The organism is Corynebacterium sp. HMSC062E11, from assembly GCF_001811845.1.
GTDB classification, from domain to species: domain Bacteria; phylum Actinomycetota; class Actinomycetes; order Mycobacteriales; family Mycobacteriaceae; genus Corynebacterium; species Corynebacterium hesseae.
Genome location: NZ_KV806774.1, coordinates 41,788 through 271,714, shown reverse-complemented (window position 1 = coordinate 271,714; position 229,927 = coordinate 41,788). Strand labels below are relative to the sequence as shown.

The 229,927-nt window shown below is 60.6% G+C and carries 202 protein-coding genes, 3 tRNA genes, 1 other RNA gene and 3 pseudogenes (1 of these 209 cut by a window edge); 86 read left to right on the top strand and 123 right to left on the bottom strand.

Features of this window, described 5'->3' with window-relative positions:
* The 4 genes in view from HMPREF2822_RS01215 to lspA are tightly spaced (at most 18 nt apart) and all read right to left on the bottom strand, a layout consistent with a single transcriptional unit that may run on beyond the window.
* Positions 1–129 carry the beginning of a type II secretion system protein gene (locus HMPREF2822_RS01215; protein ID WP_070519902.1) on the bottom strand. It extends 141 nt beyond the left edge of the window, so 129 of the gene's 270 nt are visible here — the first part of the coding sequence; its start codon is at positions 127–129; its stop codon lies beyond the left edge, outside the window.
* 18 nt (positions 130–147) lie between these two features.
* Positions 148–747, bottom strand: coding sequence for a hypothetical protein (locus HMPREF2822_RS01210; protein ID WP_046647987.1), 600 nt, complete (start codon positions 745–747; stop codon positions 148–150).
* Entirely contained in the window at positions 744–1,667 is a 924-nt protein-coding gene (locus HMPREF2822_RS01205; protein WP_070519900.1) for an RluA family pseudouridine synthase, read from the bottom strand. Before HMPREF2822_RS01205 ends, HMPREF2822_RS01210 begins: the two co-directional genes overlap by 4 nt.
* The gene (gene lspA, locus HMPREF2822_RS01200; protein ID WP_070519897.1) at positions 1,651–2,181 is read right to left on the bottom strand and encodes a signal peptidase II; all 531 of its coding nucleotides are present in this window, start codon (positions 2,179–2,181) and stop codon (positions 1,651–1,653) included. Before lspA ends, HMPREF2822_RS01205 begins: the two co-directional genes overlap by 17 nt.
* Positions 2,182–2,213: 32 nt before the next feature.
* On the opposite strand from lspA, the gene HMPREF2822_RS01195 reads away from it, so the two are divergent.
* Positions 2,214–3,161 (top strand): DUF6263 family protein, encoded by a 948-nt coding sequence (locus HMPREF2822_RS01195; protein WP_070519895.1) that lies wholly within the window; start codon positions 2,214–2,216, stop codon positions 3,159–3,161.
* Positions 3,162–3,286: 125 nt separating this feature from the next.
* Here HMPREF2822_RS01195 and HMPREF2822_RS01190 read toward each other — a convergent pair whose 3' ends face one another.
* On the bottom strand, positions 3,287–3,916 hold the full coding sequence (locus HMPREF2822_RS01190; protein WP_070519893.1) for a WKL family lipoprotein: 630 nt from the start codon (positions 3,914–3,916) through the stop codon (positions 3,287–3,289).
* 106 nt (positions 3,917–4,022) lie between these two features.
* On the opposite strand from HMPREF2822_RS01190, the gene HMPREF2822_RS01185 reads away from it, so the two are divergent.
* On the top strand, positions 4,023–4,958 hold the full coding sequence (locus HMPREF2822_RS01185) for an asparaginase (RefSeq protein WP_070519891.1): 936 nt from the start codon (positions 4,023–4,025) through the stop codon (positions 4,956–4,958).
* Here HMPREF2822_RS01185 and HMPREF2822_RS01180 read toward each other — a convergent pair.
* Positions 4,955–6,415: a DNA polymerase IV gene (locus tag HMPREF2822_RS01180; protein WP_070520163.1), complete on the bottom strand. Its 1,461-nt coding sequence runs from the start codon at positions 6,413–6,415 to the stop codon at positions 4,955–4,957. The genes HMPREF2822_RS01185 and HMPREF2822_RS01180 overlap by 4 nt on opposite strands.
* 111 nt (positions 6,416–6,526) lie before the next feature.
* On the opposite strand from HMPREF2822_RS01180, the gene HMPREF2822_RS01175 reads away from it, so the two are divergent.
* From HMPREF2822_RS01175 to HMPREF2822_RS01150, 6 genes are all read left to right on the top strand, one after another.
* Entirely contained in the window at positions 6,527–7,519 is a 993-nt protein-coding gene (locus HMPREF2822_RS01175; protein WP_070520157.1) for an ABC transporter ATP-binding protein, read from the top strand.
* Between the two features lie 31 nt (positions 7,520–7,550).
* The gene (locus tag HMPREF2822_RS01170) at positions 7,551–8,627 is read left to right on the top strand and encodes an ABC transporter substrate-binding protein (protein WP_070519889.1); all 1,077 of its coding nucleotides are present in this window, start codon (positions 7,551–7,553) and stop codon (positions 8,625–8,627) included.
* A gap of 34 nt (positions 8,628–8,661) precedes the next feature.
* Complete coding sequence (locus tag HMPREF2822_RS01165; protein ID WP_070512477.1) at positions 8,662–10,323, top strand: ABC transporter permease; 1,662 nt, start codon at positions 8,662–8,664, stop codon at positions 10,321–10,323.
* Entirely contained in the window at positions 10,316–10,921 is a 606-nt protein-coding gene (locus tag HMPREF2822_RS01160) for a metallophosphoesterase family protein (RefSeq protein WP_083299252.1), read from the top strand. Before HMPREF2822_RS01165 ends, HMPREF2822_RS01160 begins: the two co-directional genes overlap by 8 nt.
* 127 nt (positions 10,922–11,048) lie before the next feature.
* Positions 11,049–11,690 (top strand): GntR family transcriptional regulator, encoded by a 642-nt coding sequence (locus tag HMPREF2822_RS01155; RefSeq protein ID WP_070519886.1) that lies wholly within the window; start codon positions 11,049–11,051, stop codon positions 11,688–11,690.
* A 170-nt stretch (positions 11,691–11,860) separates the two neighbouring features.
* Entirely contained in the window at positions 11,861–13,045 is a 1,185-nt protein-coding gene (locus tag HMPREF2822_RS01150) for an MFS transporter (protein WP_232755535.1), read from the top strand.
* A gap of 109 nt (positions 13,046–13,154) precedes the next feature.
* Here HMPREF2822_RS01150 and ileS read toward each other — a convergent pair whose 3' ends face one another.
* Positions 13,155–16,352: an isoleucine--tRNA ligase gene (gene ileS / locus HMPREF2822_RS01145; RefSeq protein ID WP_070519882.1), complete on the bottom strand. Its 3,198-nt coding sequence runs from the start codon at positions 16,350–16,352 to the stop codon at positions 13,155–13,157.
* Between the two features lie 362 nt (positions 16,353–16,714).
* Here ileS and HMPREF2822_RS01140 point away from each other — a divergent pair, with 362 nt between their 5' ends.
* The gene (locus HMPREF2822_RS01140) at positions 16,715–17,788 is read left to right on the top strand and encodes an HNH endonuclease signature motif containing protein (RefSeq protein WP_070519880.1); all 1,074 of its coding nucleotides are present in this window, start codon (positions 16,715–16,717) and stop codon (positions 17,786–17,788) included.
* A 62-nt stretch (positions 17,789–17,850) separates the two neighbouring features.
* Here the strand turns inward: HMPREF2822_RS01140 and HMPREF2822_RS13445 are convergent, their stop codons facing one another.
* From HMPREF2822_RS13445 to mraZ, 19 genes are all read right to left on the bottom strand, one after another.
* On the bottom strand, positions 17,851–18,021 hold the full coding sequence (locus HMPREF2822_RS13445) for a hypothetical protein (protein WP_168162406.1): 171 nt from the start codon (positions 18,019–18,021) through the stop codon (positions 17,851–17,853).
* 107 nt (positions 18,022–18,128) lie between these two features.
* On the bottom strand, positions 18,129–19,259 hold the full coding sequence (locus HMPREF2822_RS01135; protein WP_070519878.1) for a DivIVA domain-containing protein: 1,131 nt from the start codon (positions 19,257–19,259) through the stop codon (positions 18,129–18,131).
* A gap of 168 nt (positions 19,260–19,427) precedes the next feature.
* Positions 19,428–19,739, bottom strand: coding sequence for a YggT family protein (locus HMPREF2822_RS01130; RefSeq protein WP_070520150.1), 312 nt, complete (start codon positions 19,737–19,739; stop codon positions 19,428–19,430).
* 211 nt (positions 19,740–19,950) lie between these two features.
* A complete protein-coding gene (locus tag HMPREF2822_RS01125) occupies positions 19,951–20,373 on the bottom strand; it encodes a cell division protein SepF (protein WP_070519876.1) in 423 nt (140 codons plus the stop codon).
* A gap of 69 nt (positions 20,374–20,442) precedes the next feature.
* A complete protein-coding gene (locus HMPREF2822_RS01120; protein WP_070519873.1) occupies positions 20,443–21,156 on the bottom strand; it encodes a YggS family pyridoxal phosphate-dependent enzyme in 714 nt (237 codons plus the stop codon).
* Positions 21,157–21,897: a peptidoglycan editing factor PgeF gene (gene pgeF, locus HMPREF2822_RS01115; RefSeq protein WP_070519871.1), complete on the bottom strand. Its 741-nt coding sequence runs from the start codon at positions 21,895–21,897 to the stop codon at positions 21,157–21,159. It abuts the gene before it with no gap.
* A 24-nt stretch (positions 21,898–21,921) separates the two neighbouring features.
* On the bottom strand, positions 21,922–23,286 hold the full coding sequence (gene ftsZ, locus HMPREF2822_RS01110; protein ID WP_070519869.1) for a cell division protein FtsZ: 1,365 nt from the start codon (positions 23,284–23,286) through the stop codon (positions 21,922–21,924).
* 206 nt (positions 23,287–23,492) lie between these two features.
* Positions 23,493–24,152, bottom strand: a complete 660-nt coding sequence (locus tag HMPREF2822_RS01105; protein ID WP_083306787.1) for a cell division protein FtsQ/DivIB — start codon at positions 24,150–24,152, stop codon at positions 23,493–23,495.
* On the bottom strand, positions 24,145–25,635 hold the full coding sequence (gene murC / locus HMPREF2822_RS01100; RefSeq protein WP_070519865.1) for a UDP-N-acetylmuramate--L-alanine ligase: 1,491 nt from the start codon (positions 25,633–25,635) through the stop codon (positions 24,145–24,147). The genes HMPREF2822_RS01105 and murC overlap by 8 nt, the downstream gene beginning before the upstream one ends.
* Positions 25,636–25,674: 39 nt before the next feature.
* On the bottom strand, positions 25,675–26,760 hold the full coding sequence (gene murG / locus HMPREF2822_RS01095; protein ID WP_070519863.1) for an undecaprenyldiphospho-muramoylpentapeptide beta-N-acetylglucosaminyltransferase: 1,086 nt from the start codon (positions 26,758–26,760) through the stop codon (positions 25,675–25,677).
* Between the two features lie 29 nt (positions 26,761–26,789).
* Positions 26,790–28,271 (bottom strand): FtsW/RodA/SpoVE family cell cycle protein, encoded by a 1,482-nt coding sequence (locus HMPREF2822_RS01090; RefSeq protein ID WP_070519861.1) that lies wholly within the window; start codon positions 28,269–28,271, stop codon positions 26,790–26,792.
* 19 nt (positions 28,272–28,290) lie between these two features.
* Entirely contained in the window at positions 28,291–29,682 is a 1,392-nt protein-coding gene (gene murD, locus HMPREF2822_RS01085) for a UDP-N-acetylmuramoyl-L-alanine--D-glutamate ligase (RefSeq protein WP_070519859.1), read from the bottom strand.
* Positions 29,679–30,791, bottom strand: coding sequence for a phospho-N-acetylmuramoyl-pentapeptide-transferase (mraY, locus tag HMPREF2822_RS01080; protein WP_070519857.1), 1,113 nt, complete (start codon positions 30,789–30,791; stop codon positions 29,679–29,681). Before mraY ends, murD begins: the two co-directional genes overlap by 4 nt.
* A 23-nt stretch (positions 30,792–30,814) precedes the next feature.
* Positions 30,815–32,350, bottom strand: coding sequence for a UDP-N-acetylmuramoyl-tripeptide--D-alanyl-D-alanine ligase (gene murF, locus HMPREF2822_RS01075; protein ID WP_070519855.1), 1,536 nt, complete (start codon positions 32,348–32,350; stop codon positions 30,815–30,817).
* A complete protein-coding gene (locus HMPREF2822_RS01070) occupies positions 32,347–33,900 on the bottom strand; it encodes a UDP-N-acetylmuramoyl-L-alanyl-D-glutamate--2,6-diaminopimelate ligase (protein WP_070519853.1) in 1,554 nt (517 codons plus the stop codon). The genes murF and HMPREF2822_RS01070 overlap by 4 nt, the downstream gene beginning before the upstream one ends.
* Positions 33,901–33,958: 58 nt before the next feature.
* Positions 33,959–35,827: a peptidoglycan D,D-transpeptidase FtsI family protein gene (locus tag HMPREF2822_RS01065; protein WP_070519851.1), complete on the bottom strand. Its 1,869-nt coding sequence runs from the start codon at positions 35,825–35,827 to the stop codon at positions 33,959–33,961.
* Positions 35,828–36,153: 326 nt separating this feature from the next.
* Positions 36,154–36,990 carry a cell division protein FtsL gene (locus tag HMPREF2822_RS01060; RefSeq protein ID WP_070519849.1) on the bottom strand — a complete coding sequence of 279 codons (837 nt, stop codon included), beginning with the start codon at positions 36,988–36,990 and terminating at the stop codon, positions 36,154–36,156.
* Positions 36,987–38,030: a 16S rRNA (cytosine(1402)-N(4))-methyltransferase RsmH gene (rsmH, locus tag HMPREF2822_RS01055; RefSeq protein WP_070519847.1), complete on the bottom strand. Its 1,044-nt coding sequence runs from the start codon at positions 38,028–38,030 to the stop codon at positions 36,987–36,989. Before rsmH ends, HMPREF2822_RS01060 begins: the two co-directional genes overlap by 4 nt.
* Positions 38,031–38,204: 174 nt before the next feature.
* A complete protein-coding gene (mraZ, locus tag HMPREF2822_RS01050; RefSeq protein ID WP_010190539.1) occupies positions 38,205–38,639 on the bottom strand; it encodes a division/cell wall cluster transcriptional repressor MraZ in 435 nt (144 codons plus the stop codon).
* Positions 38,640–39,163: 524 nt separating this feature from the next.
* Between mraZ and HMPREF2822_RS01045 the strand changes: the two genes are divergently transcribed.
* The 3 genes from HMPREF2822_RS01045 to HMPREF2822_RS01035 are packed head-to-tail and all read left to right on the top strand — an operon-like array spanning position 39,164 to position 41,600.
* Positions 39,164–40,312, top strand: coding sequence for an ABC transporter permease (locus tag HMPREF2822_RS01045; RefSeq protein ID WP_070519845.1), 1,149 nt, complete (start codon positions 39,164–39,166; stop codon positions 40,310–40,312).
* Positions 40,309–40,998: an ABC transporter ATP-binding protein gene (locus HMPREF2822_RS01040; protein WP_070519843.1), complete on the top strand. Its 690-nt coding sequence runs from the start codon at positions 40,309–40,311 to the stop codon at positions 40,996–40,998. The genes HMPREF2822_RS01045 and HMPREF2822_RS01040 overlap by 4 nt, the downstream gene beginning before the upstream one ends.
* Before the next feature lie 35 nt (positions 40,999–41,033).
* Positions 41,034–41,600, top strand: coding sequence for a TetR/AcrR family transcriptional regulator (locus tag HMPREF2822_RS01035; protein ID WP_070519840.1), 567 nt, complete (start codon positions 41,034–41,036; stop codon positions 41,598–41,600).
* A 78-nt stretch (positions 41,601–41,678) separates the two neighbouring features.
* On the opposite strand, the gene HMPREF2822_RS01030 is transcribed toward HMPREF2822_RS01035, so the two are convergent.
* Positions 41,679–42,086: a DUF3040 domain-containing protein gene (locus HMPREF2822_RS01030; RefSeq protein WP_070519838.1), complete on the bottom strand. Its 408-nt coding sequence runs from the start codon at positions 42,084–42,086 to the stop codon at positions 41,679–41,681.
* Positions 42,087–42,238: 152 nt separating this feature from the next.
* Positions 42,239–42,682 carry an SAV_6107 family HEPN domain-containing protein gene (locus HMPREF2822_RS01025; protein WP_070519836.1) on the bottom strand — a complete coding sequence of 148 codons (444 nt, stop codon included), beginning with the start codon at positions 42,680–42,682 and terminating at the stop codon, positions 42,239–42,241.
* Positions 42,683–42,935: 253 nt separating this feature from the next.
* On the opposite strand from HMPREF2822_RS01025, the gene HMPREF2822_RS01020 reads away from it, so the two are divergent.
* The 3 genes from HMPREF2822_RS01020 to HMPREF2822_RS01010 are packed head-to-tail and all read left to right on the top strand — an operon-like array spanning position 42,936 to position 46,183.
* On the top strand, positions 42,936–43,508 hold the full coding sequence (locus HMPREF2822_RS01020) for a GNAT family N-acetyltransferase (protein ID WP_070519834.1): 573 nt from the start codon (positions 42,936–42,938) through the stop codon (positions 43,506–43,508).
* A gap of 43 nt (positions 43,509–43,551) precedes the next feature.
* Positions 43,552–44,643, top strand: a complete 1,092-nt coding sequence (locus HMPREF2822_RS01015) for a polyprenyl synthetase family protein (RefSeq protein ID WP_070520148.1) — start codon at positions 43,552–43,554, stop codon at positions 44,641–44,643.
* 1 nt (position 44,644) lies between these two features.
* Positions 44,645–46,183, top strand: a complete 1,539-nt coding sequence (locus tag HMPREF2822_RS01010) for an alpha-(1->6)-mannopyranosyltransferase A (RefSeq protein WP_070519832.1) — start codon at positions 44,645–44,647, stop codon at positions 46,181–46,183.
* On the opposite strand, the gene HMPREF2822_RS01005 is transcribed toward HMPREF2822_RS01010, so the two are convergent.
* The gene (locus HMPREF2822_RS01005) at positions 46,152–46,550 is read right to left on the bottom strand and encodes an Rv2175c family DNA-binding protein (RefSeq protein WP_070519830.1); all 399 of its coding nucleotides are present in this window, start codon (positions 46,548–46,550) and stop codon (positions 46,152–46,154) included. The two genes, HMPREF2822_RS01010 and HMPREF2822_RS01005, sit on opposite strands and share 32 nt — an antisense overlap.
* Positions 46,551–46,600: 50 nt before the next feature.
* On the opposite strand from HMPREF2822_RS01005, the gene HMPREF2822_RS01000 reads away from it, so the two are divergent.
* Positions 46,601–47,851, top strand: a complete 1,251-nt coding sequence (locus HMPREF2822_RS01000; protein ID WP_070519828.1) for a protein kinase domain-containing protein — start codon at positions 46,601–46,603, stop codon at positions 47,849–47,851.
* A gap of 12 nt (positions 47,852–47,863) precedes the next feature.
* Here HMPREF2822_RS01000 and HMPREF2822_RS00995 read toward each other — a convergent pair whose 3' ends face one another.
* On the bottom strand, positions 47,864–49,252 hold the full coding sequence (locus HMPREF2822_RS00995; protein ID WP_070519826.1) for a class II 3-deoxy-7-phosphoheptulonate synthase: 1,389 nt from the start codon (positions 49,250–49,252) through the stop codon (positions 47,864–47,866).
* A 66-nt stretch (positions 49,253–49,318) separates the two neighbouring features.
* Complete coding sequence (locus tag HMPREF2822_RS00990; RefSeq protein WP_070519824.1) at positions 49,319–49,831, bottom strand: polyadenylate-specific 3'-exoribonuclease AS; 513 nt, start codon at positions 49,829–49,831, stop codon at positions 49,319–49,321.
* A 60-nt stretch (positions 49,832–49,891) separates the two neighbouring features.
* Between HMPREF2822_RS00990 and HMPREF2822_RS13825 the strand changes: the two genes are divergently transcribed.
* Positions 49,892–51,154: a glycosyltransferase 87 family protein gene (locus HMPREF2822_RS13825; protein ID WP_369815733.1), complete on the top strand. Its 1,263-nt coding sequence runs from the start codon at positions 49,892–49,894 to the stop codon at positions 51,152–51,154.
* Between the two features lie 35 nt (positions 51,155–51,189).
* Here the strand turns inward: HMPREF2822_RS13825 and HMPREF2822_RS00985 are convergent.
* The 12 genes and pseudogenes from HMPREF2822_RS00985 to HMPREF2822_RS00930 all read right to left on the bottom strand — a co-directional run.
* Positions 51,190–52,104, bottom strand: a pseudogene (locus HMPREF2822_RS00985) (hypothetical protein); the annotation flags it as partial.
* Positions 52,105–52,176: 72 nt separating this feature from the next.
* Positions 52,177–52,923, bottom strand: coding sequence for a lysophospholipid acyltransferase family protein (locus tag HMPREF2822_RS00980; protein WP_070519819.1), 747 nt, complete (start codon positions 52,921–52,923; stop codon positions 52,177–52,179).
* Positions 52,924–52,989: 66 nt separating this feature from the next.
* Positions 52,990–53,946, bottom strand: a complete 957-nt coding sequence (locus HMPREF2822_RS00975) for an ROK family protein (RefSeq protein ID WP_070519817.1) — start codon at positions 53,944–53,946, stop codon at positions 52,990–52,992.
* Positions 53,921–55,102, bottom strand: a complete 1,182-nt coding sequence (locus tag HMPREF2822_RS00970) for a glycosyltransferase family 4 protein (RefSeq protein ID WP_070519815.1) — start codon at positions 55,100–55,102, stop codon at positions 53,921–53,923. Before HMPREF2822_RS00970 ends, HMPREF2822_RS00975 begins: the two co-directional genes overlap by 26 nt.
* Before the next feature lie 3 nt (positions 55,103–55,105).
* Positions 55,106–56,182: a C40 family peptidase gene (locus HMPREF2822_RS00965; RefSeq protein WP_070519813.1), complete on the bottom strand. Its 1,077-nt coding sequence runs from the start codon at positions 56,180–56,182 to the stop codon at positions 55,106–55,108.
* 158 nt (positions 56,183–56,340) lie between these two features.
* A complete protein-coding gene (locus HMPREF2822_RS00960) occupies positions 56,341–56,970 on the bottom strand; it encodes a C40 family peptidase (RefSeq protein WP_070520146.1) in 630 nt (209 codons plus the stop codon).
* Positions 56,971–57,855: 885 nt separating this feature from the next.
* Positions 57,856–59,478, bottom strand: coding sequence for a cytochrome bc1 complex cytochrome b subunit (locus HMPREF2822_RS00955; protein ID WP_070519811.1), 1,623 nt, complete (start codon positions 59,476–59,478; stop codon positions 57,856–57,858).
* The gene (locus tag HMPREF2822_RS00950; protein WP_070519809.1) at positions 59,478–60,698 is read right to left on the bottom strand and encodes a cytochrome bc1 complex Rieske iron-sulfur subunit; all 1,221 of its coding nucleotides are present in this window, start codon (positions 60,696–60,698) and stop codon (positions 59,478–59,480) included. The genes HMPREF2822_RS00955 and HMPREF2822_RS00950 overlap by 1 nt, the downstream gene beginning before the upstream one ends.
* Complete coding sequence (locus tag HMPREF2822_RS00945) at positions 60,695–61,582, bottom strand: cytochrome bc1 complex diheme cytochrome c subunit (protein WP_070519807.1); 888 nt, start codon at positions 61,580–61,582, stop codon at positions 60,695–60,697. The genes HMPREF2822_RS00950 and HMPREF2822_RS00945 overlap by 4 nt, the downstream gene beginning before the upstream one ends.
* A 67-nt stretch (positions 61,583–61,649) precedes the next feature.
* Entirely contained in the window at positions 61,650–62,261 is a 612-nt protein-coding gene (locus tag HMPREF2822_RS00940; RefSeq protein WP_369815732.1) for an aa3-type cytochrome oxidase subunit III, read from the bottom strand.
* A gap of 555 nt (positions 62,262–62,816) precedes the next feature.
* Positions 62,817–63,248: an aa3-type cytochrome oxidase subunit IV gene (locus HMPREF2822_RS00935; protein ID WP_070519802.1), complete on the bottom strand. Its 432-nt coding sequence runs from the start codon at positions 63,246–63,248 to the stop codon at positions 62,817–62,819.
* A 19-nt stretch (positions 63,249–63,267) separates the two neighbouring features.
* Positions 63,268–64,347: an aa3-type cytochrome oxidase subunit II gene (locus tag HMPREF2822_RS00930; protein ID WP_070519800.1), complete on the bottom strand. Its 1,080-nt coding sequence runs from the start codon at positions 64,345–64,347 to the stop codon at positions 63,268–63,270.
* A gap of 354 nt (positions 64,348–64,701) precedes the next feature.
* Between HMPREF2822_RS00930 and asnB the strand changes: the two genes are divergently transcribed.
* Positions 64,702–66,624: an asparagine synthase (glutamine-hydrolyzing) gene (gene asnB, locus HMPREF2822_RS00925; protein ID WP_070519798.1), complete on the top strand. Its 1,923-nt coding sequence runs from the start codon at positions 64,702–64,704 to the stop codon at positions 66,622–66,624.
* Positions 66,625–66,707: 83 nt separating this feature from the next.
* Here the strand turns inward: asnB and HMPREF2822_RS00920 are convergent, their stop codons facing one another.
* Positions 66,708–67,052 (bottom strand): HesB/IscA family protein, encoded by a 345-nt coding sequence (locus tag HMPREF2822_RS00920; RefSeq protein ID WP_070512402.1) that lies wholly within the window; start codon positions 67,050–67,052, stop codon positions 66,708–66,710.
* 179 nt (positions 67,053–67,231) lie between these two features.
* Here HMPREF2822_RS00920 and HMPREF2822_RS00915 point away from each other — a divergent pair, with 179 nt between their 5' ends.
* Together HMPREF2822_RS00915 and HMPREF2822_RS00910 are read left to right on the top strand one after the other, a co-directional pair.
* On the top strand, positions 67,232–67,924 hold the full coding sequence (locus tag HMPREF2822_RS00915) for a DUF3043 domain-containing protein (RefSeq protein ID WP_070519796.1): 693 nt from the start codon (positions 67,232–67,234) through the stop codon (positions 67,922–67,924).
* A 12-nt stretch (positions 67,925–67,936) separates the two neighbouring features.
* A complete protein-coding gene (locus HMPREF2822_RS00910; RefSeq protein WP_070519793.1) occupies positions 67,937–68,851 on the top strand; it encodes a nicotinate-nucleotide--dimethylbenzimidazole phosphoribosyltransferase in 915 nt (304 codons plus the stop codon).
* A gap of 9 nt (positions 68,852–68,860) precedes the next feature.
* On the opposite strand, the gene HMPREF2822_RS00905 is transcribed toward HMPREF2822_RS00910, so the two are convergent.
* Positions 68,861–69,964: a branched-chain amino acid aminotransferase gene (locus HMPREF2822_RS00905; RefSeq protein ID WP_070519791.1), complete on the bottom strand. Its 1,104-nt coding sequence runs from the start codon at positions 69,962–69,964 to the stop codon at positions 68,861–68,863.
* Between the two features lie 155 nt (positions 69,965–70,119).
* Here HMPREF2822_RS00905 and HMPREF2822_RS00900 point away from each other — a divergent pair, with 155 nt between their 5' ends.
* Positions 70,120–71,619 carry a leucyl aminopeptidase gene (locus HMPREF2822_RS00900; RefSeq protein WP_070519789.1) on the top strand — a complete coding sequence of 500 codons (1,500 nt, stop codon included), beginning with the start codon at positions 70,120–70,122 and terminating at the stop codon, positions 71,617–71,619.
* Between the two features lie 52 nt (positions 71,620–71,671).
* Here HMPREF2822_RS00900 and HMPREF2822_RS00895 read toward each other — a convergent pair whose 3' ends face one another.
* Positions 71,672–72,946 (bottom strand): glutaminase, encoded by a 1,275-nt coding sequence (locus HMPREF2822_RS00895; RefSeq protein ID WP_070519787.1) that lies wholly within the window; start codon positions 72,944–72,946, stop codon positions 71,672–71,674.
* 28 nt (positions 72,947–72,974) lie between these two features.
* Between HMPREF2822_RS00895 and HMPREF2822_RS00890 the strand changes: the two genes are divergently transcribed.
* Positions 72,975–73,517, top strand: a complete 543-nt coding sequence (locus tag HMPREF2822_RS00890) for an isochorismatase family protein (RefSeq protein WP_070519785.1) — start codon at positions 72,975–72,977, stop codon at positions 73,515–73,517.
* Here HMPREF2822_RS00890 and HMPREF2822_RS00885 read toward each other — a convergent pair.
* A complete protein-coding gene (locus HMPREF2822_RS00885; RefSeq protein ID WP_070519782.1) occupies positions 73,514–73,912 on the bottom strand; it encodes an oxidoreductase in 399 nt (132 codons plus the stop codon). The genes HMPREF2822_RS00890 and HMPREF2822_RS00885 overlap by 4 nt on opposite strands.
* A 148-nt stretch (positions 73,913–74,060) precedes the next feature.
* Between HMPREF2822_RS00885 and sucB the strand changes: the two genes are divergently transcribed.
* From sucB to HMPREF2822_RS00845, 8 genes are all read left to right on the top strand, one after another.
* Positions 74,061–76,118 (top strand): 2-oxoglutarate dehydrogenase, E2 component, dihydrolipoamide succinyltransferase, encoded by a 2,058-nt coding sequence (sucB, locus tag HMPREF2822_RS00880; RefSeq protein WP_083306786.1) that lies wholly within the window; start codon positions 74,061–74,063, stop codon positions 76,116–76,118.
* 254 nt (positions 76,119–76,372) lie between these two features.
* A complete protein-coding gene (locus HMPREF2822_RS00875; RefSeq protein ID WP_070519780.1) occupies positions 76,373–77,527 on the top strand; it encodes an MFS transporter in 1,155 nt (384 codons plus the stop codon).
* Positions 77,528–77,599: 72 nt separating this feature from the next.
* Positions 77,600–80,479 carry an aminomethyl-transferring glycine dehydrogenase gene (gene gcvP / locus HMPREF2822_RS00870; protein WP_070519778.1) on the top strand — a complete coding sequence of 960 codons (2,880 nt, stop codon included), beginning with the start codon at positions 77,600–77,602 and terminating at the stop codon, positions 80,477–80,479.
* A 3-nt stretch (positions 80,480–80,482) separates the two neighbouring features.
* Positions 80,483–81,595: a glycine cleavage system aminomethyltransferase GcvT gene (gene gcvT / locus HMPREF2822_RS00865; RefSeq protein WP_070519776.1), complete on the top strand. Its 1,113-nt coding sequence runs from the start codon at positions 80,483–80,485 to the stop codon at positions 81,593–81,595.
* Positions 81,596–81,637: 42 nt separating this feature from the next.
* A complete protein-coding gene (gene gcvH / locus HMPREF2822_RS00860) occupies positions 81,638–82,030 on the top strand; it encodes a glycine cleavage system protein GcvH (RefSeq protein WP_070519773.1) in 393 nt (130 codons plus the stop codon).
* Between the two features lie 70 nt (positions 82,031–82,100).
* A complete protein-coding gene (gene lipB, locus HMPREF2822_RS00855; RefSeq protein WP_070519771.1) occupies positions 82,101–82,907 on the top strand; it encodes a lipoyl(octanoyl) transferase LipB in 807 nt (268 codons plus the stop codon).
* A 109-nt stretch (positions 82,908–83,016) separates the two neighbouring features.
* Positions 83,017–84,090 carry a lipoyl synthase gene (lipA, locus tag HMPREF2822_RS00850; RefSeq protein WP_070519769.1) on the top strand — a complete coding sequence of 358 codons (1,074 nt, stop codon included), beginning with the start codon at positions 83,017–83,019 and terminating at the stop codon, positions 84,088–84,090.
* Positions 84,091–84,132: 42 nt separating this feature from the next.
* Complete coding sequence (locus HMPREF2822_RS00845; protein ID WP_070519767.1) at positions 84,133–84,918, top strand: DUF4191 domain-containing protein; 786 nt, start codon at positions 84,133–84,135, stop codon at positions 84,916–84,918.
* A 131-nt stretch (positions 84,919–85,049) separates the two neighbouring features.
* On the opposite strand, the gene HMPREF2822_RS00840 is transcribed toward HMPREF2822_RS00845, so the two are convergent.
* The gene (locus tag HMPREF2822_RS00840; protein ID WP_070520142.1) at positions 85,050–85,484 is read right to left on the bottom strand and encodes an RDD family protein; all 435 of its coding nucleotides are present in this window, start codon (positions 85,482–85,484) and stop codon (positions 85,050–85,052) included.
* Positions 85,485–85,612: 128 nt separating this feature from the next.
* Here HMPREF2822_RS00840 and glnA point away from each other — a divergent pair, with 128 nt between their 5' ends.
* The gene (glnA, locus tag HMPREF2822_RS00835; protein WP_070519765.1) at positions 85,613–87,046 is read left to right on the top strand and encodes a type I glutamate--ammonia ligase; all 1,434 of its coding nucleotides are present in this window, start codon (positions 85,613–85,615) and stop codon (positions 87,044–87,046) included.
* A gap of 273 nt (positions 87,047–87,319) precedes the next feature.
* Here glnA and HMPREF2822_RS00830 read toward each other — a convergent pair.
* Together HMPREF2822_RS00830 and HMPREF2822_RS00825 are read right to left on the bottom strand one after the other, a co-directional pair.
* A pseudogene (locus HMPREF2822_RS00830) lies at positions 87,320–87,640 on the bottom strand (transposase); the annotation flags it as partial.
* 197 nt (positions 87,641–87,837) lie between these two features.
* A complete protein-coding gene (locus tag HMPREF2822_RS00825) occupies positions 87,838–88,995 on the bottom strand; it encodes an EcsC family protein (protein ID WP_070519761.1) in 1,158 nt (385 codons plus the stop codon).
* 438 nt (positions 88,996–89,433) lie between these two features.
* Between HMPREF2822_RS00825 and HMPREF2822_RS13265 the strand changes: the two genes are divergently transcribed.
* Positions 89,434–89,577, top strand: a complete 144-nt coding sequence (locus HMPREF2822_RS13265) for a hypothetical protein (RefSeq protein ID WP_158011570.1) — start codon at positions 89,434–89,436, stop codon at positions 89,575–89,577.
* Positions 89,578–89,725: 148 nt separating this feature from the next.
* Positions 89,726–90,685 (top strand): TDT family transporter, encoded by a 960-nt coding sequence (locus HMPREF2822_RS00820; RefSeq protein ID WP_083299150.1) that lies wholly within the window; start codon positions 89,726–89,728, stop codon positions 90,683–90,685.
* A 35-nt stretch (positions 90,686–90,720) separates the two neighbouring features.
* Here the strand turns inward: HMPREF2822_RS00820 and HMPREF2822_RS00815 are convergent, their stop codons facing one another.
* The 5 genes from HMPREF2822_RS00815 to thrC all read right to left on the bottom strand — a co-directional run bounded on the left by HMPREF2822_RS00815 (position 90,721) and on the right by thrC (position 94,424).
* Entirely contained in the window at positions 90,721–91,302 is a 582-nt protein-coding gene (locus HMPREF2822_RS00815) for an META domain-containing protein (RefSeq protein ID WP_232755530.1), read from the bottom strand.
* Between the two features lie 130 nt (positions 91,303–91,432).
* On the bottom strand, positions 91,433–91,963 hold the full coding sequence (locus HMPREF2822_RS00810; protein WP_070519754.1) for an NUDIX hydrolase: 531 nt from the start codon (positions 91,961–91,963) through the stop codon (positions 91,433–91,435).
* 17 nt (positions 91,964–91,980) lie between these two features.
* Positions 91,981–92,760, bottom strand: coding sequence for a trypsin-like serine protease (locus HMPREF2822_RS00805; RefSeq protein ID WP_232755529.1), 780 nt, complete (start codon positions 92,758–92,760; stop codon positions 91,981–91,983).
* 61 nt (positions 92,761–92,821) lie between these two features.
* Positions 92,822–92,974 (bottom strand): hypothetical protein, encoded by a 153-nt coding sequence (locus HMPREF2822_RS13440; protein ID WP_167595809.1) that lies wholly within the window; start codon positions 92,972–92,974, stop codon positions 92,822–92,824.
* Positions 92,975–92,978: 4 nt separating this feature from the next.
* Positions 92,979–94,424 carry a threonine synthase gene (gene thrC, locus HMPREF2822_RS00800; protein ID WP_070519752.1) on the bottom strand — a complete coding sequence of 482 codons (1,446 nt, stop codon included), beginning with the start codon at positions 94,422–94,424 and terminating at the stop codon, positions 92,979–92,981.
* Positions 94,425–94,462: 38 nt separating this feature from the next.
* On the opposite strand from thrC, the gene HMPREF2822_RS00795 reads away from it, so the two are divergent.
* Positions 94,463–95,764 (top strand): MFS transporter, encoded by a 1,302-nt coding sequence (locus HMPREF2822_RS00795; RefSeq protein ID WP_070519750.1) that lies wholly within the window; start codon positions 94,463–94,465, stop codon positions 95,762–95,764.
* A gap of 15 nt (positions 95,765–95,779) precedes the next feature.
* Entirely contained in the window at positions 95,780–95,911 is a 132-nt protein-coding gene (locus HMPREF2822_RS13790) for a hypothetical protein (RefSeq protein WP_255362876.1), read from the top strand.
* A 162-nt stretch (positions 95,912–96,073) separates the two neighbouring features.
* On the opposite strand, the gene HMPREF2822_RS00790 is transcribed toward HMPREF2822_RS13790, so the two are convergent.
* From HMPREF2822_RS00790 to HMPREF2822_RS00775, 4 genes are all read right to left on the bottom strand, one after another.
* A complete protein-coding gene (locus HMPREF2822_RS00790) occupies positions 96,074–96,505 on the bottom strand; it encodes a hypothetical protein (RefSeq protein WP_227485674.1) in 432 nt (143 codons plus the stop codon).
* 34 nt (positions 96,506–96,539) lie between these two features.
* Positions 96,540–96,857, bottom strand: a complete 318-nt coding sequence (locus tag HMPREF2822_RS00785; protein ID WP_070519746.1) for a hypothetical protein — start codon at positions 96,855–96,857, stop codon at positions 96,540–96,542.
* 174 nt (positions 96,858–97,031) lie between these two features.
* Positions 97,032–100,091: a bifunctional [glutamine synthetase] adenylyltransferase/[glutamine synthetase]-adenylyl-L-tyrosine phosphorylase gene (locus tag HMPREF2822_RS00780; protein ID WP_070519743.1), complete on the bottom strand. Its 3,060-nt coding sequence runs from the start codon at positions 100,089–100,091 to the stop codon at positions 97,032–97,034.
* 7 nt (positions 100,092–100,098) lie between these two features.
* Positions 100,099–101,436, bottom strand: coding sequence for a glutamine synthetase family protein (locus HMPREF2822_RS00775; RefSeq protein ID WP_070519741.1), 1,338 nt, complete (start codon positions 101,434–101,436; stop codon positions 100,099–100,101).
* 366 nt (positions 101,437–101,802) lie between these two features.
* Here HMPREF2822_RS00775 and HMPREF2822_RS00770 point away from each other — a divergent pair, with 366 nt between their 5' ends.
* Both HMPREF2822_RS00770 and HMPREF2822_RS00765 read left to right on the top strand, forming a co-directional pair.
* A complete protein-coding gene (locus HMPREF2822_RS00770) occupies positions 101,803–102,714 on the top strand; it encodes a DUF2786 domain-containing protein (RefSeq protein WP_232755528.1) in 912 nt (303 codons plus the stop codon).
* Positions 102,715–102,824: 110 nt separating this feature from the next.
* Positions 102,825–104,549 carry a CYTH and CHAD domain-containing protein gene (locus HMPREF2822_RS00765; RefSeq protein ID WP_070519737.1) on the top strand — a complete coding sequence of 575 codons (1,725 nt, stop codon included), beginning with the start codon at positions 102,825–102,827 and terminating at the stop codon, positions 104,547–104,549.
* Positions 104,550–104,684: 135 nt separating this feature from the next.
* Here HMPREF2822_RS00765 and HMPREF2822_RS00760 read toward each other — a convergent pair whose 3' ends face one another.
* A complete protein-coding gene (locus HMPREF2822_RS00760) occupies positions 104,685–104,873 on the bottom strand; it encodes a hypothetical protein (protein ID WP_070519735.1) in 189 nt (62 codons plus the stop codon).
* A gap of 146 nt (positions 104,874–105,019) precedes the next feature.
* On the opposite strand from HMPREF2822_RS00760, the gene HMPREF2822_RS00755 reads away from it, so the two are divergent.
* Positions 105,020–106,291 (top strand): galactokinase family protein, encoded by a 1,272-nt coding sequence (locus HMPREF2822_RS00755; RefSeq protein WP_070519733.1) that lies wholly within the window; start codon positions 105,020–105,022, stop codon positions 106,289–106,291.
* Here the strand turns inward: HMPREF2822_RS00755 and HMPREF2822_RS00750 are convergent.
* The 5 genes from HMPREF2822_RS00750 to HMPREF2822_RS00730 form a co-directional block, all read right to left on the bottom strand.
* Positions 106,288–107,691 (bottom strand): RNB domain-containing ribonuclease, encoded by a 1,404-nt coding sequence (locus HMPREF2822_RS00750; protein WP_070519731.1) that lies wholly within the window; start codon positions 107,689–107,691, stop codon positions 106,288–106,290. The genes HMPREF2822_RS00755 and HMPREF2822_RS00750 overlap by 4 nt on opposite strands.
* Before the next feature lie 36 nt (positions 107,692–107,727).
* An RNA gene (gene rnpB / locus HMPREF2822_RS00745) (RNase P RNA component class A) lies at positions 107,728–108,161 on the bottom strand.
* Between the two features lie 15 nt (positions 108,162–108,176).
* Entirely contained in the window at positions 108,177–109,346 is a 1,170-nt protein-coding gene (locus HMPREF2822_RS00740) for a bifunctional RNase H/acid phosphatase (protein WP_070519729.1), read from the bottom strand.
* Positions 109,343–110,059: a zinc ribbon domain-containing protein gene (locus tag HMPREF2822_RS00735; protein ID WP_070519727.1), complete on the bottom strand. Its 717-nt coding sequence runs from the start codon at positions 110,057–110,059 to the stop codon at positions 109,343–109,345. Before HMPREF2822_RS00735 ends, HMPREF2822_RS00740 begins: the two co-directional genes overlap by 4 nt.
* Complete coding sequence (locus HMPREF2822_RS00730; protein WP_070519725.1) at positions 110,060–110,908, bottom strand: Nif3-like dinuclear metal center hexameric protein; 849 nt, start codon at positions 110,906–110,908, stop codon at positions 110,060–110,062.
* 102 nt (positions 110,909–111,010) lie between these two features.
* Between HMPREF2822_RS00730 and HMPREF2822_RS00725 the strand changes: the two genes are divergently transcribed.
* From HMPREF2822_RS00725 to HMPREF2822_RS00715, 3 genes are read left to right on the top strand one after another with little or no spacing between them, the layout of a single operon-like run.
* Positions 111,011–111,502, top strand: coding sequence for a low molecular weight protein-tyrosine-phosphatase (locus HMPREF2822_RS00725; protein WP_070519723.1), 492 nt, complete (start codon positions 111,011–111,013; stop codon positions 111,500–111,502).
* 31 nt (positions 111,503–111,533) lie between these two features.
* Positions 111,534–112,511 carry an SURF1 family cytochrome oxidase biogenesis protein gene (locus HMPREF2822_RS00720; RefSeq protein ID WP_070519720.1) on the top strand — a complete coding sequence of 326 codons (978 nt, stop codon included), beginning with the start codon at positions 111,534–111,536 and terminating at the stop codon, positions 112,509–112,511.
* 24 nt (positions 112,512–112,535) lie between these two features.
* Positions 112,536–112,742, top strand: a complete 207-nt coding sequence (locus HMPREF2822_RS00715) for a hypothetical protein (RefSeq protein ID WP_070519718.1) — start codon at positions 112,536–112,538, stop codon at positions 112,740–112,742.
* A gap of 723 nt (positions 112,743–113,465) precedes the next feature.
* Here the strand turns inward: HMPREF2822_RS00715 and HMPREF2822_RS00710 are convergent.
* A tRNA-Val gene (locus HMPREF2822_RS00710) sits at positions 113,466–113,541 on the bottom strand.
* 110 nt (positions 113,542–113,651) lie between these two features.
* Positions 113,652–114,089: a DUF3052 domain-containing protein gene (locus HMPREF2822_RS00705; RefSeq protein ID WP_070517365.1), complete on the bottom strand. Its 438-nt coding sequence runs from the start codon at positions 114,087–114,089 to the stop codon at positions 113,652–113,654.
* A 173-nt stretch (positions 114,090–114,262) separates the two neighbouring features.
* Between HMPREF2822_RS00705 and aceE the strand changes: the two genes are divergently transcribed.
* Positions 114,263–117,019 (top strand): pyruvate dehydrogenase (acetyl-transferring), homodimeric type, encoded by a 2,757-nt coding sequence (aceE, locus tag HMPREF2822_RS00700; RefSeq protein ID WP_070519716.1) that lies wholly within the window; start codon positions 114,263–114,265, stop codon positions 117,017–117,019.
* Between the two features lie 181 nt (positions 117,020–117,200).
* Here the strand turns inward: aceE and HMPREF2822_RS00695 are convergent, their stop codons facing one another.
* Complete coding sequence (locus HMPREF2822_RS00695) at positions 117,201–118,214, bottom strand: alpha/beta fold hydrolase (protein ID WP_070519715.1); 1,014 nt, start codon at positions 118,212–118,214, stop codon at positions 117,201–117,203.
* 26 nt (positions 118,215–118,240) lie between these two features.
* Between HMPREF2822_RS00695 and HMPREF2822_RS00690 the strand changes: the two genes are divergently transcribed.
* Positions 118,241–118,543, top strand: coding sequence for an acyl carrier protein (locus tag HMPREF2822_RS00690; RefSeq protein ID WP_070519714.1), 303 nt, complete (start codon positions 118,241–118,243; stop codon positions 118,541–118,543).
* Positions 118,540–119,319 carry an HAD-IIA family hydrolase gene (locus HMPREF2822_RS00685; RefSeq protein WP_070519713.1) on the top strand — a complete coding sequence of 260 codons (780 nt, stop codon included), beginning with the start codon at positions 118,540–118,542 and terminating at the stop codon, positions 119,317–119,319. Before HMPREF2822_RS00690 ends, HMPREF2822_RS00685 begins: the two co-directional genes overlap by 4 nt.
* Positions 119,320–119,322: 3 nt before the next feature.
* On the opposite strand, the gene HMPREF2822_RS00680 is transcribed toward HMPREF2822_RS00685, so the two are convergent.
* The 8 genes from HMPREF2822_RS00680 to HMPREF2822_RS00645 form a co-directional block, all read right to left on the bottom strand.
* Positions 119,323–119,757 carry a hypothetical protein gene (locus tag HMPREF2822_RS00680; RefSeq protein ID WP_070519708.1) on the bottom strand — a complete coding sequence of 145 codons (435 nt, stop codon included), beginning with the start codon at positions 119,755–119,757 and terminating at the stop codon, positions 119,323–119,325.
* 399 nt (positions 119,758–120,156) lie between these two features.
* A complete protein-coding gene (locus tag HMPREF2822_RS00675) occupies positions 120,157–120,960 on the bottom strand; it encodes a serine hydrolase domain-containing protein (RefSeq protein ID WP_070519705.1) in 804 nt (267 codons plus the stop codon).
* Between the two features lie 10 nt (positions 120,961–120,970).
* Entirely contained in the window at positions 120,971–121,591 is a 621-nt protein-coding gene (locus HMPREF2822_RS00670; protein ID WP_070519703.1) for an excalibur calcium-binding domain-containing protein, read from the bottom strand.
* A 256-nt stretch (positions 121,592–121,847) separates the two neighbouring features.
* Positions 121,848–123,428 carry a mechanosensitive ion channel family protein gene (locus HMPREF2822_RS00665; RefSeq protein ID WP_070519701.1) on the bottom strand — a complete coding sequence of 527 codons (1,581 nt, stop codon included), beginning with the start codon at positions 123,426–123,428 and terminating at the stop codon, positions 121,848–121,850.
* Positions 123,429–123,471: 43 nt separating this feature from the next.
* Positions 123,472–125,070 carry a peptide ABC transporter substrate-binding protein gene (locus HMPREF2822_RS00660; protein WP_232755527.1) on the bottom strand — a complete coding sequence of 533 codons (1,599 nt, stop codon included), beginning with the start codon at positions 125,068–125,070 and terminating at the stop codon, positions 123,472–123,474.
* 38 nt (positions 125,071–125,108) lie between these two features.
* Positions 125,109–126,182 carry a trimeric intracellular cation channel family protein gene (locus HMPREF2822_RS00655; protein ID WP_070520138.1) on the bottom strand — a complete coding sequence of 358 codons (1,074 nt, stop codon included), beginning with the start codon at positions 126,180–126,182 and terminating at the stop codon, positions 125,109–125,111.
* 31 nt (positions 126,183–126,213) lie between these two features.
* Positions 126,214–126,287, bottom strand: a tRNA-Ile gene (locus HMPREF2822_RS00650).
* Between the two features lie 239 nt (positions 126,288–126,526).
* Positions 126,527–126,952, bottom strand: a complete 426-nt coding sequence (locus HMPREF2822_RS00645) for a hypothetical protein (protein ID WP_070519696.1) — start codon at positions 126,950–126,952, stop codon at positions 126,527–126,529.
* Positions 126,953–127,104: 152 nt separating this feature from the next.
* On the opposite strand from HMPREF2822_RS00645, the gene HMPREF2822_RS00640 reads away from it, so the two are divergent.
* Entirely contained in the window at positions 127,105–128,439 is a 1,335-nt protein-coding gene (locus tag HMPREF2822_RS00640; RefSeq protein WP_070519694.1) for an AAA family ATPase, read from the top strand.
* Positions 128,440–128,468: 29 nt separating this feature from the next.
* On the opposite strand, the gene HMPREF2822_RS00635 is transcribed toward HMPREF2822_RS00640, so the two are convergent.
* Positions 128,469–128,753: a helix-turn-helix domain-containing protein gene (locus tag HMPREF2822_RS00635; RefSeq protein WP_232755526.1), complete on the bottom strand. Its 285-nt coding sequence runs from the start codon at positions 128,751–128,753 to the stop codon at positions 128,469–128,471.
* A gap of 234 nt (positions 128,754–128,987) precedes the next feature.
* Here HMPREF2822_RS00635 and HMPREF2822_RS00630 point away from each other — a divergent pair, with 234 nt between their 5' ends.
* The 6 genes from HMPREF2822_RS00630 (at position 128,988) to HMPREF2822_RS00605 (ending at position 136,879) form a co-directional block, all read left to right on the top strand.
* Positions 128,988–129,221: a hypothetical protein gene (locus HMPREF2822_RS00630; RefSeq protein WP_070519692.1), complete on the top strand. Its 234-nt coding sequence runs from the start codon at positions 128,988–128,990 to the stop codon at positions 129,219–129,221.
* Positions 129,222–129,358: 137 nt separating this feature from the next.
* Positions 129,359–130,831 carry a DUF3375 domain-containing protein gene (locus HMPREF2822_RS00625; protein WP_070519690.1) on the top strand — a complete coding sequence of 491 codons (1,473 nt, stop codon included), beginning with the start codon at positions 129,359–129,361 and terminating at the stop codon, positions 130,829–130,831.
* The gene (locus tag HMPREF2822_RS00620; protein ID WP_070519688.1) at positions 130,828–131,508 is read left to right on the top strand and encodes a DUF4194 domain-containing protein; all 681 of its coding nucleotides are present in this window, start codon (positions 130,828–130,830) and stop codon (positions 131,506–131,508) included. Before HMPREF2822_RS00625 ends, HMPREF2822_RS00620 begins: the two co-directional genes overlap by 4 nt.
* Positions 131,501–134,893, top strand: coding sequence for an ATP-binding protein (locus HMPREF2822_RS00615; protein WP_070519686.1), 3,393 nt, complete (start codon positions 131,501–131,503; stop codon positions 134,891–134,893). The genes HMPREF2822_RS00620 and HMPREF2822_RS00615 overlap by 8 nt, the downstream gene beginning before the upstream one ends.
* On the top strand, positions 134,880–136,025 hold the full coding sequence (locus HMPREF2822_RS00610; RefSeq protein ID WP_070519684.1) for a DUF3322 domain-containing protein: 1,146 nt from the start codon (positions 134,880–134,882) through the stop codon (positions 136,023–136,025). Before HMPREF2822_RS00615 ends, HMPREF2822_RS00610 begins: the two co-directional genes overlap by 14 nt.
* Before the next feature lie 155 nt (positions 136,026–136,180).
* Positions 136,181–136,879, top strand: coding sequence for a hypothetical protein (locus tag HMPREF2822_RS00605; protein WP_070519681.1), 699 nt, complete (start codon positions 136,181–136,183; stop codon positions 136,877–136,879).
* Positions 136,880–137,203: 324 nt separating this feature from the next.
* Here the strand turns inward: HMPREF2822_RS00605 and HMPREF2822_RS13260 are convergent, their stop codons facing one another.
* Positions 137,204–137,356: a hypothetical protein gene (locus tag HMPREF2822_RS13260; RefSeq protein ID WP_158014564.1), complete on the bottom strand. Its 153-nt coding sequence runs from the start codon at positions 137,354–137,356 to the stop codon at positions 137,204–137,206.
* A 364-nt stretch (positions 137,357–137,720) separates the two neighbouring features.
* On the opposite strand from HMPREF2822_RS13260, the gene HMPREF2822_RS00600 reads away from it, so the two are divergent.
* Positions 137,721–139,985, top strand: coding sequence for a DEAD/DEAH box helicase (locus HMPREF2822_RS00600; RefSeq protein ID WP_070519679.1), 2,265 nt, complete (start codon positions 137,721–137,723; stop codon positions 139,983–139,985).
* 307 nt (positions 139,986–140,292) lie between these two features.
* Here HMPREF2822_RS00600 and HMPREF2822_RS00595 read toward each other — a convergent pair whose 3' ends face one another.
* Positions 140,293–143,055, bottom strand: coding sequence for an AAA family ATPase (locus HMPREF2822_RS00595; RefSeq protein ID WP_070519677.1), 2,763 nt, complete (start codon positions 143,053–143,055; stop codon positions 140,293–140,295).
* Positions 143,056–143,560: 505 nt separating this feature from the next.
* On the opposite strand from HMPREF2822_RS00595, the gene HMPREF2822_RS13820 reads away from it, so the two are divergent.
* The 5 genes from HMPREF2822_RS13820 (at position 143,561) to HMPREF2822_RS00570 (ending at position 147,072) form a co-directional block, all read left to right on the top strand.
* Positions 143,561–143,854: a Wadjet anti-phage system protein JetD domain-containing protein gene (locus HMPREF2822_RS13820; protein ID WP_083306782.1), complete on the top strand. Its 294-nt coding sequence runs from the start codon at positions 143,561–143,563 to the stop codon at positions 143,852–143,854.
* A gap of 73 nt (positions 143,855–143,927) precedes the next feature.
* Positions 143,928–144,260 carry a helix-turn-helix domain-containing protein gene (locus HMPREF2822_RS00585; protein WP_070519673.1) on the top strand — a complete coding sequence of 111 codons (333 nt, stop codon included), beginning with the start codon at positions 143,928–143,930 and terminating at the stop codon, positions 144,258–144,260.
* Positions 144,253–145,056, top strand: coding sequence for an ImmA/IrrE family metallo-endopeptidase (locus HMPREF2822_RS00580; RefSeq protein ID WP_070519671.1), 804 nt, complete (start codon positions 144,253–144,255; stop codon positions 145,054–145,056). Before HMPREF2822_RS00585 ends, HMPREF2822_RS00580 begins: the two co-directional genes overlap by 8 nt.
* Before the next feature lie 7 nt (positions 145,057–145,063).
* Complete coding sequence (locus tag HMPREF2822_RS00575; protein ID WP_070519669.1) at positions 145,064–145,411, top strand: PIN domain-containing protein; 348 nt, start codon at positions 145,064–145,066, stop codon at positions 145,409–145,411.
* A 512-nt stretch (positions 145,412–145,923) separates the two neighbouring features.
* Positions 145,924–147,072 carry a hypothetical protein gene (locus tag HMPREF2822_RS00570; RefSeq protein ID WP_070519667.1) on the top strand — a complete coding sequence of 383 codons (1,149 nt, stop codon included), beginning with the start codon at positions 145,924–145,926 and terminating at the stop codon, positions 147,070–147,072.
* Positions 147,073–147,207: 135 nt separating this feature from the next.
* Here HMPREF2822_RS00570 and HMPREF2822_RS00565 read toward each other — a convergent pair whose 3' ends face one another.
* The 12 genes from HMPREF2822_RS00565 to HMPREF2822_RS00510 all read right to left on the bottom strand — a co-directional run bounded on the left by HMPREF2822_RS00565 (position 147,208) and on the right by HMPREF2822_RS00510 (position 162,449).
* The gene (locus tag HMPREF2822_RS00565; RefSeq protein ID WP_070519665.1) at positions 147,208–148,155 is read right to left on the bottom strand and encodes a UTP--glucose-1-phosphate uridylyltransferase; all 948 of its coding nucleotides are present in this window, start codon (positions 148,153–148,155) and stop codon (positions 147,208–147,210) included.
* A 55-nt stretch (positions 148,156–148,210) separates the two neighbouring features.
* Entirely contained in the window at positions 148,211–149,152 is a 942-nt protein-coding gene (locus HMPREF2822_RS00560) for an NAD-dependent epimerase/dehydratase family protein (RefSeq protein ID WP_070519663.1), read from the bottom strand.
* 27 nt (positions 149,153–149,179) lie between these two features.
* Positions 149,180–149,785, bottom strand: coding sequence for a hypothetical protein (locus HMPREF2822_RS00555; protein ID WP_070519661.1), 606 nt, complete (start codon positions 149,783–149,785; stop codon positions 149,180–149,182).
* Positions 149,786–151,783, bottom strand: a complete 1,998-nt coding sequence (locus HMPREF2822_RS00550; RefSeq protein WP_083306781.1) for a glycosyltransferase family 2 protein — start codon at positions 151,781–151,783, stop codon at positions 149,786–149,788. It abuts the gene before it with no gap.
* Positions 151,784–151,785: 2 nt separating this feature from the next.
* Complete coding sequence (locus tag HMPREF2822_RS00545; RefSeq protein WP_158014563.1) at positions 151,786–152,166, bottom strand: hypothetical protein; 381 nt, start codon at positions 152,164–152,166, stop codon at positions 151,786–151,788.
* Between the two features lie 149 nt (positions 152,167–152,315).
* Positions 152,316–153,008: a DUF6270 domain-containing protein gene (locus HMPREF2822_RS00540; protein ID WP_158014562.1), complete on the bottom strand. Its 693-nt coding sequence runs from the start codon at positions 153,006–153,008 to the stop codon at positions 152,316–152,318.
* 11 nt (positions 153,009–153,019) lie between these two features.
* The gene (locus HMPREF2822_RS00535; RefSeq protein ID WP_158014561.1) at positions 153,020–154,150 is read right to left on the bottom strand and encodes a polysaccharide pyruvyl transferase family protein; all 1,131 of its coding nucleotides are present in this window, start codon (positions 154,148–154,150) and stop codon (positions 153,020–153,022) included.
* Between the two features lie 8 nt (positions 154,151–154,158).
* Positions 154,159–155,643, bottom strand: a complete 1,485-nt coding sequence (locus HMPREF2822_RS13255; protein WP_070519648.1) for a hypothetical protein — start codon at positions 155,641–155,643, stop codon at positions 154,159–154,161.
* Positions 155,640–156,863, bottom strand: coding sequence for a glycosyltransferase (locus HMPREF2822_RS00525; protein WP_070519646.1), 1,224 nt, complete (start codon positions 156,861–156,863; stop codon positions 155,640–155,642). The genes HMPREF2822_RS13255 and HMPREF2822_RS00525 overlap by 4 nt, the downstream gene beginning before the upstream one ends.
* A 5-nt stretch (positions 156,864–156,868) precedes the next feature.
* Positions 156,869–158,494, bottom strand: coding sequence for a heparinase II/III domain-containing protein (locus tag HMPREF2822_RS00520; RefSeq protein ID WP_158014560.1), 1,626 nt, complete (start codon positions 158,492–158,494; stop codon positions 156,869–156,871).
* Positions 158,495–158,529: 35 nt separating this feature from the next.
* On the bottom strand, positions 158,530–160,485 hold the full coding sequence (locus HMPREF2822_RS00515; RefSeq protein ID WP_070519642.1) for a glycosyltransferase: 1,956 nt from the start codon (positions 160,483–160,485) through the stop codon (positions 158,530–158,532).
* 8 nt (positions 160,486–160,493) lie between these two features.
* The gene (locus tag HMPREF2822_RS00510) at positions 160,494–162,449 is read right to left on the bottom strand and encodes a CgeB family protein (RefSeq protein WP_083306778.1); all 1,956 of its coding nucleotides are present in this window, start codon (positions 162,447–162,449) and stop codon (positions 160,494–160,496) included.
* 289 nt (positions 162,450–162,738) lie between these two features.
* Between HMPREF2822_RS00510 and HMPREF2822_RS00505 the strand changes: the two genes are divergently transcribed.
* Together HMPREF2822_RS00505 and HMPREF2822_RS12835 are read left to right on the top strand one after the other, a co-directional pair.
* Complete coding sequence (locus HMPREF2822_RS00505) at positions 162,739–163,725, top strand: ABC transporter permease (protein ID WP_158014559.1); 987 nt, start codon at positions 162,739–162,741, stop codon at positions 163,723–163,725.
* Between the two features lie 22 nt (positions 163,726–163,747).
* Positions 163,748–164,566 (top strand): ABC transporter ATP-binding protein, encoded by an 819-nt coding sequence (locus HMPREF2822_RS12835; RefSeq protein ID WP_232755525.1) that lies wholly within the window; start codon positions 163,748–163,750, stop codon positions 164,564–164,566.
* Between the two features lie 191 nt (positions 164,567–164,757).
* On the opposite strand, the gene HMPREF2822_RS00495 is transcribed toward HMPREF2822_RS12835, so the two are convergent.
* The 3 genes from HMPREF2822_RS00495 to wecC form a co-directional block, all read right to left on the bottom strand.
* Positions 164,758–166,221 carry a glycosyltransferase family 4 protein gene (locus tag HMPREF2822_RS00495; protein ID WP_198530942.1) on the bottom strand — a complete coding sequence of 488 codons (1,464 nt, stop codon included), beginning with the start codon at positions 166,219–166,221 and terminating at the stop codon, positions 164,758–164,760.
* Positions 166,222–166,309: 88 nt separating this feature from the next.
* Positions 166,310–167,623: a glycosyltransferase family 4 protein gene (locus HMPREF2822_RS00490; protein WP_070519636.1), complete on the bottom strand. Its 1,314-nt coding sequence runs from the start codon at positions 167,621–167,623 to the stop codon at positions 166,310–166,312.
* A gap of 216 nt (positions 167,624–167,839) precedes the next feature.
* Complete coding sequence (wecC, locus tag HMPREF2822_RS00485) at positions 167,840–169,111, bottom strand: UDP-N-acetyl-D-mannosamine dehydrogenase (protein WP_304441003.1); 1,272 nt, start codon at positions 169,109–169,111, stop codon at positions 167,840–167,842.
* A 251-nt stretch (positions 169,112–169,362) separates the two neighbouring features.
* Here wecC and HMPREF2822_RS00480 point away from each other — a divergent pair.
* Positions 169,363–169,435 (top strand) — tRNA-Asn (locus HMPREF2822_RS00480).
* Between the two features lie 149 nt (positions 169,436–169,584).
* On the top strand, positions 169,585–171,210 hold the full coding sequence (locus tag HMPREF2822_RS00475; protein ID WP_070519631.1) for a histidine-type phosphatase: 1,626 nt from the start codon (positions 169,585–169,587) through the stop codon (positions 171,208–171,210).
* Between the two features lie 35 nt (positions 171,211–171,245).
* Here the strand turns inward: HMPREF2822_RS00475 and HMPREF2822_RS00470 are convergent, their stop codons facing one another.
* The 3 genes from HMPREF2822_RS00470 to HMPREF2822_RS13250 all read right to left on the bottom strand — a co-directional run bounded on the left by HMPREF2822_RS00470 (position 171,246) and on the right by HMPREF2822_RS13250 (position 173,390).
* Positions 171,246–171,908: a DUF1707 SHOCT-like domain-containing protein gene (locus tag HMPREF2822_RS00470; protein ID WP_070519629.1), complete on the bottom strand. Its 663-nt coding sequence runs from the start codon at positions 171,906–171,908 to the stop codon at positions 171,246–171,248.
* A gap of 90 nt (positions 171,909–171,998) precedes the next feature.
* Positions 171,999–173,156, bottom strand: a complete 1,158-nt coding sequence (gene wecB, locus HMPREF2822_RS00465; RefSeq protein WP_070519627.1) for a non-hydrolyzing UDP-N-acetylglucosamine 2-epimerase — start codon at positions 173,154–173,156, stop codon at positions 171,999–172,001.
* 96 nt (positions 173,157–173,252) lie between these two features.
* Positions 173,253–173,390: a hypothetical protein gene (locus HMPREF2822_RS13250; RefSeq protein WP_154736808.1), complete on the bottom strand. Its 138-nt coding sequence runs from the start codon at positions 173,388–173,390 to the stop codon at positions 173,253–173,255.
* Between the two features lie 207 nt (positions 173,391–173,597).
* Here HMPREF2822_RS13250 and HMPREF2822_RS00460 point away from each other — a divergent pair, with 207 nt between their 5' ends.
* The gene (locus tag HMPREF2822_RS00460) at positions 173,598–173,873 is read left to right on the top strand and encodes a hypothetical protein (RefSeq protein WP_070519625.1); all 276 of its coding nucleotides are present in this window, start codon (positions 173,598–173,600) and stop codon (positions 173,871–173,873) included.
* 51 nt (positions 173,874–173,924) lie between these two features.
* Here the strand turns inward: HMPREF2822_RS00460 and dnaG are convergent, their stop codons facing one another.
* The gene (dnaG, locus tag HMPREF2822_RS00455) at positions 173,925–175,853 is read right to left on the bottom strand and encodes a DNA primase (protein WP_070519623.1); all 1,929 of its coding nucleotides are present in this window, start codon (positions 175,851–175,853) and stop codon (positions 173,925–173,927) included.
* A gap of 157 nt (positions 175,854–176,010) precedes the next feature.
* Between dnaG and HMPREF2822_RS00450 the strand changes: the two genes are divergently transcribed.
* Both HMPREF2822_RS00450 and HMPREF2822_RS00445 read left to right on the top strand, forming a co-directional pair.
* Complete coding sequence (locus HMPREF2822_RS00450; protein WP_070519621.1) at positions 176,011–176,529, top strand: guanyl-specific ribonuclease; 519 nt, start codon at positions 176,011–176,013, stop codon at positions 176,527–176,529.
* Positions 176,530–176,532: 3 nt separating this feature from the next.
* Positions 176,533–176,766 (top strand): barstar family protein, encoded by a 234-nt coding sequence (locus HMPREF2822_RS00445; protein WP_070519618.1) that lies wholly within the window; start codon positions 176,533–176,535, stop codon positions 176,764–176,766.
* 39 nt (positions 176,767–176,805) lie between these two features.
* On the opposite strand, the gene HMPREF2822_RS00440 is transcribed toward HMPREF2822_RS00445, so the two are convergent.
* From HMPREF2822_RS00440 to HMPREF2822_RS00430, 3 genes are all read right to left on the bottom strand, one after another.
* Positions 176,806–180,075 (bottom strand): LamG-like jellyroll fold domain-containing protein, encoded by a 3,270-nt coding sequence (locus tag HMPREF2822_RS00440; RefSeq protein WP_070519616.1) that lies wholly within the window; start codon positions 180,073–180,075, stop codon positions 176,806–176,808.
* Between the two features lie 252 nt (positions 180,076–180,327).
* Positions 180,328–181,602, bottom strand: coding sequence for a deoxyguanosinetriphosphate triphosphohydrolase (locus HMPREF2822_RS00435; protein WP_070519614.1), 1,275 nt, complete (start codon positions 181,600–181,602; stop codon positions 180,328–180,330).
* 11 nt (positions 181,603–181,613) lie between these two features.
* Complete coding sequence (locus HMPREF2822_RS00430) at positions 181,614–182,198, bottom strand: YdcF family protein (RefSeq protein WP_070519612.1); 585 nt, start codon at positions 182,196–182,198, stop codon at positions 181,614–181,616.
* 44 nt (positions 182,199–182,242) lie between these two features.
* Between HMPREF2822_RS00430 and HMPREF2822_RS00425 the strand changes: the two genes are divergently transcribed.
* The gene (locus HMPREF2822_RS00425) at positions 182,243–184,297 is read left to right on the top strand and encodes a TPM domain-containing protein (RefSeq protein ID WP_070519610.1); all 2,055 of its coding nucleotides are present in this window, start codon (positions 182,243–182,245) and stop codon (positions 184,295–184,297) included.
* Positions 184,298–184,879: 582 nt separating this feature from the next.
* Here the strand turns inward: HMPREF2822_RS00425 and HMPREF2822_RS00420 are convergent.
* From HMPREF2822_RS00420 to HMPREF2822_RS00410, 3 genes are read right to left on the bottom strand one after another with little or no spacing between them, the layout of a single operon-like run.
* Positions 184,880–185,302 (bottom strand): hypothetical protein, encoded by a 423-nt coding sequence (locus tag HMPREF2822_RS00420; protein ID WP_070517869.1) that lies wholly within the window; start codon positions 185,300–185,302, stop codon positions 184,880–184,882.
* Positions 185,302–185,820, bottom strand: coding sequence for a hypothetical protein (locus tag HMPREF2822_RS00415; protein ID WP_070517870.1), 519 nt, complete (start codon positions 185,818–185,820; stop codon positions 185,302–185,304). The genes HMPREF2822_RS00420 and HMPREF2822_RS00415 overlap by 1 nt, the downstream gene beginning before the upstream one ends.
* Positions 185,820–187,199: a glycine--tRNA ligase gene (locus HMPREF2822_RS00410; protein WP_070519608.1), complete on the bottom strand. Its 1,380-nt coding sequence runs from the start codon at positions 187,197–187,199 to the stop codon at positions 185,820–185,822. The genes HMPREF2822_RS00415 and HMPREF2822_RS00410 overlap by 1 nt, the downstream gene beginning before the upstream one ends.
* Positions 187,200–187,389: 190 nt before the next feature.
* On the opposite strand from HMPREF2822_RS00410, the gene HMPREF2822_RS00405 reads away from it, so the two are divergent.
* Positions 187,390–187,689, top strand: coding sequence for an ArsR/SmtB family transcription factor (locus tag HMPREF2822_RS00405; protein ID WP_070519606.1), 300 nt, complete (start codon positions 187,390–187,392; stop codon positions 187,687–187,689).
* A gap of 27 nt (positions 187,690–187,716) precedes the next feature.
* Positions 187,717–188,136 (top strand): Fur family transcriptional regulator, encoded by a 420-nt coding sequence (locus HMPREF2822_RS00400; RefSeq protein ID WP_070519604.1) that lies wholly within the window; start codon positions 187,717–187,719, stop codon positions 188,134–188,136.
* A 27-nt stretch (positions 188,137–188,163) separates the two neighbouring features.
* Here the strand turns inward: HMPREF2822_RS00400 and HMPREF2822_RS00395 are convergent, their stop codons facing one another.
* The 11 genes from HMPREF2822_RS00395 to hemW form a co-directional block, all read right to left on the bottom strand.
* Positions 188,164–188,916, bottom strand: a complete 753-nt coding sequence (locus HMPREF2822_RS00395; protein WP_070519602.1) for an isoprenyl transferase — start codon at positions 188,914–188,916, stop codon at positions 188,164–188,166.
* Positions 188,917–188,926: 10 nt separating this feature from the next.
* The gene (gene recO, locus HMPREF2822_RS00390; RefSeq protein WP_070519600.1) at positions 188,927–189,643 is read right to left on the bottom strand and encodes a DNA repair protein RecO; all 717 of its coding nucleotides are present in this window, start codon (positions 189,641–189,643) and stop codon (positions 188,927–188,929) included.
* A complete protein-coding gene (era, locus tag HMPREF2822_RS00385) occupies positions 189,644–190,639 on the bottom strand; it encodes a GTPase Era (RefSeq protein WP_070519598.1) in 996 nt (331 codons plus the stop codon). It lies immediately after the preceding gene.
* Positions 190,640–191,413: 774 nt separating this feature from the next.
* Positions 191,414–192,262 carry a pyridoxal kinase PdxY gene (gene pdxY, locus HMPREF2822_RS00380; protein WP_070519596.1) on the bottom strand — a complete coding sequence of 283 codons (849 nt, stop codon included), beginning with the start codon at positions 192,260–192,262 and terminating at the stop codon, positions 191,414–191,416.
* Between the two features lie 116 nt (positions 192,263–192,378).
* Positions 192,379–192,954 (bottom strand): rRNA maturation RNase YbeY, encoded by a 576-nt coding sequence (ybeY, locus tag HMPREF2822_RS00375; RefSeq protein ID WP_070513587.1) that lies wholly within the window; start codon positions 192,952–192,954, stop codon positions 192,379–192,381.
* Positions 192,951–193,916, bottom strand: coding sequence for a PhoH family protein (locus HMPREF2822_RS00370; RefSeq protein WP_070519594.1), 966 nt, complete (start codon positions 193,914–193,916; stop codon positions 192,951–192,953). The genes ybeY and HMPREF2822_RS00370 overlap by 4 nt, the downstream gene beginning before the upstream one ends.
* Before the next feature lie 10 nt (positions 193,917–193,926).
* Positions 193,927–194,667, bottom strand: a complete 741-nt coding sequence (locus tag HMPREF2822_RS00365) for a 16S rRNA (uracil(1498)-N(3))-methyltransferase (RefSeq protein ID WP_070519592.1) — start codon at positions 194,665–194,667, stop codon at positions 193,927–193,929.
* Positions 194,667–195,809: a molecular chaperone DnaJ gene (gene dnaJ / locus HMPREF2822_RS00360; RefSeq protein WP_070519590.1), complete on the bottom strand. Its 1,143-nt coding sequence runs from the start codon at positions 195,807–195,809 to the stop codon at positions 194,667–194,669. The genes HMPREF2822_RS00365 and dnaJ overlap by 1 nt, the downstream gene beginning before the upstream one ends.
* Positions 195,810–195,863: 54 nt before the next feature.
* A complete protein-coding gene (hrcA, locus tag HMPREF2822_RS00355; protein WP_070519588.1) occupies positions 195,864–196,898 on the bottom strand; it encodes a heat-inducible transcriptional repressor HrcA in 1,035 nt (344 codons plus the stop codon).
* Between the two features lie 10 nt (positions 196,899–196,908).
* The gene (locus HMPREF2822_RS00350; RefSeq protein WP_070520134.1) at positions 196,909–198,081 is read right to left on the bottom strand and encodes an ATP-binding protein; all 1,173 of its coding nucleotides are present in this window, start codon (positions 198,079–198,081) and stop codon (positions 196,909–196,911) included.
* 423 nt (positions 198,082–198,504) lie between these two features.
* Positions 198,505–199,653 (bottom strand): radical SAM family heme chaperone HemW, encoded by a 1,149-nt coding sequence (hemW, locus tag HMPREF2822_RS00345; RefSeq protein WP_070519587.1) that lies wholly within the window; start codon positions 199,651–199,653, stop codon positions 198,505–198,507.
* Between the two features lie 142 nt (positions 199,654–199,795).
* Here hemW and HMPREF2822_RS00340 point away from each other — a divergent pair, with 142 nt between their 5' ends.
* Both HMPREF2822_RS00340 and HMPREF2822_RS00335 read left to right on the top strand, forming a co-directional pair.
* Positions 199,796–201,169, top strand: a complete 1,374-nt coding sequence (locus tag HMPREF2822_RS00340) for a hemolysin family protein (RefSeq protein WP_070519585.1) — start codon at positions 199,796–199,798, stop codon at positions 201,167–201,169.
* Positions 201,169–202,236 carry a CNNM domain-containing protein gene (locus tag HMPREF2822_RS00335; RefSeq protein ID WP_070519583.1) on the top strand — a complete coding sequence of 356 codons (1,068 nt, stop codon included), beginning with the start codon at positions 201,169–201,171 and terminating at the stop codon, positions 202,234–202,236. Before HMPREF2822_RS00340 ends, HMPREF2822_RS00335 begins: the two co-directional genes overlap by 1 nt.
* A 118-nt stretch (positions 202,237–202,354) precedes the next feature.
* Here the strand turns inward: HMPREF2822_RS00335 and HMPREF2822_RS00330 are convergent, their stop codons facing one another.
* Together HMPREF2822_RS00330 and HMPREF2822_RS00325 are read right to left on the bottom strand one after the other, a co-directional pair.
* Positions 202,355–203,035 (bottom strand): hypothetical protein, encoded by a 681-nt coding sequence (locus tag HMPREF2822_RS00330; protein WP_070519581.1) that lies wholly within the window; start codon positions 203,033–203,035, stop codon positions 202,355–202,357.
* 125 nt (positions 203,036–203,160) lie between these two features.
* Complete coding sequence (locus HMPREF2822_RS00325) at positions 203,161–205,002, bottom strand: AMP-dependent synthetase/ligase (protein ID WP_070519578.1); 1,842 nt, start codon at positions 205,000–205,002, stop codon at positions 203,161–203,163.
* Positions 205,003–205,095: 93 nt separating this feature from the next.
* Between HMPREF2822_RS00325 and malQ the strand changes: the two genes are divergently transcribed.
* Entirely contained in the window at positions 205,096–207,195 is a 2,100-nt protein-coding gene (malQ, locus tag HMPREF2822_RS00320; protein WP_198530941.1) for a 4-alpha-glucanotransferase, read from the top strand.
* A gap of 63 nt (positions 207,196–207,258) precedes the next feature.
* Here malQ and HMPREF2822_RS13435 read toward each other — a convergent pair whose 3' ends face one another.
* Positions 207,259–207,414: a hypothetical protein gene (locus HMPREF2822_RS13435; protein WP_167595632.1), complete on the bottom strand. Its 156-nt coding sequence runs from the start codon at positions 207,412–207,414 to the stop codon at positions 207,259–207,261.
* A 174-nt stretch (positions 207,415–207,588) separates the two neighbouring features.
* On the opposite strand from HMPREF2822_RS13435, the gene HMPREF2822_RS00315 reads away from it, so the two are divergent.
* A complete protein-coding gene (locus HMPREF2822_RS00315; protein WP_070519574.1) occupies positions 207,589–208,860 on the top strand; it encodes a carboxylesterase family protein in 1,272 nt (423 codons plus the stop codon).
* Here the strand turns inward: HMPREF2822_RS00315 and idi are convergent.
* Both idi and HMPREF2822_RS00305 read right to left on the bottom strand, forming a co-directional pair.
* A complete protein-coding gene (gene idi / locus HMPREF2822_RS00310) occupies positions 208,857–209,381 on the bottom strand; it encodes an isopentenyl-diphosphate Delta-isomerase (RefSeq protein WP_070519572.1) in 525 nt (174 codons plus the stop codon). The genes HMPREF2822_RS00315 and idi overlap by 4 nt on opposite strands.
* Positions 209,378–209,914: a hypothetical protein gene (locus HMPREF2822_RS00305; protein WP_070519571.1), complete on the bottom strand. Its 537-nt coding sequence runs from the start codon at positions 209,912–209,914 to the stop codon at positions 209,378–209,380. The genes idi and HMPREF2822_RS00305 overlap by 4 nt, the downstream gene beginning before the upstream one ends.
* A gap of 90 nt (positions 209,915–210,004) precedes the next feature.
* On the opposite strand from HMPREF2822_RS00305, the gene HMPREF2822_RS00300 reads away from it, so the two are divergent.
* The 12 genes and pseudogenes from HMPREF2822_RS00300 to HMPREF2822_RS00245 all read left to right on the top strand — a co-directional run bounded on the left by HMPREF2822_RS00300 (position 210,005) and on the right by HMPREF2822_RS00245 (position 224,435).
* Positions 210,005–211,837, top strand: a complete 1,833-nt coding sequence (locus HMPREF2822_RS00300; protein WP_070519569.1) for an ABC transporter ATP-binding protein — start codon at positions 210,005–210,007, stop codon at positions 211,835–211,837.
* 10 nt (positions 211,838–211,847) lie between these two features.
* Positions 211,848–212,945, top strand: coding sequence for a MalY/PatB family protein (locus tag HMPREF2822_RS00295; protein WP_070519567.1), 1,098 nt, complete (start codon positions 211,848–211,850; stop codon positions 212,943–212,945).
* Between the two features lie 38 nt (positions 212,946–212,983).
* The gene (gene brnQ / locus HMPREF2822_RS00290; protein ID WP_070519565.1) at positions 212,984–214,324 is read left to right on the top strand and encodes a branched-chain amino acid transport system II carrier protein; all 1,341 of its coding nucleotides are present in this window, start codon (positions 212,984–212,986) and stop codon (positions 214,322–214,324) included.
* Positions 214,325–214,327: 3 nt separating this feature from the next.
* Positions 214,328–215,308, top strand: a complete 981-nt coding sequence (locus tag HMPREF2822_RS00285; protein WP_070519563.1) for an LLM class flavin-dependent oxidoreductase — start codon at positions 214,328–214,330, stop codon at positions 215,306–215,308.
* 84 nt (positions 215,309–215,392) lie between these two features.
* Positions 215,393–216,148 (top strand): GntR family transcriptional regulator, encoded by a 756-nt coding sequence (locus HMPREF2822_RS00280; RefSeq protein WP_070519561.1) that lies wholly within the window; start codon positions 215,393–215,395, stop codon positions 216,146–216,148.
* Positions 216,145–217,563, top strand: a complete 1,419-nt coding sequence (locus tag HMPREF2822_RS00275; RefSeq protein WP_070519559.1) for an ABC transporter substrate-binding protein — start codon at positions 216,145–216,147, stop codon at positions 217,561–217,563. Before HMPREF2822_RS00280 ends, HMPREF2822_RS00275 begins: the two co-directional genes overlap by 4 nt.
* On the top strand, positions 217,560–218,465 hold the full coding sequence (locus HMPREF2822_RS00270; RefSeq protein WP_070519556.1) for an ABC transporter permease: 906 nt from the start codon (positions 217,560–217,562) through the stop codon (positions 218,463–218,465). Before HMPREF2822_RS00275 ends, HMPREF2822_RS00270 begins: the two co-directional genes overlap by 4 nt.
* The gene (locus HMPREF2822_RS00265) at positions 218,462–219,220 is read left to right on the top strand and encodes an ABC transporter permease (RefSeq protein ID WP_070519554.1); all 759 of its coding nucleotides are present in this window, start codon (positions 218,462–218,464) and stop codon (positions 219,218–219,220) included. The genes HMPREF2822_RS00270 and HMPREF2822_RS00265 overlap by 4 nt, the downstream gene beginning before the upstream one ends.
* Complete coding sequence (locus HMPREF2822_RS00260) at positions 219,204–220,424, top strand: ATP-binding cassette domain-containing protein (protein ID WP_070519551.1); 1,221 nt, start codon at positions 219,204–219,206, stop codon at positions 220,422–220,424. The genes HMPREF2822_RS00265 and HMPREF2822_RS00260 overlap by 17 nt, the downstream gene beginning before the upstream one ends.
* Positions 220,396–222,033 carry an FUSC family protein gene (locus tag HMPREF2822_RS00255; RefSeq protein WP_070519549.1) on the top strand — a complete coding sequence of 546 codons (1,638 nt, stop codon included), beginning with the start codon at positions 220,396–220,398 and terminating at the stop codon, positions 222,031–222,033. The genes HMPREF2822_RS00260 and HMPREF2822_RS00255 overlap by 29 nt, the downstream gene beginning before the upstream one ends.
* Before the next feature lie 300 nt (positions 222,034–222,333).
* Positions 222,334–224,054 (top strand): annotated as a pseudogene (locus HMPREF2822_RS00250) (BCCT family transporter).
* Positions 224,055–224,435 carry a cell division FtsX domain-containing protein gene (locus HMPREF2822_RS00245; protein WP_070519547.1) on the top strand — a complete coding sequence of 127 codons (381 nt, stop codon included), beginning with the start codon at positions 224,055–224,057 and terminating at the stop codon, positions 224,433–224,435.
* Here the strand turns inward: HMPREF2822_RS00245 and HMPREF2822_RS00240 are convergent.
* Together HMPREF2822_RS00240 and HMPREF2822_RS00235 are read right to left on the bottom strand one after the other, a co-directional pair.
* The gene (locus HMPREF2822_RS00240) at positions 224,432–225,079 is read right to left on the bottom strand and encodes a response regulator (RefSeq protein WP_070519545.1); all 648 of its coding nucleotides are present in this window, start codon (positions 225,077–225,079) and stop codon (positions 224,432–224,434) included. The two genes, HMPREF2822_RS00245 and HMPREF2822_RS00240, sit on opposite strands and share 4 nt — an antisense overlap.
* The gene (locus HMPREF2822_RS00235) at positions 225,079–226,248 is read right to left on the bottom strand and encodes a sensor histidine kinase (RefSeq protein WP_232755523.1); all 1,170 of its coding nucleotides are present in this window, start codon (positions 226,246–226,248) and stop codon (positions 225,079–225,081) included. Before HMPREF2822_RS00235 ends, HMPREF2822_RS00240 begins: the two co-directional genes overlap by 1 nt.
* Before the next feature lie 88 nt (positions 226,249–226,336).
* Here HMPREF2822_RS00235 and HMPREF2822_RS00230 point away from each other — a divergent pair, with 88 nt between their 5' ends.
* Genes HMPREF2822_RS00230 through HMPREF2822_RS00220 form a run of 3 tightly spaced genes read left to right on the top strand, consistent with a single transcriptional unit; the run spans position 226,337 to position 228,311 of the window.
* Entirely contained in the window at positions 226,337–227,125 is a 789-nt protein-coding gene (locus HMPREF2822_RS00230; protein ID WP_083299215.1) for a PrsW family glutamic-type intramembrane protease, read from the top strand.
* On the top strand, positions 227,122–227,544 hold the full coding sequence (locus tag HMPREF2822_RS00225; protein ID WP_070519541.1) for a hypothetical protein: 423 nt from the start codon (positions 227,122–227,124) through the stop codon (positions 227,542–227,544). The genes HMPREF2822_RS00230 and HMPREF2822_RS00225 overlap by 4 nt, the downstream gene beginning before the upstream one ends.
* On the top strand, positions 227,541–228,311 hold the full coding sequence (locus tag HMPREF2822_RS00220) for a PrsW family glutamic-type intramembrane protease (protein WP_070519539.1): 771 nt from the start codon (positions 227,541–227,543) through the stop codon (positions 228,309–228,311). The genes HMPREF2822_RS00225 and HMPREF2822_RS00220 overlap by 4 nt, the downstream gene beginning before the upstream one ends.
* Here HMPREF2822_RS00220 and HMPREF2822_RS00215 read toward each other — a convergent pair.
* A complete protein-coding gene (locus HMPREF2822_RS00215) occupies positions 228,247–229,614 on the bottom strand; it encodes a M20 metallopeptidase family protein (protein ID WP_070519537.1) in 1,368 nt (455 codons plus the stop codon). The two genes, HMPREF2822_RS00220 and HMPREF2822_RS00215, sit on opposite strands and share 65 nt — an antisense overlap.
* Between the last annotated feature and the right edge of the window lie 313 nt (positions 229,615–229,927).

The window sequence follows — 229,927 nt, the reverse complement described above, 5'->3', positions numbered from 1 at the left end:
GAGCTTGTCCGCACCCCAGATCCCTTGCGCGATGGCAGCCCCAGAGGCGATGAAAGCGCCCGCCCACATCAAGAGGTAAGCAAAGCGGTAGTTCGGCGGCCACGTAGAGGTGTTCGGAAACAAGCGCATGTCTTCTCCTTGACTGTTTTAGCGGTTCTCGTTCTGTCCGACGTTAGCGGGCGGGCGCACGCCGAAGGATCCCCAGGCGGCATCGTCGGGGGCAACCTCCACGGTATCGACCCGCGGGTCGGAGGCGAGTGCGCGCAGTTGGGTGCCCGCAGAATAGACCACCACCGCATCAACGTGCGTGGGGACTTCCTCGCCCATGCCATTGGCTTGCGCAGCCACGCGGGCGAACACCGCCTCGATGACGTCGGCGCGCTCGGCCCCTGCGACGGGTTCGGGAACAGCGATGGGGGCAGCCAAGCCGATCACGATGGCATCCATGCGCTGGATTGGTTGCAGGGCCTCAGAGACGTCGTGTGGACTCAGCGGCTTATTAAAACCCACCAGCGCATAGGCTGGCTTATCCGCCTGCGCCAGCGAGGCCTCCGCGCGCTCGCGGTATTCGGCGGCAGTCTCGGTTCCATCCGGGCCCAGCTGGTCTCCCTGCAACGCCGAGCGAGGCTGCGTGCCAAGCAGACCGAAAAGGACAATCACCACCAGCGCCAACACGGCCAGCAGCACCAGTGCCGCGGCACGGCGGCGCCGATAGATGCGCTGGCGCGTGCTCCGCTGCGGGCTCATCCGCGCAATACCTCCACGGCGTGCTTGAGATCGTCCGGGTAGGGTGCGGTGCATTCGAACCACTTGCCGGTGCCCGGGTGAGTAAAACCGAGCTCGACCGCGTGCAACCACTGGCGGTTAAGGCCCACGCGTTTCGCCAGGTTCGGGTCGCAACCATACATCGGGTCGCCCACGCAGGGATGCCCAGTAGCAGACATGTGCACGCGGATCTGGTGGGTGCGGCCGGTCTCCAGGTGGACTTCAAGGAGGCTGGCCTCGCGGAAGGCCTCGAGCAGCGTGTAGTGCGTCACCGCCGGCTTGCCGTCATCAATGACCCCAAACTTCCAGCCCGCGGAAGGATGACGCCCGATAGGCGCATCAATGGTGCCGACGATGGGATCGGGCAGGCCCTGGACCACGGCGTGATAGGTCTTTTTCACGGTGCGCTCGCGGAAGGCGTTCTTGAGCTGCGAGTAGGCCCGCTCACTAGCGGCGACCACCATGACGCCTGAGGTACCCACGTCGAGGCGGTGGACGATGCCCTTGCGTTCGGTAGGTCCGGCGTCGGCAAGCGTATAGCCCGCCGCCCGCAGCCCGCCGATGACGGTGGGCCCATCCCAGCCCAAAGTCGGGTGCGCGGCCACCCCCACGGGCTTGAACACGCAGATGACATCCTCGTCCGCGTAGAGGACATCCATGCCCTCCACCAGCTCTTCCTTAGGGATGAGCGGCTCCTCGGGCGCTGGCATCATGACGTCGATCCAGCCACCGGCGTTTAAGCGCTCGGACTTGCCCACGGCCGCACCGTCGATTTCCACATCACCCGCCGTGCACAGCTGGGCCACGCGGGCGCGGGAAATGCCCAGGAGCTTGGCCAAGGCGGCATCCACGCGCATGCCATCGAGACCTTCGGGCACCGGCAACCTACGGCTTTCGCGCATTACTCTCCCCCGTTTCCTTTTCTTCAGCTTTCTCGTGCATCTCCGCCCAAAACATCGCAATGATGAAGACCACGACTCCACAGGTAATGGCCGCATCCGCGATATTGAAAACAGCGAAGCTACCCACGGAGATGTAATCCACCACGTGGCCGAACCAAAACCCTGGCTCGCGCACGAGGCGGTCGATGAGGTTGCCCAGAGCACCGCCGGCGATCATCGCCAGCCCGATGGCCTGCCACTTGTCATGAATGCGCGGGGCGGCGATTGCTACACCAACAACGAAGGCGAGTTGGATAGTGGTAAACAGCCACGTCGAGCCTTCCCCTCCCATGGAGAAGGCGGCGCCGGGGTTAAAGAGAAGGTAGAAGCGGAACCAGTCACCGATTACCGGTAGGGCTTCGCCTTCCGTGAGGATGGACAGCATCAGTGCCTTCACGGCTTGGTCGACGGCGGCCACACCGAGCACCACCGCAACCATCACTCCGATATAACTCCTTACTTTCACTCGTTCCATTCTAAACAGGCTCATCCGGTAATTTGGAATGCGTGTTTCGTGTGAGAGCTCTAGCAGTCCTGTCCGCCACCGTCTTGGGAGTCAGCGGCGCGCTCGCCGGCTGTTCCTATTCCCAGCCGGCCAAGCCAGTAGAGGAGCCAGTGGGCTTAGCCCTCGATGCCCCGCGCGTCACCCTCCTAGAACCCGGTGACGACGCAAGCCGCGTTGTGGCTTATAAGGATCTCGATGCCACTCAGGAGCTGACCTATGAGGTCGCCACGGGTTTTGACCAGCAATTACGCAAGGACGGCAGCTCGGCTCCTGCACCAGCGTCCAAGGACAAGGTCACCCTTCCGCTACAGGCCTCGGTGGAGGCTGCCACCGAGAATGTTGAGGGCCAGTTGCCGGCCAGCCGCAACGCCTTCGTTACCGTGGGCAAACCTGAGGCTGACGGCGCGGACGTCTCCTCCGCCGAGGGTTTCCAGTTTGGGTGGCGCGGCACGGATAGCGGGCAAATGAACTCGCTGCGCCTTGCCGCTCCGCAGGCCGCAACCGACGAGGCCCGCAGCACTGTGGAGCGCGCCATCACCAGCCTGACCTCGCTCCCCATCGTCTTCCCGGATGAGGAAATTGGCTCCGGCGCTCAGTGGGTCGTGGAATCGCGCGTTACCGGCGAGTCCACACTGCTGCAAACCACGACCTATACCTTGGACAAGCTCGACGGGGATATCGCCACGCTCAACGTCGAGGTTGAGCAGCGGCCGTCCCTGGGCGCGCTCTCCTTCGACGGCGCTGACGCCCCCGAGGAGCTGCGGGGCAAAGAGCTCAAGGTCATGGACACCACGTCGACGTCGAAGGGCACGGTCACCGTTGATCTGACCAAACCACTTCCCACAGCCGGCGATGTCTCCGTGACTACTGCCATTTCTTATGGTGCGGACAGCTCCGATCTTCGCGTGGTGCAAACCAGCGCCACCGATATGACGTTCACCACCGACTAGTCCGCTGCGCGCCGCGCCTGCCCCGCATCAGGCAACCGCGCGCCGACCTTCGGACAGCGCAGCGCCCGCCACCCACCGGCTCTCAATCCAGTGTGGTGGCGGGCGGTGAAGCTTGAATCCCAGTCTTACTGAGCCGGGGCGTCGGCTGGGGCCTCAGCGCCTTCTGCCGGGGCGTCGGCAGGAGCTTCGGCGCCTTCAGCGGGGGCGTCGGCAGGCGCCTCTGCGCCTTCCGGTACGGAATCAGCACACATCTCCGGCACCTCTTCCGGCGGGACGATGTTGGTGACCAGGACACAGGCCCACGTCTTGGACAGCTTCCACGTGCCGCCCTCGTTGATGAACTCCACCTGGTCAGCGGTCTGCTGCTGGCCGTCCGGGGTATTGATGTGGACGGTGGCCAGCGCGGAATCCGGCACGAGGCCCGGAATGACCGGGGCAACAACCTCGAAGGTGGCACCGGACTCGGCCTGAGACTGCGACATGACGTCGAAAAGCTCCGGCGCCGTCTCACTGCCCTGGACCAGCTGGACCTTCTCTTCCTGCGGAAGGTTCGGGTCGGCGGCCTTGGTCAGGATCTCATTGAGCTGCTCCACGGTAGGCATCTCGGTGGAGGCCACCTGCGATGCGGAGGTTTCGCCCGAAGGCTTAGCGGCGGTGCTGTTCTCGGTGTCTGCATCCTCGGAAGACGAGCAGGCAGCCAGGGCAGTCGCGGCGCCCAGGGCCACAACGGCGGCGCTCAGCTTGAAGGATTTCACAAATACTCCTCACGTAGGGGATCGTGGTTTATCCCTTTTACTTTAGCGTCCACGACCGCCGCCCTGGGGTTCCCGCGCAGGTGCGTTCCTGTAGTAGCCTGCTGTCATGACTTTCGCCCTCATCGCCACCGGTGGCACCATCGCCTGCACGACGGTCCGTGACGGATCCCTGGTCCCCACCGTCAGTGGGCAACAGCTAGCCCAATTCCTCGACGCTGAAGTCGGAACACACGACATTGAGGTGGTGGAATTCCGCGCGCTGGATTCCAGCTCGATTACTTTGGCAGACCTCGATGAGCTACTGCTGTGTGTGCGCCAGCACCTTGCGCGCCCAGAGATTGATGGCGTCCTCATCACGCACGGCACCGATTCCATGGAGGAAACCGCGCTGGCGTTATCCCTCTTCGACCTCGGCGAGGGGCCCATCGTGCTCACTGGTGCGCAGCGCGCCTTCGACCACCCGGCTGGTGATGGCCCGCGCAACCTGCGCGATTCCTATGAGCTCCTGTGTTCCGGAAAGGCCGGCGTGTGGGTGCAATTCGGCGGCAAGACCATTCCCGGACGCGGCGCGCGCAAGTGGCATACTTCGCAGCTCAACGGCTTTGAGGAGCTACCGGTGGGTGACTCCGCTCTGGCGCCGTTGCCGCTCTCCCCCATGGCGCAACACCCCGTTGAAATCATCGCCGCCTACCCGGGTGCCGGCGCCGCGCTTGTCGACGCCTCCCTCAACCACGCCCATGGCCTCGTCATCGAAGCCATGGGCTCGGGGAACATGGGTGAAGAGATGGGCGCCGGGGTTGCCCGCGCGCTGCAAGCGGGTGTGCCCGTGGTGATTAGCACCCGCACGCCCTACGGAGCTACCAAGCTGGCCTATGGCGGCGCAGGTGGCGGTGCCACCTTGGGCGAGATGGGCGCGGTGGCCTCCGGCGGATTCCGAGCCGGCCAAGCCCGCATTATGCTCGCCGCGGCACTCGCTACCGACACACCGGTGGCAGAGATGTTTAGCACTGCCCCCTCCGCCACTGCTTATACCGCGGGCTAGCTATCCTCGCGTGGCGGTTCCTCCCCAGCGGTGTCAGTCACAGGGTCATCGGCCTCGGTGGCGTCGCCTGGCAGCGCCCCCTCCCATGCCAGTGAGTCCAATGGATCGGCCGGGTGGAGATCTTCATCCTCAGCCGCGAAAGAGCGCACAAACCCCGGGCCCGTAGCGCGGGTTTCAAAGCGCACGCTGACCACCCCATGTCCCGCTCCTTGAATCCAACCGTGGCCAAACTCAGGGTGAAAAACGTCCTGGGTGGCGCGCCACCTAGGACGAAGCGATTCTTCGGAGGCCGCCGTGGGGGGAACGTCCGTCGGGGCGGACGATGTTCCTGGAAGGTAATCGCTGACGCCGGTCTCATAGTCCGTGTCGGGTTGTTTGCGCACGACCTCCCGGTCGAGCTCAGGAAACAGCACGTCCTGGCGGGCTTCTTCCAAGCCCGAGTAGCTCACCCCCACCAGCCTGATGGGCCCGAGCTCCTCCGGGTAGCGCGCCAGGCTTAGCGCCTTGGCCTCGAGAACCTTCAGATCGTCGGTCGCGTACGGCAAGGTGGCCGAGCGGGATTCGATGTGGAAATCCGCCATCCGCAGCTTCACCGTCACCGTGCGCGCGCCGCGGCCGTCCTTGAGCAGGCGGGAATGCGCGCCCTGCGCCGCGCGGATTAGTGCCGCATCCACCTCCGCCGCCGTGCGAAGGTCCGTGGGGTAGGTGAACTCGGTGGAGATTTGTTTGGCAATCGCGCGCGGGGCAACCGGACGCTCATCAATCCCTTGGGCGAGCTTCCACAGCTGCACGCCCACCACGTTGCCCAGTGAGATCTCGACTTCCTTGCGGCTCATCGCCGCCAGCTGTCCGATAGTCTCCACGCCAATGGCTGCGAGCTTCTGCTGGGTGACTGGGCCCGCTCCCCAGAGCTTGCCCACCGGCAGCGGGTGGATGAGCTCATCGAAGCGCTCCTGGGGCACGATGAAAGTCCCGTCCGGTTTGGCCTCCCCTGACGCAATCTTCGCGCTTTGCTTGCCTGCACCGGCGCCGATGGAGCTGGGAAGGCCCGTCTCGGCTCGAATCACTCGGCGCAAATTCTCCGACCACTCACGGACTTCGGCGGGCGTGGCTCCGACGAGTGCGGCCGGTTCCATGAAGGCCTCGTCGATGGAGAGCTGTTCGATGACCCCCGCATGCTGCGCAATAATTCCAAATACCCGGCGCGAGGCCGCCACATACACCGCCCGGCGCGGCTGCACCACCACAGCTTTATAACCCACGAGCTGCTGCGCGCGGAACATGGGCATAGCGGAATGAGCTCCATATGCGCGGGCCTCATAGGAAGCACCGGCGACGACGCCGCGTCCGCTCGTTCCACCCACCAACACAGGCCGGCCGCGCAAGGTAGGGCGGGTGAGCTGCTCCACCGACGCAAAGAACGCGTCCATGTCGATGTGAAGAACCCAGCGCTGCATGTGCTCCAGTTTAAACACCGCATGTCCGTCACCCATTATTCATGTTTCTTTACCACCTTCGTAACTTCAACGCCCCCATCCGCTTACTTTATCGCCCTAACCTTTTCCGCCGTGACTTCTCAACTCTCGCCCCAACCACCTGCCTCCCAGGCCCACGTGGTCGTTACCGGCATTAAGCGCGAGTTCGCGGACAACACTGGTCTCCATGCCACTGATCTCGTCATTAACACCGGCGAGTTCATCTCCATTCTCGGCCCCTCCGGTTGCGGTAAGTCCACGCTTCTGCGCTGCATCGCAGGCCTCGAAACCCCCGATGCTGGCACCATCACCTTCTCCGATAAAGAAGTGTTCGGCCCACACACGAACGTTCCCGTTAATAAGCGCAACCTGTCCATGGTGTTTCAAGATCTGGCGCTGTGGCCGCACATGACTGTGGAGAAGAACATCGAGTTTCCCCTCACCACCGCGGGTAACAAGTTGTCTTCTGTGGAACGCACAGAACGTGTGCGCGCGTGCATGGACATGGTCGGAATTACCCCGAAGGCACAAGCTCGCCCTAATCAACTCTCCGGTGGCCAGCAGCAGCGCGTAGCCATCGCCCGCGCGCTTGTGTCCAACCCGCAGTTGCTCCTAATGGATGAGCCACTCTCTGCGCTCGATGCTGCCCTGCGTGTTCAGATACGTGCCGAGCTCACTGCCTTGGTCCACGACTTAGGACTCACGGTCATCTACGTCACCCACGATCAATCCGAGGCTCTGTCCATGTCGGACCGCGTCGTCGTCATGAAGGACGGCGTCATCGAACAGTTCGCCGATCCTGTCACCCTCTACGACTCCCCTGCCACCCCCTTCGTCGGTGGCTTCGTGGGTACTATGAACCGCCGCGCTGGGCTTCCCGACGTCCGCCCGGAAAACCTCACCGTCCTTGACGCGGAGGAAGACATCGGGTCTTTCCCGCACCACGTGGACGGAATCGTCCGCACCGCTCAGTACATCGGCGGACGCTACGAGCTGCACTGCGATGTCGAAGGCGCTGACGAGCCTTGGGTGGCTTACAGCCGCTCTCGAGTCGATCGTGGTTCGACGGTACGTCTTGCGTACTAGTCACATCCGTTTTCTACTTTAAGGATTCTCCATGCTGTATAAGAAACTTTCTCTCGCCCTCGCTGCCGCCGCTGCTTCTGCCCTGGCTCTGACTGGCTGCGGTTCTGTTGATTCCGCTGACTCCACCGACGCATCCTCCGCCGACAACACCGGTGCTGAAACCAGCGCCGAGGCCTGGGAAGCCCCGGAGGGACTGTCCGGCGAGCTGGACTACTACTCCGCGAACCCGCAGGGCCTTACCGACGCCCTCGTCGAAGCCTTCGAGGAAAAGACCGATGTCAAGGTCAACGTCTTCGCCGACACCACCGGCAAGATCACCGCCAAGCTCAAGGCGGAAGAGGCTAACCCGCAGGCAGACGTGGTCTACTTGGCTTCTTGGTCCGCTGCTTCCAAGCAGGACAAGGCCGGCGCTCTGGCGGAGTACACCCCGGAAGGTGCTGACAAGATCACTTCCAGCTGGGTATCCAAGAACGGCACATTCACCGGCCGCGATGGCTCCGCCTTGGCACTGGTGACCAACACCAACGTGGTGGACTCCGCTCCTCAGGACTGGGAGGACCTCGCTGACGAAAAATACAAGGATCAGGTCATTATGCCGGATCCGCGCGAGTCCGGCACCGCCGCTGACCTCATTGCCGCCATGGTGGATCAGTGGGGCGAGGACAAGACCTGGGAGCTCTTTGACAAACTCTTCGACAACGGCATGATTGTCCAGGGCGCTAACGGTCCGGCCCTGGACCAGGTCACCTCCGGTTCTCGAGGCATCGTCATGGGTGGTGTGGACTACTCCGCATACTCCGCTCAGGCCAAGGGAGAGCCGCTTGAGGTTGTTATCCCCTCCTCCGGCACTACCGTCACCCCGCGACCGGTCATGATCCTCAAGACCACCGACAACAAGGACGCTGCCGAAGCTTTTGTCGACTTCATGTTCTCCGATGAAGCACAGGAGATTTCTGCTTCCAAGAACATGATCCCGGCCAACACCGAGATCACCCCGAAGAACGGCCCGAAGCTGGAGGAGATTGAAACCCTCAACGAGGATCTCGATGGCATCGCCTCCTCCTCCAAGGACATCAAGGAAAAGTTCGCTGAGCGCTACCTGAAGTAGCCTCTACTATCTCACCACGGAGCAACCCCACCTTATGAGCACCACCACCCGCAGCCCTCAGCGCACTCTCGGCATTTATGCAGTACTCTTCGTGCTGCTCGTGCTTGTCGCTGCGCCGTTGGCATCGGTGCTCATCAGCGCTGTGGTGGGGTACCGCGATGAGCCTTCTTCTCTCCACAAGATTGTGGAGCCGGGCATGGGAGAGGTGCTACTCAATACGGTCGTCCTCTCCCTCCTCGTGGTGGTCTTTTCTACTCTGTTCGCCGCCCCGCTAGCTTTCCTGCGCGCGTGGACGTCTTTTTCTAAGGCGAACTGGATAGAAATCGCCATCATGATTCCTTTCATGACCCCGCCTTTTGCCGCAGCAATGGCGTGGATGGATTTCACCCGCCGCGGTGGAGTCTCCGAATTGCTCTTCGGGCATACCGTCGGCAAGCTCGCGCATGACGCCATTTACTCGGTTCCTGGCATGGCTTTCATCATGGCGTGCGAGCTCTTCCCCTTCCTCTATCTCATCCTGCGCAACTGTCTGACCTCAATTCCTGCATCCTCTCTGGAAATGGCTCAAGTCGCAGGCGCCAGCCGGTGGCAACAGATTAGTCGCATCATCCTCCCCACCGTCGTGGGCCCCTATTCACTGGGCGCACTGATCATTTTCATCAAGGCTGCCGGCGAGTTCGGCACCCCAGTTACCTTGGGAAACGCCATCGGTTTCACGGTCCTCGTCTCCTCCATCTACCAAGACGTCACCATCGACCCGTTGAGTTTCTCCGATGCAGCAGCCTCCTCATCGGTGTTGTTTGCACTTGGTGTGGGCGCATGGGCATTCCAGCAATGGGTCTCGCGGCGCGACCTTACCGGTGGTGGACGAGTATCCCGCCAAGTCTCGCTCCGCATCGGCACCGCAGGCAAGGTCCTTGGCAGCTTAGTTGCTTTCCTCATCATCGCCTGCTCGGTGCTCATCCCGTATATTTCCATCACCCTGGCAGCCATGACCATTCTGCGATCCGCGCCCCCAACGCCTCAAAACCTCACCTTCGACTATTTCGCCATCGTCCTGCAGATGCCTTCCGCTCAAGAAGCTTTGCTGCGTTCCATCGCCCTCGGTGCAATTGGCGCCACAACGGCGGTCATCCTCGGCATCGCGGTCACCTTGCTCACCCAGCGAACCAGGCAGATCAGCGCCCGTGTTGTCGACTTCCTTGCTGTAGCACCGGATACCGTCCCCGGAATCGTTCTCGCCATTGGCTTCATTCTCCTATGGAACGCTCCCTGGCTGCCATGGACACCTTATGGCTCCATGATCATCCTCGTCATGGCTTTTACTGTTCTCTTCCTGCCGATGGCGGTGCAGAACATCAAGACCTCCGCTGGCGCGGTTTCCCCTTCGGTCTACGAGGCAGCCGCCGTGTCCGGCGCCTCCGCCTCCCACACGTTGCGCAGCATCACCTTGCCGCTGCTTGCCCCGGGTATCTTTGCCGGTTGGCTGCTGGCGTTCTTTGTGGGCTTCCGCGAGCTCGTCATGTCCTCCCTGATCCGCCCGAGCCAGCTCAATCTCCTTGCGCCGTGGATCATGAACCAATTTGACCAGGGCCACCGCGCTGAAGCCATGGCTATGACGCTCATCGGTGTAGGAACCTCCACTGTCGTGCTAGTCCTAATCACGTGGTGGCAAGGAAGGAGGGCACGTGGCTAGTATCCTCATTTTCGCGGACCTTCACCTTGGCCGCCCCGACGCGCCAGGCATGGAGTGGGTGCTAAACGTACTGGAGGTCACGACTGCGGATGCATGTATCTGCCTCGGTGACATCATTGACCGCAAAGCCGACGCAGCCACCTACGTACCCCAAGCACAGAAAGTCATGGCTCGCGCATGCGAGCTTTTCAGCGACGTCCATTTCATCTCCGGGAATCACGACGTCCACCACGAACTCAGTTTCTCTTCGCCTGTAACGGTTCATTCCGCCGACGTTCACTCCTTTCACTGCGCCGGCGCTACCGTTGTCACCGCCGCGGTAGCTGCCGATCCCGATCCCCGCACACTCACCTTTCCAACGCGCCAGAGCAACGAGCCGCATCTGGGATTACTGCACTCATCAGTGACCGGTGAATTCTCTAAAGGCATATGCTTGCCCACGACACCCGAACAGCTACAGGCCTGTGGCTTCGACGCATGGATTCTTGGCCACGTCCACACTCCACAAGTGCTTCAGGACAATCCCTTTATCGGTTGGGTCGGTATGGGAGAGGCAGTGCTTTACGACGTCCCCACTTCCTCCCTCACTCGCCTCTAACACGTCTCCTACCTGACCACACGCGCCGCTCAGAGAACTAGCTCTCACTTGCCCACCGCGTGATCAATGTCTCACGAATTGGCGTTTGCGCTAGACCGAAAGCACCGCATGCATGCATCATGTATACATGCAAAAAGACAAGGTACCCGCCGCGGAACGGGCCTACGATCACCTCAAGCGCCGCATCATCGATGACGACATCGATGACTCGGAGATGCTCTCCGAGGCCGCCCTTGCCGCCGAGCTGGGAATGAGTAGAACCCCGGTGCGCGAGGCTTTCCTCCGCTTGGAGGTGGAGGGCTTCTTGAAGCTCTACCCCAAGCGCGGTGCGCTGGTCGTACCGATTAGCCCCCGCGAAATCCGTGAGGTCTACGAGGCGCGCCTCCTCGTGGATGAGAACTCTGCCCGCCATATTTGCGGACTGTCCGCAGAGGAGCGCAGTCTCATCGCCGATGTCCTCGTCGCCACCATCGATGAGCAAAAGGCCGCCCTAGACGCTGGCGATCTGGGCACCTATACCCAGCTGGATGCGAAGTTCCACCAAACCATCATGGACAACGGCGGCAACCGCCTCCTCGCCCACCTCGGCCACACCTTGCGCGAGCGCCAACAGCGCTTTACCGCAACTGCCATCGGCCGCAGCGTCGAGAAGGCACGCGGCTTCGTGGCCCAGCACGCCTTGCTCGCCGACGCCCTCCGCACCGGCGACATCGACACCTACCTGACCGAACTCCATTCCCACCTCAACTCCTCAAGGAAGCAACTGTGACTGTCTCTGCGCATTCGAACCCGCTTGTCGAGGCGCCTACTCCCCAACCCGACGCCCCCACAGACGCCGACACCACCGAAAGCACTGAAAGCGCTGCCTCCCCAGGCTCGCCCAGCCGCTCCGCCGAAGCGCCGCTGCCTAAGCGCGCGTGGTTCCCCGTCGCCGGTGCCATGATCGCGGTTGCTTGGGGCGGAAATGAATTCACCCCGCTGCTGGTGATGTACCGCGAGACCTCGAATTTTTCCCAGGTGACGGTCAACGGGCTCTTAGCCGCCTACGTGGTTGGCATCATCCCCGCACTGCTCATCGGTGGCCCGCTGTCCGATCTGCTCGGCCGCCGCCCACTGCTGCTCCCCGCGGCACCGCTGTCCTTGGTGGGATCTTTCTTGCTCTCCATCGCCCCCAACGAACCACTCATCATCGCGTTGGGACGCGTCTTGTGCGGTATGGCATTAGGCCTAGTCATGGCGGTGGGTTCAACGTGGATTACGGAGCTCATCACGAGCGCCGGCGGCGACCCAGCGTCCGGCGCTCGTAAGGCTTCGTTGTGTTTGACCGCCGGCTTCCTCGTCGGCGCGGGTATCGCTTCGGTGCTGGCCCAGTGGGGGCCATGGCCGACTCACACGGCCTATATCCTCCACATGCTGCTCACGCTGTTGACTGCCGTGTGGATCCTGCATACGCCTGAGACCCGCCAGCCCAGCCGAGGCGATGTCAAGACCACCATCCTGGAGCTCAGGGTGCGTGACATGCTGGAGATGCTCCACATCCCCGCCGCTGCGCACAAGCGTTTCCTGCGTGTCGTCGTGCCTGTGGCCCCCTGGGTCTTTGGCTGCGCGGGAGCGGCCTATGCGCTCCTTCCACAGCTGCTATCCGAATCCGCTGGAAACGCCCCCATCGCTTTCTCCGGCCTGATGACCGTCATCACCCTGGGCTGCGGCGTGGCCGTCCAGATGCTGGGCCGCCTGGTTGATACCCACAAGTCCGCGCGAGCCTCGGCCCTGTCGATGTTCGTCATCACCGTCGGCGCAATCCTCGGAGCGTTTGCCGCTCACTCACTGTCCCTGCCGCTCGGCATCGCGGCCGCCGCCACGATGGGCGCGGGATACGGTTTGGCGCTGGTCGCTGGATTGTCCGAGGTCCAGCGCATCGCGGGCGAGCGAGAGCTCGCCGGCTTGACCGCCGTGTACTACTCCATTTCTTACACTGGCTTCTTCATCCCGATGGCCTTTAGCGCGCTTGCGCCCTACATCGGCTTCACGGCGTTGTTCAGCGTCGGCAGCTTCTTGGCGCTGGTGTGCCTCATCAACGTCATCCTTGCGTGGCGCGCACACCTGCCCGGCACCCGCCGCTAGCGCACACGCCCCGTCATCGCGGCCCCTCCGGGCCGCCCTGCGCCACCAGTGCGCAAATGCTCAAAGCTCCGCCTCCCACTCGAGGGAAGCGGAGCTTTTCGCTGCGGATTTAGGCCTTGGCCACGGTAGCCGTCACGCCCTTGAGGACATCATGGATGTTCTGTCCATCGCTTGGCTCGAGAGCCTGGGTCGTCACAGTGAAGTCGACGGCAAGCACCTCCGCCGCGATGTGCTCGCTGTGGCGATGAGCCCACTCTTCCTTCTCCGCCGGGACGGAGAGAACCACGGTGATGCGGTCAGTCACCACGAAATCCTCGGCCTTACGCGCATCCTGCAAACCACGGATGACGTCCGCAGCCCAGCCCTCTGCCTCGAGCTCCTCCGTCACCTCGGTATCCACGGCGACGAGGCCATCGAGCCCTTCCACACGAGCCGTCGACTTCGCATTCGCCGCCTTGAGGCGCTCGGTGTACTCGTCCGGGGACAGGCGGATATCGCCGTCGACCACGACGTCCTCGCCCTCGCGCACGTAGTTGCCCGCCTTGAGGTTCTTGATGGCTCGCTGAACATCCTTGCCCAAGCGCGGACCGGCTACCTTGGCGTTGCACACGACCTCGAAGGTGCCCACCGCGTCGACATCGTCGGTAAGCTCAACGTCCTTAACGTTGACCTCATCCCGGATGATGTCCTTGAAATCCGCCAGGCGCGCCGAATCCTTCATCGCCACCGTCAGCTTCGGCAGCGGCAGACGGTTGCGCAGCTTGTTGGACTTGCGCACCGAGGACGCCGCGGAGGCCACCGCACGGGTGGCATCCATGGCGGCCACGAGGGCATCGTCAGCCGGGTAGTCCTCGGCCTTCGGGTAGGAAGCCAAATGCACGGAACGCTCACCCGTCAGTCCACGGTAGATGACCTCGGCCACATGCGGCAGCAGCGGCGCGACCACGCGGGAGACCGTCTCCAGGACCGTGTAGAGCGTATTGAAGGCCTCCGGATGGGTTTCCTCGCCCTCCCAGAAACGGTCACGGGAGCGGCGCACGTACCAGTTGGTCAGCGCGTCCGCGAAGAGGCGGACCTCCTCCGTCGCCGAGGCAATGTCGGTATTCGCCAGCGCGTCGTTGGTGTTCTTCACCAAGTCATGCGTTTTGGCCAAGATGTAGCGGTCTAGCACGTTGGTGGAGCTCACGTCGAACTTCGCGTCCTGGGAGGCGTAGAGCTGCAGGAAGGTGTACGAGTTCCAGATCGGCAGAATGGCCTGGCGCACGCCCTCGCGGATGCCCTGCTCGGTAACGATGAGGTTGCCGCCGCGCAAGATCGGCGAAGACATCAGGAACCAGCGCATCGCATCCGAGCCATCGCGGTCGAAGACCTCATTCACATTCGGATAGTTGCCCTTGGACTTCGACATCTTCAGGCCATCATTGCCCAACACGATGCCGTGGGCGACAACCTTCTTGAACGCCGGGCGGTCGAACAGGGCGGTGGACAACACGTGCAGGAGGTAGAACCAGCCGCGCGTTTGGCCGGAATACTCCACGATGAAGTCCGCCGGGGAATGCGTCTCAAACCATTCCTTGTTCTCAAACGGGTAGTGCTTCTGAGCGAACGGCATCGAGCCGGACTCAAACCAGCAATCCAGCACGTCCGGCACGCGGCGCATCGTGGACTTGCCCGTCGGATCATCCGGGTTCGGACGAGTCAGCTCATCAATGTACGGGCGGTGCAGGCTCGTCGGACGCACGCCAAAGTCACGCTCCAGCTCATCCAGCGAGCCATAGACATCGACGCGCGGGTACTCCGGGTTATCGGAGATCCACGCCGGGATCGGAGCGCCCCAGTAGCGGGTGCGGGAGATGTTCCAGTCGCGAGCACCCTCCAGCCACTTGCCGAACTGACCATCGCGGATGTGCTCCGGCAGCCACTCGATCTCATTGTGGTTGAGCTCGACCATGCGGTCACGGAACTCCGTCACCTTGACGAACCATGCAGGCAGCGCCATGTAGATGAGCGGCTCGCCGGAGCGCCAGGAGTGCGGGTAGGAGTGCTCGATGGTCACGTGGCGCACCACGCGGCCAGCGGCCTTGAGGTCCTTGATGATGGCCTTGTTGGCATCGAAGACGAGCTGGCCCTCATACGGCGGTACCTGGGAGGTGAACTTACCGTCCTCATCCACCGGGATGACCAGGCCCACTCCGTACTTCTGGCAGGTGAGCATATCGTCCTCACCGAAGGCCGGGGCCTGGTGGACCACACCGGTACCGTCCTCGGTGGTGACGTAGTCAGCAAGCAAGACCTGGTACGCATTCTCCACGTCCGGGAAGAATCCGAAGATGGGCTCGTACTTGAAGCCCTCCAGCTCCGCGCCCTTGAACGTCTTGAGGACTTCCACCTCACCCAGCTCCTTCGCCAGGGTGCCGGTCAGTGCTTCAGCCATCACGAAGGTACGGCCAGCAAAGTCGCCCTCGGTGGCCTTGAACAGGACGTAATCAACCTCCGGGTGGACCGCCAGAGCCAGGTTGGACGGCAGGGTCCACGGGGTGGTGGTCCAGGCGAGGAAGGAGGCGTCGGCAAGCTCGGCGTTCTCCGCCAACGTCTTCTCCGCCGCACTTCCCTCCACGGCACCAGCCACCGGGAACGTCACCGTCAGGGTCGGGTCCTGACGCATCTTGTAGGAGTCATCCAGGCGGGTCTCCTGGTTCGACAGGGAGGTGTGCTCCGCCCAGGAATACGGCAAAACCCTAAAGCCCTGGTAGATCAGGCCTTTGTCATAGAGCTCCTTGAACGCCCACATGACGGACTCCATGTACTCCAAGTCCATGGTCTTGTAGCCGTTCTCGAAATCCACCCAACGAGCCTGGCGGTTGACATACTCTTCCCACTCATCGGTGTACTCGAGGACGGACTTGGCGCAGTACTCGTTGAACTTCTCCAGGCCCATCTCCTCGATCTGGCCCTTGTCCGTGATGCCGAGCTGCTTCTCTGCCTCCAGCTCCGCCGGCAGTCCGTGGGTATCCCAACCGAAGACGCGCGGGACGTGGTTGCCGGCCATGGTGCGGTAGCGCGGGACGATGTCCTTGACGTAACCGGTCAGCAGGTGGCCGTAGTGCGGCAGACCGTTGGCAAAGGGAGGGCCATCATAAAAGACATACTCGGGGCAGCCCTCTGTCTGCTTGAGGCTGGCTTTAAAGGTGTCGTCGGCCTTCCAGTACTTCTGGACTTCCTGCTCCATATCGGGGAAACGGGAAGACCCAGCAGTCATATCGACTTTGGGATAAACACTGCCGACGTTCGCGGGGTTATTACTCATCTAAAAATTCCTTCACTCGTTCGCTGTGACGGGGACGCGCCGTACGGCTCGCGGTACCACCCCGCTTGGGCGCCGAGGCGCCCCGCTTCGTTGATGTGAAGGAGATGACGGTCCCTACCCGCCCGGTTCTAATGATGCGACGCTCACGCGCCTCACGTTCTTCCGGAATGCTCCCCGGTGATAGCCGGCTCACTGCATATAGCTCCAAAGTATAACCGAGGGGTCAAGTTTTCACAGGCGCAGGTTCCCGTGAACCCCAAAATAGAAACGACAGTGCACAAAAGAGGTGTCTGAGAAACGGTTTTCCACAGGAACATTTTTCTAATGCGCGCAGCTCAGAAGGTGTTTTATGCTCCACAGATATGAACGCGCTACAGACTTTCCTCAACGCACTCGGGGCCGGCATCGATGTCATCGCCGAGTGCGAAGGCATGTCTGAAGCAGACCTCATCGCCGCCGGTTCCCCAGACAAAACTGCCGCGCAGTTGGTGCGGCTGCACACGAGCTTCTTTGGCAAGACCGCCATGACCAAGATGCAACGTGATGCAGTGAAGGCTGCGCGCCAGCGCGGCCACTCATTGCCCACCCTGGAAGTCATTGACCGCTATGCCCGCAAAGCCAAGACGCAGGCATTGGGCTGGAAGTTACGCCTGGAGCTGTGCCGGACCAGCGCCGATACCCTCGCGATGGAAACACTGGCGAAGAAGAAGCTCAAGGAGCACTCGGCCCCGCCCGCACCGAAGGAGGGCGTGACCATCTACCGTCGCCGCAATGCACCGTGGACGATGGCAATCACAGGCCCCGCGCAAATGATTGCAAAGCTTGGCGACGCCGTCGACCGCGAACGTCCCCTCGAATCCATCCGCGAAGCTTTCTTCAAAGGCGCCGCCCCGCGCCGCGGTTTGCAAACCAATATCTTGGTCCCGCTGGATGCAATGACGAAGATTCTCAACGGCGACGGCGAGGAAATCACGCTGCAGATGACCAACGGCGCAACGATGACCGGCGCGGAATACCTCAACAAGGTCCTAGCCGAAGAGATCGACCTCGATGGCGCGCTCGCGACTCTCTTCCACCCCTATCACGGGCCGGTCAATCTCTACTATGAGGAGCGCTCCGCCAGCATCAAGCAACGCATCATGGCCATGGCCGAGTTCCCGGTCTGTGCTTGGGGCTCCTGCATGAAGCCCGCCGATGAATGCCAAGTTCACCATCTCATCGCGTGGAAGAACGGCGGGTATACCAACCAGGAAAACCTGGTGATGCTGTGCCCGTATCACAATGGCGTGAACCAGGACGATCCGAACGCGCCACCGGGACGCGGCCGCATGGCCCGGGTCAACGGAACGGCCATGAGGACGTACGGTCCCCTCCCGCCGCCCACGCCTCTGCAAGCGCCTCCCGGGCTATTCGACGCCCTGGAAAGAGACGACTAGGAGCGACACAACTAGGAGTCTTCGCAAAAGCCCTCCACCCAGAATTACTGCTGGGGCGAGGGCTACTCGTCGTGCTTGCGGCGCAGTTTAATCACGGTATCTGCGATAAACAGAACAATGCCTACCCCGGCAGAAGCAAAGAGCAGGTACAGAGACCACTCAGCGGCGGAGAGGATGTAATTCACGAACGCCAAGAAAGCCACAAAGGCCAAAAGCAATGCACCAATAAGCATGCGCGCTCTCCTTCCCCGTCACTGCCTGAAAAATCAATACCTACTGAGAATACATACCCACAGAAAAGAATAACGGCGCCCCCGCAGGGACGCCGCTGATTCAGTGATTAATTGTTGGACTTGCCGGCTTCACCGTTGGGAGCAGCGGTGCCGCGGGACTCCAGCTCCTCAAGCTGAGACTGCAGCAGCGTCTTGAGGCGAGTACGGTACTCGCGCTCGAAGGTGCGCAGCTCGGAGATGCGAGCCTCCAGAGCGGTCTGCTGCTGCTTGACCGTGTTCATGACCTCGGTGTGCTTCTTCTCGGCATCGGCCTGCAGCGCAGCTGCCTTCTCCTCTGCCTGGCGAATCTGCGCCTCGGCGCGGGACGTAGCGTCGGACTCAGTCTGCTTTGCCTTGTTCTCAGCGTCCGCCACCAGCTTCTTGGAGCGGGTATCGGCCTCCTGCAGCTGAGCTTCGTAGCGCTTCTGGGCGTCCGCGAGCTGGGCCTTGGAGTGGGAGTCAGCGTCGGCAAGCTGCTTCTCTGCCGCCGTGCGGGCCTCAGCCAGCATGGACTCGGAATCAGCCTTGGCCTCGCTGGTGAGACGGTCCGCCATCTCCTGAGCCAAGCCCAGCACGCGGGCTGCCTGCATGTGGGTATCCGGGGTAGCCAGGCCCTGTGCATTGGACTGGGCGGCGCCCGCACCAGCCACGGCAGCGGCGGAAGAGGCGGTGGTGGAGGCTGCGGAGTTCTTCTTTGCGGACTCCAGCTCCTTCTTCGTGTTCGCCAGTTCCTTCTTGGAAGCCTCGAGCTCGCGCTTGGCGGCGGCAGCTTCCTCGCGAGCTGCCTTGAGCTCGGCGGAGTTGTCCTTTACCTGAGCAGCCGGCGCCTGGGAAGACTGTGCCTGAGCAGCCTTTGCCTGCTCCTGCGCACGCTTCGTCTCTTCCTTGGCCTTGGCAATCTCATTCTTGGAGTCAGCCAGCTTTGCCTCGTACTCGGCGCGAAGCTTGGATTCAACTTCCTTGCGCACAGCGGCCTCGTCGACCTTAGCGGCAGTAGCGCCGCCAGCGGCGCCGGCCGAAGTCTGAGACTTCAGTTCCTCAACCTGGGCGTGGAGATCATCGTTCTCGTCCTGCAGCTGAGCAAGAGCATCCTCAACGAGGTCGAGGAACTGATCTACCTCATCCTCGTTGTAGCCACGCTTGCCAATTGGCGGCTTGCTGAAAGCGACGTTGTGTACATCAGCGGGTGACAGTGGCATTGACTTCTCTTCCCCTTACGAATCGGTCAAACCTCTAGAGGTTCCAGAGGCCGGGTACATATGCGGTTAATAATACGGATTTTGCTAACTCATTGTATCCGAATCAACACATTATCTAACGCTGGCACGAGTCTCAACGTTAACAGGAGGGTTTAATACACCCGTTAGTTACACAGCAAGTCCGCTGGGGCCGAAAAATAGCCACGAAATCAGTTGCGAAAGAATGGACAAAAGCAGGAACAAAACAATGATGGAAACGTCGAGCGCAACGCCTCCCAACTGCAGCGGAGGAATCACCTTTCGCAGCGCCTTAACCGGCGGGTCAGTGACTACGAAAAGCACCTCTGCAACCATCATGAACCAGCGGGGCGGATTGAATTGGCGCGAAAAAGATTGAATCATTTCGATGACGATTCGCGCTAACAAAATCCACGAGTAAAGACTCACGGCAACGAGGAGAATTGAACCTAAAGCATTCACAGTGCCCGAGCCTATCCGAACCACCCCCACTAACGGTATTCCCCTGCCCTCCGGTTCGCGCTCGGCGAACATGAACGGCTAATCGTCGGCTGAACTATCCCCGAACTCAGTTCGCCGCCGGCCTCATAAATACGAAACCGCCCCATCGCTTCCCCTCCCCTAAGCCAACACGGGAGAAAAGAAATCGATGAGGCGGTAGAACGCGACGTACTTAGCGCAGATGCGCTGCGCGCTCCAGCTCAACAGTGGAGATATCGGCGCCCTTCGGCACGATGGCAAACACCTTACGGCTGGTGTCCACGCCCTTGGTCAGGTTCTTCATGCGGCCCTCCAGTGCAAAGCAGAGGCCAGCGGCAAAGTCGACGAAGCGCTTTGCGGAGCCACGGTCAGCGTCAGTGAGCTCGAAGACCACTGCGTCACCGTCACGGAAAGGGCCACCGACCTTCGCTGCATCGTCGAAAGAGACGAGCGACAGCGCCACGATGGTCGGGACAAATTCCTCTTCCGGCTTCTCGTAGGAAGGTGCGTACGCCGGAGCGCTATAGCTGCGCTCGTCAGCGTAGTAAGCATCGTCGGTGTCCATGTCCATCGGGCCCAGCCCGAAGAACTCTTTAGTCCTATCAATCAGTGACATTCTGGGTCTCCCTCTGACCTAGTGTGTGCTGTTCATTTGCTGTCTTGTAATGCACTTTTGCAATGTCAATTAACCTAGCGGGCGCGCTCCCATGATTCCGGTTCCGACACGCACGATATCCGTTCCAGATGCAATCGCCGCCTCCAAATCTGCGCTCATTCCGGCAGACATTTTTAAAGCCCGTCCGAGCTTCGCCGCGACCTCGTCGGTCAGCGCCCTTACCCGAGCGAATACCTCCGCAGGCTCGCTCTCCAGCGGAGGAACCACCATGAATCCCTGCAGCTGCACATTCTCCAGCTCTTCAACGACATCCACCAGAGCGGGGACGCCCTCCAACGGACATCCGCCGCGTGCGGTATCGCCATCGGCGGAAACCTGAATAAATGCCGGAAGGGTGTCCTCGCGTTGCCCGCGTTCTTGTGCAAGCGCCACTCCTCGGTCCAGCGCCCGGGCAAGCTTCTCTGAGTCAAGGGAGTGCACGCTGTGCGCCCAGCGGGCGACGTGGTTCGCCTTTTTGGTTTGAATCTGGCCGATCATGTGGAAGCGAATCTCGGGCAGCGCCTCTGCTTTGGCGCGCGCCTCCTGCTCACGGTTTTCTGCTACATCCGCAATTCCCAGCTCCCCCAGCAGCGCTATGTCCTCTGTCGGGTGAAACTTCGTCACCGGCAGCAGCTGTGGCACGGGACGGTCATACGTGGCGGCGAAGCCTCGAATCTCAGCGCGGGTGCGCTCCAAACCGGCCCGTAGTTCTTCGCGACGCTCAGCGGGGTCCTTGCTAGTCATTTAATCCTCCAACCAAATCACACCGGATTGACGCCCGGTGACGCCCTCGCGGCGATAAGAAAAGAATTCAGTGTCTTCGATCGTGCAGCGCGGATCCGACTCAATGGCCGTAACTCCCATCCCCATCAGCTGGCGAATCAGGCCGGCGCGCACGTCAACTCCCCACGTACCAGACGAGGTGCGAGTCTTGGAGCCGGGCAGGTGCTTCTCGACGTCTTCCGCCATCTCCTCCGGCACCTCATAGTTGCGTCCAGAAGCAGCAGGCCCCATAAGTACCTGGATCGACGCGGGAGTCGCCCCCAGCTCAACCATTGCGTTCACGGTGTTCCGGACGATTCCGTTGCGCGCGCCTAGGCGTCCGGCGTGGGCGGCGGCGATGACGCCCGCGGAGACGTCGACAAGCAGCACCGGTGTGCAATCAGCAACGAGCACGCCTAGCCCCAAGCGCTTTTCGGTGGTTACTACGGCATCGGTGGCGGGGACGGGTTCGCGGACACCGCGGCGTTCGGCCCCCACCACCGTGACCGTGTTGGTGTGGAGCTGTTCCATCCACACGATGTCCTCTAGACCCGTGGCGCGGAGAAGCCGCTCACGGTTGGCGGTCACGGCCTCGGGCTCATCACCAACGTGATCGCCCAAGTTGAAAGAGTTATAAGGGGACGACGACGCCCCGCCGGCACGGCTGGTGAAAACCATGCGGACGGGGCGTTGTGCTACGTGTGCTTCCTCGTTTACTGGCATGCACTCCAGAGTAGCGGGCTGGGACTAACGCATGAAGGACGGCACGTCGAGATCGTCGTCGCCGTCATCATCGAAGTCGCGGCCACGGCGCTCAGCGGGGCGCGAGAGGCGGTACTCGTCGTCGGCGCCGCGGCGGTACTCCTCACCGCGGAAGCGGTCCGAGGTGGTAAACAGCCCGCTGGACGGGGCCGGCTCGGCCGGCTGCTCGCGCTCGTAGGAGTGGCGCGGGGTGTACTCCTCGCGCTCGATACGCTGGGCGTCGACACGCTGCGGCTCAGCGCGGGTGTAGTCCTCACGCGGGGCCTCAGTGCGAGATGCGGCGGGGCTTTCCGCCTGTGCCTCGGCGCGGTTCTCAAAGAGGGAACCCGGGCGGGCAGCCGGGGTGGCCTGCTGGCTCTGCGGTGCAGCCTGACCGGGCTGCGCCGGCTGCGTAGTCATGTTGGCCTGTGCGTCGAAGCCGGTGGCGATGATAGTGACGCGAACCTCATCACCGAGGTTGTCATCGATGATGGTGCCGAAGATGATGTTGGCGTCTTCGTCGGCGCGCTCCTCCACCATGGAGGCCGCTGCGTTGACCTCGTGGAGGCCCAGATCGGAACCACCGGCGATGGAGAGTAGAACGCCCTTGGCGCCTTCCATGGTCGACTCCAACAGCGGGGAGTTGATGGCCTGCTCAGCGGCGTTGAGCGCGCGGTTGTCCCCGCGGGCAAAGCCGATACCCATGAGGGCGGAGCCGGCGTCGGACATGACGGAGCGAACGTCCGCAAAGTCGACGTTGATCATGCCAGGAATGGTGATGAGGTTGGTAATACCCTGAACACCATTGTGCAGAACTTCATCGGCGGCGCGGAAGGCCTCGACGATGGACAGCTCCTCGCCGCCCAGCTGCATGAGGCGGTCATTCGGAATAACGATGAGGGTATCGCAGACCTCGCGCAGCTCTTCGATGCCAGCCATGGCCTGACGGGTACGGCGCGCGCCCTCAAACTTGAATGGGCGGGTAACGACGCCAACGGTCAGCGCACCCATCTTCTTCGCGATGGACGCCACGACGGGGGCCGCGCCGGTGCCGGTTCCGCCGCCCTCGCCGGCCGTCACGAAGACCATATCGGAGCCTTGGAGGGCGTCTTCGATTTCGGTCTTGTGATCCTCCGCGGAGGTCTTGCCCACCTCCGGGTTGGCGCCGGCGCCGAGGCCGCGGGTGGCCTCGCGGCCGATGTCGAGCTTGGTATCCGCATCGGAGAAAATCAGCGCCTGGGAATCGGTGTTGATGGCGACGAACTGGACTCCCTTGAGCCCTTCTTCGATCATGCGGTTGACAGCGTTGACACCGCCGCCGCCGACGCCGACGACCTTGATGTCCGCGAGGTTGTTGCTAGATGAGATCATACGAGGGTCTCTTGCCTTTCGAATAAGCTTTTAATGTAAACGAGGAGGCGCCTCTTTTCGCGAGAGGCGGTTACATCCATCTTTAACGACAACGGGGTAATTTCGGCGCACATTTTGCCGCGTGTCGGTACCCTCAACCTCTACTTTAGGGTTGCTGACATGCGGTTTTCTTAACAAGCGCCACACCCGTCCCACTCGCGACGGACCTAGCGGCGAGTCACCAGCGACGGGTTGGAAATGTTCCAGGATTCACCCTCGAGTTTGAGCACATCCTCGAAAGCGATTGCCTTGTTCTTGTTATCCTCCGAGGCACCCCAAAAGATGGTCTTGTCGTCCTTGGTTCGGAACGTCAGCGAGTACCTATCCTTGACCTCGAGGGCCGATACCTTTTCCCGGATTGGAGCGGGAAGGGCCGCAACGGCATCGACGGCCGCTTGCATTTCCGGGGAACCGGAGTCGGTGTGCCCGGTGACTTCCACGGCTTCGGGCGGTGCCTCGGCTTCCACGAATTCCTTGCCGTGGTTATCCACTAGAACGGTGCTGTCACCGTCGCGCACGAAAGCCACTGCCTCATGCTCGACGATTTCAATGTGCACCGTCGAGGGAAAAGCCCGCGACACCGTTGCGCTTTCCACCCAGGGGATCTCCGCCACGCCCTGCGCGGCCTCGCGAGCGTCCAGGCGCGCAAGGTTCGCGCCCTTAGGCACGCCACTGGCCTGTTCCACATCCTCAGCCGTGACATGGTCATTTCCCACTACCTCGAAGGACTTCACCGTGAGGATCGGGAAAAGCCACACCGCTGCGGCAGCGATCACCGCTACGAGAAGGACCGCGCCCACCACGAGCGCCCCAGCCTTTTTAGACATTCGGTTCCTTCGGCCCCTCCGCCTCATCCTTATTGCCCAGCTCGGACAGAATCTCGCCAGCCACGTAGGTAATCGTGCCCGCGCCGATGGTCAGGACGATATCGCCGGACTGTGCCAAGGAGATGACGTCGCTGGCGGCTTCGGAGAAATCGGGCTCGAAGATAACCGGCATGTCTTCCGGCATCTTGTCGGTGATGATGCGGGAAGTAATGCCCTCAACCGGTTGCTCGCGAGCACCGTAGATGTCGAGGACGACGGCGGCGTCGGCAAGCGCCAGCGCCTGGGCAAATTCGGCGTCGAACTTCATGGTCCGGGAGTACAGGTGCGGCTGGAAGCAGGCGATGACGCGCGCGCCCTCGCCCTCCGCATCCGCCTTTGCGCGGGCCGCACCGAGAACTGCGGAAACCTCCGTGGGGTGGTGCGCATAATCGTCGAAGACGCGGATGCCGCGCTCGCTTCCGCGGTACTCAAAGCGACGGCGCACGCCCGTAAAGTCGGTCAAGCCCGCGGCGAGCTCCGCCGGATCCCCGCCAGCGAGCGCACCGGCCAACAGGGCAGCGGCCGAATTGAGCACCATGTGGTGGCCGGGAACGTGCAGGTCATAGCTTAGCTCCTGCGGAGCCTGGCCCGGCAGGGTCAGGCGAACGCGGACGTGCGCGCCGACGGCAGAGACTGTCTCCTCCACAACCTCAGCCGCGAGGGGCACCGAAGAAGCAGCGTCTGCCTCGCCGCGCGCGCCATAGCCCAGCACCTGAATACCGCGCTCAGCGGCACGCTCACCGGTGGCGGCCGCCTGCGCATCCTCGAGGCAGACGACAAGGTAGCCGCCGTCGACAATGCGGTCGGCGAAGTCATCGAAGACCTGGTAGTAGCTCTCCGCGGTGCCGAAATAATCGAGGTGATCGGGCTCGATGTTCGTAATCACGGCCACGGATGGGCTGTAGCGCAAGAGCGAAGCATCGGACTCATCGGCCTCCGCCACGAAGGCATCGCCCGTACCGCCGTGTGCGTTCGTACCAGCACGGTTCAGCTGTCCACCGATAGCGAAGGAAGGATCCAGCCCCGCCTGTTGGAGCGCGGATACCGCCATGGACGTGGTCGAGGTCTTTCCATGGGTTCCGGCAAGCAGCACCTGGCGGTGGCCTTCCATCAACTCGGCCAATAGATCGGAACGGCGAATAACCGGAATACCGGCGGCGCGCGCGGCAGCGAGCTCAGGATTATCCTGCGGGATGGCGGCGAAGGAAGTCACGACAACCGTCGGCCTATCGCCGGCCATTTCAAGGTTCTCGGCCGCATGCCCAATGGCAATGTGCGCGCCCATTGTGCGGAGGACGTCAACAGCCGTCGATTTCTTAACGTCCGAGCCGGTGACGACCGCACCCCGGCTGACCAGGATGCGCGCGAGACCGGACATGCCGGAGCCTCCGATACCGACAAAGTGAACGCGGGACAGGTCCGTGGTGGAGGGGGTGTCAGTCATAGTGAAAAAATCCTTCTTTAATAAACCTGTACTGTGCGCCTAATCGCGGACGCCGGCGGCGACGCGTTGCGCGATGCGGTCAGCGATGACAGCCGCAACGTCGCCGGCCTCGCTGGCATCGGCAGCGGCACGCATGGCTGCCAGGGCCTCGGGGTGGTCAAGAATAGCGCGAACTTCTCTGATAAGGCGCTCCGAGGTCAACTCGGCGTCCGGAATCTGGACCGCGGCCCCCGCCTCCACCAATGCCCGCGAGTTCAGCGCTTGCTCGCCATTGCCGTGCGGCAGCGGCACGTAGAGCGCGGGTAGACCGGCGGCGGAAACCTCGGCCACGGTCATTGCACCGGAGCGGCACACCATGAGGTCAGCAACCGCGAGCGCGCCAGCCATGTCATCGATATAAGGCACCGCCGTGTAGTGTTCGCGCCCAGCCGGCGCCTCGTTCTTCTTGCCATAAGCATGCAACACTTGGAAATCCCGGCATAGGTCATCGAGCGCGCCGGCGACGGCGGTGTTAATGCTCACTGCGCCCTGTGATCCGCCGGTCACCACGATGGTCGGGCGATGTGCGTCCAGGTTCCAGTTCTGGCGAGCAGCTGCCGCCTTTGCGCCGTCGGGGTCCTCCCCCATGCCCGGCCGCACGGGGATGCCCAAGACATCCCCGGGCATCCCAGAACCTTCTTGCGCGTTAATGCCCGTGCCGCCCAAACGCACGCCTAACTTGTTCGCCATGCCGGCCAGGGCATTGGTTTCGAGAACGAAGAACGGAATGCCTAAGGACTTGGCCGCCAAATAGGCCGGGGCGGCGACATAGCCGCCGGTTCCAAACACAACGTTGGCCCCAACGTCTTTGAGTACCGCGCGGGTTTCGCGCACGGACGTGAGGATTCGCCAGGGCAGCTTCACAGCGTCAGCGTTGATCTTGCGCGGGACCGGGACGGGGGTAATCATGCGCAAATCGACTCCACGCGCCGGCACAATATCGCGCTCCAATCCGCGTGGGGTTCCCAATGCGGTCACCCGCGCGCCGTGGCGCAAGCGGAGCTCCTCCCCCACCGCGAGCGCGGGTTCAATGTGACCGGCAGTGCCGCCACCTGCGATAACGACGGAAATCGGCGTGTCATTCATGCTCTACACGCTACCAGCGCGACCCCGCCCTACCGACGCTCGCCGCGCCGACGCTCTCGGCGGTACTCCCGCCGCTGCTCCTCACGCGGTACCTGCGCACGCGGCGAGCGCCCCGTCACAGCGCGGCCAAACCTTTCCTCGCGGCTGCGCTCCACCTGTCGTTGGGAGTGCTCGCGGCGCACGCGCTGAGGGTGCTTGCCCTGCGCGCGTTCGCGCGGGGCTCGGTGGGCTCCGCCGCGGCGCTCGTTGGGCGGCGTCGGCTCGGGGATGAAGAAAATGCGGTCGAAGAGCGGGCGGCCAAAGTTCTGCATCGCGGACACTTGGAGCGGCTCATGGCGCGCCACGTTGCACAGCAGCCCCATCGAACCGATCGTAATCACCGCAGCTGTACCGCCCGCGGAAATCATCGGCAACTGAATACCCGTCACCGGCAGCACGCCGATGACGTAGCCAATGTTGATGAATGCCTGCACGACAACACCGACCGCCAATGTGGCGGCCAGCAGGGACTGGAATTGATCCTGCGCGCGGGTTGCGGTACGCAGTCCAAAATAGCCCAGCACGGCAAAAAGCCCGATGACCATGGCACCGCCCCACAGCCCCAGTTCCTCACCGATGATGGCGAAGACGAAGTCATTTTTCGCTTCTGGGAGGTAGAACCACTTGGCGCGCGATTGGCCGAGGCCCACGCCCCAGAAGCCGCCGTCGGCAAGCGAAAGGAAGCCCTGGTAAGCCTGGAAACCTGTACCTTGCGTGTCCTCAATGTTTCCGCGCAAGGCATCGAAGTAGGTGTGGAAGCGGTGCGAGCGGAAGCCACCGGCTAGGAAAACGGTGATCATGCCGATAGCGCCGAAGATGCCGACGACGGTAGGAACGCGCCAATCCACGCCTGCGAAAACCAGGGTGAAGACGACGATGAGGGCAAAGGATACGCCCATGCCCAAGTCACCCTGAGCAACGATAAGTACGAACATGATGCCGGCGATGATGGAGTACATCATGAATGGATCCGTCAGGCGCATCGAGCGATGCGTCTTATCCGCCAGCGCCGAGGCACCGTACATGCCCACAGCCACACGCGCGAACTCTGAAGGCTGGAAGGCCACGCCTCCCGGCAGCATGATCCATGACTGCGAACCGACCTCCGCGCGGCCAGTACCGATCCCGGGAACGAGGACGAGGATGAGAAGCAAGATGGACAGCCCCAAGAACCAGGGCACGAGCACCCGCAGCGTGCGTGGTGACATGCGCAGGCCAATCCAGAACACAATGAGGCCGGCGACGACGAGCACGCACTGACGCAGGGCGGCTGACCACGGGCTATCGCTTTCTGAAAGGGACGTCGCCATCGACGAGGAAAAGGCCATGAGCACGCCAATGCCAATGAGTGAAAAGATGGCAATACGCAGCACCAAGTAATCGAGCCCGGGATAAGCGCGCAGGCGCTCACGGAGATCACGCAGGTGGTGTCCCAGCGTGCGTGGTGGCTTCTGGGTGCTGGTGGCAGTCACGGCTTCTGGGTGCTCCTAGCTAGCGGGCGAGACGGCGGGCAGCGGCGGCAAAGATGTCGCCGCGCTGGCTCATTCCGGTGTACATGTCCAACGATGCCGCAGCGGGCGCCAAAAGTACGGTATCGCCGGCCTCGGCGTGTTGCACTGCGGCGGCCACTGCCTGCTCCATTGCTGCTTCTGGGTCGTGGCTATCCACGATGATGACGGGGACGTGCGGCGCTTCCTTTGCTAAGGCTTGGGCGAGCACATGCTTGTCGACGCCCACCAGAACCGCCGCCTTCAACCGCGCCGCGTGGGTGCGCAGTAGGTCCGAAACGTCGGCGCCTTTGAGCTGACCGCCGGCGACCCACACCACCGAATCCAGGCCGCGCAGAGCGACTTCCGCGGCGTGTGGGTTCGTGGCCTTGGAATTATCGATGTAGGTCACGCCAGAGTGGCGGTGAACGACCTCTCCGCGGTGCCCCGCCACCACATAGGAGGCGAGGCCTTCGGCGATGGACTCGGGGCGCGCGCCGGCGAGAGCGGCAACCGCAGACGCAGCGGCAGCGTCCAGCACCCCGGCCAGGCCGGCGGGCTGGATGGTGGTGACGTCCTCGACAACGGCGGCCTTCATCCCAGCGACCTCGTTCACCACGAGACTACCGGCGCTAACTCCCACCTCACCCGCAGCGGGCTCGGCGTGGCTAAAGGCAGTCGCTGCCGGAATCGAGGAGGCGAGAGCTATAACGTGCTCGTCATCTTTGCCGTAGACGGCGTGCTGCCCGCGCAGGATCTTGGCTTTGTCGGCGGCGTAGGCATCGAAGGAACCGTGCCAATCCAGGTGGTCATCGGCGAGGTTGAGCAGCGCTCCCACCTCCGGGCGCAGCTGGGAGGACCAGTGCAGTTGGAAAGAGGAGAGCTCCGCCACGAGGATGTCCACGCGGGGCTCGGCGGCCAGGGCATCAAAGGACGAGACGCCGATATTGCCTACCGCTTGTGCGCGCTGGCCGGAGCACTGCTCATCGGCAGCCATGATGGCGGCGAGCATGCCGGTCGTCGTGGTCTTGCCGTTCGTACCGGTTATCGCGAGCCAGCGGCGAGGGGCGCCGAAGACCTCTGCGCGGTCGAGGCGGTAGGCCAACTCAACATCGCCGATGACCTCAAGGCCTTGGGAAGCGGCCGCGACGAGCAACGGCGAGTCGGGGCGCCATCCTGGTGAGGTCACGACGAGCGAGTACTCCGAAAGGTCGGCCGCAGCCGTGTCTACGGCAGCGACGCCCAGCTCGGAGGCGATGCGGCTGCGGGATTCCGCGTTGCCGTCAGCCACCGTGAGGTCCACGCCCAGGCTGGCCAAGACCGCCGCGCAACCGCGACCAGATACGCCTGCGCCGGCGATAAGGACGCGGCCGGATAGGAATTCTGGACGCGTCATGCTCCGACTCCAATGCCCGCAGCAGTCAGCCAATCACCGTAGAAGATGGCGACGCCGGCCATGGCCGCCATGGCGGCCAGCAACCAGAAACGGACGACGACGGCTGTTTCTGCCCAGCCACCATTCTCGAAGTGGTGGTGGATCGGAGCCATACGGAAGAAACGCTTGCCGGTGGAGTGGAAGACCACGATTTGGATGACAACGGACACCGTCTCGATGACGAAGAGCGCGCCGATGATGATCATGAGCAGCTCGGTGCGGCTGGTGACGGAGATGCCGGCGACCAGACCACCCAGCGCCAGGGAGCCAGTGTCTCCCATGAAGATCTTTGCCGGGGCGGCGTTCCACCACAGGAACCCGAGGCAGCCGCCCAAGCCCGCAGCCGCGAGCACGGCCAGATCGAGGGGATCGCGCACTTGGTAGCAGCCGGCGGCGAAGTTGGTGGCGCAGGAGTACCGGAATTGCCAGAAGGTCATCAGCGAGTAGGAGCCCATGACGATGGCCGTGACACCGGCCGCAAGCCCGTCGAGCCCATCGGTGAGGTTGACGGCGTTCGACCACGCGGCGATGAGGATGTACATGAAGATCAAGAACACGATGGTTCCGATCACGGTGCCGCCGACGGCGAGGTCAAAAGTCTTCAGGTCACGGATGAAGGACAGCTTCGTGGAACCGGGGGTCAGGCCATCATCATTGGGGAAGCGCAGAACAAAGAAGCCGAAGAGCAGCGCCAGCACGAGCTGGCTGACGAGCTTTGCGGTCTTGTTAAGGCCGAGATTGCGGTGCCGGAAGAGCTTGATGAAGTCATCCGCAAACCCCACTGCGCCAAGTCCCAGCGTCAAACCAAGGACGAGGAGACCCGACGCGGTGAAGCCCTCATGCCCCGTCAGGAGCCCGTAGATGCTGGCAACGAGATAGGCCACAAGGATGCCGGCCAGGATGGCTAGTCCACCCATCGTCGGCGTACCACGCTTGCGCAGGTGGGACTTGGGACCGTCTTCACGGATCTCCTGTCCGCGGCCAGTGTCGGAAAAGTACCGGATAAGAACCGGGGTGGTAAAGATCGCCACGAGGAAGCTAACCGCACCAGCGATGATGATCTGAGTCACGAGCTTGAAGTCCTTTCTAGCGGCTAGCTGTTGTTCAGCTGTTCCGCGACCAACCAAAGACGTTGGGCATTGGAGGCCTTAATCAAGACCACGTCCTTAACGCTACGGTTAGCCCAATCATCGACCCCTGCCGGGGCCACGCGCAGTATGCCGTCGACAGCCTTTGCAGCCGCCGCGGCATCGGCGCACACCACTGTATTTATACCCTGCTGCATGGCAGCCTTAGCCATTGCCCGGCAGTTGGGGTTCTCCCCTACTGCTACTAAGTGCTCCACGTGGTACTTGGCCAAAATCTCACCGAGCTGGCGGTGAGATTTTTCCGCATCGCCGCCGAGTTCTCCCATCTCCCCCAGCACCGCGATGGCACGAGCATCGGGGCGCGCGGCGGCGGTATAGGCCAAGGCGGCGATCGCCGCGCGCATCGAGTCCGGGTTAGCGTTATAGGAGTCATCGATGACAGTGACGCCATCGCGGCGTGTACGCACGTCCATGCGGTGCTCGGAGGCGAGGCGATGCCCAGACAACGCAGCAGCCACGGTGGCGGCCGATACCCCGAGCTCGATCGCTGCGGCCGCGGCAGCGAGCGCGTTGGATACCTGGTGGGAGCCAAAAACCTGCAGCTTCACGGCAACGGGCTCGGCATCCGGGCTATGCAAGGTAAAGGAGGGGCGGGCAACGTCGTCGAGTTCGATATCGGTGGCGTAATACTGCGCTGCCGGTGCGCCTCCGCGGCGGTTTTCCGTGGAGTAGTACACCACCTTGGCCCCCGTGCGGGGAGCCATCGCCGCGACGAAAGGATCATCGGCGTTGAGGACGGCCACGCCGCCGTCTTCAGCCTTCGGCAGTGCTTCTACGAGTTCTCCCTTGGCCTTCGCGATGTTCTCCCGCGACCCAAACTCGCCGAGGTGTGCTGTGCCAACGTTGAGAACAACGCCGACGCGCGGCGCGGTGATGTTGGTCAGGTGCCGGATGTGCCCAATGCCGCGGGCCGACATCTCTGCCACAAGGTAGCGCGTGTGCTCATCGCAGCGCAGGGCTGTATAGGGCAGCCCAATTTCATTGTTGAAGGAGCCCGGCGGGGCAACGGTCTCCCCCACCTCACGGAAGATAGTGGCTATGAGGTCTTTGGTGGACGTCTTTCCCGCCGAACCAGTAACGCCCACAATGGTGAGCTCCTGTTCGGCTGCAAGCCGCTGGGTTACTGCTCGGGCGAGCGCGGAGAGTGCTTCAACGACGGCCGCGGCGGAGCCATCGGCATCATTGGCATAAATGTCCGCATTGGCACCGTCGCCTTCGACGCGCCCGTGCGGCTCGACGACGATCGCCGGAACGCCCACCGGCCGCGCCGCCAAAACAGCCGCGGCCCCTTTGTCAATCGCGGTGTTGGCAAAGTCGTGCCCATCTACCCGAGCGCCGGGCAGCGCCACAAAGAGACCGCCCGGGGTGACCTTACGAGAATCGAATTCGACGAACCCAGTCACTCGGGTATCTGGATCGTTGACATTATCCAGGCGGCCGCCCGTGATCTGAGCGATCTCAGCGAGGCTTAACGCAATCATGCTTGCTCCTTGGATTCTTCGTTACTCAGGGTAGTCGCAGTGGCCATGGCATCAAGGGCGCGAGCCATCTCCTCGCGGTCATCGAAGTGATGAACGGTATCGCCAATCAACTGTCCTACCTCATGGCCCTTGCCGACGACGATGACAGCATCACCCGGCTGCGCCCACGTCACGACCTCATCGATGGCCTCGGCGCGGGAGCCAACTTCTCGAATATCGGCCGACGGGTTCGCCTCGCGGGCTCCCGCCAGCACGGCAGCGCGGATGGCGGCCGGGTCTTCGGTTCGGGGATTGTCGTCGGTGACGACGACAAGGTCGGCGCCCTTCGCGGCCGCCGCGCCCATAAGCGGACGCTTGGAAGAGTCACGGTCGCCACCTGCGCCAACGACGATGCCGATGCGGCCCGCGCTGCCGTCCGACTGCGTACGCAGGGTGTCCAGCACGGCCGCGATTGCAGCCGGCTTGTGTGCGTAGTCAACCACGGCGACAAAGTCTTGGCCGCGGTCGATGCGCTCCATGCGGCCTGGGACCGCCACCTTTTCGACTCCTTCGAGGAAAACTCGTGGCTCGACTCCCACAGCGGCGGCCATTCCCGTCGCGAGTGCCGCATTGGCAATGTTGAAGGTGCCCGGCATGGGCAGGCGGAATTCATAAGTACCGGCCTGCTCACCAGAGGCGACCTTGAGTTCCACCTGCTGCGCACCGGTAACCTCGGTGCGCAGCTGGCGGCCGGTGATATCAGCCTCGCGCGCCTCCGAGCCCGTCGACACCTGAATCACCGGGCGTGCAGCTGCTCGCTGCGCTATGCGACGCCCCCATTCGTCATCGACACAGATGACGGAGCGGTCGGCGGCTTGGGGCCCGTCGAAAAGCATGGCCTTGGCCTCGAAATAGTCCTCCATTGTCGGATGGAAGTCCAGGTGGTCCTGGCTCAGGTTGGTAAATCCGCCCACGTTGAAGTGCGTGCCTTGGACTCGCCCCAAAGAAAGCGCGTGGGAGGACACCTCCATCACGACGTGCGTGACGCCCTCGGAGACCATTCGCGCAAAAAGCTCCTGCAAGGTCGGCGCCTCCGGAGTGGTCAAGGACGTAGGTACCGGCTCGCGGTTGATGCGAGTGCCCGTCGTGCCGATGAGGCCGACTGAATAGCCTGCGTGCAACAGCCCCGCCTCAAGGAGGTAGCTCGTCGTGGTTTTACCGGAGGTGCCCGTCACGCCGAGGATGGTGAGCTTTTGCGTGGGATGACCATAAATCTCGGCAGAGACGGTACCGAGGATGGCGCGGATATCCTCCACCACGAGAATCGGCCGCGACTCCCCTGCTTCGACGAGAATACGCTGGCCTTCGGCATCCGTAAGAATGGCAGCCGCCGCGGTATCTGCGGCGAACTTCGCGCCATGTACGCGTGTTCCAGGAAGCGCCGCGAACAGGCCGCCGGGCGGCAGCGTCGCAGAATTCAATCCACAGGCCCCCACGGTGATCGAGGCATCCCCGATCACCGTGCCCCCAGAAATCTCTGCTAGGCGCTCAAGGCTGGTGCTGCTTGTCACGATGCTTCCTCTTCTCTGTTGTTCTGTGCTCTAGGTGTATTTATCGGCGCTGTTGCTTTTACTCGGCACGCAAGGTCAGTTTCGGTGCTGGCGGGGAGGGCGGGATATTGTCGCGGTCTAGCAACCAGGATGCAATATCGCTGAATACGGGGGCCGCAGATTGACCGCCGGAACCGTCGTCGTTGACGCCGGATTCAGGTTCATCAAGCATGACGGCGACGACGAAGCGGGGGTCGTCGGCAGGCGCAACGCCCGCGAACGTGATCCAGTACTTGGAGTTGGAATAAGCCCCAGTTTTCTCATCGACTTTCTGCGCGGTACCCGTCTTTCCGGAGAGCTGATAGCCCTCAATGTTTGCGTTTCCGGCGGTGCCGTTGTTGATGCCTTGCGGGTCATCCTGGAAAACGGCGCGGAACATGTCCACGACTGTGCGCGCGGTTTCGGTGCTGACCACGCGGGTGGTCTCGGGCTCGTCCAGTTCTTCCTTCGTCCCGTCCGGCGCTGTAATCGAGTCAATGATGCGCGGCTCAATGCGCTCACCATCATTGGCCAGTGCCTGGTAAATAGATGCCAATTGCAAGGCGGTCCATGATTGGCCTTGGCCGATGGGCAGGTTAGCGAACGTTCCGCCCGACCACTGCGAGCGATCGGGAACAAGTCCCGGGGACTCGTTGGGCAGCTCGATGCCGGTCGTCTGGCCGAGGCCGAACTTCTTCAGGTAGTCGGCATACTTATCTTGGCCGAGTCGATCCGCCAACATCAGCGTTCCCACGTTCGATGACTTACCGAAGACGCCGGTCGTGGTGTAGGGCTCGACGCCGTGCGGCCAGGCATCGTTCACAGTCACGCCGGCCATGTCGATGGAACCGGGCACTTGCAGAACCTCATTGGGGTCAGTAAGCCCCTCTTCAATGGCTGCTGCGGCGGTGATGATCTTTGCCACCGAGCCCGGCTCGAAGGGATGCGAGACAGCAAGGTTATCGAAGGTCTTATCCTTGTCCAGCTGCTTTTCGATGTCCTTGTTCGGATCAACCGTTCCAGTATTTGCCATCGCCAAAACCTGGCCGGTAGCTGCGTCCAAGACGACTGCCTCGGCGCTCTTCGCCTTCGAGTTGGCCTTCGCCTTCTCCAGCTTTTGTTGCACGTAAGTCTGCAAGTCGAGGTCCAGCGTCAGCGTCACGTTCTTGCCGTCGGTGGTGGGCACCTGATCGCGGAGAGTACCTGGGATGACCTGGCCGCTGGCGGAAACGTCTTCCGTCGAGCTGCCATCGATTCCCGTGAGGGTGGTGTCTCCGGAAGCTTCGAAACCAAATTGTCCCTGGCCATCCATGGATACCTTGCCAATGACGTTCTCAGCGATCGATCCGTTGGGGTACTGGCGGATTTGCTGTTCATCGGCAGCCAGGCCGTGGTATTCCTCAGCGATGGCTACCGCGACATCCGGGTCGACGTTGCGCACGAGAACCTCGTACTGGGTATCGGCGCGGAGCTTATCCATGATCTGCTCCGAATCTACGTCCCCGGCGTCGATGCCCGCTTCCTTCAGCTTGTCCGGGATTCCCTTCGACATGTCGGTGAGCCTCTCTGTCACCTTGTCGTCGAGGTAGGTCTTCTTTGCGTCGGGCGCTAGGGACGCAAACTCGGCCTCGTCGGAGGCCTTCTGCTCTTCCTGTTCACGAAGCTCATCGCGCAGGCGGGTCGGTGACACAGTCAAGGACCGAGCGCGCATGGTGTAGGCCAAACGCTGGCCATCGCGAGCAAGAATCTCGCCACGCCCAGCGGTATCCACATAAACACGAGTTCGCTGTTCTGCGGCCTTCGCTGCCAAGTCTGGGCCCCACACGATCTGCACCCATGCGAGGCGCCCCATCCACGCCAGCATGACGACGAGTAGTACCGCCGCAATGACATGAACGCGACGGTGCATCGTCTTTTGCTGGCTCATAAACGGCTTGCCGGTACGCGGGTTTCGGGAACGGGTCGCGGGAACGACGCGGTCGGCGTCGTAACGCTGCCGTGGTTGGTGAGAGGTACCGCGCGGTTGGGCGGCACGGGCGGCGGAAACGCGCCTCGGGCGCCGGCCACCTGAGTGTGGTGGGGTCACACGTCACCTTTCTATCTGCAGCGAGGATGGGTATTTGAACAGCTAAACATCGTGCCCCCACTGGTGCGGGGGTGGAGATGAACTCATCCCGAATTGTGCCCTATGATCGCCGCCCGTCCACGCAGGCACGCGCGGAGCGGGAAGGGATTCTACCCCCGAGCGGCGTAAGGAGCCTGAGCTGGGATGTCCGGCAGCTCTACGTTTCCTTCACCCGACTGACCTCCCTCGGAGTTGTCTCCCGAACGTGAATCATTCGGGGAAGAGCTCTCACGCTCGCCCTGCCTTCCGTTGAGATTCGGGCGGGCGTTCAGGTTGTCGGACATGTTGGCGGTCGCGTTCGGGTCACTGGAAGCCTGTCCCGGGCGGACCGGCTCGCCGTTGACATCGATGACCGATTCCATATCCGGAGTTGCCTCACGCTTTTGTTCCACGTTGCCGTCCGGACCGACTTCCACAACGCCCGGCTGGACCGGGATACCCATCTTGGCTTCGTGGGCACGGCGGGCAACATCGGAGGCGGAGCGAACATTTTCCAAGTCTCGGTTGAGAGTTTCTAGCTGGTTATCCAGCGTGGATTCCTGGGCGGTAAGCTCCTGAATCTTGAAAGTCTGGGACGTCGACAAGCCCGAAAGCCACATGGCCGCAGCCACACCAGCGATAAGTAGGCCGATGGCAATGAAGGACAGGCGGGCGAAAAGACCAGTGACCCGAGTGGGCTGCACAACACGGCGCCCACGATTACTCACTACCTGCTTCGACCCAAGGCGGTTTCCCCGCAGGCTGGTTGCACCCCGTCGTGAGGGCACTGTGCCGCGATGCGGAGTGCGGCTGGGCAGCGGCGTGGTACGGCGACCCCGCTCAAGCAGTGCGGTCCCCTGCCCCGAGACGTCGGCTCCAGTAGTGAAATCGCGGCTAGCGCCCATGGTGTGGGTCCTCTCGTGGTCGCGGCGGTCGGTTGCCTGTGCAGTGCGGTCTCTCAACGTCATGGCCTACCTCCCGGTTCATGAAAAGACGGGGTCCCTTCAAGACGCTCGAGAGCGCGCACCCGGACGGATGCCGCCCGCGGGTTCTCCGCAATCTCTTCCTTGCTCGCCTTCTCGGCCCCACGCGTCACAATGGAGTAGTGCGCCGCGGTGCCCGGGAGATCCATGGGCAGGCCCGCCGGTGTGGTCGAGGTGCTGAGTTTGGTGAAGGCATGCTTGACGATGCGATCTTCGAGCGACTGGTAGCTCATAAACACCGCGCGCCCACCAACGGACAGGGCATCCGTGATTACGGGGATAACCTGCTCAATCGCTTCAAGCTCGCGGTTGACCTCGACGCGCAAAGCCTGGAAGGTTCGCTTCGCAGGGTGGCCGCCGGTGCGGCGAGTTGCCGCCGGGATAGCGGCGTACAACAGCTCAACTAATCGCGCGGAATTGCTGAAAGGTTCCTTTTCCCTTTCCCTGAGCACAGCGGACGCAATCTTGCCGGCGAAGCGCTCATCACCATAAGTCTTGAGGATGCGGGCAAGCTCGCCGTGACTATACGTATTCAGAATGTCGGCGGCCGTCATTTCCTGGCGTGGGTCCATGCGCATATCCAGCGGCGCGTCGGTCTTGTACGCAAATCCGCGGTCGATCTGATCGAGCTGCATGGATGACACACCAAGATCAAACAGCGCCCCGGCAATGCCGTGCTCCCGCGCGATAGAAAAAATTTCGTGCTCGCCCTGCGCAATGGCGCTGCCCACCTCGTCGAAGCGCGCGTTGACGGCGACGAAGCGGTCAGCGAAGGGACTGAGACGGCGAGAAGCATTGCTCAAGGAGGCGGAGTCACGATCCACACCAATGATGCGTGCGGCGGGAAAGCAGTTGAGGAAGTACTCACTGTGGCCGCCGGCGCCGAGGGTGCCGTCGACAATCACTGCGTTCTCCCCTGCCGCTTCAACCGCTGGGGCAAGCAGCTGAGCCATGCGCGCACGCATGACGGGGACATGGCCATGGTTGTCATTCACGTCGTAGGTAATAGTGCCATTGCGGTCCACAGCTGCTGTCCCCCTTTCCGTTCAGGCGCCTGAGGCTGCTGTCTGATGTGGTCGATAAAAAATCGAGTGCGTATAGGGCCCTGTCCGAGGAAGGGTTCTGATGTCGGGGAAGTACACCAGCTCATCCTCCTCGGGCAGAGTCCGTACACGCACTCTCGGTGCACCGGGCTAGCCCTAAAGCAGTCCGGCAAGTACGTCATCGGCGTCTGCCGCCGAGTAAGCGTCTTCAGTTTGCGCCTGGTATTCAGCCCATGCGGCTGCGTCCCAGATTTCGAGGAAGTCGACCGAGCCCACAACCACGCATTCCTTCGTCAGGTTTGCGTACTCACGGTGGCCTGCAGACAGCGTGATACGCCCGTGCCCATCGGGACGCTGCTCGTCCGCACTCGCTGCCAAGTTACGGATGAACGCACGTGCGTCCGGGTTGGTACGAGACACAGCCGCAGCCTTCCTGGCTCGTGCCGCGAACTCCTCGCGCGGGTACACCGCAAGCGAGTGATCCTGCCCCTTGGTGACCATGAGGCCACCGGCCAGTTCTTCGCGAAACTTCGCTGGAAGCGTAAGCCGCCCTTTGTCATCGAGCTTGGGAGTGTAGGTGCCGAGAAACATCCCCGGGTCCACCTTCCTGTCACTCGAAAACTCCGGATTCCTCTCGCGACAAGAGAACAACTCTCCTCCGCTGCGCCCCACTCTACCCCACTTTCCCCCACCACCAACACCTTTAGCACCCCACCCTCCCGCGTGTCACAATAAATCCCCAGATAAAAGGATGTTTTTCCGGTGGGAAGTTTTCCCGGCGCCCCCTTGACATACCGCTAAAGTAGGGACCCTCCCCGGGCAATCACCCACGCAACTTCCACCCCTTAGAAACTAAATCTCCTCACCAGCCCCAGAATCCTGCAACTTTGCCCGCCCCACCCCCAACAAAACCGCCAGCGGCACCCAGGCTCCAGCCCCCAGCCCACACGAGTGGGTGAAAGTGGGGAATTGAGGGAAAGCGACCAAAAGCGCCGCCACCACCGCCTCCCTTTTTTAGAAACGCCGCGTTCCTATGATAGAAACAGTGTGTTGCCATCTTGAGAACCACGGGATGGCGCTCCATTAGTTTTCTTCACCCACTAGGAAGATCCCCTATGTATCTAGCTTGGCGCGAGATGCTCTTCGCGCGTACCCGATTCATCCTCATGGGCGTTGTCCTTGCCCTCATGTCCATGCTCGTCGTCATCATCTCCGGCCTCACAGCAGGTTTGGTCAACGACGGCGTCTCCGGACTAAAAGCAATGGATGCCGACGTCGTCGCTTTCGCCGACGGCACCCAGAAAGACTCAGCTTTCACCCGCTCGGTTGTCGATGCCTCTGATAGCGAGTCCTTCGCTCAGCACGACGGCGTGGAAGAAGCCGCTCCTCTTGGCCTGACCATCGCCAATGCCCATAACCAAAACGGCACGGCAGTGGACCTGACCCTGCTGGGAGTAGAACCGGACTCCTTCGTGGCACCGGCAGGTTTGCCCGCACTTGACACCAACCGGGTCGACGGCCAGCCCAGCAACACCAAGCACGACATCATCGTCTCCTCCACCCTGCACGATGAAGGCATCGAGGTCGGCGACACCATCACGCTCGATCGCTTGGATATCCCGCTGAATGTCGTTGGGTTTACCGATAACCAACGCACCTTCGGACACGTGGACGTGGCCTACCTTCCGCTCGACATCTGGCAAGAGATCCACGCTGGCGGTCGCCACGGCGAAGCCGTGAACCCAGACGCTTATGACGAAGCCTCCGTCATCGTCGCCCGCACGTCAGACAAGCCGGACACCGAGGCCCTCTCGGAACAGTCCGGCCTGGATGTTCGAACCCTCAAGGAAAGCTTCGACTCCTCCCCCGGCTACACCGCCGAGATGATGACCTTATCCATGATCACGTGGTTCCTGTACGTCATCGCCGCACTCGTGACCGGCGCCTTCTTCCTCGTGTGGACCATTCAGCGGGCCGGCAATATCGCCACCCTCCGCGCGATGGGCGCGACCAAGGGTTTCTTGTTGCGCGATAGCCTCGGCCAGGCAGTCGTCATCCTTGTCTTGTCCATCCTGGCGGGTGCGCTTGTCGCCGTCGGCCTGGGCAGCCTCCTGGAGCAGACTGCCATGCCTTATGCCACCGAATTCAGTTCCGTCATCAGTGGCGGACTCATCCTCTTCGTCGCTGGTCTGCTCGGCGCTTTCATCGCCGTTGTCCGTGTCACCCGAACCAACCCCCTCGCAGCCCTAGGAGAAAACCGATGAGCCCAGCTTTGGAACTAAAAGACGTCACCGTCAGCTACACCGATGGCGATTCGCAGGTTAAGGCACTCGATTCCGTCAACCTCAGCATCAATCCCGGCGAATTCGTTGCCGTGGTCGGACCATCAGGTTCCGGCAAGTCCACGCTGCTCGCTGTTGCGGGCGCATTGACGACGCCCGATTCCGGCCAGGTCCTCGTTGCGGGCGAGGACATCGTGCAGCTTGGCGACGCCCAACTGGCACAGATCCGCCGCAACCACATCGGCTTCGTCTTCCAGTCCACCGGAAACCTTCCTTCCGCGTTGACTGCGGAGGAACAGCTCGAGCTGGCCAGCAAAGTCATTGGTAAGACTGGGCGCTATTCCAGCACTCAACTCCTCGACAAGGTTGGCATGAAACATCGCGCCAAGCACCGCCCGGGCGGCTTGTCCGGCGGTGAACGGCAGCGCGTTGGCATCGCGCGTGCACTCGTTGGCAACCCCCAGGTGCTGCTTGTCGACGAACCCACCGCAGCCCTAGATCGTGCACGCTCCCAGGAGATCGTTGCGCTCTTGGCAAAGGAATGCCACGACTTTAACGTCGCGGGCGTCATGGTCACTCACGACTACGAGGTTCTCGATCACTGCGACAAGGTCTATGAGATGGTCGACGGCCGCTTAACACCGGCCACCGCATCCGCCCAGCGATAAGCAAAGAATGCGCAGCTTAACGTAGACTCACACGCATGCCAAAGATCACTGAAACGACAGTAGCCGAGCACCGCGCCGTCCAGCACCGTGCGGTGCTCGAGGCTGCCGAAAAGCTGATCATCACTAGCCATGGTGCAGTCCCCACCTTGGCCGAAGTTGCCGCAGAAGTCGGGCTTGCCCGCCCCAGCATCTATCGATACGTATCATCCCAGCACGATCTACTGGTACAGCTGCTTATTCAGGCGACCCAATCGTGGAATGAGCAACTCGAGGCCGCCATGAAGGTAGCTTCCCCGGAGCCTAAGAAGCGCATCCACGCCTATGTCGACGCCACGCTCGATCTCTTCATTCATAGTGCACACGGCCATTTAATGACCGCCGCACAGCACTTCCCCCAGGCCTTTGCTGACGAGGCAGTACAGAAGTCTCATGGCGGCTTCGCCTCCATCGTTGACGAGTTCTGCCCCGGCGTTTCCCCAGTAGATATCTCGTTGCTCAATGCGGCCATCGTCCGCGCCTCTGAGCTGGCGGACGGCTCACCGGAAAAGCTCAACAGCGCAACGCAAACCCTCTACGCAATGGCCGAAGCCATCCTACCCTAGGCCACCACATCAAAAGAGCCCTCCGCGGATTAAAGCGGAGGGCTATTCGGGACCAGCTTTGGGACCGGTTCTAGACGCTTAGCGACCTTCGAAACGACGACGGAAATTGTCTTCGAGGCGGTTTCCAACGTCGCTACCGCCCTTCTTGGATTGCTTGCCGCGACCCCGAGTGGACGACTGCGCACCGACTGCAACCAGAGAATCCTCCGAGTTCCCGCGCAGCATCCAGACGCCGGATCCAAACATGACTAGGAAGCCGAGGACCGAGAGGCTCACAAACCACAGGGATTGCTGGGCCAGCGCAATACCGCCCACCATCATGCAGAGACCGACAACAATCAGGGCAACTCCGCGGAGGGTGATAACGCCCGAGTTTGCGCCGAAAGAAGTTTCACCGGACACCGACGCACCAAAACCAGGATCATTGGCCAGCAACGACTGCTCAATTTCACGCAGCGCTTGCTGTTCGTGCTCAGAAAGGGCCACAGCGTCCTCCGTAGTGGGTTGGGTTTAGGTAGTGGAACTGGGAAATAGGATTACTACCTCTATAACGTCAAGGATAGCGAGATAGTTCCCGCAAAGACAGTCCACACGTTTTAAACGCACTACGCCCCACTACTGTGGCCCCGCGCTCCGCATTAAGCCGCGAGACCACCGAAGCCCAGCTCAGACTCAGTCGCATCCACATAGCGGGCGGCAAGCGCCACATAGCGATAGACCGTATCAGGATCAGGGACCGGATCCAGTCCGGATGCCACTCGCGAACGCACAAGCGAGTAGTCCTTAAACTCCGCTGCCCACTGCGCATCAGCCTGGCCGATGAGCGCCACTTGCTCCCAAGCGGAGGTGGGCAAGCGCCGACGACGTGACACCGTGGACGCCGCCACCCGAGCACCGGCAGCGCGCAGCGAGGCGCGATAGGCCATTTCCAAAGCGTCCGCGAAACGCCCCTCCGCCGCGCTCTGGCGCGCCTCCACCAACAAATCCAACGCTTGACCCACGAAACGATCGCGGCGTATGCACTGCAACGCCTCCCGGTTACGGCTCCGCGCCGCTGCTGTTGCTGAGATTACCTGTGCCATGACCTCTCCCCCTTGGGCTTCTTCCTGAGCTTGTCAATAGAGACTGTGTTGTTGATTTCCTGTCGTTGTTTGTTGACGCGATTCACCTTAAAGCCGCCTTCCTACATCCACCCCCAATGTTAGTCCACATGTTCGAATTTGACAATAGTTTTACCGAACTTCTCCACGTTTTTCGAACATGCACATCAAATTTGCCTGCGAAGGGTTCGTTGCCTGCTTTCACATACCGCAAGAATCTGTTGTTATTAGACATGTGAGTTACACGCTGCGCCGCCTAAGCCCCCAAGAGTTCGCCATTGCCCTCCCGCACTTGGTGGATATCTACATTGCAGCGATGAACTACGACCCCTCAGTACGCAACAGCTCCATCATGCGGTGGCGCGGGGATCTCATACGCCCGGGGTTTTCCTGCGTGGCGGCCACCTCCGAAGACGGCATCACCGGCTTTGCCTACGGCTTTCTAGGCTCTCCTGATACCTGGTGGGATAGGCAACTCCGCCGAGCGCTCTCCAACAACGGCGGCGCAACCCCAGAGCAAGAAGAGGTTCTCCACAACTATTTTGAGTTGGCGGAAATCCACGTAGTGCCCGAGGCACAGGGCCACGGTCTGGGCCGTGCGCTGCTTGAAGCACTGGCCTGGAACCTCCCCGCCCGCTACATCCTGCTCTCCACACCTGAGGTTCCCAATGAAGCCAACTCCGCCTTCGGCCTCTACCGCACAATGGGCTTTAGTGACTTCCTTCGCCAGCTCCATTACCCCGCCGATTCACGCCCCTTCGCCATCCTGCAATCAGCTGTGCCGCTAGCACCAGCCGGTACCGCTTAACCTGGCGTCTAATCCGTGAGCCTGCCCAGGTAGAGTGGCAGGCGTGACTACTCCGCAAATACCTTCCCTGGACGATATCCCCGTAGCCGTACGCGAGGAGCTCGAGCTTTTCCTAGATAGTCAGCGCGACGCCATCGCGTCCATCGGTTCCCCGGTGACTAACGCGATCTCCTATTTGGAATCCTTCGTGCTGGACGGCGGAAAACGTATCCGCCCTCTCTACGCGTGGGCAGGTTTTATCGGCGCACATGGGCTCGAGGGCACGGAGTCCCCGCAGGCGATGCTCCGCGCAGCTTCTTCCCTAGAATTCATCCAGGCTTGTGCTCTCATCCACGATGACATCGTGGATGCTTCCGATACCCGGCGCGGCAATCCCACCGTCCACCGTGGCGTAGCCGCTCGCCATCGGGAGCTCGGGCTCAGCGGTGACGCTGACTTCTTCGGGCAGTCTCTCGCCATCCTTGTGGGCGACATGGCCTTGGTCTGGGCCGAGGACATGCTCCAGGATTCCGGCCTGAGCCCCGAGGCGCTCGCGCGCGCTCGGGCGCCGTGGCGGGCGATGCGCCGCGAGGTTATCGGCGGGCAAATGCTGGATATTTGCCTCGAAGCGGAAGGCTCCGAGGATGCAACGTTGGCGGACTCAGTAAACCGTTTCAAGACCGCCGCGTACACCATCGAGCGCCCGTTGCATTTGGGCGCAGCCGTAGCAGGAGCACCCGAAAAGCTTGTTGCCGCTTTCCGCGGCTATGGACAAGACATCGGGGTCGCATTCCAGCTCCGCGATGATTTGTTGGGGGTCTTTGGTGACCCAGCAATTACTGGCAAGCCCGCCGGTGATGATCTGCGCGAGGGCAAGCGCACGATCCTCTTGTCATTGGCTCTGCAACGTGCGGATACCACTGATCCCGCTGCTGCCGCGGAGCTTCGCCGACTCATCGGCCAGACGGAGGATCCCGCAGATATTGCCCGCATGGCCCAGATCATTGCCGATTCCGGGGCACCGGATGTCGTCGAGCAGCGCATCAGCGATCTCACGCGCTCGGGCCTTGACCACCTTCATAATGCCCAGGTCGCCCCCGAAGTCACGGCAACGCTGGAAGAGCTTGCCCACAAATCCACCGCACGCCGGATGTAGCATGGCCCGCTCCGCATCCGCGCGCGTATCCCTGCGCATTCCCAACCCCCTTCCTTTGGGCATCGTCTCCGCGGCGATCCTTGCTCTCGCCTCCTTCTCTGGTGGCGCAACCCGGAACCGCGGCGGCTTTCTTGAGGCACTCAATATCGGTTTTCTCGCGTATGGCCACGGCCGCAACATCGGCATAGTCCTCTATTGGGTTGGCCTCTTTGGATTGGTCGCCGCGTGGGTCCTGGCTGGGCGTTATCTCATCGCCCCACAGCTCAAGAACCCGCAACCCGACGGCGCGCTGTCTGACATCCGCCGAATGCTGATGTGCTGGGTTGCCCCGCTGTTGTGCGCGGCCCCACTGGCTTCGCGGGACGTGTACTCCTATCTCATGCAGGGAGCCATGGTGCGCGATGGTTTCGATCCTTATGTCGAAGGCGCGGCTGTTAACCCCGGCCCCTTCCTGCTGGAAGTCTCACACGACTGGCGCAACACCACTACGCCTTATGGTCCGCTGCACTTGTGGATGGGCAACGGGGTAACCGACCTCGTGGGGGACAATGTCGCCGCGGGCATCATCGTCTATAAGGCGATATCGGTCCTCGGCTTTGCCGCCATCGCTTGGTCGATTCCACGCCTTGCACGCAGCATCGGGGGCGATCCGGCGCTAGCGCTGTGGTTGGGTGTAGCGAATCCAGTGATTCTATTGCACCTCATCGGCGGCATGCACAATGAATCGGTCATGGTGGGCTTGGTATCGCTGGGATTGCTCGCCGCGGTTCACAACAAGTTTCATCTCAGCCTCCTTCTTGTCGGCGTAGCGGTGTCGCTCAAAGCCACAGCTGTATTCGCCGCACCGTTTATCGTGTGGCTCATGCTGCACCACTGGGCGCCGAAAGGCACCACGCCACTCAAGCGCTTCGAGGTCTTTCTCCTGTCCGGCGTCGTTGCCGTGGCGGAGGTCGCGCTGGCGGTGGCGGTGATTACGTGGGCGTCGGGAAGCTCGTGGGGCTGGTTGTCACAAATCAGTGGCAATTCCAAGGTGATCAATCCCCTGGCCGGCCCTACCTTGCTCGCCGACATTCTGGTACCGCTCATCCAGGTCTTCTCCCCCGATACCACCTATAACGGGGTGCTCAGCGTGTTGCGTTCAATTGCGATGATCCTCATGCTCCTCGGCCTCGTCGTCGTGTGGTGGTGGGGGCGAACGGGCGTGCGCCGCGCGATTGCCGCTACGGCTGCTGCCTACCAGGTGGCGTTCGTCTTCAACTCTGTGACGCTTCCCTGGTATTACGCCTCCGTGCTGACGCTCATGGGAACCTTCCGTCCACCGCTGCCCTTGATCAAACTAACCACCGGCGTGGCCCTCTTTATCGGAGTGGCCTTCGCTGGCGACGGAAACCACCAGCTCTATAACTGGTTCTGGGACATCGCCATGGTGGTCGTGGCGTGGTCAGCAACGCAGTGGATTTTCGATGGTGTTCCACGCACCACCGCGGCCATGGATGAGGCTGCTACTGCTAAAACGCCGAAGCCTGCGCGCGCCGAATAACCTCGCGCGCAAGGTGCCCGTGGAGCGCGTCAATGGGGCGGCCTGGCAAGGACTCATCTTCGGTAAACAGGTGCGCCAGAATTTCATTGTCGCCCCAGCCGTTATCGGAGAGGACCGTAATCACTCCGGACACGTGCTTGGAAATGACGCCCTTGGAATTGAAGAATGCCTCCGGGACGAGGCGCTCCCCCTCGGCGTTTCGCCACACAATGAATTTACGCGCGTTGAGCAGGTCGAAGACGCGAGTGATGGGAAGATCGAGCTTTTCAGCAACCTCAGCGAGCGTCAGCAGCTTTTCCCCGGCGAGGAGCTGCGGTAGTTCCGGGTGGGGATTCTCGAAGTTGTTCTCAGAATTAGTCACGGACACAACTGTAGCCGGATCACACTTTGGGGCGCTGATCGGCCATACTGGAATCCATGACAAGGCTGAACGTGGGCGACATTCTCGAAGGACGCTACCGCATCGATCAGCCGATCGCTCGCGGCGGCATGTCCACTGTGTATCGCTGTGTCGACATGCGCTTGGGCCGCGCAGTGGCCGCCAAGGTCATGGATGAGCGCTATCACGATGACCCTGTCTTCGTCACCCGCTTCGAGCGCGAGGCCCGCGCCATGGCACAGCTAAGCCATCCCAACCTCGTCGCCGTGCATGATTTCTCCGCGGATGGGTTGCCCATCTATCTCATCATGGAGCTCATCACCGGCGGCACCTTGCGCGAGCTCCTTGCTGAACGCGGCCCCATGCCGCCACATGCCGCAGCCGGCGTCATGCACTCCGTGCTGGCCGGGCTCACCGAGGTCCACCACGCCGGCCTCGTGCACCGCGATATCAAGCCAGACAACGTTCTCATCACGGACAACCACCGCGTTAAGGTCGGCGATTTCGGCTTGGTGCGCTCCGCCAAAGCGGAGCACGATAGCTCGGGTCAAATCGTCGGCACCGTCAGCTACCTCTCCCCCGAGCAGGTTACGGGTGCGGATATCACCCCGGCTTCCGATGTCTACTCGGCCGGAATTGTCCTGTTTGAGCTCCTTACCGGCACGGTCCCCTTCCACGGCGAGACCCCACTGGCCCACGCCACAGCGCGCGTGCACGCGGATGTGGTGGCGCCGTCCTCACGCATCGAGGGGGTGCCCATGCTTTTCGACGCCCTCGTGGCCACCGCCACCGCGCGCCAGCCGGCCGAAAGGTTTGCGGATGCCGGCGAATTCCTCGATGCGCTGGATGATGTATCCCGTGAACTGCAGCTCCCGCAATTCACCGTCCCCGTCCCGCGGAACTCGGCTGCTGCACGAACAGCCGCTGTGCCCACGGATTTTTCGGGGGCAGGCAATACCCGGGTCTTCGAAGCTACGTCCACGATCCCGGCGCCTCAAGCGCCCACGCGGGAAACCCGTGTAGAGCCTCGAAACGATGTTTTTCTCCCGCCGGCCGCACCGGTAAATCCTCCGGCACCGTCCCCTGCGGTAGCAGAACCTTCTGCGCCGCTTCCCCCGGCCGGTGCCGAGGAGGAGCCAGAAGAGCGCCCCTTGAGCAACCGCAGCGCGATTGCCCTCGTTGGCTTCCTCGTCCTCGTCGGCCTCGCCACCTTGGCTGTCGCCGTGGCGGCCTGGTGGTTTGGCTCCGGAGAATACGGCACGTGGCCGATTCTCTGGAGGCCATATTAGCCTGCGCAACTTCTAGTTGCGCAGCATCTCCGCGATAAGGAAGGACAGCTCCAGCGATTGCTGCGTGTTCAGGCGCGGATCCACGGCGGACTCGTAGCGGCCCGGCAGATCCACGTCCGTGATGTCCTCAGCGCCGCCGAGGCACTCGGTGACGTCCTCGCCGGTGAACTCTAGGTGGACACCACCAGGGTGAGTACCCAGTTCACGGTGCACCTCGAAGAAGCCCTGGACCTCGTCGACGATCTTGTCGAAGTGGCGGGTCTTGTAGCCATTCGATGCCGTGAAGGTATTCCCGTGCATCGGATCGGACTGCCACACAACCTTGTGGCCGGAGTCCTCCACGGCCTTGATGATCGGCGGCAGGACGGAACGCACCTTATCGTGGCCCATGCGGGCGATCATGGTTAGGCGGCCAGGCTCACGGTTCGGATCCAGACGCTCTGCGTACTGCACAGCCTGCTCCGGAGTTACTCCTGGGCCAAGCTTGATGCCCACGGGGTTGCCGATGATGGAGGCGAAAGCGACGTGGAAATCGTCGAGGCCGCGGGTGCGCTCGCCGATCCACAGCTGGTGAGCGGACAGGTCGTAGAGCTTGGTCTCGCCGTTAGTGTCCAAGCCCAAGCGCAGCATGGAACGCTCATAGTCACGCAGCAGGGCTTCATGGGAGCAGTAGATCTGTGCCGAACGCAGGGTCTCGTCTGAGACTCCGCAGGCGTTCATGAAGGCCAGGCCGTTCTCAATTTCATTCGCCAGGGCCTGGTAGCGAGCGCCTGCCGGAGAGTTGGCCACAAACTCGCGATTCCACTCGTGGAGTCGGTAAAGGTCAGCAGTACCGGATTGGGTCAGTGCGCGGACCAGGTTCATGGCCGCCGAGGAGTTCGCATAGGCACGGATCATGCGGGCGGGATCGTGGCGGCGGGATTCCTCGTTGGCTTCTACGCCGTTGACGATGTCACCGCGGTAGTTGTACAAGCCGTTTGCGTCCAGATCAGAGGAGCGCGGCTTCGCGTACTGGCCGGCGATGCGACCGAGCTTAACCACCGGGGTGGACGCGCCATACGTCAAAACTACGGCCATTTGAAGCAGCGTCTTGATGTTGCCGCGGATGTGCGGCTCCGTATTGGACTCGAAGGTTTCCGCGCAGTCGCCTCCCTGGAGGAGGAAGGCGTTGCCCAGGGCGACGTCGGCAAGCTTGCGCTTGAGGTCCTCAATCTCTGGAGCCACGACGATAGGTGGGACGGATTCCAGGATCTTGCGCACGTTATCGGCTTGCAGCTGATCCCAGCTGGGTTGCTGCTTTGCCTCGCGGGCAATCGCATCTTGAAACTTCTCGTTGATCCCCTCCGGCAGCGGTGGCAGATCAGGGAGCACTTCTTTGGGAATATCTACTGTCCAACTCACACCCAGTATTTAACCATCTTGGGTCTATCGCGCGTTAGTTAATGGCATTTCGGCCACGGTATTAATTCACGCTTTATTAACGCGGTTGCCCCTAGTCAACGGCAAGTGCTGTTCACAAACCCGAAATTTGGCCAGATTATGGCGGGCGTCGACCAACGCGTCATGGTTGCCGTTCGGGACTGGAGGCAGCTTGGGGCGGCCGGCGAATTCCCAATACTGCTTAAGCTCCCGGGTATAGCGCGGCAGGCCCTTGGGCAGACTCGCCATATCGCCCCAGAGTTGCGCAACAACCACGTGGTCATAAGCGCCCACCCAGGCCCACAACTCGATGGGAGTGGAGTGCCGGCCGAGGAATTTCAGGAGATCTTCGCGGATGGTTTCGCGCGATTTCCAGACCGGATCTGCTGGACTCGGCAGCTTATCCAAAACATTCTCACGCACCCATGCGTTTGCCTTGGCCGGATCAAAATCTGTCGATACCGCGTAGTATTCGCTACCGTCTTCCCCGACAATTCCGATGGAGACCAATTCAATGGTCGATCCGTCCTCGATAAATTCGGTGTCGTAGAAGTAGCGCACGCCCCGTATCCTAGTCTCCCGCCCACATAGGCCTGCCCACTGGGGTCTATACTCAACTGCGTGAAGAAAGCTCTCTCCTCCCCTCTTCTCCCCTTGTTCATAGCAGGGCTGGCCTCCCTAGCGTGGATTATCCAGCTTCCGGCATTATTCAGCAGCGGCAGCATTGCACCTTATTACCACATTGACCTCGATGTCTATCGCGAGGGAGGACGCGCGCTTCTACGCGGAGAGAATCTTTACGCACAGAGCTATGTGCTCGACAACGGTTTTTCGCTGCCTTTTACCTACCCGCCTTTTGCTGCAGCGCTTTTCGCCATGGTGTCATGGCTCCCGTTGTGGCCGCTGTCCGTTCTTCTTACCGCAGCATCGCTCGGGGCGCTGTGGGTTTGCCTGTATGCCGTGATTTCTCGGAGCTGTGCTACTGAGCGACCTGGTTGGTGGTCCTCGTGGGCATTGTGCGCCTGCATGCTGATGGAACCGGTTACTGAGACGCTCAGCTTCGGCCAAGTGAACCTTTTGTTGACCGCGGCGGTCGTTGTAGATTGCTTACTGCTGAGCCCACGAAGCTCGTGGCGTGGTGTGCTTACGGGCATTGCAATAGCCATCAAGCTCACCCCAGCGGTGTTCCTCGCCGTGTTTTTCGTTCGCCGCGACTGGCGCGCTCTTGCCACGGCGTTGGTCTCCTTTGTCGCATGTGGTGTAGTGGGGCACCTCGCCTCCCCAGCGAGCTCCGCGGTGTATTGGACCGATACCCTTCGTGATTCCTCGCGCATCGGCGGGCTGGCCTACTCCGGCAACCAATCACTCCGCGGCCTGCTAAGCCGCATTGTCCCCGAGCAAGCATCGGCTCTTTGGATTCTCGGATGCATCGCCATCGTCGCGCTTCTGTGGTGGCTTATGGAGCATACATCATCGCAGGTCGAGCTCGTGCTGCTCGCTTCCTCGGCGGCGCTGCTGTGCTCCCCGGTCTCGTGGTCTCACCATTTCACGTGGCTCTGCTTGGCAGCGGTATATCTGACCGCCCGCCGACACTGGTTCCTAGCTGCCCTCACATGGCTGACGTTGCTGGCCCGCGGCCACTGGCTCGTCCCGCACAATGAGCAGCTGGAGCTGACGTGGTCGTGGTGGCAGCAGATTCCGGGCAACGACTATTTCTTGCTCGTCGTGTTTCTTGTCGCGGTGAGCTGCTGGCTCAGGCTCGTGCCTACAGACGACGGTTCCGTTTTTCGCCGACCCGCACCGATTGGCGGCGGTTTAAGCGTCCAGCCCACGACGGGCACCTTGCCCAAAGCCCACAGTGCTAGCGACGCGACTGCGCAATAAAGAACGCACATGCTAAGCCAGAACCACGTGTTTTCCAGCGGCCACTGGCCCGCCAGGCTAACCTCCCGAGGATGGAGCGCCATGGGGTAGCCATAAAGAACGGTGAGACCGATGGGATGCCCTAGATAGATAGGCAGCGTGTGGGCACCGATGAAACGCAGACCAGTGGACAAGGCCGGAATATAGGACACCGCCACCGCCACCGCGATTCCCACTGGCACCTCGAAGAACTGCTCTACCATGCGAACGAGGATGTGAACGTCATCCCGCACCAGCGCCTCCGTACCAGGCAACAACCACGTGACGTCAACTTCTCCGGAGAAGTTATCCCACGCGCGGCGAGTAAAAAAGCCGATGGCGTAGGCCACTGTCATCCCGGAATACGCCCAAAAACTGCGGTGATCCCATATGCCCTTAAACGGTGCCTCGATAGCTGCAGCGAAGTCGGAAATGGCATCACGGAAATAGGCAGCGCCGACAAAGACCGGGAGAAACATGATGGCCTTCGCAATCGAGGTGTATTGCGCCTGCCAAGCGGTGAACAGAATCGGGCTAAAGCTCAGCGCCATCGCTGCCCACCCGGGGAGCTTGCGTACGCACCACAAGAAGATGTTGAACAGAATCAGCGAATGCAAAAACCATGCCATGGAATGGCCCACGAGCAGGCTGGCTGTCATTTGGCCAACATCGAAGATGGGATCTCCAAAGACCCAGTGGTACTCCACGCGTTTGGTTTGTTGCTCAACGAGCATCCAGACCACATAGGGAACGAGGAAGTACCACAGGCGGCGTGTGAAAAGCTCCGCGAAGCTAAAGCGAAAAACCTTCTGGGCAAAAAAGCCGCTCACCAAGAAGAACAGAGGTAAGCGAAGCGGATCCAGCCAGACGTTAAAGGCCGCCAGCCACGTCTCCCCTGATTCAGGAACGGTGAGCGTGATGTGCAGAAGCACGACGCCCAGGATGGAGATGCCTTTCGCTACATCGGGCCACGCCAGGCGTTTGGTTAGAGAAGAAGACACTGACTACCGTGCCTCCGAACCGGGCTCGGCCCCTTCCGGGTAGCCGTGTCCAGCTTGCAGAGAGGCCTTCACATCGGAGGCGTACACGTCGACATAGGGTTTACCCGCCAACTCAGCCAGCTGCTTCATCACGTAGTCCGTGAAGGCGCGCGCAGTAGCGTGGTCCTGAGGATCAAGGTTGCGTTCAGCGGCCCACGCCTGGGGGTCGATGGGCTCACCCACGCGCATGCCGACGCGAACCGGGCGCGGGATCCATGAACCGATCGGGTTTGCCTTCCGGGTATTAATCATGGCGATGGGAATTACCTGCTTACCAGTGGTCAACGCGATGCGCGCCATGCCGGTGCGCCCCTTGTAAATGCGTCCATCGGGCGAACGAGTTCCCTCCGGGTAGATTCCAAAGAGATCCCCGCGGCCGATAATGCGTTGCGCGCTCGCTAGCATGGCGTCGCTCGCGTCTTTATTGACGCGGTCAATCGGTACCTGCCCCACGGAGCTAAAGAACCACTTTTGCAGGCCGCCAACGAAACCGGGGGTGGTGAAATACTCGCTCTTAGCCAGAAAAGTAATCTGCCGCGGGCACAACAGGGGGAAGTAGAAAGAATCCATGACGGCTTGGTGAGAGGATGCCAAGATAGCCGAACCGGATTCCGGGATGCGATCCATTCCTTCGGACCATGGGCGGTTCCATACTCGAAGGGCCGGGCCAAAAAAGATGTGCTTAAAGGCCCAGTACCACTTGTTTCGCATCGCTTATAGTCCTATCTGTTTATGCCGAACAGGCCACGCTGTCCGTTGAAAGAAAAATGTGCGGTGTTAACCTCGGTGCTCCTGGCGGGCGAGATCAGCGACACCAATCATACCCGCCGCGGAACCCAGTTTCGCGGTTGCGACTCGGGCTAGAGGCCTGTGACCGGCCCCGACAATCTGGCTAGCCATAGCTTCCCGTGCCCGATCTAGGAACAGATCCGCGTCCTTGGATACCCCACCGCCGATGACGATCAGCTCGGGATCAAGGACATCCGCCACCATGGATAGTCCCTGCCCCAACCACTGTCCGAAGTTATCCATGACAGCCAGACCTAGCGGATCTCCCCGGCGAGCGGCCGCGGTGATCTCCTCGCCGGAGGGATTCTCCGGGAGGGTGGTTTCAAAGTCACCGCGCAGATCCGCGCAGGTGTCCGGCAGAGCGGTTCCGGACGCGTAGCGTTCGAGGCAGCCGCGCTTTCCGCACGAGCATTGGCGTCCGCCCGGTGAAACAACGAGGTGCCCAAACTCAGGGGCAGTGCCGAAAGCTCCGCGGTAGATCGTGCCGTCATTAAATAGCGTGGCTCCAATGCCGGTACCGACAGCGAAGAAAACCCATTCCTTCGCCCCGCGTCCTGCACCAAAGCGCCACTCCCCCCACGCGGCCGAGTTGGCGTCGTGCTCAAGCCGGACAGGAACGTCCAAGCGCTTGCTCAAGATTTCACGCACTGGGGCGTCCCGCCACGGCAAATGCGGAGCAAAACGCACAATCTCGCATTCGGGATCCAAGAACCCTGCGAGGGCAAGCCCAACGGCATCAATGTCATGAGAAGCTGCGAGGCTGTCGACGCAACGCACGATGTCATCTTCGAGCTCTCGCGCTTCCATGGCCGTAGGCACGCTCATCGAATCCACAATCTCTCCGGCGGGATCAATCACCGCGGCGCGCAGGTTTGTTCCACCAATATCGAACCCGATGGTGAGGCCACTGCGGCCGTCTTCAGCGGAGGGAGTGTGTTGAAGCATGACTAGTAGGATATACCCCGGCTTGCCCTCGATCACATTCAAGAATCTCGCGCAATCGTGCGCCCATGATTTCCCACGTCCAGCGCTCCTCTACGTGGCGGCGCCCGGCTGCCCCCATACGGTGGGCCCGGGGGGCATCGCCAAGCAGCGTGCACAGTGCCTCCTCGAGCTCCGGTACCGAAGACCCGCGCACAACGAGCCCTGTTTCCGGAGTCACCGTTTCCGGTGCTCCGCCGGAATCTCCAGCAACCACTGGCAGCCCCGCCGCCTGCGCCTCGAGGTAAACAATGCCGAGTCCCTCGACGTCGAGTCCGCCACCTCGTGTGCGCGCAGGCATGGCGAATACATCGGCCGCATGGAGGGCCAAACGCAATTCCGCCGTATCCCGCGCCTCCTGAATCACGGCGTCTGGGCAGTACAGATGCGCAAGTTCACGCAAGGTCGGCTCGTAGCGGCCGCGTCCGATAATGAGTAATTGCGCATCTGGAATTCGCCCACGCACCGCTGGCATAGCGCGCAAGAGTTGATCCTGACCTTTACGCGGGACCAGACGGGAGATGCAGACAATTACTGGGCCGGGGCCCAACCCGAAATGCGCACGGGCCGCCTGCTTCTCTGCTGCGGTAGCTGGCGTGAAATCCTCCAGGTTGACCGCCGAGGGCAAATGAACCCACCGCGCACCCGAGCCGAACGCGGGCTCCAACCTGTTGCGCGTGTAGTCCGAGATATACGTGAGGACATCCGAAGACTTGCCGATCCTGCGCAAGGCTTGCCGTGCCCCAGGAAGCATGGACCACCCCACCTCATGCCCGTGCGTTGTGGCTACGATGCGGCGCGCGCCCGCTGCACGCGCTGCCGGCGCCATGAGCGCGAGTGGGGCCGCAGCACCAAACCACACGGCCTTGATATCGTGTTCTCGGATGAGGCGCTGCATCTGGCGGGCCGTAGCAGGCGTTGGCAGCATGATGGAGCGCGGCCAGCGGACCACGGTATAGGGCAGCGTCGAGTCATACTCCGCAGCGGCGTCCCCGTCTTGAGTCGAGGCGAAAACCACGACATCCTGCGGGTTGAGGGTCGCCAGAAAATCTCGAAGATAGGACTGGATCCCGCCGATGGTGGGCGGGAAGTCATTGGTGACGAGGAGTGTGCGCGCCATGTCCTAATAGCGTACGGCACCTTCCACCGGCATGGAATTCAGCGGCACCACGGCCACGGGGACGCCATAGGTGGAGGCATGAACAATCTGGCCATCACCGATATACATTCCCACGTGGGTAACGCCGGGGTAATAGCCCACAATATCGCCGGGCTGGAGTTGGTCCAGCGGCACCGGCGTACCACCGGCGAGCTGCGCCTGCGAGGTGCGCGGAATGCTCTTGCCCATCTGCTGATAGCTCCACACCATCAGGCCAGAACAGTCAAAAACATCAGGACCCGTTGCGCCCCAGCCATACGGGGCGCCAATACGGCTGAGAGCGGCTTCCACAGCGGCAGACCCGGAGCCATCGGCCAGCGCAGCCAAGTCAAGGTCGGAGGATCCACCGAAGTGCTGGACCCATGCCTCACGCGCTTCTGGGCTTAAGCCATCAACGGTGGCCTCAAGTTCCTTCTGTTGTTCTTCCAGCTCGGCCTTTTCTTTCAGCACCGAGTCACGCTTTACCTGCAGCTCGTCACGCTTATGGCGTGCCTCCTCGGCGGCATCAACCGCCTCTTGATGCGCGTTGTCGGCCGCTGCGGAAGCCGCGACCATTGCGTCTTCCTCACGCTTCGCGGCCTTGGATAGGGCACCTAGATAGCCCATCCGTTCTACCGCACTGGCCACGTCATTTGCATTGAGGGCGGCGGAGACCGACGTTGCAGCGGCATTCCTACGATAGCGCTTCTGCGCTAGAGCATCGATGCGTTCCTGTTGTTCGGCCACAGCGGCTGAGGCATCTTCGGAAGTACGCTGCGCTTCCTCGGCCTTTAATTCCAGCTCGCCGATCTCTTTCTCCGACTCAGCGAGCTCATCCTCGAGCCCCTTGACTTCCTCACCCTTGGCAGACACGCGCTGGGCGACGTCCGCCATGCGCTCAATGAGGCCGGGCAGGTCTTCAGGATCCTCCGCTTGCGGAGCGCCTTCCTGCTGCTGCTCCGGAGAAACCTCCTGGGACACAGCCGACGGTGAAAGGATGGCAACTGGAACCGTGCTCAAGGCAAGTGCAGCGACCGCACACGCAAGGCCACGCCGCGACATGGATACCCCCGAAACTTAGAGAAGGTTAATAGATAACTGAATTATACCCTCAGTCGAGCAAAAACATAACGTCTACAAGAATAGCCGAACCCCTTCCCCACCCTCACCATCAACATGGCAAGAGCGGCGGAAGGGGTTAGGACGATTACCGAGTGCGCTTAGAAGCGAACTGCGGAGTGAATCGGCATGTAGTTCAGGGAACGCTCACCCACCGGGGTACCGGAGTTCAGAGCGTCAATGATGGTGCCATGGCCGGTGTAGATGCCAACGTGAGATGCACCAGAGTAGTACACGATGATGTCACCCGGCTGCAGCGCATCGAGGGACACCGGGGTGCCGGCAGATGCCTGCGCCTGGGACGTACGCGGGATGGACACGCCAGCCTGCTGGTAAGCCCAGGAGGTCAGGCCAGAGCAATCGAAGGCGCTCGGGCCGTTAGCGCCGTAGACGTACGGGGAACCGATGGCGGAACGAGCGGCTTCAAGAACCTTCTCGCCCACGGACTGGGTCGGCGCCGGGGCCGGTGTCGCCGGGGACTCAACAGCAGCGGCGTAGCCGCCACCCTGGTTTGCCTTGAAGGCAGGGATGTAGCGATCAACGTTGGGCAGCTGCTGAATGTTAGGAACATTCTCCAGGCCGGCGACCTCAAAGCGGATGTCGGTGTCCGGAACAACGACCTCGGCAGCGTTGGCGGCAGCCGGTACGGTAACAGCTGCGGTTGCTGCGATAGCAGCGGTAGATGCGATGCGACGGGTGTTCACGTTGCCCTGACGACGGTGCTTAGCCACGAATTTAAACTCCAAATCTTCCTATGCGCCTACTTCGCCCGCCAAGACGGCGAATCATTCATTCACCTTCTTGATGACGCGGGCAAAAGCTCTGACCCAAGGGGCGGGCCTAGCGTTCGACGATGACCCATTCCTGTAGAGCCATCTCCGCTCGGCCCCCGGTTTTAGGAGGGGCCAGACGCGGCGCTTAAATCTTCAGTTCGTATTGAGCACCGGTGATGTGTACACCGTGTCGGTAACTCAATGTCTCGAATAGGTTACGAAATCATCACAAGCGATGTCGAGTCAGAAACGCAAAACCGGCTTCGTTACCGTCCTGTTATCAAACGGAAACCTAAAAGACATCCCCCGCGCAGCCCCGACTCCAATACACACTACCCACCAGAAGATACAGGCAACAACCTGCCACAACAGGGTCGCCAGCCAACGCGAGACCACTAGACCAATAGCGCATGACCGGAATCCGAATTCGCCATAAAAATAATGATGTAACCTTCGTCACACACCGGTAATGCCGGGCATCAAATGCCCCAACCTACCCACAGTGCACTCCTAAAACACCACCAAAGAATCAAGAAATGCTGTGGACTTTTAGCAGATTCCTCCACCGACCCCGGTGCTATTGCTCGACCATTAGAGATCAGCCACCTTGAGTGGCATAAAGGGGCAAAGTTGATTCACGGTTAACGGAAAGTTAACTGCAGCCGCTATACCCAACTCTGGCAGGGCCACTGCCCGCTTTGCCGGTTCAGGACCCACCACTGCGTCCTACCCGCCCGTCACAGCGCTACAAAGCGGATACAGAAACGCTGAGAGCCCGTGTTCCTTTCCTCGTATTGGAAAGGAGCACGGGCTCTTGTGAGCGTGTTTCAGCGAGTGAAGGCGCTAGATGCGGCCGTTCTCCTCGTCTTCGCGGCGATTAGACTCGTTGAGCTGGCGGAACATCTCCGCCTCCTCAGCGTGGTTCTCGTGGCGAATCTCGTTGACGCGGGAGACGATGGACGGGTCATCGGAAGAGAAGATGCCCTGCGTCTCGGAGTCAGCCAGACCCAGCTGGTTGAGCTGCTTCGGAACCGCGGCACCGGAGTACTCGAGCGGAACCGGGTGGCCATGGTCATCCACCGGGCCAAGCGGCTGGTGGACCTCAATGAAGGCACCATTCGGCAGCTGCTTGATAACGCCAGTCTCAATACCGTGCTCCAGGACCTCACGGTCGGAGCGCTGCAGACCAACGCAGATGCGGTAAGTCATGAAGTAAGCGATCGGCGGCAGGACGATGAGACCGATACGGCCAACCCAAGTCATCGCGTTCAGGGAGATCTGGAAGAAGTGAGCCACGTGGTCGTTACCACCGGACAGCGTCACCAGAAGGAAGAACGTGATGGCAGCCGCGCCAATAGCGGAGCGAACCGGGACATCGCGCGGGCGCTGCAAGAGATTGTGGTGGGCGTCGTCACCAGTCAGCTTCTTCTCGATGAACGGGTAAGCAAACAGCAACACAACCATCAAGCCACAGAGCAGTGCAACCCAGAAGGCGGACGGAATCGTGTAGTTGCCGATGTAGAGCTCCCATGCCGGCATGACACGAGCAACACCGTCAGTCCACAGCATGTAAATATCCGGCTGGGAACCAGCGGAAACCTGAGACGGATTGTACGGGCCAAGGTTCCAGATGGAGTTAATAGTCATCAGACCGGAGATGAGAGCCAGCACGCCGGCAACCATCATGCCCATGCCAATGGCCTTGGTGGCGAAGACCGGCATAATGCGGACGCCAACAACATTGTTCTCAGCGCGGCCCGGTCCAGGGAACTGGGTGTGCTTCTGGAACCAGACCATGATGAGGTGAGCTGCAATCAGGCCCAGGATGATGCCCGGGATAACCAGCACGTGCAGGATGTAGAAACGATCCAGCATCAGGTCGGACGGGAAGTCGCCACCGAAGATGGCCCAGTGCAGCCAGGTGCCGATGATCGGCAGGCCCAGGATAATGGCGGACATGATTCGCAGACCGACACCGGAGAGGAGGTCGTCCGGAAGGGAGTAACCGAGGAAGCCCTCGATCATGCCCAAGAGAATCAAGGCGCAACCGATAATCCAGTTAGCCTCACGCGGGCGACGGAACGCACCGGTGAAGAAGATGCGAAGCATGTGGGCAATCATGGACATCATGAACATGAGTGCTGCCCAATGGTGCATCTGGCGCACGAACAGACCACCGCGAACCTCGAAGGAGAGGTCAAGCGCAGTTGCATAGGCACGCGACATCTCCACACCGTTGAGCGGGGTGTAAGCGCCGTCGTAAATGACCTTCGTGATGGAAGGATCGAAGAACAGCGCCAAGTAGATGCCGGTCAGCACCAAGATGATGAAGCTGTACAGTGCCATCTCACCGAGCATGAAGGACCAGTGAGTGGGAAAGACTTTGTTGAGCTGGGTACGCAGGACGCCGGCAGCGGAGTACCGCTCGTCCATGTTGTTACCCATCTGTGCAAGTTTGTTACTCATTATGACTTACGCTCCCAGAATGCAGGTCCGACGGGCTCGATGAAGTTGCCCTTAGCAATGAGGTAGCCCTCTTCGTCCACGTCAATCGGCAGCTGCGGAAGTGCACGGGCGGCCGGACCGAAGACCGGTTTGCCGTAGTGCAGAGCGTCGAACTGCGACTGGTGGCACGGGCAGAGAATGCGGTTGGTCTGAGCCTCGTACAACGAGGTCGGGCAACCAATATGGGTACAAATCTTGGAGTAGGCGTAGTAATCGCCGTAGTGGAAGTCCTCCTGGCCCTTGCGCTCGATGGCCTTCTTGGCATCATCGTTGCGCAGGCGGATGAGCATCACGGCGTTACGGTTGCCATGGATGGAGTGCATGTGGTTCTCGTAGACGTCCTTGTCCTCGGAGTACTCAGCACCATCGTTGACATCCTCAGCAGCCAGCGGGAAAACAGTCTCCATGCCGCCGGCCGCAAGGTCCTCCGGACGTACACGAACCAGGCGGGTAACACCGCGGGTGGTGTAGTGAGTGCCGGATTCGCCTTCATGCTTCTCGGCGATAGTACCGGTGTCGCGAGCAAGGTAGAGCTTGACGCCCTTTTCATGCATGGTCCAACCGGAGGTCCACAACGTGCCGTCGCCGGCATAGTTCAGATCGTGGCGCTTCTTCCACGGGTTATTGATGGCGCCACCCAGCGGCGCAATAACCGTCAGGCCGAACAGAACGCCGGCGCCGCCGAGCAGACCCTTGATGGTGGAACGGCGACCCAGCGTCGACGTGTTCCAAGAATCATTAAGCAGCGCGGTCAGCGTGCGGCGGTCAACCTCTTCGGAAGGACCGTCGTGGCGACGCTGGACTGAGATCTCCTCCGGGAGAATCTTCTTGACGTACTGAACAATGGCGAAGCCCAGGCCCAGAATGCACAGGCCGGAAGTCAGGCCCAGCAGCGGGGTGTAGAGCGTGTGCCACCACAGGCCGTCCTCCCCCAGCATCTTGTACTGCCACGGCCAGAAAAGGTAAACGCCAAGGAAGGCGATGCCCATCAGTACAGAAACGATGAGCCAGAAGGTGACATTGCCGGCGGCGCGCTTCTCAGCGGGGTCGCCCTCGACCGGGAAGCGTTCCTTGCGGAATGCGACGGTAACGTCGTCAAGCTCGGTGCCGAGTGCTGCGAGCTCGTCGTTGCTCATAGCATCGAGCTCTTTGCGAGAGTAATTCTTCTTTACGTTGCTCATGAGCGAGATCCAATCCACATAGCGGCAACGCACAGAAGGCTGATGCCGATGATCCACATTGCCAGGCCCTCAGCCACTGGGCCGAGACCGCCGAGCGACCAGCCGGCCGGGGACGGGGTTTCCTTTGCAGACTTGAGGTAGGCGATGATGTCCTTCTTCTCGTCTGCGGTCAGCTGACGGTCAGAGAACTTCGGCATGTTCTGCGGACCGGTCAGCATTGCCTGGTAGATCTCCTGCTCGTTGGCCGGAGCCAGCGGCGGGGCAAACTTACCGGAGGACAGCGCGCCGCCCTTGCCGGTGAAGTTGTGGCAGGACGCGCAGTTCATGCGGAAGAGCTCAGAACCCTTAGCTACGTCCTCTGCCTGAATCTGCCCGTTGTAGTTAGCGCCGCGCAGGGATTCCTGCGCAACGGAGCCGTCCTCGTTGTAGACGATATCGGCACCGCCACCGTTGGCAGCAACATAAGCGGCAAGCGCCAGGGTTTGCTGCTCGGTGTAGCGCGGAGTCTTGCGCTCAGCCTGAGCGTCGTTAGACATCATCGGCATGCGGCCGGAGTGAACCTGGAAGTACACGGAGCCGGCACCAATGCCAACGAGGGACGGGCCGCGGTCCTGGATGCCCTGCAGGTTAGCGCCGTGGCAGGTAATACAAGCGACTTCGTAGATGTCCTTGCCCTCTTGAACGAGTGCCTGGTCATCCTTTGCGGCTGTAGCCACCTGCGCGTCAGGGGTCAAGGCAGAAGCCAAGACGCCAGCGCCGGTAAGGCCGATGCTCAGCGCAAAGACGCCAGCCAGCGTGCGCTTCGCCTTGCGGCGACGGCGGGTCTTCTTAGCCGCGGCAGTGGTGTCTTCCACTGCGGCGGGCTGCTGGATGTTATCCATCATTTTCCTTTAGATAACTCGTACATGGAAATGAATGGCTGTAGGCCGGTTGCTCCCCGGCGACTACGGCCTACTGAACTAGGTAGATGACTACGAACACGCCGATCCACACAACGTCAACGAAGTGCCAGTAGTAGGACACTGCCATTGCCGCGGTGGCCTGTGCAGGCGTGAACTTGGAGCGGGCGATGCGCGCCAAGATGATTCCGAAGGAAATCAGACCCGCAGTCACGTGAGCCGCGTGGAAGCCGGTCAGAATGTAGAAGACCGAACCGAACACGCTGGACTGAACAGTGACACCAGCCATGATCAACTCTGTCCACTCGAACGCCATGATGCCTAGGAAGACAACACCCAACGCGATGGTCACCGAGTACCAGAGTCGGAGCTTGTATACGTCACCCCTTTCTGCTGCAAACACGCCGAACTGAGAGGTCACGGAGGAAAGAACCAGGACTGTCGTAATGATGAAGCCCATCGGCACGTTGATGTGCGCGGTGTGCTCAGCCCAGTCACCCTCCTGGCCGTTCGCACGCGAGGTGAACCACATCGCGAACAGTCCAGCAAAGAACATCAATTCCTGAGACAGGAACACGATGGTGCCAACGCTGACCATGTTGGGTCGGTTCAGCGCGGCAACACGTGGTGCTGCCATACCTTGGTTAGAAACTACGCTCGTCACGCATAACAGTATGGCTGGTCTAGCCGCATAAGTCATCTCATTTCCCCCCGATTTTTTTGAGGCCAGAGCATAGACCTTCACTATCTTCAGCTCGTCCGGAGTGCCCAAATCATTCAGGAAATAGTTGGGAACTTTTCACCGCGCTTTACGACGCCCCATCCCTGCAGGTAGTGCAACGTACTAACGAAGACGGCAAGCATTCAAAGCACGTCAACTACCCGGAGCCCGTCCGCCAGAGCTACTTCCCCATGACGTGCCCTAATGAGATAAATCACACCCCCGCTCGGCCGCGTAAGTGCAGGACTGCAACTTTCGGATGACCCCCGTAAAAACGCACGTTAACGTGCTGGAATTCCTACGGCCGACCTGCTCCCAGCCATCCTGGTACCCCAAGCCCTTCCCCAGTCTGCCGGGCTACACAAATTTTTTTGGGGCCTCCGGGAACTTTTTGCAACGCTTCGCGACGCCTTGAAGATCGACAAGGCCCCCGCCACGTTGTGTGGCAGGGGCGTGAGAAGTCGTGGCGCTAAGTCGCGCGGCAGGAGTGGCTAAGCCTTAGTGCTTTTCCTTCGGAAGACCGTACTGCAGGGACAGGCCGGTAACGGACGTCACGAGCAAGACAGCACCCAGGATGATCATCCAGAAGTAGAGGAAGATGATGCCAAGACCCAGCACCGCGATGGAGCCGGTCATGCACAGCGGCCAAATGGAGCTCGGAGAGAAGAAGCCGAGAATACCGGCTCCGTCTTCAGTCTCCGCTTCCTCCCAATCTTCCGGAGTGACGTCAACGCGGTTATCGGTGAAGTGGAGGTAGCCGCCCAGCATGATACAGAGAAGCATGGCAAGGAGCATGCCAACGATACCGACCCACTCGGCGCCGTACAGGTAGCCATCATCCTTGACGTAGTTAACACCAATGATGTAGACGATGAGCGACACGAAGAGGTAGGTCGCAATTGAGTAAAAGACCTTCGATGTTGCACGCATTGTGTATCAGTTCCTTTTCTTATGCCGCAGACGAGGTGTCAACGAAGTTGTCGGCATCGCGAGTATCGCGCAGCGAGTTGAACGGAGTGGTGGTAACTGCGTAAGGCTCTTCACCAATGTGCTCAAGGGCCTCGGCGTTGGTTGCCTGCGGATTCTCCTCGCGGAACTTGAGGTACTCGTTGAAGTCCGCGCGGTCAACGGTGCGGATCTCGAAGTTCATCATGGAGTGGTAGGTACCGCACATCTCAGCACAGCGGCCGACGAAGGCACCCTTTTCCTCAATCTTCTCAACCTGGAAGCGACGCTCCTGGGAGTTCTTCTCCGGGTGTGCGTAGGCATCGCGCTTAAACAGGAACTCCGGAACCCAGAATGCGTGGGAAACGTCGCCGGAGGCAAGACGGAACTCAATCGGAGTGTCTACCGGGAGAACCAGAACCGGAACCTCTTCGGTGGTACCGACGGTCTCAATCTTGTTGAAGTTGAGGTAGGAAATGTCGCCCATGGACTTACCGTGAATCGGGTTGGGGTTCGCAGTACCCTCTGGATCCACAGCAGATTCCTCAGCGAGCTTCTGGCGCTCAGTATCGGCGCCATTGTAATTCTCGCCATCAACCTTATTCTCGGCGTAACCAAACTTCCAGTTCCACTGGAAGGCAGTCACGTCAACGGTGACCTCAGGGTTCTTATCCAAGGCCGTAACCTTCTGCTGTGCCTGAACGGTGAAGAAGAACAGGCCCATAATGATAAGGATCGGAATGATGGTCAATGCCATCTCCAGCGGCACGTTGTACTGCAGCTGCTTCGGGAACTCGCCCTTGCCAGCCTTCTCGGCCTTCTTCGCGCTCCAACGGAAGATGGCAGTGAGGAAGAGACCCCACATAATAAAGCCGATAATCCATGCAGCAACCCAGACCCAGATCCAGAAGTTGTACATCGAGTGAGCCTCAGGGGTAACACCCTTTGGCCAACCCATACCTAGGAGATTTTCAACGGCCGTCGGCGCTGCGACGTCACAACCTGCCAGAGCTAGACCGCCCAGAGCGATAACGCCCGCCAAGCCTGCCTTACGGCCGAGGTTGCGTTGCTTACGCTGTCCCACGTGTGTTCTGCCTTTCTGTGCACACAAACTTCTCGAATACTCACAGAGCATTCCTACCCAATCAGGATAGAGGATCACGCCTGAATTTCAGACCTTTTCGCTGGACTGATCAGGTGTTAGTTCCGCTCTATAAATAGTGAACGTACGGGATGTTACCGGCCCACCTGCGCAAGGTCACACCAGCTACCCCACCCTCCCCCTTCCGCCTATGACTCAATTCACAAGGCATACTGCTGTACATCATCCGAAAGTTCGCACCCTAACGGGGAACGCGGCGCGGGGTTCGCAGATCGCCCAACTCCAGCCGTAAAGTGTGTCGAGGATAGACCTTGATATATAAGGAGAAGCAAGTTTATGTGCGGACTCTGCGCGCTGCTCAGCGCCGATCGCAACGCCGCCCAACACGTGGAGGCACTCGAGCAGTCCCTCCAGTGCATGCGCCATCGCGGCCCCGACGCTGCTGGTACTTGGCATGACGATGATGCGGCTTTTGGCTTTAACCGCCTGTCCATCATCGACCTCGAGCACTCCCACCAGCCGCTGCGTTGGGGCCCCGAAGACAACCCACAGCGCTACGCTCTCACCTTCAACGGCGAAATTTACAACTACGTCGAACTGCGCGAAGAGCTCATCGCCGCCGGCTACACCTTTAACACCGAGGGCGATGGTGAGCCCATCGTCGTCGGCTACCACCACTGGGGCAAGGACGTAGTAGAGCACCTACGCGGCATGTTTGGTTTCGTCATCTGGGACACCGAAACGCGCACGATGTTTGCCGCTCGAGACCAGTTCGGCATCAAGCCCCTCTATTACGCCACCACGGCTGCCGGCACGGTTTTCGCCTCCGAGATGAAGTGCATCCTCTCGATGGCCAATTCGCTAGGTCTAGATCTCAGCCTTGATAAGCGCGCCATCGAGCACTACACCGACCTGCAGTACGTGCCGGAACCGGAATCCCTCCACGCCAATATTCGCCGCGTCGAGTCGGGTTGCACCGTTACTCTTCGTCCCGGCGAAAAGGTCGTGTCTGAGCGCTACTTCAAGCCTCGCTTCCCTATTCAGCCCGTTAAGCAGGGCGAAGAGCAAAAGCTCTTCGACAAGATTGCACGGGCGTTGGAGGATAGCGTCGAGAAGCACATGCGTGCCGATGTAACCGTAGGTTCCTTCCTGTCCGGCGGCATTGACTCCACTGCCATTGCGGCCTTGGCCAAGCGCCACAATCCGAACCTGCTCACCTTCACTACTGGCTTCGAGCGGGAAGGCTATTCCGAGGTGGATGTCGCCGCCGAGTCTGCCGAGGCAATCGGTGTGGAGCACATCGTCAAAATTGTCTCCCCCGAGGAGTACGCCGACGCCGTCCCGAAGATCATGTGGTACCTGGACAATCCCGTTGCCGATCCTTCCCTCGTGCCGCTGTACTTCGTTGCCCAGGAGGCCCGCAAACACGTCAAGGTGGTACTTTCCGGCGAAGGCGCAGACGAGCTCTTCGGTGGCTACACCATTTACAAGGAACCGCTCTCGCTGGCTCCGTTTGAGAAAATTCCTTCCCCACTGCGCCGCGGCTTGGGCAAGCTCTCACAGGTGCTCCCCGAAGGAATGAAGGGCAAGTCCCTGCTCAACCGCGGTTCCATGACCATGGAGGAGCGCTACTACGGAAATGCTCGTTCCTTCAACTTCGAGCAGCTCCAGCGCGTCCTGCCCTGGGCTAAACAGGAATGGGACCACCGCGAGGTGACCGCGCCGATTTATGCGCAGTCTCAGGACTTCGACCCCGTAGCCCGCATGCAGCACCTCGACCTGTTTACGTGGATGCGCGGCGATATCCTGGTCAAGGCCGACAAGATGAACATGGCCAACTCGCTCGAGCTACGCGTGCCCTTCCTTGACAAGGAAGTGTTTAAGGTCGCGGAGACCATCCCCTATGACCTCAAGATTTCGCACGGCACCACCAAGTACGCGCTGCGCAAGGCCATGGAGCAGATCGTCCCGCCGCACGTGCTGCACCGCAAGAAGCTTGGCTTCCCAGTTCCCTTGCGCCACTGGCTGGCCGGCGATGAACTCTACGGTTGGGCCCAAGATCAGATCACGGAGTCCCAGACCGAGGACATCTTCAACAAGAAGGAAGTACTGGAGATGCTCAAGGAACACCGCGACGGAGTATCCGATCACTCGCGCCGCCTGTGGACGGTTCTGTCCTTCATGATCTGGCACGGCATCTTCGTGGAAGACCGCATCGACCCGAAGATCGAGCAGCGCGACTACCCCGTGAAGCTCTAGTCCAAACAACAAAACTGACGAAGCCCTCGCCGCACACTGCGGACGAGGGCTCTATCGTTTTGTCAACGTGGCTTTACTTGAATTTAATTGAAGGAGTCACCGCAAGCGCAGGAGCCGCCGGCGTTGGGGTTGTCGATGGTAAAGCCCTGGGCCTCAATGGTGTCCGAGAAATCAATCTTGGCACCGGTGAGATAAGGGATGGACATCTTGTCCACGACGAGGTTGACGCCGCCAATGGTGTCCACCTTGTCACCATCCAGGGTGCGGTCATCGAAGTAGAGCTGGTAGCGCAGACCCGCGCAGCCACCTGGCTGGACAGCAATGCGCAGTGACAGATCGTCGCGGCCTTCCTGCTCAAGCAGGGACTTTGCCTTGGCGGCAGCGGCCTCGGTCAGGATAACTCCGGTTGCAGATGCGGGAGCGGTCATGATTTCTCCTCTTATATATGCGGAATTTTTCTGGAGCCCACCCTACCCCCTCACAGGTGAGGAAGAAAGGATGCCTCACAGTTCACTAGTGGTTCACTGGTGTCCTGTTCCCTCACCACAACGCTCTCTCCCGCGGGCCTATTCCCGCTATGTCTGCTAGACCTTGTACGCTAAACAGCGTGAAACTTCCGTGGCAAAAAGATGACAAGACTTCTTCCCCCGCCGAGCAGACCCCGGCGCCGGAAGAGCAACCCGCCGCCGAGAAACCGCACCGCAAGGGCTACACGCCGCCGAAGGGCCGCCCCACGCCCAAGCGTGATGCGCAGGAAATCGCCCGCGGCGTCAAGCGTGATCCCCGGGGGATGTCGGACGCGCAGCGCTACCAGCACCGCAAGGAACTCAAGGCTTCCATGTCTAAGGCGGAATGGAAGGAATACAAGCGCAAGGAGCGTCAAGAGTCCCGCGAGCGCAACAAGGTGGCACAGGAACGCATGGCCGCCGGTGACGAGCGCTACTTGCTCGCCCGCGATAAGGGCGAGGTTCGCCGGTACGTACGTGATTGGGTAGATTCCCGCCGCTTCATCAACGAATGGGTCATGCCCTTTATGATCGTGCTGCTGGTGCTCATGTTCGTCGGCAGCCGGGATCCGCGCCTATCCCAGATCATTTCTATCGGCGCCATGGCGGTCATCGTTGTCTTCGCTGTCGAGGGTTTCTGGCTCGCGCGCAAGTGCAATAACGCCGTACGCCTCAAGTTCCCCGGCACCACCGAGGCCGGTTTTGGCCTAGGCTTCTACGCGTACTCCCGCGCCTCCCAGCCGCGTAAGTGGCGCACCCCGCGCCCGCAGGTGGAGCGCGGAGCCACCGTCTAATCCGGAGGACACATGCCTGAATTCACCGCCGTTCCCCAGCTGCGCCCTTCAACCGCAGCTCACCCAAACCGCGTAGCAGAAATTGCCGCGTGGTTGGCGGCAGCGCAGGATTCCCCGCAGGCGAAGCCCCTTCAGCGCCCCCGAGCCATCGTCTTTGAGGGCACTGATGCCAACGTTGAACGCACCGTCGACGGTACAGGGGCCACAGAGCACTCCCCCAACGATGCAGATCGGTGGCGCGATAATCTCTTCAGCGCCGCGGAGCGTGCAGGAGCGGGCATCGACTTCGTCGAATGCAGCACAGAGTCCACCAGCGCTGAGCCTGGCGACTCCTCCGCCGCTATGTCCCCGGCAGAGTGCGAATCACACATCGAACTCGGTATGGCTACGGCTGACCGAGAGATCGATTCGGGCACAGATCTGCTCATCACGTCTGATTGTGGTATCGGCGCAAACACCGTCGCCGCCAGTGTCATGGGCCGGATTACCCATACCGAACCGGTGGCGATTGTGGGGACGAATACTCTGGCCAGCGGCATCACGGATGCAATGTGGAAAGCCCGCGTGAGCGTCGTGCGCGACTCCATGTTCCGCGCCCGCAACCTGGAGGGCTGGGAGGTCGTGCAGACCATCGGTTCCCCGAGCCTCGCGGCGCTGGTGGGTTTCATCGCGCAAGCCACGGCGCGGCGGACGCCGGTGCTTATCGACGGTCCACTGGCCGCCACCGCCGCCGTCTTGGCCGAGCGCACCGCGCCCGGCGTGAAGGGCTGGCTGCGCGCAGGGACGACCACCCCCGAACCGGCTTATGCCCTTGCTCTCAAAGAGCTGGGACTAACCCCACTGCTTGATTTAAACCTGAGTGAAGGTTTCCCCCTCGGCGCGCTCGCGGCCTTGCCGCTGGTGCAGCTGGCCGCCGAGCTCGCCTAGGCAACCCACTTATTTCGCTTCAACCAGCGTGTGCAGCCAGCCGTGGGTATCCTCAACGGACCCGCGCTGGATGCCGGTGAGGCGCTCACGCAAAGCCATCGTCGTGGCCCCTGCCTCATCGTTGTTGATGTGGAAGTCAGTATCGGTGCCCATGACGTGGCCCACCGGGGTAATGACGGCAGCGGTACCGCAGGCAAAGGCCTCCACCATCGCACCGGAAGCAACGTCTTGCTCCCACTCCTTGTAGGTGATGCGACGCTCTTCGACCTTCAAGCCCATATCTTCGGCCACCTGCAGCAGGGACTTGCGGGTAATGCCCGGAAGCAGCGAGCCCGACAACGCCGGAGTTACCAGAGTCTGGTTGCCCTCTTCGCCGTAGACGAAGGCCAGGTTCATGCCGCCCATCTCCTCGATGTAGGTGCGGTCGATAGCATCCAACCACACCACCTGGTCGCAGCCCTTCTCCGCTGCCTGCGCCTGAGCGAGCAGGGAGGCCGCGTAGTTGCCGGCAAACTTGGCCGCACCCGTGCCGCCGGGGGCAGCGCGAACAAAGTCGGTGGACAGCCAGACGGACACCGGCTTGATACCACCGGAGAAGTACGCGCCGGCCGGGGAGGCGATGACAACATAGCGGTAGGAGTGCGCCGGGTGCACGCCCAGGGACACATCGGTAGCGATCATGAAGGGGCGGAAGTACAGAGCTGCTTCGCCACCGGCTTCGGGGACCCAGGCCTGGTCGACGTCGACAAGCTGGCGCAGGGACTCAATGAACTCTTCTTCCGGAAGCTGCGGCATGGCCATGCGCTCCGCGGAAGCCTGCAGACGCTGCGCGTTCTGCTCCGGGCGGAAGGTGGCGATGCTGCCATCGGGCTGGCGGTAGGCCTTGATGCCCTCGAAGATAGCCTGGCCATAGTGGAAGACAGTGGACGCCGGATCCATACTGAACGGCGCGTAGGGGCGCACCTGCGCGTCATGCCATCCCTTGTCCTCGGTCCAGTCAATCGTCACCATATGATCGGTGAAGTATTTGCCAAAGCCCGGGTTAGCCAAAATCTCCTGCAGGCGCTCCGGGGAGGTGGGGTTTTCAGTTCGCGTCACGGTGTAATTCAACATGTTTCATAGCGTACTCCCCCAACACCTATAGATATGCAGAAATGCCCTAGCGGCGTAGTCACCTCTTGAGCGCATCGCCCCTGACGCGTTCCACATCATGGACACGGGTAGGGTGTGAGGAGTATCCCATTGTCACTTTTCTCAAGGAGGACACCGTGGCTTCTACCACGTTCGAATTGCCCGCACGCGGCTCTTTCCCCACCGTTGAGCTGGCCAAGAAGGCCCCCAAGCAGGCGGACGCCCTGTTGATCGCAACCTTTGCTGGCGAGGATGGGCTCGAGGTGCCGGGTACCTCCCTGCTCGGCTCCTCGGCGCTGCGCTCGACGTATGAGGCCCTCACCGCAGTGGGGGCGACGGGCAAGGCTGGGGAAATCGTGAAGGTCCCCGCACCGCAGAAGGCGGGCGCCGCACAGGTCATCGCGCTGGGTTTGGGCGGCGTCGAGGAACTCGACGATGAAGCGCTGCGCCGCGCCGCGGGCAGCGCCGCTCGCGCCACCGCGGGCGTGGGCACCATCGTGACCACCCTCGCGGACTTCGGTGTGAGCGCCGCCGTCGAAGGCCTCATCCTTGGCGGCTACGCCTACCGCGGCATCCGCTCCACCGAGCTCACGGAAAAGGAACAGCCGGCAACCTTCGTCGTTGTGGCTGATAAGTCCGCCTCCGAGGAATTCGAGGCCGCTCGCACCGTGGCTGAGTCTGTCTTGCTCACCCGCGACTTGGTGAATACCCCGGCGAACGAGCTCTACCCGGAGTCCTACGCCGCCATCATTTCCAGCCAGGCCAAGGAAGCCGGGCTTGACGTCGAGGTGCTCGATGAAAAGCAGCTGGCAAAGCAGGGCTTCGGTGGCATCTTGGCTGTGGGTAAGGGCTCGGCCCGCCCGCCGCGCCTGGTGCGCCTGAGCTGGAAGCCCAAGAAGGCCAAGAAGCACGTGGCTCTTGTGGGCAAGGGCATCACCTTCGATACCGGCGGTATTTCTTTGAAGCCGGGCAACGGTATGTGGGACATGATCTCGGACATGGGTGGCTCGGCTGCCATGGCTGCCACCATTATCGCGGCTGCCAAGTTAAAGCTGCCGGTCCAGATCACCGCTACCCTGCCGCTGGCTGAGAACATGCCGGGCTCTGGCGCCACCCGCCCGGGCGATGTCATTACCCACTACGGTGGCCTGACCTCAGAGGTGCTCAACACCGACGCCGAGGGCCGCCTCGTGCTTTCCGACGCCATTGCGCGCGCCAGCGAGGACAAGCCCGACTACCTCATCGAGACCGCTACTCTTACGGGCGCACAGATCGTGGCGCTGGGCTCTCGCACCGCGGGCGTTATGGGCTCCGAGGTCTTCCGCGATCGCATCGCCGAAATCGGCCGCGAGGTGGGCGAAAACGCGTGGGCGATGCCGCTGCTGGAGGAGCACGACGAGGAGATTAAGTCCCAGGCCGCGGACATCCGCAACATCAACGCCAAGCGCGAGGGCGGCATGGAGTTCGCCGGCACCTACCTAAAGCAGTTCGTAGGCGAAGGCATCGAGTGGGCACACATCGATATCGCCGGCCCCTCCTGGAACGGTTCCGCTCCGCGCGGCTACACCCCGAAGCGCGCCACCGGCGTACCGGTGCGCACCGTGGTGGCAACGCTGCGCGAGATCTCCGAGTCCTAATCTCGTGTGGGCGGCTTCAATTCGGCCCCTCGTGTGAGCGGCTTCAGGCCGCTCACACCTCTTCGCCGGCGATGACGTAGTCCTCCTTGTCCGCCAGCGGGAGGACGGTGCCGTCGGACATGGCGCGGTCGGTGACGACCCCGTTATCGTCGACAAGCGCCACCTCGTTGCCGCCCTCGCGCAGCCGGCGCAGGCCTTCCTTGAGCATGCGTCGGCCCACCGTGTGCAGGCCGGAAACCTGCGAGAAGTCCAGCGCTAGGCGCTTGCCAGAGAATTGGCGCTCCTCCAGCTCGTGGAGGATGGCTTCCGTAGCGGTGAAATTGATGTGGCCCTGCAGTCGGATAATCGCGGTCCCTTCATCCTCGTCGACGCTGCGCACCGGGTGCACGCCGAAGCGGTTCTCCGTGGACATCAGGTGCAGGCCCATGTCCGAGGAGAGCTCACGGAAAATCGCGGTGCCACGCACGCTATTTCCCTGCTCGTCGAGGCGCGGCGAGAACGTCGCCACACCAATCTGCCCCGGCAGCGTACCAATGAGCCCGCCAGCCACACCCGACTTAGCGGGGATTCCCACTTCCGCCATCCAACGCCCCGCGCCGTCATACATGCCACACGAACTCATCACTGCCAAGGTCATGCGGCACACGTCGGCGTCCAGAATCTTCTCCCCTGTCACCGGCTGGCGCCCACCATTGGCCAAAGTCGCGGTCATGACGGCGAGGTCGCGCACGTCGACCGACAGCGCGCACTGCGAGGTATAGGACAGTACCGCGTCGTGGGCATCGTCCTGAATGATCTCATAAGAACGCAGCATGTGCGCGAGCGAAAGGTTTCGTTCGGCGTGCTCGAGCTCGGAGTCACACAGGCGCTTATCGACGTCCACCTCGCGCCCCGCCAGCTGCGAGACGAAGCTACGTATCTTTTCCACGCGGTCCTCCACGGAGGAATCCACACCGTTGATGAGCTGATTGACCACAATGGCACCGGCGTTGATCATCGGGTTTACCGGACGGTGGTCTTTGGCTAGGGAAAGCTCGTTGAAAGCCTGCCCAGAGGGCTCGAGGCCGACGACATCACGCACCGCATCTAAGCCCAACTCACTCAAAGCGAGCGCGTAGACGAAGGGCTTTGAGATGGACTGGATGGTAAAGCGGTTCTCCACGTCGCCCGCGCTGTACAGGTGCCCTGTCACAGAGCACAGGGCTACGCCGAGTTGCTCAGGGTTTGCGCTGGCCAACTCTGGGATATAGTCCGCGACCTCGCCGGAATCGTGGTCGTGAACGCGGTCGAGGATTTTTTGTAGATAAAAAGGAATCGGTGATTTCATCGGCGTCTAGCCTATAGAATTACCGCGTATGAAGCCTGCACTCATTATCGTTGACGTCCAACATGACTTCTGCCCTGGCGGCGCACTTGCCACTGAAAAAGGCAACGAGGTGGCTGACCGTATCGGTGCCCTTCAGCCCAGCTATGACACCGTCGTAGCTACCCAGGACTGGCACATCGATCCAGGCAACCACTTCTCCGAATCGCCCGACTTCGTCGATTCCTGGCCAGTGCACTGCGTTGCCGATTCCTTTGGCGCCGCCATGCACGAATCCATCGGCGCCGCCCAAGCCTACTTCCGCAAAGGCGAATACACCGCTGCTTATTCCGGGTTCGAAGGCGCGGCCGATGGTGTGTCATTGGCAGACTGGTTGCGCAAGCACAACATCACCGCCGTGGACATCGTTGGCATCGCCACCGATCACTGCGTGCGGGCCACGGCGCTCGACGCAGTTAAGGAAGGCTTCGCCGTCCGCGTTCTGGCACGCTACTGCGCACCTGTCGATGAGTCCCGTGGCGCCGCCGCACTTGCCGAGCTCGCGGATGCGGGCGCAACCATCGTGAAGGACTAGTCCTTATTCTGCTGCTGGCGCTGCTCAAAGCGCTCGCGGCGTTCACGTTGCTCTTCCCTCTTGCGCAGGATGCGCTCGCGTTCAATGCGCTCGCGCATGCGCTGCGGATAGCCGGTCTCCTCGACGTCATAGACATCGCATCGAAGCAGCTTGGCTACCGCATCGATCCCTTTCGGCCCGCCGATACGGCGGCGGATGAAGGCGCCGTTCTCATCAACTACGACCACGGACATCTCGTTGACCACGGTTTCCGGCTCAACGAAGGCCTCGATATATGCGCGTCCCTGTGCCCAGGTTTGAAGCTCCCGGGCGTCTTCTGCGCGAATCGTCTCCCCCGGTGCGCGGGGCGGGCGCAGCTGGGACTTAGAGCTGTTGCGGCGGAAGGGGTTGAACATGGCTCTTTAGCCTACCGGAGGCATCCTTCATCCCCTTCGTGCGGAGGATGCCCTAATTCACCCCACCCGTGCGCGCCTTTTATAAACACGCTGTAGAATCGAACACTAGCGTTTCAATAATTCCAACTTTCGAGGAGTCTTAATACTTATGGCACACTCTGTTGTGATGCCCGAACTGGGCGAATCTGTAACCGAAGGCACGATTACCCAGTGGCTGAAGTCCGTCGGCGACACCGTTGAGGTCGACGAGCCTTTGCTCGAGGTCTCCACCGACAAGGTCGACACCGAAATCCCGTCCCCGGTCGCCGGCACCATCCTCGAAATCAAGGCAGAGGAAGATGACACCGTAGACGTGGGCGAGGTCATCGCCATCATCGGTGACGAGGGCGAGTCCGCACCGGCTGCTGAGGAGTCGGAGGCTTCCTCCGAGAAGGCCGAGGAGACTCCGGACAAGCCTGCTGAAGACGCTGAGTCCGAGGCCCCTGCTGCTTCTGGTGATGCCACCGACGTTGAGATGCCGGAGCTCGGTGAGTCCGTCACCGAGGGCACCATCACCCAGTGGCTGAAGTCCGTCGGCGACACCGTCGAGGTCGACGAACCACTCCTCGAGGTCTCCACCGACAAGGTCGACACCGAAATCCCATCCCCAGTCGCCGGCACCCTCGTTGAAATCCTCGCCGAGGAAGACGACACCGTCGACGTCGGCGCCGTCATCGCCCGCATCGGCGACGGCTCCGCCGCAGCCTCCGAGAAGCCTGCCGCCAAGGAAGAAAAGCCAGAGCCGAAGGCAGAAGAAAAGAAGGAAGAGCCCAAGGCAGAGGCTAAGACCGAGGACAAGCCTGCCGCCTCCGGCGACGCTACCGATGTCGAGATGCCGGAGCTCGGTGAGTCCGTCACCGAGGGCACCATCACCCAGTGGCTGAAGTCCGTCGGCGACACCGTCGAGGTCGACGAACCACTCCTCGAGGTCTCCACCGACAAGGTCGACACCGAAATCCCATCCCCAGTCGCCGGCACCCTCGTTGAAATCCTCGCCGAGGAAGACGACACCGTCGACGTCGGCGCCGTCATCGCCCGCATCGGCGACGGCTCCGCCGCAGCCTCCGAGAAGCCTGCCGCCAAGGAAGAAAAGCCAGAGCCGAAGGCAGAAGAAAAGAAGGAAGAGCCCAAGGCAGAAACCAAGACCGAGGAGAAGTCCGAGGACAAGTCGGCTGCTTCTTCCGAACCCAAGGCATCCGAGACCTCCACGAAGGTCAACAACGGTGACAACGTCCCGTACGTCACCCCGCTGGTACGCAAGCTGGCTGAGAAGCACGGCGTGGATCTCTCCACCGTCTCTGGCACCGGTGTTGGCGGCCGCATCCGCAAGCAGGACGTGCTGGCCGCTGCCGGCGAGGGTGAGGCACCGGCTTCCTCCGCTAAGGCAGCTTCCAGCAGCCCGCGTTCTCGCTGGTCCACCAAGTCCGTGGATCCGGAGAAGCAGGAGCTCATCGGCACCACCAAGAAGGTCAACCGTATCCGCGAGATCACGGCGTCCAAGATGGTTGAGGCCCTCCAAATCTCCGCTCAGCTGACCCACGTCCAGGAAGTCGATATGACCGCCATCTGGGATATGCGCAAGCAGTCCAAGCAGGCGTTCATTGACAAGTACGAGGCCAACCTCTCCTTCCTGCCGTTCATCGTGAAGGCAACCGTTGAGGCACTGGTGTCCCACCCGAACGTCAACGCTTCCTACAACCCGGAGACCAAGGAGATGACCTACCACGCTGACGTCAACGTGGCCATCGCCGTGGACACCCCGAAGGGCCTGCTGACCCCGGTCATCCACAAGGCTCAGGAGCTGACGCTGCCGGAGATCGCTCAGAAGATCGCTGAGCTGGCTGACAAGGCACGCAACAACAAGCTCAAGCCGAACGATCTGACCGGCGCAACCTTCACCGTGACCAACATCGGCTCCGAGGGCGCCCTGCTGGATACCCCGATTCTGGTTCCGCCGCAGGCCGGCATCCTGGGCACCGCCGCTATTACCAAGCGCGCGGTTGTCGTCACCGAGGACGGCCAGGACGCCATCGCTATCCGCCAGATGTGCTACCTGCCGTTCACCTACGACCACCAGGTGGTCGACGGTGCCGACGCTGGTCGCTTCATCACGACCATCAAGGACCGCCTCGAAACCGCGGACTTCGAAGCCGACCTTGACCTCTAAGCCTTAGAGCTAAGCCCTAGGCTTGCTCCCCCGCCACTGCGGCCGGGGGAGCTTCGTCGTTTTCGCCCTGCTTTCCTCCACCCCGCAAACACAGCTCGGTGACATCGCTCAGTGGCGCCACAACTGCCCTATCTGACAAAACTATTGCCCGGTTTTCAGAGATCGGCGCCAACTTTGTCAGTTAGTCGCGTTTTCTTCAACCGTCTTGTCACCAAGACCCGACACCTGTGACTCAGCACACTAGACTGAGCCGCATGGTTTCTCAGAAGTGGTTTCGCGTCGCACTCGGTATGTTCCTCGTCGCCTGCGGCGCTAATCTCTTCGCCCCCATGGTCGTGGTCTACCAAACCACCACCTCCCTCGGGGTTCTGCAAACAACCTTCCTTTTTGGCATCTACGCCCTCGGCATCATGGTCGCTCTATTCATCGGTGGTCCGCTTTCGGATTCGCTAGGGCGCCGCGCCATCATGCGCCCAGCTGTCCTCACCACCACCGCCGGTTCCCTCGTTTTCCTCACAGGCGCAGGCGGCGCCTTCCTCCCCTTGTTGATCGGCCGCCTGTGCGCCGGTGCCGCCGTGGGCCTCGCCATGTCTTCCGGCGCGGCCTGGATCAAGGAGCTCAGCACACATCTGAGCGTTGGAGCCAAGCGTTCCTCCATAGCCCTGTCCGCCGGTTTCGCATCGGCGCCCGGCGTGGCTGGTATCGCCGCCGAGTTCCTCCCCTGGCCCACCGTTGTGCCTTATCTTTTGCATATCGGCCTAGCACTCATCGTGGTTCCACTCGTGTGGACGGTGCCGGAACCGAGATCTACACAGTCAGCTTCGAGGCGCCGTTCATTTGTCCCGACCAGCCTGATTACTCTCCACTACTTACCGGTGGTGGCCTACGCACCATGGGTCTTCGGCTCCGCCACCACCGCCTTCGTATTCCTGCCCGCGCAGCTCAGCGAGCACCTACACCACCCAGTTCTTGTCGCCGGCCTGTGCGCGCTTCTCACCATGGGCAGCGGCGTGGTTATCCAGCAACTGGCTGGCCGCATCCGCGTGACCTCGTTCCACGGCATGGCGCTGGCCGCAGTAGGAATGGCACTGTGCCTCGCCGTCCTCGCTGCGGCTCATCATGGTTGGGCAGTTTTTCTCCTGCCTATCGCGGCCATCATCATGGGCAGCTCCTATGGAATCGGCATGCTCAGCGGACTCGCGGAGACCCAAGCCATCGCCGACGCAGAGGAGCTCGGCGCAGCGACGGGGGTGTTTTATTCACTGACCTATCTGGGTTTCTTTGCGCCTTTCATCCTGTCACTTTTGGGCCCTGCCGTTGGCTATTCCACGGCCTTCGTCATCGGCCTCACCGTCGCGGTAGCGACCGCCGTAGCGCTGCGCCTCCATGTCAGGGGTAACCGGGGCTAATGTCATGGCCTACGCCTTATACTTGGGGCAGTTTAGGTCACACAATCTAACGCCACAAAGGAGATAAAACACATGGATTTCATCTCTCGCCACCTCGGCCCCGATGCGGCCGAGCGTGAGACGATGCTCAAGGCAGTGGGCTACGACAGCGTGGAGGCACTCGTCGATGCCGCCCTGCCCACCTCCATCCGCGCCACCGAGGCGCTGAACCTCCCGGAGGCTTTGAGCGAAGATGACGCGCAGGCGAAGCTCCGCGAGTACGCCTCCCAGAACGTCGTGCTGAAGTCCTTCTACGGCCAGGGTTATTCCGATACCCTCACCCCGGCGGTCATCCGCCGTGGGCTGCTGGAGGATGCCGGCTGGTACACCGCATACACGCCCTACCAGCCGGAGATTTCCCAGGGCCGCCTCGAAGCCCTGCTCAATTTCCAGACCATGATTGAGTCCCTGACCGGTCTTCCCATCGCGAACGCCTCGCTTCTCGACGAAGCCTCCGCCACCGCCGAAGCCGTCGGCCTCATGGCCCGCGCGGTGAAGAAGGGCCGCCGCGTGCTGCTCGATTCCCGCCTGCACCCGCAGGTTCTCGCCGTCGCTGCCGAGCGCGCCCGAGCCATCGAGCTCGAGGTCGAGATTGCTGATGTCCGCGATGGCATCGTCGGCGAAGACCTCGTCGGCGCCGTTCTGGCCTACACCGGAACCGAGGGCGATATCGTCGACCCCCGTGCCGCCATCGAAGAGCTCCACACCCGCGGCGCTCTTGCCGCCGTCGTGGCTGACCCCCTGTCGCTGCTTCTCTTGGAAGCCCCCGGTGAGATGGGCGCGGACGTGGTCCTCGGCTCCTCGCAGCGCTTCGGCGTGCCGCTCTTCTTCGGCGGCCCGCACGCGGCCTTCATGTCTGTTACGGACAAGCTCAAGCGCCAGCTGCCGGGCCGCATCGTGGGTGTGTCGAAGGACGCCGCCGGCCGCCCCGCCTACCGCCTCGCACTGCAGACTCGTGAGCAGCACATCCGCCGCGAGCGCGCGACCTCCAACATCTGCACCGCCCAAGCACTTCTGGCCAACGTGGCCTCCATGTACGCGGTGTACCACGGACCTGAGGGCCTCAAGGCCATCGCGCAACGCGTCCACGACCGCGCTTCTGCTTTCGCTGCGGCCGTCACCGACGCAGGCAAGGACATTGTCTCCCGCGACTTCTTCGACACCGTGACCGTCACCGGCGTGGATGCCGCGGCCATCAAGACCCAGCTTCAGGAGCAGGGCTACCTGGTGCGCGCCATCGGCACGGACAAAATCTCGGTCTCCTTCGGCGAATCCGCGACCAACAAGGATGTCAACATCCTCGCCGGCGCCTTCGGCGCCGAGGCTTCTTCCGAATCATCCGCTGACTCCGAGGCGGCGACCGCCGCCTCCTTCGAGATTCCGTCCTCCGTCCAGCGCGCCGAGGCCCCGCTGCGGCACGAGATCTTCAACTCCATCCACTCCGAGACCCAGATGCTGCGCTACCTGCGCACCTTGGCGGATAAGGACTTGGCCCTGGACCGCACGATGATCCCTCTGGGCTCGTGCACGATGAAGCTCAACCCCACCGCCGCGATGGAGCCCATCTCCTGGCCGGAATTCGCCGGCATCCACCCGTATGCCCCGGAGGAGACCACCGCGGGCTGGCGCGCGCTCATCGACGAACTCGAGTCCTGGCTCGCCGAGATTACCGGCTACGCCCAGGTCTCCATCCAGCCCAACGCCGGCTCCCAGGGCGAGCTGGCCGGCCTTCTGGCCATTCGCCGCTACCACGTGGCCAACGGCGATCACGGCCGCGATGTCATCCTCATCCCGGCCTCCGCGCACGGCACCAATGCGGCCTCAGCCACCTTGGCCAACCTGCGCGTCGTCGTGGTCAAGACCGCCGACGATGGCTCGATTGACCTCGCCGACCTCGACGCCAAGATTGAGCAGCATGGCGAGCACATCGCCGGCATCATGATTACCTACCCCTCCACCCACGGCGTCTTCGACCCCGAGGTGCGCGAGGTCTGCGACAAGGTCCACGCGGCCGGCGGCCAGGTCTACATCGACGGCGCCAACATGAACGCGCTAGCCGGTTGGGCCCGTCCGGGTGCCTTCGGCGGCGATGTGTCCCACCTGAACCTGCACAAGACCTTCACCATCCCGCACGGCGGCGGTGGCCCGGGTGTGGGCCCGGTGGGCGTCGCCAAGCACTTGGTGCCCTTCCTGCCGGCCGATGCCAACGACTCCAAACTGGATCCCTCGCAACCGACTGCGGAGACCACCGGCGTGCCGTCCACCGCATCGCGCTACGGTTCCGCCGGCGTGCTGCCAATTTCCTGGTCCTACCTGGCCATGATTGGCGCCCAAGGACTCACGGAGGCCACGAGCCACGCCATCCTCGGCGCAAACTACCTGGCACAGAGCCTGAAGGATTCCTTCCCTGTGCTCTACACGGGCAATGCCGGCCTCGTGGCTCACGAGTGCATCTTTGACCTGCGCGAGCTGACCGACGCCTCCGGCGTCACCGCCGCTGACGTGGCCAAGCGCCTCGTGGACTACGGCTTCCACGCGCCGACCCTCTCCTTCCCGGTGGCCGGCACCCTCATGGTGGAGCCCACCGAGTCCGAGGACCTGGGTGAGCTGGACCGCTTTATCGAAGCCATGCGCTCCATCCGCGCCGAAATCCAGGAGATCATCGACGGCCAGGTTGCCTACGAGGACTCCGTCATCCACCATGCTCCGTTCAACGCCGAATCCGTCGCGGCCGACGAGTGGGACTTCGCCTTCACCCGCCAGCAGGCCGCCTACCCGGTGACCTCGCTGCGCGCCAACAAGTACTTCCCGCCGGTGCGCCGCATCGACGAGGCTTATGGTGACCGCAACCTGGTGTGCACCTGCCCGCCGCCAGAGGCTTTTGACTACTCCGACGAGAACCAGGAGGTTTAATCAATGACTGACTACCTGCACTCCCCGCTGCACGCTGAGCACGAGAAGCTCGGCGCCACTTTCACGCCCTTCGGGCCGTGGGAGATGCCGCTGAAATATGACAACGAGCTTGAGGAGCACCGCGCGGTGCGCGGAGCCGCCGGCCTCTTCGACCTGTCCCACATGGGTGAAATCTGGGTCAACGGCCCGGACGCCGCCGAGTTCCTGTCCTACTGCTTCATCTCCAACCTGGTTCCCCTCAAGGTGGGCAAGGCAAAGTACTCCATGATCTGCGCCGAGGATGGCGGCATCATGGATGACCTCATCACCTACCGCTTGGAGGAGACCAAGTTCCTCGTCGTGCCGAATGCTGGCAACGCCGATACCGTGTGGGAGGCTCTCAACGAGCGCGCCGAGGGCTTCGACGTGGACCTGAAGAACGAGTCCCGCGATGTGGCCATGATTGCTGTCCAGGGCCCGAAGGCGCTGGAGATTCTCGTCCCGCTGGTGGAGGACACCAAGCAGCAGGCCGTGATGGACCTGCCCTACTACGCCGCAATGACCGGCAAGGTGGCGCGCAAGTACGCTTTCATCTGCCGTACCGGCTACACCGGCGAGGACGGCTTCGAGCTCATCGTCTACAACTCCGATGCCCCGGAGCTGTGGGAAGAGCTGCTCAAGGCCGGCGAAGAATACGGTATTAAGCCTTGCGGCCTGGCTGCGCGCGACTCGCTGCGCTTGGAGGCAGGCATGCCGCTCTACGGCAACGAGCTCACCCGCGACATCACTCCGGTCGAGGCCGGTATGTCCCGCGCCTTTGCCAAGAAGGAGCAGGACTTCGTGGGCGCAAAGGTGCTGCGCCAGCGCGCCGAAGAAGGCCCGCAGGCCGTTATTACCGGCCTGGTTTCCTCGCAGCGCCGCGCCGCCCGCGCCGGAGCGGAGGTCTTCGTTGGTGAGAACAAGGTGGGCACGGTAACCTCCGGCCAGCCCTCCCCCACCCTGGGCCACCCTGTCGCGCTCGCGCTCATCGATACCGCCGCAGGCTTGGAGGCTGGCGACGCCGTGGAGATCGACATCCGCGGCAAGCGCTACCCCTTCGAAGTGTCCGCGCTGCCCTTCTACAAGCGCGAGAAGTAAACTCCACTACTGAATCCATCTACCGAAAGGACATCCCTTCTCATGGCTAATCTTCCTTCCGATTTTTCTTACTCCGAGGACCACGAGTGGATTAACGCAGCTGCTAATTCCGTCGTCGGTTCCACCGTCCGCGTCGGCATCACCTCCGTGGCCACCGACCGCCTGGGGGAGGTCGTCTTCGCCGAGCTGCCGGCCGTGGGCGATACCGTCGAGCACGGCGAGACCTGTGGCGAGGTGGAGTCCACCAAGTCCGTCTCCGATCTGTACTCCCCGGTGACTGGCACCGTGACCACCGTCAACGAGGCCGTGCACGATGACTACGCCGTCATCAACAACGATCCCTTCGGTGAGGGCTGGCTCTTCGAGGTCGAGGTCACCGAAGCCGGCGAGCTGATGACCGCTGAGGAGTACGCCTCCGCCAACGGCGTGGCCTAAATCTGCGCTTGAACAGCGCGCATTCAGCCCCTGTCTGGCTGAATCTTCGCGGGGACTAGCATGGGTATCCATGACTGCTCCCCGTGAACCTTTCTTTCCCGCCAACCGCTCTATTCGCGCTTCCGACGAGCCACTGGAGATCCGCCGCTTGGGCCGCATGGACTACCAAGAGGCCTGGGATCTCCAGGCCGAGCTTGCCGCAGCGCGGGCGGCGGGCACGCAGGGTGATGTCATCCTCGTGGTTGAGCACCCCAACGTCTATACCGCCGGCAAGCGCACGCAGCCGGAGGATATGCCCGATAACGGCCTGCCGGTCATTGACGTTGACCGCGGCGGACGTATCACCTGGCACGGCGAGGGCCAGCTGGTTGTCTACCCCATCATTAAACTGGCCGAGCCGGTCGACGTCGTTGACTATGTCCGCCGCCTCGAGGAAGCCATCATCCAGGCCGTCCGTGAACTTGGAGTGAGCACCGCCGGGCGCATCGACGGCCGCTCTGGCGTGTGGGTTCCGTCCACCACCCGCGCCGCCGACCCGGCCGCTCCGAGGCGCGACCGCAAGCTGGGGGCGCTAGGCATCCGCGTTACCCGCGGGGTAACCATGCACGGCCTAGCGCTCAACTGCACCAACACCTTGGAGTACTACGAGCACATCGTGGCCTGCGGTATCGACGATGCCGACGTGTCCACGCTCTCGCTGGAGCTTGGCCGCGAGGTCACCATTCAAGAAGCGGAAGCGCCGCTTCTCGACGCCCTCCTCAAAGCCCTCTCCGGCGAACTCACCGTGGCCGACCACACCTTTGCTTCGGCGCCTGACCCCATCAAGGTGGCTAACGAGAAGGCCCGCCAAGCCCGCAAAGCAGCTGCAGGAAAATAGAAGCTCCCCTCGGTGGAATAAACCCGGCTCGTACAGGACTTGTATTAGGAAGAGCTAACTCTAACGCGTAAAGTGAGGTTCCGTGACTGTTAAGCCTGAAGGACGCAAGATGCTCCGCATTGAGAAGAAAAATGCGGAGTCGCCCATCGAACAGAAGCCACGCTGGATCCGCAACCAGGTTCGCACCGGACCGGGTTATGAGGACATGAAATCCCGCGTATCCGGAGCTTCCCTACACACCGTGTGCCAGGAGGCCGGCTGCCCCAATATCCACGAGTGTTGGGAATCGCGCGAGGCCACCTTCCTCATCGGCGGTGACAAGTGCACCCGCCGCTGCGATTTCTGCGATATCGCCACCGGCAAGCCGGAGGAATTGGACCGCGACGAGCCGCGCCGCGTGGCCGAGAACATCCAGGAGATGGATCTCAACTACACCACCATCACCGGCGTGACCCGCGATGATCTGCCCGACGAGGGTGCCTGGCTCTACGCCGAGGTTGTGCGCAAGATTCATGAGCTCAACCCCAATACCGGCGTGGAGAACCTCACCCCGGACTTCTCCGGTAAGCCGGATTTGCTCCAAGAGGTTTTTGAAGCCCGCCCTGAGGTCTTCGCCCACAACCTGGAGACGGTGCCGCGCATCTTCAAGCGCATCCGCCCGGCCTTCCGCTATGAGCGTTCACTCGACGTCATCCGCCAGGCCCACGACTTCGGTTTGATCACCAAGTCCAACCTCATCCTGGGCATGGGTGAAACCGCCGAGGAGATCGAGGAAGCCCTTCGCGATCTCCGCGAGGTGGGCTGCGACATCATCACGATTACCCAATACCTGCGCCCCGGTCCCCGCTTCCACCCCATCGAGCGCTGGGTGCGCCCAGAGGAGTTTGTGGAGCACTCCAAGCTTGCCAAGGAGCTCGGCTTCGGCGGCGTCATGTCCGGTCCGCTGGTGCGCTCCTCCTACCGCGCTGGCCGCCTCTACGTGCAGGCCATGGAGGCCCGCGGCCTCGAGCTTCCGGAGAACCTGAAGCACTTGGCTGAGACTTCCCAGGGTGCTACCGCCCAGGAGGCCTCCACGCTTCTGGAGAAGTACGGCCCCTCCGAGGAGACTCCGGTGACCACGCGTATGGTTAAGACCCCGGCTGGTGCAGCGAACCCGAACTCTGCGGCGTCCACTATTCGCTAGTTCGATTCTCTTTTTGACCCTCTGACCTCTAAAGTAGGAGCCATGGCTAACGACGACAAGGCATCGCTGAAGGAAGCGAAGAAGCAGGAGCGCGCGGCCAAGCGCGCCCAGCGCAAGCAAAACTGGTCACAAATGTGGCAAGCGTTCAACATGCAGCGCAAGCAGGACAAGGCACTCATCCCCATCATGCTGGCTGCATTCTTGGGCATGGGCTTGCTCTTCTTCCTAATCGGCATGCTCTTCAACGGCGAGTGGTTCATGCTCATCCTGGGCTTGGGCATCGGCGCCATCCTGGCCATGTTCCTGTTTACCCGCCGCCTCGAGCGCGATATGTACAAGAAGGTGGAGGATCAGCCTGGCGCCGCCGGCTGGGCTTTGGAGCAGCAGCTGCGCAACACCGTCGGTGTGGTGTGGAAGGTCAAGACTGGTGTGGCCGCTACCCGCCAGCAGGACCTTATCCACCGCGTTATCGGCAACTCCGGCGTCATCTTCGTCGTCGAGGGCGACCGCAAGCGCGTCGGCCCTACTCTTAACCGCTTGAAGAAGCGCGTGGACCGCATGGCCGGCGGCGTGCCGGTGTACGAGGTCTTCGTGGGCAATGGCGAGGACGAGGTTCCCGTGTCTAAGCTGCGCAGCCACATTATGAAGCTGCCGCGCAACTACAACAAGAACGAAACCTACGACAACATTCGCCGTATCGAGGCCATGGATGATCTGCCGGGCACCACCCCTGGTCTGCCCAAGGGCCCGATGCCCCGCCAGGCTCAGAACATGGCGGGCATGAACCGCCGTATGCGCCGCATGCAGGAGCGCAAGGGCGGCAAATAAGCCACTAGCTCCAAGCACAACCAGGGTCCCTTCCGAGAGTTCGGAAGGGACCCTGGTTTACGTTGCCTTCGAAGCCTCCCGGCCTTGTTGCCTCACGCACCCCAGCAGCTTTATCGCTGGTCCCAACAGCCTTAGGCCATGATGACGGCGGTGCCGGTGGCGCGGTCGTGGAGGCCGCGGCCGTCGGCATCGACCATCGCTGCGGGAAACAGCACGGCGGTCAGCAAGGTACGGACCACTGCACGCCACAGGCCGACGGAAGTGCCCGGCACGTCGAGGCGCGCCACGCCCATACCGAGCAACGCCATTCCCGGGGTGCGGGCGAACAGCCACCCGCAGACGATGCCCATGACTACCCACACTGCATAACCCAAGAAGGCGGGACCGCCCAGATTGTCGGTGAAGAGCTCGAGAACGTTGGCAATGATCATGGCCAAAATCCAGTCAATTAACACGCCGAACGTACGCCGCATTACCGACGCCAGGGCACCTGGCCCTTCCTTGGGCAAGCCCAATGCCTGCCCAGGCCACTGCCCCGACCCGATGCCATCGTTGTTATCTGCCATGCCCACCAATCTAGCCGCCGTCCATCCCGAGCAGAAATTTTGCCTTCAGGTGCCCACGCGTCCCAGTGATGCAGCCAATACCTGTAAACTAGTCGGGAGTACTACACGTCAACCAACAGGAGACCACCGTGTCCTTTGAGACAATCCAGGACGTCATCACATTCATCAAGGAAGAGGACGTCAAGTTCGTTGACATCCGCTTTACGGACGTCCCCGGCACCGAGCACCACTTCTCTATTCCGGCCGAGGAATTTACTGAAGACGCAGCCGCCGACGGCCTCGCCTTCGATGGCTCTTCCATCCGCGGATTCACCACCATCGATGAGTCCGATATGACGCTGTTGCCGGATCCGAAGACTGCCTTCGTGGATCCCTTCCGCACCGCGAAGACCCTGAACATCAAGTTCTTCGTCCACGACCCGTTTACTCTGGAGCCCTTTAGCCGCGACCCGCGCAACATCGCCCGCAAGGCCGAGGAATACCTCTCCTCCACCGGCATCGCGGATACCTGTAACTTCGGCGCTGAAGCTGAGTTCTACATCTTCGACTCCGTTCGCTACGGCACCGATGTCCACAACGGCTTCTACGAGGTTGATACCGACGAGGGCTGGTGGAACCGCGGCTCTGAGACCAACTTCGACGGCACCCCGAACACCGGCTTTAAGACTCGCGTGAAGGGCGGCTACTTCCCGACGGCACCCGTCGACAAGCACGGCGAAGTCCGCGATGCCATGGTGGAGCAGCTGCAGAAAGCTGGTTTCACCATCGAGCGCTTCCACCACGAGGTGGGCAGCGGTCAGAACGAGATTAACTACCGCTTCAACTCCCTGCTGCACGCGGCTGATGATATTCAGACCTTTAAGTACATCATCAAGAACACCGCTGAGCAGTTTGGTAAGTCCGTAACCTTCATGCCGAAGCCGCTGGCTGGCGATAATGGTTCCGGTATGCACGCCCACATGTCCCTGTGGCAGGACGGCAAGCCGCTCTTCCACGATGAGGCTGGCTACGCTGGCCTGTCCGACATGGCTCGCTACTACATCGGCGGCATCCTGGCCCACGCACCGGCTGTGCTGGCGTTCACGAACCCCACCCTAAACTCCTACCACCGCCTGGTTCCGGGCTTCGAGGCGCCGATTAACCTGGTGTACTCGCAGCGCAACCGCTCGGCTGCCATCCGCATCCCGATTACCGGCTCCAACCCGAAGGCCAAGCGCATCGAGTTCCGCGCGCCGGATCCGTCCGGCAACCCCTACTTCGGTTTCGCTGCCATGATGATGGCGGGCCTCGACGGCATCAAGAATCGCATCGAGCCGCACGCTCCGGTGGACAAGGACCTCTACGAGCTGCCGCCGGCAGAGGCCGCCTCCATCCCGCAGGCACCGACCTCCCTGGAGGCCTCCATCGCAGCACTCGAGGAAGACAACGACTTCCTCACCGAGGGCGATGTCTTCTCCGAGGACCTCATCGAGACCTACATCAACTACAAGCGCGAGAACGAGATTGCGCCGGTCCGCCTGCGTCCGACTCCGCAGGAATTTGAGATGTACTACGACTGCTAATTTCTGGCAGAATCGCCCTGATCTGAGAAATTACTTTCCCAGGTCAGGGCTTTTTCATGCCCGCAGATTTCAATGAAAATGGGCGAAAGCATCCGCCTTTCAGAATTGTGCGGGATTTCTGCGGGATCCGGCCTACACCGAAAGCGCTTCCCAGCTCACGAAAACACGCAACTCTGGCACGCTTCAAGGGGTATATTCATCCTGATCTCTCAGCTCTTTGTGCGCGTTTTTCCTCGCGTGTGAAAGGGCGCTCTCTTTACTCTCCAGACCCCTTTTGAGGTAGCACGTTGCGATAACTGTAGTCAGGGCCCGTTCGGTGCGGGTGCGTCGTTCAAGAAGCCAGTCGGGGAAGAAGGAACCACGGCGCAGCTTCGGGACGGCTATGCCGATAGAGCCCACCCTGGTATCGAGTTGTCGGTGACGGTAGCCGTTGCGGGAATTAGTGCGAGTATCGGACATGGTGGCGTAATCAGCACCGCAGACGCTATCGGCTTGGGCAGAGAGGATCTGATTGATGAAATCGCCAAGCATTTGGCGCATTAAGTCTGGGGAGACTTGGGGCAGCAGTTCTTCGAGATAGGCAGTCGGGTCGATATGATAGGGGCAGCGGCCATCGCGGTGGACTTCCTTTCGAGGATAGGTAGAAGTTGATTCGAAAGGTACCCGCGATGGTCGCCGCATTCGTTCACGGCACCGACATCACCGGGGCACAGATACACCACACTAAGGGACGCAACCCACCAAATTCCTAAATTAGAAGCAAATGCCCTGGCAGGCGCATCGGCAATTAGTTATGTAGTGGAGTCCTCGTCTGTATCTTTGTTTTTCGCAAATCGGCCACGAAGCCCTTTCGCGAGCCCCGTAGCATTGCTCCCAAGGCTGCCGAGCTGCTCTTTGGTTGCCTGAGCAGCTGTGCCTGCGATATCCCGTGCACTTACAGCCGCGCTTCCAGCTAATCCGAGTGCACTTTCAGACACGCCTTTGACAGAGGAGCCCAAGTCCGCGAGTCGCGTCGACCCTGACCGTTCGGCGATGTCGTTGGCCACCGTGACCATGGCGAGATATTCTGCGCCGTCGACACCCGGGGGCGGCAGTTCGCGCAGGTGATCCTTGAGACGCTGCGACTGCGTCCGCAAGGTTGCAAAGGTCATCGTGCCGGAGAGCGCACCGCCCAGCAAGGGGATTACCTTTGTGACTGTCTTCGCGAAGGAGTCTTTGGTGACCTTGACACCCACGAGCCTGAGGGTTTGCTTAACCACTGGGAACCAGGCGGTCTTGGTCAGAGCTTTTTGAGAAATCTGCTTCTGAATCGCGGGGCGAGCGACTTGTTTTGAGAATGCAATGAGGCTATTCGCGGCGCCACCCACGCCCATCATCACACCCAAGAAAACGGCGAGCTTGCCAACGGTTTCATCATCAGCTTCATCCATGTCGCCAAGCAGATCCTGCCAGCCGTACAGATAGGCGAGCTTTTGCATCACGCGGAATGCGTGCACATAGAACTGAGTGATGTCGCCAGGAACGGTGGCGGCCATTGCTAGGCCGCCTGGCAGGCCCGCCGTGAAAGAAATCGCTGCGGACTTGGTGGTCTCAAAGCTAATGGTCGAATCTGCAATTGAATCCAGCTGCGCCAAGGTTAATTCAGCATGTATTGGCGTGCTTCTCAGAGCCTGTGAAATGACGTCATTGGATACACCGACCTTGCGTAGCTCTTGCGCAAGGAATTTTTCGCGATCGATGCGCACCCCGCGAAGACGGATGATTTTCTTGAGAAAATCCATGGCGAATTTTTGCGCCGCTGCGTCCTGCTCGGCGGTCATTGTCTCTAGGTCTTGTACGTCCTCAAGCTCAGTGGGGACTTCGACTCCCTCGAGCGATTCTTCAACAAGTTCGCCATCGAGAATGTCATCGGTCAGTTCAAGAGATAAATCGTCGGGTTGCTGTGACATGAGACAGCCTTTCGTAATCAGGGAATGTGGACCAAATGTTACTGCAACGCCATGGTTTGCAGCTACAAAGTAAGAGGTACCTCTCAGCACTGGTTTCTTCCGCCCTAGGGCGAAATCGATGCGGGAGTGCGGAAGTAACTCGGAGAGATTCGCAGAAATCCAATTCGCTTCAATCCGGCTTAGGCTTTTGTGTCTGTGATGGGACAAAAGCAGTTCGCAAACGGGAGAAAACGCCAAAAGCCTAACTCGGCGTTGACCGAATTAGACTTGCGCGGACGGCCGGGAAGCGGCTACTCCACTGTGGGGCCTGCCCCCGGATAGTAGACACGTCGGGAGTTAGGCCCGAACAAGCCAGCGCGCAACGCGAACAACAGCAGCAGCAAACCAGCAACAGCACCAGCTCCGGCACCTGCCGCACCGCAGCAGAAAGCGCCCAGCATGGAGTGGGCAACCTTTGGCCCCTATGGTGGATTCATGGACTGCTCCCAGGCGCAAAGCATGTGGCCCTCCAACTCGACCGAGTGCTACCAAGGCGGCGACGGCAACTACTACTTCAACGGCCTACGGCAGGCAATGTGCTAGATACAGCTCACCGGCCGCCCTACTTCTTGGTGGAGCGACATTGAGGAATGTGGGGCCGCTTACTGAGCAGGCGAAATCGGAGTAAATTCACCGCTCTATCAGGCATGACGATGGGGCACGACACGAGCTAAACAACTACGCTAACCGCGTGACTACTAGATTCCGCCACTTACCGCCGCCCGGCCCCGCGTGGGGCGGCAGCCTCATGGGTACCTCCATCGTCTCTCGGCTGCTCGTTGAGGAGGGCATGCTGACAGGCTCCGCCGTTTTCGCAGCGCTATCCTGCATTATTCTCCTCGTGCTGACGGTTGGCTTTGCGCTATACCGCCAGCCCAGCTTCGCGCGAACCTCGATGGCTGAATGGTCCATGTATTTCATCGGCATCCTGGCGCTCGGCGCAGCGCTGTCCGGGTTGACGGATATCGGAACCTTCCGCCTCGTCGGCTTTTGGATCGGCGGACCCGTCACCGTCATCACGTGGGCTATTCAGCTCACCCGCTTCGACGGTGAACCGCGCTTTACCTGGGGTCTGCCGCTGGTTGGTCCCATGATTTCATCCTCCGTGGCTGGCTTCCTTGCCCTCGACTACGGACATGCCTACCACGTCATGGGCACCATTCTTTTCGTCATGTCGATCTCTACCGCGGTCCCCACCTTCATCCGCGTGTATTGGGCCGCTTGGCACGGCAAGGTAAATCTCTCCGGGGCCAACTCAGCTACCGCCTGGGTTCCGCTGGGCGTGGTGGGCCAATCCACCACCGCGATGCAGATCCTCTACCCCGGTCATGTTTCCGTCTATTACGGGCTGACCGCTATGGTGATCGCCGTCCCCCTCGCGCTCTATGCCATGATCACCTTCTACCCCAATGTGGCTCGCTGGGTGGACTACTCGCCCGCATGGTGGGCCTGCACCTTCCCGCCCGGGACAGTCAGCATGGGCGGGCACCAGGTAGCCCTAGTGAATGGCTCGGAGCTTCTCGACGTCATCGCGCTCAGCATCCCGTTGCTCCTCGTCGCGCACTGGTCTGCTTGCTCCTGCCGTTTCATTAGCTGGCTCATCGAAGGACGGCGCGCACAGCGAAGCGGAGCTAGCCCAATCTCGAACTAGCTCCGCAGTGCACGCTGTCAGGTGCTTAACAGGCTTTAGTTTTCAGCCTTGGTGAACTGAATGGCCTGGCCCTGGCTGCCCAGCGCGAAGGTGTTGCCCTCCACGGGGATAACGACTGGCTTTGCGGTGAGGATGGTGTTGAGCGCATCGGCATCAGCCATCTCATCCGGGGCGCAGGCACGCATCGTGGAGTTCAGGTTCTCCACCACGATGGCATCGGTCTGATCCAGCTTGTAGCTGCCGCCACCAGAGTTGCAGCCGTCATCGTAGGTTAGAGTTCCATCCTCATTGAAGGTCACGGAAATCGCCGGGTTCTTCTTGGCGGTGAAGGTGCCGTTGAGAACCTTCTGGGCCTCATCAGCCGGCAGCTTCTCCTGCAGACCGTCGATGTCTTCATACTTCTCAATCAAGCCAGAACCTTCCGGTGCTTCCGAATCCTTCGAGGAGGAGAAGGAGTCACCGAACAGGCGCGAGCTCAGCTCCTGAATCTGGCTGGACTTCACGGAGTCAGCGGAGGATGGTTCCTGCGCACCGGCAGTACCGGCACCCAGGACGCCGCCCGCGAGGGCGACGAACGCAGTTGCAGTGGTTACTTTCTTCAGTGTGCGTGAAATCATGACCCCGAAGCTATCGAGCACCGCCGGCAACATCAACCCACTTCATGCGTTTCTGATGATACTTTGCGGTAACTCCAACGATTCCCAGCCCACGGACAAACCTCAAAGAAAATACCTTTGAACTGGACTTTTAGCTGCGCTTAACGTAGCCCATCCGCGGACGGAAGCCCTGCGGGTGTTTCATCTGCGCCACGGCATCCCCGATGATCATGCGGTGGCGCGCGCTGACGGACGTCGGCATCTGCGCCACCGAGAACCACTGCGCGGCAAGGTTCTCTTCGTCGGAGACGACCGGCTCCGCATCATCCGGAACGGAGACACGGATGGAGGTGTCCATGAACATGCACTGATCCCCATTGGGACAGACCACTGGGCCCACCTGACCGACACCGAGGAGCGCTTCGATACGGCCGTCGAGCCCCACCTCTTCCTTGAGCTCACGCAACGCGGTCGTCGTGACTTCCTCGCCAGGCTCACAAATACCGGAGATGGGAGCCCACGTGCCGTTATCGGCTCGTTGGGCCAGCAGCACTGAAGGCAGCTCCCATATCGCAGAACCGGTAGGAACCGCCCGCACGATAACCGCGGTCACGCTGGGAAGGAAGAGCTGCTCGTGACCGATTTTCTCACGCAGGGACACAATAAAATCAGGAGTCGGCATGGGTTTAATATTAGCGCCTAAACCCGCTCCAGAATCTCCGGCAGGAGTGCCTCGATGTCGGAGGCAGCGGTAAAGGACATCTCCGCCGGCGACCCGTCGGCGCAGCCTTGACTGCTTGCCGCGGCTTCCGTCGTCCCCGACAGAACCCCGACGATCACGCCTTCAAAGGGGCTGCCCGGCGCGCCAAAGACCGGTGCCCCGGAATCACCATGCGTGGAACAGACTCGGGCACTCGCCGAGACGGTGTCCACCGTTCGGTCGCCAAACTGAAGTTTCCCGTGGCTTTCTCCATGTATTAGCGGTCCGCACGTCTCTCCTGTGATGCGCCCCAGCTTGCACACCTCATCCGGAAGCTCCTCCTGCCCCGCAGCGACCACGCTGGTAGGCATGTCCTGCGGGACATAAAACTCCGCCTGCCGCGTGATCTCCACCAAAGCGAAGTCGAGCTGGTGTGTGTCAGGTGAGCTGAGATCGGAATAGATGATGGTGCCGACGGGCTCCGCTGGGTACACGAATTCCCCATCCGCAGCGCCCGCCCACACCATATCCCCTGGCTCACCGCAATGGGAGGCGGTGACGGCGATGGTACGGGCGTCGTCAAGCACGAAGCTCCACGCCACCGTGCAGAGGTTGAAGTCAAAGGCTTCGCCGGGAACGGGCTGCATAGCAGAGATGTCGAGCGCCGCGCCCGGCGGCACCGGGGAGGCATCGGGCGTATGCGTCTGCGGCGGGGCCGGCGTCATAGTGGTGTACTCGGACGTGCTCGAGGCAGCTTCGGGAACGGGGTCAACCCCCATAGGCATTGAGCATCCACCCACTGCCAGCGCAGTCGCGCTGAGCACCACCAGAAGGTAAGGCCTAGTCCTCCTGAGCGGATGCAGCCTCACCCGGGTCCGCCTTGTGATCCTTGTTTTCCTTCTCCATCTCAGCAACCTGCTTCATGTCACGGATGAACTTCTCTGGGTCAAACTCGGTGAAATACTCCGGGCCCGAGAATTGTTCCTGTGCCATTGGCTTAAACCTCCGTGGTCTTGATGTATTGCGTGATGTAATCCTTCACCGCCGCCGCATCGTTGGGCAGATCCGTGACGTGGCGCTCGGCTTCCAGGATTCCGGCGAAACGCTCCGGCACCTCCGGTTCGCTGCCGATGGCTTCCGCGATGGTCTCCGCGAATTTCACCGGAAGCGCGGTTTCTAGGCACACGATGGGAGTGTCAACGCCGTACTCATCCTTGACTGCGCGGGCAACCTTGATGCCGTCGGCAGTGTGCGGATCCACCAGCACGTTGTAGCGCTCGTGGACATCCTTAATGGTGGCGAGGCGGTCCGCGTGGGTGGAGGAACCGGACAGGAAACCGTACTCGGCGCGGGCAGCGTCGAGCGCCTGCTTGTCGACGTTGAACCCGCCTTCCTTCACCTTCGTGCCAAACAGATCCTTGATTTGTGCGGCATCGCGGCCCAGCAGGTCAAAGGCGAAGCGCTCGAAGTTCGAGGCGCGGGAAATATCCATCGACGGCGAGGACGTCTTGTACGTCTGCTCCGAGGAGCGCGGGCGGTAGCTGCCGGTGCGGAAGAACTCATCGAGCACGTCGTTTTCGTTAGTCGCGACGATGAGGCGGTCGATGGGCAGCCCCATCTGGCGAGCGATGTGGCCGGCACAGATATCGCCGAAGTTGCCGGTGGGCACGCTGAAGGAGACCTTTTCGGTGTTTTCCGTAGTGACCTTGAGGTAGCAGTTGATGTAGTACACCACCTGCGCCATGAGGCGGGCCCAGTTAATGGAGTTCACCGCACCGATGCGGTTCTCGGCCTTGAAGTTGGCGTCGGCCGATACCGCCTTGACCACGTCCTGGCAATCATCAAACACGCCGTCCAGAGCGATGTTGCAGATATTCGGGTCATCCAGGCCGAACATCTGGGCCTGCTGGAAGGGCGTCATGCGTCCGGCCGGGGTCAGCATGAAGACGCGGATGCCCTTGCGCCCGCGCATGGCGTACTCCGCCGAGGACCCGGTATCGCCGGAGGTGGCGCCCAGAATGTTGAGGGTTTCGCCGCGGCGGGCCAACTCGTATTCGAAGAGCTCGCCCAACATCTGCATGGCCATGTCCTTGAAGGCGGCCGTCGGCCCTTCAGAGAGGTGACCAATGTACAGGCCCTCCCCCAGTTCGCTGACGGGGACGATCTCCTCGTGGTCAAACTTGGGGTAGGTATAGGCGCGCTGGGCAATTCCTTCGAGGTCTTCTGCGGGAATATCATCCACGAAGAGCTTGAGCACCTCCGCGGCCAAGGCCGCGTAGCCGTCCTCCGCCAAGGTCTGGCGCCAGTTAGTCAGGGTGGCGTCATCGATGCGGGGGTAAGTTTCCGGCAGGTAGAGGCCGCCATCAGGGGCCAGACCTCCAAGGAGGATATCCGTGAAGGAGGCGGGCTGGCGGTCGGTATCGCGGGTCGAAATGTACTTCACCCCCTGCATCTTAGTTGGTGACGCGTAAAGTATCAGCCATGTCGGTTCCTCATCCACGCAATGTAATTACCACGAAGGCTCTCTCTGTGTGGGTGGCTGCGGTGTTGGTCTATATCGTGGCGATGACCGGCCGCACGTCATTTGGCGTGGCGGGCCTCGAAGCCATCGATCGCTTCGAGGTCGACGCCTCCCGCATTGCCGTGTTCACCGCTGTGCAATTGGGTATCTATTCGCTGGCGCAGATCCCTACCGGGATGCTCATCGATAAGTTCGGGCCGCGGCGCCTGCTCGTCATTGGTTCCGTCATCATGGGCGTGGGTCAGGTACTCCTTGGCTTCACCAGCAATTATTGGGTAGCCATCGCCGCCCGCCTGCTCATCGGCGCGGGCGATGCCACCGCCTTCCTCTCCGTGATGCGTATTCTCCCCTACTGGTTCCCGCTGCACCGCACCCCCATGTTCACTCAGGTCACCTCGTCGCTTGGGCAGCTGGGCCAGTTCTTGTCCGCCCTTCCTTTCGCCATGCTGCTGGGCTGGGGCGGGTGGACCATGGCCTTCGTTAGCTTGGGTGCGGTGGGCATCCTCATCGCCGTTGCGGCCGCGGTGGCGGTGGCTGATTCCCCAGAATCCCTCGGCATCGTGCCCAAGCCGAAGGAAAAACCTAACGCGAAGCCGGAAAGCACAGCAGCGCTGTTATCCACCGTTTTCCGTTCCCCCGTAGCCTGGCAGGCATTCTTTATTCACTGGATCGGCCTGGGGGCCACCAACGTGTTCGTCATGCTATGGGGCGTGCCGCTGATGACTGCAGGCATGGATTTTTCTAAGACTAGCGCCGGCTGGATCCTGACGTGGTTTAGCGTGTGCATGGTGCTCGTCGGCCCACTGCACGGCAAGCTTTCCTCCAGGGCCAGCGGTTTCCGCCCGTGGCTCGCCTTAGGGTTTGTGGCTACCCACTGCGCGGTGTGGGCCTTGTTCTTCCTCTTCGGTGGCAGCTATCTCTCGCTGTTCATCCTCATCAGCCTGGTAGCCCTGTGCACACCGGTGGCAAATTACGGTTTCGACATTGTCCGTGAAAACCTCGACCGCACTGTCGTCGCCACGGCGACGGGCCTGGCCAATATGGGAGGCTTCATCGCCACGGTCATCGGCGCCCAGCTCGTCGGCATGGTTCTCGATCACTTGGGTAATGGGCCTGACTACCCCTTCCATGACTTCCGGCTCGCTGCTTGGGCAGTCTTTGTCGTGTGGTGCATTGGCATCGTGGGTGTTCTCATCACGCACATCCTGCGCGGCCGCGGCGAGGACGGCGGCCCGCACGTCACCATCGTGCAGGTTGGTTAGTTCAGGGCTGGGCTAGTGAAGGGCCGCGGCGCTGAACGCCGCCTCAAGGGGTACCGAATTGGCCACTTCGAAGACCCCGAGCCCACCGCCAATCGGAACGAGGACGGCAATGCTCACCCCCAGGGCGGTTCTGAGCAGCTCGCGTAGTTTTCGTTGTTTCTCCACCTCAACGCACCAACCTTTATCGATTCGTTATCTGTGCGTGTGAGCTTAAGATCCGCGGCTGCCAGGCAGATCCCCGTTGACTGCGTATCACCTGCCAGTCCCTGTGTGTTCGCGCCGGCACCCCAGCCGGGCTAGTTCATCGGGCTATTCGGCCGGGGTCGATTCCACGAGAATCGGGCCATCCACCGGGGCGACGACCCCGGCGTCAAAGGCGGCGAGCACACCCTTCGCATCATCTTTCGTAATTGCACCCGCCTCCACGGCCTTCTTGAGATCAGTCTCGAGGATCTGGCGGGAGCGGTACCTGTCCGATGCCACCGACAAGAGGCCGCGAGGAACCGATTCCGACGGGATCCCCAGTGCCTCTGCCAGCGAAACAATGCGGTCATTTTCAGCAGGGTCGAGCTGAACATCAACCGACTGATCCTGTGGGACGCCACCGTTGACCACCTGCTCCACGGTCAGTGCGCCCTCCGGCACCTGGTGCCGCTCTGTGGCCCACCAGCCTGCGCCGACGGCGGTGATGACAGCGATCACAACGAGGACCCACACGGCGATAAACTGCTTGGACTTCACGGCCACAACCTTAGACTTTTCTCACACCGCCGGCTTAATCCGCGCCAGGGCCAAAGGTCCCAAAAGAGGTACCGCGCGGGGGATGCGGCGAATCCAGGCGCTCGGACAGCGCATCAATGATGGACCGGATAGTTGACTCTGCGACGGAGCGATCGAGGCTGCTGCGGCGTGGGGTCTCTGGCTTCGGCTCAGGAGGGACAACGCGGGGCTTGTCGACGTCCAACCGCATCACCGTCCCCTCCACGCTCAGCGCGGCGGCGGGATCGCACCCGGCGGCTCGGGCCGCGGATAAGAATGCATCGAGATCAGCAAGCGTGGCAGCGTTGAGGTCGAGAGAAAGATTAAGGCTCATGGTGTTCTCCTTTTCGGCTCCTTGAAGGGCGCGGGGCAAGTGCCGCTCACTGCTGTCTAAGGCTAACGGCTTATCACCTGATTGAACAGGGGCGTGCGTTTAGTTCAGGGATAGATCCGGGTTAACTCAGGGTGCGGGTCAGGGAGGATACACACCTGCCCTCGCTGTGCTCTACTAATCGTGCTCGAATGACTCAGTCTCACCCCAAAACACCTCGTCGACTACCTTCCGGGCGTGCCGGGTGACTTTGAGGTAGTGCTCTAGGAATTGTTGGTTGTGCTCGGGCTCCCAGCCGGCCGCACCAGCCACTTGCGCCAGTTGGGGGCCCGGTGCCGGAAGCTGGTCCACGCGCTTGCCACGCACCAGTACCAGGGCGTTGCGGGCATCGGTGGCCAACAACCAAGCCTCCCGCAGCTCCCGCACTTGCTGGACTGGAATGACCTCGCTCTCTTCGAGGGCGTCGAGGACGCGCAGTGTGGAGGGATCATGGAGCGCCGGCACGTCGTGAGCATGCATCATCTGCAGCAGCTGGACGGTCCATTCGATATCGGTCAACCCGCCGCGCCCCAGCTTGGTATGGGTATTGCGGTCAGCGCCGCGCGGCAAACGCTCGTTATCAACGCGCGCTTTCATTCTGCGGATATCGCGGATGGTCTTCTCGCTTACGCCCTGCGGTGGATAGCGGAAGGCATCCACCATGGTGAGGAAACGTTGCCCGACGTCTTTGTCCCCCGCCACGAAAGCCGCGCGGAGTAGTGCCTGCATCTCCCAGGGTTCGCCCCACTGCGAGTAATAACGCTCATAGGACTCGATCGAGCGCACAACTGCTCCCGACCGACCCTCTGGTCGCAAGCCCAAATCAACGTCCAAGGGCGGATCCCCTGATGGTTTTGCCAAGCGGCGGCGCAGTTTCTCGATAATGCCAATTGCCCACGGCAGGGCTTCCTCTTCGGCATTGTCTTCGGTTGGCTCGGCCACCACGATGACATCGGCGTCCGAGCCAAAGCCCAGCTCCATGCCGCCGAGCCGCCCCATTCCAATCACGGCGATGCGGGCTGGTGGTTCGGCGTCATCGTTCTCCAGCCTCCAGGCCCTGACTTCGGCGCGCAGCGCGGCTTCCAGCACTGCATTCCAGATGGTGGACAGCTCAAAGCACACCTGCTGGACCGGCAAAAATCCCAGCAGATCCGCGGCAGCGATCCGCGCCAGCTCCGCGCGGCGAAGGGCTCGGGCTACCGACACGGCTTTGTCAGGGTCCGCGTGACGCTTGGTGGAATTAATCAAGGCGGAGGAAACTTGCGCCGGTTTGGTTTCCAATAGCTTGGGCCCTGCCGCGCCATCGGAGAGCTGCTTAACGACGTCCGGCGCGCGGATAATGAGCTCCGATGTAAATGGCGAGGTGCCCAATATCTTCATGAGGCGCTGGCCGACAACGCCTTCGTCACGAAGCATGCGCAGGAACCACGTTCGGTCGTAGGCCGCCTCAGACAGCTTGCGATAATTCAGCAGGCCCATGTCTGGATCGGCCGTGTTTGAGAGCCACTCCATCAAGGTCGGCAGCAGGATGGCCTGGATACGGGCCTTGCGTGACTGCCCAGCCGCCAGGGAGGTGAGGTGCTCGAAGGCGCGATCCGGGTGGCGATAGCCAAGTGCTGCCAGCTGCAAAAGCGCTGCTTCTCGCGACAATTTGAGCTCATCCGCAGACATCGACGCCACGGAATTCAACAGCGGGCGGTAGAACAAGCGCGAGTGCAGCTCAGAGATGAGCAGGCGAATTTTCCGCAGGTGGGCGTTCATCCGATCCGCTGCTGATTGATGCCCCTGTGGGTGAAATCCTGAATTGATGGCCAGCCACGTCAGCGCCTTGAGGTCATCTTTTTCCGGCAATGTGTGGGTACGGCGGAAGCGCTCCAACTGAAGGCGGTGCTCGAGCAAGCGAAGAAACTCATAGGCCTCGATGAGCTGGGTGCCATCTTCGCGTCCGACATACCCGGCGCGCACGAGCGCTGCGAGGGCATCGACCGTCGCCAGCGTGCGCAGCGATTCATCTGAGCGGCCATGAACCAATTGCAACAGTTGGACGGCAAATTCCACGTCCCGCAAACCGCCCTCACCGAGTTTGAGTTCGCGAAGGCGCATATCCTCCGGGACGTTGTCCAGCACTCGACGGCGCATAGCCTGGACGTCTTCCACGAAGGATTCCCTCTGCGATGCAGTCCACACCATGGGCCCAATCTGGTCGAGATAGTCCGTGCCCAAGGGCAGGTAGCCGGTCTGCGGCCGCGCCTTTAGTTGGGCTTGGAATTCCCACGTTTCCGCCCACCGCTTGTAGTAGGCCACGTGCGAATCCAGTGTTCGGACTAGTGCACCAGACTTGCCTTCCGGGCGCAGGTTGGCGTCGACCTCAAAGAAGCACGCCGAGCCGATTCGATTGAATTCTGACGCGAGACGGGTGATCCGTGGCGTTGCCTCCGAGCCCACGAAGATCACGTCCACGTCGGAGATGTAGTTCAACTCGCCCGCACCGCACTTGCCCATCGCGATGACTGCCAGCTGCGCATCGAGTGGCTGATCCTCGTAGACCACTCGGACAGCACCGGCGAGCGCTGCCGTCAAGGAGGCGTCAGCGAGGGCCGTCGTCAGCCGCGTGACTTCACGGAAGCCCACCCGCGGCTGCGGCCGTGACTGTCCCTTGCGCGAATGGAAAGTCCCTGCGAGGTCATGAGCGGCGATGCGCATCATGAGCGTTCGGTAAGCCACCTTGAGCGATGCTTTGTGGTCGCCAGGAGCCGCCCGGTATGTGCCGGGAGAGGTCAGATCGGGGCTCGCGGTATCAGGACGAGTGGGCGGCTCGGCGTACGTTGCCGGTTCCGCGCCTACCTCTTCCAACAAGGTGTGCAGCATTTCCGTGGGAGTCGGCAGCGGGCGCTGTAGCTCGCGCCAGGTCTCTGGGTGGGCGGCAAGGTGATCACCAAACGCCGAGGAGCCGCCCAACAGGGCCATCAACCGTACCCGGAAGGTTTCGTCTTCACGCATCGCCGGGCCAATCTCAGGCGCTGACTCGATGATCCTCATTAACGTATTGAGGGCCATATCGGGATCACCGGCTGCGGCTAGGGTCCACAGCAGCTCAAGGGACTCAGGATTATCCCACCCAAGGCGGGACAAGTCCTCCGCAGCAGTTGGCCGGGTAAGGCCAAGAGTTGCCGGGGACGGTACAGATGCTGGACGCATGCTTCTCCTAGAAATTCAGGTTGTTGCGCAACTCGAATGCGGTGATCTGCTGCTGATACTCGTGCCACTCATCCCACTTGGCGCGCAGGAAGTACTCAAAGACGTGCTCTCCTAGGACTTCCGCCATAAACTCAGAGCGCTCGAATTCACGGAGCGCCTGGTCCAAGCTGCTTGGCAGATCCTTGTACCCCATCGCGCGGCGCTCACGACGGGTCAGCTGATGGACGTCATCCTCGGCGGGATCACCAAGCTCATAACCTTCCCTGATTCCACGCAGGCCAGCGGCAAGCAACACCGCGTAGCCCAGGTAGGGGTTCATCGCTGAATCTAGTGAACGGATTTCAACGCGACGCGACATTTCTTTGGAAAGACGATAGGTAGGAACTCGAACCAAAGCCGAACGGTTGGAGATTCCCCACGTCACTGATCCCGGGGCTTCGCTGCCAAACATCAAGCGCTTGTAGGAGTTGGTCCACTGGTTGGTGATTGCGGTCATTTCCACAGCGTGTTCAAGGATGCCGGCGATAAACTGCCGCCCCGTACTGGAAAGTGAAATCTCATCGTCGGGGTCGTGGAAAGCGTTGGAATCTCCCTCGAAAAGGCTCAAGTGCGTGTGCATGCCCGAGCCAGAGCGATGCTCAAATGGCTTCGGCATGAATGTGGCGTGCACTCCTTGCTGGGAGGCAACCTCTTTAATGAGGTAGCGGAAAGTCATGATGTTGTCCGCCATGGACAGCACGTCGGCATGACGTAGGTCGATTTCCTGCTGCCCAGGTGAGGTTTCATGATGGCTGAATTCCGTGGCAATGCCCATGGATTCCAGCGCGTACATCGACCGGCGCCGGAAACTCGGTGCGTTATCGTGCGTGGCTTGGTCGAAGTAGCCTCCGTTATCGGTGGCAATCAGGGTATTGATATCGCGGGCGTCTTCCAAGAGATAAAACTCAATCTCAGGAGAAGCCTTGCACGTAAACCCTTCATTGGCAGCCTCAGTAACCTGACGGCGCAGAATGTGGCGTGGGTCCACCAGAGAAGGTTGCCCATCGGGCTGGGTAATGTCGCAGAACATGCGCGCCGAAAGAAGCTCTGGTTCTTCCTTGTCAAAGGGCATGATTTGGAAGGTTGAAGGGTCGGGCATAGCGATGGTGTCTGCCTCTGAGATGCGGGAGAACCCTTCCACCGAGGAACCATCGAAGCCAACACCTTCCTCGAAGGCAGATTCCAACTCTGAAGGGCTCATTACCACCGATTTCAGCGCCCCCAAGATGTCAGTAAACCAAAGGCGAATGAAGCGGATATCGCGTTCTTCAACTGTACGAAGGACGAATTCGTGTTGGCTGTTCATGTTCTAAACCCTACCGCCGCGGGCCCAAGGTAACGGCGGGAGTTGCATCTTTTGCCCCCCCGCCCCGCCAACTATTGCCCCAGTTGGCAAGAGTATCTCGGGGGCAAATTTTTTCGACTCTTAGGCCAGATGTCAACTTCACGTGCTTGAATGGCCCCACAACCGAACATATGTACCCATACAAACGGAACAGGAACAGCTATGAACAACCACCACGGAACCTTAAGCGCACGAGGACTCGAGCTCATTTGCCAAGCTGCCAGTCAAGGATGGTCACCTAAGGACTTACTCCACGTCCTAGGCAGCTTTTGCCACCCTCTTATTTATCGTGCCGCTGCTCATATTCCCGCGCAGATTAGTTCTACTGTGCTGCGCAAGGAATGGTTGAGCGTCTCCCCGCCTAACTCGATGACTATGTCGACCGATGACCTCATACGGCTCATTGACGCTACTTCCGCTCTGCCCCCGCTGCGTGACGTTGACGTGCTCGCAGCAGAGAAAACTAGTTCTCGGGCAAGCCAAGACAGCAAAGAGAACCGGATCCGCAACAAGATCACCCAACTTCTGCGAAAGGCTGAATCCACTCCTTATAAAGAGGAAGCCAGTGCGCTCATTGCCAAAGCACAGAGCCTTCAACAACGGCACCGCCTCGATGAGGCACTCGCCGAATCCCCGGACACGGTGATGTCCACACGCATCCGTATCAGCGCGCCCTATATCAACCACAAGACCACGCTTCTTAGCGTCATCGCGGATCGAAATGGATGCACCGTCCTCAAGCTTCACCCCAAGGGAATCATCACCGTCTTTGGCGCCGAGGCGGACATTGATCATGTCAGCGACCTGTTCGCTTCTCTCCTGCGGCAGTGCGAATGGCACATGACCCATGGGGAGGCAGCCGACAACGCGCGATTACTCGGCAATGTGGCGTCGTTTCGCCGAAGCTTCATTTTGGCCTACGCCACCCGTATTGGGGAGCTTTTGGAGGAAGCGAACGCCTCAATGGCGCCTCACGACGAGAAACAGGCAGACTCGGCTGCGGGTAGCAACGCCAAAAGGAAAGACGACGTAGCCCTCGCACAGCGTTCTTTATCAGCGGTGGAAGTGCGCAGACATAAGGCAGAAGCTTTAGCTGATCACCTCTTCCCTGATTCGCGAACCATCTCCTTAGCAATGAGGAACCATGCAGGGATGTCCGCAGGTACAACTGCCGCGGAGAATTCTCACTTGGGTGGTGATTCCTCGGGCCTGGGTGGGCGCCGCCAACTCACCGGTTAAGGACCAGCAAGGGTTGGCACATTTGCACTATTAGCCAGGTAACCTAGAAGGCAGTGCAGAGGTTTTATACCTCTTCTTTTATCATTTCGCTCCCCGACGAAGGTGTGTACATGTCTCCAAAGACGTTTCTTGAAATCGAAGCCAAGTTCGCCGTGGATGAAACCACCCCGGTACCAGATCTCGCCCGCCTCGATGAGGTAGCCCGAGTCGCAGAAACTCGCCACCACTCGTTGTCGGCGATTTACTACGACACTGAGGATCTCCGCCTTACCCACGCGAAGATCACGCTGCGGCGCCGCACCGGTGGAAATGACGATGGCTGGCATATCAAAATTCCCGGCGCGGAAGGTCGTACCGAAATCCGAGCCGAACTCGGTGAACCCGTCGACGGCAAGTACGAAGTCCCGGCCGAACTCCTCCACCAGGTTCGTTCGGTGATCCGTAACCACCCGCTTGAACCCATTGCACAAGTGGACAACAACCGCACCGAATTGCTCCTGGTAAACACGGACGAGCAGCCTGTCGCTGAGTTCTGCGATGACCATGTCACCGCATTCTCTTTCCTACCAGGTGGCTCTCAGAGCACATGGCGCGAGTGGGAAGTAGAGCTCGCAGGAGAACTGCCCGGTACGAAGGAGGGCAGCGCGCTACTGCGTCATGCCACCTCCCTGTTGATCAGTTCTGGCGCGCGGGTTTCCTCCTCACCGTCCAAGCTGAAGTCAGCATTGGGGCAGTCCATCAACAATGTCGAGCTTCCCCCAGCACTCGCAACGTCTAACGTGGAGCCCGGCTCCCCCGCGGCGGCAGTCGTGGAGGCACTGCGAGCTAATCGGGATAAGCTCGTCGAGTTTGATCCGCGAGTACGCCGTGATGAGTGGGATTCCGTGCACCAAATGCGCGTTGCTACCCGCGAATTGCGCAGCCACCTTCAAACCTTCCACGGCATTGTCGTGGGCCCGGAGATCAAACGCTTAGAGTGCGATCTCAAGGAGCTTGCTGCCATGCTTGGCGTTGCTCGTGACGCCGAAGTTGTGGAAGAACGCTGGCAGAATCTCCTCGCATCGGAGGACTCCGATGTGCTTGATGAAGCCACCCGCGAACACATCGCACACGATATGGGCCGCGCTTACCGCCGCGCGCATCGTCGTGTCATCGCCGCTCTCGATTCTGACCAGTACCTGGCTCTGCTCGATGCGCTCGACGCATTCCTTTCCAACCCGCCAGTCGCCGCCGAGGATGCTTCGGTTGACGAAGACACCAGCGCCGGGGACAACGGTGCGGTGGAATCTGATTCCGCTGCCACAGCTTCCGCTGAACTATCTGAGCAGCAGGAGGCAGCGAAGGACTATGCGCCGAAGCACGCCAAACGTGATGAAGAAGAGTCCCACGATCTTGACACGGTGATGGCGCTGCACCTCAAGCAGGCCTATGACAAGCTGGTCAAGCGCCACAAGAAGGCTATCTCCAACTGGGATAACACCGAGCTGACGCTGCATGAGCGTGAAGAGTACTTCCACGATATGCGCAAGGCCGCAAAGAAACTGCGCTATGCAGCTGAGGCCGCTGGTTCAGCCACCACGCTAAAGACCAAGAACCTCTACAAGGCCTGCAAGCAGATGCAATCTGTCTTGGGAGACTTCCAGGATTCCGTGACATCTCGCGATAAGTTGCTCGAATTGGCAGAAACCGCACGCCGGCGTGGCGAGGATACCTTCGGCTATGGTCTGCTCTACCAGCGCGAGCGCGTCATCGGGTTGGAAGCACTCAACGCCTACTCGGACAGCTTTAAAGCCATCAAGTCCGCGTTTAAGCCGCTGCGCAAGAAGCTGCGCTAAGCCGCCGGCTCATCCTGCGTGGCTGTGTAGTTGTGCAGTCACCACAACGGCCCACACCATCGCCTGCTTGCGGTGGTGTGGGCCCGAGCTTTTCGCATCCGCCTCATGGCCGGCCATGAGACGTTTAGCTATCGCCTAGTTATCGTCTTCGGCGGCATCCTCAGCATCAGCCGCGGCGGTGCGGGCTTGCGCGATTTCAATAGCGCGCTCGGCTTCCTCGCGGGAATTGTAGGGGCCCATGCGGTTCTCCCAGCCGGACACCTTTCCCTGGGATACCTCACCGGTAGACGGGTCGTAGAACCACTTGTTGTCAGCCTCAGCCATAGTTTTCTCCGTTCTGTCGGGCAAGTAATCAGTGCACCCCACACTACAGACCGCCCGCGGGTCACGCCCGTTAGAATAGATTGGTCACCTACTCCTGCCTTTTCTTTTAGGCAGGCTTTCGCCACCAGCAAAGGAGAACCTTCCCGATGCCCCTGTGGACTGCCCCTTCGACCCCGGCCGTCGACCGCGTTCGCGCCGCACACCGCGAGAACGTGGGCGCTGATGCAGCTCATGTTGCCAGCGCCCCTGCCACCTGGGCACTCATCGGCGAGCACATCGATCACTACGGCGGCATCGCCATCATGGGCCTGGCCAACATCCGCGCGGCAGCAGCTGTCAGCCCCCGCAGCGACGGCCTGGTCAAGGTTCGCCTAGAGCACACCAACGGCGAGACCGTTGAAGACCAAATTTCCCTCGAGCAGGTCTCTTCCCTCGCCGCGGAGCAACAGCCCAGCGTCGATTCCGAAGGCCAGCCCATCGAACCCCCTGCACCCGAAGGGGCCATCGCCGCGCGCCTCGGCGGCATCATCTACACCATGATCAACCGCCAGCTCCTTACCCGCGAGACCGCCGGCGCCGATATCACCGTAGTCAACGACATCCCCGATTCGACCGGGCTCGGCGCCGCCGCAGCCATCGACATCGCCACAGCGCTAGCGTTGCTCGGCAACGCAGATGATCTGCATGATGCTCCGCTGCGTGCCCGCATCGCGGAGGTGTGTTCCCAAGCAGTTGGCACCTTCGCCCGATTCCCTGCGCTGCGCGCCCGCCACTCCGCCGCGCTGCGCGGCGCTGGTGAGTCCATCACCATCATCGACTACGCCGACGGCTCCGTCACCCAGGCACCGCACATGGTCAACAAAGACATCGCGGCTTTCGCGCTGGCCGTGCCAAGTGATGCCGATTCCTTAGAAGCCGTCGCAGAGATTCGCACCCGCGAGCGGTTCATCGACGCCGCCTGCCGCGCCTTCGGCACGCCTTCGCTGCGCCTGTTGCCGGATGCACCCCAACGCGTCCTCGAGTGGCTCGCCGCTGTCCACAAGGTGCACGGCACCGAGAATCAGCCGACCATCGCGCAAGCCACCGCGTGGCTGACCTTCTACTCAGAGGAAACCGAGCGCGCCGAAGGAGTTGCCCGCGCTTTGCGCTCGCGCCGTGGCACCGAGCTTTTCCCGCTCCTCACGCAGTCGCAGTCAGCCTTGTCCACGGTGTATGAATTCAGCTCCGCGGAGAAACTCGCGCAGCTGGCCACCGCGCGCGGCGCCGTCGCCGCACGCTCCGCCCACGCGGGCACGTCCTCCGCAGTCATCGCCTACGTGCCGAGCACCAAGGCCGCAAACTTTGCGGCCGACTTGGCTGAGGACGGCCTGCTTGTCGTCCCGCTTACTGCCGGAAGCCCAGCAATCACCGAGGACTAGTCCGCCGGCCACGCGAAGAGCACATCGCGCTCCTCAACGTCGGCCTTGACCAAGGACACCATCGTCTCCTTGCCGGTCTCCGGGTGGCCTACGGCCTGCCCCATCACCGGCGGGTCTAGGACGAAGAGGCGCGCCTTCTCGCGCTGTTCCCCGCCATCAACCACCACGGCTTCGAAGTTGGTGCCTACCCACGGCGCCAAGACCGTCGCCTCCGTAAGGTTCAAACAGGCCTTATCCACCTGGGAGGCCAGCTGCGATGTCGAGCGCATCGTGGAAATGACATCCCCGGCGCGCTCACGCACCCACTGCGGAACCTCGTAGCCGCCGCTGAGCGCCAGGCAGACCTCCGTGGCAAAGCGGTCAACTAAACGCCGCAACGGGGCCGTCACGTGTGCATAGTAGCCGCCGATTCCCGCGTGCACGTCCGCCTGGCCATCCTCCAGCCACACGTAGTCAGCACCACGAGGCAAACGCTGGGCCTCGCGCATCACCGCCATCCCGCGCGGCGAATCCGCATCCACGGAATGCAGGAATTCAGAGATGCTGCTCTCCCCCAGCTCAAACCCCAGGGCCTCCGCCTCCGAGCGGAAGGTGGCCTCAGCCTCCGGGGTGGCCGCCGATAGGGTGCGCAGGAATCCAACACCGTGTGATTCCATCAGCCGCCCCGCGCACATTCCGGTGAGCAGGGAAATCTCCGAGTTATAATCCATCACCTCATGGCGCGGCTCCATGACCAGCTCATAGTGGCCTTTCTCCCCATCGCTGCTTTCGGATACGCGCTGCGAGGGAATGCGCAAGTTGATCGCCTCGCGGCGCAGCGAAGAAGCCTGGCGCAGCTTTCCCACCTCCGGCAGCAAGGCGATGGAGGAATGCAGCGTGCCCTTCTCCAAGTCGGCGTGCACTTGGTCGTAGTCCAGCCGCGCGTGGCTGCGCACGAGCGCGCGCTCCACCGAGAAGTCCTCCACCTCACCTGCGGAGTCGAGGTCGAAGGTCCAGAGGACGGCGGGGCGGTCGACGTCGGCAAGCAGCGAAGCCCTATCTTCGGAGAGCTCTGCCGGGTGCAGCCGCGCCGGCTCATCCGGCAGGTAAATGGTCTGGCCGCGCTTGAGGGATTCCTGCTCGAGTGCGGAGCCCGGTTCGATGAACGCGGCGACATCCGCGATGGCATAGAGCACGCGGTAGCCGCCATCGCGCGCCTCGATGAACACGGCCTGGTCCAAGTCCATGGAGCCGGCCGGATCAATTGTTACCAGCGGGATGTCCCGGGCATCGCGGCGCTGCTCGGCATAGCGGTCCTGCGCGGAGGCGGCCTGTGCGGTGACCTCCTCTGGGAAGTCGGTCGGAACGGAAAACTCCTCAGCGATGGGCCGAAAGTCCAAGGGCGCGGCATATAGTTTCATGCCGCCCCATTGTTCCAAAAAATAAAAGCGTGGGTGCGAATGAGCCAACCTATAAGCCGGATTCTGTGCCGCGCACGCGACGCGGTGGCAAACATCCATCCAGGCCAACCGTTGCCAGTTGGCTCAAGCAGCTACCTTCAGGCTTCGGCGAGCAGCCTACTAACGCCTGATCGGGCCCGCTAACGTGGCGGGCCGTGATGCCTTGCTCCCAGTGGGGTTTACCCAGCCACCGCCATCGCTGACGGTGCTGGTGCGCTCTTACCGCACCCTTTCACCCTTACCGCTTCCCTTTCGCCGCGCCGAAACGCAGTGGAGGTACGCGGCGGTCTACTCTCTGTTGCACTTTCCCGCGGGTCACCCCGGGTTGCTGTTAGCAACCACCGTGCTCTGTGGAGTCCGGACTTTCCTCGGCCCGCGCCTAGCCCCATAATGGGGCCGGTTCGACGGAACGCGTTTGCCCGGTCGGCTCATTCGCGCCTGTTAGTTTATCGCAGCGCGCCCAGATGCCCCACATCGTTGAAACGGTGCAGGGTGCTACCGCCCTCGAAGAACTCGACCTCACTCAAGGAAGCCAGCTCAAGGAAGAGGTGGTTGGGCGTTTGCGGTCCGGAATCGAGTGCTTGGCGCACGAAGGACTTGATGGGGTTGACGTGGGAGACCACGAGGATGGTCTGCCCTTCAAAGCGCTGCTGCAGCTCGCGGCGCGCGGCGCTGACACGGCGGTGCACGGCGCGCAGGGACTCCCCGCCCGGACAGGCCACGGACGTATCTTTCAGCCAACGCGCGTGGAGCTCAGGGTCGGCGGCATCGGCTTCCGCGAAGGTCTTGCCTTCCCAGCGTCCGAAATCCACCTCGATGAGGTCGTCGACGGTTTCCACGCGCAGGTCCCTGCCCTCCACCACGGCCGCGGCTGTTTGCTGGCAGCGGCGCAGCGGTGAGCACACGACGGCATCGATGTGGGTATCGGCCAAGGCTTGGGCAGCGGCGAGCGCTTGCTTCTTGCCCAGCTCGGTCAGCTCGGGGTTTGCACGCCCGGAGTACTGCTTGGCGGCGGACATCGCCGTCTGCCCGTGGCGCAGCAGGATGAAGCGGGTGGCCTGTCCGGTCTCGGGGCGCCAGTCGGCTGCGGTAGAGGACGCCGTGCTTGCCGACGTCCCCCCGACCTCCCCGCTGGCATCCTGACTATCCGCAGCGGCGGCCTCAGCGCCGTCGCCGGAACCCATGTCGAGGATGCCCGCAGGATCGCCCTTCGCGGCGGCGTCCATCGCCACGTTGGAGAGCGCATCGGCCACAGAGTTCTTCGCGCGCGGGACCCACTCGAGGCTGAAGCTAGGAATCTGGTTGAGCAGGCGGCGCGCCTCGATGGCCAGCTTCTGCATATCCGGGTGCTTGATCTTCCAGCGCCCGTTCATCTGCTCCACCACGAGCTTGGAGTCCATATAGAACTCCACCTCATCCGCGCCCAGCTCCACCGCGGCCTCCAAACCGCGCAGCAACCCGTGGTATTCGGCCACGTTATTCGTGGACTTCTGGCCCACGACGTAAGCGATTTCCCTGAGCAGCTGCGAGCGGTCCTCGTTATAGACCGCAGTTCCGGAGCCGGCGATCCCGGGATTGCCGCGGGAGCCGCCGTCAGCAAAGATGACTAGCTTCATGAGGCCGGGCGCACCAGGTAGGAGCCGCAGTCGCTGCACTGCGGAACCTCGTCGGCAGCAGCGTTGCGCACCGCGTTCTGCTCGGCCGGCGGCAGCACGATGAAGCAACCACCGCAACCACGCCCGGTGAAGGCCGCAGCGCCCACGCCGTTTTCTTCGCGCACGGTCTCGTACTCCTCCAGGACATCCGCGGGCAGCTGCTCGCGCAGCTCGCCGATGCGCACCTGCGGATCCGGGCGGTTCGCCGCGGCCTCTTGGGCGGCCTCGGCCGCGCGCTTGAGTACTTCGAGTTTACGCTCGGAATCGGAGACCTTCGCGCCGTGAACATCAAGGTTGGCGCGCAGTGCGTGGATTTCGTTATGGGCTTCCTGTAGCTCGCTCATAAGATCCGCGATGCGGGACTTTGCAGCGTAGAGATCGTGCTCCAGGTCCTTGCGGGTCTCTGGGTCGGTCGCAGCACCAAGCTGCGCCTTGTCATCGCGCTCGCGCTGACGCAGCTTGCGCTCGTCAGCCTGAATGCGCAAGATCTCCAGTTCCATGTCGTCGACGGCGAGCTGGGCGGAGCCGGAGGCGTCGACAAGCCGGGCGTGTGCGGCCTGGGCCTTCTCGTACTCCTCTTGCTCCGGGATGGTGGTTGCCCCACCTAGCGCCTGGGAGCGCTCGAGGGTGGCCAGCTCCAGCAAGATGCTCTGCAGGTCCTGTGGCAGTTTCATTTAGTTCTCCTTATGCGCAGAAATCGTCCATGGGTCGGTGCGGACATCGATGATCTCGGTGTTCACGCGCAATGCGTCCTCCACAATATCGCGCGCTTGGGCAGTCCAGGGAAACTCGCTGGCCCAGTGAGCGGTATCCACCACGGCCGGGCCCTCCGGCTCCGCCAGGTGCGCGGCGCGCAGGTGCTCATCCACTGGGTGGTGGCGCAAATCGGAGGTGACGTAGACGTCCACGCCGAGAGCCGCCGCGTGGTCCAGGAAGGAATCCCCCGAGCCACTGGAGACGGCAACTTTCTTCACCATGCGCTCCGGATCGCCGGCCGCGCGCACTCCCCATTCGGTTTCCGGAAGGGCATCGGCCACGCGCTGGGTGAATTCGCGCAGAGTCACCGGCTGCTCAAGCTCGCCCACGCGCCCTAGCCCTAAGGCCTCGTCGAGGTTCTCATAGGGCTCCACCGGGACGATGGGGCGGCCGGGCGTGATACCGACGAGCTCAGCCAGCTTGTCGTTGACACCCGGGCGGGCCTTATCCGCGTTGGTGTGCGCGGCCAACAGGGCCACGCCATTGCGTATCAGAGTGTGGATGACCTTGCCCTTCGGCGTATCCGCCGCCACCGAGGTCACCCCGCGAAGCAGCAGCGGGTGATGCACCACGAGCATCTGCGCGCCGAGCTCCACGGCTTTGTCTGCCACTTCCTGGGTGCAGTCCAGAGCGAAGGCCACGGTGCTCACCTCGTCTGTGGGGTCGCCGCACACCAGGCCAACGGCATCCCAGGACTCGGCCAGCTGCGGCGGGTAGGCCTCGTGGATTACGCGGCGGATCTCGCCAACGGTCGTTCGTTCTGCCATCTCGTATGCTCCTTGTTGGCTTGAGGTTTCACGTCAGTCGCGTCGCTGCTATATCCTAGCTTTCGTTCGCCAGCGCACCCCTCTAGCTTAAGGAGCCTTTGCATGACGCCTCCGGAGAACGACAACCAGCTCCACATCGTCTTCGTGTGCACGGGCAACATTTGCCGCTCACCCATGGCGGAAATCATTACACGCGACGCCATGGAGACCGACATGCTCGATCTCCTCGCGCGAGTTTCTTCCTGCGGCCTCGGCGGCTGGCACGTGGGCCAGGGCGCGGACGAGCGCGCCGTGGCTGAGCTGCGCCGCGGCGGCCACGATGGCGCCGGCCACCAGGCCGCCCAGCTGGGTCCGGACCATATGGACGCGGACCTCTTCGTGGCCATGGACACCGGCCACCGCGATGCCCTCATCGAGCGCGGCATCCCGGAAGACAAGGTGCGCCTCATGCGCAGCTTCGATCCGAACTCACCGGAGGATGCCAGCGTGGAGGATCCTTTCTACGGCACGGAGGAGGACTTCGCCCGCACCCGCAGTGAGATCGATGCTTCCGTTCCGGGGCTGCTCGACTGGATTAAAGAAAACCACGGCTAGATAATTCTGCGCGGCTACTAGACTGGTCATCATGCTTAAGACATTCCTCAAGCCTGGGTGGGTGCTCTCTCTCATCTTCATCGTCGCGTTTTCCTATTTGTCTTTCACGGTGCTCGCTCCGTGGCAGCTGAATAAGGACGCGCAGATTGTGGAGCGCAACCACCTCATTGAGGAGGCCTACGACGCCGACCCCCAGCCGGTCACCGAAGTCTTTTCTGATGATGGATCCTTGCACAAGGAGTGGGAACGCGTGGAGCTAACCGGCCACTACCTCCCGGAGGATGAGGTGCTCCTGCGCCTGCGCCCGGTGGAATCCGCCCCGGGATTCCAATCGCTGGTCCCCTTTGAAACCGAATCTGGTGAGACGTTCCTGGTCAACCGCGGCTGGATGCCCACGGATGAGGGCAACTCCGTCCCCCACATCGACCCGGCCCCGCAGGGCGAGGTCACCATCGTGGCCATGGCGCGCTACGACGAGCGCAAGCACACCTCCGCACCCATTGAGGAACAAGGTTACACGCAGGTCTACTCCATCAATACGGAGCAGATTGCAGAGCTTGTCGACGTCCCCCTTGCCCACGACTACCTCCAACTCTCCCCCGAGCAGCCAGGTGAGCTGCATGCGCTGCCGGTTCCAAAGCTGGACCGCGGCAACCACTTGTCCTATGGCTACCAGTGGATTGCCTTCGGTGTGATGGCGCCGCTGGGCTTTGCCTACTTCGTGTGGTCTGAGATCCGGGAGCGCCGCCGCGCCCGCGATGAGGATGCCCTGATTGCTGAGGCCACTGCGGCCGCCACCGGTGCCGGCTCCCCCGATACGGCCGCGGACGTCGAAAGCTCCGAGCACAAGGAGCCTTCCGGCGAGCACTCTGATGCTACGACGCCTGCTGCCTCGCCTTCGACGCCTGCGGCTGCCACGCAGCCTTCGCGCCGCTCCCGCTCGCGCTATGGCTCCGCCAAGCCGGACTTCTACGAGAAGATTCGCGAGCGCGGCCAGGAGCGCTACTAGCCTCGACCCCCAAAGGGGACGATCATGAACGCGATTGCGTGGACGCGAGAAGCGACCGAAACCGAGATTTCCGAGGTTGCCGGCTTTCTAAACATGGAGATTGCCGACAGTATTCTTGAAGCCGCTGGCTGCACCGCTAAGAACTGCATTCTCAACTGGGACGAAGACATGGGCCTGACCCCGGAAAGTAGACGCGTCGGGGGGTTAGGCCCGATCGACACTCCCCACTAGAGCAAAAAGCATCTTTCGCCCAAGCGCAAAGGCTTCCTTCTCATTCACGCCCGACGCTACTAAATACGGGTCAATGCGGGTACCGATGCACCTTCCTGTGCTCGAACCAGGCCCAAATCAAAGAAGCCAAGAACAACAGTGGCGTAACCCACGCCAGACGATGCCACCAATGTGCTCCAAAGTATGATTCATCAGCACTTAGTCCTGCTAGATAATTGATTACAAGCGTTGCGATGAACAGCACCACAACGACAATAACGCTCCACCAGTAGGCTGCGCTTTTCTGTTTACGCATCAATGCCATCCTCCTCAATACATGTTTGCTGTTTTAGCGCGGGTTTGAGTGGTTAGTCGTCTCCCCCACCCGGATTACATCGTTCGGTTATTGTTCTAGGAAGCTTCACTTTTGAGGTATACCCCAACCGAACACTCATTCCGGAACCATACCAAGTGTTCGCTAGGGCTAAACCATGACCAAACGAACGCAAACGACACCAACCCTAGACCCTGACGAACACTCCACGGGCATTGCCGGCCAAATCATCGGCTACGCCCGCGTCAGCACTACCGACCAAACCCCGAACGCCAACAAACCCAACTCAAAGCAGCCGGAGCAGTCCGCATCTACACCGACCACCAAAGCGGCCTTCGCCCTAGAGCACCCGCGGGCGCCCTCCGAGCACGACGAAACCCCTCTCCGACTTAACGGAAAGGGGTTTCATTTGGTGCGGCCTGAGGGGATCGAACCCCCGACCTACTGGGTGTAAACCAGTTGCTCTTCCAGCTGAGCTAAAGCCGCAGTGCACTGTGTGCTCGCACAAGATTAGCCTATGGGCACCCGCAGCAACAAATCAGGGTATAACTAGTCGCTGCGAATGCCGCGTGAGCAGGCATAACCTGCGATACTCCTTAAGGCTTCTTGGTGTAGCCGCGGGCCACAAGGCAGGAGCCCTGCCACTCACCGAGGCGCTCAGCCTTGGTCTGCACCAGACCAGCCAGCTGTGCGGATTCGGAGATCTCACCGGGCTCGAGGTTGCCCGGCTTTCCAGCGCCTGGGGTCAGCAGCCAGATACGGCCGGAATCACCCAGGGGACGGGTGGCATCGACCAGCCCATCGACCAAATCGCCGTCCTCCGCGCGCCACCACAGCAGCACGAGGTCACACAGCTCGTCGGTCTCCTCATCGAGGAAATCCTCCCCCAACACGTCCTCGATGGACTCAGAAATCGTGGAGTCACAGTCCTCGTCCCAGCCAAGCTCCAGAGCAATCTGCCCCTCTTCGATGCCGAGCTTGGCTGCAAATCCCGTCACTCGCTGAGTTCCTTCCGATGAAGTAGTTGATGTCATGCAGAGTATTTTAACGTCTACGGTGCACTTTTTCGCGACGAACCTCCCCCGATCTTCCCCAGTGGTGGACATTTTCCCCCATGAAACCACTCCTGGGGGCCTCCAAATGCCCCGCCGTGAAAGCGGCGCGTATCCTAGGAACAGATCTTTGTACTACGAACCAGGAGGATTTAATGGCCGACTTGGACGCCCACAACGGCGACTCCAACTTCCCCATCGTTCGCGATGGCGTGGCAGCATACCTGCACGACTCCGACCCGGAAGAAACCCGCGAGTGGATGGACTCCCTCGACGGTCTGCTGGACTCTTCCGATCCGGAGCGCGCCCGCTACCTCATGCTGCGTCTTCTTGAGCGCGCTACCGCCAAGCGCGTGCCGTTGCCGTCCCTGACGTCCTCGGATTTTGTCAACACCATCCCAACCTCCCTCGAGCCGGAGTTCCCGGGCGATGAGGAATTGGAGAAGCGCTACCGCCGCTGGATCCGCTGGAACGCGGCCATCATGGTGCACCGCGCACAGCGCCCGGGCATTGGCGTCGGTGGACACATTTCCACGTACGCAGGTGCTGCCCCGCTCTACGAAGTGGGCTTGAACCACTTCTTCAAGGGCAAGGATGATCCCTCCGGCGGTGACCAGGTCTTCTTCCAGGGCCACGCTTCACCGGGCGTCTACGCACGTGCTTTCATGGAAGGCCGCCTCACCGAGGAAGACCTCGACGGTTTCCGCCAGGAGCACTCGCGCGGCGAAGGCAAGGGCCTGCCGTCCTACCCGCACCCGCGCCTGATGCCGGACTTCTGGGAATTCCCCACCGTGTCCATGGGCCTTGGCCCCATTAACGCTATCTACCAGGCACGCTTCAACAAGTATCTGGAGAAGCGCGGCATCAAGGACACCTCCAAGCAGCACGTCTGGGCCTTCCTCGGCGACGGCGAGATGGATGAGCCGGAGTCCCGCGGTCTGCTGCAGATGGCTTCCCTCTACGAGCTGGACAACCTGACCTTCGTTGTCAACTGCAACCTGCAGCGTCTCGACGGCCCGGTGCGCGGCAATACCCAGATCATTCAGGAGCTGGAGTCCTTCTTCCGCGGTGCCGGCTGGTCCGTCATCAAGATTGTCTGGGGCCGCGGCTGGGACAAGCTGCTTGAAGCCGATAAGGACGGCGCCCTGGTCAACATCATGAACACCACCTCTGATGGTGACTACCAGACCTTCAAGGCTAACGACGGCGCCTACGTCCGCGAGCACTTCTTCGGCCGTGATGAGCGCACGCTCAAGCTGGTTGAGGACATGTCCGATGATGAGATTTGGGCACTGCGCCGCGGCGGCCACGACTACCGCAAGATCTACGCCGCATACGACAAGGCGCTGAGCTACGCGGGCACCGGCCGCCCGACGGTCATCCTGGCCCACACCATTAAGGGCTACGGCTTGGGCCACAACTTCGAGGGCCGCAATGCGACCCACCAGATGAAGAAGCTGACGCTGGAGGATCTGAAGCTCTTCCGTGATAAGCAGGGAATCCCGATCAGCGACGAGCAGCTCGAAGCCGATCCGTACCTGCCGCCGTACTACCACCCGGGCAAGGACGCCCCAGAAATCAAGTACATGCTGGAGCGCCGCAACGAGTTGGGTGGCTTCTTGCCGGAGCGCCGTGAGAACTTCGAGACTCTCGCCACCCCGGATCTGTCCAAGCTGCGTTCGGTGCGCAAGGGCTCCGGCAAGCAGGACGTGGCAACGACCATGGCTCTGGTGCGTACCTTCAAGGAGCTCATGCGCGATAAGGAGCTGGGCAAGCGCGTCGTTCCGATCATTCCGGATGAGGCCCGCACCTTCGGCATGGACTCCTGGTTCCCAACTCTCAAGATTTGGAACCCGCGCGGCCAAAACTACGTCCCGGTGGATCATGACCTCATGCTCTCCTACCGCGAGGCTGCCGACGGCCAGATTCTGCACGAGGGTATTTCTGAGGCAGGCGCAGCCGCATCCTTCACCGCAGCTGCTACTTCCTACGCCACCCAGGGCGAGGCGATGATTCCGCTGTACATCTTCTACTCGATGTTCGGCTTCCAGCGCACCGGCGATGCCTTCTGGGCTGCCGGCGACCAGCTGGGCCGCGGCTTCATCATCGGCGCTACCGCCGGCCGCACCACCCTGACCGGCGAGGGCCTGCAGCACATGGACGGCCACTCCCCGATCCTGGCGTCGACCAACCCGGCCGTGGAGGTCTACGACCCAGCCTTCGGCTACGAGATTGCGCACCTGGTTCCGCGCGGTATCGAGCGCATGTACGGCGAGGACAACGAGCCGATCATGTACTACATCACCGTGTACAACGAGCCGGTCAAGCAGCCTGCCGAGCCGGAGAACCTCGACGTCGAGGGCCTGCACAAGGGCATCTACCACTACAACACCGCTGAGTCCGGCTCCATCCCGGCCAACATCCTGGCTTCCGGTGTGGGCATGTACGAGGCCCTGCGCGCACAGGAAATCCTGGCTGAAAGCTACGACGTCAAGGCGTCGCTGTTCTCCGTCACCTCGTGGGTCAAGCTGGCGCGCGACGGCGCTGCCCGCAACAAGGAAGCTCTGCGCAAGGGCGTTGAGCCCACCGAGGCATTCGCCACCTCCCAGCTCAAGGGCTTCGAGGGACCGTTCGTTGGTGTCTCCGACTTCGCCACAGACCTGCAGGAGCAGATTCGTCCCTACGTCCCGGGTGACTACATCGTCCTGGGTGCAGACGGCTTCGGCTTCTCTGATACCCGCGAGGGTGCCCGCCGCTACTTCAACACCGACGCCGAGTCCATCGTCGTCGCAGTCCTCGAGGGCTTGGCTCGCGAGGGCAAGGTGGAGCGCAGCACCGTGGAAAAGGCAGCTCGCGAGCTCAAGCTCGACGACCCGACGTCCACCCTCTCCACGTCCTCCGATGAGGACTAAGGCTTAGGCCTTAAGAGCCTCAAGCTTTCCAGCCCCTTCTGCCTGAGCAGGAGGGGCTTTCTCATGTTCAACTCATGTTCAAGCCGAGGGGCAACTGCCCTTGTTGCCAAAGATCGGGCCAGATCTTGAATCAGAGGCTATAACTTTGGCAGAACGGGCAGTTCGACCACCACAGCAGACCCTAGCTGCCCAGCACTCCATCGAGGACGCGCCCCAAAGCCTTGGAGACCTCGCTGGGCTCCTCCAAGATGACCATGTGCCCGGCGCCGTCGATGACAGTCAGGGTGGAGTCCGGCCAGTGGCGGGCAATGACCTCCGATTGGCGGTGCGGGGTCACGATGTCCAGGCTGCCCACCACAATCTCGCCCGGCACGTTTCTAAGCTTGGCCGCCGCGCCGAACTCGGAGTGCTCCACCAGATCGTCGAAGAAGCCTGCGTAGCTCGACATCGGGGTATCTAGCAGCATCGCCACGTGGAATTGCAGTTTGTCCATCTGCGGGAAGCCCTGCAACAGTGCCGCGAAGGCCGGGGCGATAAGCGCCGCGGCCTCGAAGCGCACGCGGTTGAGCCGGCTCGGCAACCGCAAACAGGCACGATAGACCATGCCCAGAGTCTTCGATTCCAAGACACGCGCCACACCCTCGGCCGCAAAGCGCTGCATCGAGGTAGCAACCAGCGTCATGCCCTTAACGCGGTGAAAGACCTCCCGCGGGGCGCGCCGCAGCAGGTTAAGCGCAATCATTCCGCCCATCGAGTGCCCAAGCAGCACCAACGGCCCCTCGGCGGCGCGCTCAGCGATGACGGCCAGCACGTCATCGGCCGCGCCCCGAACCGTGCACTGCGCGGGGGCGACGTGGGTGGATTGGCCGTGGCCGCGGACGTCGACAAGCAGGCAGCGCACCGAAGGGTAGTTGCGGCGCACGTCGTTGACCTGGGAGTAGAAGCTCTCAGCAGACAAGCAGTAGCCGTGGATGAAAACCACGGTGACCTCCGCGTCCTGCGGGCCTACCTCGTACCATGCCACGCGCACGCCGTCGTTGTCCACGAAGCCCGAGTCCGTCACCCCGGTCAGGCCCGGCTCTGTCGTGAGATCATGCAACTGATCGTGGACGGTGTGCTCGATGGAGCGCATGCGGGGGCGGGCCCGGCGCGACCAGCTGCGGGCGATGGCGGAGGAACGTGCTCGAATAACCATGACATTTCAATACTAGACTGGGCCCCATGGCTAATGACCTTTCAGCGCAACTCCAAGCCCGCTTCGGCTCCGCGCCGGCAGAAGAAAAAGAAGCTTCCCCAGCCGGGGACGCATACGGCGAGCTCACTCGCCTCATCACGAAGGTGACCGGCGTGGAGGAAGGCCTAGAGCGCGAAGCGAAACTAGAGGACCTGGGGGTTGAATCGCTCGAGCGCATCGAATTAGCCGTGCGCCTCGAGGAAGCCTGCGGAGTCCGCCTCAACGAAGAAACCATGCTCTCCGTCACCACGGTGGGCGAACTTGCTGATTATGTGGAGGAACACTCGTGATTTCCTATCTCTCAGACATGGACGGCGTCCTCATCAAAGAAGGGGAGATGATTCCCGGCGCGGATAAATTCATCCAGGCGCTGAAGGATAACAACATCGAGTACATGGTGCTCACGAACAACTCGATGTCCACCCCGCGGGATCTCTCCGCACGTCTGAAGAACACTGGCCTGGACATCCCGGCGGAGCGCATCTGGACCTCGGCGACGGCCACGGCGGCCTTCCTGTCCACTCAAGCTGGCCTGTCCACGGCCTACGTCGTGGGCGAGTCCGGGCTGACCACCGCCCTACACGAGGCCGGCTGGATTCTCAACGACCGCGACGCGGACTTCGTGGTCTTGGGTGAGACCCGCACGTATTCTTTTGAAGCCATCACCACGGCGATCAACCTTATCCGCGACGGCGCGCGCTTCATTGCCACCAACCCGGACGTCACGGGCCCGGCCCCGCAAGGCGTGCTCCCAGCCACGGGTGCGGTCGCGGCACTCATTACTGCGGCGACCAACCGCGAGCCTTACTACGTGGGCAAGCCGAACCCCGTCATGATGCGCAGCGCGTTGAATAACATCGGCGCGCACTCGGAAAATACCGTCATGATCGGTGACCGCATGGATACCGACGTCAAGTCCGGTCTGGAGGCAGGCATGCGCAGCATCCTGGTGCGCTCAGGCATCAGTGATGACAGCATCATCGAGCGCTACCCTTTCCGCCCGACTCACGTAATCGACTCCGTGGCGGAACTTCCGGAGCGCATCCTGGATCCCTTCGCGGACTAGAACTTAGACCGCACGCTTGACGACGCCCCTGAATCCGTACTCCCCCGCCAACATCTCTACGGCGCGGCCTAACGCGTCCAGTTCGCTGGGCGTTCCCGTAATGACTTGCTGGCAGCCTATCCCGAGGCCGCCTGCGTTGTCGGGAACGCGGCCGCTAAGCGGATCCCATACTGGGTCGCGGTGCCAACGGGTACACCATTGGGCGGTCAGCGGGTCATCACCAGGCACTATGAACTCGCTTTCGCTGCTGATGCAGCGCGCCATGGCGCGCTCGATGGCAGGGCGCAGACTGCGCGGCATGCCCGAGATCTGCAGCACGGCGGTGCAGACCTCACCGCAGGCGCGGTTGGGCCAGTTATCTGCCGGGCTGCCAAGTGGGGTGGCTGAAGCGGCCGGCGCGGTGTCACCGGCCAGCTGCGGGTGAACGCGTTGATTCACTCCTTAAACTCCTTTGACGTGCGAGTGATGGCACGCCGGCATGTGCCGACGCAAGACGAGCTTCGTCTTCCCCTACGAACTTGTCTTCATCACGTCACTCGCGCCGAGGCGCGAACACCGCTTGGTGCGACCGCAGTATGCGGCCACACGGTGCGTCGTTGTGTGCCCACAATTTTCCCCCGCCACTTGAGCCACAACAACCCTCAACCTGCGCTTAAGCCCCCACAGACTCAACAAGAACTTGAGACTTCCACCCCGAAAATCGCCCCATCAATCACTTCAGTCACATAAGTCAACGCATGCAACACGCACTCGTTGTCGCCACAGCTACCCCACTACCCCCGTTGCGGCGCCCTACGGTACGCCGCGACGACGCTCAACACCGTCATGCCACCCTGGCTAGCCCGCCTGGCACTCCTGCCAGATGGCCGTGTTGGTCTCGGCCCACAAAGGCTTGCACCACTCGCCAAAATCGCGGTCCGTCAGCGCAACCATGGCCCAGTCACCAGCCACCCACAGGTAGGTACCGCTCATGCCGAAATGCCCCACGGCATCGGCGGGCAAGCCACCCATCCACTGTTGCTTCTCACCGTGGATTTCAAAGCCCAACCCCCACGTGCAGTCTTTGAAGCTGCCATAACCGGGCACAATACCCCGCAGACCGGGGAACTGAACGCTGCGCATTTCCTCCACCGTCGAAGGATCAAGCAGGCGCGGCGAATAGACCTCTCCAGCAAAGGCGACGAGGTCCTCCACACTAGAAACCAAACCGTGCCCGGCCGAGCCTTCCAAGGTAGTGGCCCGCATCCCCAGCGGGGCGCACACGCCTTCAGCAAGGTATTCAGCAAATGGAATCTCGGTGGCCTTCTCCACTTCCTCGGCGGCCCATTCATAGCCGGCCGAGGAGTAGATGCGGCGCTCCCCTACGGGCTTCTGTGGCTCGCGGGAATCAAAGCCCACGCCCGAGGCATGTGCCAAGAGGTGGCGCAGCGTGGAGCCTTCCGGACCAGCAGGCTGGTCTAGCTCCACCGCCCCTTCTTCCACGGCCACCATCACTCCATAGGCGGCCACCAACTTGGTCACGGACGCCACCGGAAAGCGGCGGGAGGTATCCCCCACCTGCTCAACCACTTCCCCGCGGTGCAGCAAGGCACCAGCAACGGTATCGACGGGCCAGGACTCAAGGGAAGAAAATGCGCTCATGCGCTCCAGCTTAACGAGGATCGCGCTCGCAGCCTACGCCATCACCATCGCGGTCGAACTTGGAGCGGAAACCTGGCTCACCCGCATAGATCGGGCGGCCTAGTGCGTTCCACACGTCTGCGCAGCGAGTAAAGGACGCGGGGGCAGGCTTCGGGGCCGGAGCCGGCTTAGGTGCGGGAGCCGGCTTGGGCGCCGGGGCTGGGGCAGGAGCAGGCGCTGGCTTCGGCGCGGGCGCGGGGGCTGGGGCAGGAGCCGGCTGCGGTGCCGGAGCTGGTGCCGGCGGAGAGGGGATGATGCCCGGCAGCGGGTTCGGAATGATGCGCTGCTGCACCGCCCAGTACACGCCACCGGCGGCAGCCGCGAGGACCGCTGCGGTAATGCCTACGCCGAGCGCAATCATTTCGCCTTCGGAGGACTGCTGGAATTCGGCGTCATCCTCGTCCTTGTTGGAGGAGCCAGAACCCTGGCTCGAGGAATCAGCCTCCTGGGAGGAGGAGTCAGACTCGGAGGAAACCGTTGCGGTTGCCTCGGCGTTAGGGGCCGCGGTCTCCGCCTGAGCAGGAACGACAACGGACAGTGCGACAGATACAGAAACAGAGGCGGCGAGAACCGCGCGAGAGAACTTCTTCATAAACTCAAGTTATATCCTGCAGCACTACCCCGCAGGAAATCGCGCTCATCCGAGGGCTACATCACGCCGGAAAGCCACAGCGAGCTGGAAATCAGCAGCGGGCTACACCGCATGCGTTAACGGATGAGCCCGCCGCGCCGATATCAAAAATGTAGCGCATTACGTCGCTGCACTTCCCTATCACTCATATCTCTGGTGCGCCCTCTCCACGCGCCTCTCTCATCTCTTTGTGGCGCCTCTCGGTGATGCCGCGGAGCTACATCACGGTGGACGGCTCTGCGGCTCCCTCAGAAACGATCGCGGAAGGCTGCTCGTTCGCCGTGGGCGCGGGCGTTTCGGAGTTTTGCTCCACTGGGGCCTGGGTTTCGGCGTCCTGCGGATCCGCGGGGGCATACACAGCTTCGCTGTCCGGGGTGCTATCAGTTGGCGTGTCCGGATCAACTTCTGCCGTCGGCTCCTGTTCTGCGGAGCCCGTGGAGTCAGTTGCCGGCGCCTCCTGAGGTGTGGTCAGTGGCGCGGAGGAAGACGCAGAAGGTTGCGCCGACTCAGAAGTGGATTCGGACTGCCCCATCCACCGCGAGGGCGATAGCCACCCAGCGTCCACCCCATCAGGGTTAGCGGAGGAAAGCAGCAACAGGCCAACCACACCGAGGCCGGCGATGAGCCCCGTCGTTGAGGCCCGCACGCGCCCGCCTAGAGTCCAGAAATAGTTCCACTTGTTGTCCGGCTTATCGTCGCGCCAGATGCCGCGCTGATAATCGTCTTCTTCTTCCTCCTCGGAGTCGCCCGCATAAGCCGGCCGGCCCGGCCCGTCATCTTTGCTGTCTTGGGGCATAGCGCCGGCATCAGCGACGGCGTCGGCAGCAATGACCTGCGTCTCCGCATCCGATGCCACGTCTTTGTGCGAAGGCTCCGCAGTATCTGCCGCCGGAATGATGGTGGTGGGGGCGTCGGCAGCGGAGACGTCGCCAAGCTCCTGCGAGGCATCCCCCGGCACGCCCTCAGTGGTGGGAAGCTTGTACAGATCCCAGAAGGTGGAGAGCAGCGCCGAGCGGATCGCGCGCTCCACCGCCCACTGGCGGGCGGGGTTGACCTGCACAAGGACGCGGTACTGCACCTGCCATGGCTGGCCGGCCGCAGTGGGGGCCGTGAGCCCAGTGGCGGGCAGAACGTCGAGCTCACCGGCCACATCCGCGTGGATGTCTGGGGCTTCAAGGGCTCGCTTCGAAATCTTTTCCACCTGTTCGGTGATCTCCGGCAAGGACTCGCCCTCGTGGACCGGGATAGCGATATCCACCACCGCGCGCGACCATTCTTGCGAGAAGTTCGTGACCACGCCCGCGGAACCATTCGGCACCATGACCACTTCACCGGTAGGTGTGCGCACAGTCGTCGTGCGCAGCGTCAGCGAAACGACGGTGCCCTCCACGCCAGTTACACCGTCGAAGCTGACGTAATCACCCACGCCGAACTGCTTTTCCGAGAGGATGAAGAATCCCGCAAGGAAGTCACCGATGATGGCCTGCGCGCCAAAACCGACGGCGGCCGAAACGACTGTCGCCGGGATAGCCGCGCCGAGGGGCGGCACCCCGAGGTTGGCCAGCGCAGCCAACACAAGAAGGAAATAGGCCACCGCCTGCGCCACGTAGACCAGTGCACCGGCAAGCGCCAAACGCGCCTTGGTAGATTCTTGATTCTCATCCAGACGGGACTCAATGACCCGCACTGCCAAGCGGCCGATGCGCGGGATGAGAATCGCCAACAACAGCATTCCCAACAGCGGCAGGCCGTGATCCACGATGGCCTGCCACACGGCGAACAAGTAATACTTCAGCATTGCGCCAAGCCTAGTCCTTCAGCCTGACAGAACCCTTGGAGCCTTAAGCGCGGTGGATGAGATAGTAATTCGGGGTTGGCTTCCACGTGTAGCCCGCGGGGACGATGTCCTCGCCGAAAGCGCAGAAAGTCTTCGTCGTCCACAGTGGAATCGCAGGCATCTTTTCCAGCAACAGGCCTTGAGCCTCCGTGTAATGCTTTTGGGCTTCCTCCCGGCTCTTCGCCTGACCCGCCTTCTTCAGCAGCTCATCGTATTCAGAGCTGTTAAAGCCTGATTCATTCTCCGAAGAGTAGGACGCATATAGCGGCACCAGGAAGGTAGATTCCTCTGGGAACTCCGCCTGCCAAATCGTGCGGAAGGCACCGGTGAGATGACGGGCAATTACCTCTTGTCTGAGGTCCTTCAAAGTGGCAAACTCATGGCCCTCCGCCGGCACGCCGAGGGTATCCGACAGTTGCTTCGCCACGGCGTCGATCCACGTCTTATGGCCGCCGTCGGTGTTATAGGAAATGCTGAAAATCCCATCAAACGGTTCCAGCTTTTCCGCCTGCTCCCACAGTTCGCGGGCCTTCTCCGGCTGGTAGGTCAAGACGTCGGCCCCCTCCGGTGTTGGTGGAATGGAACCGTCCAGCGGCGCGACGAAGCCGGTGGTGGGAAGCACCATACCGTGGAAGATGTCCCGGGCCATTCCTTCGCGGTCGATTGCCATGGACAACGCGCGACGGCGCAAGCGTCCGGCCTCACCGCGGAAGTTCGCATCGTTGGCGGGGATGGTGATTTCCATGATGGAGCCGCCGGGCTTGGTCAAGGCGCGGGAGCCCAGTTCCTTTTCGAAGCTGCCTAGCTTCTCCGCCGGGATCCGCGTGAGCACGTCCAGCTTGCCATCTACGAGGTCCTGGTAGGCCTGCTCCTCCGAGGAATACACCACGAACTTGATGCCTTCATTCTGCGGCGTTCGCGGCCCCTTGTAGCGAGGGTTCGGCACGAGGGTCACAGCTTTCTCGCGCTCCCAGGAAGCCAGCACATAAGGCCCGCTGCCGATGGGATCCGTTCCGCGATCACTCAGCCTATCCTGGTCTTCGGAGCGCATGGGGAAAAAGACCGAGTATCCCAGGCGCTCGAGGAATCCCGCCGTGGGGCGTGAGAGCTCAATGCGGAAAGTTTTCGGCCCCGTCACCTTAAGGCCGCGCATTGACTTCCTGCCTTCGTGGAAGCCACGGATTGGTTCAAAGTGATGCGCGGAGAGCAGCGACTGGCGCACCGCGGTATTCCACGTATCGACGAAGTCTTCTGCTTCCACGGTTGAACCGTCGGAAAACACGGCGTCATCTCGAATCACCACGTCATATGTCGTGTCATCGACCTGCGTGATGGATTCCGCCAAGTCATAGTGAGCGCCACCGGTTTCATCCAGGTACATCAACCCCGAGTACACAAGGTTGATGATGGTCTGCCCCGGCGCATCGTTGGAATCAGCCGGGATGAGGGTGCGCTGTGGCTCCGAGATGTCCGTGGTGATGAGGTTCATGTCTGAGGTGTCGACGTTGCCAGGCTCCGCCGTGCATCCCGCCACCGTGGGCGCCACGACGCCCGACACCGCTAGCGCCGCCAGCATGCCTAGAAAAGAACGCCTCGAAGTCACGCGTTCATCACCTCACTCTCACTAATACTTTAAAGGATCTAATCATCTCTCTTTTCATAACGGCGCATGAGCCTCTCCACCAATTCATCGGTGAGCTGGTCATCGGCCAAAATGCGATCCAAAAGCTCGCGTGGTGTCGGCCCCTCGGCGCTCGGGGTCTCGTAGGAATCGCCGCTCAAGTCCACGCCGAAATCGGAGGTTTCCGCTTCCGCGGCAGGCGGCTTCATCATCTGCGACATCTCCGCCACTTCCTCATTGAAGGAATCGAGGAACTCGGTGGCATCGATGGCTGCTTCCGAACGGCGCTTGCCGGCGCGCACCTCGCGCTCAATACGGCGCTGCAGTGCCTTTTCCATCTGATTGTGGCGCCAAGAACGGAGTTTGGAGGGCTCTAGGCGACGCCCCACGGCCCTGCCCTTGCTTTCCGCCTTACGCGCCATCACCATGACGTAGGCCGCGGTGTCATTAACCGGCGCCCACTCCTGGCGGGCGGGCACGCGCCACCCGGCCCAGATACCCAGCATGGTCATCACGAAGGAAACGACCGGGCCAAGAATGACTCCCCAGGCCAAGTAGCCGGCCGAATCCGCGCCGAGGACCACCAAAGCGCAGGCCACCGCGGGGATCACGGTGGGTGTGTTATCCCCAAAGACGGCGGGTTCGCGCCCCATCGCGATGTCACGGATCATGGAACCACCGGTTGCGGTGAACACGCCCATCATGATGCAGGGGATCAGCGGCAGCCCATAAGCAATGGCCTTGAGCGCGCCTGTCGACGCCCACAGCGCCGAGACCACCGCATCCCCATGGGACTGGACGTAGTCCCACGTCTTTCCTTTGAAGTAGACGAAGCGGGCGATGATCGCGCCGGCAAACGCCAGGTAGAGATACTCCGGCTGGCTCATCGCGGCGACGGTGCCGCGGTTGATGAGCACGTCACGGATCATGCCGCCGCCGAGGGAGGAGAACATCGCGATGAAGAAGAAGCCCACGATGTCATAGCCGCGCTGGCGGGCCATGGTTCCGCCAATCATGCCCATGAGGAGGACACCAATGATGTCGGACCAGTAGTACAGCGACTCGATCAATGGGTCCATCTCGACAACGCTCATGGTGGTCATCGTATCGGGTAAGCCGCAAAAGTGGGGCCACCGGGGCTCGAACCCGGGACCAACGGATTATGAGTCCGTAGCTCTAACCGACTGAGCTATAGCCCCGCGTATTCCCTGTCAGCGCAACCTACACCAGTGTTCAGCTGGCGAGCTACGTAAGACAGCGAATCCGCTCCCAGCAACATTAATCGGCGGGCCCAGAAAACGGCAATTTAGGCCCCTGAATTCGCCGTCTGAGCTTCGGCAGCGCTCTTCCGCCCTTTCACCGCCACGACGGAGCCAAGGCACGCTTCTGCTCAATTTTGGCCGGGCTGAGTTTCAGGGCGCTGGGATAACGGCCAAGCCTATTCTTTCTTCTTCATTTTTCTGGCTTGTCTGCGCTCACGCCTTCGCGCGCGCTTTGCTGTGCGGATGTCCACGACCCACCGCGGAACAAAAGGCCACGGAAGCGGAATCCCAATCGCCCCCGTAAACCCAACAACCCCGATGACGAAAGCCGCCACGAGCGGAACAATCAGCACCGTTTCGACGGACTCGGGAAGGTTTGCACTTGCCACCAACCCTGTGGCACCGGCCGCGCCCATAATGAGCGTGCCATAAGGATAAATGAAGAGGACGCCATCGCTTTCTGCGCCTGTTGCATCGCCTGAGTCGTACCACTCTTCCGATTGTGGGTTTCTCCGCACACACAGGATGTAGAAGGTCCAGTAGGCCACCATGACCAGCACTAAACCGACACACACAAGCAGCCCAGTGATATCTCCGTCCATAGGATGCGGCCTCCTGTGGTTGCTGGTTGCGGTATGTAAACAGACGCTACCAGCGGCTGCTGGAGTGAGTCCGAAATCCGGATGCAGGCACGCATCCAGTTCTCAAACAGCCTTCTATGATCCGGCATGTGTGAGCCTGTAGTGTCGCGACCATGAGGCTCCTTTCCTTTAGCGTGTCTAACTTCCGCAGCATCCGCGCCACGCAGACGCTTTCGCTGTACCACCACTGGCAGCACTCCACCGCCCCGGAGGAAGGATGGGCACAGATCAGCGAGCCCACCACCGTGCTCATCGGCCCCACGGCGTCGGGAAAGAGCAGCGTCCTCAATGCCCTCGCCTTCGCACTGCTCGCCATCGAATCCTCCGCCACCACCTGGCTTGCCGACGCCCCACCCAACCAACTCCCCCACGCCCCGTACCGCCTCGACCCCAAAACGCAGCGCCTGCCCAGCACTTTCGAGCTGGATTTTGAGCTCGATGGCGTGCGCTACCTCTACGGATTCCAGTGGAGCTTCACCGGCGTGCACGCGGAATGGCTCAGCCGCGTGCCATCGACAAGGTGGAGCCCCTGCTTCGTGCGGACCCGCGGTGAGGAGGTACAGTGGACGAAATCCTTCATGGACAAGGGGGACGTCGCCAAGCTCGGCCCCGTTACGGACACCGAGCTGATCCTCTCCGCCGGCCTGCGCGATGGCCACCCTGTCCTCGCGCCGCTGGCCCGTGCCCTGGTGCACGACGTGGCCTACCTGCCGCACGGGCACTCCTCCATCAGCACGTCCGCACGCATCACCACCCTCATCCGCACTGGCAAGCTGCACCTGCATGAGGCCGCCGCGCTGCTGCGCGCGGCCGATGCCGGTATCCACTCCGTGCGGCTCAACCAGGACCACATCCCGGAGCACGTCTTCCGCCAGATGCGCCCGGTCATCAATGCGCTCAGCCGCAGCGATGGCAGCATCCGCCACCCCGATGAGTTTGGCGCCTACTCCGATGCGGAGATTGAATCCTTGCTGCACGCCATCATCGTGGAGCACAAGGCCGATGATTCCTTCTACGAGCTGAAGCTGACCGATGAATCCGGCGGCACGCAGAACTGGATGGCCACCGCTCCCCTGGTTCTCGATACTCTGCGTCGCGGCGGGATCCTGGTGGCCGATGAGCTGGATTCCGCCCTGCGCCCAGCACTCCTTGACTTCATCATCCAGGCCTTTCGCGAACCCAGCATCAACGTCAACGGCGCGCAGCTCATCTTTGCCTCCCACACCTTCAGCGTCCTCGAGCGCGCCGGCGAGCTGGGCCTGCGCCCCGAGAGCTTCTGGTCCGTGGAGAAGACCTCCGCCGGCGAATCGGAACTGCACAACCTCAGCGACGTGCCCGTTTCCCTGGGCAACCCCGACGCCACCCACCACTTCCTGCGCGAGCGCTACGGCACCGCCTCACGAGAGGCACTGACTGCGCTGCGGGAGCTTGTCACGGATGGTGCATGAAAGGGGCGGGCGCTTGGCGACGACTCCCCTCAAAACAAATGCGCATTCTCCTCTTCGAATGCACGCCATTCCTGGAACGCCATAACACGTTCTTTAGCACGCTGGTGCCTCATTTGCAGTACGTCTTCACGCTTGAACCTCGAATGCGTTCCACGCTTGTGGGTCGCAATTTTTCCTTCTTTTGCCCATTTCATGAGCGTTGGGCGCGAAACGCCTAGCAACTCGGCGGCTACCGTACTGGTGAGCTCCTCAGGAATGCGAGAGATTGTGACTTCTCCTCGTTGCGCAACGGACATCAAGACCTGGGAAATCAATCGCTGAACATTACTCGACAACGCGACTGAGCGCTCTTGCGCTAGCCACCCCAGTCAGCTTCCAAGGCGTTGTCATTCAACAGGTTGGCCAAGTCACTCGCGATACCGATGCAAAGCAGGGACTCACTCCCGACAACGGTTAGAGCGGCCCCATGCTTGACTGATTGCTACTAGATTAGGGGCTGAGCACAACTGAAATTCTCGTCGGACAGCCAGATAAATCGGAGCAACACAGTGTCTGAATTTATAATCATTTACAAACGTCGCTCAGGCGAGTCTTTCATCAAACAATTCTCGGACTCGACTCAAGCGCTCAAGGAACGCCTCCGCCGCGAAGCAGCGATCGACGATCCTGATATCGAGATCGCCCATATTTCAGCGCCTTCCCTGGAATCTTTGAAAAAGTCGCATTCACGGTATTTCATGGGCCGCGTCGAGGTACAAGACGACCAGGTGGATGCAGCCTAAAGCTTCGCTTCTGGTCCCGCCTCCATGGGCGTAATTATTTCAACTTATTCTCTGTAGGACATGCACCAGGCAGAGGGCTTCGAAAATCTGAGCCCGACTCCACTGCGCATGTCCGGTACACCTGTCAGAATCAAGACATGTCTGTTGAAGCACGCGCCCTCTCCCTCCGGCGCTTGATGCGCGATTCCGCCGCAATCCGGCTCCTGGCTGCGGATAACGCGCCCGTGATTCTGGCGTTGATTGCGGAGTACTTCCCACGCGGCACCCGGGCGCGCCCAGCAGCAGAGGTATACGAGCTCATGGTCACCGATTTCGAGGTTTTGGCCAGCGAGTTTTCCATGCCCCGCACGCCACAGAACTACTGCAATGACTGGGTCAAGGCCGGCTGGTTAATCAGAAAGTCCGGCAAGAGCTCCCACGGCGAAACGCTCGAGCCCAGTGAAGATGCGCTCTCAGCACTCGAAGCCATCGAGCGCTGGGAAGCACCGGTGACCGCGGTGACCGCCTCACGGGTGGAGTCGATCAGCTCGGCGCTGCAAAGGCTGGCGCGGGATACCAACGAGGACATCGCTAGCCGCGTGGCCAGCTTGGAAGCAGAACGTGACCGCATTGACCGCGAGATTGAGAAGGCACACCTCGGGCAGTTTGAAAGCCTCACCGCCGCGGAGACGGAGGAGCGCGTCCAAGACGTACTGAACATGGCCATGGCCGTGCCGAGCGATTTCGCCCGGGTTCGCCATGAGCTCGAGGCCCTCAACCACCAGCTTCGCCGACAGCTCTTAGATCCGGAGGGCTACCGCGGCGAGGTGCTGGAGGAAATCTTCAACGGCGTGGACCACATTGCGGAATCGGAGGCCGGGCGCAGCTTCCGCGGCTTCTATTCCCTCCTGATGGATAGAGAGCGCAGCGCCTGGTTGGACCAATGGATCAAGGAGGTTCTGGAAAGCGAGCCCGGGCAGCAGCTCGCCCCGGACAGGAGGCAGCGGCTGCGCAGCCTCTTCCGCGATATGGAGGAAACCAGCTTCGAGGTCAACCAGACCATGACCGGGCTGGCGCGCAGTTTGCGCAACTACGTCTCCTCCGAGCAATTCGCGGAGGACCGGCGCATGATTGAACTGCTGCGCGAGGCCCGCGGCATGGCCATTGATGCCGCGCAGAACTCCGAACTGAAGGCCTTTCACCGGATGGACACACCGCTGCAGCGCATCGGCATGTCGATTCATTCGGTCTCCCGCATCCGCCTGGCCAATCCCGGGCGGGAGGTCGTGGAGGAGGCGCCAGTGGCCTACCAGCCCGGCACGGAAGACCCGCAGGCGCTCTATGAGCTGGTCCGCGAATCAGAAATCGACTTTGAGGAATTGCACGAGGCGGTACGCGGGGCCGTCGCCAAGTCCGGCCCCTGCACTATTGGCCAGGTGCTGCAGGCCTATCCCCCGACGCAAGGTCTGGCCAGCGTAGTGGGTTTGGTACATATCGCGGATTCCCACCCGTTGCCCTCGCTGAAAGAAGAACACGAGACAGTCATGTGGACCGAGGAAGACGGTACCGTGCGTTGCGCCCAGATCCCCACCATGTATTTCGATCACACCACCGTTAAGGAGCTACAGTGACCGCCGCCAACAGCCCCCGCGTCGATGCCGCGCACGAGCCGCCGCTGTGGGAACACGATAAAGGAACGCTGACCTACCATTCACGGCGCGCGCTGGTGCAGCTGCTGCAGGGCCCGCTCATTCGCGCGCAGAAGGAACCGGTACTGTGGGCGGCGATCATCTCCGACGAAGAGAATCTACGCGCCCGGTTGCACGAGGTGTTCCTGGAGCTCGTCGTGGATGAGACGGAAGGCTTCGCATTCACCCGCATGGTGGAGGAAGACAGCTTGAGCATCCCGCAGGTGCTGCGCACGGACAAGCTCAAGCACATCGACACCGCCATCTTGTTGAACCTGCGCCAGGAGCTGGGCCTCACCCTGCCCGGCGAGCGCGTCATCGTGGACGTGGAGGATCTCCGGGAAAGCATCGGCTATGTCCGTGCGGTGGATAACCGCGACGAGGCCGGCTTCACCAAACGCTTCAACGCGGCAATGAAACGCATACAGAATGACTATTCCCTCATCAGCGCCACTGAAACCGAGGGCCGCTTTGAGGTTTCCCCGGTACTGCGCCAGCTTTTCGACGCCTCCACGGTCTCCGCCATCCGGGACGAATACGCCCGCCTGGCACAGACGGAGGACCAGGATGAGCAGGAACCGGAGCAGCTCCAAGAGCAGGAGGATGCCTCCGATGACTAAGAACACCACCTACTACCCCGGCCAATTCCGCATCAGCCGCATCCAGCTGATTAACTGGGGCACTTTCCACGGCTACTTCTCCATCCCGGTAGCTCGCAAGGGTTTCCTCATTACAGGCGGCTCGGGTTCCGGCAAGTCCACGTTGCTCGATGCCATGTCTGCAGTGCTAGTTCCGCAAAGTCACGTGAAATTCAACGCGGCGTCGCAACAGGACCTCGGGCGGCACAACGGGCGCAACCTCGTCTCCTATGTGCGCGGCGCGTGGCGGCAGCGGGAGAACACGCAGACCGGTGAGATCGCCCCCGAGTACTTGCGGGAGGGCGCCACCAACTCGGTCGTGGCGCTGACCTACGATAACGGCGCGGGCAAGCAGCACACCCTCATCGCTATCTTCCGCCTGAACGGCGGTGAGAACTCAGTAGGCCAGATCAAGAGGTTGTATGGGCTGGTGCCGGGCGACGAGGACATCGACAAGCTCAGCCCTTTGCTCACCCGCAGCCTGGACACCCGCAAGATTAAGGCAATGTACAAAGGCCCCGGCGCGTCTTTCACGCCGACCTACACCACGTTCGCAGACCGCTTCCGCAAACGCTTAGGGATCAAGAATGTGGAGGGCCAGCTGCTTCTCCACCGCACGCAATCCGCGAAGTCCCTCTCCAGCCTGGACCAGCTCTTTAGGGACTACATGCTGGACCGTCCGGCTACCTTTGAGAAGGCGGATGAGGCCGTCGAGCAATTTGAGGATCTGCGCCAAGCCTACTTAAGGGTCGAGGACGTTAAGGCCCAGATTGATACGCTCGCTCCCCTGCCCCAGCTGCATTCCCAGCGCACAGGCGCGGAGGCTGACAAAGCAAAAGCAGAGGCCATGGCTGAGGCGCTGCCAGCTGTACGCGCCCGCTTGGTGGCAGAAGAACTGGACGTTCGCATTCGGGCCCTTTCAGCGCAATTGGCTGAAGCCCAATCGGAGGCCGCATCGCTTGAGGCCGATGTAGCTCACCTCGATGACGCAGAGCGCCTCGCCGCAGTGGCCGTCTCCCAGCTCAGTTCGGGTGAGCTCGATGCCCTAAGGGCCAAGATAGAAACCGCCGAAAAGGAGATTGAGCACCGCACGAAGGAGTTCCAGCGCCTCAGTGCAGCGGCTGGACAGTGGACTGATCACTACGAGCTCAGCCCGCATGGCTTCGCCCAACTACAGGCCAACGCGAAGATCCGCATCGCGGACTTCGAGGCCGATTTCGAGGACCTCATCAACCACCAACAGGAGGCGGGCGTGGCCGCCCGCGACGCCGCCACCGCCTGCTCCACGCTGGACAGCGAGCTGCGCTCTTTCAGCTCGCGGAGAACCAACATCGATAAGACCTTGGTGGAGCTGCGCTCGCAACTGGCCCGCGATACCGGCTATGCCGAGTCCGAGCTCCCCTTCGCCGGCGAGCTTATCGATATCAGCCCGCACCAGAGCGAGTGGGAGCCGGTGATCCAGAAGCTGCTGCACAATTTCGCCGCCACCCTGCTCGTGCCCGAAGCCGCGCGGGAGGCCATCAACCAGTGGGTCAATTCCCGCAACGTGGGCACGCGCTTGGAGTACCGCACAATCCCGGAGTTTGCCCCAGCGCCGGCAGCGGCGCGCAGCCCGCGGCAGCTCATCCACAAACTCGAGTTCCAAGACCACGCCATGGCGGGCTGGGTACGCCACCACATTTCGCGCCGCTTCAACTACGAATGCGTGGACTCCGTAGCGGAATTGGAGAAGGCCACCTTGACCCCGGCCATTACCCGCGATGGCTTGGAAAGCCGCCCCAAGGACAAGGACGGCTCAACGCGCTTCATTAAGGATGACCGCACGCGCTTTAACGGCACCGCTTGGTACCGGGTGGGCTCCACCAACACCGCCAAGATTGAGCTGCTGCGCTCCCAGCTCACCGAAGCCAAGGCCACCGCCCGCGCTACGGCCAAGCAGGTCCAGGACCTTAACCGGAAGATGGACATCCTGCGCTCCCAGCGCGATAAGGCCCAGCAAGTGCTAGATACCTCATTCCAGGACATCGACACCGCCTCCGCCGAGGCCCGCAAGCAGGATCTGCAGGAGCAGTATGACTCGCTGGCCTCTTCCCCGGAGGCCCAGGCGCTGGCCGCCGCGCACGCCCAGGCCAAGCAGAAGCTCGATGCCGCCCGCACCAGACTCAACGAGGCGCAGAAGCACCTGGGCAACGTCGAAGGCGAGCTCGAGCGCTCCGCCACTCGCCGCCGCGGCATCGGCCCCGTGCCGGACATTGCGGATAAAGACATTGAGACGGCAGTCATTCAAGCCCTGCACAAAGGCAAGCGCAGTCTCACTATCGATGACATCGATGCCCGCCGCGATGAGGTCCAGGCCAGTTTGCAAGCAACCTCCCGCACGGCAGCGCGCCGCATCGAGGAGGCCAACGACAAGATTGTCTCCGTTCTGCACGCTTACCTGTCCGAGTGGCCGGCAGAGGCCGCCGACTTGGAGCCACAGGCTAGCTTCGCCGGCGAGGGCATCGAGAAGCTCAAGTTCCTCCGGGCGGACCGCCTGGCTGATTTCCGCGCCCGCTTCCTCGAGCTGCTCAACGGCCAGACGGTGCGCAACCTCTCCCACCTGGCCACGGATCTGCGCCGCGCCCGCAGCGATATTGAGATGCGCATGGACTACATCAACAAGTCCTTGGAGCGCTCACCCTTCAACGGTGAACGCACCCTGCGCATCGACGTCAAGGACGCCCGCGGCCAGGTGGTCCAAGAATTCCAGCGGGATCTCGATGCCGCCACCTCCCACAGCCTGGCGGAAGTCACCGAGGATGATCCAGCGGCAGCCATTGCGCGCTACCACGCCTTGGACAAGATCTTAAGCCGCCTCGGCTCCAGCCAGCCGGAAGATATCCGCTGGCGTAACGTGGTTTTGGATACTCGCCGGCACGTCAGCTTCGTCGGCCGCGAGTGCTACCCCGATGGCACGACGGCCAACACCTATCAGGACTCCGCCTCGCTCTCCGGCGGCCAGGCGCAGAAGCTCGTCTTCTTCTGCTTGGCCGCAGCCCTGCGCTTCCGCCTCGCGGAGCCGGACCAGGACGTGCCCACCTATGGGTCCATCATCTTGGATGAGGCCTTTGACCGCGCGGATCCCACTTTCACCCGCACCGCTATGTCCGTCTTCGCGTCCTTTGGATTCCACATGATTCTGGCCACGCCCTTCAAGCTCATCCAGACCCTCTCGCCCTATGTGGACGGCACCATCGTGGTCAGCTACGACGAGCCCACCATCGACGGCCGCCCACAGGCACGCACGGGCTACCAGCTTATCGACGCCTCCACCACCCACGGCTCCCAACAACCCGCCCCCGAGGATCCCAACGATGCGGAATCCTAAAGACCTGCAGGGGCATGCCGCCAAGTACCTGCGCAACCACTTCGCCGAAGCACTCGCCGAGCCCGCTGCGCTCAACCTGGACTGGCCGCTGCACCCGCCAACAGCTACGGCCGCCGCCCGCGATATCAAGGCCACGAGGGACTTCATCCGCGCCTGGCAGCGCTGGCCGCACCAGGAGGAGGTCATCTATGAATCCCGGAATTGGTCCCGCGCGGGCCTGGGCACCAACGACGTTCCCACACGCGTAGTACTCACCGGCGCCGCGTGCATCGCTGCCGCCGCGGGCCTGATGTCCGACTACAACCGGGCCCTCCAGCGCGCCCAGGACATCGCCGCCATCTTTCCGGACTCCCCGGAGTTCGCACATACCGTCCACCGCTCCTACAACCAATGGAAAGATTTAAGCGCCTACGATCTACGCTGCCTTGGACCGTGTTTGACCTGGCTGCGCGCCAACCCCCACTCCGGCGAGTGGGAGCGCGCCGTGCCGGTGGAAGGCGTGGATGGTAAATGGATAGGCACCCACCGCCGCCTGCTGTTGACACTCCTTGCCCCCTTCGGCATCACGGACTTGGGCCTGCGCCGCAGTGATGCCCGCCTGCGCCTGCGCTACCTCAACCACGCCCCGGCACTCTCCGATATCGAAATCCCCCTCGCCGACGCCGCAACCCTCTTCCCAGACACCCCACCCCGGGTGCTCATCGTGGAGAACAAACAAACCTTCCTAGCACTTCCCACGCTTGCCGACGCCTCCCCAACCACCATCGCCATCCTCGGCTCCGGCACCGCCGCCCACCAACTCCAGGCACTGGGCTGGCTACAGCGAGCCGACATCACCTACTGGGGCGACCTCGATGCCGCCGGCTTTGCCATCCTCAACGCCGTGCGTGCCCACTTCCCCCACACCACATCACTTCTCATGGACCCCGCCACCGTCACCGAATTCCAGCACCTCGCCGTCCCCGACCCCGGCGACGGCTCCGCCACCCTCCCCCACCTCACCACCGAAGAGCAACGCGCCTACCGACTCCTCTTCACCGCGGGCCGGCTGCGCATTGAGCAGGAGCGGATTCCATTTGCGTATGCGAGTACCCAAGTTCAACGAGAGTTCTGTCCAATGAGAGAGACCTAAGAGGGGCCCGAACGAACAACCATGCGACCAACGGCCTGTAACCCGCATGAAGTCTGCCCCCTCAGCGCATCTCATGCTTAAAAAGGTGTCCTATGCAATCGGTATACTAGCTTCAATATCGAACACTTTATCTATCGTGAATTGAGGTATAGCTTTTGCCCGACCGCCTCCGCCCTTCTCTATCTCGTATCTTCCAACAAGCTTCTCCCGAAGACACGATTATTTTTATCGACGAGAGCTACGTAGCCCCCGGTGAGGAATTTTCCGATTCCTTTTACGCACTGGTCGCAACCGCCATTAAGTTCAAGCACCTTGCCGACACCCGGGACTATCTGAAAGAAGTCGCGCAGTCCTCCTATTGGCATACGACTGAATCAATGCAAACCGCCGAAGGTCAAGAAAGGGTTGAGGCAATGCTCAAGCTTTGCCATGAATTCGGAGACTCCCATTCTGTCTCTTGTCTTCGCCCGCTTCAGCAGGACCACGATGTTGAGCACGCTCGCCAAGACTGCCTCGAGAAGCTGATCACCACTATCACCGAGCAAGACCTTTCGCTCAACGGAATCATTTTCGAGGAACGGTATTCCCAATCTGATAACGACAAAGATAGAAACACGCTAAAGCGTTTACGAAGGTTAAACGTCCTTCCACAAGGAATTCCCGCCGCATGGGTTAGCCCAGCCGACGAAAGGTGCCTTTGGATACCAGACCTTGTGGCCTATATGTATCGACGAACGCTAACTCACGGCGGACAGAGCACAGTATGGTTCAACAAATATTTGGCAGAACATTGCCAAATCTTAACGGTGCTGCCGAAGCGTAAACCCGCGCAAGCTCCAAGAAAAACTAAATGACCCCCACCTGCCAGTAGCCTCGGTGAGGGTCGAGCAGCTGTACATAATGTAGGGCTGCTCCTGTCTCAAAGTATGCCTCATTTAACCCTATTCAGTCAAGAGGCACAATGTCATCTCCCCGGCACCGCCTTCGATACTCAACGCGAACCGGAATTTCATCAGACTCCAATGACTTGTCGGGAGTCTCACGGTTGGTAAACGGCGTTATTTAACAATCACAGACCGGTTTACGTTTGCTTTAAAGTGATTGGTGGCACGGATTTGCAGAGAACCCACAAGCCAATTCCTCGACGATTAAGACTCCCCCTTCGTCGGGATAAATGGTCAAGCTAGACGGCGGTTAAGGGCCGCGGACCAATTGGCAATCTCCTGCCCTAAGTACTCGACGTAGCGGCGACGGTCTTCCTCATCCATACCTTGGGCCTGAGTTACAAAAGTGTTGATGTGGTCAGGTTTTGAAACGGTCGAGTTTGTCAATTTAATCCCTCCTTTCCCAGCATGACACTTACACTTGAAACGTCTTTCACCTATCAGTGAGACTCTCCTCAAGGACAACCGAGTTGTGTGCGAGTGACTAGAGGCCATCTCAATGCTCCACATGCTGCGCATGTCCGACACACCTGTCAGAATCAAGGCTTGTTTGTTGAAGCGCCGCAGCCTATCAATGCGCCTCCAGTTGCCCTCTAGAAAAAGCTCTGGAGGACCTTCGCGGCTCCAGGCGACAACGTTCCGGTAGCCGGCTCGTCGTGCGCTTATTCTAAGCAATACAACACCAAGCCGACAAGGCTCTTATCCGCACACCATCCGATAAACTAGTTCCGACGCACAAGGAACACGCACCATGACTGAACAGGAACGCCTCCAAGCACTTGAATCCCGCGTGAGCGAATTGGAGTCCCAGGTAGCCCAACTACTGCACGCCTTAGGTCATGCTCCTTCGCGCCCTAGTGCTGCAGACACACCGCCGCCGGCGAACGTTCACTCTGAAAGACGCTCACCGGAAGAGAAGATTGCGCTCTTCATGGATTACTTCACGGGGAGGACAGATGTCTACGCAGTGGCCAAAAATACGGCGGAAAAGAAGGCCTGGTACCCGGCTAGCAATGGCTATTATGACCGAAGAAATCCCGATCTAAACCCCCTGACGCCGAAAGTGATCGAAAGACATTTGCGCCGGGACAACCGCTTCCACGTCGAGCTTTACCCACTGTGCACAGATGACAGTTGCCGGTTGTTGGTCTGCGATTTTGATGATGACGACTTCAAGCAAGCTGCCCGCGCCTACGCGAAGGAATGCAGGAACCAGGGCCTCGATCCGCTCATTGAAGTATCGCGTTCTGGGAACGGAGCTCACGTCTGGGTGTTTTTCGGCGAACCTATTCCCGCCAGCCTCGCTCGTTCCGTGGGCATCGGGCTTCTTGCCAAGGCTAGCCCGGATTCCTACTTCTCCAGTTTCGACCGATTCTTTCCATCCCAAGACACGCTGCCGGCGAAAGGCCGCGGTTTCGGCAACCTTATTGCCCTCCCATTAGCAGGCCACCATCGATCCGAAGGCACAACGGTCTTCGTCGACAGTAATTTTCATCCTTTGCCAGACCAATTCGAGGCTTTAGCAAGAACGAAGAAGTCATCGCTTTCCGAGCTCAAGAGAATCTACGCTGCGCTTCAACCCGATCCCGAGACGTCCCTTCCCCAGGCCCCCACTCGCGAAGAGCTAAAGAAGCTCAAGGTCTCCGGAAAAGTCCACGTCACGCACGATTCACACGTCCACGTCGATTTATCAGGTGTCGACGCCACCACTCGTACAGCCCTGCGGCACCTAGGCGCTATTGCCAACCCGCAGTTTTATATAAAGCAGGCCCAGCGTTTCTCCACTTTCGGTACTCCACGGCTCATCGTACGTTTTGATGAAAAGGACCAAGTCCTCACACTCGACCGCGGCACGCTCGATGACGTCCTCGACATCCTGAAGACTGCAGGATATACCGTCACACGTCGTGGTCATACGCCCAAGCCCCGGCGCATCGATGCGTCATTTGCCGGCAAACTACGCCCCTACCAGCATTCCGCCGTCAAACAGATGCTCAAGCACAAGTCTGGAATGCTCATTGCCCCTCCCGGCACTGGAAAGACTGTCATGGCGTGTGCAATCATCGCCCAGCGTCAAGTTCCCACTGCGGTGATTGTTCCATCCAGGGAGCTTGCTACCCAATGGCGCCAGGCCCTCAAGCTGTTCCTCCCGGAAGTTCAGGTTGGGCAATACTCGGGTACCAAGAAAAAGCTCAGTGGAGAGATAGACATTGTCACTGCCCAATCCATCAGCCGTAGCGATTCCAAGACTGATTTTCTCTCCAGCTATGGCCACATCATCGTTGACGAGTGCCACCGAATCGGTGCCGCCGGATTAACCAACGTTCTAGCTCACCTCAACGTTCGTTTCATGCTCGGAATGACCGCGACACCCTACCGTTCCGACGGCCTCGATAAGCTGCTTCCCCTCATTTGCGGCCCTATCCGCCATACCGTCAAGCTCGAACGCCCCGGACGCCGCGATTATGTAGTCCATAACACCGAGTTCACATACGACTCCCCTTACCTGTTCTGGCCCGACCTCGACACCGCTCTAGCGGCGGATGAGGACCGCAACCGCCTCATCGCCGATGTCATCACACAAGCAGCACAAGACGAGCACACTGTCCTCGTCCTGGTGAAACGACGCGAACACCTCGCCGCCCTCAACGCCCTGCTTGCCGACGCCCCCTTCCCCGTCCTTCAGCTGCACGGAGGACAGAAGGCAAGCGAGAGGCAAGCAGTCCGTGAGCAGCTGGCCACAACACCGCATTTCGTCCTTTTAGCCATGTCTCAGGTGGCCGGCGAAGGCATTGATCTTCCTGCACTGGACACTCTTGTGCTGGCAGCACCAGTAAGCTTCCGGGGCGTGGTCATTCAGCAGGTTGGCCGAGTCACTCGCGATACCGATGACAAAGAGAACATCTCTGCCACCGTGCACGACTTTCTCGATGCCAACGTCCCTGCCCTTGCCGCAGCCTTCAGAAAGAGAAGCTCCACCATTGCCAAGCAGGGATTCACGCGAAACAACGGCTAGAGCTGTCTCTTTCGTGTTCGATTGCAACCAGATATTAGGGCTCTGCACATTTCAGCGCCCTCTCTGAAGTCCTTGAAAAGTCGCATTCACGGTATTTCATGGACCACGTTGACGTCGAAAAATGATACATCCTGCACTGACCACCTCTTGTGCACTAGCCGAGCAAGCATGGAGAAAACCAATGTCGCACTGAAGAACTGCCACGGCTGAGCGAAATTGGGCGTAATTATGAAAGAGGATCCCTTTGAAACTTAGAACCGAGTTCCAAGCCACTACCAAAGAATCCAATCGGCTCAATTGAAATTTCCTATTGACGCCTCTTTTGGACTGAAGTATGAAGATTTACTAGCCTATCTAATTCCTCCCTCAGGATCGAGGAATTAGGAAAGTCTTGAGCAGCGATTTCGCCAGCTTTGCTATGCCCACGCATAACTCTCGATTCAATCGTCATGCCAAGCTCTATGGCATCCAAGTCATCCTCACCGATATCGGTAAGAGGCCGAAGGTTTCGTGTGTGCACTGCCGGGTCCATTCTGACAACAGCAGAGTTTAATAGAGTCTCTTCAACCACTCTCTCCCAGGTCTCACGTACAGCGCCTAGAAAGGACTCTCCAGCTGCAGGATATTCATCCGGCTGCTTTCGTTCTAAAACCTCAAGCCTCTGCATTTCGTTCTTCAAAGCCCCGATTTGCTTCTTAAGATTGCGCCGCCTCCAATCAACCGGGGACAAACTACCCGCACCATCAGCCCTTCTATATATTTCGACTTCCGAAATCTCTGGAAGGCGAGACTGCCCGTCAACAGAGCGCGATAAGTTCTCCTCCCACAGCATCTGTTCCAACAACTGAACAAACGCAAAGTCATGTGAAAAGATGACAACTTGCCTTATCGCTGACTCTCTTATTAATCGACGCGCGACTTTTTCACGAAAACGATGGTCAAGGCTTGTAACCGGATCATCAAAAATCAGGCACGATGAATCCTTAGAACCAGTCAGATCCGCAAAGAATCCTGCCATCGAAACTATGCGCTGCTCCCCTTCGCTCAAAATCTCCCCCATCACATTCGATTTCTGGGAATTATATTGAGGCTTAATGTAGCTGACTCCCTTAGAAGTTTTCGCCAACTCCAGCTTGACGGGGATCGACGGGTCAAAGCCCAAGTCAGCCAGCTCAATAGAAAAACGACTGGATATTTCTCCGATAAAGTCGTTAGACAACTTTTTCACTAAGTTCGTTGCACTTCGACCACTGCATTTCTTGGAAGCCGCTACATATGCCGCTTTTCGCAGCTGCGTGTCATGCGACTCTTTAAGAGCCTGTCTATGATTGAATGCTTCACGGCAGAACTCAAGTGCAGCAATTCGCTCGCCCAAACTTTCCTGCTCATTTCCCTTCGCATCCAATGCGTGAAGCTCTCGCGCTTCACGATTAAGCTCCCTTTCAGCTAAGTCGAAGAGATCATCTAGGTCTTTGAATTTCTCCACAACGATGTTCGCATCGTTTACTGCGAGTTCCCCTGAAGAAAGGGCTTCTTCATAGCTAGTACTCTCAGCGCTAATTTCGACGAGTTCCCTATCAACCGCTACGAGTAGTCGCTTTGCACTCGAATAGAAATCTATAAACGTGTAGTTTATAGCAGTACCCAGGTCACCAGAAACCTCGAGGCCATCTACGAGAGATTTGGATCGTTCGGGAATCTCCAGGTCAAAATATTCCCTAATCCTATTAAGAGATGTTGTCGCCGCTTCGAGGGTCGCCTCTGCATTCTTTAAGCGCTGATTCGCTTCTCCTTGAGCAAATTGTTCGAACGCCAAAAGTCTATCCTTTGCAGCCAAATCCAGGTCCTGGTGACAGACTGGGCATGCCTTCCATTGCGAGACTTCTGAAGCGTATCGCTCGTGCGAAGCTGGGAGTGTAGCAAAGAAGTTCCCAACGGATTCCCAGAGGTGAGGCCAACTATTAGTAGCGCAAATTTGAAGTCTATCAGCCTGGCCTAAGGCACCTTGTACTTCCCTCACCGTGTTCTTTGCTCGTTCAAGTTCTTTCCGAGTTTTTGCAGCTTCATTCGGCGTAAAGCTTTGAAGGACATCTCTAATTGTTGCTGCCTTGGTCCGTTCTGACCGCACCACGGCTTTTCTTCCTTCAATTCGCTTCAGTAAGACTTCTTTCGAGTCGAGCTTAAGCCTGGCAAACCGCTCCTCCAAACTTGCAAGCTCTTCAGCTTGGCTTTTAGAGAACTCTTGAATGCCCTCGATAGCATCTTTTGCCGACTTAGGATCCAGCGACTTGAGGTCGTTTAAGAACTCTTCGAACTTTTCAGTCTCATGTCCACCAACCTGTTTCTCCGCTAGCTCAAGCCTACTTAGGCGGCCGTCAATCTCCGTCTTAACTTCACCCAGAGCTTCAGCAAAACGCGATAGTACTTTGATTTGCGTGGGAGAATAAGCAATTGTCAGTTCATCGGCTAGAAGACTGTGCGCTGACAACGAGTCATAAACTCTTACACGCTGAAAACTACTGTCAACAAACTTCTCATTCCCAGTCCATTCGGCTTGTTTTTCTTCGCTCCCCTCGAGAAAGCAAATCGAGGCCTGAGGAATCGTTGTGGCAGCTGTTAGTGCATTTGGTAAAATTCGATTATCACCTCTACTTGCAGCAAACTTTTTCAGAATGCGTGCATACCCCGACTTGCCCGATCCATTCTTACCGAAGATTACAGTCATACCAGCCGGATCGAATTCGATAGCTTGGTCGTTTTGCAAACGATTTACACCCGTTTGATGCAACACCTTTAACAGCCTTATAGGCCGCTCAGAAGACTTCCGAATTCCGAAATCATCGGCCGAAAAGTTTCGCTTTCCTCCGGTCTCCGTTACATGTATTGGCTGAAACCAACAGTCTTCTTCCTCATAGGCCGCTTCTACTGCTTTGTTGGCAATTCCGCAGACATATTCAGACGATAGAGCGACACCGCCCGCCACATCTGCAAGTAAGTCATGTTGCCACTGCTCAGATAGATTATCTTCTGCCCAATTGGCAATCTCGTTTGAAAAGTCCGTCTGCGACAATTAAAGCGCTCCTCGTAATCAACCCAGTGCTCGATCTGCTGCCAAGGGCGATTGACAGCTTCTTCGAGGCGACCTCTCCCAAACTGATCGATAGTGCTACTTTACAAGAGTGAGGTCCAATTGTCGTGGTAAAGTCGGCCGCCCCTTTCCGGTTTTCCCCTGCCTTGCAGATCATGCCTTAGGGTTTACGTTTGGATGCCCTGTCAGACGCGAGTTTCGGCACCGGTGCTCTGGTGACTCGGTGCTGTCGCGTTCCGGGAAGCTGGTACTGGGCTAGGGGGTTACTTTGACCCAGACCGTTTTGGCCGTCTGGAGTACTTAGCGCCGCGGCTTTGCGCATGTCAAAGTGCTGATACGGATTCGGTAGCTGTTGTTTTCAGCGGCTTACGAGTGAATCGGCTCTTAATCTTTCTGACTGCATTTGAACTGAGCACTCATCGTAGATGAATAAAACCTTCCTGGCACTTCCCGCGCCTGCAGACGCCTCAACAACCAACTCCACGCACTGGGCTGGCTACAACGAGCCGACATCACCTACTGGGGCGACCTCGATGCCGCCGGCTTTGCCATCCTCAACGCCGTGCGCGCCACACACCACATCACTACTCATGGACCCCGCCACCGTCATCGAATTCCAGCACCTCGCCGTCCCCCGACCCCGGCTCCAGCACCGCCGCCCCCGCCCACCGAAAAGCCACGTGTCTACCGCCTCCTCTTCGCCAAAAGCCGACTGCGCATTGAGCAAGAGCAGATTCCATTTACGCATGCGAGCACAGAGATTAGGGAAGCTTTCTTCTGATCCTCAGACACCCAGAATCATTTTGACTCAAATCTGATTCACGTGTTTAATCGAAGGCAACAAGGAGCACAAAATGAATATCCCCACCGATTTCGGCGAGCGCGTCCGTATGCAGCGTCAGCTTCGCGGACTCAGCCAAAGAGAGCTCGCCGCCATGACCGATGAGATTCTGTCCCAGCCCACCCTGGCTCGCCTAGAGAAAGGCACAGCCACGCCAACTCTCCACCACATCATGGCCCTCGCGTGGGCCCTAGGCATCGATGCCGCTGAGCTTGTGTACGCCACCCCGCTATCCCAGCGTGTACGCGTTGCGGCCCGTGGCCACCAGGCCAAAACCGAGGAAGCAACACAAACTCTTCTGCCTTATCTCCAGCTACGAGTGAACCTGGATAGCGCACATGTCTAGTTCAACGAGCCCCTCACAACAGGGCGTTGAGCTGGCTGCTGATTTTCGCGCGAAGCACGACCTCGGATTAGAACCTGTCAGCGACATCAACAATCTCATGAAGCTCGTTGACGCTGACTTCATCGTGCTCGACTTGACGGATGACCTCGATGCACTGACTCTTCGCGATCCTGCTTCAGGTGCCTTAACCGTAGGGATTAGCACGAGCAACAATCCCTTCCGTCAGCGCTTTACTGTCGCCCACGAAATCGGTCATATCGTAGCCGGGGACATCACGGAGGATGGCGCTTCCTTGCAATGCGACAAGACTCTACCTTCCGAAACACGCGCAAACACCTTTGCGCGCTGCGTACTCTGCCCTGAAGAAGCGCTACAAGCGCTGCCTCCATACGCTGATGCAGAAGAGCTATTGTCTACTGTTGTCCAACGATTTCAAGTCTCTCCGCGTGTAGCAGCTATCCAGCTGCACCAAGCTGGACTTATTTCGAAAGAAACCAAGGAAGAGCTAAGGGATCACACCGCCAAGGGACTCGCCTCCCGCTTCGGGTGGAAAGCCTCGTATGACCACGCACGCAAGATTGCTGCTCTGCCGCGGGCTTCCGAAAGGCTCGTTGCCGATGCCTACAAGGCCTACTCCCAAGGACTCATCGCCCTGTCAACCGTAGCGTTCGCCGAGCGGGTTAGCCCCGAGGAAGTAGCAGATTCAATGCAAACCGCTCCACGTTCTGTCAGCCAGAATCTCACAGGTCAGCACGATATTGAGGCAGACCTAGAAAACTTCTTCGCCAACGAGTAGGTTCGCCATGACGAGAAAGTTCATCGTTGCCGACACCAGCGCGTTGCTGAATTTCATCTGTGCCAACGAGAAGGATCTGCTTCTCAAATTCGTAGGCGATGAGCAGCTTCACGTGCCTGCGGCGGTAAGAGACGAAGTAAAGAGAAAACTGAGAGTTCCGCAGTTTCAGTGCGGCGCCCAAACATGGGCATCACTCATTGCGTATGGCCACGTGCACGTGCTTGACGACGACATGGATCGCCTCTTCAAATACATCCGCCTATTCGCGGGGCCCAGATTCTCAATCCAGGGTGGAATGGCGAAGAGCTTAGGAAATTACACCGCAACCGCTCGCTGCCGCAGCAACGGTCTTTAACACTGAAGCAGTGCTCCTCCGCTGTGTACAGCTCAGTATCCTCACCGACCGTGGACAATCACGCAAAGTATGGGAGAAGCTCTCAAGATTCGACGTCCTCGCCCCATTTGAGACCACTCAACTAAATGACCGCTCGGTTTACCGAGGCGCCATGTAGTCATCCACCCCATCCAGCAACCACTGCCGTCTAGCTGCTCCAATTATTCCAAGATCAACACCACCGTCTTCTCCGGCGGCACCCCCTTCAGCTGTCGGCTCTTGATGGCCCACGACGCTAGCCCCAGCACAATCCAGACCACCAGCACGATGAGCGGAGCCGTCCCAGGCAACGGTGAAACACAGGAAACTTGCACTACACCAATAGGCCCAGCCCCTTGGTAAATCCCAAATCTACCGTAGTCAATTCGCAAACGATTCTAGGCACGATCTACGGCGGAACCGGTCAGCAATCTTTGAAGCACTAGAATAGTGTTCAGTACACTTACCTATAGTCCCCTAGAGAAATCGACAAAATGCAAAACACTATTGAGTTTAGCCAGCTAGATGTTTCAAACCAACGCATCTCCCTCCTTGCTAAAGTTGACCACCAAGAACATGAGCTGTGGTACGAATTCGACCGCGATGTAAAGGCCAGCACGAACGCCATCGCAGTAGCATTGAGCACAATTTGTGGCACAAAGTTCGATTCGATCTTCTACGACTTTCCCGTAGCGGATGAAACTACACAGCTTTTACAAAAGTTTACTAAGAGCTCTGTTAGCAGCTCGGCAGCTTGTCCCCCAATCGCTCCTCGTGGTGGTGGGCACATTCTAAGCTTCTCTGGCGGATTCGACTCATTTGCCGCGCACCGATTGCTGGGGGGCAAAGCACACCTTGTATCGCTTGATTTCGGAGGATGGTTCGAGCGTGAGGCCCAATTCTTTAACAACTTTGATCCACTTGTTATCAAGACCAATATTCGCCGTACTCCGACCCAAAAGGATTCTTTTGCAACAAACCACTGGACATTTATGGCTACCGGAGCAATCCTCACTGCAGAGTACTTCGGGGCTACGCAACATTCGTTTGGCTCAATCCTAGGAGAAACCTTTTCCCGTCCGGTAAAATCTCCTAAACGAGTCGCACCGCTTGAACTCATGGGGCTAACAGAATCGCCGGTCACGAATGGAATCACGGAACTCGGCACCGCAAAACTTCTACTTCAAAGCGATCCACGACTCCTCACCGATTCAATCCGGTCACTAGCTGGAAGCACAGATAGAAAGAGATTTCTAAAAACGGCAATAGCCACTCTCTTGGCACCACAGTATTGTGAAAACTTAAGCCTCCCGAGCTTGCCCGAAAAATGGCCTAACCCGATTAGTGTTACTGACTCATATACCACCACAATGAGCCTTTTGTATTTCATCTCCGTCGGGAAGGTGGAGCTGATCGCACCTCTATTCAAAGAGATTCCAGACGATTTGCTATCCTTCGCTTCGGAAACAGACATGAGTTTTATGCTTAAAGCCAATACCGACCATTACCAGTTTTTATCAAGTAAATATTCCGCAAAACTCCTAGCCAATTTAGAGAGTTTTGGATTCTCGCCATATACGGAATTTGATTGGGAGAGTGCTAAAGCCACTAGACAGTTCTTAAATCGGCTTTTTGGGAAGTAGCAGCTCCCCTACACTTCGCGCATTGCGTCTCGAAGCGCTAACGGTGAGGCACCTTGTCCTGAACTCTCGCTGAGTTTACGAACGAAAACTAAGATGTGACGAGTCTTAAACTCCGATAATTCGTGTTCTGACTGATCAAATCTGGGAATCAAAAGCGGATATCCTTCGAGTGGTTCGTTCCCTAAAATGTAGGCGGTATTTTTCCATAATCGCTTCCAAATCACGGTACAAAGCTTGCCCGTACTTTGGGTGACGTAGCCCGAATTCGACGCTGGCCGGAATGAAGCCGGCTGGGTTACCCAGATCGTGGCGAATGCCGTTATGCACAACGACGTGGACGGGATGGTCCTCGGAGATCAGGAGGTCAATTGCATCGGTTAGCTGCAGCTCCCCACCCTTACCTGGCTTGATGCGGCGCAGCGCGTCAAAAATCGCGCGGTCCAAAAGGTAGCGACCGGTAGCCACCAGGTTCGACGGGGCATCCTCGACGGCAGGCTTTTCCACCATGCCTACGACCTTCTTCACGTCCTGCTGGTCCGTGTCCTCAATATCGAACACGCCGTAGTTCGATACGTGGACCGGGTCCACCTCCACCGCGAGCAACACAGAACCGCCGTGTTCTTGGCGCACACGAATCATCTCGCCCATAGCTGCGGTGGGCTCAATGACGTCATCGGGAAGCATGACGGCAAAATAGTCTTCATCGTCGCCCAGCACCTGCTCAGCTAGACCGACGGCATGCCCGAGCCCCAAAGGCCTTTCTTGGGTCACGGCAACGGGATGAATAATCTGAGCTGCACGTTTTACCTTCTCGGCCTGTTCATCTTTGCCGCGAGCACGGAGAATATCAACCAAATCAGGGAACTCATCGAAATGACGAAGTACCTCTTCCTTGTTTGGTGATGTGACAATGGCCAACCGCGTTGCTCCTGCTGCAGCGGCTTCCTCCGCAATCATTTCGATGCCTGGGGTGTCGACCACTGGCAGGAGTTCCTTCGGAACAGTCTTCGTGGCGGGTAAGAAACGAGTGCCCATGCCGGCTGCGGGGACAACGACAGTGCGGACAGTGTTGGTATCGTACATAGATTAATCGTATTACACAGTAAAATAGCTGCTCGGCAGACCCCTGCGTTTCGCGCTAGTTTGTTTTCCTGAAAAAGTCCACCGTGGTGCCAATGCCTTCTTCAATTGACACTTCAGCGTCCCACCCCAGCTGTCGCTCTGCCTTGCGAGAGTTCAGGCAGGATCGGGGGACGTCGCCAAGCCGGGCCGGTGCAAACTCGGGCTGATCCACAGCATCGGCTGCTGCCGCCACCATTGTGTGGAGCTCTCGGTCACTGGTCTCAACGCCAGTTCCGATGTTGAACCTCTCGCCATTAGGGGCATGGAGCCACGCAAGGTAGAAGGCGCGCGCTACGTCTTTAACGAACACGTAATCACGCGTGTTACCGCCGTTACCAAACACCTTAGTGGGCTGAGCATTGAGCAAGCGTTCTGCAAAGATGGCCACCACGCCGGCCTCACCATGCGGATTCTGACGAGGCCCGTAGACATTCGCAGGCGCGATAAACGCGCACTGCAGCTGTGGGTACAAGCGACAAAACATGCCTAGGTACAACTCCCCTGCTGCCTTGCCGGCCGCATAGGGCGATTCCGGCATGACGTCATAAGACTCATCGACGGGGAAAGTCTCAGGGCTACCGTAAATCGAACCGCCAGACGACGTGTGGATGATCTTCCGCACATTGTGCTTACGCGCGGCGTTAGCAATCTTGACGGTGGCGACCACATTAGTTTCGCAATCTTCCTCTGGAGCTTCAACCGACTTGCGAACGTCAATCTGAGCAGCAAGGTGGAACACTACATCTGTTGGAGCCTGCGCAAAGTGCTTATCGAAATCGAAACTACGAATATCATCCCGGAGAATTTCAACTTTTCCCGAGGCTAGCGCGTCGGCAAGGTTTTCCTCGCGCCCCGAAGAGAAATTGTCCAGTACGTCGACGTCGTAGCCTTCCGACACTAGGAGATCTACCAAGTGCGAACCGATGAATCCTGCGCCACCAGTAACCAATGCCTTCATATTGTTACTGCCCTTCTAAAAGTAGATTTACCTTATTGACAAGCCTAGTCGAACTGCAGAAAGCAGCCTACGCAAAGAGATGAGTTGTTTTTCGCTCAAGTCGGCCTCAATCACAATTTCATCCAGCCCAAGATCTTCAGCGAAGAGCACGCCCACGCCGATAGTTGGGACGATGTCGGATTCGTGCCTCTTGAACATAAAGCTATTGGTTCCGATGGCCAACGACTTCATCGTGCGAAGGGCACCGTTGAATTCATGATTGGTCAAATCGTAGATTGCAGGCTTCTCCACATCAACAAACCCATCGAGCTGATTAGATACCGTCCCTGAAAAGGCCCCGATGGGAAGCCCTTTCGGGTAATACTCAATCGGGCCAATCGACGATGACGCGCATTCCGTGAACTCCCGAATCTCGTGCGCAGTGTTGGGACCAATCCTTCCAGGAAAGGTCAACTCGTCGCCCGCCCACGGGGAGAAAAGAAGAGTGAGAGCAACAGCGCGACGATCAGGGTGGATAACACGCGGAGCATGGTCGGCGGTAAATTCCAGCGCCGGTGGAAATGCATCATACTCGGTCCGTTCCCACACAATGCTGAACTGTCCAAGCGAGTTTGTTTGCTGCGTGAACTTCATCTATTTGACTCCAAAATAGTGTTGACCAAGTACATAGCTGCCAGCTGGCAGTTCAAAACCTTCACCCGAATCAATTAGCCGAACGCTGAAATCGAACTTCGAGTCCGCGAAAGTCGCAGACCCCTGAAGAAGCTCTTGCGTATCCTGATTGGTCGAAGCGTCGCTGGGAAGCACTACTGCAAAACCATCGGGGCCCATCTTGCTCTCAAGCATCCTCGCTAGCGACTCCATCCAGCTTGCTTCCGATTCGTCGGAATCAGGCCGCGCAGTGAAGTCGAGACCTCGTTGGCGCAGCCGGACAAGGTCCGCGAAGCTGGCGTGTCGTATCTCAGCGACGTGGGCAGTGCCTACGCCTTCCAGAGTTACGAAATGCGAATTTACATCGCCATCCCATCCGTCATGGGAAATTACCTCGTCAGACAGGACTTCAACGGTGCGCTGACTCAAATGATCCGGCAAGTAAATTCTGGCTTGCTCAATCAAGGCTTCACGGTCCTCAATCTGTGGCCAAGCCCCCTCAGAGCTTCTCTGCTCCTCGAGTCGCTTCCTAGTCCAGCTGTTGAGGTTCCACTTGAAGAAGGCGAGCGCTGAATTCGCAGCCTCCGCCTGGTTCTTGTTATCAGTAACCGTGACTTGTCGAGAATGCTGACGGCGCAAAGTCACTGGCTTTCCGGTATGACCGAGCTTCACACCGGAACGAAGCATCCTCAACATGATGTTGTTATCAACACCACTGGTTAATGTTTCGTCATACCTAAATCGGCGAAGCACATCCGTCCGAATAAACCAGGTACCGTGCCCGGGCGCCGCGCCTTTTTCAAACGCGGTGTAGACAGCGGGAATCATCGAAATTTGGAGTTCCAGCTCACCGGTGTCGTTCTGAAAATTGAGGAAGGACCCGACATTGCCGTCGAGACCTTCATCGAGCGACGCCAAGTGCCATTCAAGGCGACGTGGATGCATGATGTCATCATCGTCGATGACGGCGGTATATAGGCCCCTCGAAACATCAAGTGCCTTATTTCTTGCAGCTGAGATACCTCGCTGTTCTTGGCTGAAGTACCGAATTCGCGAGTCGTTGAAACTATCCAGTACTTCCTCGAGATCGTCCGTTCCTCCGTCGTCCACGACGACGATTTCAAAGTCCTGGACGCTTTGGAACAACGCAGACTGAATCGTCTCACCGATGATGTCAGCGCGGTCCTTGGTGGCGATAGCAATCGTCACCAAAGGAGCTGCATCTTCCGGCCTGTACTGCCAGTTAAGGAAGTTCCGGACGAACGTCTTGTCGTTGTATACAACGTTGCGGTTCTTCTGGACTGCCAAAACTCCTTCGGGAGTCTTCGCGACCACCTTGGCTGTCGGTGGATGCCACATGTGATACATCCGGACTTGAGGATCCTCGATCCACATCGTCTTGAAACCGGCTCGGCGAGCTCGCTGGGCAAAGTCCAAGTCCTCACCACCATAGGTGTGAAGTCTTTCATCGAAGCCACGAATAGCCTCAAAACCCACGCGCGAAATCGCCATCATGCCGCCCATTCCCCACCGGGGACGCAGCCTGCTTGCGGCTTCCATCTCAGCCCACGCGTCTGGGTTCTCATCCACCCATTCATCAGTCATATGCTCAGGCAGGTCTCTACACTGCAGAAAGAACGCTGAGCTCGGGTTAGACTTTGCTACCTCAACAATTCCCTCGAATGACTTTGGAGAGAAGACCATATCGGCATCGGTCGACACGAGGATATCGCCCTTTGAAACTGCAAATCCTGCGTTGAGAGCGCGAGAACGAGACCACGGTCCATCTGTTTCGGTATACACGTATTGAATACCGAGCTCCTTCGCGAGCTCTTCGCTTGCATGGCGATCGACAGAGCCGAAGTCAGACAGCACCACTTCACCTTCGGCAGTTCCGAACGATTCTTTGATACTGGTAACTGCCAGTCTTAGTCGTCGAATTCCCCAATCACGAAAACCAATGACTACCGATACGTCCACGGCTATACGTCCTCTCCGACAATAGTGACCCGATTCAATCCCTGGTTTGCCAATCGAACTCCTAAACGAATGTCAGAGATAGCATCCGCCAAGTCCTTGGCAGACCAATTCGTAATCTCAACAACAAGGTCCTCGGCGCCGTTATCCCACTTAAATTCCCTCAGCCGCGCCCAACCGGTAACATTACGCGTTCCGCAGTAGTGGAAATAGGTCTTCAGCCCTGGCGACCAACTGAGATTAGTTTCAACGCCTGAGTCCGAATTCATCGCGTTTCTACTATTCGAGATGCGGACGATAAAATCTTTTGATTCAAGTGGGCGAAGTGTTTCCACAAGAACGGAAAATCCCTGCACACCAGCAGGGATCCTAAACTTTTTCTTCAAGAGAGAACCTTAAGTATCGAAGATGGCAACTAACCGAAAAGCAACATGCCTAACACCGCGAAATTGAGAGAATTCCGCCGCGATTAGTGTAGGCGGCTTGAACGACTTTAGCGGAAAGAAACTGTACTCGCAGTGGTTAACTCTGAGTATTACGACACTTGTTGCGCTACCCAACGATAGAAACCATCCGCGTAATGGTATTGCGCCGGTCCCCACATATGCTCGGCGCTTGATACGCAAAGTTCAGCTGGAACCTCGAGGACTTTGAGCCCAGTTTCTGCCGCGCACCCGTAGTAGCGGTCGTAAAGCTCATTCCATTCTCTTGCCGACCGGTTATTTGTCTTGGGCACTTCTTCCCCATCGTCACTTGAATCTGCGAATAGCACTCGGAGTAGCACGGCGTTCCGCTCCTCTAGCTTTGCAGCTACGTTCTTCGCCGCAGCTTCAAATAGTGCGAAGTGCTTATCGGAACCGAATTCGATGAGTGAGCCGTGTGGAGTGTGGCTCAGCCAGCCTGAATGATTCAGTTCGTTCAGCCACGTGACGTAGCCTCCAGACTTCACTGGATAGACTCCTAGCCGTTCATCAACCAAATCGAGAAGAATCAGTTCGCTCTTTGAGCCCAAGACACCGTCAAGAGCTCTAGATTGATAGTCAATTTCTACCATCTTTTTCTGGAAAGCGCTGGTCAGCTTAGATTCCACCGATGGGAGTGGGACTGGAGCTGACGTTGAAGAAATCCACGACGAGCGGGCATAGTAACGCTCAAGAGCGAATGAATCAGAAGCTACTCTGACTACATCTCGAGCAACACAGCTGCCATAGACAGAGACATCTTGCACTACAAATCTCCTTAAATTTTGGGCGCCGTTACTTCGGGGAGTCTAGCTGCTCTCAAGAATTCGTTAAAGCGCTTAAAGTTCCCAGGCACCGCTTTCAATGAGCCGAAGAAATCAGCCTTTTCCAAGATCTCCGGAACTGTGAGCTTCTCAGCCTTTTTGATGTCTACAGAGGGCAACGACAAGGTCTCTGTGAGCTCTCGAGTCCTCTCATCATGGGTAACCCACACAGAAGGAACACCTGACAACATGGATGCCATATTGGCGTGGAACCTCGTCCCTACTGTGCCCTTGACCAGTTCTGTATTGAAATCAATCCACGAATCAAAGTGCCTAAAGAGACGGTAATACGACCGAAAAAATTCGGGCACTTTCGCTCCGAATCCTGCAAGAAACTCAAGTTCTGACGGCACCTTTTGGCTCTCTCCCGCTAGGAGAGAATCGAGATGGAACCGATGTACCTGCGCGTTTGCTGGCTCAACCAAGAAGTAGTTCTCCCGAACAGCTTCACGAACTAGGTGTTGATCCGCGGCCCTCGAGTAATCAGTTACATTCACTGCAAAGCTTCCATCGGCAGGCCCCGACAAGGCCTGGGAGAGCTTTTCGAATGCATCAGGCTTCGAAAAATAGCTTGGACACCCGGTCACGTAGACATTGTCAGCCTCACGCCCTAGCACACGGCGAACTAGCTCAGCTGTGTAGTCTCCACGCACGGAAATCGCTTGAGCCTTGTCAACAATCTTCTTCAAGCATCGAATTCCCTCTTCCGGAAGTGCATCCCCAGACAGCTTCTGCCTGGACTTAGCCTGCGAGCCCATTCCGAAAATAACGATCGGCTTGTCGTAGCCATCGAGGGCTCGGGCGAAATAGTCATACCGCTTCCGCATTGTTGGCGAGAAATCCCCAACTCGGAAAAAATTAGCCATCGTGAAAATCAGATGGCTACAGTTCTCATTGACGAACTCCCGAAAATTTCCAGAAGGGGTCAACTTACGCCACGAAGGATCCAAAACCGACATTGTGTTATGGAACATATTGTGGGGCGCCAAACCATGGACAATGTTTCCTGAATTCTCCGGAGTTTCCGACGGAAACTCCACAGGAAGGTGGGTCCTAATTCCGTTTGTTGCAATGAATGCATCCACTGTAGGGCTCAACTTTCTACCGTCATGCGGGGGGTCGAATAAGCTACGCATGGCTCACTGTCGCCATTTCGCTTCTCAAAGACTCTGAAGATAACACTACCGCCGGGGAAGTTCTCCCAATCCCACGTATTTTGATTGCGGTACCACTCCATCGCGTACTCTTCGCTTCCGCGATAAAGCCTAACGGCCAATTGCGTCCGACGCTCTTGCGGGGCAACCGTGAACCTTAAGACTCCGTTTTTCCAGGTGTAACAATAGAAGTGCCTACCGCTATCGAAGCTTTCTCTTGAGAAGTTCCTCAACATTTCAGCATAAACGAGGCCCGTTTGATTGTGGTTTGACTCAAGCAATTTCATCACGGCAACATCCACCTGGTGCGACTTCAAGAAGCTAACCATCCCAGGAACGTGTGTCTTTGAGTGATTATCGCTATCTCCAACGAGTATGCGGATCTGTCCTTCAAACGAGCTAGGTGCCGTAGCAAACGTCAAAACACGGTTGAGCCAATCAACATCATCTTGTGTTCGGCCGCCCGCCATATACCTGAGAATTCCAGGGTGCGGTTTCCTCAAAAAGTCTCCGATGAAAAATTGTGGAGCTGCAACCATGACGGTTCCGAAGCCAAGACGAAGTCCGTGGAGGACTGCAGCGGTGCCGCCCTTAGACGAACCGAAAAAGTAAACATCATCCTTTTGTGCTCCAGACTTAGCCACCGCGCTTCTGACAAAAGCCTGCACTGCATCGGCAATCTTCAGGGACCTTCCTTCGCACAGGTAGTAGCTTCCCTGCTCACGAAAGTCATCCAAAATGAAGTACTGAGTGCCCGTGAAATTTTGGAGAGAAGACTTGTAGTTAAAGGTGATGTCTCCGACTCTCGACATTGCCGAAAATACAAAGGCCACCTCAGGGGTAGTTCCCGGCACTTTTAGATAGTGCACCGGCAATTCACCTGGGAATTCCTGCACTTCCTGAAGGAGCCCGACAGACCTGTCGTTAATAACAAACCCCTCAGAGCGCACCGTAATCTTAAGCGTTACCTCACAGCTCTCGCCGAGATGGATAAACGTCGTGCTTTGACCGCTCGATTGGGCCCTGAGCGCTGAAGCTGGCAGCCCAGAAAACTCAACTTCTCCGACGCGTTCGCCATTCCCATTCAATAGTTGGAAAAAACGCCCCTGCTGAACAACCTTGAGGTCAGTTTGGAGAGCAACTGCAAGCTCCGAAGACATCTCCGCGGAATACAAAACACTGAATTCCTCATGCTTTTCCGTCTTGTGGCCAATTCCGCCGCGGATGTGGCCTCCAACAAATTCGCGATACGTACCTGGTTGGCCGTAAAATCCGCATTCAGTTGGATCTGCTATGGCTTCTACTTCTTTATCCTGTGTTTGTAGAATTGCCAGCTCCGGTATGGACTCTCCATCCTCAGGATGAGGCAGAGGCCCGCTAGAACTCGCTAACTCAATTCGTAGGTCGTGCTCTCTAATCTTCATTTCTCCACATCCATCGTAAGTCCACGAAGCGAAGCTGGACGGTTAGGCTTCAGCCACTCTCGAAGCGTAACTCCGTGACAGAACATTCCATCAGGAAGCGCAAGTGTGACGTGGTAACTTCTCGTTCCTGCTCCAAAAGAGGAATAGCGGAAATGACCGACACTGGGGTTCTCGGAATATGAGAGTCCTTCGCATTCGATCTTTTCATCCACAATGTGTCCGGCAGCATCTCGAATATCGAAGGAAAAAAGATAGTTTTTTCTATCGATTCCGGACGGCGCCGAATAGTCAACCTTAAGCGTAAACCTTTGCGCCGGAGAGTCGAGCTCCCAGACCTTCCACCCAGTCAACGCCCCGGAACCGCTATCGAGCGCAACTGACTGCGGGAAAGAAACAATATCTAGGCCGGGGAAGGCCTTTCTAAACTCATTACTCTCAGCAGGCGGAAGATCCTTCACGATCTCCAATGCGCGCGCCAGGCGCTGGCTAAAGGAACCACTTGTCGACGTATCCTGGTCGGCAGACCTAGTCCAGAAAAATGATGGACTTCTAGAATCCAACACGACTGGGTTATATCGATCAGCAACATTGTGGCCTCCCTTGAGAGAAGGCCCCTCAAATCTTCCGTCAAGAGTTCGACGATAAACGTATGTCAGACCGATACCGAGCATTGGGTGACGGACTTCTCGCGGGCTGATAAAAGTTTGCCCATCCCATACTGCGGTGAAGCCTCGTGCCAGGGAAATCACCATTCCCTGAAACTCTGGCTTCAGATACTTTGACATGCCTTCAAAGAACTCAGCGCCGAGGACATCGTCGTCGTCTAGTCTGAATGCCCCAATCATTTCCCCGTCAGTGAAAGCATCAGACAGTAGTTCTTGCCAAGGTGTAGCACCATCACCGACAGGGCACTCGTCGAGCACGAGGAAGGGAAAGCGTTGATGCGCTTCGATCAGACGATTCTTGTACTCTTCCGGCATATTGGATGAGTAAGAAACAATATGCCGAATCTTATACTTCTCTGCTGCGCGTTCAAGAACTGGAAGCGAGTATTCAATCAGCATCTTGAGCCGAAAGGACATCCGTTCTTCCGAGTAGAGATAGTCAAAGTACTCAGAGGAACGCTTAAACCGATTCCCTGACGTCACTTTCCACTGGGTGGACCGTGGGTTAAAAAGACTAAACCTCGTATGACCGACGAAAGAAAAACTACTACTCATCTCATTCATCCTTTAGCTCCCGGGATCCACGGTTCGACCCCATCTTCGACCTTTCCGAATGCAATATAGAGCACCTGTTTCCCAGAAAAATTGTCATCGACTGCGATTGGAAACTCAAGCAACGATGTGGGCGCCTTTTGATAGTTGCGTGGAGCCATAAATCCCCTTGGCAAAGAACCCCCACTTCCGTGCCCTCTAGAAATACGCACGTTTGTGCCAGGGGCTCCACAGTATATAGACATCCATGAACTTCCCGACCGCACAACTACCTCACCTGCTGAACCGATTTCGATGGTTGCTTTAGTATCCAGCAGGAATCGCGCCACTGCGTCATGCGCAGCTGGGCTGCCCTCGACTACATCCCGAATCAGAAACCTACGGTCTCCATTCCACGTAATCGTGCGGTGCGTTTGAGTGCTGCGGAAATGTGTCGTACCAGCGACTTGAAAGCGATCCCAAGCCTCGACACTCTTAACGGACATCTTTGCATCGATCAACCGTTTTCCAGGACCGAATGCAACTACTTTTTCGGCAGGAACGTCATCGTACTCAGTAAAGAACAACCCCGAATGGCCAAGCTGGCCGCGCAAGCTCACTGCAACCTTGTCATTTCGATCGTAGGAGGTCAGCCCTCCGTCTTGAATTAGTGCATTACCGTTATGCCACAGGTAGACGGACGTATCGTCAATCTGCTTGTGAAAAACTCCGCGGAAGCCGCATACAAACGAAAAGAACGTGTCGTGACTTGACGCGATTTGAAGCCCGTTCTCCTCCGAGGACCAAAAGCCATGCTTAGGACTGTATCGAGATTGGCTTGAGAGGCTCGCGTCGCCCAATGGAGGTACAGCTTTATTGGGCAGAAGCATGTGACAATAGGCGCTCAACGCCAGCTCATAAAGGCTCTCGAAATCGCGTTCTGCTCCCCCACCAGCCCACTCTTTAAACGCCATAATATCTTCGAGCAGTCGAAGGTAAAACGCTTGGTAAACTGGAGTGTTCTCATTCGCGACGCCGTCGGTGCCAAGAACCTTCTTAAGCGTTCCAACTAGAAATTTGTTTACAGATTTCTTCCCTTCCTTCCATTCAACATCGGGAAACAGTTCGAAGGAATGCAGCATCGCAATGCCTAGCATTACGCCGTGATTGTTCGGTCGTAGAAGTCCGTAGCCTGCGACGACGCGATAGATGGAAGCAACAAGGCCGCTAAGGTCTTCGACGTCAATAGTTCCGATTGAGCCGTGCCCGTCAATGGACAACCAAGAACGAATGTCGCACAAAGTCCGCAGCTGTAGAGCACACTGGTGGTCCAGGCTACCGCTAAAACTGCCGCCAAAATCCTGAAACGCGCTCTGCAGATACTCTGCAAAGGCCTTCAAAATGGACTCGACAGTCGCAGTATCACCTTTCTCCAGGATAGGAAGCAGGTAGCGAAGCGAGTTCGTCCACAAGCGCGTTGAGTCTGAGTCCTTCGCGAAGGTAGAAGTGAAGTCGACCGTCGGAGCATCTGTGCGTAGAGTCAGTGCCGCGCCGTTGGGCATGACTACGTCCCACTTCTCCTCGTTACCATCGACCTTCCAACGGTCCGGTGAGCCGTCAGGAAACTTTTGCCAATAATCGGAGACATTTACCAATTTCTAACCCCTCAAGTAAAAGGGCGGAACGCGAACTAGGCGCGAACCGACTTCATCAGCTTCTTGATCTGCGGCCAAACTGAGTCGATTGAATAGAGTTCACGAATCAGCTCGCGGCCGTCAGCGGATGCGTCTTCCAAATTGGTGCTTCCGCTAAGAATCTTTCGCAATCCAGCTTCCATTGCCATTTCATCTTCGAAAACCCACTCTTTGGGGTAGCCTTGTTCCGCCCCGCGCCAGTTAAGGGTCAGGCCTACACCGCCAGCACAATAGCCTTCAGCCACTGATACCTGCATGCCCTCGAAATCACTCATCGAAATGACAGCAGCGACTTCAGATAGCTCGCGCTTAGTATCTACCCATCCGTGCTTTTTCACGGAAGAACCTAAATCGAATTGCGCAATCAGCTCTTCACATTCCTTGAAGTACTGTGCTTCTTCCGGCTTCTTCCACACCCACTCAAGGTCTTCGGGCTGCTTACCGTAAACGTGAAGTTCAAGATCTGGGAAGTCATTCTTCAAGTGCGCGAATAGTTCGATCGCCTTCTTGAATCCCTTCAGCTTGGGAACTGTTCCGACCATAGCAATCTTATTCAGACGACTCTCGGAATAGCTTCCCTGCTCATAGCTATCAACGTCGATCGCATTCGGAATAAGCCAAAGCTTGTTTCGCGGGAAATCAAAGCGGTCTGCGATGTCCCCAAAGATATGGGGTGCAATCGAAATGATCGCTGAAATCTTGTCCTGGTTAACTTCCGTGCCATAGTCGGCCACAATCTCAGAGCGGTGAGCTCGTACAACCATCCGCTGGTCACCACGAAGCTTCTTCGAGTACCACACAGCCGCGCCAAGCAGCCACTCCACCCAGACGAAGTCAGCCCAATCCAAGAGTTCCTTTGAACGGCGGGCATCATGTGCCTTGTGTCCGTCCCATTCATCAATCCGTACTGGGAACTCTGATTCCATGCACTCTTTGATTGCTCCCATGAACTTGAGATCATGCCCGGCAATCAAGATGCGCAACTGTACAGCTTCATTAAACCGTTGGTGGTCATGTGCTAGAGCAGCGTCAATCAACTCTGCATAGCGGGATTGGAAGGGAAAGCTCCGCAAGCTCGCCTTATGCTTTCGACAGAACTCAGAAAAGAGTTCAAACGCTTGCGAAGAAATCTCTTCCGACCGGAACCAGACAAATTGCCTCAGGGCGTACTGAACTGCTGAGAATCCGTGCTCAGCAACGAAAGAGATCCCCAGTTCAGAGAGGTTCTCTTCCACTTCGTTCCACGACTTCACAAAGTCTTCAAACTGAGCCGAATTCAGTTTCTGCGTTACAGATTCTTCCCCGACTGAGTTACGCACATATGTACGCGACGGAACTGCACGATATCCAATTCGACTACTTGCCAGGAGTACCTCAGAGGTAAACTTGATGTCTTCTCCGATACGCCGATCTACATCGAAGCGGATATTGGCCTCGTTTAGGATTCGTCGCTTCATAAAGAAGCTACAAGTCAAGCTTTGATGCTTCGTAATTGCTCGAACTCGTGACTTAGTGTCCCGGATCGCGTCCCACTTAGGGATTAGATCTCCTACTCGTACGCTTCCGTCACCCATCCGAACCTTGAGCGACGTCCGAACGACGTCGTAGTTGTATTTAATAGCTACGCCCAACGCCTCTTCAATAGCTTTGGGCTCTAAGACATCGTCTGAGTCGAGAAAGTAAATCCACTTTCCGCTGGCATTCTCGATGCCCTTGTTCCTTGGCGCAGCTGCCGATCCAGAATTCTGCGCCAGCTTCAGGACCTTCCAATTCGAGAATCTGGCGGCAAAATTTACAAGCCGGTCATAAGTATCGTCCTTAGAACAATCATCAACAAATACGACCTCACCGTCTACGAGGTCCATCGTCCGAACAAGAGAATCAAGGGTCTCGGACATCTTGTCGATTGAGTTGTACGTGGGGATAACGATTGACAGATCAGGGTTCGACATGGAAGTCCTTAAACGAAATAGGTAGGTAGTTCTTCACCCGACAGTGCCTTCACCAGCAGTGAAGTCGGCAAAATTGTATTAGGAACGAGCTTAGATTCAGAAACGGAATAAAGTTCCGCCCCCGCCTCCGCGAAGCCAATTTGACCATCGAAGTAGGAGTTGTGAAGTTGAAGCTCCTCAATTTCATCGTCGCTCGGAAAACTCTTCGAAAAATCGAAAAGAATGAACTCTGGAGTACCAATAAAGCTTCGCGTCCGGAATTCGTGGTTCAAGATGCTTCGCTCATTAAGCACATTGACTCCAGGAATATGCTGTTGTAGTAGCTTGAACTCAAGGCTTTGTTCGCAGTCCGTTGAAACAATGACCAGCAATTTGCCCAGCGATTCTCGCTTCTCAAATTCTTCAAGAAGCTGATCCCATTCATCGCTTGTCGATATCCGTACAACCACCGTCGGAGTTTGGGAATACTTCTGGAAGTTCAAGCCGACAGTCTCCAAAATCTGCTCAGCTCGATGGGAATAGGTATTCCGCAGCGCAATGTTCAATGCCTTCCGCTGCAGATCTCGGTATTCGCTCTCAGTGAGATTCTTGAGTCGATCCGGTTCGGTATCGGCATAGATCACCGCGTCTCCGAAGAACTCTCGGACTCCCCTAGCCTCGTTCGAAAGAACAACTGATCCAGACGCGGCAAGCTCAAAGACCCTCCTAGCAAACATGGTCTTTGATTCAGTCACGGTGTTCATTGTGATACCGAATCGTGATTGCTTATATGCCTCTGCCGTCTTCTCGTATGGAATTGCTTCGTGCGTGAACTTCTCGAAACGCTCAGGATAACGATAAATGGGATTCGGGCTGTCCTTCATCCGGTCATAGATGACCAATTCATATCCCGCGTCCAAGGCTTGATCCATAATTTGGGCCTGGGCTGCGCAGCGCTCGGGATACATACCGTACCAAGTACCCGCGAAATTCACGCCTCCCTCAGAGGAACTACCAATTGGATTGAAAAGCTTTGGTTGTACTGCAAATGGCAGCACCCCTACAAAGTTTGCCCCGACGTCCTTCTTATACCCAGGTACGCATTCCTCAGCGGTGGTGAAGACGTAGTCGAACAAACCAGCTGTGCGGGCAAAGTCATTGATCCTGTCGGCGAAGTGAGTCGGATCCTCCTTATTCCAAAAGACCGTTGGAATCTTATGCGCGTGGCAATAGTCAAGGATTTCTAAAAGCACTCCACGGTTCTCTTTAGGCCACCGAATGGAGGCGTAAATCTTTCCCTGCCACGGATGTTCCTTGGGGCTGCCGCCTTGCCATGCCGATTCACAGAAAAACAGACGCGGCTTATGCTTTTCGAAAATCGTCCGCCAATTCGAAGGGGTAAGCCTGAACGTCTGGAATTCATGTTGGAACGAGTGGAACGTAAAGTCATCAGCAATCATTGCAACTGGAATCTCCGTTGCAAATGGTACGCCTGCCGCTCTGAACGAAAGACCTTCGTCTTGTGGAAGGTAGTCGTCTCCCCCTGTGCGGGAATCAATCCATTTCCTGGCAGCTTCCCCCACGATTGGTTGATTTCGGCGCGCTTCTACTGTTTTATAGGGCCCGTTATTGGCAGGAGCCCCGGTACGGCGAGCCTTTGGATCGGCAGCGGGGTTTGGTGCCCCCTCCGCCTTCTTGATTACTGATTTCACGGCCTCACGGGGAAGCGCCTGCATCTGCTTTACCGACGCCGACAATGACCGAATCTGAGATTCAATGGTCCCAAGGTTGACCGTGCTTCCTCCCAGCTCTCGCACGACCTTTTCGGTGGCGAGCTTGCTCCGGCTAACTGCTCGGCCAAGGTTCAAGTCACCCGCGTAATTTGACGCCTGTGAAGCAAGAACTGCGGTTCCAGCGAAAAGAGCTGGTCCCCATTTATCAGTTATCATTCGAGTAGCCGCGATGGCGCTAGCAGAAGAAGCCATAGCAGCCGCAGCACGGAAAAGGGAACTTCTTGACGGGCTTTTCACAAGTACCTTCTAGCTCGGGGGTAATAGTCCCCTTGAGCTTACACGAGCCCATTTTGATTTGCTTTCTGCACAGTGACGCACCCAATTGGTCAAGTTTTCTGTTTACCGACTCATTCCCAATGGCATGTTCACGGCTCCACCACTCTTGGCTCGAAGCGTCAATGGGGTAGATTTAGATTCTCAAGCGTTTGCAGATCGCTGCGCATCGCATCACGCTGCACTGTTGCGAGGTGCTACTACGCCGGTGAATACGATTCGTTTCGTCAACCAGAAGGAGGGCTTCATGGCTAAAGGAGGCCAACATCGCCTTGAAAAGAAACGAAATATGGGTTCAGCACAGCAATCAATCTATGAGACCTTCGTCGTGTCTGAGCAGTCTGGCTCGACGATTCTGGTCGATGACTCGAAACTTCACGGGCTTCAACCCCGCCCCAAATTTTTGACCTACCTCAAGCAAATCTGGCGTCGCCGCTTCTTTATTTGGTCTGAGGCTAAAAGTAAGTCGCTCAAAGATGGTCAAGATATGTTTTTGGGCAATCTGTGGATCATTCTCAATCCACTCATTCAGGTTGGAATTTATGCCCTCGTTTTCGGAATGATTCTAAAGACTTCGAGGGGAATGGAAAATTTCATTGGTTTCCTGGTCATCGGAGTAATCTATTTCGGATTTCTATCCCGTGGCATAAACTCTGGTGTCGGTTTGATCAAGGCCGAGAGAGGGATGATTACGTCATTCCAATTTCCAAAGGCCTCCCTCGTAATTTCACACACGGTCAGGCAATTCGTCGACAACGCGCCGGCGGCGATAATTGGTATTTGTATCGCGTTGCTCTTCCAACCTCATAAGCTCCCAACATGGAGCCTATTGCTGGTTCCACCCTTATATTTCTTGCTACATATCTTTAACGCTGGTGCCGCCTTTTTCATCGCTAGGAGCACCGCTTTCGTTCCAGATCTCCGAGGAATCGTGAACTTAATGATGCGAGGCCTCTTTTTTGTCTCCGGCGTATTTTTCTCCATCGATCGCTTCGACGGGAACCCCAAACTGAAGCACATCGTAGAGCTGAACCCCCTCTACCAATACCTTTCGGCATTTAGAACCTGCGTCCTTGAAGGCCAATCACCGAGCCTGCACGTATGGCTTTACCTAACAGTGTGGTCCGTGTCCCTGTTTTGTGTTGGCCTAATTTACTTCTGGAGAGCTGAGGAGCGTTATGCCAGCGTCAAGTAGCCCAACTGTTGTAGTTCGAAATGTGTCAAAGACTTATAACGTTTACCCTGGGGGCTCAAAAAGGTCTCTTTTTGGCGGCCGCAAGCGCATTGAAGTGCATGCACTCAAGGATATTTCGTTTGTAACCCGTGCGGGAGAATCGATTGGTGTACTCGGGCGTAATGGCTCGGGCAAGTCCACACTGATGTCCATCATTGCGGGAAATGAATCACCCACACAAGGCTCAGTACTCGTATCGGAACAACCTACGCTACTTGGTGTGTCCGCCGCGTTACAGCCCAATTTGACCGGTAGGCAGAATGTCCGTATCGGATTGCTCGCCATGGGGCTCACTCCAGATGAAGTAGCTGAAATTGAAGGACCAGTTGCCGAATGGGCTGAAATTGGCGATGCTGTAGACCGCCCGCTCATCACCTATTCATCCGGAATGAAGGCGCGTTTGAAATTTTCGATCTCGACGGCAGTCCGGCGCGAAGTGCTCTTGGTTGACGAAGCCCTCTCAACGGGAGATGCCACATTTGCAGCTCGAGCTAAGGAACGAATGGATTCCTTCCTCGAAAATGCCGGCACCGTGTTCTTGGTTTCGCACGGGCCCCAGGCGATCAAGCAGCATTGCAATCGCGCTATATGGATTCATGATGGGGTTATGATCGCAGATGGCGACGTGGATGAAGTTGCTGATGCATACAGGGCTTGGAGCCATTTTGCTGCTCAAAAGAACCAAGAGAAGGCTACCAAGGTTATGGACCGGCTAGCTAAGCAGTTCGATCCGCCAAGAATCATTTTGGATTCAGAAGCCGCTACGGGCCTTGAGGCAATAGGGCAACGAAGCGATAGCTAGTCACCTTGCAGCTTTAATCGTCCCCGCGGTTCACACGGAAGACTTCTGAATGGAATGTGTCAGCCCCGCTTCTAGAGCTTCGCTTTGAATTGCGGTCCATCTCCTCATTGAGCAAGCATGCTCACAGAAGGTCCGGGTACTTGGCTTGCCTCCCTCATTCCATCACGAAAAATATCCTATCTTAGACAGCCCTAGCCCTCACCTGTCCCGCCCAATCGGGTATAGAGGTTCTTCATTTTCTCTGCGTTGTGCTCCCACGTGTGCTCCCGAAGGAAATCACGGATTGTAGGTGTCAAAGTCATTTCTCTGCTCAATGCTTCCGTAATCTCAGCTGCGATAGAGCTCGGGTCCTCAGGACGAGAGTAATACGCTGCCCCTGCTGTAATTTCACGCAAAGCGGGTAGATCCGAAGCAACAATAGGGACGGAAAGACTCATTGCCATCAGGGGCTTGATTGGGGTTACATTTCTACAGACCGTCTGATCTTTGCGCGGCACGGCAAACGCATCAAGCATTGCGTACCATTCACGTACTTCAGAATGAGGCTTTCGACCGACGAAATAGACTCGTTGTTCTAGCCCTAGTTCTTCAGTCAATTCCTCAAGATATGGACGCTCGACGCCATCGCCGACGATTACCAGCACAACAGAGGAATCTAGGTATTCCAATGATTTAATGAGATCGTCGATGCCTTCATACGCCACCAGCGAAGAAATAACACCAATTACTTTTGTGTCTTCAGAAATCCCGAGTTTCTCTCTGAGGACTCCTGGGCGTAGATCATCCGTCGAGCTAAAATCATCCATCGCGTTAGGCACCACAGTAACCTTTTTCGGGTCAATTCCACGGTCAACCATTTTGTCTTTTGAGACTTGGCTCAGAGAAACGACTGCATCGGCGGACTTCATAGCCTCCAATTCCTGGCTATGCATGCCAAGATAGTATTCCGACTTCGCTCGTTTATGTCTTTCCTGCTCTGGAAAGCGACTTAACCACGTGTTTTCGGGCTCTCCCCTGACCTCATAGATCCAGGGAACCCCCAATATCTTTGCAGCTCTGGAGACGACCAGGGCATTGGTGAATGGAGTCGTAGTATGAAGAACCGTCGCCTTCTGTTCTTTGGCTGCGGCAACGAGAAGATCAACTGCAGCTTTCTGGCGGGATTGTTCCGACCGTGGCAAAACGGACGGCAAACCTCGTACGTATTGATTGCCCTCAACATTTGAAGATGTAGTCTTCGTCAGTGACCCAATGACCCATGGATACCCAATTCGGGTCATGCCAATGATGTCCTGTCCACTTTGACGCAAAGAAGTCATCATCTTTTGTGTCCGGATCGTATACCCAGACTGGGTGAAGGGCAGAGAGTTATTCAAAAAGTAGAGGACTCGGGTAGGCCTACGAATTTCAACCGGTTCTGAGCTCTGGAATTCTTGATAGAGGACGCTCCGCTCCCCTTCAATCTTTTCGCGGAAAGCGATATAGACAATGCGTTTCCACTTCGGCAGCCGATCTAAGGCTTCTATCGCCTGGGAATATTCACCAGCATCAGCGAGTGCACGAGCCTCGCCTCGCCTAGATTTTTGTAGCCTCTTTTGCAGCGGGAAAAGAATCGCGGAGACCTTTGGAAACCTCTGCCTGACCTTCTCGGTCACCTTTTGACAAAATTGGTTGGGATCTTGACAGGCCTGCCACAATAGGCCCGTAGCCCAAACAGAGATTATTTGACGAATACCTCGATCGCTAGGACACATCCGAAACAATCTTCTCCAAGAAACTTAGGAAACGGCGCGGGACATACGCAGATCGCTCATTTCGTACCCAACTCGCTGCTTTAGACGAGACTCGTAGCCTCGTTCGGTCACGGGCAAGATCGATCCACAACTCCGACAATGCCTCCGGGTTTTCGGGTTCAACAACGTCCCCAGCTTGCAATCTACGTACCAAATCTGCTGTCTCGCCCGCGACAGCCGCAGAAATGTGCACGCCGGATTCCATAAGTTCATAGGTCTTCGACGGAACTGCCCGTTCAAGGGGCTCCCAATCCGTCAAATGCACCAATCCGGTATCAGCCCACTGGTAGTAGTCCTCTAGTCTATCCGCCGGGCGCCGATTCTCAATCGATATTGTCGCCTGTGAGTCTCGCGCCTTTTCAATGAGTGCAGCTTTAGCGGCACCTGCCCCCACCAGTCTAAGACGAAGATCAATCCCCGCCTCCGCTGCCAAGTTTGCGGCATCAATTGCATTAGCTAGATTCTGGGCACGCCCCAAAGTTCCGGCATAAAGGACATTTAGCCTCGCATCCGATTGCGCAGGTTTACCCTCGGCTTCCTTTACAAACTTTGTTTCAGAGGGAAAGACGTTGCGAATGGTCAGAATGTCCTTCGCACTTTTCTTACCCAGAATCTTGGGATCGGTCAGCAGGTTCGCCCGCAGCCATTCGGAAGTGACAACGATTCCTGCAGCGCTTTTCATAACTCGGTAAAGCGTCATCGTCGTTATTGCCGAAGCCAACTGTAGAGGACCTTTCGACAGTAGAGCTTCCCTAATTGATTGTTTCCCTAAGCTCTTGTTCCATTTGGAGGAAACACCGAGCAAGTCCGGCCACGCGTCGCGGAGATCGATGACGAACGGAGTTCGGAACCTTTTTGCGACAAAATACGTAGCGACTGCAGTAGGGATTGCAGGAACTGTTCCTACAACTAAGTCCGGCTTCCAATCAGAAAGAAGCCTTTTCTTTGAAAAAACAAGTCCCATTGCACCGAGGGCAACTGTGGCTTGGTTTAGTGCTTTGAGGGTCAGAGAGGAGCCGTGCGGGATGTAAGCACTACGAAAAATTCTCTCGCCTGAACTACCAATCTCCGGGTCCGCATTCCTGCGCTCTTCTCGGCCCCTCCACCAGTCGCCAAGCGTGAGTTCGCGTTGGTAGTGAGGAGGAGGGGCAATTACGGTGACCTCATGGTGGGCGTCTCCCAAGATGCTGGAAAGCCACCCCCAGCGGCGCTGAGGTACGCCATTCTCGGGCTTCCAGTACTGAGAAACGACCAATACCTTCATCGTTTAATGCGCTCCAATCTTAGCGATTTAGATGTTAAATCACCATGACACGGCAGAGAAAGTATTGGTAAAGATTTCTCCGCGGGATTTCAAGCTTAAACTATACGCGTAAGCTCCAAACACCTAGCCACGACTGAGGAGTAATTCATCCGCCTCACTATCCCTTTAACCATTCGGGGATCTGCCAACTTTCCACGATGCGCCTATGCCGCATTCTCAAAGGTTGCGCCAGATGCCCTTCGTATCGATGACGGTCTTGCCCTGGAGCTTGGTGGTGTCCAGAGCAACGAACTCCTTGTGGTTCACCAGCAAGAGAATCAGATCCGCTTCTGCGATGGCCGTATCCAAATCCTGCTGAGAAACATTCGGGATAGAGGCAAGAGAATCTGGCAATGCATTTACGTTCGGTTCGACTACTCGAATATCTAGCTGCGGGTTCTCTTCTCCGAGCTGCTTCACAATATTTAGCGACGGAGACTCTCGCAGATCATCAATATCGTTCTTAAAAGCAATGCCCAGCGCGGCAACGACGGCGTCAGGCTTTCCGTCGAGCGCTTCCTTGACCTTCTTAATCACCCACTCGGGCTTGCCGTCGTTAACATCGCGCGCCATCTTGATAATTCGTGCCTCCTCAGGCACCGAAGAAACAATGAACCAAGGATCCACCGCAATGCAGTGCCCACCGACACCTGGGCCGGGCTGAAGAATGTTGACACGCGGGTGATGATTCGCAAGCTCAATAAGCTCCCAAACATCAATTCCGAGTCGGTCGCTGATCAACGAGAGCTCGTTTGCGAAAGCGATGTTGACGTCACGGAATGAGTTTTCCGTCAGCTTTGCCATCTCAGCAGTGGTCGCATTCGTCTGCAGCAGCTCAGCAGTACAGAAGGTTCCGTACAGGTCACAGGCCATCTGCGTGCCACGGGGCGTCAAACCACCAATGACACGATCATTGTTCTCCATCTCTTCCATGATCTGCCCCGGAAGAACGCGTTCAGGACAGTGAGCAACGAAAATTGCATTCTCATCATTCTCATCCAAAGAAAGGTCGGGCCTCAGCTCAATAATGTGCTTGGCCATCGCCTCCGTCGTTCCGGGAGGAGAGGTAGATTCCAGAACTACGAGGGCGCCGGGGCGCAGGTGCGGCGCCATGGACTCGGCTGCAGCGTTGATGTACTTCGTGTCAACCTTGTAGTCCTCGCGGAAAGGAGTCGGCACACAGACAATGTAGGCATCCGCCTGAATCTGTTCGGCTTGTGCCCTCAAGTACCCCTCATCGACAACACGCTTAAGCAATTCCTCAAAGCCGGGTTCAAAGAAGGGAACTTCGCCCCTATTAATTGACTCGACGAAAGTGGGGTTCACATCGACGCCAGTAACTTTGACACCCTTAGAAGCGATGAACGCCGCGGTAGGGAGTCCAATATAGCCAAGTCCAACCACACAAACTGAATCAAACTTGGTCATAGACTCTTTTCCGGTAGTCATTACGACCCTTTCTCACATCATGCATAGGTACAGGTTTCTTCCATACTAGGCATTTAGTGCTGACTCCGCCGCAATAGGCCCGGCGAAAATTTTCTACCCTCACATATCATCAACGGTTTTGGCTACCTCTACCCGAGAAACCTCCTCAGATATAGCAGATATGCAGGCGATTTGTACCAGATCAATTCAACCCTATATAGTTAACTCTCGTTGCAGCGAGCAATACTTATTGCTTAGCTAGCCGCACATATTCCTCCATAGCTCAGTTGGCAGAGCATTCGACTGTTAATCGAAGGGTCACTGGTTCGAGCCCAGTTGGAGGAGCAAAACTCACCGCCTGTTCACAGGCGGTTTTTGCGTTTTGCAGTGAGTCTGCGGAGCCCTACTGTTCACGTTTTCGCAACCTCCGCGCAAAGTCCTTCTTCTACCGTGGTTTGGTCTCCTATCCACCGTTCTCACGAAAGACTTTTCTCATGCGCATTCGTGCTCTCGCCGTCGCTACTGCTGTTGCTTGTGCCGTCACCCCGGTGCCCGCGCTGGCGGCTGACGGCACTACCTACTACTCCACCAAGCAGCACTATAAGCCGCAGGGCTCCGAGTATGCCTCGGCACCGGAGGGCTTCCACCAGATTTATACGTCCACTGTGGACCGCCACGGCTCCCGCGGGCTGTCCGGATTCAAGTATGACGACTTGGCGCAGCAGATGCTCGCCTATGCCCAGGAGCATGGTCAGCTCACCGCGTTGGGTGAGAAGCTCGTCCCGCAGGTCGAAGCCATGATCACGGTGAACAAGGAACTGGCCGGTGGCATCGGCCAAGAGCCCGGTTACGGCAACTTGACGGTATTGGGCCGTGAGGAGCTGCAGGGTGTGGGCGAGCGCAATGCCCAGCGCAACGCCACACTGTTGGAGGATATCGACAAGGAGAACCTCAAGGTCAAGTACATCTCCTCCGGGGAGGACCGGGCCAATGACTCAGGATGGAACTTTGGCCAGGCGTGGCTGGAAGAGGAGCCGGAGCTCGCAGACAACCTAGTAGACGGCATGGAGGACGGACACGTCAGCATTGAGGCACGCATGGACCTTATGTATGCCCACAAGGACAAGAATGTGCCGTCCTACGAGAGGTACTCCGAGTGGAAGGACTCGGAAATCCTAGAGGCCAAGGTGGATGAAGCCTACGCCAAGCCGGCCTCCCAGAACGCGTCGCGCAGCCTTTTACGCAAGATATTTACCGAGGACTTCATCGCGGGCCTTGAGGATGGCTCAATCAGCTTTGCGAGCCGCGAGAAGGAGGAGAAGACGGTGGAGGGCATCGTGGATGCGGCGCTGCAGTTCTATAACCTCTACATCATTGCTCCGGCCCTGGCACACGAGGACAAGGCGCCGGCCGAAAGCTGGATTTTTGACCAGTACATGGATGACGCCAGCGGCCCGACCTTTGCCTACCTGCTCGACGTGGAGGACTACTACGAGAAGGGACCGGCTATTGCAGGACAGACGGTGTCCTACGACAACTACGAGCCACTGCTGAAGCACATGATCCAAGGCGTCAAGGACCGCGCAGCAGGCGGCGACGTGGCCGCCGAGTATCGCTTCGGGCACGCGGAGACCATCATCCCGCTTGCAGCCCTGCTCAAGCTTCCGGGCTCTGAAAAGGGCACGCCTGCCGGCGAGTTGTACTCCTGGGAAAACTCCGACTGGCGTGGAGACACGGTCGCCCCAATGGGCGCGAACATCCAGTGGGATGCCTTCCAGAACGAGCGTGGGGACACCCTGGTGCGCATGCTCTACAACGAGAAGGAGATCGCCTTCCACGACGGCTGCGAGCCCATCGAAGAGGGCTCGACCTTCTACACCCTGGACGAATTGGAGGCCTGCCTGCCGCTGGGGGCAACTTCAGATCACTCCAAGGCGCGCCTTGAGCAGCCGAAGCACCAGCAGGCCTCCCACTCCAGCTCCCTGTCCTCTAGCGCTACCATCTGGGGCATCATCGCCGGCTTGATCGGTTCTATTGCTCTCGCCGCGGGCGCGGTAGTCACCTTTGAGCCGCAGATTCGGGCTCTGGCTAAGCAGCTCGGCATTCCCCTGCCCTTCTAGCCGGTCTAGGCAGCCGAGCCCCGTGTTGTAACGGCCTAGCGCTTGGTCACGTGCACGTCCACGCCCCCGAAGAGGCTGAAGCAGTTCACCACAATTTCGGGGGCGCTGGAGGGGAGGTCGGCGGGGTCGATTGCGCCGCCTTCAATGTGGATGTCGTGCCCGCCGAAGAGGCCGAAGCCGTTCACGCGAACGCGAAACCCTTCGGGCACCCACACGTCTACCCCGCCGAACGCAGCCACAGCCTGGATGGTGGTGACGTTCTCTTTGAAGGTGGCACCGCGCAGGTCCACGTCGGTGCCGCCGAAGATACCTAGCGTGGTGTGGTGGGAGGCAATCGGGGTGCCGCGGACAGTGGTACCGCCGAAGAGACCGATAGAAAGGCCCTGCGCGCCGTGAACGGAAGGATTGACCTGTGCTAGTGAGCTCTGCACCGGTGTTGCTGCCTCCCCGCTGACTTCGGTGGGCTCCTGTGCGGCACGCAGAGCCGGTGCGGACGTACCGAAGAGAATCTTGGCAGGGTCTTCCACCAAGTCCGCAAGGAGGTCGACAAGTTCGCCGCGCGTGGTGGCCGCCGCGCAGGCGGCGGAGCGTTCGTCAAACTCTGCAATCTTAAGCTGCCCCACCGAAAGGGCATCCGCCAAGACCTGTGAGGCCGTCAGTCGCTGCGTATCCGTGCACTTAATATCCCGTGTTCCCATGTCCCGTATTCTACGCAGCGTGCTGGGGTTTTACCGGGGTTGTGGGCCCAGACCGAGCCCCAGACGAGCCGGGGATGTGCCTGAAACTGCTTAGGACTCCGCGGAAGGATCGAAGTCCGGCAGGCGCTCCCCTACTTCTAGAAGCTCAGCAATAGCTGCCACGGCACGCTCGGCAGCCTTGCCATCGCCATAGGGGTTCACGGCGTTGGCCATGGAGTGGTATGCGGCGTCGTCATCTAGCAACAGCTTGGCCTCCGCCACGATGAGGCTGCGGTTGGTTCCTACAAGCTTCACGGTGCCGGCAACAACTGCCTCTGGACGCTCGGTGTTTTGGCGCATCACCAAGACTGGTTTGCCGAGTGCTGGGGCTTCCTCCTGGACTCCGCCGGAATCCGTCAGGATGATGGTTGCGCGGTCAAGCAGCTTGGTGAACTGGTCATAAGGAAGTGGATTCGTGATGACGACATTGGGCAATGACTCCACTTCCGGAAGCACAGCTTCACGAACCTTTGGGTTCAGGTGTAGCGGAAGGACAAAGTTGATGTCCGAGTAATTCTCCGCAAGATCCTTGACTGCGCCGCCGATCTCCTTCATCGCTTCGAGGTTTTCACGGCGGTGGGTGGTGACCACCACGAGGCGCTTGCCAGATTCGGCTGCTTCCTGCAGGGCAGGATCCTCAAATTCGGTATCCCAGCTGGCGGCCTCCAGCAGTGCATCGATGACAGTATTACCGGTGACCGCGATATCCTTCGACCGGACGTTCTCACGGCGCAGGTTTTCCATCGAACCTGCAGTCGGCGCGAGGTGCAGCTCTGCCACCTGGCCAATGAGCTTTCGGTTGGCTTCTTCCGGGAACGGAGAGTGAATGTCACCGGTACGCAGACCAGCTTCGAGGTGAACGATCTTCACTCCTCGGTGGAAACCAGCCAGCGCTGCGGCCATCGCAGTCGAGGTATCACCCTGGGAAATGATGACATCAGGCTGCTCGGCATCAATAATCTCATCCAAGCCCATCAGCGCACGAGAAACAATCTCATTGAGCCCCTGACCAGGCTTCATAAGGTGAAGATCCAGCTTTGGCTCAATGCCAAACATAGTATTAACCTGTTCCAGCATTTCCTTGTGCTGACCAGTGGAGACGGCGACGGACTCGAAACGCTCGTCCTTCTCCAGAGCCTTGATGACCGGTGCCACCTTGATGGCTTCAGGGCGGGTACCGTACACGGTCATAATCTTTGGCTTAGACATAGACTTCCTTTGTTGACTACTGGGAGAGAATCTCCGTAAGAGTCTACAATGCGGATGCTTCGCGCACATGGCCCAGAGTTATATAGAAAATAAACGCTAGTCCTCGCTCACGGTGACTTCGCGAGGTTCTTCAAGGCAATTGGTGCGGGGCTCAGCTGCCGCCACGCTGGCTGTTAGCAGCGCTGACATGGCCACGGCTGCCGATACCGCATGCGTACGCTTCGAAGTCTTCACAGGTATTAAGTTAACTGAAGCGAATGCATTATGGGAAGAGTTCTCGCCATATCTATTCGGCATCCCTGTTCGCTCCGCTGCCAAGAGGCCACCTGCCCCGGACTGGTTTGGCAGGTAGGCTATTCATGAGAATTGCACGTTGCCCGTACGTTGTACGCAAACGCCGGCTGTTGCGCTGGCTTGAAGTAAGGGGATGACTAGTTTCCAATGATCCAATTTGTTGTGGGTGCTGCCGCCGGATACGTCTTTGGAACCAAGGCGGGGCGCAAGCGCTATCACCAAATTAAGGGTGCCTACGAGAAGGCCGTCAACTCCCCTGCCACCAAGGCCGCGGTGCGCTCCGCACGCAAGGCCGTGGCCAACCGATTGGACCCGGAACCGCGCATGCGTGAGCTTAAGGACTACAACAAGGGGCGCCGCGGCAAGCGTGGCACCGCGGATGGTGTGCAACCGGATCGGATTTACGAGCCGGACGAAGATTAGCGCGTACGCTACAACGCGTGCGCGCGGCTGCGGATTAGCGGGGGGCGTCGGTTAGCGCACGCCGCGGAAAGCGCGGTCGTTGAGCTCGCGGCGGGCTTGCTCGAGGGCGACGAGGTCCGCGAAGAGCGAGTTGTAGGATTCCTCGTCGTCGGAGGGGCGCATGCGGCCCAGCTGAGCCTTGAGTTGGGCTACCTGGTCGCCCACGCGGGCCTCTTGGAGGCGGGAGAGCACGGAATCGGCGTAGGCCTCAAGGTCGGTATCCGGGTTGCCGGTCTCCCCCAGCTTGATGGGCTCCACGGCGAGCTCAGAGACGAAGTTGCGAGCCATAAGGTCCGGCATTTCGCCGGCTACGGCGGCCAGCCATTCCACGCCGGGTTGTTCGGCACCGGCGGTCACGCCGCCGAGGGTCGAGATGGCGCGGCGGATGGTGCGGTAGGCCTCGTTGGAGTAGGCATCCTCCGTAATCCCGTCGAAGTAGCTGCCGGCGATCTGCGGGAATTGCAGGGCGAGCTTGAGGGCCTCGCGCTGTGGCCATAGGTGCGGCTCGCGGGGGCCGGGGATGTGCATAACGGGGGCATTGGTCTGCGCGGGCGCAGAGGAGGTCTGCTCCAGTGAGGCAAAACGCGGGCGCTGCTCCTTCTTCGGCTTGCGCGCCTCTTGGCGTACCTGGTGAAGTACTTCCTCCGGATCGGGCCAGCCCACCCAGCCGGCCAGGCGGCGGGCGTACTCGCGCTGCAGAGGTTGGTCGCGGATCTGGGCCACCACGGGCACCGCACGCCGCAGGGCCTGGAGGCGGCCCTCCGCGGTATCGATGCTGAAATCTGAGATGACGGAGCGGATGACGAACTCGAACATGGGGATGCGGTCCGCCACCAAGTCACGCACCGCGGCATCACCGCGCGCGAGGCGCAGATCGCAGGGATCCATGCCATCAGGGGCTACGGAAACGAAGGACTGGCCGGTGAACTTCTGCTCGCCCTCGAAGGCGCGCATGGCGGCTTTCTGCCCGGCTTCGTCGCCGTCGAAGGTGTAGATGAGCTCGCCGTGGAAGTAGGAATCATCCAGCATCAAGCGTCGCAGGACCTGTAGGTGATCCGCGCCGAAGGCGGTACCGCAGGAGGCCACGGCGGTCTTCACGCCCGCGGCATACATGGCCATGACATCCGTATAGCCCTCCACCACCACGGCCTGGTGTTGTTCCGCGATGTTGCGCTTGGCCAAATCCAGCCCGAAGAGCACCTTCGACTTGTGATAGAGCATGGTTTCGGAGGTGTTCATGTACTTGCCCAGCTTGTCATCGTCGAAAAGCTTGCGTGCGCCGAAGCCGATCACGTTGCCGGATAGGTCCTTGATGGGCCACAGCAGACGCCGGTGGAAGCGGTCGATGGGACCGCGCTTGCCCATCTTGGAGATGCCGGCAGCGTCGAGCTCCTCAAAGGAAAAGCCCATACGCAGCAAGTGCTTAGTGGCTGTGTCCCAGCCCTCCGGGGCATAGCCGCATTCGAAGGCGTAGATGATTTCCTTGGAGAAGCCGCGGTCAAGGAGGAACTCACGAGCAGTGGCGGCCTGCGGGGTTTCCAGCTGCTGGCGGTAGAACTCGTGCGCGGCCTTGTTGGCGGCGATAAGCCTACGGCGAGTGCCGGGCTTTTCATCGCGCGCACCGGTGGAGCCACCCTGGTAGTTGATGTGGTAGCCGATCTTCTGGGCTACTGCCTCAACGGCCTCCGGGAAGGAGACCTGCTCCATCTCCATGAGGAAGCTGAAGACGTCCCCGCCCTTGCCTGTGGAGAAGCAGTGATAATAGCCGCGCTGCGGGCGCACGTGGAAGGACGGAGTCTTTTCATCCTTGAAGGGGCTCAAGCCCTTCAGCGAGTCATAGCCAGCGGGTTTGAGCTGAACGTACTCGCCCACGATTTCATCAATAGGCGCGCGTTCACGGATAGCTTGGATATCGCTGTCCGGAATTCTGCCTCGTGCCATGCGTACAGACTACCCCGCCCGCCGGAGCTACAGGTACCCACGGCTGGGTGGATCAGTGGCGCCAAGTCCCACATCCTCCAACAACCTGCAGTGGGGATTGGGAAAAGGCCTGGTCCGGATTTCTGGTTCAGGCCCTATACCTGCAATGATGGGGGCCATGTCCCAATCCTCCCCCTCCAAAAAATCGCTGCCGGCCATCATCGGTGGCGCGGTTCTAGTCCTCGTCGCGGGCTACTTCGGTATTGACCTTGGTAGCTCCAGCGATGGCGCTGACCAGAAGGCGGCACCGTCGTCCGCTGCGGCGGGTGCGTCCTCTGCCGCTGGTGCGTCCGGTGAGAATGAGGGGGACGTCGCAAAGCAAGGCGAGTCAGACCTGCCCTCCTGCGCCATGGATTCCCTGCCGCAGGAGGCGCACGAGACCGCCGAGGATATCCTGGCCGGCGGGCCCTATGACTACCCCGATAACGACAACGTGCGTTTCGGAAACTATGAAGGTGTGCTGCCGCAGCAGGCGAAGAACTACTACCGCGAATACACCGTGGAAACCCCGGGGATTGGGCACCGCGGGGCCAAGCGCATTGTTACCGGTGGCGGCAGCGAGACCGACCCGGATGTCTGGTACTACACCGATGACCACTACGACAGCTTCTGCAGTATCCCGGACGCGGAGGACTAAGACATGCAACGCATTCTCATTACTGAACCCATCCGCACGCGCGAGGATCTCTATGGCGCACTCGGCCGCCTGCACGGCTGCACGTCCGGTGCGCCGCGCAACCTTGACGCTTTGGCGGATTTCCTCCGCGAGCAACACATCGTGGCGATTATTGCTGCGGATTTTGACATGGTGGAAGAAGACCTGGCCCCCATCAGCATGGTGCTAGAGGACCAGGGTGTCGCACTGGTGCGCTAGTGAGGTTGTTGACCGGCGGGTGGTTAGCCCGCCGGGGCCTTAGAGGCCGAGGGCGCGCTTGACGGTATCGCGGACCTCAGGGGCGAGGTAGTTCAGCAGACCAGCGATGACGGCGGTGGCGCCTGCGGCACCGAAGAGGGCACCGAGGATGCCGGGGAGGACGCTTCCGCGGCTCGAGCCACTGTTGCTCGATCCGCTGCTGCTTCCGCTGGAGCCGGTGTTGTCGCCTTGGTTGCCGGCGGTGACTTCCACGACGCGGGAGGCAAGAGCCTGGTTGCCGGCGGAGTCGGTCACGACGTAGGTGACGGAGTAGACGCCCGGCTTGGCGGTGTCGATGTTGCCCACCACCTTCACCTTGTCGGTGAGGTCACCGTCCTTATTGTCCTTGGCGCTAACACCTTCGAGGAGGTTGGCCTTTTCACCCTTGGTGATGGTGAGCTTGCCGCTCGGGACGGTGAGCTCAGGGGCTTCGCTATCCTTCTCCTGCTGATCCTGCGCGGTGAAGACGCCGAACTGGCGCACGATACCGGACTTGGTGTCCTCCTTGGAGGAGGCATCGGCAGAGGTAGCGTACCAGCCATAGGCCTGGCCGGCCTTGACGTCCTTGTAGGTAACGCTGGCGGGCCAGCCGGACTTGGCGGTGTCTTTGCCAATCTCCTTGCCGGTATCGGTCAGGGCGAGCATGGAGTTCGTCGCAAAGCTGGTCTTGCGGGTCTGGAACTGGATCGGCACACGGAACTCGTCCTCGTGGCCGTTGTAGCGGTGGCGGTCGTCGTACTCGGTGGCGTTGTGGTCGTCGAGAAGCGGCGAATACGTATCCACGACCATCTCCGAGTTCTTCAGATCGAACTGCAGGAGGCGCAGGTAGCTGGAGCCAAAGCGCAGGCCGGTGTCGCCGTCATACTTGCCTAGCTCCGTCAGGCCCAGTTCATCGGAGCCGACCTCGTAGAACTGGTAGTCCGCGAGAAGCTCCACCACGTGGTTGTTGGTGTGGCCAACGTCCTTGCGGGTGACAATGGATACGCCGTGCTCGTGGCCGGCCAACACTAGGGCCACGTTGGGGTTCTTTTCGATGACGTTCTCATAGACCATCACGCCGTCGTGGGAGAAGTCCGAGCCGCGGCCATCCGGGTTGGCGGAAGGCTTGAGGTAGGCGTGGGTGAGCAGGATGGCGTTGCGGTCGGAGTACTGCTTGAGCACCTTATCCGCCCACGCGGCTTCCTCCTCAGTGACGTCAAAGCCCAGGTGCAGGGCGATGAAGTCCATGCCGTTGGTGGAGAACAAGTCGTAGTGGTTATCGTTATCGCCCTCAGCATAGGGGTGGTAGGAGGCATCCTGCTCAGCCCACTTGCCCGAGCCCTGCTGAGCCTCGTAGCGCTCCGGTCCGAAGTACTCGTTGTAGAGGTTGTCGGCGCCGACGTCCGCGCCGCTTTGGTTGTCGTGGTTACCGGGCAGCACGCCGTTGACCACGCCGGCGTCCTCCAGAATCTTCTGGGCGTTGGAGGCTACCTCGAATTCCTTCTTGGCATTGGGGAGGTCATTGTCCTTGCCAATCCAGTTCTCAATGATGTCGCCGGTGTGGGCGGAGTAGGCAATCTTGCGCTTCTCGGCGTTGTCCGCGATCCACTGGGTGGCGGCGGTGTAGCCGTCTTCCCACTTCTTGCGTTCCTCGGCGGTGGCCTTCTCTACCGCGCCTTCGGAGAGGTATTGGGTATCGGTGTGGTGGGCGATGGAAAAGTCATAGTCGCTGGTGTCGGCGAATTGCTCGTTGACGGGCTCGTTGAGGTCATCGGCAAAGACGTCATAGCCCACCATCATGGTGTGGATGCTGCCGCCATCGACGAAGTCCTGGTTGACTTCCGCGCTGAGGCTGACTTCGGCGTCGGCCGCGCCGCGGGTTTCTGCTAGCTTCTCCCAGCTATTGGTCTTGGTATTCCACGCCATAAGGCGCACCGAGCGCTTGGGGTCCACGGTGCCGGACCAGGCGATGTCGTGGGCCTTCTTCTCAGCGTCCTTGAGCTTCAAGTCAAAGCGCTGGAAGGGCATGTCCTCTGTGGAGCTCGTTTCCTGGGCATCCTCGTTATCCGGGTTGAGGGTCTTGTCAAAGTCCTCGCCGTCTTCGTACTCAAAGTCCAAGCTCTCCGGGATATCCGTGAAGGTGCCTTGGAAGCCCTTGTCCGCTACCGCAACGTCTGCTTCGGTGAAGGTGGTCTCCACCTCCCCACCGCTCGGGTTGTCCGCGCGGGCGGAGATGGTCACGCCCTCGCCGCTCGGCGTGGAGTCGGTGCCGGCGGCACCCGGGAGGTTGCCGGAGGTGAAGTCGATGGCCTGGGAGATGGGGTTGCCAAAGACATCGCGACCCTCGACCTGGATGGAGTGGTTTCCTTCCTTGAGGCCGGTGCCGATTTCCTGCCCGCGCTCAATTTCCTCACCATCCAGGGCGTAGGTGAGCTCGCGGGAGATGAGGGCGGCGTCGTTGAACTGGACGTCGAAAGTCACCGGGCCCGTCAGGTGCTGGCCGGCACTCGGGGTGGAGCCGGTGATTTCCGCCTTCTTGTCGGTGCTCAGGTTGGAGTCCTCATAGAGGGCGGAAACCTCATCTTCGCCTAGCGGATCGGAGAAGATCCGAGCTCCGCTCACCACGGCATCGGAGTAGAATTGGGCGGCGTTATCCCGGCCGGAGTCCGCGCCGATCATCACGGCGGTGGAGTTGGACTTGGGCTTGGTCACCTCACCGTTAATCTCGGTGTTCTCAGCCACCTTGGCGCCGTTGACATAGAGCTCGCTCTTGGTGCCGTCGTAGACGCCCACCGCGTGGTACCACTGCCCCGGCTCCACTTGCTGCTGGGCTTTCTTGTAGCCATCGCTGCCGTTCACGGTGAAGGTGAGCTGGTCGCCGTAGATGACCATGGCCCAGCCGCCGGCTTCCTTGTTGGCGCAGAGGCTCTTTTCGTTGCCGTCGAAGTCCCCGTCGTAGCGGAAGACGCATTCGACGGTGAAGCCGTCCTTGATCTGGTCAAACTTGTCCCCGATGTCGAAGCCGACGGCATCCTTGCGGCCGTCGAAGTGAGCCACGGGGCGCTCAAGCACGCTGTCTTGCTCCACGGTGGGCTCGCCGATCTTCAGCGGTGCGACATCGGAAGCGGAGTTGCTGATGGTCCCGTTCTCCAAGGACAAGTCCAGGATGTCTGCCTTGGGCAGGTTCTGGGCGGAGGCGAATGAGGGAGCAACAAGGCTTGAGCCAACGAGGCTGATGGAGGCGATCAGCGCGGCTTGATGCAGCTTTTTACGAGACTTCTTTTGAGACACAAAAATTCCTTGACAGATAGCAAAATGAAGAGACTTCCGCTTCTGAGGGCTCCACAGGAGCCGCACAGCTCACGGCCCGCCCGAGGCTAGGCCGCTCGTTTAACAACGAGTTGTCAGGTGCATGACGTCAAAGTAAACGGTGTTCAACTATCGAGTGACGGATATCTCCCGCTTCGCCCGGCCGTTGCGCGCAGCACGGCCCTTCCTCGCCTTCTGTCCGTGGGCAGGGTGCGCTGGTGCGCTAGCTCAGCCCTAGCTCAAGAAGCCGAAGAGCTCGGCGCTGCGCTGCGCCAGGCGCTCGAGGCGGGATTCCGTCATGGAGGCGATCTGGTCGATGATGGCGCGGTCGCGCTCCAGGTCGGTGTCTGCCTGGTTCCACCAGAGGGCGAAGGTGGCGTCCAGCGAGCCCGGCGCGCCGGCCACCAGGTAGTCGTAGACGCGGTAGATGCGCTCGCGCTGGCGGTCCTGGCGGGCCAGGTGGGCGGGCTCATCCATGACGTAGAGCACGGCGATGGTCTTGAGCAGGGTTACCTCCGCCACCGCGCCCGGCGGGACGGCGAGGTCACCGTTCATGCGGCCAAGCGGTTCGTCGTTAGCCGCGAGTGTGGCGGAGACGGTAGCGCCCACATAGCGGCCGACGAGCTCCGAGGTCATCTTCTTCAAGTTGGCATAGGAGCGCAGGGAGTAGTCGAAGTTGCCGATGGCGTTGATGACGTCCAGCTGGCGCAGGCGGTCGGCGGCCTCCAGGAGCTCGTCGGCAGTACCGCCGAAGGCCTTGGCGCCCTTGTCCGCGAGGTTGGCCAGCTCCACCAGGTCCCACAGCACCCCCAGGGAGATGCGGCGGGAGATGATGCCGTCTTCGACGTCGTGGACGGAATAGGCGATGTCATCTGACCAGTCCATCACCTGCGCCTCCATGGACTTGCGCTTATCGCTATGCCCCTGGCGCAGCCACTCCAGAATGTCCACGTCCTCGTCATAGGCGCCGTATTTGCGGTTGGTGGTGCCATCCGGGTTGGTCTTGGTCCAGGGGTATTTGCAAGCCGCATCCAGCGAGGCGCGGGTGAGGTTCAAGCCATAGCTGCGCAGGCCCGCCGGGGTATCCAAAACCACCTTGGGCTCCAGCTTGGCCAGGATGCGCAGGGTCTGGGCGTTGCCCTCGAAGCCGCCGAGGGCCACCTCGTTGAGCGCATTCTCGCCGTTGTGGCCGTAGGGCGGGTGGCCGATGTCGTGCGTCAGACCTGCCATGTCGCACAGGTCCGGGTCCAGCCCTAAGCCGGCACCGATGCTGCGGGCGATCTGGCTGACCTCCAGGGAGTGCGTAAGCCGGGTGCGCGGGGTATCACCATCGCGCGGGCCCACCACCTGGGTCTTATCCGCTAGGCGGCGCAGCGCCGCGGAGTGCAGGACGCGGGCGCGGTCCCGGGAGAAGGCGCCACGGTGCTCCTCGGATTTGAGCAGGGCCGAGCCTTTGGGGGACTCGGAAGCGAGGCGGGCGACGTCTTCTGCGCGGTAGGAATAGCTCACGGGTTTTAAGTTTAGGCGGAGTCCTGGCCTTCCTGGGTCTGCCTCGCGCCAATGACGCGGTGGCGCAGGGCCTGGTTGGGGCGGATAATGCGCTCGATGCGGTAGAAGGCCACGCGCACGCCTTCGGTGCGCTCCTCCCCCAGCAGGGTGCGCAGGCCCAGGTAGGCCAGGCCGCCGGTCTCGTGGGCCAGGTAGCGCCACCACGGGATGGAGAAACGCGGGGAAGGATAATAGGGCGTGCCCAGCACCGTTGCATCAATCCCCTCTTGGCGGGCGATGAGGAAGGTGCGCAGGCGGTGGAGCGGATCGGTGATGATGACGGCCTCGGTCACGCCGAGCTTCTCGCGCGCGGCAATCAGCTCGCTGCGGGTGTCCAGGCCTTCCTCGAGGGCGGTGACGTTGAGGGGATCGTCGTCAAGCATGCGCTTAGCCACCCCGGCCTCGGTGAACCTATCGCCGGGTAGCTTGCCGCCGACGGTGATGATGGGCAGGTCGTGCGCGGCGGCGTACTCGGCGGCGAAGCGCACGCGGCCGGTGAGGATGCGGGAGGGGCGCCCGTCGTATTGCGCGGCGCCGAGGACAATAACGTACTTCACTGTCTGACCACTCTAGCGCTGGGTGGGAAGGTATCGTGGTGCGCATGACTACTGCTGCTCGTTTTGGTCGCGCCGCCCTTGCCGCTGTGGTGTTGGGGTTGGCCACTGCTAGCCCCGCTATGGCTGCGGACTATGTTCTTGCCGCGCCCGAGGCGGCCTCCATTAAGGACAAGGTGACGGATGAGGCCGGGGTGCTCTCGAGCTCGGAGAAGTCCGAGTTGGAGGGCAAGATTGCCGCGCTGCAGCAGGAGAACCACGTGGTGATTTTCGTGGTCTTTGCCTCCTCACTGCCGGAGGGCGCGGAAAGCTACGCGGGTGAAATTGTGCAGTCCAAGGGCCCGAACTCTGCGGCCTATGTGGTGGGCGTGGATGATTCCACCGTGGGCGTGCAGACGGGTAAAGACTGGCCGCGTGGGCGCCTGGATGCGATGTATGACGCGGCTTACGCCAAGCTTGCCGACGGTCACCAGTACGGCGCTTCCGCGCTTGCGCTTGTCGACGCTGCCGCTTCCGGTTCTTCTTCTGGCTCAGCTGGTTCATCCAGCTCTTCTGATTCCGATGGTTCTGGTGGTTTGTGGCTGGCTGGCGGCGCGGGTGCCCTAGTTTTGGCCGGCGGTGGCGCCGCAGTAGCAAGCCGCCGCAAGACCAAGAAGGATGCTGCGGCCACCTTGGAGTCCGCGCGCCAGATTGAGCCGGGGAATACCGCGCAGCTCGACCGCTTGGATATGGATACGTTGGAGAAACTGGCGCAGGAGGAGCTGGTCTCCACCGATGAGTCGATCCGCCGCGGCAAGGAGGAGCTCGACATCGCGGTGGCCGAATTCGGTCCCGAGCGCACCCGCCCGTTTACGCGCGCGATGAACCACTCCACGCTAACACTGCAGAAAGCGTTCCAGCTGCAGCAGAAGCTGCAGGACAACCTACCGGAATCGACTTCGGAGCGCCGCCAGATGCTGGTGGAGATTATCTCTTCCTGCGGGCAGGCAGATGATGCGTTGGATGAGCAGGCGGCGGACTTTGCCAAGATGCGGGACTTGCTCATCAACGCCGGTTCCAAGCTGGATGAGCTGACCCAGCGCACGGTTGATCTGCGCGGGCGTCTGCCGCAGGCGCGCACGACATTGTCCTCCCTCAGTGCTTCTCATTCCGAGGAGGCGTTGTCCTCGATTGCGGATAACCCGGAGATGGCGGAGGTCTCGCTCGACGAGGCCGAGAAGCTGCTGTCACGCGGCCGCGAGCTGCAGTCCCAGCCCGCCGGGCAGCAGGGTCCGTTGGTGGGCTATATCCGCGATGCCGAGCATGCGCTCGAGGTCTCTGACCGTCTGCTCAGCGCCGTGGAGAACGCCGAGAACTCGATCACCGCGGCGCAGGATAACCTGCCGGCGCTCATCGATGAGGTCGAGGAAGAAATCGCCGAAGCCCAGCACCTTGAGCAACAAGGAAAGGCCCAGGGCTCTCCTGCCGATTGGTCCGCGCTGGAGTCACTGCTTGTCCAGGCGCGGGAGGCGCTCAGTGCGGCTCGCCAGCAGGGCAAGGCCGACCCGCTGGGGCAGTACACCGCGCTGACGGCGCTCGATAGCAAGCTGGATGAGCAGCTCGACACAGTCCGCGAAACCAACGCCACCCGCGAGCGCCAGATTGCGCTCTACCGCCAGCAGATTGCCGCGGCCGAGTCCGCCATCCAGGCGGCAGAAGACTTGCTGTCCTCGCGCGGCCGCGTGGTGGGCCCCGATGCACGCGTCGCGCTTGCCGATGCCACCCGCCTCTTCGCCCAAGCCCAGAACTCCGCCTCCAAGGACCTGCGCGCGGCGCTCAACTACTCCCGCGATGCTGCAGCGGCCGCGCAGACTTCGCTCAACCGCGCGAAGGAAGACCTGGAGGCTTATCGCCGCCGGGAGCAGCGCCGCCAGGCCACCGATGCCGCGGGCAACATCCTCACCGGCATGGTCATTGGCCAGATTCTCGGCGGCGGCAGCTCCCGTGGTGGCGGTTTCGGTGGCGGCTTCTCCGGTGGCGGCTTCTCCGGTGGCGGCGGTTTCGGCGGCGGAGGCTTCTCGGGCGGCGGAGGCGGAGGCGGTTTCCGCGGCGGCTCCTTCTAGCCGCCCTCTCCCCTGCTCCGATTCCTCGCCTTCTCCCCTTTTCCGCCGGCGGCTCCCCCAGCCGCCTTCCTTCTTCTCCCCTGCCCCGCGCCTAGGCCGCTAAGCCCACGGCCCACACCCGGCATCTCATAACCGGGGCGGTCCCGCATGGCATCTCGCAAAAGGCGCCTTGCACAAGGCATCTGTCAGATACCTTCTGCCGGATGCCATTTGTGAGATACCGTCTGCCACATTTTTTTGTGCACACATCGGGCGACTGGACCCCGGCTCGGTAGCCGGTCAATCAGTTCCTCGGATACGGGGTGGTGCACATACACGGTAGGTGGAACACGGTCATGCGCATGGTTCTCGTCAAAAGGCTTCTCTCACAAGGTTGCAGTCAAACGGTTTACCTGGGGGCAAGTAAACCTTCTGCACCGAGCTAGATGGTTCGTTTGGGGGCAAACAAACCTTATGACTGCAACCATCTAACTAGAACCCTCTACTGGCATACCAAGCCGAGCAAGGATGCCAGAAGAGCTCCCCTTTTGATGAAATCACCCAAGTTTCCACGCCAGTTCTGGCTATATCGCGGAAGGTAGGTTAGGTGCGAAAGGGGCGGACGGAGCCGTCGAGAAGCAGGCAACAGTAGCTGGTGAAGGCAGCGTCCGTGAGGGGGAGCTCGCCCACCGCGACTTCGAGGTCGCGGCCCCGCGGGGTGGTGCGGGCGACCTCGGCGGCGGGGCCAGACAGAGCGAGGATGCGGCGCTCGCGGCGGAATGGATTCGTGCGCTCAAGCAGGTACTCGCGGCCCTCGCACGCCGCGCGCAGCTTGTTCACTGTGAAGCTGGTCTGTTCCGCGGAAAAGTCGGGCCCGCGCACGGTAAAGCGGCGCGCGCCCGGGATGTGCTCGAAGGCGATGGTGGTGTCCGTCCCGGGCAGCAGCAGGCCCGTCGGTCTCACGCGGGCGATGACCACGCCCGCGCCATCCACCAGCGCCTCATCGCGCCACACCCAGCGCTGCATCAGAGAAGCACCGCAACAATGGCAACGATGGTCATGAGCAGCAGCGTCGCGATGATCGGAATCGCAGTCTTCTGCGTCCGCGCCTCCAAAATGACGCGCGTAAACCAGCTCAGGGCAGCAATCTCCGAGTGGCTGAGGTCATCGGAATCATCGCTGTCCTCGCCCTCGAATTCGAGGATGGCCTTACGCACACCAGAATTCTTAGAGGAGAACTGGGCGATTTTCAGCCCCTCGTGGTCCTCGACAATCCAGTCGCCACCGGACTCGTTGATGAAGGCGAACGTGCGCCCATCCAGGGAAGCTTCCAAACGCTTATCGCGCTTGGGGTTGCCCGCCAGGCGGTAGACGCGGTCATCTTCCAAGGTCACCGACGCGCCCAGGTCATCGAGTCCCAAGCGCCAGTGCTCGCCTTCCACGTCCGCCGAGCGCTCCTGGAACATGCCCAACGACGCCGGCCCCTCCCCCACGAGGAGGACCGGGTTCTTGCGGTCGCTGCGGTCCCAGCTGGTGTAATGCATTAGCAGCCAGCCAGTCGGGCGGCCAGGTAAGCCTCAAGCTCGTCGAGCTTGACGCGCTCCTGCTCCATGGAGTCACGCTCACGCACGGTGACCGCGTTGTCCTCGAGGGTGTCGAAGTCATAGGTCACGCAGAACGGCGTGCCGATCTCATCCTGGCGGCGGTAGCGGCGGCCGATCGCACCAGAGACATCGAACTCCACGTTCCAGTTGGCGCGCAGCTTGTTCGCCAATTCGCGGGCCGGGGTGGACAGCTCTTCCTTCTTCGACAGCGGCAGCACGGCCACCTTGACCGGAGCCAGACGGCGGTCCAGGCGCAGCACCACGCGCTTATCGGTACCGCCCTTGGCGTTCGGGGCCTCCTCTTCGTCGTAGGCATCGATAAGGAAGGCCATCATGGCGCGGCCCAGGCCGGCAGCCGGCTCAATAACGTACGGGGTCCAGCGCTCGCCAGCCTCCTGGTCAAAGTAGGACAGGTCCTCGCCCGAGCCCTTGGTGTGCACGGAAAGGTCATAGTCCGTGCGGTTGGCCACGCCCTCCAGCTCGCCCCACTTGGAGCCCTTGAAGTTATAGGCGTACTCGACGTCCACGGTGCGCTTGGAGTAGTGGGAGAGCTTCTCCTGCGGGTGCTCGTAGAGGCGCAGGTTCTCTTCCTTGATACCGAGGTCGATGTACCAGTTGAAGCGGTCATCGATCCAGTACTGGTGCCACTCTTCGTCCTCGCCCGGCTTGACGAAGAACTCCATCTCCATCTGCTCGAACTCGCGGGTACGGAAGATGAAGTTACCCGGGGTGATCTCGTTGCGGAAGGACTTACCGATGTTCGCAATGCCGAACGGCGGCTTCATACGCGCCGAGGTCATCACGTTCTTGAAGTTCACAAAGATGCCCTGCGCGGTCTCCGGGCGCAGGTAGTGCAGACCCTGCTCGTCGTCGACCGGGCCCAGGAAGGTCTTAAGCAAACCGGAGAAGGCCTTCGGCTCGGTCCAGTCACCCGGCTGGCCAGTCTCCGGATCGTTGATGTCAGCCAGGCCGTTGGCCGGCTCGTGGCCGTGCTTTTCCTCGTAGGCCTCGATCAGGTGGTCCGCGCGGTAGCGCTTACCGGTGTGCTTGGACTCCACCAGCGGGTCGGTGAAAACCTCAACGTGGCCGGAGGACACCCACACCTGGCGTGGCTGGATCACGGACGTATCGACGCCCACGACGTCATCGCGGGACTGCACCATGTGGCGCCACCACTGGCGCTTGATGTTTTCCTTGAGCTCGACGCCAAGCGGGCCGTAGTCCCACGCAGAGCGGGAACCGCCATAAATTTCACCTGCCTGGTAGACCAAGCCGCGGCGCTTACACAGGCTGACGACGGTATCAATGACGGATGCCATAGCTAATGGGACTCCTCTGGTAGGGGACAGTCTTTATACAGTGCGGCCTAGTCTAGCGTGCCCCTCATCGCCGCGTGCCTTCACCCCAAAAGTGTGGTGCATTTTATACACATTTCCGCATTCTTCGGCTATAGTACCGATAGCTCTCTTTTTAACTCTCCATCAATAGATATGACTGAAGGTGAATGGCGTGACCAACACCCAGACTGACACCCTTTCCTTTGATCTGGCGGCGGCTGCCACCGTGATTAGCGCTTTGGATTCACCATTGCGCATCGATATCATTCAGCGCCTCTCCGAGCGCGACCACTACGTCCACGAGCTGGTCGCCGCGACCGGCAAATCGCAGCCGCTTATCAGCCAGCACCTGCGGGTTCTCAAGCGCGCGAACATCGTCGACAGTGAACGCACCGGCCGTGAAGTCCGTTACTCTTTGGTGGCCCCTAAGGTGCTGCCTTTACTTCGCGACGCCTCACTGGCCACCTCTTAATGGAAGTGTGTTGATAAACTAAGCCCCATGGCCATCCACGACAGTATTCCCAAACTCGGCGCTCGCAATACCCGCCAGCGCACCGCCGTCGTTGAGGTCCTGCGCAGTCTCGACAAGTTCGTCTCCGCCAAGGACATTCACCAGGCGCTTATCGACGGTAACCAGAAAGTCGGCCTCACCACCGTCTATCGCACGCTCCAATCACTCTCGGAGATTGACGCAGTCGACGCGCTCCACATGCCCTCCGGCGAGACCCTTTACCGCCACTGCGAGAGCGATGCGCACCACCACCACTTGGTGTGCACCAAGTGCGGCCGCACCGAAGAGATCGATGGCGGCCCGATTGAAGAGTGGGCCTCCTCTATAGCCAAGGAGCACGACTTCGAGCTCACCGGGCACGATGCCGAGATCTTCGGCATCTGCGCTGAGTGCCGCGCCCGAAACTAAAGTTTCGGGCGTTAGAAACGATGCTGGCTATTTGACGCCGCCGAAGCGGCGGTCACGCCGCGCGTACTCTTCCACCGCGGCGAACAAGTCTTCCGGCGTGAAGTCCGGGAAAAGCTTGTCCTGGTAAATCATCTCTGCGTAGGCCGACTGCCACAGCAGGAAGTTCGAAGTGCGCTTCTCACCGGAGGGGCGCAAGAACAAATCCACGTCCGGCATATCGGGGTCATACATCACCGAGCTCACCGTCTTCTCGTTGATGGAGCGCGAGTCGAGCTCGCCACGGGAGACTTGCTCGGCGAGCTCCCGGATGCCGTCGACAAGCTCGGCGCGCCCACCGTAATTCACGCACATCACCAGAGTCATCTTGGTGTTGTCCTTGGTCAGCTCCTCGGCGGCCTCGAGCTCCTTGATAACTGAGCGCCACAGGCGCGGGCGGCGGCCGGCCCAGACCACGCGCACTCCCCTCTCGTTGAGCCAGTGGCGCTGGCGGCGCAGCACATCGCGGTTAAAACCCATGAGGAAGCGCACTTCCTCGGCGCTGCGGCGCCAATTCTCGGTGGAGAAGGCATAGGCGGAAAGGTAAGGAACACCAAGGGAAAGGCAGGCATCGACGACGTCGAGAAGCACTGCTTCTCCCCGACGGTGACCTTCGGTGCGCTTCATGCCGCGCTCCTCTGCCCAGCGGCCGTTGCCGTCCATGACCAGCGCGATGTGGCGCGGCAGGAACTCCTGCGGGATAGCGGGCGGGTGGAGGACTCGGTTCGGGTCAGGCGTAATCACGGGTTACAGTCTACTGTTCCATGATCCCCAGCGCGCCAACGCTTCGCTCAAGATGCCATTGCAGGTGCGCGCGGGTGAGGCGATGGGCCTCTTGGGCTTGGGCGTTTGTCGGCTGGCTGGGGTGGTCATGGGCGATGAGCCACATGTGGTGCAGGGTTTCTGGGTCTACCTCGGCGGCGCCTGGTGGACGGCATTGGTGGCAGGCGGCGCCGCCCACGGCTGGGTGGAAGGCGTGGTGCGGGCCGGGTCTTTGGCACTGGGCGCAATCGAAAAGGCTGGGAGCCCAGCCGGCATGGGACATGGCTTTGAGGAGGAAGGCGTCGAGAAGCAGGAGCGGATCGCCGTGCTGCAGCTTGTCGAGGACATCGACGCAGGCCTCGTAAAGGTAGGGATCGCCGGGCGCGTCGGCGGCGGCGAGGCGCTCGGCGGATTCGAGGGCGGCGCAGGCAGCGGTGTAGCGCTCGTAATCCTCGATGATGCGCGCTCCGAAATAGTCCACCGTGTCTGCCTGCGTGATGGTGTAGAGGTTGCGGCCGGGGTAGAGCTGCACGTCGAGGTTGACGAAGAGCTGCAGGCGGGAGCCGAAGCGCGACTTGGCGCGGCGCACACCCTTGGCCACCCCGCGCACGAGGCCGTGGTGGCGGGTCAAGAGCACGATGATGCGATCCGCCTCGCCGAAATCATAGGAGCGGATGACGAGGGCGCGGTCGCGGAAGTTTTCGCGCATTTAGAAACCCAGGCGGCCCAGCGCCTTCGGGTCCGACTGCCAATTCTTGAGCACCTTAATACGCAGGTCAAGATAGACGTTCTGGCCGAGCAGCTGAATGATTTCCTTGCGGGCGGTGCCCACGATGCGGCGGAAGCGGCGGCCATCCTTGCCCTCAATGATGCGCTTCTGGCCGGGGCGCTCCAGGTAGAGGATGGCGTGGACGTTGAGGACGTCGGGGCGCTCCTGGCTGGGCAGAATCTCATCGACTTCGACGGCGACGGAGTGCGGCAGCTCGTACTTCAGGCCAGACAGCGCGGACTCGCGGATCAGCTCGGCGATGCGCTTGGACTGGTCTTCGTCGGTGACATGGTCATCGGGGTAGAACTTGGGGCCTTCGGGGAGGTGGTCCACGATGACCTGGGTCAGCTCATCCAGCTGCACGCGCTCGGTGGCGGAAACTGGGATGACCACGGCATCGGGGTTCTCTTCGGCGAGCAGCTCATGCAGGGCGAGCAGCTGGGCGCCGACTTGGTCCTTGGAGGCCTTATCCAGCTTGGTGACGATGCCGATGATGGGGGTCTTCGGGGCGACCTTGCGGACGTTCTCCAGGATCCACCGGTCTCCGGGGCCAATCTTCTCATCCGCGGGGATGGTCAGGCCGATGACGTCGACGTCGGCGTAAGTGTCTTTGACCACCTCGTTGAGGCGCTCGCCAAGCAGAGTTCGCGGGCGGTGCAGGCCGGGCGTGTCGACGAGGACGATCTGCGCATCCTCGCGGTGGACTAGGCCACGGATGGGATGGCGGGTGGTTTCCGGCTGGTCAGCGGTGATGGCGATCTTCTGCCCCACCAACGCGTTGGTCAGGGTGGACTTGCCAGTATTGGGGCGGCCGACAAAGGACACGAAGCCGGAGCGAAAACCCTCGGGCGTGTCGGTGTACTGCGAGTAGTCGGCGGCGGTGGCTTCGCCCTCGGCTGGTAGGTCCGCGAAGGCGGCATCGAAATCAGTGCTCATATTGCCTCATATCATAACGCAACAGCTGCCGAGTCCCGTTCTTGTTGTATCGCTCTGCTCGGGCTCTCGCCGTGCGGCCCGCAAATCTTCCTGCCGATACGCCGGCAGATGGTCCTTGTAGTTTGGTCCTTCTACTCTGGTCCCTTCTCTGTGCAAAGGGACTATCTGGTGCCGGTTTTCGCGTGCTAAATGGTCCCTTTAGTGTGCGAAGGGACCAGACTAAAGGGACCTTCTGTGCTCCTCCGGGGGTCATCCGCCCTGCAGATGGTTCGAGTCAGGCGGTTCTAGTCATAAGGTTTCCTTGCCCCCAAACGAACCATCTAGCGGCCTCCAGAAGGTTTGTTTGCCCCCAAGAGAACCTTCTGACCCGAACCATGTGAGTAGCACCTTATGGCTGGAACCGACATCGTTGAGAGGATCCGCGAAAGCAGCGGTGAGGTGAGGGTGAAAGTTGATGGCGCGGGCGTATCCGCCGCATGGCGACTGCGAAAAAGCTTGCGCCAAATGGCACCTTGCAAATGGCGTCTGTCAAAGGGCGTCTTTGGTGGTAAAAACGCCATCTGGACGCCGCAAAAGGCGTTTTCAGGCGTGAAAACGCCTTTTGACAGATGCCTTCTGCGGGGATGCCATTTGTCGGACACCTTTTGCAGGCCAAGGATCAGACTGGCGCGCGAGACCAAGCAAGACCAAGGCTCAGGCTGGTGCGCGAGGCCAAGAAAACCAGACAGAGCCCAAGGCTGCAAAGGCGCGCGGGCAGCGGAAGAGGTGTGAAAGCTAGAGCTCCTCGACCTGGAACTGCAGCTGCGGGTTGGCAAAGACGTCCTGCGACTCGATGAGCAGCAGCTCCTGGGAATCTGCCTCGTAGGTGTTCTGCAGCAAGTCGAAGACGGAAGACGCGGTGCGCTTGAGCGCTTCCTTCGCATCATGCGTCTCCACGTAGTGGCCGGTGAAAAGCGAGGCCGTGACATCACCCGAGCCGTTGCGCTTGAACGGCAGCTTGGGGGTGGTCACCAGGAAGGCGCGCTCACCGTCAACGGCGAGCATCTCAATCTCATCCTCACCGGTTTCCGGACGCTGCACCGAGGTCACCAGCACGGTCTTCGGGCCGATCTCCTGTGCGCGCTTCACCGCGGCGAGGGTCTGCTCCAAGGTGCCCACCTCGGAATCGGTTAGGTAGCCCAACTCAAACTGATTCGGGGTGATGATGTCCGCGACCGGAACGACCTTATCGCGCAGCAGCGGCGGAATCTCATCGGAGACGAAGCAGCCGGACTTGGCGTTACCCATCACCGGGTCGCAGGCATAGAGGGCATTCGGGTTCACAGCCTTGATGCGGTTCACAGCATCCACGATGGCACCGGCGATGTCCGGGCCGCCCTGGTAGCCAGACAAAATCGCATCGATGCGTGGGAAGGCGCCGCGCTTCTCGATGCCATCCACAATCGCCGTGACCTGGTCTGCCGGGATCATCGGCCCGCCCCAATCGCCGTAACCGGTGTGGTTGGAGAAGTTCACCGTGTGGATAGGCCATACCTCATGGCCAGCGCGCTGAAGAGGAAAGACTGCTGCGGAATTGCCCACGTGGCCGAAGGTGACGTGGGACTGGATGGAGAGGATATTCATAGCTCTCCATTGTGCTACGCCCCACCACGCACCTCAACGATTAGCCCCATTTAAGCAAACGCACTGCCTGTGTTTGTCCGCAACAGACACAGGCGGTGGGCCCACTCACATCCGGATTACAGGCCGCCGCCGGGAACTTCCTTATCCAGCTCGGCACGCTCAGCGGCATCCGGGAAGGCCTTCGGGCCAGAAGGCTTGGGCTGGTAGCTCACGCCACGCGCCGCCAAGTCCTCATACCAGTCCGCCAGCAGCTCGTTCTGCAGGCCGAACATTTCCTTCTCCTCCGCCGCAGTGGTGTGGTCATAGCCCAGCAGGTGCAGGCAGCCATGCACGGTCAGCAGAGCCAGCTCGTGGCCCAGTGAGTGGCCGGCGGCTGTGGCCTGGCGCTGGGCAAACTCCGGGCAAAGCACGATATCGCCCAGCATCGCAGGGCCGGCCTCCACCGCATCAGGGCGGCCTGCGGTAGCGCCCGGGGTGAGCTCATCCATGGGGAAGCTCATCACGTCCGTCGGGCCTTCCAGGTCCATCCAGCGCACGTGCAGCTCCGCGATGGTATCCAGATCCACCGCGGTAATGGTGCACTCGGCATCCGGATTCACGTCGAGGCGGCCGAGGGCGTAGGAGCAGACGTCGATCAGCATCTCCTCGTTGACGCCGTCATAACCGGACTCGTTAATAAACTCGATGCTCATTTCTTCTCCTCCTGCTCAGCAAAGTTATCGTAGGCCTCGACAATGCGCCCGACCAGTTGGTGGCGCACCACATCAGCAGAGCCTAGTTCCGCGAAGTGGATATCCGGCACGCCCTTCAGGATGCGGCGCACCAGACGCAGCCCGGAGACCTGGCCGCCGGGCAAGTCCACCTGGGAAATATCGCCGGTCACTACGATGGTGGAGCCAAAGCCCAAACGAGTCAGGAACATTTTCATCTGCGCCGGTGTGGTGTTTTGGGCCTCGTCGAGGATGACGAAGGCATCGTTGAGCGTGCGGCCACGCATATAGGCCAAGGGGGCGACCTCAATAATGCCGGCCTCCATGAGCTTCGGAATCATCTCCGGATCGATCATGTCCCGCAAAGCGTCGTACAACGGGCGCAGATAAGGATCGATCTTGTCGTTGAGCGTGCCCGGCAAAAAGCCCAGCTTCTCCCCCGCTTCCACGGCCGGGCGGGTCAAGATAATGCGGCTAACCTGCTTGGCGCGCAGGGCCTGCACCGCCTTGGCCACCGCCAAGTAGGTCTTACCGGTACCGGCCGGACCGATACCGAAGACAATCGTGTTCTCATCGATGGCCTGCACATAGCGCGACTGCCCAAGAGTCTTCGGCCGCACAGCCTTGCCGCGGCGCGAGACGATATCGGCCGCGAGCGTCTCGGACACAGACGCCGGGGCCTCCACGGCCACCAGGTCCAGAGTGTGCTTCACCGTATCCGTGCTCACCGGATGTCCACGGCGGGCAATCGCCTCGAGCTCCTCTAAAACCTTGCGTGCGCGGGCCACCTCATAATCCGGTCCGGCAGCCGTGACTGTGGTGCCGCGAGCGAAGAGGTCCACACCCACGAGGTTGCCCAAAACGCGCAGGTTATCGTCCGCCGGCCCCAGCACGGTGGCGAGGTAGGCGGAGTCGAGATCAAACTTGGTGGTGATAATAGGCACGCCCAAAAGGCTACCAGCGCCCAGTCAACGTGCCGATGCTGGCCAAGGCCACCATGCTTGCCGACGCCGTCCGCAACACCTCCGGCCCCAACTTGATCGCCGTCGCACCGGCGTCCTGTAGGCGGGCTAGTTCCTCCGCGCCGATGCCGCCCTCCGGCCCCACCAGCAGGTAGATCGTGTCGGTGGTGTCAAGGTCATTCAAGTCTTTGAGGCGTAGCGTGGCGTCCTCGTGGAGGACCAAGGCGCGGGCGCCAGATATCTCCTGGCATAGCTGGCGGGTAGTCAGCGGGCCGCGCACCGCGGGTACGCGCACTCGGCGCGATTGCTTCGCCGCCGCCACGGCAGCAGATTCCCACTTCGCTAGCGCCTTCGGGGCCTTCTTGGCATCCCACTTGGACACGCAGCGATCCGCCTGCCAGGCAATGATCTCATCCGCCCCGGCCTGGGTGGCCAGGTCGACGGCGAGTTCGGCGCGCTCAGACTTGGGGATAGCCTGGACCACGACCACCCTCGGGGAGGGTTCGGGGAGGATCGCGAGGTCGTCGACAAGCGCGACCAGCGTGTCCTTGCCCTGCGTTTCAGTGATGGTGGCGGTAGCGCGGCGCCCAGACCCGTCGATAAGCACCAGGCTCTCGCCCGGGGTCATGCGCTTAACGGTGACCGCGTGGCGGCCCTCCGCACCATCGAGGCCCACGGGCTGGCCGACCTCAGCGTGGGACAGGTCCGGGTGGAGGAAGACGGGCAGAGACATTAGCGGCGGAACTTATCGCGGAAGCGGCTAAAGAGGGACTCGCCCTGGTCATCCCCGGCGTGGTGCACCTCGGTGCCGCCGTGGCCGGCGTCACGCACCTTCTCCAGTGCCTCGCGGGTCTTCTTATCCAGGTCAGTCGGGACAACAACATCCACGTGGGCGTGGAGGTTGCCAAAGCCGTCGGTGCGCAGGCGCGGCATGCCCTTTCCTTGGAGGGTGATGGACTCGCCCGGCTGGGTGCCCGGCGCGATATCGATGGTGAGCTCCTCGCCGTCGAGCTGCTCGACGGTGCACGAAGCACCCAGCGCGGCATCCACCATGGGCACGCGCACGGTCAGGTGCAGGTCATCGGCGTTGCGCTCGAAGACGGGGTGCGGCTCGGTGTGCACCTCAACGTACAGGTCGCCAGCGGGGCCGCCGCCGTGGCCGACCTCGCCCTGGGACGCCATGCGGATGCGCATGCCATCACCAATGCCGGCGGGGATATTCACCGTAATATCGCGACGCTTGCGCACGCGGCCATCACCGCCGCAGTGGCCACAAGGATCGGTGACTACTTCGCCGAAGCCGTAGCACTTCGGGCAATCGCGGGTGGTCATCATGTTGCCCAACATGCTGCGCTGGACCTCTTGGACCTGGCCCATGCCGCCGCAGTGATCACAGGTCACCGGCTTGGACTTGGACTCAGAACCGGTTCCCTCACAGCGGTCACAAACCACAGCGGTATCCACCTTGACCTGCTGCTTAACGCCGCTATAGGCCTCCTCGAGGGTAATGGTGGTGCGCAGGAGCGCATCATCGCCCGGCTGCACGCGGGAACGCGGGCCGCGGGAGGCAGCTCCCCCGCCGAAGAACTCGGCGAAGATATCGCCGAGGCCGCCGCCACCGAAACCACCAAAGCCGCCGCCCTGGGCCGCGCGCTCCTCCATGGGGTCACCACCCATGTCCACAACCCGGCGCTTCTGCGAATCCAGCAGAACCTCCTGTGCAAGGGAAGCCTCGCGGAACTTCTCCGCGGCCTCCTCATCGCCCGGGTTGACGTCCGGGTGGTACTTGCGCGCCAGCTTGCGGTAGGCCTTCTTAATCTCGGCATCCGACGCCGACTTTTCTACACCAAGAATGCCGTAGTAGTCACGAGCCACGTACTGTCATCCTTCTATATCTCGTTGATACTAAATCTAATCCGACGGGCCAGCTTACTCGCCCGCCAAAATTTCACTCACATAGCGTGCAACGGCAGAGACCTTGGAGATTGTTCCCGAATAATCCATATACGTCGGCCCCACCACACCGAGCCCGCCGAGTGCTGCAGCCTCCGAGCCGGTGCCGAGACCATAGCGCGTGGCCACGACGGAGGTTTGGCGCAGCTCATCGGCCTCGTTTTCCTCGCCAATAGAGACCGATACATTGCCTAGGTCCGGCACGCGGGCCAGCAACTTCAGCACCACGACCTGCTCTTCAAGAGCCTCGATGATAGAGGGCAGGCCCTCGGGCAAGGCCACGCGGGTGAGGTTGGAGGTGCCGGCCATAATCAGGCGATCGGAGGGCTGCTCCACGAGGGTTTCAATCAGCGTCGTCGCCGCCTTGAGGAGGTAGGGGCGGATGTCGGCCGGGGAGTCGTCGACAAGCGCGGCCAGCTCCACCGAGGCTTCCGTGAGCGTCTTGCCCTCCAGAGCAGTGTTGAGGATATCGCGCAGGCGGTGGGTCTGCTCGGGGTCGATCACGTCATCGAGCTCCACATTGCGCTGATCGACGCGCCCATTATCCGTAATCAGCACCAAGAGCAGGCGCACCGGTGAGAGTGCCACGACCTCGCAGTGCTTGACGCGGGAGACCTTGAGGTTTGGCATCTGCACGACGGCTGCCTGCTTGGTCACCTGGGCCAGCAGCTGGACAGACCGGCGCAGCACGTCTTCCAAATCCACCCCACCTTCGAGGAAGGTGAGCATGGCGCGGCGCTCCGCTTTGGAGAGCGGCTTGACGTCGTGCAGCGTATCGACGAACTGGCGGTAGCCCTTCTGCGTGGGCACGCGCCCGGAGCTGGCATGTTCCTGGGCGATGAGCCCTTCGGCTTCGAGCACGGCCATGTCATTGCGAATCGTCGCCGAGGACACGCCCAGCTGGTAGCGCTCGAGCAGGGCCTTGGAGCCGACGGGCGATTGCGAGGCGATATAGTCCGCGACGATGGCGCGCAGGACCTCTTGGCGGCGGGCATCGGTGGAGCTGGACATGTCTTTAAGGCTATCCGTTCTGGCGGGCGATGAAGTCGTCAAAATTTGGCACAGTGTAGCTCACCCTGCCGTGTTCTGGAGCATAGATCAATCCTTTACTAATGAGCTTGGCTCGCACAGGACCCAGTTTCTTCGTGTCTTTACCTAAGATGTCCGCGATGTCCTTGCTCGAGATTTCCTCTCCGCCAACCTTTGCCATCGCGGTCAAGTAGTCCCGCTCGGCTGGAGTAGCGCGATCCCACCTGGCTTGGAAAAACCCGCGGTCCAACTGCTCAATTCCAAGCCGCGCGGCGCGTCGAGCTGCATCGGAATCCATAGGTGAAGTTCGCGCAGTGCGCCACATTTGTGCACCAAATTCCTGGATGAAATACGGATACTGCCCCGATACATTAGCTAGATATTCAACTGCTTCATCGTCAAATTCCACATTCTGTGTCCGCGCAGGTTCACGGAAAGCGGCAACTGCGGCATACATTTCGAGCCTGCCAATTTGGCGCACCTCGAACATTCGCTCTGCATAAGAGCGGGACTCCGCCAGAATCCCTGGCAGACTCGGGAGCCCAGCGCCAATAATGTAAAAAGGCAAGCCCAGCTGCGCTGCTTCATGTTGTGCAGAAATGAGTGCTTCGAGCAGCTCTTCATCAAGGTCTTGCATTTCGTCGATGAAGATTCCTAAAGCTTTATCCTCCTTGAGGAGCGTCGTAGTGATGGCCTCGATCACATCGTGCAGATCAAGCTCGAGGTTTCCTGTTGCCGGAGGAATATCTCCTACTTCAACCCCAAGGTCAATAATGCTTTGTCCTACCGAGAGCGAAAAAGATTTTACGGCCGCAGCAATAAAGTGAAAACCCTCAGATACCTTGGCTTTCGTCCGATAGCGCAAAGAGGCTTTGGCTAAACCTTGCGCTAGAGCACGGCGGGCTCCTTCTCGTCCACGTGCCCCCTGCGAAGCCTCAAACTTAATCGTTAGCCAGTCGGCTTGGTCAGCCTTCCTTTTTAATTGGTTGAGCAGCACGGTCTTACCCACTCCACGCAAGCCAACGAGCAACATTGGACGGCCAAGCAATCCGTTCTGGACGCGTTTGACAAGATTGTCAAACGCATGAAGGTCTCTCTCGCGCCCAGTAAGAACTGTCGGCACGATGCCCGAGCCAGGAGTATAGGGGTTTAAGGCGTCATCCATGCCACTAATACTAGCAATATCGAGAGCGACTAACAGGTTTCTCGACGTGGAGAGAGAAACTAACACCGCTATCAAACTTCCCGACGACAGGAGCAAAACTAACAAATTCCCGGCGGAGCTAACCTTAAGTCCCCATGTCTCCTCGACGTCGAAAGGCCAAGGCCTAGCCACTTCTTCGCAGCTTCGCGGTTGCATCACACAGCTGGTTCTACTCAGATGGTTCAGGTCATACGGTTTACTTGCCCCCAAACGAACCTTCTAGCAGCCTAAGGAAGGTTTGTTTGCCCCCAAACAAACCTTATGACTAGAACCTTTCCACTGGAACCATGTGCGGAAGGCTGAGGACAGGCCACGAGCAGGGTACGGCCGCTAATGAGCCAGCTGATGCGGATCCGGAGGTCGGCCCGCAGGCGGGGCAAGCCCCTAGCGAGCGGTGCCTTCGGCGGTATCTTCGGCGACAAGGAGGTCGGTGATGATCCCATCCGCGAGCAGGCGTCCCGCCTTGGTCACGCGGAGGTGGTCGCCGGCGCGCTCGAGCAGGCCGCGAGAGATGTAGTCAGCCATGACTGGCTCCGCCGCCGGCGCTAGCCAGGACGCGGGGATGCCCTCGCGCAGGCGCAGGCCCAGCATGATGCGCTCGGTGTGGCGATCGGCGGCGCTGAGCTCCTCGCGATCCTTGATGGGCAGCTCCCCCTCGCCCACGGCCTTGATATAGGTCCGCGGGTTCTTCACGTTGAAGAAGCGCTCGTTGCCCAAATGCGAATGCGCGCCCGGGCCCGCGCCCCACCAATTGCCGTCCACCCAGTAGATGCGATTGTGCTGACACTCCCCACCCGGCTTGGCCCAGTTGGAGACCTCGTACCATTCAAAGCCTTCGGCCTCGAGCGTGGAGGAGATCATCTCATAGCGCCGGGCCAGAACGTCCTCGTCCGGAGCCGGAAGCAGGCCCTTCGATACCTTGCGGGCCATGCGCGTGCCGTCCTCCACAATGAGCGAATACGCACTGATGTGGTCCACCCCGGTCTCCAGGGCGCGCTCCAAGGTCAGGGCAACGTCGGCGTCCTCTTCCGTCGGCGTGCCATAAATCATGTCCAGGTTGACGTGCTCGAAGCCCGCGGCACTAGCCTCGCGGGCAGCATCGAAGGCACGGCCCGGGGTGTGGGCTCGCTCGAGCACTGCGAGCACGCCCGGTGAGGCGGACTGCATGCCGAGGGAGAGGCGGGTGAAGCCGGCGTCGAGAAGCCCGGCGAAATACTCCGGCGAGGTCGACTCCGGGTTGGATTCCGTGGTGACCTCCGCGTCTGGGGCTAGGCCAAAGGTGTCGCGCACCCGATTCAACACACGGCCCAGCCCCTCGGCACCCAACAAGCTCGGCGTGCCGCCACCGATAAAAACTGTTTCGGCCTCGCGGCCTACCTGGGCCGCCCCCATCTCCAGCTCTTTCTCCAGCGCAGCCAGATAATCGCTGGTCAGATCCCCTCCCAGCTCACCGGGCGTATAGGTGTTGAAATCGCAGTAGCCACAGCGCGAGGCACAGAAGGGAACGTGAATATAAAGACCGAAGGGATCCATGGGGAACAAAATAACCGACTAAACCGTTGAAGCGGTAGTCTATAGTGCAGATTTGCAACCCCGATAGTGAAGAAAGGCCCCCTTTTTCGTGGAACCTCCGAGTCGATGTCCCCGCCGTCTCCTTAAGGCGGTGGGGTAAGCCGTGTTATCTGCCATCCTGATGATTGTGGCGGGTTTCGCCGTCATCGCTCTCATTATCGTGGCCAACGCGTACTTCGTCGCGCAAGAATTCGCCTTCATGTCCGTGGACCGCACGCAGCTGCGCCAGCGCGCTGCGACTGGGGATAAACCAGCGGAGCGCGCGCTCAAAATCACGCAGAAAACCTCCTTCATGCTCTCCGGCGCACAGCTGGGCATCACGATTACGGGCCTGCTTATTGGTTATGTGGCCGAGCCCCTCGTGGGCCAAGGCCTGGGCCAGCTGCTCGGCGGCGTGGGCGTGCCCACGGGCGTGTCCGTTGCCATCGGTACGGTGACCGCGCTGGCCGTGTCGACGGTTCTCACGATGCTCTTTGCCGAGCTCTTCCCGAAGAACTACACCATCGCCGCCCCCATGAAGACAGCGCTGTGGCTGTCCGCGTCCACGATGTGGTACCTCAAGATCTTCGGCTGGCTGATCCACTTCTTCGAGTATTCCTCCAACGCCATCCTCAAGGTCTTCGGCATCGAACCGGTGGAGGATGTCGATTCCTCTGCCACCACCGATGACCTGGAGTCCATCGTGGATGCCTCCCACGAGGCCGGCGACTTGGATGAGGACACCTACCTGGTGCTCGACCGCCTCCTCGACTTCCCCGAACACGACGTGGGACACGCCATGATTCCGCGCTCGCGCGTGGATGTCATTGAGCCGGAGACCACCATCGGCGAGGTGCGCGAGATGATGTCGGAGAACCACACCCGCTACCCCATCATCGACGATGAGCACAATCCCATCGGCGTGGTGCACCTCTACGACGTGCTGGGCACCGAGCTGCCCGTGGCCACCCCGGCCCGCGAAATCATGAAGGAACCCGTGGTAGTGCCGGAGCTCATGCCGCTTCCCGACGTCGTCACAGAGCTTCGCGACGCCGACGAGAAACTCGCCTGCGTCATCGACGAATACGGCGGCTTCGTCGGGATTGTGACCATGGAGGACTTGGCCGAGGAGATCCTCGGCGATGTCACCGATGAGCACGACCTCGAAGAGACCGAAGAGATCACCGAGCAAGACGAAACGCACTGGATCGTCGACGGTGACACCCCCATTGACGAGATCGAGCGCGCCATCGGCCACGACCTGCCCGAGGGTGATTTCGAAACCGTCGCCGGCCTGCTCATCGCGCAGTCCGGCACGCTGCCGGAGGAAGGCGAAGAGCTCGCCATCGAGTTAGAGGCCGAGCCGGAAGACTGGGTCGACGGCGACGAAGCCCCCACCCGCACGCTTAACGTGCGCGTCGAGGAAATCGACCGCCACGTGCCCTCCGTCCTAGCCCTCGAGCTGGTGGAGGAATTCCCGGAAGGAGACGATGACTAATGACTGATACCTGGTGGTTCAACCCCCTCATCACCATTCTCATCATTGCTGCCTCCGGCTTCTTCGTGGTCATCGAGTTCTCCCTCATGGGTGCGCGCCGCAACCGTCTGGAGGAAACCGCGGAATCCTCCGCTGCCTCGCGCGCGGGCCTTCGCTCGCTCAACGAGCTGACCATCATGTTGGCCGGCGCCCAGCTGGGCATTACCGCCGCAACCTTCGTCCTCGGTGCCGTGACCAAGCCGTGGGTCCATCACCTGCTCATGAGCCCGCTGGAGGCCCTCGGTTTGCCGCTAGGCGTTGCTGACGTCGTCTCCTTCCTCCTTGCGCTTTTCGTCGTGACCTTCCTGCACCTGGTCATCGGTGAGATGGCGCCGAAGTCCTGGGCCATCGCCCACCCGGAGACGGCCCTGCAGCTCATTGCGGTTCCTGCCCGCGGTTTCATCTGGCTCTTCCGCCCGCTGCTGATCTGGATCAACAAGATGGCGAACAAGCTGGTGCTCATGACCGGCGAGGAACCCGTCGATCGCGCCGGTGCGGCCGGCTATGACGCGGAAACCCTGCGCCACCTCGTCGAGCACTCGCGGCAGACGGGCACGCTTGACGACGACTCCGCGAACCAGATCACCGGCGTCATCGAGCTGGAAGCGTCCACCGCCGCACAGTTGGCCCGCGAGCACGGCTCGGAAATCTTGCCGCTGTCTTCCGATGCCACGGTGGCTGAGCTGCACGACCTCGTCGTGCACAAGTCCATCATGCGCGTGCTTGTCTACCCACGCGCCTCGCGCATACCGCGCATCGTCCACGTCCGCGATACCCTGCTGGCGGATCCGGAAACCCCGGTGCTGGAATTCTCCCGCCCCGCGTTAGCGGTGAGCTCCTCCTCCACCGTGCAGAAGACTCTGGATCAGATGCGCGCTCGCAACGAGCAACTCGTCATGGTGGGCAAGCCCACCAAGGACAAGACCGTGTGGATCTTGACCTGGGATGACATCATGGGCCAGCTGTGGCCGCAGATTACGGAACAGCTGGACCAAGCCGCGCCGGCCGCCAAGAACCCGGGGGCCTAGCGCGTACGCGCTAGGCGCCACGCCAAGCAACGAAAAGCGCCACCGAGAGAGGGAATCTCGGTGGCGCTTTCCTTTTGTCCTTGTGTGTTGGCAACAAGGAAGTCTGTGATGCGGCTCCTTAAGCGGTCGTGGCGGCCTGCTTCTGGCGCTTAGCCCGGACGCGGGCGACGACGGCGTCGATACGCGCGCGCTCCTCTAGGAAGGGCGGCGGATTGTGCCCGCGCATGGTGCGCACGAAGGCGGGGTGCGCCTCGACGACGGTGTGGCGCCAGGCCTGCACGGCAATAAGGGAGGATTCACCCGCGCGCTTGTAGAGGTTGGGCAGGGAGACCACGTCGAGGTTGCGGGCCACCGCGTCGGTTTGCGCCAGCACGTACTCCACCAGCTCGCGCAGGTAGGCAGCCACCGCGGCGGTACGGCCGCGCAGGGTTTCTGCCAGCTCGGAGACCACGACGGGCGGGCCGGAGATGGGCAGGCCCTCAGCGAGTGCGCGGGCGGTGAGCTGCTTCGGTTCCTCGACGTCATTGTCGCCGGAGGAGGCAGCCGAGATGGTGCCGGACTTCAGGCCGGAGACCAGCGCCTGGCGCAGGCCGATGAGCTCGCCGACGCAGCGCCCGGAATCCACGCGGGCGTCTTCGACGATATCCCCCAGCTCGGCCAAGCAGTCGAGGGAGAGTTCATCGTCCCAGTCCTCGATGGCCTCGATGAGGTGCTCGATGTAGTCGACGACTTCATCGCCGATGTTATAGATTTCTTGGGTCAGCTCACGGTGGCGCAGCTCGGCTGCGATCTTGTGCATAGGCCGCCCTTCCCGTGAGAACCTCTAGTTGAGGTTTAGAGTTTTTCTGACCCCGCTGACTCTATTAGAGATCCTCGGATTCGGCTGCGCGACACTCCGAAGGAATTCACAGACTCCGCCCAGCCTTATTTCTTGCCGGCGTAGAGGCGCTCGATGTCGGCCGCATAGCGCTGGGCCACCACGTAACGCTTGACCTTCAGGGTTGGGGTGAGCTCGTTGCTTTCCTCGGTGAGGTCCTGGTCCAGGATGACGAACTTCTTAATCCCCTCCGCGTGGGAGACGGTGGCGTTGACCTGGTTGATGGCGTCCTGGATATCCGCGCGCAGCGCCGGATCGGCAGCTACCTCACGCATCCCCTTGGTCGCGGCGATGTTGTGGTCCGCCTTCCAGCGCTTGAGCGCGTCCTCATCCAGGGTGAGCAGCACGCCGACGAAGGGCTTGCCGTCACCGACCACCATGGCCTGGGAGATCAGCGGGTGGGAGCGCAGGATATCTTCCATCGGGCCGGGCGAGACATTCTTGCCGCCCGCAGTCACAATGAGGTCCTTCTTGCGGCCGGTGATAACGAGCTTGCCTTCTTCGTTGATCTCACCGAGGTCGCCGGTGTTGTACCAGCCATCCTGCAGGGCATTCTCGGTGGCTTCCGGGTTCTGCCAGTAGCCCTTGAAGACGATATCGCCCTTGATCAGGATCTCGCCGTCCTCGTTAATGCGCATCGTCGTTCCGCCCAGCGGCGGGCCGACGGTGCCGATGGACTGATCCACGAAGTCCACGGCGGCAGCCGCTGCGGTCTCCGTAAGTCCATAGCCCTCGTAGATGGTCACGCCGATGCCGCGGTACCAGTGCAGCAGATCCTGCGAGATGGCCGAGCCACCGGAGATGCAGTACTTGACCTCGCCGCCCATTGCCTGGCGGATGGCGGAATAGACCAGCTTGTCAAAGGCCTTGTGCTTGGCCTTGAGGACTCGGTTGGGACCCTCCGGGGTGTCCAGTGCCTTGGAGTATTCGATGGCGACCTTCTCCGCGCTGTCGAAGATCGCGCCCTTGAACGCGGAGGAACCATGTGCCTTGGCGGAGGCACCGTTGCGCACCTTTTCAAACACGCGCGGAACGCCGAGAATCAGGTTCGGGCGGGAACGAGCGAACTCAACGGTGATGGTGCTGAAGTCCGCCCAGTGGTTCTGGGACGCACCACCGATGGTGACGGCCAGTGACACCGCACGGCTGAAGACGTGCGCCAGCGGCAGGAAGGTCAGGACGTGTGCGCCCGGCACGGCGATGGCGCCAATCGGGTTGGTCAGCAACCCGCGGGCTTCCGCCAGCCAGTTGCGGTGGGTCAGCATGCAGCCCTTGGGGCGCCCGGTGGTGCCGGAGGTGTACACCAGGGAGGCGACGTCGTCAGTGTGCGTGGCTTCGATGCGCTGGTTGACGGTGTCGTCGCTGATGTCGCGTCCCTCAAACTTCAGCGTATCGACGGCCGAAGAGTTGATTTCCAGAACACGGCGCAGCTGGGAGGGGGAACCGTGCAGCTGCGGGGTGCCGTCCTCCTGCAGCTTCAGGTGCTTGACCAGCTCGGAGTGCTCGCGGGTTTCCGTGATGGCGAGGATTGCGCCGGAGTCCTCGATAATCCACTGAACCTGGGACATCGACGACGAGGGGTACACCGGAACGGAAACCGCACCGGCGGCCCAGATGGCGTAGTCCAGCAGGGACCACTCATAGCGGGTGGTGGAAATGAGCGCCACGCGGTCACCCTGCTCCACGCCGAAGGCGATGAGCCCCTTGGCCACCGCGTAGACTTCCTCGACGAATTCCTTGGCGGTGACGTTGACCCACTCGTAATTCGCCGGGCGGGTAAACAGCACGCCATGTGGGCGGGCGTGCGCCGTAGCCATCATGGCGGTAAGGCACGTTTCGCCGTCCTTGATCTCGAATTCCGCTTTGGTGTGCGCTTCATTCAAAGTCACAGTTGTGTCCTTTCCCACAAAAACTAAATTCCAGCCCACTCTACCAACCTGATTTATTACGCGCGTGGGGAGGGCGTGGCACAATTGGGGGATGTGACTACCCGTGATCTGCTTCAAGAACTTGCCCAACGCCACGGTGTGGCCTGCGAGTACACCGCCCAGAACGGACAGCCTGTGTACGTCAGCGAGGAGACAATCACCTACACGCTGCGCGCACTCGGCGTCTCTATCTCCGACCGTCCGGACGATGAGGAGCTAACCCAAGCCCTCTTCGAGGACTACCTCGCTCGGGCTTCCCGCCCGCTGCCGCCCTGCGTGGTGGCCCGCGAAGGCGCCGAAAAGTCCTTCGCCGTCCACGTCCACGACGGGGATCCGGTCTCCGTCACCATCGAATTGGAAAGCGGCGAGACCCGCCCGACTTACCAGGACCCCAACGATGCCCCGGCTGCCGACGTCTCCGGAACCATGTGGGGCGAGGCAAGCTTCCACGTCCCCGGCGACCTGCCTCTCGGATTCCATAAGCTGCTCCTGTCCTCTCCCGGCATCGGAGAGCACGAGTGCCCGCTCATCGTCGTGCCGAACCACCTGAGCACGGCGGATCGCTACCTTGAGCGCCCCGCGGCGGGTGCGATGGCGCAGCTGTACTCAGTGCGTTCCGAGAAGTCCTGGGGCATGGGTGATTTCGGTGACTTGGCAGAGCTGGCGGAACTGCTGGCGCCGGACTACGACTTCCTCCTTATTAATCCGCTGCATGCTGGCGAGCCGATTCCGCCGGTGGAAGACTCGCCCTACCTGCCCACCACGCGGCGATTCATCAATCCGATCTATATCCGCATCGAGGACGTCCCGGAGCTGAAACTACTCAGCCCGGAACTCCAGGATGACGTGGCCGAGCTGGCCGCCGAGTTCCGCGAGCGCAACCTGTCTGCAGAAGAGATTGATCGTGATTCCATCTTCGAGGCCAAGCTGCAGGTCCTCCAGGAGCTCTTCAACAAGGGGATGACCCCAGAGCGCCGCACCGCCTTTAGCGAGTACCAGCGCCGCGAGGGCCGTGGCCTGCGTAACTTCGCGCTGTGGTGCGCCGAGACCGAGCTCGAACGCCACAGCGGCCGTCGCCACGCGCTGAGCCTTGACGTCAGCGAGTTGGCTGAGTTCTATTCCTGGCTGCAGTTCCTCTGCGATGAGCAGCTAGATGCTGCCCAGCGCCGCGCGCTCGACGCCGGCATGAGCATCGGGCTTATCACCGACATGGCCGTGGGCATCCACCCCGCCGGTGCCGACGCCGTCAACCTGGCGGAATACCTCGCCCCGCAGTGTTCGGTGGGCGCCCCGCCGGATGATTACAACCAGCAGGGCCAGGACTGGTCTCAGCCGCCGTGGCACCCGGTCCGCCTGGCGGAATCCGGCTACCAGCCGTGGCGTGACTTGCTGCGTACGATGCTGGGCAACGCCGGCGGCCTGCGCGTTGACCACGTGCTCGGCCTGTTCCGCCTGTACTGGATCCCGCGCCACTCCACCCCGCTCAACGGCACCTACGTGTCCTATGACTGGGAGGCTATGCTCGGCATCCTCGCGCTCGAGGCTGAGCGCGCCGGCGCAGTGCTCGTGGGCGAGGACCTGGGCACCCTGGAGCCGTGGGTCCAAAACGCTCTGCGCGATATGGGTGTGCTGGGTACCACGATCATCTGGTTTGAGCACGCCGAGGACGGCCCCACCCCGCGCCCGCAGGATCAATACCGCCAGATGGCCATGTCCTCGGTGGGCACGCACGATCTGCCGCCGACGCTCGCCTTCCTGCGCGGCGACCACATCGCGCTGCGCGCCCGCTTGGGTCTGCTGACCCGCCCAGTGGCGGAAGAAGAAGCCGAGGACCGCGCGTGGCAGGAAAAGGTCAAGGACAACCTGCAGGCCTATGGCATGTTGGACAACCGCGAGAGCGAAAAGGACATGCTCGTTGCCCTGCACCGCTACATCGCGGGAACCCCGTCGGCGCTGACGGTGACCAACCTGGTGGACATGGTCGGTGACGTGCGCGCCCAAAACCAGCCGGGCACGACAAAGGACCAATACCCCAACTGGTGCATCCCGCTGTGCGATACCGCCGGCAAGCCGGTGTTGTTGGAGGATCTGCCGAAGCAGGAGCTCTACCAGCGCCTCGCCCAGGCCGCCACGAGGCCGGGTGCCGGGCGCTAGGGCTAGGAGGGGCGTCGGCAAGCACGGCGCCCCTAGCGGCACCTTCCCTTCAGGAAGACCCTCTTAAAAGACAACGCCGACGATGGCCACCACGACGATGAGCGCGATCATCAGCCAGAGGGTCACGCTCACTCGGGACTTAGGCAGTGCGCGTTTGCGGTGGGGAGGCTGCGGGCGCTCGGGGTCCCACAGGCCTTCGCGGTGATCATCGTCAGTCATGTTTCTTTATCCTAGTCGCGGGTGCTAGCCACGAATTCACACGGTCGATACCCCACATCAGCACCCACCCCATGACGGTCGCGGCCGGCACTGCGGTCACGGCGAGCACCGCCATCTGCGCCCACACTGGCGCCTGCACGAGCCATTCCATGCCCTCAGGGTAGCCTGTTGTCCATGAGCAGTGCACCTTTCGACGTCACCTGCCCCGCGGGCACCATCACCGGCTACCTCGATGGGGACGTGGCCCATTTCCACTCCATCGAGTACTCCCACATCCCGGGAGATTTCGACAACCCCGAGCCCGCCCCGCCGCGTGACCAGGACGCGCGCGAACCGCATCCGGAGAAGGTCGCGCTGACCATCACCGCCCCCGCGCCCGGCAATCGCACCGCCGCCCTAGCACCCACCCTGGTCTACATCCACGGCGGCCGCTACGAGCACGGCTCCCACGAGGACCCCCGGGCGGAGGGCACGCCGACTGCGGAGGCGGGCATGGTCCACGTGCAGCTGGGCTACCGCGTGGGCCTGCCGGGCCTGGCCCGCTTCCGCGATGATGAGCCCAACCACTACCGCGCCATCGAGGACCTGCAGCTGGGCTTGGAATGGATCCAGCGCAACATCGAGTCCTTCGGCGGCGACCCCACCAACGTCACCGTCGTGGGCCAGTCTGCCGGCGCTAATGCCGTTCTCTGGTTGTGTCGGCGCGATCACTACCGCGGGGCTTTTCGCCGCGCCGTGGCGCTCTCCCCGGGCTTCCCGCGGGAGAGCTTCGAGGAGCGCAAGGCCACGCTGCGCCAGGTGATGAAGAAGCCCATCACGCGCTCCTCCCTGGCGGCGATGGATAAGGAGGAGCTCGCGGCCGGCTACGCCAAGTTCCGCAAGAAGTACAGCCTCGATATGGCGCTGGGCCCCACCCCACTGGAGTGTGGGCAGCTTGCCGACGTCCCCCTCATCCTCGCCAGCACCCGAGACGAGTTCTACAACATCCCGGCCACGCAGAAGATCGACCGCTCCCCTTTCCGCGGCCTCATCCTGCGCTATGTGGCCCCGCGCTTTGGATTTCCCCGCAATGGTTTCAAGCCGTGGTATCAGGTGGCACAGCACATGGATAAGGACCGCCCTATGGGCCGGTTGGTGGGTGATGCCATCATCCGCCGCTGGGCGGCAGAGGTGGCGGAGAAGGCACCAGGTAAGACCTGGATGGTGGAGTTCACCCGCTCCTCGGGCCCGGCCTTGCACTGCGAGGAGCTGCGCCCGCTCTTTGGGGACACGGAGCTAGCACAGTGGCTGCGGGACTTCGTGCGCACCGGCGAGCCCGGTTTCGAGGCCTACCGCCCCGAGCACGCCATCTGGGAATACAACCTGGATAACGGCGAAAACCGCGTGGCCTATTCCAGCCTGGATTATATCTCGGCGGCCTTCGCCCAGGATGGCAGCCTGCTTTAGGCCAACAGGGCCTCGCGCAACGGCTCGTGGGCCAGCTCCTCAACCATCCACGGGCTAAAGGCGAATGGCGTGGCATCGGCGGCAGCGAGGACATCGCGCACCGGGACCCACGCGAAGGAGTCCACCTCATCCGGGTTAGGCGTGGGTTCGTCGGTGGTCTCAAAGAGATAGACCGGGCAGATTTCGTTTTCCACCACGCCGGAGGAATCCACGGCGCGGTAGGAAAAGTTCGGCAGCACTAAGTGAGGGGTGCCGCTGAGGCCAAGTTCGAACTGGGCGCGGCGCACGACGGCGTCGGCAGTCGGCTCATCCGGCCCGGGGTGTCCGCAGAAGGAATTGGTCCACACACCAGGCCAGGTCAGCTTGGACAGTGCGCGGCGGGTCAGCAACAGCTCGCCTCCGCGCACCACCCAGGCGGAGAAAGCAAAGTGCAGCGGAGTATCCGCGGTGTGGACGGCGGCCTTCTCAGCGACGCCTGCGGGCTTGCCCTCGGGCGAGGCTAGAACGACGAGTTCCGTCATAGATTGAGGTCTCCTACAAAGCGCACGTTGCCGATGTTAAAGCGCGCGTTCCACAGGTTGCCGGGGGCAACGTCATAGACATACTGGAGGTTGGTGGACGCGCCTGCCCCCAGCGGGTGGTCCAAGCCCGGCGCGGGCAAGTCCGTGTTGACGGCCGGGTCATAAGCAATCGGATCCACGGTGGCCCAACCGCCGTTGCCGTCGGCGCGCTCGAGGGTGGGTTCCGGGAGGGCGTCGGCAGGCATGGGCACCTCGTTGAGGTTGTGGATCTTCACCGTGAGCACCGTTCCACCGCCGCCGGAGTACAGGCCCTGCAGCTCATACTCCACGTTGAGTCCCTTGTCCTTGACAGGTGCCGCCAGGTTAGAGGTCACCTCTTCGGCGTCCACGTCTTTAGCCTCAAAGGTCGGCGGCTCCGAGCTGGACACCACGATGTTGTCCTGCGGGCCCGTGTCCGGCGGCTGGAGGATGCTGCAGCCTGAGAGGGCAACCAGGCACAGCGGGGCACACGCTAGGGGGAGGTACTTCTTCACCGCGAATCCTTTTCCATCACGACTTCGGTTTCTCCCTTACCTTAGTCGACGGGTTGGATATTCCTATTAAGGGCGTAACATCGGCCGACGATGAACTCTATTCTCCGCATCGTCCGCAGCGCGTCTGCGCTGTGGCCGTTCTATCTCGGCGTCCTAATCACCGCGTCAGTTACCGCGATTCTCTCGCTGCTGACTCCCTTCATCCTCCGCGAGGCCACCGATACCGTCGTCGCAGGAGGCCCGCTGCGTACCATCCTCTGGTGGGTCGTCGCGCTCTTTGTGGCAGATGCGCTGGGCAACGTGGTGAAAAACATCGGCGGCTATATCGGCGACGTCATGGTGGCGCGCCTGCGCCAGATTCTGTCCACGCGCTACTTTGCCAAGCTGCTCTCCGTGCCGCAGGGCTATTACGACAACCAGGTCACCGGCACCATCATTGCGCGCTTGGACCGCTCGATTGCGAATATCACGCAGTTCCTGCAATCCTTCTCCAATAACTTCTTCGTCATGCTGATCCAGGCCGCGGCGGTGTTGGTCATCACCGCGGTGTACTACTGGCCGCTGGCCATCTTGCTGGCAGCGCTCTTCCCCATCTATATGTGGCTCACCGCGCTGACCTCGGAGCGCTGGCAGAAATTCGAGGCCATCAAGAACGAAAACATCGACGTGGCCAATGGGCGCTTCGCGGAGGTCATCGGCCAAGTGAAGGTGACCAAGTCCTTCGTGGCCGAGGCCCGCGAGTTGGCCTCCTTCGGTTCGCGCTACCGCACGGTGGTGGATACGACGAAGCCGCAATCGCGCTGGTGGCATTCCATGGATACCGCGCGTGGCGCGGCCATGGCGCTGATCTTCTTAGGCATCTATGGCCTGATCTTCTGGCGTACCTTGGAGGGCCACTTCTCCATCGGTGACATGGTCATGCTCCTGCAGCTGGTGAACATGGCCAAGCAGCCGGTGTTCATGATGAGCTGGATCGTGGATGTCAGCCAGCGCGCCATTGCCGGCTCCAAGGACTATTTCAAGGTCATGGAGGAGACCCCGGAGCCCACGGTAAACCCGCAGCTGGTCGCCGCCGCTGAAACCTCCGACGTCCCCGATCTCGATCTCACCCCGGCCGAGCCGCTGCGCCCAACACAAGGCCCGGTCTTCGCCTTCGAGGACGTGTCCTTCTCCTATGAGTCGGATAAGCCGGTCGTCGCCGGCATTTCCTTCGCCGCCGAGGAGGGCCACAAAGTCGCGCTCGTCGGCGAGTCCGGCGGCGGCAAGTCCACCTTGGTCAACCTGCTGCTGGGCCTGTACCAGCCCACGGAGGGAAAGCTGACGGTGCTGGGGCACGACGCCGCGGAGCTTACCGCCGAGCGCCTGCGCGCCTCAGTCGGCGTGGTCTTCCAGGAGTCCTATCTCTTCTCAGGCACCATCAAGGAAAACATCGCTTATGGCAAGCCGGAGGCGACGATGGAGGAGATCGTGAACGTCGCCAAGCGCGCCAATGCACACGACTTCATCGAGGAATTCCCCGATGGCTATGACACCGTCATCGGTGAGCGCGGCCTCAAGCTCTCCGGCGGGCAGAAGCAGCGCGTGGCCGTGGCGCGCGCCATGCTCAAGGACGCCCCCATCCTCGTGCTCGACGAGGCCACCTCGGCGCTGGACACCAAGGCCGAGCGTGCCGTGCAAGCGGGCCTGGATGAGCTCATGAAGGACCGCACCACGCTCATCATCGCGCACCGCCTGTCCACCATCGCGGACGTGGACACCATCATCACCCTCGACCACGGCCGCATCTCCGAAATTGGTTCGCCGGCCGAGCTGGCGCAGTCCGGCGGCATCTACGCCGAGCTGCTGCGTTTGACCCAATCCGCCTCCGCCGCCGACCGCCAGCGGCTGAAAAAATACGGATTTGTGCAGCCCACCGACGAGTAAGGTGGGGCGCATGCATTTCCCTAGCCTGAAAGAACTTAGTGCCCGCGGCACCCGCAAGTGGACCGTCTTTGACGAGGACATCATTCCGCTGTGGATCGCTGAATCGGACTTCCTCACCGCCCCCGCGGTGAAGGAAGCAATACAGGAGGCTGTCGACGCCGAATCCTTCGGCTACACCCCAGCCCCCAAGGCCTCCGAGCTCAACGCGGCCCTGGCGGATTTCTATGAATCGCGCTACGGCTGGCGCCCGGAACACGTCTTCTGGATTGGGGACGTCGTGCGCGGGCTGCTGCTCGGGGTGCAGTACTTTACTGAGGGCGCGGTGGCCGTACCGGTTCCGTCTTACCCGCCGCTGCTGGAGCTGCCGGAGACCGCGGGGCGCGAAAAGATAGAGACCTCGCTGGAGCTAGACGATATCGAGCGCGCCTTTCAGGCCGGCGCCGGCTCCATCCTGCTCTCCCACCCCTATAACCCGCTGGGCATCGTCTTCGACGAGGACTGGCTGCGGGGACTCGTGGAACTGGCGGATAAGTATGATGCCCGTATCCTCTCCGATGAGATCCATGCCCCGCTGGTCTACGAGGGCCGCCACATCCCGTTGGGTGCTTTGTCCGACCGCGTCATCACCGTCACCGCCACGTCCAAGGCGTGGAATACCGCGGGTCTCAAGTGCGCACAGGTGATCTTCTCCAACTCCGCGGACGTGGAGCGCTGGAATTCGCTGACCGGTGTGGCCAAGGACGGCACCGGCACGCTGGGCGTTCTGGCGGCGGAGGCCGCCTACCGCGACGGCGGGGAGTTCCTCGACGAGGAGATTGCGTACTTAAAGAAGACCCGCGACTGGCTGGTGGAGGAGCTGCCCAAGCGCGTGCCGGGCCTAAAGACTTCCCACCCGCAGGCCACCTACCTGCTGTGGTTGGACTTTTCCGAGACCGCTATTGGTGATGACCCGAAGCCCGCAGCGTGGGTTCGCGAGCACGCCAAGGTGGCTCTCAACGAGGGCGTGACCTTCGGTACGGGCGGCGAGCACCACGCGCGTTTGAACTTCGCCACCTCCCGCGAACTGCTCGAAGAAGCGCTGGATCGGCTGGAGAAGGCCTTCAGCTAGAGTTTACATCTCATGTCATGGGCATTATTCTTAGAAAAATGTCCATTAATGACGCTCAGGCTCCCTCTCAGTCCGCCTCGAAGACGGGTTCTCCCATCGGCATCATCATCGTTGCCTCACTCATGCTCTTCTCCATGTTCTTTGGAGCGGGCAACCTGATCTTCCCACCGGAAGTCGGTGTCTCCTCCGGCACCAACTTCTGGCCCGCCACTTTGGGCTTCCTCGCCGCCGGCGTGGCGCTGCCGGTCTTGGCTGTGGTCGCGGTGGCCATTTCCGGCCAGTCCGTGCGGGATATCGGAAACCACGGCGGCAAGATCTTCGGCGTGGCCTTCTCCGTCATTGCGTACCTGGCCATCGGTGCCTTCTACGCCCTGCCGCGTACCGGCGCGGTGTCCATGGAAACCGCCATCACCCCGCTGCTGGGCTGGGAGGGGACCTTCGCCAACGGCGCCTTCAACGTCGTCTTCTTCCTTATCGCGTTGGCTTTGGCCTGGCGCCCGAATGACATCATCGACACCTTGGGCAAGTTCCTCACCCCGGCGCTGGTCATCCTGCTCGCGGTCCTCATCACCCTCGCTACCGTGGCGAATCCCCGCATGCCCGGCACCCCAACTGAAGAGTATGCCTCCGCACCCTTCGTTACCGGCCTCTTTGAGGGCTATAACACCATGGACGCCATCGCGGGCCTGGCTTTCTCCATCGTCATCGTGACCTCCCTGCGCTCCAAGGGTTTTTCCAAGAACAGTGAGCTGCTGCGCGGAACCATTCTCTCCGCGGTCATCGCCGGCGCCCTGCTCGCCGCCATCTACCTGGGGCTGGCGTGGATCGGCCAAACCATGCCGAACGGTGCCTCCTATGAGTCCGGCGCCGCCCTGCTTGCCGACGCCTCCAATCTCACCATGGGCAATATCGGCCAGGCCGTCTTCTCCGCCATCGTCATCCTGGCGTGCATGACCACCGCCGTGGGCCTGATTTCCGCCACCTCGGAGTTCTTCGCCCTGCTCGTGCCGAAGACCACCTACCACCTGTGGGCCTGCCTGTTTACCGCGCTGTCCATCGCCTTCGCTTTCCAGGGCCTGGACACGGTGCTTGCCATCGCGGTGCCCTTCATCGTGTTCTTGTACCCGCCGGCTATCTCGCTGATTGCGCTGACCCTCCTGCAACCGGTAGTCAAGAAGTGGGTCACCTTCTACTGGGGATTCCGCTTGGCACTGTGGGTTTCCGTGCTGTGGTCCGCCGCCACCTCCTTCGGCGCCCCGCTTGATTTCGCCCCTGGCCAAGACGTTGGCCTGGGCTGGGTGGTTCCCACGCTCCTCGCATTTGCCATCGGCGTTATCATCGACGTTGTATCTACAGGCTCGTCGAAGAAAAGTGAGTAGCTCATGACGTTCCGCGCCGCTTTGTCCGTCCTCGATTTCTGCACCATCTACCCGGGGGAATCTCCCTCCCAGTCCATGGCCAGGTCGGTCGAGCTGGCGCAACGCGCGGAGGCTTTGGGGTTTAAGCGCATGTGGTACACCGAGCACCACAACATGCCCTCCATTTCTTCCTCCTCCCCGGCGGTGCTCATCGCACACATCGGCGCGAAGACCGAGCGCATCCGCTTGGGCTCCGGCGGCGTCATGCTGCCGAACCACGCGCCCTATGTCATCGCCGAACAATTCGGCACCCTCGCCGAGCTCTACCCCGGCCGCATCGACCTCGGCCTGGGCCGCGCCCCCGGCACTGACATGCAGACCTTGGGCCGCGCCCTGCGCCGCGATGGCCACGCCGCCGAACGCTTCCCCGAGGACGTCAAAGAATTGCAGGGCTACCTCTCCGGAAAGTCCCTCATCCCCGGAGTGAAGGCCATCCCCGGCCATGGCACCAACGTCCCCATCTACATCCTGGGATCCTCGCTGTTCGGCGCCTCGCTCGCCGCCAAGTACGGGCTTCCCTATGCCTTCGCCTCGCACTTTGCCCCGCAACACCTCGAGGCCGCCACGGCCTACTATCGCGAGAATTACCAGCCTTCCGAAGCCCACCCGGAGCCCTATGTCATCGCGGGTGTCAACGTCACCGCGGGTGATGACGCCGACGAGGAATTTGAAAAGGTCTGCTTCCGCCGCGTCAAGGCCTTTGCAGGTCGTGGCAAGCAGCTCAGCGACGCCGACGTTGCCCGCATCATCGATTCCCCGCAGGGCCAGCAGATCATCGGCATGCTGAAGTACTCCGCCGTGGGCAGTATCGAGCACGTGCGCGACTACCTCACGGAATTCCAAAATCTGGCCCAGGCGGATGAACTCATGATCTCCCTGCAATCCACAAGCCACGAGGCCGCCTTGGGTAACATGGTTAACCTGGCTCAAGCGTGGCAGCTGTAGGCGGACGCGCCCTCGCGCATCCGCATATCCGCGCACCCGTACATTTTGCCCATCACAGCGTTTTCTACATAGAGGAGCATCACCGTGGCCCTTCGCGGTACACAGCAGCACAGTATTATCGCTGACTATCTGCGCAATCTCATCCGCAGCAAGAAGCTTTCTCCCGGTGATTTTCTGCCCAGCGAGGCCGAGCTGTGCGAGCAATTCTCCTCATCCCGTGGTCCCGTGCGCCAGGCCGTCGCGGCGCTGCGCTCGGAGGGCCTCATCTCCTCCGGCCGCGGCCGCCGCTCTGTCGTTCTCGGCCGTTTCACCTCGGAGTCCTTCGACTCCATCTACTCCGTGACACACTGGCTGCGCGAGCGCGGATTCGAGCCCGGCGCCTCCACCCTATGGCTGGGCCGCTGCCCCGCTACCGAAAGGGAGGCCGAGTTCCTGCGGGTAGAGCCCGGCTCCCCGGTTATCTTTGTGCACCGCGTGCGCAGCGCCAATGGCATGCCCATCGCCATCGAGCGCATGTTCTTCCCACTAGAAGTGGGCAGCCACATCCTCAACTTCGATGCCGATAATGAGTCCATCCACGATCACCTGCGCAAGCAAGGCGTGGAATTCGACAACGTCAACCGCGAGCTCTCGCTGGCTTCCGCCAGTGAGGAGGATGCGCGCTCCCTCAACGTGGAGCCCGCCACCCCGCTGTGGCGCCTGCACCTCGACATCTCGGATCACTCCGGGCATCCCGTCGAGTGCACCGAAATCCTGTACCTCGGGGACCGGCTAACACTTGGCATGACGAGCGTGCGGGGCACCACCTCCCCGCTCGAGGTCAAGTTGTCCGAAGGATGAAGGCCTGGTTAGGTGCGCTGGGGGTGATCGTGGGGGCGTCGCTCAGCGCCTGCTCCGCCGGTTCCACGGCGCTTGTTGATTCTGATTCCTCCGCGCTGACGCTGGCCACGACGACTCCCGCGACGTCCCTGGATTTCACCACCGTCGGCGGCGCCGCCATCCCGGCCGCGCTCATGAGCAACGTTTACGAAACCCTCGTGCGTATCTCCGCGCAAGGCGACATCGAACCGGGACTGGCCGAGTCCTGGGAGGTGGACTCCACGCGCTACACCTTCCACCTGCGCGAGGCCTCCTTCTCCAACGGCGAGGCCTTCACCGCGCACACCGCCGCGTGGTCTATCAACGCTGTGAAGACGGAGTGGACCAACGGGCTCAAGAAGCAGATGGACGTGGTGGAATCCGCCACGGCGGTGGATGATCACACGCTCGTCGTCGAGCTTTCTCGCCCCTCCGCCGGCTGGTTGTGGTCCATGGGCACCGTCATCGGCGCCATGCGCACCCCCACTGAAGCTGTAGGCACCGGCCCCTTCGCCGTCGCCGGCTTCTCCCCCAACGAGTACATCGTGCTGCGCGCCCGCCCGGACTACTGGGGAACCCCGGCGAAGGAAGACATCACCATCCGCTACTTCCCGGATTCCCTCACCGCGGTCAACGCCCTGCGCTCCGGCGGGGTCGACGCCGTGTGGGGCGTGCAGAACCCCGAGCTGCTCGACACCCTCGATGACTCCATCGAAACCGCAGTCGGCACCACGAACGGCGAGGTGCTGCTGTCCATGAATAACCAGGCAGCGCCTTTCGACGACCCCCGCGTGCGCCGCGCCGTGGCTTATGGCATCGACCGCCAGGCCGCCAACGACATCCTCTGGGAGGGCCGCGCGAAAGACACCGGCGGCGCTCCGGTGCCGCCGACCGACCCGTGGTTTAGCGCCAAGGACTACTACCCTTACGACCCCGCGCGCGCCCGCGCGCTGATGGAGGAGGCCGGGGCCGTGGGCACGCCGCTCACGCTCACCGTGCCAAGCCTGCCCTATACGCAAACGCTCTCCGAGTTCCTCTACTCGCAGCTGACGGAGATGGGATTCGAGGTCACGCTGGAAACCGCCGAGTTCCCCGCCGTGTGGCTGAGCCAGGTGATGGGGGCCAAGGACTATCAGATGTCGCTCGTCGCGCACGTCGAGCCGCGGGATATCCCTACCATCTTTGGCAACCCGGACTATTACATCGGCTATGATTCGCCGCAGACCCGCACGTTGTTGAAACAGGATGACATGACAGGTGCGGTCGACCAGATCATGGAAGATATGCCCGCCCTGACCTTGATGAACATGCCCAATATCGTGCTCTACCGCGAGGGCCTAACCGGCCTGCAACCCAACCAGATCACCGATGCCATCGAGCTTAAAGGTGTGCGATGAGAATCCTGCGCTTCCTCGGCACCATGTGGGCCGCCTCCATCATCATCTTCCTGCTCATGCGGGCCGTGCCCGGCAACCCGGCGCGCGTGGCCTTAGGTGTTAACGCCACCGATGAATCCGTGGCGGAGCTGACCCACGCCATGGGCCTAGACCGCCCGCTCATCGTGCAATACCTGGAGTGGATGAAGGGCTTGTTGACCGGCAACTTCGGCGTCTCGCTGTCCTCGCAGCAGGACATCACACCGCTCGTGGTTGACCGCGCGCAGGTCACGCTGTTGCTCATCGGGCTGGCCATCGCCCTCGCACTAGCCGGGGCTATCCCCATGGGCATCCTGCTGGCCCGCTTTAGGCTCCCCGTGCTCAACGCCGCCACGCAGCTGGGCATCGCGGTGCCCAGCTTCCTGGTCGGTATTCTGCTCGTCGCCGTGTTCTCCGTGCACCTGGGTTGGCTGCCGGCCAACGGCTGGCAGCTACCGCGCGAGGGCCTCAGCCACCTTGTCCTGCCGGTTATCTCGCTGGCACTGGTGCAGGGCGCGATGCTCACCCGCTACGTGCGCGCCACCCTCCGCGAGGAGATGGACAAGGACTACATCCGCACCGCCCGCTCCCTGGGTGAATCCCGCACCGGGGCGCTCATCCGCCACGGCCTGCGCAACGCCGCCCTGCCGGTGCTCACCGTCACCGGCGTGCAGCTGAGCACCCTGGTGGTGGGCGCGGTGGTCATCGAGAACGTCTTCGTCATCCCCGGCTTGGGCTCGCTGCTTCTCGACGCCGTCTCCACCCGCGACCTCACCACCGTCCAGACCCTCATCATGGTCTTCGTGACCTTCACCCTGACCGTCAACCTGCTCACGGACCTGGCCTACCGGGTCATCGACCCGCGGCTGAAGGAGGCGCGATGAAACCCGGCTATATCCTGGTGGGCCTGACCATCCTGCTTGCGCTGGTCTCCCTGGTGTGGACGCCCTATGACCCCAACCTCATCTCCCCCGACCGCCTGGCCGGCCCCAGCCTGGAGCACCTCATGGGCACCGACCGCTTCGGGCGCGATACCTTCTCCCGCATCCTCGCCGGCGCCCAGATCACCGTGCTGGTGGGCGTCGTGGCGGTGGCCATCGCCGCACTCATCGGCGTACCGCTCGGCATCGTCGCCGGGATGCGCGGCGGCGGTTTCATCATGGCGGCCACCGACCTGCTGCTCGCCTTCCCGGCGCTGTTGCTGGCCATCGTCGCCGGCGCGGTGTGGGGCTCCTCGACGCTCACGGCCACCATCGCCATCGGCATCGCCGGCATCCCCTCCTTCATCCGGGTCACGCGCTCCGGCACGCTGCAAATCATGACGCAGGACTATATCGCGGCCGCGCGCATCTCGCGCGTGCCGCCGGCGCTCATCGCGTGGCGCCACGTACTGCCCAACCTCGGCGGCATCGTGGCCATCCAGGCTTCCGTCTACTTTGCGCTGGCCGTCCTCGCCGAAGCCGGTCTCTCCTACCTCGGCCTGGGCACTGCCCCGCCGACCGCCTCGTGGGGCCGCATGCTTCACGACGCCCAGCCCCTCCTGGCCACCCACCCCCTCCAGGCGCTGTGGCCCGGGCTGGCCATCGCCGGCACCGTCCTCGGATTCAACCTGCTAGGAAGCCATGCTGACCGTCACTGATCTGCGCGTGGGCCCTGTCGGCCCCATCTCCTTTTCCATCGCACCCGGCGAGCGCGTCGGTCTCATCGGCGATTCCGGCAGCGGCAAGTCCCTCACCGCCCTAGCCATCATGGGGCTGTTGCCCGACCACCTGCAGGCCACCGGCTCCATCCACTTCAACGGCCAGGAGCTGCTAGGCATGCGCGACCGCGACCTGCGCAAGCTGCCGCTGGCCATGGTCTTCCAAGAGCCCATGACCGCGCTCGACCCGCTGATGAAGGTGCCCGGCTTCAACCGCTTCCCGCACCAGCTCTCCGGCGGACAGCGCCAGCGCGCGCTCATCGAGATGGCCATGGCCCGTCGCCCCAAGCTGCTCATCTGCGATGAGCCCACCACCGCCCTGGATCCCTTCACTCAGGAAGAGATCCTCTCCACCATCGTGGATGCCGCGGACAGCGAAGACACAGCGCTGCTGTTTATTAGTCATGACCGGGACGTCGTCAAGCGCGTGTGCGACCGCGTCGTGCGCATCGGTGAGCTCACCGCTCCCGACCTCACCCCGCCGCCCATGCCCACTCTGGGCAAGCCCGTCATCGAGCTCAAGAACGTGACCAAGACCTACCGCGGGGTGACCGCGCTGGACGACGTCTCCCTCACCGTCCGCGAGGGCGAGCGCCTCGGCATCGTCGGCGGTTCCGGCTCCGGCAAATCCACGCTGCTCAAGCTGCTCACGGGGCTGACGGAACCCACCTCCGGAACGGTGACGGTGAAGAAGCGCGTGCACATGGTCTTCCAAGACCCTAAGGGCTCGCTCAACCCGCGCATGCCTATCTGGAAGATCGTGGCCGAGGGCGGCGGGACGCGCGAAGAAGCCGAGGCGGTGCTGCGGGAGGTCGGCATCGAGGGCTTCGAGCGCTATCCCCGGGACTTCTCCGGCGGGCAGCGCCAACGCATCTCGCTGGCGCGCGCCGTGGTGGGCAAGCCGGAGATTCTGCTGGCGGACGAGGCCGTCTCGGCGCTGGACGCCACTTCGCGGGCCCAGGTCCTCGAGCTTCTACAGCGCGTGACGAAGGACATGACGCTGGTGTTCGTCTCCCACGACATCGATGTCGTGCGTCACTTATGCCCCACGGTGGCGGTGCTACAGGATGGCCGGCTCGTGGATCGCGGCGAAACGAGTAAGGTGTTCTCCCGATATGGAACACCCACTGCCGCAACGTCCTAATGCACTTCAGCTTTTTACCGCCTTTAACACCTCCGCGCGCCGCTGGCCCGGTGCCCTGCGCGCGGCGTTGGCGATCATCATCCCCGGCGGGATCGCTGTAGCGACGGGCCACCCGGATGCGGTGCTGCTCATTTCCGCCGGCGCCTTCTCCGTCATCTACGGCGAGGGGCACCCCTACCGCACGCGGCGCCGCGTGATCCTCACCGCTGGCGGGCTGCTCACGCTGGCGGCTACGGCCGGTTCCCTCGTCGGCGTGCACGGCCTGGCACTGTCCGCGGTGTTTACGGTGGCTCTAGCAACCATCGGCGCGTTCGTGCAGAATGCGCTGCGGCTGCCGCCGCCGGGTTCCTTCTTCATCGTGATGGTGGCCGGTGGCTCCACAATGCTGCGCGGGGTTTCACCGTGGGAGGTGGCCGCGTGGAGCCTGGCCGGCGTGTTGGCCAGCTACGTGCTGGGCATGCTGCCGCGTTTCCGGGATCCGCATGGCCCGGAGACCCGCGCGGTGGCCGCGTTGGAAAAGGCCGCCGATGCCTTCGTGAACTCCGATAGCGATTTCCTGGCTCGCCACCACCAGGCGCAGTCCGCGATTTCCACGGCGTGGCAAGCGCTTGCCGACGCCGGCGTGATCCGCGGCCGCCGCATCCGCCGCCCCGCCCAGGCGGACTTGGTGCACCGCGCACTAGCGGCACAACAACGCATCGTGGCGCACCACAAGCAGGTGGGCGGCAACTCGGATCAGCTCTCTGATTCCCCCACCTACGTCGATCCTGACCGCACCGCCATCCCGCACACCAAGCCGACGATGCGCTACCGCTTCTACCGCGCCGCGGTGGGCAATTCCCACGCGGTGGTGACGGCTGAGAAGATCGCGCTTGGTGGCCTGGCGACCGCGTTCATTGGCATGGCGCTGGGGCTTAACCGCCCAGACTGGGGCGCGGTGTCGGTGCTCCTGCTCTTGCAGTGGGGGCCGGACCGGGTACCGGGAACGATTCGTGGAGTACAGCGCATGCTGGGTTCGGTTCTGGGCGTGTGTGTCTTCGCGCTCATTGCGTCGTTCAGCCCGCACGGTTGGGGGCTGGTGCTCGCGTTGGCCTTCTGCCAGTTCTGCGCGGAGATTCTGGTGGTGAAGAACTACGCGCTATGCGTTATCTTCTCCACCCCGCTGGCACTGCTGATGGGCAATTCCTCGGAGCATTTGGCCCACACCATCGGCTCGCGCATGGCGGAGATTGGGCTCTCCGTGGTCGTGGCGATGCTCTTCCTGTGGCTGTGGAAGCCGCGGGCCCAGATGACCAACCACTACCGCCTGCAAACGCGTTGCTTCGAGGCGATGGCAGCCTTGCTCGGTTCCCTGCTTATCAAGACCCCGGAGGAAGCGCTGGCGCAGCGCCGCGACTTGCACTACGAGCTACTCTCGGAGCGGCGCAGCATCCAGTCGCTGGCCACCAACCACTCCGATATCAGCCAGTTCTGGCAGCGCCACACGGCTCTGCAAACCGCCGGTTACTTCCTCCTCGACTTCTGCGTGGTCAACCCGCTCTCACAGCCCAGCCGCGCGGAGCTGGACACACTCATTGAGAAGATCACCGCAGCGGAAATGCGTCAATGACCTCATAGTGCGCACCCGCCGCGGAGTACTCGCGGGCGCACAGAAGAGGCGGATTATTTCACCGTGAACAGCAGGTTCGGATCGAGGACGTGTTCCTCCACGAGCTCAAAGAGGGCAAAGGCTTCCTCCAGCTCACGGACATTCTCATCAAAATTAGGCAGCGGCATGGCATTCCAATCGACGCAGAAATAAGTGCCTTCATCCTAGCTCACATCGCTGTCATTTCGCGCACCTGCGATAATTGTTGACGTGAACACTCGAAAATCTACCGGTCCACCCGTTGGCATCTATCCCCACAACATGCACCCGGGCTTGGTTCCCGGAATCGGTGTGGAAGACCAACGCAATGCTTTCACGCTGGACAAGGTCACCTTCTTCAGCACGGCTACGTTCGTCGTAGCCTTCATCATCTGGGGCATCACCTCACCGGAGTCCGTCTCCGCCGCCTCCTCCGCGGCCTTTTCCTGGGCCGCATCAAGCTCGGCACGGATGACGAGGAACCCGAGTTCGGCTGGTTCAGCTGGGTGGCCATGATGTTCGGTGCCGGCATCGGCGTTGGCATCTTCTTCTACGGTCCTTCGGAGCCGCTGTCGCACTACATCACCCCGCCTCCCCACACTGTCGACGGCAACAGCGTCGAAGCCCTCCACCAAGCAATGGCCCAGGCGCACTACCACTGGGGTGTCTCGCCCTGGGCGGCCTATGCCCTCGTCGGCGGCGCGATCGCCTACTCTTCCTACCGCCGCGGCCGCGTTCCGCTGGTGTCCTCGATTTTCAAGCCCCTGTTTGGCTCCCGCGATACCGATGGGCCGCTGGGCAAGCTTATCGACATCCTCGCACTCGTCGCCACACTCTTCGGCACCGCCGCCACGCTGGGGCTTTCCGCCATCCAGATTGGCCAAGGAGTGTCCATCATCCGCGGCGCAGGTCCGTTGACCAATGCTGTGCTCATCGCGATCATCGCCGTACTGGGGTGCGGGTTCATCATCTCTGCGGTCTCTGGTGTTTCCCGCGGCGTGCGCTACCTGTCCAACTTCAACATCACACTCACGCTCGGCCTGGTCATCTTTGTTTTCTTCACCGGCCCGACCTTGCTTTTGCTCAACCTCGTGCCCTCCGGCATCGTCACCTACATCGACCAGCTTTTGCCCATGATGGCCAAGGGCCTGTCCTGGGGCGATGAAACCATCGAATTCCAGTCCTACTGGACCGCCTTCTACTGGGCGTGGTGGATCGCGTGGACGCCCTTCGTCGGCATGTTCGTCGCCCGCATTTCCCGTGGCCGCACGCTGCGCGAATTCACCGCCGTCACCGTCTTCGCGCCCTCCCTCATCCTCATTTTGGCCTTCACCATCTTCGGCGGCACGGCCATCACCTTCCAGCGCGAGGAACTACCGAACTTTGATGGCTCTGCCTCCGGCGAGCAGGTTCTCTTCGCCATGTTTGACCACCTGCCGCTGAGCAGCATCACACCATTTGTTCTGATCGTGGTGCTGGCGGTCTTCTTCATCACGTCTGCCGATTCCGCATCGGTCATCATGGGAACCATGTCTTCCAAGGGCAATCCCGCGCCGAACAAGTTCATCGTCATCTTCTGGGGACTGTGCATGATGGGCATCGCCATCGTCATGCTGCTCACCGGCGGCGAGGACGTGCTCACCGGCCTGCAGAACCTCACCATCCTCTCGGCGCTCCCATTCTGTCTGGTGCTGCTGTTCATGATGGTGGCCTTCATCAAGGACCTGCGCTCCGACCCGATGTTCATCCGCCGCGCCTACGCGCGCGCCGCGGTGGAAAACGCCGTCGTGCGCGGCATCGAGGAGCACGGCGATGACTTCGAGCTCACCGTCGAGCATGCCGACGAAGGCCGCGGTGCAGGCTCCGACTTCGACTCCTCCGCCCACCGCTACACGGACTGGTACCAGCGCACCGATGAAAAGGGCGAGAACGTAGACTACGACTTCGACACCGATACCTGGGCCGACGGCTACGACCCGAACACTGAGCAGAAGGAGAAGTAAATGGGAATACCGGACGACGTCGTCCTTGAGGGCTATACCCTCATCGAGCAGCACGAAATTGACCACGAGTTCCTCATCAACGGCTCCCCATTCGCTGCGGTAACTCCCCTGCTATTCGCTCTCACCATCGCCGGCATGCTCCTCGTGGCAGCCAGCTTCTTTCTGCGCGGCAGTCGCCGCATCATCGCTGGCCTGCTCGGCGCGGTCCTCACTCTCACAAAGTTGTGGTGGATGCCCATTGCACTTGCCCGCCAGTTCAACGACAGCCAGGTCTTCGGCTACGCGCTGAAGTACTACCCCCAGTACTGGCCGGCGGCGTCCATCATCGTGATCGTCATCGCGCTGCTCGGCCTCGCCTCCGCGTTTATCCGCCGGCGCTAGCGCGCTTCCAACACCGCAATCGCGATGTGCACCCGGTTGGTGCCGCCCAGCTTGTCCAGGATGTGCTTGATGTGGGTCTTCACCGTGGTCACGGAGACGTAGAGCTGCTCGGCGATTTCCTGGTTGTCCAGGCCCTGGGCCACCAGCTGCGCCACCTCGTTCTCGCGCTGGCTTAAGCCCTCCAGCGGGCGGGGCCCAGGCGCCTTTGTCTCTGCCGGCGCGGGCTCGGGGTGCTTGAGCGCCAGCAGATTCTTCAGGGCCTTCGGGCTCAGCAGCTGCTGCCCCGTGGCGGCGGCCCGCACCGCCGAGACCAGGCCCTCCGGCTCGATGGTCTTGAGCAGAAAGCCCATCGCGCCGGCGTGCAGCGCATCCACGATGAACTCATCCGTATCGAAGGCGGTGAGCATGACCACCGGGATATCCGGCGCGCTCGCGCGCAGTTTCCCGGCCGCCTCGATGCCATCCATGACGGGCATGCGGATGTCCATGAAGACGACGTCCGGTTGCAGGTCCAGCACGCGGGCCACGCCATCGCGCCCATTGCTGGCCTCGGCCACCACCTCAATGTCCGGCGCGCCCTCCAGGATGAACCGAATGCCGCGGCGCAGCGCCTGCTCATCATCGACTAATACCACTGAAATCATTACGCGCGTGCCTCCTCAGGGAGTTCGAGGACCCAGGTAAAGGTGGAGGCGTCGTCAAGCACTGTGAAAGTACCTCCGGCCAGCCGGGCGCGTTCCTCCAGCCCCAGCAGGCCGTTGCCGCCACCGGACTCTGGCTGCGCAGCCACTTTCTTGTTCTGCATGGTCACCCGCACCTTATCCTCCTCGTTCTCCACGGTGAGCGTCACCTTCTTCCCCGGCGCGTACTTGCGCGCGTTGGTCAGCCCCTCCTGCACGGCGCGGCCCAGCGTGTGGGCGGCTAGTGTGCTCAGCTTATCGACGTCTCCCTTGACGTAGCGCACCTTCGTCCCCGCCGCGCGTGCGCGCCCGATGTGCTCCTCGATGCTCGCGCGCGGATCCACCCGGTCATCCACGCGCAGCGCCTTGATCACCCCGCGCAGGTCCTCCACGGCGGCCTTGGCCTCCGATTGGATGGTGTCTGCCGCCTCGGCGACCCGCTCCGGGTCGGCGTCCTTGCGGTAGCTCAAGCCTCCCGCGTACACGGAAATAAGGCTGAGCCGGTGCGAAAGGGAATCGTGGATATCGCGGGCAATGCGGTTGCGTTCCTCCAGGCGGGCGCGCTCCTCGCGCGAGCGCAGCTGATCCTCGTTGAGCTCCGCCAGGCTCACCAGCGTGACCTCGCGCTGGCGGCGCTGCGCGCGCACCGAGCCCGTAATCCAGGCAACGATAAGAAAGAGGCTTCCATAGAACACGTAACCAAAGGGATCGAAGATGTTCATCCGAATGTAAGGCACAGAGATAATGGTCACACACGAGGCCACGAACACCGCCGTCCCCGCCAGGGACCACCGCAGTCGGCCGCGCGAGATGATTGAAATCAACACCACCAGCACTGACAGCGACAGTGGGCGAAACCCGCCTAGTACCAGGACGAGCAGAGCCGCAATCAGCACCACCGGGTGGCCGGGGTACTCCTCGTGGATGTTGCGCTCCCGCCGTGAGTGGTGCAGGGCGAAGGGCAGCAGAATCCACGTGGCGAAGCTAAATAGACCCATCAAGCCCAAAACAAGGGCTTCCTGATCCGTCCCCTCGAAGTTTTCGATATGGGGGATCCATGCCGCCAAATCCGCCACCACGCAGAGCAGAATGAGCAGCACCGTGATCCACAGTGGTCGCGTCTTTCTCGTCATGGTTGCCACGATAGTTCTCCCTGCGTTCCGGAAAATCCTCCCTGCGGAGGATACCGGCACCCCAGCTCCAGTTCATAGCCTAAAGCGCATGAGAAGAACACAGACTTTGTACGAACTGCTCACCGCCGCTGGGCTGGTGTACGTCGCTTATGATTTCTCCCACGGCGCTTTCGTGCCCACAAGTGCGCTCGCCGCGGTGGCCTACGCCGCTGTTGCACTAGGCCTCACGCTGCTGATTCTGCGCAAGCACCCAGGCATTGCGCACGGGGTGGTGTGGGGCATTGCGGTCTCCACTCTCGCCGGCCAGCTCAACGAGAACATGTACCACCTCCTCGTCCGTACGGTCCCGGACTGGCTGGTCATCGCTGGAATCGCCCCACTTAACGAGGAAGTCCTCAAATTCCTCGGCGTCGTCTTCATCTGCACCTGCGTCATCCGGCCCCGTCACTGGGCGGACTACGTCTTCGTCGGCGTGGCCGTGGGCATGGGCTTTAGCGTGACCGAGAACGCCATCTACTACACCAACATGACACTGGAGAACCTCGATTCTGATCTCAAGGGAACGCTTCTGGGGCTCCTTGCCCGATTCATCGCGAACCCGCTCATGCATTCCTTCTTCACCTCAATCGCGGCTTACGGGCTCTCCCGCCGGCAACCGGTGCGCTGGTTGCTCATCGCCATGGCGGTGCACTTCACGGCTAATTTCGGCCCGTCTATCTCTACCGCGTTTGACGACGCCCTATGGCCCATCTTCCCCACCTTCCTCATCCTCATCGGCCTGTGGGTGGCCATGATTGTCAGCATTGTCAAACTCCGCAAAATCCTCCCTGCGGAGGATACCGGCGCAAAACCGCAGCTCGTAGGGTCGAAAGCATGAGAAACACACTGATTTATTCCTGCATCGGCGTCCTCGCCGCAGTACCGCTTGCCGACGCCCTCCTCCCCGACCCCACTCCCGACACCACCCCCGTGCGCGGTATCCCGGGACTGGAGTGCCCGGAGGATCCGTACGCCTCCTCGCAGACCTGGAACTGCGGGAGCGCAACCATCATTTCTGAGGAAGGCAGATCCTCCCGCGAGGTCGAGACGTACCTGCCGCGCCAGCACCGCTCCTTCAACGGGACCAGCGCGCTCACCGACGCCCCCATCACCACCCAGGCTGCCGAGCTCTACCGCATCGAGGACGGCGACGGCATCACGCTGTCTCAGCGGCACAACAACACCATCTCCTTCCTCCACATCTACGGACCGAAGGCACGTGACTTCGCCGACCGCGTGCAGCCGGAGGACGCATGAAGTACCTGTACTACCTGCTGACCCTCGGCGCGCTGGCCGTCACCGCCTTCCACTACGCGGGCGAGCCCTTCCTGCCCGCAAGTGCTCTGGCCGCCGTGGTCTTCGCCGCCGTACTCGTCCCCCTCGCGCTGTTCTTCCTGCGCCGCCGGCCGGGAATTGCACACGGCGTGGTGTGGGGGTTCGCGGTTTCCGGGCTCGCGGTGGAACTCAACACGAACATGACCCACCTCCTCACCCGCGCGGGCCTGGACTGGCTGGGCGCTGCGGGGTATGCGCCGCTCATCGAGGAGGTGCTGAAGTTCCTCGGCGTGCTGCTTATCTGTACCTTCGTCATCCGGCCCCGCAGTTGGCTCGACTACGTCTTCGTGGGCGTGGCCGTGGGTATCGGTTTCACTGTGGGTGAGGACGCCACCGCCTTCGCGCGCATGACGGCGGACAACCTCGATTCGGATACCGCTGGCGCAATCGGGGCAGGCGTCATCCGCCTGGCCTCCAACCCGCTCTCCCACTCGCTGTTCACTGGTCTTAGTGCCTATGGCCTATCCCAGAAACAGCCGGTGCGCTGGCTCATTATCGCCATCGCGGTGCACGCCACGAAGAACCTCTTCCCGTCGTTAAGCACTGCGCTCGACGACGCCATCTGGCCCCTCCTCGCCGGTATGGTCGTCGTGCTCGCCGAGTGGGTAGCCACCATCTGGGGCACTATTGCGCTGCGGAAGAAGGCGGCTGCGCATCCGCCCCTGTCCCCTGCACCGGCGCACGCATAGCCTTCGTGGCCGGCGAGGGGTGGGCGTCCTCGGCGGCGAGGCGCTCAAAGGCCACCGCCGCCAGGGCTGCGGCTTGGTCTCCCAGAACGGAATCATCGAAACGCACCTGCGGTGAATGGTTCCACTCGCGCATGTGCTCCGGGGTGTGCGGATCCCCCGTGCCGAACCACATGAACGTGCCCGGCACCTGGGCGAGCACCGCGCCGAAGTCCTCTGAGGCCATCATCGGGGTATCCATGGTCAGCACGTTTTCCGCGCCGAACATACCCGCCCACAACGACGCCGCGAACTGGTCCTCGCGCGGTGAGGTCTTGGTGGCCGAGTACAGGACCTCGAAGTCCACCTTCGCGGTACAACGATGGGAAGCCGCCACGGAGCTCGAGACCTCGATGATCATTTGGCGGACTGCGTCGATGTGTTCGTCGCGAAGCACGCGCACCGTCGCGCCCAGCTCCGCCTTGTCCGGGATGACGTTGACCGCGCCATCGCCCGCGCGCAGGTTGGTCACCGTGATGACAATCGGCGAGTTCGCATCGAAACGCCTGGTCAGCGCCACTTGCAGCGCCATCTGGATCTCCGCGAGGGCCGCAACGGGATCGATAGCATCGTGCGGGCGCGAGCCATGCCCACCCTTGCCGTAGACGGTGATCCCCAGATTGGACGACGAGGCCATCATTGGGCCAGCAATATGGTGGAAGGTGCCCTTATCCTGCGGGCCGACGTGCAGACCGTAGGCGGCGATGGGCCGGCGGCCGGCGGCGTCGAGCACGCCCTCATCGATCATCGGCTGCGCGCCGCCCGGACCTTCCTCGCCCGGCTGGAACATGAAGATGACATCGCCCAACAGCTCCTCGCGGTGGCGGCACAGCATCTTCACCGCGCCAATCAGTCCGGCCGTATGCAGGTCATGGCCGCAGGCATGCATGTTGCTATTCGTCGAGGCAAACGGGCTGCCCGTTTGCTCACGCACCGGAAGGGCGTCCATATCCGCGCGCAGCAGCACCGACACGGGGCGCTCGCCGCGCTTGCCGCCGCGCAGCACCGCGACGACCGAGCTGAGGTCACGGCCGAGATGAATCTCCAGCGGTAGGCCTTTAAGGGCTTCGAGCACCTTCTCCTGGGTGCGCGGCAGATGCAGCCCCACCTCCGGGTTCTGGTGCATATCGCGGCGGAAGGCCTGCAACTCCGGAAGCAGCTCCCGGCCTTCCTCCACGAACACGTGGCTGGCCAACCGCTCCCCGAGCTTGGCCGAAACCATCGGAAGCGGTGGCAATTGCTGACGGTGGCGCGGGGCCATCTTCATGGTGTCATCCTTTCCGAGCATGTGCGCCGAGCATACCGGAAACTGCTGTGCTGTCAGGTCGGTTTGGACTCAAGCTGATGGGCTACCCATGCCCGCTATCCCGATAGCGAACCTCCTGCGAGGCTGTGTGAAATGGTCTCAGGAGGCTCTCGTTTCGACCGGCTTTACCGAGAGGAGAAAGGTTGGGCAGCAGCATATGGCGAATTCAATCGGTATGCGAACCAGCCAACTCAATCTAGGGGCTTTTCTCGTACCAGCCCCATTAACCAGGAATTTTGTCCCTCCGGTTGCGGGGCCCACGGTGCTGTTTTAG

What these genes read in the sequence shown, in the direction of transcription:
- HMPREF2822_RS00245 (WP_070519547.1), top strand. Translation starts at nt 224,055, where the DNA reads ATGGGAATACCGGACGACGTCGTCCTTGAGGGCTATACCCTCATCGAG.
- HMPREF2822_RS01170 (WP_070519889.1), top strand. Translation starts at nt 7,551, where the DNA reads ATGCTGTATAAGAAACTTTCTCTCGCCCTCGCTGCCGCCGCTGCTTCT.
- HMPREF2822_RS01045 (WP_070519845.1), top strand. Translation starts at nt 39,164, where the DNA reads ATGTATCTAGCTTGGCGCGAGATGCTCTTCGCGCGTACCCGATTCATC.
- HMPREF2822_RS00715 (WP_070519718.1), top strand. Translation starts at nt 112,536, where the DNA reads ATGAACGCGATTGCGTGGACGCGAGAAGCGACCGAAACCGAGATTTCC.
- HMPREF2822_RS00220 (WP_070519539.1), top strand. Translation starts at nt 227,541, where the DNA reads ATGAAGTACCTGTACTACCTGCTGACCCTCGGCGCGCTGGCCGTCACC.
- HMPREF2822_RS00750 (WP_070519731.1), bottom strand. Translation starts at nt 107,691, where the DNA reads ATGAAACTATATGCCGCGCCCTTGGACTTTCGGCCCATCGCTGAGGAG.
- HMPREF2822_RS00330 (WP_070519581.1), bottom strand. Translation starts at nt 203,035, where the DNA reads ATGCACAAGATCGCAGCCGAGCTGCGCCACCGTGAGCTGACCCAAGAA.
- HMPREF2822_RS00705 (WP_070517365.1), bottom strand. Translation starts at nt 114,089, where the DNA reads ATGACATCAACTACTTCATCGGAAGGAACTCAGCGAGTGACGGGATTT.
- HMPREF2822_RS01185 (WP_070519891.1), top strand. Translation starts at nt 4,023, where the DNA reads ATGACTTTCGCCCTCATCGCCACCGGTGGCACCATCGCCTGCACGACG.
- lipB (WP_070519771.1), top strand. Translation starts at nt 82,101, where the DNA reads ATGACTGCTCCCCGTGAACCTTTCTTTCCCGCCAACCGCTCTATTCGC.
- HMPREF2822_RS00225 (WP_070519541.1), top strand. Translation starts at nt 227,122, where the DNA reads ATGAGAAACACACTGATTTATTCCTGCATCGGCGTCCTCGCCGCAGTA.
- HMPREF2822_RS00825 (WP_070519761.1), bottom strand. Translation starts at nt 88,995, where the DNA reads ATGTCACAGCAACCCGACGATTTATCTCTTGAACTGACCGATGACATT.
- HMPREF2822_RS00625 (WP_070519690.1), top strand. Translation starts at nt 129,359, where the DNA reads ATGTCTGTTGAAGCACGCGCCCTCTCCCTCCGGCGCTTGATGCGCGAT.
- HMPREF2822_RS00785 (WP_070519746.1), bottom strand. Translation starts at nt 96,857, where the DNA reads ATGAGCCTTAATCTTTCTCTCGACCTCAACGCTGCCACGCTTGCTGAT.
- era (WP_070519598.1), bottom strand. Translation starts at nt 190,639, where the DNA reads ATGAGCACTGATTTCGATGCCGCCTTCGCGGACCTACCAGCCGAGGGC.
- HMPREF2822_RS00260 (WP_070519551.1), top strand. Translation starts at nt 219,204, where the DNA reads ATGCTGACCGTCACTGATCTGCGCGTGGGCCCTGTCGGCCCCATCTCC.
- HMPREF2822_RS01025 (WP_070519836.1), bottom strand. Translation starts at nt 42,682, where the DNA reads ATGGCACAGGTAATCTCAGCAACAGCAGCGGCGCGGAGCCGTAACCGG.
- HMPREF2822_RS00470 (WP_070519629.1), bottom strand. Translation starts at nt 171,908, where the DNA reads ATGGGAACACGGGATATTAAGTGCACGGATACGCAGCGACTGACGGCC.
- hrcA (WP_070519588.1), bottom strand. Translation starts at nt 196,898, where the DNA reads ATGTCCAGCTCCACCGATGCCCGCCGCCAAGAGGTCCTGCGCGCCATC.
- HMPREF2822_RS00950 (WP_070519809.1), bottom strand. Translation starts at nt 60,698, where the DNA reads ATGAGCAACGTAAAGAAGAATTACTCTCGCAAAGAGCTCGATGCTATG.
- HMPREF2822_RS13265 (WP_158011570.1), top strand. Translation starts at nt 89,434, where the DNA reads ATGGAGTGGGCAACCTTTGGCCCCTATGGTGGATTCATGGACTGCTCC.
- HMPREF2822_RS00780 (WP_070519743.1), bottom strand. Translation starts at nt 100,091, where the DNA reads ATGCGTCCAGCATCTGTACCGTCCCCGGCAACTCTTGGCCTTACCCGG.
- HMPREF2822_RS00615 (WP_070519686.1), top strand. Translation starts at nt 131,501, where the DNA reads ATGACTAAGAACACCACCTACTACCCCGGCCAATTCCGCATCAGCCGC.
- HMPREF2822_RS00920 (WP_070512402.1), bottom strand. Translation starts at nt 67,052, where the DNA reads ATGACCGCTCCCGCATCTGCAACCGGAGTTATCCTGACCGAGGCCGCT.
- HMPREF2822_RS00315 (WP_070519574.1), top strand. Translation starts at nt 207,589, where the DNA reads ATGAGCAGTGCACCTTTCGACGTCACCTGCCCCGCGGGCACCATCACC.
- HMPREF2822_RS00600 (WP_070519679.1), top strand. Translation starts at nt 137,721, where the DNA reads ATGACTGAACAGGAACGCCTCCAAGCACTTGAATCCCGCGTGAGCGAA.
- HMPREF2822_RS00935 (WP_070519802.1), bottom strand. Translation starts at nt 63,248, where the DNA reads ATGCGTGCAACATCGAAGGTCTTTTACTCAATTGCGACCTACCTCTTC.
- HMPREF2822_RS01205 (WP_070519900.1), bottom strand. Translation starts at nt 1,667, where the DNA reads ATGCGCGAAAGCCGTAGGTTGCCGGTGCCCGAAGGTCTCGATGGCATG.
- HMPREF2822_RS00910 (WP_070519793.1), top strand. Translation starts at nt 67,937, where the DNA reads ATGCCTGAATTCACCGCCGTTCCCCAGCTGCGCCCTTCAACCGCAGCT.
- HMPREF2822_RS00695 (WP_070519715.1), bottom strand. Translation starts at nt 118,214, where the DNA reads ATGGTTATTCGAGCACGTTCCTCCGCCATCGCCCGCAGCTGGTCGCGC.
- lspA (WP_070519897.1), bottom strand. Translation starts at nt 2,181, where the DNA reads ATGGAACGAGTGAAAGTAAGGAGTTATATCGGAGTGATGGTTGCGGTG.
- HMPREF2822_RS00875 (WP_070519780.1), top strand. Translation starts at nt 76,373, where the DNA reads ATGGTTTCTCAGAAGTGGTTTCGCGTCGCACTCGGTATGTTCCTCGTC.
- HMPREF2822_RS00300 (WP_070519569.1), top strand. Translation starts at nt 210,005, where the DNA reads ATGAACTCTATTCTCCGCATCGTCCGCAGCGCGTCTGCGCTGTGGCCG.
- murC (WP_070519865.1), bottom strand. Translation starts at nt 25,635, where the DNA reads ATGACTGACACCCCCTCCACCACGGACCTGTCCCGCGTTCACTTTGTC.
- HMPREF2822_RS00475 (WP_070519631.1), top strand. Translation starts at nt 169,585, where the DNA reads ATGCGCATTCGTGCTCTCGCCGTCGCTACTGCTGTTGCTTGTGCCGTC.
- HMPREF2822_RS00805 (WP_232755529.1), bottom strand. Translation starts at nt 92,760, where the DNA reads ATGGGGGTTGACCCCGTTCCCGAAGCTGCCTCGAGCACGTCCGAGTAC.
- HMPREF2822_RS00645 (WP_070519696.1), bottom strand. Translation starts at nt 126,952, where the DNA reads ATGGACGGAGATATCACTGGGCTGCTTGTGTGTGTCGGTTTAGTGCTG.
- HMPREF2822_RS00335 (WP_070519583.1), top strand. Translation starts at nt 201,169, where the DNA reads ATGACTGATACCTGGTGGTTCAACCCCCTCATCACCATTCTCATCATT.
- HMPREF2822_RS00240 (WP_070519545.1), bottom strand. Translation starts at nt 225,079, where the DNA reads ATGATTTCAGTGGTATTAGTCGATGATGAGCAGGCGCTGCGCCGCGGC.
- HMPREF2822_RS01165 (WP_070512477.1), top strand. Translation starts at nt 8,662, where the DNA reads ATGAGCACCACCACCCGCAGCCCTCAGCGCACTCTCGGCATTTATGCA.
- ybeY (WP_070513587.1), bottom strand. Translation starts at nt 192,954, where the DNA reads ATGAGCATCGAGTTTATTAACGAGTCCGGTTATGACGGCGTCAACGAG.
- HMPREF2822_RS00760 (WP_070519735.1), bottom strand. Translation starts at nt 104,873, where the DNA reads ATGGCTGAGGCTGACAACAAGTGGTTCTACGACCCGTCTACCGGTGAG.
- HMPREF2822_RS00555 (WP_070519661.1), bottom strand. Translation starts at nt 149,785, where the DNA reads ATGAAGTTCACGCAGCAAACAAACTCGCTTGGACAGTTCAGCATTGTG.
- HMPREF2822_RS00810 (WP_070519754.1), bottom strand. Translation starts at nt 91,963, where the DNA reads ATGCCGACTCCTGATTTTATTGTGTCCCTGCGTGAGAAAATCGGTCAC.
- HMPREF2822_RS00515 (WP_070519642.1), bottom strand. Translation starts at nt 160,485, where the DNA reads ATGTCGAACCCTGATCTGTCAATCGTTATCCCCACGTACAACTCAATC.
- hemW (WP_070519587.1), bottom strand. Translation starts at nt 199,653, where the DNA reads ATGGATCCCTTCGGTCTTTATATTCACGTTCCCTTCTGTGCCTCGCGC.
- sucB (WP_083306786.1), top strand. Translation starts at nt 74,061, where the DNA reads ATGGCACACTCTGTTGTGATGCCCGAACTGGGCGAATCTGTAACCGAA.
- murF (WP_070519855.1), bottom strand. Translation starts at nt 32,350, where the DNA reads ATGATTGCGTTAAGCCTCGCTGAGATCGCTCAGATCACGGGCGGCCGC.
- HMPREF2822_RS00905 (WP_070519791.1), bottom strand. Translation starts at nt 69,964, where the DNA reads ATGTTGAATTACACCGTGACGCGAACTGAAAACCCCACCTCCCCGGAG.
- HMPREF2822_RS00775 (WP_070519741.1), bottom strand. Translation starts at nt 101,436, where the DNA reads ATGAACAGCCAACACGAATTCGTCCTTCGTACAGTTGAAGAACGCGAT.
- HMPREF2822_RS00970 (WP_070519815.1), bottom strand. Translation starts at nt 55,102, where the DNA reads ATGGCGCGCACACTCCTCGTCACCAATGACTTCCCGCCCACCATCGGC.
- HMPREF2822_RS00275 (WP_070519559.1), top strand. Translation starts at nt 216,145, where the DNA reads ATGAAGGCCTGGTTAGGTGCGCTGGGGGTGATCGTGGGGGCGTCGCTC.
- HMPREF2822_RS01120 (WP_070519873.1), bottom strand. Translation starts at nt 21,156, where the DNA reads ATGACTAGCAAGGACCCCGCTGAGCGTCGCGAAGAACTACGGGCCGGT.
- HMPREF2822_RS00730 (WP_070519725.1), bottom strand. Translation starts at nt 110,908, where the DNA reads ATGGCAGAACGAACGACCGTTGGCGAGATCCGCCGCGTAATCCACGAG.
- asnB (WP_070519798.1), top strand. Translation starts at nt 64,702, where the DNA reads ATGTGCGGACTCTGCGCGCTGCTCAGCGCCGATCGCAACGCCGCCCAA.
- HMPREF2822_RS00965 (WP_070519813.1), bottom strand. Translation starts at nt 56,182, where the DNA reads ATGTCGCGGCGTGGCCTTGCGTGTGCGGTCGCTGCACTTGCCTTGAGC.
- HMPREF2822_RS00725 (WP_070519723.1), top strand. Translation starts at nt 111,011, where the DNA reads ATGACGCCTCCGGAGAACGACAACCAGCTCCACATCGTCTTCGTGTGC.
- HMPREF2822_RS00575 (WP_070519669.1), top strand. Translation starts at nt 145,064, where the DNA reads ATGACGAGAAAGTTCATCGTTGCCGACACCAGCGCGTTGCTGAATTTC.
- murG (WP_070519863.1), bottom strand. Translation starts at nt 26,760, where the DNA reads ATGAATGACACGCCGATTTCCGTCGTTATCGCAGGTGGCGGCACTGCC.
- HMPREF2822_RS00450 (WP_070519621.1), top strand. Translation starts at nt 176,011, where the DNA reads ATGTCCCAATCCTCCCCCTCCAAAAAATCGCTGCCGGCCATCATCGGT.
- HMPREF2822_RS01210 (WP_046647987.1), bottom strand. Translation starts at nt 747, where the DNA reads ATGAGCCCGCAGCGGAGCACGCGCCAGCGCATCTATCGGCGCCGCCGT.
- HMPREF2822_RS00580 (WP_070519671.1), top strand. Translation starts at nt 144,253, where the DNA reads ATGTCTAGTTCAACGAGCCCCTCACAACAGGGCGTTGAGCTGGCTGCT.
- lipA (WP_070519769.1), top strand. Translation starts at nt 83,017, where the DNA reads ATGCTCCGCATTGAGAAGAAAAATGCGGAGTCGCCCATCGAACAGAAG.
- murD (WP_070519859.1), bottom strand. Translation starts at nt 29,682, where the DNA reads ATGACGCGTCCAGAATTCCTATCCGGCCGCGTCCTTATCGCCGGCGCA.
- brnQ (WP_070519565.1), top strand. Translation starts at nt 212,984, where the DNA reads ATGTCCATTAATGACGCTCAGGCTCCCTCTCAGTCCGCCTCGAAGACG.
- HMPREF2822_RS00955 (WP_070519811.1), bottom strand. Translation starts at nt 59,478, where the DNA reads ATGAGTAACAAACTTGCACAGATGGGTAACAACATGGACGAGCGGTAC.
- HMPREF2822_RS01035 (WP_070519840.1), top strand. Translation starts at nt 41,034, where the DNA reads ATGCCAAAGATCACTGAAACGACAGTAGCCGAGCACCGCGCCGTCCAG.
- HMPREF2822_RS00840 (WP_070520142.1), bottom strand. Translation starts at nt 85,484, where the DNA reads ATGGCAGATAACAACGATGGCATCGGGTCGGGGCAGTGGCCTGGGCAG.
- HMPREF2822_RS00270 (WP_070519556.1), top strand. Translation starts at nt 217,560, where the DNA reads ATGAGAATCCTGCGCTTCCTCGGCACCATGTGGGCCGCCTCCATCATC.
- pdxY (WP_070519596.1), bottom strand. Translation starts at nt 192,262, where the DNA reads ATGAATATCCTCTCCATCCAGTCCCACGTCACCTTCGGCCACGTGGGC.
- HMPREF2822_RS00720 (WP_070519720.1), top strand. Translation starts at nt 111,534, where the DNA reads ATGCTTAAGACATTCCTCAAGCCTGGGTGGGTGCTCTCTCTCATCTTC.
- HMPREF2822_RS00255 (WP_070519549.1), top strand. Translation starts at nt 220,396, where the DNA reads ATGGAACACCCACTGCCGCAACGTCCTAATGCACTTCAGCTTTTTACC.
- dnaG (WP_070519623.1), bottom strand. Translation starts at nt 175,853, where the DNA reads ATGGCACGAGGCAGAATTCCGGACAGCGATATCCAAGCTATCCGTGAA.
- HMPREF2822_RS00560 (WP_070519663.1), bottom strand. Translation starts at nt 149,152, where the DNA reads ATGAAGGCATTGGTTACTGGTGGCGCAGGATTCATCGGTTCGCACTTG.
- HMPREF2822_RS00665 (WP_070519701.1), bottom strand. Translation starts at nt 123,428, where the DNA reads ATGCTGAAGTATTACTTGTTCGCCGTGTGGCAGGCCATCGTGGATCAC.
- HMPREF2822_RS00735 (WP_070519727.1), bottom strand. Translation starts at nt 110,059, where the DNA reads ATGAAACTGCCACAGGACCTGCAGAGCATCTTGCTGGAGCTGGCCACC.
- HMPREF2822_RS00415 (WP_070517870.1), bottom strand. Translation starts at nt 185,820, where the DNA reads ATGCATTACACCAGCTGGGACCGCAGCGACCGCAAGAACCCGGTCCTC.
- HMPREF2822_RS00670 (WP_070519703.1), bottom strand. Translation starts at nt 121,591, where the DNA reads ATGAAGAAGTTCTCTCGCGCGGTTCTCGCCGCCTCTGTTTCTGTATCT.
- HMPREF2822_RS00895 (WP_070519787.1), bottom strand. Translation starts at nt 72,946, where the DNA reads ATGAAATCACCGATTCCTTTTTATCTACAAAAAATCCTCGACCGCGTT.
- HMPREF2822_RS00655 (WP_070520138.1), bottom strand. Translation starts at nt 126,182, where the DNA reads ATGAGCGTTGTCGAGATGGACCCATTGATCGAGTCGCTGTACTACTGG.
- HMPREF2822_RS00885 (WP_070519782.1), bottom strand. Translation starts at nt 73,912, where the DNA reads ATGTTCAACCCCTTCCGCCGCAACAGCTCTAAGTCCCAGCTGCGCCCG.
- HMPREF2822_RS13255 (WP_070519648.1), bottom strand. Translation starts at nt 155,643, where the DNA reads ATGAAGATTAGAGAGCACGACCTACGAATTGAGTTAGCGAGTTCTAGC.
- HMPREF2822_RS00295 (WP_070519567.1), top strand. Translation starts at nt 211,848, where the DNA reads ATGCATTTCCCTAGCCTGAAAGAACTTAGTGCCCGCGGCACCCGCAAG.
- HMPREF2822_RS01125 (WP_070519876.1), bottom strand. Translation starts at nt 20,373, where the DNA reads ATGTCACTGATTGATAGGACTAAAGAGTTCTTCGGGCTGGGCCCGATG.
- HMPREF2822_RS00425 (WP_070519610.1), top strand. Translation starts at nt 182,243, where the DNA reads ATGACTACTGCTGCTCGTTTTGGTCGCGCCGCCCTTGCCGCTGTGGTG.
- gcvH (WP_070519773.1), top strand. Translation starts at nt 81,638, where the DNA reads ATGGCTAATCTTCCTTCCGATTTTTCTTACTCCGAGGACCACGAGTGG.
- HMPREF2822_RS01010 (WP_070519832.1), top strand. Translation starts at nt 44,645, where the DNA reads ATGGCCCGCTCCGCATCCGCGCGCGTATCCCTGCGCATTCCCAACCCC.
- HMPREF2822_RS00445 (WP_070519618.1), top strand. Translation starts at nt 176,533, where the DNA reads ATGCAACGCATTCTCATTACTGAACCCATCCGCACGCGCGAGGATCTC.
- HMPREF2822_RS00410 (WP_070519608.1), bottom strand. Translation starts at nt 187,199, where the DNA reads ATGGCATCCGTCATTGATACCGTCGTCAGCCTGTGTAAGCGCCGCGGC.
- HMPREF2822_RS01155 (WP_070519886.1), top strand. Translation starts at nt 11,049, where the DNA reads ATGCAAAAAGACAAGGTACCCGCCGCGGAACGGGCCTACGATCACCTC.
- gcvP (WP_070519778.1), top strand. Translation starts at nt 77,600, where the DNA reads ATGGATTTCATCTCTCGCCACCTCGGCCCCGATGCGGCCGAGCGTGAG.
- ileS (WP_070519882.1), bottom strand. Translation starts at nt 16,352, where the DNA reads ATGAGTAATAACCCCGCGAACGTCGGCAGTGTTTATCCCAAAGTCGAT.
- HMPREF2822_RS00845 (WP_070519767.1), top strand. Translation starts at nt 84,133, where the DNA reads ATGGCTAACGACGACAAGGCATCGCTGAAGGAAGCGAAGAAGCAGGAG.
- HMPREF2822_RS00945 (WP_070519807.1), bottom strand. Translation starts at nt 61,582, where the DNA reads ATGATGGATAACATCCAGCAGCCCGCCGCAGTGGAAGACACCACTGCC.
- pgeF (WP_070519871.1), bottom strand. Translation starts at nt 21,897, where the DNA reads ATGCCAGTAAACGAGGAAGCACACGTAGCACAACGCCCCGTCCGCATG.
- HMPREF2822_RS00460 (WP_070519625.1), top strand. Translation starts at nt 173,598, where the DNA reads ATGATCCAATTTGTTGTGGGTGCTGCCGCCGGATACGTCTTTGGAACC.
- HMPREF2822_RS00755 (WP_070519733.1), top strand. Translation starts at nt 105,020, where the DNA reads ATGCCCCTGTGGACTGCCCCTTCGACCCCGGCCGTCGACCGCGTTCGC.
- gcvT (WP_070519776.1), top strand. Translation starts at nt 80,483, where the DNA reads ATGACTGACTACCTGCACTCCCCGCTGCACGCTGAGCACGAGAAGCTC.
- wecB (WP_070519627.1), bottom strand. Translation starts at nt 173,156, where the DNA reads ATGTCTAAGCCAAAGATTATGACCGTGTACGGTACCCGCCCTGAAGCC.
- HMPREF2822_RS00980 (WP_070519819.1), bottom strand. Translation starts at nt 52,923, where the DNA reads ATGCGAAACAAGTGGTACTGGGCCTTTAAGCACATCTTTTTTGGCCCG.
- HMPREF2822_RS00565 (WP_070519665.1), bottom strand. Translation starts at nt 148,155, where the DNA reads ATGTACGATACCAACACTGTCCGCACTGTCGTTGTCCCCGCAGCCGGC.
- HMPREF2822_RS01135 (WP_070519878.1), bottom strand. Translation starts at nt 19,259, where the DNA reads ATGCCACTGTCACCCGCTGATGTACACAACGTCGCTTTCAGCAAGCCG.
- HMPREF2822_RS00400 (WP_070519604.1), top strand. Translation starts at nt 187,717, where the DNA reads ATGGCCATCCACGACAGTATTCCCAAACTCGGCGCTCGCAATACCCGC.
- wecC (WP_304441003.1), bottom strand. Translation starts at nt 169,111, where the DNA reads ATGACTACCGGAAAAGAGTCTATGACCAAGTTTGATTCAGTTTGTGTG.
- HMPREF2822_RS00235 (WP_232755523.1), bottom strand. Translation starts at nt 226,248, where the DNA reads ATGACGAGAAAGACGCGACCACTGTGGATCACGGTGCTGCTCATTCTG.
- HMPREF2822_RS00365 (WP_070519592.1), bottom strand. Translation starts at nt 194,667, where the DNA reads ATGTCTCTGCCCGTCTTCCTCCACCCGGACCTGTCCCACGCTGAGGTC.
- HMPREF2822_RS00795 (WP_070519750.1), top strand. Translation starts at nt 94,463, where the DNA reads ATGTCGGTTCCTCATCCACGCAATGTAATTACCACGAAGGCTCTCTCT.
- HMPREF2822_RS01000 (WP_070519828.1), top strand. Translation starts at nt 46,601, where the DNA reads ATGACAAGGCTGAACGTGGGCGACATTCTCGAAGGACGCTACCGCATC.
- HMPREF2822_RS13440 (WP_167595809.1), bottom strand. Translation starts at nt 92,974, where the DNA reads ATGGCACAGGAACAATTCTCGGGCCCGGAGTATTTCACCGAGTTTGAC.
- mraZ (WP_010190539.1), bottom strand. Translation starts at nt 38,639, where the DNA reads ATGTTTCTCGGCACCTACACTCCCAAGCTCGATGACAAAGGGCGGCTT.
- HMPREF2822_RS00585 (WP_070519673.1), top strand. Translation starts at nt 143,928, where the DNA reads ATGAATATCCCCACCGATTTCGGCGAGCGCGTCCGTATGCAGCGTCAG.
- HMPREF2822_RS00610 (WP_070519684.1), top strand. Translation starts at nt 134,880, where the DNA reads ATGCGGAATCCTAAAGACCTGCAGGGGCATGCCGCCAAGTACCTGCGC.
- recO (WP_070519600.1), bottom strand. Translation starts at nt 189,643, where the DNA reads ATGCGCGAAAACTTCCGCGACCGCGCCCTCGTCATCCGCTCCTATGAT.
- HMPREF2822_RS01105 (WP_083306787.1), bottom strand. Translation starts at nt 24,152, where the DNA reads ATGTCTAAAAAGGCTGGGGCGCTCGTGGTGGGCGCGGTCCTTCTCGTA.
- HMPREF2822_RS00230 (WP_083299215.1), top strand. Translation starts at nt 226,337, where the DNA reads ATGAGAAGAACACAGACTTTGTACGAACTGCTCACCGCCGCTGGGCTG.
- HMPREF2822_RS01060 (WP_070519849.1), bottom strand. Translation starts at nt 36,990, where the DNA reads ATGACGTTGAGAGACCGCACTGCACAGGCAACCGACCGCCGCGACCAC.
- HMPREF2822_RS00490 (WP_070519636.1), bottom strand. Translation starts at nt 167,623, where the DNA reads ATGAAGGTATTGGTCGTTTCTCAGTACTGGAAGCCCGAGAATGGCGTA.
- HMPREF2822_RS00265 (WP_070519554.1), top strand. Translation starts at nt 218,462, where the DNA reads ATGAAACCCGGCTATATCCTGGTGGGCCTGACCATCCTGCTTGCGCTG.
- ftsZ (WP_070519869.1), bottom strand. Translation starts at nt 23,286, where the DNA reads ATGATCTCATCTAGCAACAACCTCGCGGACATCAAGGTCGTCGGCGTC.
- HMPREF2822_RS00420 (WP_070517869.1), bottom strand. Translation starts at nt 185,302, where the DNA reads ATGCAGCGCTGGGTGTGGCGCGATGAGGCGCTGGTGGATGGCGCGGGC.
- HMPREF2822_RS01040 (WP_070519843.1), top strand. Translation starts at nt 40,309, where the DNA reads ATGAGCCCAGCTTTGGAACTAAAAGACGTCACCGTCAGCTACACCGAT.
- HMPREF2822_RS13445 (WP_168162406.1), bottom strand. Translation starts at nt 18,021, where the DNA reads ATGCTTATTGGTGCATTGCTTTTGGCCTTTGTGGCTTTCTTGGCGTTC.
- aceE (WP_070519716.1), top strand. Translation starts at nt 114,263, where the DNA reads ATGGCCGACTTGGACGCCCACAACGGCGACTCCAACTTCCCCATCGTT.
- HMPREF2822_RS00740 (WP_070519729.1), bottom strand. Translation starts at nt 109,346, where the DNA reads ATGAAGCTAGTCATCTTTGCTGACGGCGGCTCCCGCGGCAATCCCGGG.
- HMPREF2822_RS00570 (WP_070519667.1), top strand. Translation starts at nt 145,924, where the DNA reads ATGCAAAACACTATTGAGTTTAGCCAGCTAGATGTTTCAAACCAACGC.
- HMPREF2822_RS00975 (WP_070519817.1), bottom strand. Translation starts at nt 53,946, where the DNA reads ATGCTTCAACACACTCCCTCCGCTGAAGACGGCCGCAGTGGCCTCACC.
- HMPREF2822_RS01140 (WP_070519880.1), top strand. Translation starts at nt 16,715, where the DNA reads ATGAACGCGCTACAGACTTTCCTCAACGCACTCGGGGCCGGCATCGAT.
- HMPREF2822_RS00815 (WP_232755530.1), bottom strand. Translation starts at nt 91,302, where the DNA reads ATGATTTCACGCACACTGAAGAAAGTAACCACTGCAACTGCGTTCGTC.
- HMPREF2822_RS01150 (WP_232755535.1), top strand. Translation starts at nt 11,861, where the DNA reads ATGATCGCGGTTGCTTGGGGCGGAAATGAATTCACCCCGCTGCTGGTG.
- HMPREF2822_RS13435 (WP_167595632.1), bottom strand. Translation starts at nt 207,414, where the DNA reads ATGACTGACGATGATCACCGCGAAGGCCTGTGGGACCCCGAGCGCCCG.
- HMPREF2822_RS00510 (WP_083306778.1), bottom strand. Translation starts at nt 162,449, where the DNA reads ATGGCTTCTTCTGCTAGCGCCATCGCGGCTACTCGAATGATAACTGAT.
- HMPREF2822_RS00765 (WP_070519737.1), top strand. Translation starts at nt 102,825, where the DNA reads ATGTCTCCAAAGACGTTTCTTGAAATCGAAGCCAAGTTCGCCGTGGAT.
- HMPREF2822_RS00675 (WP_070519705.1), bottom strand. Translation starts at nt 120,960, where the DNA reads ATGAGCGCATTTTCTTCCCTTGAGTCCTGGCCCGTCGATACCGTTGCT.
- idi (WP_070519572.1), bottom strand. Translation starts at nt 209,381, where the DNA reads ATGACGGAACTCGTCGTTCTAGCCTCGCCCGAGGGCAAGCCCGCAGGC.
- HMPREF2822_RS00890 (WP_070519785.1), top strand. Translation starts at nt 72,975, where the DNA reads ATGAAGCCTGCACTCATTATCGTTGACGTCCAACATGACTTCTGCCCT.
- HMPREF2822_RS01180 (WP_070520163.1), bottom strand. Translation starts at nt 6,415, where the DNA reads ATGCAGCGCTGGGTTCTTCACATCGACATGGACGCGTTCTTTGCGTCG.
- HMPREF2822_RS01065 (WP_070519851.1), bottom strand. Translation starts at nt 35,827, where the DNA reads ATGCACCGTCGCGTTCATGTCATTGCGGCGGTACTACTCGTCGTCATG.
- HMPREF2822_RS00285 (WP_070519563.1), top strand. Translation starts at nt 214,328, where the DNA reads ATGACGTTCCGCGCCGCTTTGTCCGTCCTCGATTTCTGCACCATCTAC.
- HMPREF2822_RS00215 (WP_070519537.1), bottom strand. Translation starts at nt 229,614, where the DNA reads ATGAAGATGGCCCCGCGCCACCGTCAGCAATTGCCACCGCTTCCGATG.
- HMPREF2822_RS00525 (WP_070519646.1), bottom strand. Translation starts at nt 156,863, where the DNA reads ATGAGTAGTAGTTTTTCTTTCGTCGGTCATACGAGGTTTAGTCTTTTT.
- HMPREF2822_RS00350 (WP_070520134.1), bottom strand. Translation starts at nt 198,081, where the DNA reads ATGGATGACGCCTTAAACCCCTATACTCCTGGCTCGGGCATCGTGCCG.
- HMPREF2822_RS00640 (WP_070519694.1), top strand. Translation starts at nt 127,105, where the DNA reads ATGAGGCTCCTTTCCTTTAGCGTGTCTAACTTCCGCAGCATCCGCGCC.
- HMPREF2822_RS00690 (WP_070519714.1), top strand. Translation starts at nt 118,241, where the DNA reads ATGGCTAATGACCTTTCAGCGCAACTCCAAGCCCGCTTCGGCTCCGCG.